The sequence below is a fragment of the Lunatimonas lonarensis genome (genome assembly GCF_000390185.1).
Lineage (GTDB): Bacteria > Bacteroidota > Bacteroidia > Cytophagales > Cyclobacteriaceae > Lunatimonas > Lunatimonas lonarensis.
This window is the reverse complement of the sequence record NZ_AQHR01000085.1, coordinates 173,014-374,159: the sequence shown is the minus strand read 5'-3', so window position 1 is coordinate 374,159 and position 201,146 is coordinate 173,014. Positions and strand designations below refer to the sequence as shown.

Annotated in this window: 164 protein-coding genes and 1 pseudogene (1 of these 165 running past the window's edge); 85 read left to right on the top strand and 80 right to left on the bottom strand. The window is 46.6% G+C overall.

Going from position 1 to position 201,146, the window contains the following annotated elements; all coding sequences use genetic code 11:
• The first annotated feature begins 68 nt into the window (after positions 1–68).
• The 3 genes from ADIS_RS14280 (at position 69) to ADIS_RS14275 (ending at position 2,155) form a co-directional block, all read left to right on the top strand.
• Positions 69–404 (top strand): hypothetical protein, encoded by a 336-nt coding sequence (locus tag ADIS_RS14280; protein WP_010855285.1) that lies wholly within the window; start codon positions 69–71, stop codon positions 402–404.
• A 188-nt stretch (positions 405–592) separates the two neighbouring features.
• Positions 593–760, top strand: coding sequence for a hypothetical protein (locus tag ADIS_RS23010; RefSeq protein WP_010855284.1), 168 nt, complete (start codon positions 593–595; stop codon positions 758–760).
• Between the two features lie 84 nt (positions 761–844).
• On the top strand, positions 845–2,155 hold the full coding sequence (locus ADIS_RS14275; RefSeq protein ID WP_010855283.1) for an agmatine deiminase family protein: 1,311 nt from the start codon (positions 845–847) through the stop codon (positions 2,153–2,155).
• Between the two features lie 436 nt (positions 2,156–2,591).
• Here the strand turns inward: ADIS_RS14275 and ADIS_RS14270 are convergent, their stop codons facing one another.
• The 3 genes from ADIS_RS14270 to ADIS_RS14260 form a co-directional block, all read right to left on the bottom strand.
• Positions 2,592–2,960 carry a hypothetical protein gene (locus tag ADIS_RS14270; protein WP_155907473.1) on the bottom strand — a complete coding sequence of 123 codons (369 nt, stop codon included), beginning with the start codon at positions 2,958–2,960 and terminating at the stop codon, positions 2,592–2,594.
• A gap of 263 nt (positions 2,961–3,223) precedes the next feature.
• A complete protein-coding gene (locus ADIS_RS14265) occupies positions 3,224–4,486 on the bottom strand; it encodes a hypothetical protein (RefSeq protein WP_035806040.1) in 1,263 nt (420 codons plus the stop codon).
• Positions 4,487–4,722: 236 nt separating this feature from the next.
• Entirely contained in the window at positions 4,723–5,124 is a 402-nt protein-coding gene (locus ADIS_RS14260; protein WP_051113325.1) for a hypothetical protein, read from the bottom strand.
• Positions 5,125–5,301: 177 nt separating this feature from the next.
• Here ADIS_RS14260 and ADIS_RS14255 point away from each other — a divergent pair, with 177 nt between their 5' ends.
• Positions 5,302–7,212, top strand: a complete 1,911-nt coding sequence (locus ADIS_RS14255; protein WP_010855276.1) for a sulfatase family protein — start codon at positions 5,302–5,304, stop codon at positions 7,210–7,212.
• A 150-nt stretch (positions 7,213–7,362) separates the two neighbouring features.
• On the opposite strand, the gene ADIS_RS14250 is transcribed toward ADIS_RS14255, so the two are convergent.
• From ADIS_RS14250 to ADIS_RS14235, 4 genes are all read right to left on the bottom strand, one after another.
• The gene (locus ADIS_RS14250; RefSeq protein WP_155907471.1) at positions 7,363–8,499 is read right to left on the bottom strand and encodes a DUF4221 family protein; all 1,137 of its coding nucleotides are present in this window, start codon (positions 8,497–8,499) and stop codon (positions 7,363–7,365) included.
• A 339-nt stretch (positions 8,500–8,838) separates the two neighbouring features.
• The gene (locus ADIS_RS14245) at positions 8,839–11,007 is read right to left on the bottom strand and encodes a penicillin acylase family protein (RefSeq protein WP_010855274.1); all 2,169 of its coding nucleotides are present in this window, start codon (positions 11,005–11,007) and stop codon (positions 8,839–8,841) included.
• Between the two features lie 71 nt (positions 11,008–11,078).
• Positions 11,079–12,956 carry a CocE/NonD family hydrolase gene (locus ADIS_RS14240; RefSeq protein ID WP_035806154.1) on the bottom strand — a complete coding sequence of 626 codons (1,878 nt, stop codon included), beginning with the start codon at positions 12,954–12,956 and terminating at the stop codon, positions 11,079–11,081.
• Positions 12,957–13,009: 53 nt separating this feature from the next.
• On the bottom strand, positions 13,010–13,741 hold the full coding sequence (locus ADIS_RS14235; RefSeq protein WP_010855272.1) for an RsmE family RNA methyltransferase: 732 nt from the start codon (positions 13,739–13,741) through the stop codon (positions 13,010–13,012).
• Positions 13,742–13,797: 56 nt separating this feature from the next.
• On the opposite strand from ADIS_RS14235, the gene ADIS_RS14230 reads away from it, so the two are divergent.
• Complete coding sequence (locus ADIS_RS14230) at positions 13,798–15,030, top strand: 6-bladed beta-propeller (RefSeq protein WP_010855271.1); 1,233 nt, start codon at positions 13,798–13,800, stop codon at positions 15,028–15,030.
• 75 nt (positions 15,031–15,105) lie between these two features.
• Here the strand turns inward: ADIS_RS14230 and ADIS_RS14225 are convergent, their stop codons facing one another.
• From ADIS_RS14225 to ADIS_RS14210, 4 genes are all read right to left on the bottom strand, one after another.
• On the bottom strand, positions 15,106–15,648 hold the full coding sequence (locus ADIS_RS14225) for a ferritin (RefSeq protein WP_035806152.1): 543 nt from the start codon (positions 15,646–15,648) through the stop codon (positions 15,106–15,108).
• A gap of 485 nt (positions 15,649–16,133) precedes the next feature.
• A complete protein-coding gene (locus ADIS_RS14220) occupies positions 16,134–17,369 on the bottom strand; it encodes an alkaline phosphatase family protein (RefSeq protein WP_010855268.1) in 1,236 nt (411 codons plus the stop codon).
• Positions 17,370–17,548: 179 nt separating this feature from the next.
• Positions 17,549–19,339, bottom strand: a complete 1,791-nt coding sequence (locus ADIS_RS14215) for a RagB/SusD family nutrient uptake outer membrane protein (RefSeq protein ID WP_010855267.1) — start codon at positions 19,337–19,339, stop codon at positions 17,549–17,551.
• A gap of 13 nt (positions 19,340–19,352) precedes the next feature.
• Positions 19,353–22,586: a SusC/RagA family TonB-linked outer membrane protein gene (locus ADIS_RS14210; protein WP_010855266.1), complete on the bottom strand. Its 3,234-nt coding sequence runs from the start codon at positions 22,584–22,586 to the stop codon at positions 19,353–19,355.
• A gap of 339 nt (positions 22,587–22,925) precedes the next feature.
• On the opposite strand from ADIS_RS14210, the gene ADIS_RS14205 reads away from it, so the two are divergent.
• Positions 22,926–23,525 (top strand): TetR family transcriptional regulator, encoded by a 600-nt coding sequence (locus tag ADIS_RS14205; RefSeq protein ID WP_010855264.1) that lies wholly within the window; start codon positions 22,926–22,928, stop codon positions 23,523–23,525.
• A 14-nt stretch (positions 23,526–23,539) separates the two neighbouring features.
• On the opposite strand, the gene ADIS_RS14200 is transcribed toward ADIS_RS14205, so the two are convergent.
• Together ADIS_RS14200 and ADIS_RS14195 are read right to left on the bottom strand one after the other, a co-directional pair.
• Positions 23,540–24,688, bottom strand: a complete 1,149-nt coding sequence (locus ADIS_RS14200) for a hypothetical protein (protein ID WP_155907469.1) — start codon at positions 24,686–24,688, stop codon at positions 23,540–23,542.
• Between the two features lie 73 nt (positions 24,689–24,761).
• On the bottom strand, positions 24,762–24,968 hold the full coding sequence (locus ADIS_RS14195) for a hypothetical protein (RefSeq protein WP_010855261.1): 207 nt from the start codon (positions 24,966–24,968) through the stop codon (positions 24,762–24,764).
• Between the two features lie 140 nt (positions 24,969–25,108).
• On the opposite strand from ADIS_RS14195, the gene ADIS_RS14190 reads away from it, so the two are divergent.
• Together ADIS_RS14190 and ADIS_RS14185 are read left to right on the top strand one after the other, a co-directional pair.
• Entirely contained in the window at positions 25,109–28,693 is a 3,585-nt protein-coding gene (locus ADIS_RS14190; protein ID WP_010855260.1) for a T9SS type A sorting domain-containing protein, read from the top strand.
• Positions 28,694–28,952: 259 nt separating this feature from the next.
• Positions 28,953–30,539 (top strand): M81 family metallopeptidase, encoded by a 1,587-nt coding sequence (locus ADIS_RS14185; protein ID WP_010855259.1) that lies wholly within the window; start codon positions 28,953–28,955, stop codon positions 30,537–30,539.
• Between the two features lie 160 nt (positions 30,540–30,699).
• On the opposite strand, the gene ADIS_RS14180 is transcribed toward ADIS_RS14185, so the two are convergent.
• The 10 genes from ADIS_RS14180 to ADIS_RS14135 form a co-directional block, all read right to left on the bottom strand.
• Complete coding sequence (locus ADIS_RS14180; protein ID WP_010855258.1) at positions 30,700–32,463, bottom strand: hypothetical protein; 1,764 nt, start codon at positions 32,461–32,463, stop codon at positions 30,700–30,702.
• On the bottom strand, positions 32,460–34,133 hold the full coding sequence (locus ADIS_RS14175; protein ID WP_155907467.1) for an apiosidase-like domain-containing protein: 1,674 nt from the start codon (positions 34,131–34,133) through the stop codon (positions 32,460–32,462). Before ADIS_RS14175 ends, ADIS_RS14180 begins: the two co-directional genes overlap by 4 nt.
• Entirely contained in the window at positions 34,133–34,966 is an 834-nt protein-coding gene (locus tag ADIS_RS14170; protein ID WP_010855256.1) for a phosphogluconate dehydrogenase C-terminal domain-containing protein, read from the bottom strand. Before ADIS_RS14170 ends, ADIS_RS14175 begins: the two co-directional genes overlap by 1 nt.
• A 51-nt stretch (positions 34,967–35,017) precedes the next feature.
• Entirely contained in the window at positions 35,018–36,394 is a 1,377-nt protein-coding gene (locus ADIS_RS14165) for a four-carbon acid sugar kinase family protein (protein ID WP_010855255.1), read from the bottom strand.
• Complete coding sequence (locus ADIS_RS14160) at positions 36,391–37,632, bottom strand: ribulose-bisphosphate carboxylase large subunit family protein (protein WP_010855254.1); 1,242 nt, start codon at positions 37,630–37,632, stop codon at positions 36,391–36,393. The genes ADIS_RS14165 and ADIS_RS14160 overlap by 4 nt, the downstream gene beginning before the upstream one ends.
• A complete protein-coding gene (locus tag ADIS_RS14155) occupies positions 37,629–38,657 on the bottom strand; it encodes a Gfo/Idh/MocA family protein (protein WP_010855253.1) in 1,029 nt (342 codons plus the stop codon). Before ADIS_RS14155 ends, ADIS_RS14160 begins: the two co-directional genes overlap by 4 nt.
• A gap of 10 nt (positions 38,658–38,667) precedes the next feature.
• Entirely contained in the window at positions 38,668–39,486 is an 819-nt protein-coding gene (locus tag ADIS_RS14150) for a sugar phosphate isomerase/epimerase family protein (protein WP_010855252.1), read from the bottom strand.
• 25 nt (positions 39,487–39,511) lie between these two features.
• Entirely contained in the window at positions 39,512–40,528 is a 1,017-nt protein-coding gene (locus ADIS_RS14145; RefSeq protein WP_010855251.1) for a GRP family sugar transporter, read from the bottom strand.
• 64 nt (positions 40,529–40,592) lie between these two features.
• Positions 40,593–40,997 (bottom strand): DUF779 domain-containing protein, encoded by a 405-nt coding sequence (locus tag ADIS_RS14140; RefSeq protein ID WP_010855250.1) that lies wholly within the window; start codon positions 40,995–40,997, stop codon positions 40,593–40,595.
• A 79-nt stretch (positions 40,998–41,076) separates the two neighbouring features.
• On the bottom strand, positions 41,077–42,603 hold the full coding sequence (locus tag ADIS_RS14135) for an aldehyde dehydrogenase family protein (RefSeq protein ID WP_010855249.1): 1,527 nt from the start codon (positions 42,601–42,603) through the stop codon (positions 41,077–41,079).
• Positions 42,604–42,814: 211 nt separating this feature from the next.
• Between ADIS_RS14135 and ADIS_RS14130 the strand changes: the two genes are divergently transcribed.
• The 5 genes from ADIS_RS14130 (at position 42,815) to ADIS_RS14110 (ending at position 49,354) form a co-directional block, all read left to right on the top strand.
• The gene (locus ADIS_RS14130; protein WP_010855248.1) at positions 42,815–43,732 is read left to right on the top strand and encodes an AraC family transcriptional regulator; all 918 of its coding nucleotides are present in this window, start codon (positions 42,815–42,817) and stop codon (positions 43,730–43,732) included.
• A gap of 471 nt (positions 43,733–44,203) precedes the next feature.
• Entirely contained in the window at positions 44,204–44,920 is a 717-nt protein-coding gene (locus ADIS_RS14125; protein ID WP_010855247.1) for an MgtC/SapB family protein, read from the top strand.
• Between the two features lie 13 nt (positions 44,921–44,933).
• Complete coding sequence (gene mgtE / locus ADIS_RS14120) at positions 44,934–46,298, top strand: magnesium transporter (protein WP_035806033.1); 1,365 nt, start codon at positions 44,934–44,936, stop codon at positions 46,296–46,298.
• 32 nt (positions 46,299–46,330) lie between these two features.
• The gene (gene omp85, locus ADIS_RS14115; protein ID WP_035806032.1) at positions 46,331–47,836 is read left to right on the top strand and encodes an Omp85 family outer membrane protein; all 1,506 of its coding nucleotides are present in this window, start codon (positions 46,331–46,333) and stop codon (positions 47,834–47,836) included.
• A 327-nt stretch (positions 47,837–48,163) separates the two neighbouring features.
• Positions 48,164–49,354: a DUF4221 family protein gene (locus ADIS_RS14110; protein WP_010855244.1), complete on the top strand. Its 1,191-nt coding sequence runs from the start codon at positions 48,164–48,166 to the stop codon at positions 49,352–49,354.
• A 291-nt stretch (positions 49,355–49,645) separates the two neighbouring features.
• Here ADIS_RS14110 and ADIS_RS14105 read toward each other — a convergent pair whose 3' ends face one another.
• Complete coding sequence (locus ADIS_RS14105) at positions 49,646–52,330, bottom strand: alpha-L-rhamnosidase-related protein (RefSeq protein ID WP_010855242.1); 2,685 nt, start codon at positions 52,328–52,330, stop codon at positions 49,646–49,648.
• 266 nt (positions 52,331–52,596) lie between these two features.
• Here ADIS_RS14105 and ADIS_RS14100 point away from each other — a divergent pair, with 266 nt between their 5' ends.
• From ADIS_RS14100 to ADIS_RS14055, 10 genes are all read left to right on the top strand, one after another.
• Positions 52,597–53,658 carry a serine hydrolase domain-containing protein gene (locus ADIS_RS14100; RefSeq protein WP_010855240.1) on the top strand — a complete coding sequence of 354 codons (1,062 nt, stop codon included), beginning with the start codon at positions 52,597–52,599 and terminating at the stop codon, positions 53,656–53,658.
• Positions 53,659–53,797: 139 nt separating this feature from the next.
• The gene (locus ADIS_RS14095; protein WP_010855239.1) at positions 53,798–54,568 is read left to right on the top strand and encodes a helix-turn-helix domain-containing protein; all 771 of its coding nucleotides are present in this window, start codon (positions 53,798–53,800) and stop codon (positions 54,566–54,568) included.
• Positions 54,569–54,715: 147 nt separating this feature from the next.
• Positions 54,716–56,056, top strand: a complete 1,341-nt coding sequence (locus ADIS_RS14090) for an alpha/beta hydrolase (RefSeq protein WP_010855238.1) — start codon at positions 54,716–54,718, stop codon at positions 56,054–56,056.
• Positions 56,057–56,179: 123 nt separating this feature from the next.
• Positions 56,180–57,085 carry a hypothetical protein gene (locus ADIS_RS14085; RefSeq protein ID WP_035806025.1) on the top strand — a complete coding sequence of 302 codons (906 nt, stop codon included), beginning with the start codon at positions 56,180–56,182 and terminating at the stop codon, positions 57,083–57,085.
• 23 nt (positions 57,086–57,108) lie between these two features.
• Entirely contained in the window at positions 57,109–57,891 is a 783-nt protein-coding gene (locus ADIS_RS14080; protein WP_010855236.1) for an alpha/beta fold hydrolase, read from the top strand.
• Positions 57,888–58,679, top strand: a complete 792-nt coding sequence (locus ADIS_RS14075; protein ID WP_035806023.1) for an alpha/beta fold hydrolase — start codon at positions 57,888–57,890, stop codon at positions 58,677–58,679. The genes ADIS_RS14080 and ADIS_RS14075 overlap by 4 nt, the downstream gene beginning before the upstream one ends.
• 131 nt (positions 58,680–58,810) lie before the next feature.
• A complete protein-coding gene (locus ADIS_RS14070) occupies positions 58,811–59,569 on the top strand; it encodes a CPBP family intramembrane glutamic endopeptidase (protein ID WP_010855234.1) in 759 nt (252 codons plus the stop codon).
• Positions 59,566–60,381 carry a type II CAAX endopeptidase family protein gene (locus ADIS_RS14065; RefSeq protein ID WP_010855233.1) on the top strand — a complete coding sequence of 272 codons (816 nt, stop codon included), beginning with the start codon at positions 59,566–59,568 and terminating at the stop codon, positions 60,379–60,381. Before ADIS_RS14070 ends, ADIS_RS14065 begins: the two co-directional genes overlap by 4 nt.
• 96 nt (positions 60,382–60,477) lie before the next feature.
• Positions 60,478–61,245, top strand: coding sequence for a hypothetical protein (locus tag ADIS_RS14060; protein ID WP_035806021.1), 768 nt, complete (start codon positions 60,478–60,480; stop codon positions 61,243–61,245).
• Positions 61,242–62,267, top strand: coding sequence for a S41 family peptidase (locus ADIS_RS14055; RefSeq protein ID WP_010855231.1), 1,026 nt, complete (start codon positions 61,242–61,244; stop codon positions 62,265–62,267). Before ADIS_RS14060 ends, ADIS_RS14055 begins: the two co-directional genes overlap by 4 nt.
• A gap of 9 nt (positions 62,268–62,276) precedes the next feature.
• Here the strand turns inward: ADIS_RS14055 and ADIS_RS14050 are convergent, their stop codons facing one another.
• Complete coding sequence (locus tag ADIS_RS14050; RefSeq protein WP_010855230.1) at positions 62,277–63,977, bottom strand: amidohydrolase; 1,701 nt, start codon at positions 63,975–63,977, stop codon at positions 62,277–62,279.
• Between the two features lie 276 nt (positions 63,978–64,253).
• Entirely contained in the window at positions 64,254–64,817 is a 564-nt protein-coding gene (locus ADIS_RS14045; protein WP_010855229.1) for an RNA polymerase sigma factor, read from the bottom strand.
• A gap of 149 nt (positions 64,818–64,966) precedes the next feature.
• Between ADIS_RS14045 and ADIS_RS14040 the strand changes: the two genes are divergently transcribed.
• On the top strand, positions 64,967–65,773 hold the full coding sequence (locus tag ADIS_RS14040) for an SDR family oxidoreductase (protein WP_010855228.1): 807 nt from the start codon (positions 64,967–64,969) through the stop codon (positions 65,771–65,773).
• A gap of 23 nt (positions 65,774–65,796) precedes the next feature.
• Here ADIS_RS14040 and ADIS_RS14035 read toward each other — a convergent pair whose 3' ends face one another.
• Positions 65,797–66,780: a 1-acyl-sn-glycerol-3-phosphate acyltransferase gene (locus ADIS_RS14035; RefSeq protein ID WP_010855227.1), complete on the bottom strand. Its 984-nt coding sequence runs from the start codon at positions 66,778–66,780 to the stop codon at positions 65,797–65,799.
• Complete coding sequence (locus ADIS_RS14030; RefSeq protein ID WP_010855226.1) at positions 66,777–67,679, bottom strand: bile acid:sodium symporter family protein; 903 nt, start codon at positions 67,677–67,679, stop codon at positions 66,777–66,779. The genes ADIS_RS14035 and ADIS_RS14030 overlap by 4 nt, the downstream gene beginning before the upstream one ends.
• A 224-nt stretch (positions 67,680–67,903) precedes the next feature.
• On the opposite strand from ADIS_RS14030, the gene gap reads away from it, so the two are divergent.
• A complete protein-coding gene (gene gap / locus ADIS_RS14025) occupies positions 67,904–68,908 on the top strand; it encodes a type I glyceraldehyde-3-phosphate dehydrogenase (protein WP_010855225.1) in 1,005 nt (334 codons plus the stop codon).
• Between the two features lie 50 nt (positions 68,909–68,958).
• Here the strand turns inward: gap and ADIS_RS14020 are convergent, their stop codons facing one another.
• The gene (locus ADIS_RS14020) at positions 68,959–69,411 is read right to left on the bottom strand and encodes a peroxiredoxin (RefSeq protein ID WP_010855224.1); all 453 of its coding nucleotides are present in this window, start codon (positions 69,409–69,411) and stop codon (positions 68,959–68,961) included.
• A gap of 142 nt (positions 69,412–69,553) precedes the next feature.
• Here ADIS_RS14020 and ADIS_RS14015 point away from each other — a divergent pair, with 142 nt between their 5' ends.
• The 3 genes from ADIS_RS14015 (at position 69,554) to pncA (ending at position 72,582) form a co-directional block, all read left to right on the top strand.
• The gene (locus tag ADIS_RS14015) at positions 69,554–70,363 is read left to right on the top strand and encodes a DMT family transporter (RefSeq protein WP_035806017.1); all 810 of its coding nucleotides are present in this window, start codon (positions 69,554–69,556) and stop codon (positions 70,361–70,363) included.
• 87 nt (positions 70,364–70,450) lie between these two features.
• A complete protein-coding gene (locus ADIS_RS14010; protein ID WP_010855221.1) occupies positions 70,451–71,932 on the top strand; it encodes a nicotinate phosphoribosyltransferase in 1,482 nt (493 codons plus the stop codon).
• A gap of 11 nt (positions 71,933–71,943) precedes the next feature.
• Positions 71,944–72,582 carry a bifunctional nicotinamidase/pyrazinamidase gene (pncA, locus tag ADIS_RS14005; protein ID WP_010855220.1) on the top strand — a complete coding sequence of 213 codons (639 nt, stop codon included), beginning with the start codon at positions 71,944–71,946 and terminating at the stop codon, positions 72,580–72,582.
• Here pncA and ADIS_RS14000 read toward each other — a convergent pair.
• A complete protein-coding gene (locus ADIS_RS14000; RefSeq protein ID WP_155907464.1) occupies positions 72,565–73,107 on the bottom strand; it encodes an META domain-containing protein in 543 nt (180 codons plus the stop codon). The two genes, pncA and ADIS_RS14000, sit on opposite strands and share 18 nt — an antisense overlap.
• Before the next feature lie 495 nt (positions 73,108–73,602).
• On the opposite strand from ADIS_RS14000, the gene ADIS_RS13995 reads away from it, so the two are divergent.
• The 4 genes from ADIS_RS13995 (at position 73,603) to ADIS_RS13980 (ending at position 78,015) form a co-directional block, all read left to right on the top strand.
• The gene (locus ADIS_RS13995) at positions 73,603–74,076 is read left to right on the top strand and encodes a GAF domain-containing protein (RefSeq protein ID WP_238325440.1); all 474 of its coding nucleotides are present in this window, start codon (positions 73,603–73,605) and stop codon (positions 74,074–74,076) included.
• A 242-nt stretch (positions 74,077–74,318) separates the two neighbouring features.
• Positions 74,319–75,641, top strand: coding sequence for a hypothetical protein (locus tag ADIS_RS13990; RefSeq protein ID WP_051113323.1), 1,323 nt, complete (start codon positions 74,319–74,321; stop codon positions 75,639–75,641).
• A gap of 3 nt (positions 75,642–75,644) precedes the next feature.
• Positions 75,645–77,066 (top strand): Dyp-type peroxidase, encoded by a 1,422-nt coding sequence (locus ADIS_RS13985; protein ID WP_035806015.1) that lies wholly within the window; start codon positions 75,645–75,647, stop codon positions 77,064–77,066.
• Positions 77,056–78,015, top strand: a complete 960-nt coding sequence (locus ADIS_RS13980) for a catalase family protein (RefSeq protein WP_010855215.1) — start codon at positions 77,056–77,058, stop codon at positions 78,013–78,015. Before ADIS_RS13985 ends, ADIS_RS13980 begins: the two co-directional genes overlap by 11 nt.
• Here the strand turns inward: ADIS_RS13980 and ADIS_RS13975 are convergent.
• Positions 77,999–79,918 (bottom strand): FAD-binding protein, encoded by a 1,920-nt coding sequence (locus ADIS_RS13975; protein ID WP_010855214.1) that lies wholly within the window; start codon positions 79,916–79,918, stop codon positions 77,999–78,001. The two genes, ADIS_RS13980 and ADIS_RS13975, sit on opposite strands and share 17 nt — an antisense overlap.
• Positions 79,919–80,129: 211 nt before the next feature.
• On the opposite strand from ADIS_RS13975, the gene ADIS_RS13970 reads away from it, so the two are divergent.
• The 3 genes from ADIS_RS13970 (at position 80,130) to ADIS_RS13960 (ending at position 83,127) form a co-directional block, all read left to right on the top strand.
• Positions 80,130–81,359 (top strand): Tm-1-like ATP-binding domain-containing protein, encoded by a 1,230-nt coding sequence (locus ADIS_RS13970; protein WP_010855213.1) that lies wholly within the window; start codon positions 80,130–80,132, stop codon positions 81,357–81,359.
• Positions 81,360–81,518: 159 nt separating this feature from the next.
• Positions 81,519–82,385 (top strand): phosphoenolpyruvate hydrolase family protein, encoded by an 867-nt coding sequence (locus tag ADIS_RS13965; RefSeq protein WP_010855212.1) that lies wholly within the window; start codon positions 81,519–81,521, stop codon positions 82,383–82,385.
• Entirely contained in the window at positions 82,375–83,127 is a 753-nt protein-coding gene (locus ADIS_RS13960) for an AAC(3) family N-acetyltransferase (protein WP_010855211.1), read from the top strand. The genes ADIS_RS13965 and ADIS_RS13960 overlap by 11 nt, the downstream gene beginning before the upstream one ends.
• 103 nt (positions 83,128–83,230) lie before the next feature.
• Here ADIS_RS13960 and ADIS_RS13955 read toward each other — a convergent pair whose 3' ends face one another.
• The 3 genes from ADIS_RS13955 to ADIS_RS13945 all read right to left on the bottom strand — a co-directional run bounded on the left by ADIS_RS13955 (position 83,231) and on the right by ADIS_RS13945 (position 86,874).
• Positions 83,231–84,016 carry an NIPSNAP family protein gene (locus tag ADIS_RS13955; protein ID WP_010855210.1) on the bottom strand — a complete coding sequence of 262 codons (786 nt, stop codon included), beginning with the start codon at positions 84,014–84,016 and terminating at the stop codon, positions 83,231–83,233.
• A gap of 359 nt (positions 84,017–84,375) precedes the next feature.
• A complete protein-coding gene (locus ADIS_RS13950; protein ID WP_010855209.1) occupies positions 84,376–85,800 on the bottom strand; it encodes a tagaturonate reductase in 1,425 nt (474 codons plus the stop codon).
• Positions 85,801–85,845: 45 nt separating this feature from the next.
• Positions 85,846–86,874, bottom strand: a complete 1,029-nt coding sequence (locus ADIS_RS13945; RefSeq protein ID WP_010855208.1) for a LacI family DNA-binding transcriptional regulator — start codon at positions 86,872–86,874, stop codon at positions 85,846–85,848.
• A gap of 218 nt (positions 86,875–87,092) precedes the next feature.
• Here ADIS_RS13945 and ADIS_RS13940 point away from each other — a divergent pair, with 218 nt between their 5' ends.
• The 6 genes from ADIS_RS13940 (at position 87,093) to ADIS_RS13915 (ending at position 95,890) form a co-directional block, all read left to right on the top strand.
• Positions 87,093–88,508 carry a putative oxidoreductase C-terminal domain-containing protein gene (locus tag ADIS_RS13940; protein ID WP_010855207.1) on the top strand — a complete coding sequence of 472 codons (1,416 nt, stop codon included), beginning with the start codon at positions 87,093–87,095 and terminating at the stop codon, positions 88,506–88,508.
• 52 nt (positions 88,509–88,560) lie between these two features.
• Positions 88,561–89,817 (top strand): dienelactone hydrolase family protein, encoded by a 1,257-nt coding sequence (locus ADIS_RS13935; protein ID WP_155907462.1) that lies wholly within the window; start codon positions 88,561–88,563, stop codon positions 89,815–89,817.
• A gap of 23 nt (positions 89,818–89,840) precedes the next feature.
• Entirely contained in the window at positions 89,841–91,046 is a 1,206-nt protein-coding gene (locus ADIS_RS13930; protein ID WP_010855205.1) for an alpha/beta hydrolase family protein, read from the top strand.
• A 60-nt stretch (positions 91,047–91,106) separates the two neighbouring features.
• A complete protein-coding gene (locus tag ADIS_RS13925) occupies positions 91,107–91,991 on the top strand; it encodes a sugar phosphate isomerase/epimerase family protein (RefSeq protein WP_010855204.1) in 885 nt (294 codons plus the stop codon).
• Between the two features lie 55 nt (positions 91,992–92,046).
• Positions 92,047–93,420: a Gfo/Idh/MocA family protein gene (locus ADIS_RS13920; protein ID WP_010855203.1), complete on the top strand. Its 1,374-nt coding sequence runs from the start codon at positions 92,047–92,049 to the stop codon at positions 93,418–93,420.
• A 277-nt stretch (positions 93,421–93,697) separates the two neighbouring features.
• Positions 93,698–95,890, top strand: a complete 2,193-nt coding sequence (locus tag ADIS_RS13915; RefSeq protein ID WP_238325439.1) for an alpha/beta hydrolase family protein — start codon at positions 93,698–93,700, stop codon at positions 95,888–95,890.
• A gap of 89 nt (positions 95,891–95,979) precedes the next feature.
• Here the strand turns inward: ADIS_RS13915 and ADIS_RS13910 are convergent, their stop codons facing one another.
• The 4 genes from ADIS_RS13910 to ADIS_RS13895 form a co-directional block, all read right to left on the bottom strand.
• Complete coding sequence (locus ADIS_RS13910) at positions 95,980–97,155, bottom strand: class I SAM-dependent rRNA methyltransferase (protein ID WP_010855201.1); 1,176 nt, start codon at positions 97,153–97,155, stop codon at positions 95,980–95,982.
• Positions 97,152–98,528, bottom strand: coding sequence for a sodium:solute symporter family protein (locus ADIS_RS13905; protein ID WP_010855200.1), 1,377 nt, complete (start codon positions 98,526–98,528; stop codon positions 97,152–97,154). The genes ADIS_RS13910 and ADIS_RS13905 overlap by 4 nt, the downstream gene beginning before the upstream one ends.
• A 12-nt stretch (positions 98,529–98,540) precedes the next feature.
• The gene (locus ADIS_RS13900) at positions 98,541–100,160 is read right to left on the bottom strand and encodes an ABC-F family ATP-binding cassette domain-containing protein (RefSeq protein ID WP_010855199.1); all 1,620 of its coding nucleotides are present in this window, start codon (positions 100,158–100,160) and stop codon (positions 98,541–98,543) included.
• 131 nt (positions 100,161–100,291) lie between these two features.
• Positions 100,292–101,506: a multidrug effflux MFS transporter gene (locus tag ADIS_RS13895; RefSeq protein WP_035806013.1), complete on the bottom strand. Its 1,215-nt coding sequence runs from the start codon at positions 101,504–101,506 to the stop codon at positions 100,292–100,294.
• Between the two features lie 541 nt (positions 101,507–102,047).
• Here ADIS_RS13895 and ADIS_RS13890 point away from each other — a divergent pair.
• The 5 genes from ADIS_RS13890 (at position 102,048) to ADIS_RS13870 (ending at position 108,118) form a co-directional block, all read left to right on the top strand.
• A complete protein-coding gene (locus tag ADIS_RS13890; protein ID WP_010855196.1) occupies positions 102,048–102,278 on the top strand; it encodes a FeoA family protein in 231 nt (76 codons plus the stop codon).
• A 4-nt stretch (positions 102,279–102,282) separates the two neighbouring features.
• A complete protein-coding gene (gene feoB, locus ADIS_RS13885) occupies positions 102,283–104,406 on the top strand; it encodes a ferrous iron transport protein B (protein ID WP_010855195.1) in 2,124 nt (707 codons plus the stop codon).
• A gap of 208 nt (positions 104,407–104,614) precedes the next feature.
• Complete coding sequence (locus ADIS_RS13880; RefSeq protein ID WP_010855193.1) at positions 104,615–105,346, top strand: response regulator transcription factor; 732 nt, start codon at positions 104,615–104,617, stop codon at positions 105,344–105,346.
• On the top strand, positions 105,343–106,710 hold the full coding sequence (locus tag ADIS_RS13875; protein WP_010855192.1) for a sensor histidine kinase: 1,368 nt from the start codon (positions 105,343–105,345) through the stop codon (positions 106,708–106,710). The genes ADIS_RS13880 and ADIS_RS13875 overlap by 4 nt, the downstream gene beginning before the upstream one ends.
• 94 nt (positions 106,711–106,804) lie before the next feature.
• Positions 106,805–108,118: a hypothetical protein gene (locus tag ADIS_RS13870; protein WP_010855191.1), complete on the top strand. Its 1,314-nt coding sequence runs from the start codon at positions 106,805–106,807 to the stop codon at positions 108,116–108,118.
• A 144-nt stretch (positions 108,119–108,262) separates the two neighbouring features.
• Here the strand turns inward: ADIS_RS13870 and ADIS_RS13865 are convergent, their stop codons facing one another.
• From ADIS_RS13865 to ADIS_RS13850, 4 genes are all read right to left on the bottom strand, one after another.
• Positions 108,263–109,123, bottom strand: coding sequence for a DUF5777 family beta-barrel protein (locus tag ADIS_RS13865; protein WP_035806011.1), 861 nt, complete (start codon positions 109,121–109,123; stop codon positions 108,263–108,265).
• 11 nt (positions 109,124–109,134) lie between these two features.
• A complete protein-coding gene (locus ADIS_RS13860; RefSeq protein ID WP_238325438.1) occupies positions 109,135–109,692 on the bottom strand; it encodes a YceI family protein in 558 nt (185 codons plus the stop codon).
• Positions 109,689–110,114 (bottom strand): Rieske (2Fe-2S) protein, encoded by a 426-nt coding sequence (locus tag ADIS_RS13855; protein ID WP_238325437.1) that lies wholly within the window; start codon positions 110,112–110,114, stop codon positions 109,689–109,691. The genes ADIS_RS13860 and ADIS_RS13855 overlap by 4 nt, the downstream gene beginning before the upstream one ends.
• A 905-nt stretch (positions 110,115–111,019) precedes the next feature.
• A complete protein-coding gene (locus ADIS_RS13850; protein ID WP_010855186.1) occupies positions 111,020–111,415 on the bottom strand; it encodes a hypothetical protein in 396 nt (131 codons plus the stop codon).
• A gap of 120 nt (positions 111,416–111,535) precedes the next feature.
• Between ADIS_RS13850 and ADIS_RS13845 the strand changes: the two genes are divergently transcribed.
• From ADIS_RS13845 to ADIS_RS13815, 7 genes are all read left to right on the top strand, one after another.
• Positions 111,536–112,099 (top strand): LemA family protein, encoded by a 564-nt coding sequence (locus tag ADIS_RS13845; protein ID WP_010855185.1) that lies wholly within the window; start codon positions 111,536–111,538, stop codon positions 112,097–112,099.
• 6 nt (positions 112,100–112,105) lie between these two features.
• On the top strand, positions 112,106–113,047 hold the full coding sequence (locus ADIS_RS13840; protein ID WP_010855184.1) for a M48 family metallopeptidase: 942 nt from the start codon (positions 112,106–112,108) through the stop codon (positions 113,045–113,047).
• 58 nt (positions 113,048–113,105) lie between these two features.
• Positions 113,106–113,990, top strand: coding sequence for a DUF255 domain-containing protein (locus ADIS_RS13835; protein ID WP_035806007.1), 885 nt, complete (start codon positions 113,106–113,108; stop codon positions 113,988–113,990).
• A 136-nt stretch (positions 113,991–114,126) separates the two neighbouring features.
• Positions 114,127–115,233 carry an SGNH/GDSL hydrolase family protein gene (locus ADIS_RS13830; protein ID WP_010855182.1) on the top strand — a complete coding sequence of 369 codons (1,107 nt, stop codon included), beginning with the start codon at positions 114,127–114,129 and terminating at the stop codon, positions 115,231–115,233.
• 53 nt (positions 115,234–115,286) lie between these two features.
• The gene (locus tag ADIS_RS13825; RefSeq protein ID WP_035806004.1) at positions 115,287–116,711 is read left to right on the top strand and encodes a DUF1593 domain-containing protein; all 1,425 of its coding nucleotides are present in this window, start codon (positions 115,287–115,289) and stop codon (positions 116,709–116,711) included.
• A gap of 594 nt (positions 116,712–117,305) precedes the next feature.
• Positions 117,306–118,337, top strand: coding sequence for a DNA cytosine methyltransferase (locus ADIS_RS13820; protein WP_010855179.1), 1,032 nt, complete (start codon positions 117,306–117,308; stop codon positions 118,335–118,337).
• Complete coding sequence (locus tag ADIS_RS13815) at positions 118,312–119,325, top strand: BsuBI/PstI family type II restriction endonuclease (protein WP_035806003.1); 1,014 nt, start codon at positions 118,312–118,314, stop codon at positions 119,323–119,325. The genes ADIS_RS13820 and ADIS_RS13815 overlap by 26 nt, the downstream gene beginning before the upstream one ends.
• A 155-nt stretch (positions 119,326–119,480) precedes the next feature.
• Here the strand turns inward: ADIS_RS13815 and ADIS_RS13810 are convergent, their stop codons facing one another.
• Positions 119,481–120,587, bottom strand: coding sequence for an amidohydrolase family protein (locus tag ADIS_RS13810; protein WP_051113322.1), 1,107 nt, complete (start codon positions 120,585–120,587; stop codon positions 119,481–119,483).
• 220 nt (positions 120,588–120,807) lie between these two features.
• Here ADIS_RS13810 and ADIS_RS13805 point away from each other — a divergent pair, with 220 nt between their 5' ends.
• Entirely contained in the window at positions 120,808–121,911 is a 1,104-nt protein-coding gene (locus ADIS_RS13805; protein WP_010855177.1) for an acyltransferase family protein, read from the top strand.
• 102 nt (positions 121,912–122,013) lie between these two features.
• Positions 122,014–123,423: a Gfo/Idh/MocA family protein gene (locus ADIS_RS13800; protein WP_035806002.1), complete on the top strand. Its 1,410-nt coding sequence runs from the start codon at positions 122,014–122,016 to the stop codon at positions 123,421–123,423.
• 67 nt (positions 123,424–123,490) lie between these two features.
• On the opposite strand, the gene ADIS_RS13795 is transcribed toward ADIS_RS13800, so the two are convergent.
• Positions 123,491–124,345, bottom strand: coding sequence for a 3-keto-disaccharide hydrolase (locus ADIS_RS13795; protein WP_010855175.1), 855 nt, complete (start codon positions 124,343–124,345; stop codon positions 123,491–123,493).
• A 297-nt stretch (positions 124,346–124,642) separates the two neighbouring features.
• Here ADIS_RS13795 and ADIS_RS13790 point away from each other — a divergent pair, with 297 nt between their 5' ends.
• The 3 genes from ADIS_RS13790 (at position 124,643) to ADIS_RS13780 (ending at position 126,014) form a co-directional block, all read left to right on the top strand.
• Positions 124,643–125,266, top strand: a complete 624-nt coding sequence (locus tag ADIS_RS13790) for a hypothetical protein (protein ID WP_035806001.1) — start codon at positions 124,643–124,645, stop codon at positions 125,264–125,266.
• A complete protein-coding gene (locus ADIS_RS13785) occupies positions 125,256–125,555 on the top strand; it encodes a hypothetical protein (protein ID WP_035806000.1) in 300 nt (99 codons plus the stop codon). The genes ADIS_RS13790 and ADIS_RS13785 overlap by 11 nt, the downstream gene beginning before the upstream one ends.
• Positions 125,556–125,618: 63 nt before the next feature.
• On the top strand, positions 125,619–126,014 hold the full coding sequence (locus tag ADIS_RS13780; protein ID WP_010855173.1) for a hypothetical protein: 396 nt from the start codon (positions 125,619–125,621) through the stop codon (positions 126,012–126,014).
• 21 nt (positions 126,015–126,035) lie between these two features.
• Here the strand turns inward: ADIS_RS13780 and ADIS_RS13775 are convergent, their stop codons facing one another.
• From ADIS_RS13775 to ADIS_RS13765, 3 genes are read right to left on the bottom strand one after another with little or no spacing between them, the layout of a single operon-like run.
• Positions 126,036–126,455: an adenylyltransferase/cytidyltransferase family protein gene (locus tag ADIS_RS13775; protein WP_051113321.1), complete on the bottom strand. Its 420-nt coding sequence runs from the start codon at positions 126,453–126,455 to the stop codon at positions 126,036–126,038.
• Entirely contained in the window at positions 126,452–127,408 is a 957-nt protein-coding gene (locus tag ADIS_RS13770; RefSeq protein WP_010855171.1) for a LicD family protein, read from the bottom strand. Before ADIS_RS13770 ends, ADIS_RS13775 begins: the two co-directional genes overlap by 4 nt.
• Positions 127,405–128,094, bottom strand: a complete 690-nt coding sequence (locus tag ADIS_RS13765; RefSeq protein ID WP_081634943.1) for an alanine racemase — start codon at positions 128,092–128,094, stop codon at positions 127,405–127,407. The genes ADIS_RS13770 and ADIS_RS13765 overlap by 4 nt, the downstream gene beginning before the upstream one ends.
• Positions 128,095–128,282: 188 nt before the next feature.
• On the opposite strand from ADIS_RS13765, the gene ADIS_RS13760 reads away from it, so the two are divergent.
• Complete coding sequence (locus ADIS_RS13760) at positions 128,283–129,230, top strand: hypothetical protein (protein WP_035805999.1); 948 nt, start codon at positions 128,283–128,285, stop codon at positions 129,228–129,230.
• Between the two features lie 7 nt (positions 129,231–129,237).
• Here the strand turns inward: ADIS_RS13760 and ADIS_RS13755 are convergent, their stop codons facing one another.
• The 4 genes from ADIS_RS13755 to ADIS_RS13740 all read right to left on the bottom strand — a co-directional run bounded on the left by ADIS_RS13755 (position 129,238) and on the right by ADIS_RS13740 (position 136,074).
• Positions 129,238–130,818, bottom strand: coding sequence for a beta-N-acetylhexosaminidase (locus ADIS_RS13755; RefSeq protein ID WP_155907460.1), 1,581 nt, complete (start codon positions 130,816–130,818; stop codon positions 129,238–129,240).
• A 28-nt stretch (positions 130,819–130,846) separates the two neighbouring features.
• Positions 130,847–131,965: a PQQ-dependent sugar dehydrogenase gene (locus tag ADIS_RS13750; protein ID WP_035805997.1), complete on the bottom strand. Its 1,119-nt coding sequence runs from the start codon at positions 131,963–131,965 to the stop codon at positions 130,847–130,849.
• A 76-nt stretch (positions 131,966–132,041) separates the two neighbouring features.
• Positions 132,042–134,492 (bottom strand): ligase-associated DNA damage response DEXH box helicase, encoded by a 2,451-nt coding sequence (locus ADIS_RS13745; protein WP_010855166.1) that lies wholly within the window; start codon positions 134,490–134,492, stop codon positions 132,042–132,044.
• Entirely contained in the window at positions 134,482–136,074 is a 1,593-nt protein-coding gene (locus ADIS_RS13740; RefSeq protein ID WP_010855165.1) for an ATP-dependent DNA ligase, read from the bottom strand. The genes ADIS_RS13745 and ADIS_RS13740 overlap by 11 nt, the downstream gene beginning before the upstream one ends.
• Before the next feature lie 132 nt (positions 136,075–136,206).
• Here ADIS_RS13740 and ADIS_RS13735 point away from each other — a divergent pair, with 132 nt between their 5' ends.
• Entirely contained in the window at positions 136,207–136,722 is a 516-nt protein-coding gene (locus ADIS_RS13735) for a hypothetical protein (RefSeq protein WP_035805995.1), read from the top strand.
• 418 nt (positions 136,723–137,140) lie between these two features.
• Here the strand turns inward: ADIS_RS13735 and ADIS_RS13725 are convergent, their stop codons facing one another.
• From ADIS_RS13725 to ADIS_RS13710, 4 genes are all read right to left on the bottom strand, one after another.
• A complete protein-coding gene (locus ADIS_RS13725) occupies positions 137,141–138,091 on the bottom strand; it encodes a DUF4625 domain-containing protein (protein ID WP_035805990.1) in 951 nt (316 codons plus the stop codon).
• 98 nt (positions 138,092–138,189) lie between these two features.
• The gene (locus tag ADIS_RS13720) at positions 138,190–140,553 is read right to left on the bottom strand and encodes a TonB-dependent receptor (protein WP_238325436.1); all 2,364 of its coding nucleotides are present in this window, start codon (positions 140,551–140,553) and stop codon (positions 138,190–138,192) included.
• A gap of 219 nt (positions 140,554–140,772) precedes the next feature.
• Positions 140,773–141,000 (bottom strand): DUF3820 family protein, encoded by a 228-nt coding sequence (locus ADIS_RS13715; protein ID WP_010855160.1) that lies wholly within the window; start codon positions 140,998–141,000, stop codon positions 140,773–140,775.
• A gap of 140 nt (positions 141,001–141,140) precedes the next feature.
• A complete protein-coding gene (locus ADIS_RS13710) occupies positions 141,141–141,572 on the bottom strand; it encodes a hypothetical protein (protein WP_035805988.1) in 432 nt (143 codons plus the stop codon).
• 196 nt (positions 141,573–141,768) lie between these two features.
• On the opposite strand from ADIS_RS13710, the gene ADIS_RS13705 reads away from it, so the two are divergent.
• On the top strand, positions 141,769–143,046 hold the full coding sequence (locus ADIS_RS13705; protein WP_010855158.1) for an MFS transporter: 1,278 nt from the start codon (positions 141,769–141,771) through the stop codon (positions 143,044–143,046).
• 319 nt (positions 143,047–143,365) lie between these two features.
• Here the strand turns inward: ADIS_RS13705 and ADIS_RS13695 are convergent, their stop codons facing one another.
• The 9 genes from ADIS_RS13695 to ADIS_RS13655 form a co-directional block, all read right to left on the bottom strand.
• Entirely contained in the window at positions 143,366–146,491 is a 3,126-nt protein-coding gene (locus tag ADIS_RS13695) for a DUF5107 domain-containing protein (protein ID WP_162141573.1), read from the bottom strand.
• Between the two features lie 143 nt (positions 146,492–146,634).
• Positions 146,635–147,966 (bottom strand): argininosuccinate lyase, encoded by a 1,332-nt coding sequence (argH, locus tag ADIS_RS13690; RefSeq protein WP_010855154.1) that lies wholly within the window; start codon positions 147,964–147,966, stop codon positions 146,635–146,637.
• A 202-nt stretch (positions 147,967–148,168) separates the two neighbouring features.
• On the bottom strand, positions 148,169–149,230 hold the full coding sequence (locus ADIS_RS13685; protein WP_010855153.1) for a M20 family metallo-hydrolase: 1,062 nt from the start codon (positions 149,228–149,230) through the stop codon (positions 148,169–148,171).
• A gap of 17 nt (positions 149,231–149,247) precedes the next feature.
• Positions 149,248–150,048 carry an acetylglutamate kinase gene (gene argB, locus ADIS_RS13680; RefSeq protein ID WP_010855152.1) on the bottom strand — a complete coding sequence of 267 codons (801 nt, stop codon included), beginning with the start codon at positions 150,046–150,048 and terminating at the stop codon, positions 149,248–149,250.
• Positions 150,049–150,063: 15 nt separating this feature from the next.
• On the bottom strand, positions 150,064–151,008 hold the full coding sequence (locus ADIS_RS13675) for an N-acetylornithine carbamoyltransferase (RefSeq protein ID WP_010855151.1): 945 nt from the start codon (positions 151,006–151,008) through the stop codon (positions 150,064–150,066).
• A gap of 17 nt (positions 151,009–151,025) precedes the next feature.
• Complete coding sequence (locus tag ADIS_RS13670) at positions 151,026–152,168, bottom strand: aspartate aminotransferase family protein (RefSeq protein ID WP_010855150.1); 1,143 nt, start codon at positions 152,166–152,168, stop codon at positions 151,026–151,028.
• A 251-nt stretch (positions 152,169–152,419) separates the two neighbouring features.
• Entirely contained in the window at positions 152,420–153,388 is a 969-nt protein-coding gene (gene argC, locus ADIS_RS13665) for an N-acetyl-gamma-glutamyl-phosphate reductase (RefSeq protein WP_010855149.1), read from the bottom strand.
• The gene (locus ADIS_RS13660) at positions 153,378–154,583 is read right to left on the bottom strand and encodes an argininosuccinate synthase (protein WP_010855148.1); all 1,206 of its coding nucleotides are present in this window, start codon (positions 154,581–154,583) and stop codon (positions 153,378–153,380) included. The genes argC and ADIS_RS13660 overlap by 11 nt, the downstream gene beginning before the upstream one ends.
• Positions 154,584–154,723: 140 nt before the next feature.
• Positions 154,724–155,419, bottom strand: a complete 696-nt coding sequence (locus ADIS_RS13655; RefSeq protein ID WP_010855147.1) for an N-acetyltransferase — start codon at positions 155,417–155,419, stop codon at positions 154,724–154,726.
• Between the two features lie 399 nt (positions 155,420–155,818).
• Here ADIS_RS13655 and ADIS_RS13650 point away from each other — a divergent pair, with 399 nt between their 5' ends.
• The 6 genes from ADIS_RS13650 to ADIS_RS22375 all read left to right on the top strand — a co-directional run bounded on the left by ADIS_RS13650 (position 155,819) and on the right by ADIS_RS22375 (position 159,879).
• Entirely contained in the window at positions 155,819–156,598 is a 780-nt protein-coding gene (locus ADIS_RS13650; RefSeq protein WP_010855146.1) for a phenylalanine 4-monooxygenase, read from the top strand.
• 110 nt (positions 156,599–156,708) lie between these two features.
• Positions 156,709–157,293 carry an imidazole glycerol phosphate synthase subunit HisH gene (hisH, locus tag ADIS_RS13645; protein ID WP_010855145.1) on the top strand — a complete coding sequence of 195 codons (585 nt, stop codon included), beginning with the start codon at positions 156,709–156,711 and terminating at the stop codon, positions 157,291–157,293.
• Positions 157,293–158,012, top strand: a complete 720-nt coding sequence (gene hisA, locus ADIS_RS13640) for a 1-(5-phosphoribosyl)-5-[(5-phosphoribosylamino)methylideneamino]imidazole-4-carboxamide isomerase (RefSeq protein ID WP_010855144.1) — start codon at positions 157,293–157,295, stop codon at positions 158,010–158,012. The genes hisH and hisA overlap by 1 nt, the downstream gene beginning before the upstream one ends.
• 25 nt (positions 158,013–158,037) lie before the next feature.
• Positions 158,038–158,793, top strand: coding sequence for an imidazole glycerol phosphate synthase subunit HisF (gene hisF / locus ADIS_RS13635; RefSeq protein ID WP_010855143.1), 756 nt, complete (start codon positions 158,038–158,040; stop codon positions 158,791–158,793).
• 71 nt (positions 158,794–158,864) lie between these two features.
• Positions 158,865–159,470, top strand: coding sequence for a bifunctional phosphoribosyl-AMP cyclohydrolase/phosphoribosyl-ATP diphosphatase HisIE (gene hisIE, locus ADIS_RS13630; protein ID WP_010855142.1), 606 nt, complete (start codon positions 158,865–158,867; stop codon positions 159,468–159,470).
• A 1-nt stretch (position 159,471) separates the two neighbouring features.
• Positions 159,472–159,879, top strand: a complete 408-nt coding sequence (locus tag ADIS_RS22375) for a gamma-glutamylcyclotransferase family protein (RefSeq protein ID WP_051113320.1) — start codon at positions 159,472–159,474, stop codon at positions 159,877–159,879.
• 28 nt (positions 159,880–159,907) lie between these two features.
• Here ADIS_RS22375 and ADIS_RS13620 read toward each other — a convergent pair whose 3' ends face one another.
• On the bottom strand, positions 159,908–161,230 hold the full coding sequence (locus ADIS_RS13620; protein WP_035806121.1) for a S41 family peptidase: 1,323 nt from the start codon (positions 161,228–161,230) through the stop codon (positions 159,908–159,910).
• Between the two features lie 188 nt (positions 161,231–161,418).
• Between ADIS_RS13620 and ADIS_RS13615 the strand changes: the two genes are divergently transcribed.
• The 4 genes from ADIS_RS13615 (at position 161,419) to ADIS_RS13600 (ending at position 166,422) form a co-directional block, all read left to right on the top strand.
• Entirely contained in the window at positions 161,419–162,075 is a 657-nt protein-coding gene (locus ADIS_RS13615) for a TetR/AcrR family transcriptional regulator (RefSeq protein WP_010855138.1), read from the top strand.
• A 2-nt stretch (positions 162,076–162,077) separates the two neighbouring features.
• Entirely contained in the window at positions 162,078–163,397 is a 1,320-nt protein-coding gene (locus tag ADIS_RS13610; RefSeq protein ID WP_035806119.1) for an ABC1 kinase family protein, read from the top strand.
• Between the two features lie 180 nt (positions 163,398–163,577).
• Positions 163,578–164,774, top strand: a complete 1,197-nt coding sequence (locus ADIS_RS13605) for a hypothetical protein (protein WP_051113319.1) — start codon at positions 163,578–163,580, stop codon at positions 164,772–164,774.
• Positions 164,775–164,781: 7 nt separating this feature from the next.
• On the top strand, positions 164,782–166,422 hold the full coding sequence (locus ADIS_RS13600) for a hypothetical protein (RefSeq protein ID WP_155907454.1): 1,641 nt from the start codon (positions 164,782–164,784) through the stop codon (positions 166,420–166,422).
• Between the two features lie 22 nt (positions 166,423–166,444).
• On the opposite strand, the gene ADIS_RS13595 is transcribed toward ADIS_RS13600, so the two are convergent.
• Positions 166,445–167,506: a serine hydrolase domain-containing protein gene (locus ADIS_RS13595; protein WP_010855134.1), complete on the bottom strand. Its 1,062-nt coding sequence runs from the start codon at positions 167,504–167,506 to the stop codon at positions 166,445–166,447.
• A 330-nt stretch (positions 167,507–167,836) separates the two neighbouring features.
• Between ADIS_RS13595 and ADIS_RS13590 the strand changes: the two genes are divergently transcribed.
• The 6 genes from ADIS_RS13590 to ADIS_RS13565 all read left to right on the top strand — a co-directional run bounded on the left by ADIS_RS13590 (position 167,837) and on the right by ADIS_RS13565 (position 175,679).
• Positions 167,837–169,480, top strand: a complete 1,644-nt coding sequence (locus ADIS_RS13590; protein ID WP_010855132.1) for a sodium/sugar symporter — start codon at positions 167,837–167,839, stop codon at positions 169,478–169,480.
• Between the two features lie 19 nt (positions 169,481–169,499).
• Positions 169,500–170,987 carry a xylulokinase gene (locus ADIS_RS13585; protein WP_010855131.1) on the top strand — a complete coding sequence of 496 codons (1,488 nt, stop codon included), beginning with the start codon at positions 169,500–169,502 and terminating at the stop codon, positions 170,985–170,987.
• A 43-nt stretch (positions 170,988–171,030) separates the two neighbouring features.
• The gene (gene xylA / locus ADIS_RS13580) at positions 171,031–172,344 is read left to right on the top strand and encodes a xylose isomerase (RefSeq protein ID WP_010855130.1); all 1,314 of its coding nucleotides are present in this window, start codon (positions 171,031–171,033) and stop codon (positions 172,342–172,344) included.
• A 399-nt stretch (positions 172,345–172,743) separates the two neighbouring features.
• A complete protein-coding gene (locus ADIS_RS13575; RefSeq protein ID WP_010855128.1) occupies positions 172,744–173,823 on the top strand; it encodes a glycosyltransferase family protein in 1,080 nt (359 codons plus the stop codon).
• On the top strand, positions 173,820–174,602 hold the full coding sequence (gene rfbF / locus ADIS_RS13570; protein ID WP_010855127.1) for a glucose-1-phosphate cytidylyltransferase: 783 nt from the start codon (positions 173,820–173,822) through the stop codon (positions 174,600–174,602). The genes ADIS_RS13575 and rfbF overlap by 4 nt, the downstream gene beginning before the upstream one ends.
• A gap of 3 nt (positions 174,603–174,605) precedes the next feature.
• Positions 174,606–175,679 carry an NAD-dependent epimerase/dehydratase family protein gene (locus ADIS_RS13565; protein WP_238325435.1) on the top strand — a complete coding sequence of 358 codons (1,074 nt, stop codon included), beginning with the start codon at positions 174,606–174,608 and terminating at the stop codon, positions 175,677–175,679.
• A gap of 62 nt (positions 175,680–175,741) precedes the next feature.
• Here the strand turns inward: ADIS_RS13565 and ADIS_RS13560 are convergent, their stop codons facing one another.
• Together ADIS_RS13560 and rfbC are read right to left on the bottom strand one after the other, a co-directional pair.
• Positions 175,742–177,034 carry an NAD(P)H-dependent oxidoreductase gene (locus tag ADIS_RS13560; protein WP_010855125.1) on the bottom strand — a complete coding sequence of 431 codons (1,293 nt, stop codon included), beginning with the start codon at positions 177,032–177,034 and terminating at the stop codon, positions 175,742–175,744.
• A 10-nt stretch (positions 177,035–177,044) separates the two neighbouring features.
• Positions 177,045–177,575: a dTDP-4-dehydrorhamnose 3,5-epimerase gene (gene rfbC, locus ADIS_RS13555; RefSeq protein WP_010855124.1), complete on the bottom strand. Its 531-nt coding sequence runs from the start codon at positions 177,573–177,575 to the stop codon at positions 177,045–177,047.
• 373 nt (positions 177,576–177,948) lie between these two features.
• Here rfbC and ADIS_RS13550 point away from each other — a divergent pair.
• Both ADIS_RS13550 and ADIS_RS13545 read left to right on the top strand, forming a co-directional pair.
• Positions 177,949–178,380 (top strand): annotated as a pseudogene (locus ADIS_RS13550) (Mov34/MPN/PAD-1 family protein); the annotation flags it as partial.
• A 6-nt stretch (positions 178,381–178,386) separates the two neighbouring features.
• Positions 178,387–178,665, top strand: coding sequence for a MoaD/ThiS family protein (locus ADIS_RS13545; protein ID WP_010855122.1), 279 nt, complete (start codon positions 178,387–178,389; stop codon positions 178,663–178,665).
• A gap of 190 nt (positions 178,666–178,855) precedes the next feature.
• Here the strand turns inward: ADIS_RS13545 and ADIS_RS13540 are convergent, their stop codons facing one another.
• The 3 genes from ADIS_RS13540 to ADIS_RS13530 are packed head-to-tail and all read right to left on the bottom strand — an operon-like array spanning position 178,856 to position 182,081.
• The gene (locus ADIS_RS13540) at positions 178,856–180,226 is read right to left on the bottom strand and encodes an amidohydrolase family protein (RefSeq protein WP_010855121.1); all 1,371 of its coding nucleotides are present in this window, start codon (positions 180,224–180,226) and stop codon (positions 178,856–178,858) included.
• 11 nt (positions 180,227–180,237) lie between these two features.
• Entirely contained in the window at positions 180,238–181,242 is a 1,005-nt protein-coding gene (locus ADIS_RS13535; RefSeq protein WP_035805978.1) for an NAD(P)H-quinone oxidoreductase, read from the bottom strand.
• Between the two features lie 38 nt (positions 181,243–181,280).
• The gene (locus tag ADIS_RS13530) at positions 181,281–182,081 is read right to left on the bottom strand and encodes a universal stress protein (RefSeq protein ID WP_010855119.1); all 801 of its coding nucleotides are present in this window, start codon (positions 182,079–182,081) and stop codon (positions 181,281–181,283) included.
• 115 nt (positions 182,082–182,196) lie between these two features.
• On the opposite strand from ADIS_RS13530, the gene ADIS_RS13525 reads away from it, so the two are divergent.
• A complete protein-coding gene (locus ADIS_RS13525) occupies positions 182,197–182,709 on the top strand; it encodes an acyl-CoA thioesterase (protein ID WP_010855118.1) in 513 nt (170 codons plus the stop codon).
• A gap of 78 nt (positions 182,710–182,787) precedes the next feature.
• Here the strand turns inward: ADIS_RS13525 and ADIS_RS13520 are convergent, their stop codons facing one another.
• From ADIS_RS13520 to ADIS_RS13510, 3 genes are all read right to left on the bottom strand, one after another.
• Positions 182,788–184,983 carry a DUF4954 family protein gene (locus ADIS_RS13520; protein ID WP_010855117.1) on the bottom strand — a complete coding sequence of 732 codons (2,196 nt, stop codon included), beginning with the start codon at positions 184,981–184,983 and terminating at the stop codon, positions 182,788–182,790.
• Between the two features lie 42 nt (positions 184,984–185,025).
• The gene (glmS, locus tag ADIS_RS13515; RefSeq protein WP_010855116.1) at positions 185,026–186,864 is read right to left on the bottom strand and encodes a glutamine--fructose-6-phosphate transaminase (isomerizing); all 1,839 of its coding nucleotides are present in this window, start codon (positions 186,862–186,864) and stop codon (positions 185,026–185,028) included.
• 351 nt (positions 186,865–187,215) lie between these two features.
• A complete protein-coding gene (locus ADIS_RS13510; RefSeq protein WP_010855114.1) occupies positions 187,216–188,526 on the bottom strand; it encodes a glycoside hydrolase family 2 TIM barrel-domain containing protein in 1,311 nt (436 codons plus the stop codon).
• A 160-nt stretch (positions 188,527–188,686) separates the two neighbouring features.
• Here ADIS_RS13510 and ADIS_RS13505 point away from each other — a divergent pair, with 160 nt between their 5' ends.
• The 3 genes from ADIS_RS13505 (at position 188,687) to ADIS_RS13495 (ending at position 194,547) form a co-directional block, all read left to right on the top strand.
• Positions 188,687–192,580, top strand: a complete 3,894-nt coding sequence (locus tag ADIS_RS13505) for a glycosyltransferase (RefSeq protein ID WP_155907452.1) — start codon at positions 188,687–188,689, stop codon at positions 192,578–192,580.
• 120 nt (positions 192,581–192,700) lie between these two features.
• Positions 192,701–193,390, top strand: a complete 690-nt coding sequence (locus ADIS_RS13500) for a phosphonatase-like hydrolase (protein ID WP_035805976.1) — start codon at positions 192,701–192,703, stop codon at positions 193,388–193,390.
• A 158-nt stretch (positions 193,391–193,548) separates the two neighbouring features.
• Positions 193,549–194,547, top strand: a complete 999-nt coding sequence (locus ADIS_RS13495) for a BamA/TamA family outer membrane protein (RefSeq protein WP_010855111.1) — start codon at positions 193,549–193,551, stop codon at positions 194,545–194,547.
• A 5-nt stretch (positions 194,548–194,552) separates the two neighbouring features.
• Here ADIS_RS13495 and ADIS_RS13490 read toward each other — a convergent pair whose 3' ends face one another.
• Positions 194,553–194,771: a hypothetical protein gene (locus tag ADIS_RS13490; protein ID WP_010855110.1), complete on the bottom strand. Its 219-nt coding sequence runs from the start codon at positions 194,769–194,771 to the stop codon at positions 194,553–194,555.
• A gap of 563 nt (positions 194,772–195,334) precedes the next feature.
• Between ADIS_RS13490 and ADIS_RS13485 the strand changes: the two genes are divergently transcribed.
• Positions 195,335–196,663, top strand: coding sequence for a Gfo/Idh/MocA family protein (locus ADIS_RS13485; RefSeq protein WP_010855109.1), 1,329 nt, complete (start codon positions 195,335–195,337; stop codon positions 196,661–196,663).
• A gap of 58 nt (positions 196,664–196,721) precedes the next feature.
• Here ADIS_RS13485 and miaE read toward each other — a convergent pair whose 3' ends face one another.
• Positions 196,722–197,309 (bottom strand): tRNA-(ms[2]io[6]A)-hydroxylase, encoded by a 588-nt coding sequence (gene miaE, locus ADIS_RS13480; RefSeq protein ID WP_035805972.1) that lies wholly within the window; start codon positions 197,307–197,309, stop codon positions 196,722–196,724.
• 134 nt (positions 197,310–197,443) lie between these two features.
• Between miaE and ADIS_RS13475 the strand changes: the two genes are divergently transcribed.
• The gene (locus ADIS_RS13475; RefSeq protein ID WP_155907450.1) at positions 197,444–198,688 is read left to right on the top strand and encodes a glycosyltransferase; all 1,245 of its coding nucleotides are present in this window, start codon (positions 197,444–197,446) and stop codon (positions 198,686–198,688) included.
• 99 nt (positions 198,689–198,787) lie between these two features.
• Here the strand turns inward: ADIS_RS13475 and ADIS_RS13470 are convergent, their stop codons facing one another.
• The 4 genes from ADIS_RS13470 to ADIS_RS13455 all read right to left on the bottom strand — a co-directional run.
• Entirely contained in the window at positions 198,788–199,339 is a 552-nt protein-coding gene (locus tag ADIS_RS13470; protein WP_010855106.1) for a hypothetical protein, read from the bottom strand.
• 141 nt (positions 199,340–199,480) lie between these two features.
• Entirely contained in the window at positions 199,481–200,008 is a 528-nt protein-coding gene (locus tag ADIS_RS13465) for a hypothetical protein (RefSeq protein WP_081634948.1), read from the bottom strand.
• A gap of 94 nt (positions 200,009–200,102) precedes the next feature.
• A complete protein-coding gene (locus ADIS_RS13460) occupies positions 200,103–200,921 on the bottom strand; it encodes a 3-keto-disaccharide hydrolase (RefSeq protein ID WP_010855103.1) in 819 nt (272 codons plus the stop codon).
• 125 nt (positions 200,922–201,046) lie between these two features.
• Positions 201,047–201,146 carry the final stretch of a PVC-type heme-binding CxxCH protein gene (locus ADIS_RS13455; RefSeq protein ID WP_010855101.1) on the bottom strand. The gene runs 3,320 nt beyond the window's last position, so the window shows 100 of its 3,420 coding nt (coding positions 3,321–3,420); its start codon lies off the right edge, out of view — the gene reads right to left on this strand; it ends in the stop codon at positions 201,047–201,049.

Below are 201,146 nucleotides of genomic sequence, written 5' to 3'. Positions count from 1 at the left end.
TTTGCCTTATTGGCCAAAATTTTTAACTCCGTAAAGTAGTAATAGATAAGAAATTCTCAACGGAAGTGTTGAATTATTTAATAAAAAAAGGGGAATTAACAAAATACGAGGTTGATGAACGAATGTTAAATATTTTTCAAAGCGTTTATGTAATTGATATCTTTAATCCGGATAAGCTTAATCAAAACGGAATCTATAGATTTGGTCGAATTTCAAGCCATGGAAGTGTTTATCTCCTCATTAAATTTGATGATCAAATAGAAATAATTAATGATTTCAATTATGATGCAATTCAAAATAAGGTTGAAAACTTTCTTCAACTAGAAGCAAATGAATTTGATGACCATATTATTAATAAATATCAAGAAGCACTAAATAAATGGTTTGAAAACAAAACCTATTGAAGGAAACAACGAGATATACCATCACCTTAGGTCCAGCTTGCGTTTGGCGGCAGACAGGCGGGCGGTTCCGAGTAAATTGAAAGGTTAGTATCTTTAAGATGTTAGGAGTAGGTAGGATGAGAACGGATCCGAAGGCCCGCCGTCTCCAAGCCTGTCTGCCTTAGGCAAGCTCAAATCCCGTGTGTAAATTGAATCAGTTCCTTTGGGCTGAATGCTTTGAAATGGATGGAGGACTGTTGGGCAACCAGTGGATAGCCCCTCCGATGGCGGCTTGTGGGCCGGCCCTGACCCAGTCAGGAGTTCTCTGGGAAGGTGATGGTGAATTGGGAATCACCACCGCCGCTTTAAAAATATAGATACAGTGAGTAAATTCCCTCGCCTGACCCGATTGCTGGCAAGTGTATCAACAGCCATGATCGAATTACAAAACACATTTGATTATGAAGTCAAGACATTTACTTTTATCTATAGCCATTTTTACTATTTTTTCCTGTAAGGAAAGAAAAGACCCCTCAGCTTTCTATTACCCCGCCGAATGGGAGCCGCACCAAGCCATTTATATTGGATGGGGCGAAGCTGAATGGAAAAAGGAATACTGGCCTTTTATCATAGATATCGTCAGGGCTTTGGATGGGACAACACCCGTCATTTTTTTAAGCGACACAAGTGAAAACGTGCAGGTACTTAAAGATTATCTGGAAATAAACAATTTTTCTCCTGATAATTACGAGTTTACATCTCTGCCCTATTACAATCCTCTGGCACCAAGGGATGTAGGACCTGTTTACTTGATTAATGGCTTAGGCGAAAAAATGGTAATTGATTTTATATGGTCAGCTCAAGAGGCGTACAAGGATTTTTTAATAACCAAGGGCGTAGAAGAAAGCAAGGCCATAGCGTATGCCTCTATCTTAGAAAGCAATCAAAAAGTGGATAGCCTTTTGGCCGTCAAGGACGGTTACGATGTTATCTCATCCTGGTTGTCGATTGATGGAGGTGCTATTGAGGTGAATGGCCAAGGCACTATTCTGCTTAATGAATATTGGATGCTCAAGTATAATAAAGGTGCCAGTAAAGACAGTATTGAACAGGAATTGAGAAGAACACTCAATCTAAGCAACTTTATATGGGTAGGTATGGGCCTGATGGAAGATCCCCCAGATATAGCTACTATTATTCCGGGATATTTTGGAACAGGTACTGATGGACATACCGATGAGTATATCAGATTTGCCAATGCCAATACCATTCTTTTGGCATGGATTGACGAAGAGGAAAAGGACAAACATCCCATTCATGCAGGCAACTATAAACGACTGAATGAAACCTACCAAATCCTTAAAAAATCTAAAGATCAAAACGGAAAACCCTTTGACATTGTGAAGGTTCCATTGCCTGATTTGATATTTAAGCCTGTTCAGGTTGTAGAAGGGCGGGCTTTGGGCGATAGTACCGTTGGTATTTCTCAGTTTCTTGAATCGGAGGGAATTGTCGTCGGCGATACCCTCCAACAAGTAGCCGCCGCATCCTATCTCAATTTCCTTATCACCAACGATAAAGTATTGTTGCCGACCTATCTACACGTAGGTGGATCAAAAGAGAAGGAAGAAGAGGTGAAGGGAATTTTCACCAAACTTTATCCAAAGAAAGAACTGGTGTGGCTTGATGCCATGAGGTATAACTGGGGAGGAGGAGGAATTCACTGTTTTACCAAACAAGTGCCTTTATCTGTGAACACAAAAAAACACTGATAGAACTTGAATAGCACCAGCCATAAACATACAAGCTAAACCGAAGTGCAGCGTAGCGGAATTTTCGGGCTTGCTCCGTGGTGCCTGGCCGCGGCGGAACAGAAGCCTAGCGGTTTTTTTGTGGGAAGGTATCTATGGGGATTCAGAAGTTTGGGTGATTTCTGTCGGATGAAATCGAGCATGACGCAAGCGACACACACTGGGATGACTATCCGCCATGCGACCTGCCTGTTTGACCACACGATACTTGAAAGAGCCGATTTTCGGACTTCCTACAATTTTTCGATTGACCCGGAAAAAAACTGAATTAGGAAAGCCAAATTTTCTATTCTGGGCATTTTAGGACTTTTAGCCAAATATGATATTGACATAGAAAAATGACCCCAAGAATTGAACTAGCAAGCGGAATATCCACTTAGTTTATAAAAACTTGCCATCAAGGCATTTCCACCAAGATAAGCATGCAAGGCTCCCTTAACATAATATTTTGACCAAAAATCATATCGTCACATTCCACCTGATAGGTGTAGGCTCCATAGGCCCTGTTCATGAAACTTAGAGACGGTTGTACGGAACATTCAGGTGTTCCGGTAAATACGCGATTGCCAAAAAGACGCCCTGTAACCTCACCTCTTGGTCCTCTAAATGTAATATTCGCTTCCTGGCAAGGTAGTGGCCTATTGATGTAAAAGGTGACGTTGCCATTTCCTTCCAAGGGCCCTTGATCATCGTCGGCCCCACCACAAGAGACCAAATAAAGGCTGACAAATAACAAAAGAGATAGAATTCGAACCGGATGTTGCATGGCTTTTTTAGCTGTACATCGTGCATTTTAAAAAACATCATCAAGTTTTTTTATCTGGTTCTTCCTTATTTTATTTTTTGATAGTAGGACAACTGGCTTATTCAGCTCAATCGCTATTAGAATAACACCAAAAAAATACCAACCAGGGAAATGGATGGGGGAATACCCACTAATCCCTAACCGACATCCGAGCAAAGGAAAAACGGTCCTCTCAATGTATCAGGAGAACACCAAGCATGCCATTTGACGCCCTTCAGAAGCGGTCAGGTGCCAACCAAATGCCTGATGTCCAAGTAGTACATTTGCCGGGTACCCTCGTGGGTACTATCGAAGAATACCCGCTGACCTGCCTGATCGCACCTGGGGTGCAGGTCGCACCGCCACTCCCCAAAGAAGGGCTCCGGTGAATGGAATTTCCCCAGAATAACCTGCCGTTTTGTGGGGATGTGGTAGAGGTACAGGGTTATGTCCCGGTCCTTGTTGGGGTAGGTGTCGTTTAGTACCCATTCATCGTTCGTATTGGGAACATAGGTGTTATGCCCGTTGCTCGTCATGGTTTCCTCCCCCACGGGATGCATATTGTCTGATTGGTCTTCCAACAGCCAAAATCCGGCGTCCCGCCCAATGGGTTTGGTCCACGCAAAAATATGCTTGGGGTCTTTCCATACAAAATGGGAACTGTAGCCCGAGGGATCGGCAACAAACAGGTTTTTTCCATCCGAATCAAGGGTTATCATCCGGGTTACAAAGCCGGTCCGTGCCATTACCTGTGGTTCGAGGAGTTCCGGTCGCCACCGGTGGAGAAACAGCAAGCGTTTGCTGTCAGGGCTGACCAATAGGTGGTTGAACCAATGCCAGTTGTTGGAGACGTCTTCACCCAAATGGGGTAGCTGCGCCATCTCGGCAATGCTGATCAGCAGTTCGTGGTGTCCTGATTGCAGGTCAATTTTCGTAAGTCCGATTTCTCGGGGGGCCTTGGTGGACTGATAGGGGTCTGGTAGCCCTACATAGCCATAGCCCGGGCGCAGGTTTTGGATTCTGTTGAAGGCGGTACCGATCGCAAACTTTCCGTTGGGTGCCAGTGCATAGACGGGCATGGGTAGTACCCTTTGCCCGCCTGTCACGATATTGGCGATACGGCTTACATGGTTTTCGCCCTCTCGGTCATTCCAAATAACCTCGGTAGCGGAGCCCGGTATCCATTGCAGCATGCAGGATTGCTGCCAACCCCACGCTTTCGAGTTCCCCAGCTTCCGCCATGTATTTTTGTCTTCCAGGTCAATGATTCCTATTTCCAGTTCATCGGATGGACTGGGTGACCTGCCTTCAAAACCAACCCTGCAGCCTAAGGCGTACCGCCCGGTGGGGTCTACCTGAAATTTGTCGTAATAGCCAAACCAACAGGCAGCCGCCATATCGGTGATACGTGTGGGTGCTGGCAAGCCCTGACCCTGCACCCAAGTTGGGGTGAAGGCCAAACCCATGCCCATTCCGATGCTGTTGCGGATAAAACGTCTTCTATGCATGTCAATAGGGAAAGCTTATTTATCCCTAAAAATAACAGATTTATTGAGAAAATTGCCTAATGGTGTACCGTTGGGTACAACTATCCATTGATCGGGTTGCCATTGTTCCTACAAAACCCGATCTCGCCTACCTGGTTTCAAGTAATAAAAGTACCTGCGCGGTTATTGGAAACCTTATCGCATCCTAGGGTGGATTTTCGCTTTGTCAAGTAATAAGAACCTAAGGATACATAGATTTACTGTGAATACGTAAAATCCCTGCGGATAACCTCGACTCGAATAGTGTTTTGGGCCGATGGCGAAATCCTCCATTCCTGGGTTTCGATGCCACCCCAAAAAGGAGATTCCCAGGTTAGGATATCGCCGTCCAGCCGCCAAGTTCCCTCATAATCCTGGGTCACGATCGGTGGAGTGGCGCACCATCCGCTAAATGTGCGATTGACCATTTTTCCGCCGGGCAAAAGCCGGTACCCAAAGGTGTTGGCCGGAACACTCGAGACCTGCTGTAAGGTAAACCCCTGATCAACACGCTCCGCCTGTACCCGGGATTCAACGGGTAAGGGCCCGGAAAGGTCTTCTTGCTGTGTACAGGAGAAAAATGCACCCAATAGTAATGTCCACATCAAGTTCGGTTTCATAAGAGGAGGATTTTGGTTTTTTCCATGTCAAACTGAAAAGACACTTTGTTGAGAAGATAGGGGATTTAATTCCATTTTTTCGGTAGATGACTCGGTATTTTCCACTAAAACCGGTAGTTTGGAGTTTCAGATGTGCTTCCTGTCCATCAAACGTTCCATAAAACCCAACTTCCACCGATGTATTCAACTCCAACCAGTCTATGTATAGCCCTTTTGCTGGTTTTTTCCGTTGCCCTTGACCGATCTGTGGAGACCCGTTTCGATCGAACCAATCAGCCGACCTATATCCCAACCCGGGCTGCAATTCCGTCTGCTCCCAATATCGTTTTTTTGATCTCAGAAGACAACTCCAAGCATTTTATGGATCTGTTTGATCCGTCCGGCGTGGAAGTACCGGCGATTCGGGGCATGGCCAAGCAAGGGGTTACCTATAGCCATGCATTTTCCAATGCGCCTGTTTGTTCGGTAGCCCGAAGCACCTTGATCACCGGGACGCTGGCGACGAGAACCGGCATGCACCTGCATCGGAAAATAAAGTTGGCTCCCATGCCGGAGGGCTTGGAGATGTTTCCGGCCTATTTACGAAAGGCGGGCTATTATACCACCAATAACGCCAAAAAGGATTACAATGCGGAGGAAGGACCCGACGTATGGGATGATTCCTCCAATCAAGCTAGCTGGCGGGGTAGACCCGTGGTTGATCAACCCTTCTTTCATCAAGAAACATTTATGGAATCGCACGAAAGCCGGCTGCATTTTGGCAGAGACCTGATGGGGTCTTACCAGCCCGTGGATTTGCCCGAATCTATAAAACTGGCACCTTTTTACCCCGATACGCCGATTTTTAGGTTTACAACTGCCTACCATAGGGATAAAATACGGGAGATAGACCGTTGGGTGGGAGAGGTTCTTGGCAAGCTCGAAGCCGACGGCCAATTGGAGAATACCTTTGTATTCTATTTTGGCGATCACGGAGGCGTGCTCCCTGGCAGCAAAGGCTACCTATACGAAACGGGTCTTCATGTCCCTCTGGTGGTGAGAATTCCGAAGAATTTCGAGCATTTGGTGGATACGGAACTGGGCGGGATACAAGAGGGATTTGTAAGTTTTATCGATTTTGCGCCAACCGCGCTCGCATTGGCAGGTATTGCGGTGCCATCGCAAATGGATGGGAGGGCTTTTTTGGGGAAGGGAATAAAAAGCTTAGAAGTGGCAGCAAGGGATGAAGCCATTGGGTATGCGGACCGATTTGACGAGAAATACGACCTGGTGCGGTCACTTCGTAAGGGACGATACAAATATATCAGAAGCTATCAGCCCTTTTATCCCGATGCACTGCACAATAACTACCGGTACAAGATGCTGGCGTTTTCGGAATGGAGAGATCTGCATGGAGGTGATCGGTTGGACTCACTTCAGAACAGGTTCTTTTTGCCAAAGCCGGTAGAAATGCTGTTCGACCTAGAGGAGGATCCGTTTGAAATCCGAAACCTGGCCGGTGTGACAGAATTTCAACCCCTGCTGCGCCAACTGCGCAAGCGGTTAAGCGACCTTTTGCTGGAAAAACATGATTTGGGATTTCTGCCCGAAAACCTACTGGTGGCCGAGGCCTTGAAAGATCCGGTATCCTATGGCAACGAGTACCAGCGTCAATTGGTGAAACTATTGGAAATCAATGATCTGGGAACACAGCCATTCGCAGATGCGAAGGGTCCGTTGCTGCGGTTTTTGGAAGCAGGTACCAGTTTGGAGAAATATTGGGCCATCACGGTGGCGTCGGGATTTGGCGTACAGGCTGCCCCCTTAGCTCCCACTATCCGCAAGCTAAGGGTGGATGAAAATGCTATGGTGGCCCTGAGAGCCATTGAGTTCATGGGCATAGCAGCGGGGGTAGATCCCAACGATGGGTTGATCGAGTTGATTAATGGTACCAGGGATCCGGTAGAGGTACTGATTGCACTAAACTCACTGGTGTATTTTCGGGACCATACTTCCTTTGGCAAAACGCTCGATGCCTCGCAGGTAAGGCCGGTTGCCACCAATGAGGAGGTAAGCAGGCGATTGGCCTACCTAAAAGGCACCTGGTGAAGGAGGAATTGGTTTTCAAACGGATCGTTATAGTCAGAATGCGCTAGGATTACTATTCAGCTTAATGGCAAAGGGGTACGAAGGTTTTAGCGGGATCATTGGGAGACAACACTAAACTAGCGGCTAATCCCGGTAATCCCAATCTTTCGATCAATCTACCGTGATACGAATGAATCCCAGTTCATCATCCATGTTTTCAAATAGCCAAATCCGGTTGTCGGTAAAAAAATGGTTTCGAGGGTTTTTGGAAAGCCGCGGGAGCTGGGTTTCCTTGAGTATATCTAGATTGGCGTCCAACACGGTCAAAAAAACGTCGGCACCGATTTCCTCGTATTCCCCATCCTCGTTTGGCTCTACTGCAAATAGGCTTTTGTAGGACAGCCGGATGTAACGTTTTGAAACGGGGTCCCACATGGGATCCAAAAAAACGATCGACTCAAAAAACTTTTTCCTATGCTCTTCTACTTGTAGCAATTGAACGGTTTTTGGCAGTTTGTATTCATTTTGGTTGCCTGTCAGCTGGCTATCCCATGATTTGACGTACAAAGAATCAACCAGCACATCATACACATAGACTTCATTGAAGGTTAGCAAAGAAATGATAAGTTTGTCGTTTTGGATGGTTGTTGCCATGGGCGTAGCACCAAAACCTCCGGCGGGTCTGCCTTCGTGTTCAATTTTCATGTGGTAGCTTTTCAACCTTTCGGTTTCCGGAAGGGGTATTCGTTCCACGCTCTTTTGTTTGAGATCAAATTTTAATAACGTATAGGTATAATCCTGCCAGGTTATCATAAGACCAAAGAGGATTGTTGGGTCGTTTGGGTGCTCCAATAGGCGGATTGGGAAAGACTCGTAGCCTTTAAATTCATCCGCAATACTGGAAAGCCCCAAGTCCCTCAGTTTTGTTCCCTTTTGACTGAAAACGGCGTGAAGTCCGTAGGACCAGATAAGGATATGTTCGTCTTGGGTAATCGAAAAGCCGCCAATGTATCCACCCATCCCGTTTGGCCCCTCCTTTTCAAACAGAAGGGTCTCCTCCAGTTCCAAACGTTCCAGGTTGATCTTGTTGAACCTGTGTTCTCCGTCCGGATAGTGAAAAAGGAACCTGCCATCCTTCGATAGCTCCGGGCTGGACAGTCCGTACTTCAGGTTGATGATGTCTCCTTTTGGGTCGATAAGCACGGTGTCTTGGAACAAAAGAAACCCCTCGATATCTTGGCGGCCTGCTTCGTCCTTGGAGCAACTCCAAAAAATCCATAAAGCGATCAACATTGAATAGTGTTTCATCTGTCTATAATTGTTTTTTAATGGTCAGATGGAATCTCGCATGGCAGATAGTCATCCCAGTGTGTGATGGCTACGTCATGCTCGATTTCATCTGTCTAGATAGGTTAGTTGGAAATTGGCTTTAACAGAAAACGAAAGCTACCAAATCTCAGGATATAAAATTCCAGCTAGGATGGTTTTTTTCACATTTTTTAGCTTTATTTAACAAAAATAGCCGAATACTATACCGAGAGCGCATTGCCTAGGGTAGGGAATACAAACCTTATCAGCCCACTTTATAGCAGGTGATTGGGTAGAAGAGACGGCAATTCCTTGACCAGTATAAATCCCGTTGATCGATTACTTCCCTGATCCGGGTCTGTAGTTTTTTGTAGCGTGTTTGAGAATGTCTTCGAGGTAGTAATTTACGTCCTTAAACTCTCCCGCTGCATACATACCCGCTTGGTCATAAAAATGGGGGGAAGCGGGATTCCCACTCTGTCCTCCTGCCAGCAGGCTTTTTGCCCGAACCTTTTCGCCAAATTCCACCGCAGCAACGAAACTGTTGCCTACAGTGCCGTAGATCTTTTTCGTTGGGATGGGGCTACGGCCTACGTAGGACGCCAATGATCCCCAGGTGGCAGGAGCGAAGGGTACCGGAATGCTTGGGGCGTCGTCGTCGAAGGGATGGACGATGTCACCGGTAATTCGTTGAAACCGGTTGATTTCTCCCCAGGGGGTCTCCCACGTTCCGAAATTGGCCGTAAGGAGTTTTATCGCCTCTTCCAACGCAGCCAACTTCACCTCATCCGACGTAAAGTGCGCAAGAAAATCAAACAGGTACACTTCTGCCGGGCGATCCATTTGGCGTGTTTTGGCCAAAAGCGAAGTCCCCCAATAATGGGCAACCGAGGTTCCTACGGACTTCAATCCGAATCGACGGTCCCAATCCATCAGTGTGCGTACAGGTTCTGCTAGGGACTGCTTTCTGGAGTCAGAAGGGGGAAGTCGGTTGAATGCCTGTACAAGTGCTGGAATCAGCGGATCAAACGCGATCAAATAAGAATCGTGTCCCAACGCGATCAGGTTTTGCAGGGTAAACCCGCGCTGTTTTTCGAGCAGGCGAACGGCATTCAGGCCGCGGGCGTTTTCGGCGTCTGGTGCCATATAAGTGGGGTAGTTGCCACGGATTGGGCTTTCGGAGCCGGCTGCGGTGAAGGGGGTTGAGTTGCAGTTTTGTAACCACCCAGTGGCTGGATTGGCGATATATACCAAGTCTTCGATGGGGTGGAGTCCTTTCCAGTCAGTTTCGGGATTGCTTCCATCCACTACACCGGACCAATCAAAGGAGGGGTTTCGGATGGGTATAAAATTCCCGTGGTAGTAGGCAATGGTACCATCCCGGTCTGCATAAACCGTATTATTGGAGGAATTCGTGCGAAGCTGCATAATTTCCCGGAATTCGGTGTGATTCGTTGTTTTTGTCCGCAAATAGGATTGGGTCAGTGCTTTTTCACGGGCTACCATCAGCTGTATGGCAATCCATTTTTCGCCTTCCGCCCGGATCACCGGACCGTGGTGACTATAGAATGCGGTTACGGTTTCTTCGCCCCGCATGCCGTCTTCGTTGTAGGCAAGCCGGATCGTTTTTTCCCGCAGAGGTAGCCATGAATCACCGTGAAGGTATTCATGCCGGCCTTCGTGTTGACGAACCGTCAGTGCAAAGTGATCGATCACATCCGCCCGGGAGGAGGTGTGCATCCAACCGTTGTGGGCATTGAATCCCTGGTAAATGAAAAATTGTCCCCAGGTTACCGCACCGTAGGCATTGAGTCCCTCTTCACTTTGCATATGGACTTCGGGACGAAAATAAAAAGAGGTATGTGGATTGATGTACAGGAGGGCGTTGCCATTTACGGTGAGGTCAGGGCTAATGGCGAAACCGTTTGACCCACTTGGATTTTCCATTAATTCAGGCGCTGGGGGGGTATAGGCCTGAAATTCGTTTCCATAAAAGGCCCGCAAACCCGCCGGGGAAATACTCTCAATATCCCCGCCTATACTGCCTTCACTGAATGCCAGGGCCATCCAGGGCTCAAAACGGGTAAGCAGCTTGGGTTTTATCATTGGGTTTTCGGATAGAAAGCAGTTGATGCCATCTGCCCAGGCGACCATGAGGGTTTTTAGCCAGGCCTCGCTTTCGTCAAATTCACGCTTTAGGGTATCGGGATCGATATAAAACTTCATGCGCAGATCGGCAAAGATCTGGTCCTTGCCCATCACCTCGGCTGTCCGGCCCATTGCCGTGATATAATTCATCTCTACGCGGTTAAAATCGTCCTCGCACTGGGCATAGATCATCCCAAATACGGCATCCGCATCTGTCTTTCCCATTACATGCGGGATGCCCCATTGATCGCGGATGATTTCGGTTTGCCTGGCGTGTTGCTTCCAGCGTTGCTTTTCATTTTGCGCCAGGAGGAAGAAGGGAAGGGATAGCAGATAAAGTAACAGTACCTGTTTTTTCATGGTTGAAGTGGTTTTGGTGTAAGTAAAAGCGAAAAGCCAAACCCCGAATCGATAGGGTCTGGCTTTTCCGGTTATCGTATAATGGGTAATGTTATACTGCTGGGATAGCGACGCGAGTGGTGGATTTTGTTGTTGGCGATTACCCCCTCCGTTTCGTCGTAGTTATTGCCGCCGGTATTCAGGTTGCGATCAAATCGGGGGAAGTTTGAGCTGGAGACCTCGATCCGTATCTGGTGTCCTTTGTCAAAATAGTTGCTGGTAGACATGGGGGTCAGTTTTACCTCATACACCTGCCCCTCTTCCATAAAGACTTCCTTTCCATACCCTTCCCGATAGCGGACCCGCTGAATGGTTTCGTCCAAGTTGTATGCACGGCCGTCCGGATATACGTCGATCAGCTTGATCGTGACATCGGTATCCTTCACATCCGATGAAAGGTAAAGCGTGGATTCAATAAAGCCACTTATCTCCACTCCTTCGGCTAGGGGCTCGGAGGTATACACCAACATATCCTCCCGCAGCTCCATTTCCTGCTGATCGAAGGAACCTCCTTGTATGGCGGTACCCGTGCAGCAAACATTACCTCCGTACGAAGTGACAGGGTTCATGGGGTCGTAGGTAAAGCTATCAGGGCTATCTCTGTTGGGGCGTTTGGGAGTAAGTATGCCGTCTCCATTTCGGGTATTCGCACGGCCCTTGCTGTCCAGGTAATAGGTGGTCATTTCCGCATTGGCGGGTGGCCAAGTCTCGGATTCCTGCCATTTATTAGAGCCCATGGTGAAATATTTTACCCGAGGAAGGGTTTCGGTGATCCCATTCTTTTCTTCTTTTAGCCAATAGTCAAACCATCCGTAGACCAGCGCATCGTAGTCCAACCGGGCGTCGCCCATGCTTCGCTCGCCGACTAGTGTGTTTTCCGTGGCCCGTGTGAATGCGCAATGCAGGGTAGGAGCAATCACCAAGTACTGGTTGTCCCGAATCTGGGGGTCGGATGCTTTTTCACGTACGTGGTTAAACAGTGCCAAATTGGGACTGCTGGCTACATCGTACCAGGAAACAAACCAGAAGCTGGGCACCCCAAAGTCCATATCGTCGTGGTAAAGTCCGCCCTCGTACCATTTGGGATCGTTGGGCTTTCGGGTCACCATTTCCTCAAAAATTCCTTCGGGCCCTTGTGCGTTTTTGATAATATCCTTTACAGGAAGGTGGGCAAGTCCCTCTGACCAGTCTACCCGGGGGTATCTAGGAGCCATATCGTAAAAACGCTGCAAACGCAGCAGGTCTTTTTGTTCGATACCATCGGGCAGTTTGGGAGCCATGGGGTCGTGTTGGGTGCTATACAGCCAAGCAATGAATAGCATCTGCGTGGCACCTCCCCGGTACCAGTTGCCCTGCTCGTAGTAGTCTCCTATACGCCCCACTCCAGCGCCATAACCTTGAGGAATCATCGCGGCGTGGGCAGGATGGTCCATCGCGGCCACCGCCATCTGCCATTCGGCAGTGGAGGAACAACCTAGAGTACCTATTTTGCCGTTGCTCCAAGCCTGTTCTGCCATCCAGGAAAAGGCGTCGTAGCCGTCGGTAAGCGGCGTACCAAGAATATCCCATTCTCCCTCTGAAAAGAACCTGCCCCGTTCGTTTTGAACTACATAGGCGTAACCGCGTTTGACTGCCTGATAAGCGGTTTCCAGCGTTCGTGTGACCAACTCACCATCCCGGTAGGTGTTGAAGTTATACGGAGTCCTGGAAAAAATAATAGGTACTGGCTGGTCGGTTTTGGGTCGGTAAATGTCGGTGGCCAGACGTACGCCATCGCGCATCGGCATCATCACCTTTTGATCTATAACGGCAATCTCCGCTAGTTGATGTAGGATATCGGTTTCCTGTGCTTGGGAATATACCGAAAGGCATATCAGGAGGGCTATAAGGTGTATTTGGACTAATTTCATGAAATTGGAACTATAAAACGACATAGGTAATAAATGTGGCTGCGTAGAAGTGGTTAGCTTTGGGCATTTTGTTGGGCCAACAAAGTATTTACCAACTGCAGGCTGTGAACCACGGCAAGGCCGGCGGTTTCGGTCCTAAGGCGATTTTTACCCAGGGAGCAGGGTGTAAATCCTTGGGCAACAGCTTCCTGAATTTCTCTAGGCGCAAAATCGCCTTCGGGGCCTACCAACACCAAATAGGACTGCTCCGGTTTGGCCTGCTGTACGAGATGCAGTGGAATATTCTCATCCACAAAACAGATGAACCGTTGGAAATTAATCCAGTTTTTATCATGGATAAACTCCTCGAAGCTTCGGACCTCGTGGACTTCGGGAAGCCAAGTCTGAAAACTCTGCTTGCAGGCATTGACAGTTTTTTTGTAGATGCGTTCGTAGTTGATTTGGTCCTTTTCCGAATTTTCGGATCGGATGAATGTCACTTCCTGCACACCGATTTCGGTGATTTTTTCCATCATCCACTCCATACGGTCAGGGCTTTTTGTAGGTGCAATGGCCAGGTGGATGTAATGTTTATCCTGAGGGACGAACTCTTCTTCTACAATTTGCAACACGGCTTTTTTGGGGTGGTTGTCTTGGATCTTGCAGGTAAATAACGAACCCTTGCCATTGGTGAAATACACCAAATCTCCAATATGCTTTCGCAGCACCCGGGCCAGGTGTTTGGATTCGTCGGGGTCTAGGACGAGGTTGTCTCCCTTGATTTCTTTTTGAAAAAAAAGCTGCATGTAGTTTGTTAGTTGAAACGAAGATACATACTTTGATAACTTAATCCAAAATACGCATGATCGCATTGAAAGGGTATGTAAGGTTGGTAGTTGGGATTCTGTCCGCTTTCCTAGTGATCGCATGCCGGCAAAATCCGAATACATCGACGGAAGTGTTGGCACTGGATCCCGATCATGCCATGGAGAATACGCCTCTCTCGGAGTTTGCTACTGAAATCCGATATGTGGCGTTGGAAAACGAACCGGAAAGTATGTTGGTGAATGTGCGGGAGGTTATAATCCGGCAAAATTACATCTACGCAGTGGATCGGGTTCTCAAAGCCGTTTTTGTCTTTGATCATCAAGGAAAGTATATCGGTAAATTGGCACAATTGGGAGAGGGTCCAGGGGAGTATCAAAACATGCAGCATGTACTGGTGGATGAGGATGAGTCGTTTATTGACGTGTTTGAGTTTCGGGGCAGCCGATCGAGGATCCTTCGGTTTTCCAATTTGAGCTTTGAGTTACTGGAAGAAATCCCGGTTTTTCTCCCTCAAGCCAATTCCTTGAGGAGGGACCATAGCGGAAGGTGGTATTATTTTTCTGCACAGCAGATGGATAACGAAGTCAACGATGAGTTTACCAATGCAGATCTAGTCGTGGTGGATATGCAGAGTATGAAGCCCGCGTTGTTTTTTGAAAAGCGAATCCAAACCGAGGGTTCTTATTACACTGCCAATTCGGAAAGCTTTTCTACAAACGACAAAGGAGAGCTGTTTTTCTCAAGGATGTTTGATAACCGTTTTTACCACTTGTCTGAGGGGGGTGTTTCTTCGTTTCTCATGGTGGATTTCGGCGAAAAGGGAGTGGATCCTTCGTGGGGATTAAAAAGTACCCGCGAGCAAATGGATTTTTTGTATAGCAATGAGGAGGGTAGGGGATTGGCCTCTTTTCCAGTTTTGAATTTTAGCAATGAAAAATTACTGGCGATAACTTATAATTATAAGGACAGGGGAGGGCACATCCATGTTCACCAATTTCTCAAATTCAACAGCAACGCTACGGTAGTTCATACACGGAATTTAATAAATGACCTTACGTCATTTCCGGAAACGCTTTACCTATGTTCCTACTCCAACGGCATCAGCCATCCGGTGTATTTCAATGGAGATCTCGTAGAGGTGGTTTCTCCGGCTTATGCCATGAAAGAAAAGCAAGTAGATGTTCCGGGGTTGGGAACAGTAGGCAGGGAGGATAATCCGGTAGTAGTGTTTATAAAACCGAAAATGCCCCTTAAATCCGGTGAGTAGACAGCAGCAGAAGACAAAAAAACCGGACAGCTTGAATGGCCGACCGGTTCTTTATAAAGTATAGCTAGTTGGAAATTATTCCTCGATGGAAGCATGCAACTTGCCCAACTCTTGGTCAATGGTCCATAGACCGATACCTTCTTCTCCGATGATATCGAAGAGTTCCAGCGCACGTCTGGCAACGGTTTCTTCTTCCCGCTGTTCGGTCACATACCACTGCATAAAGCTGAATGTTGCGAAATCTTTTACCATAAAGCAGTGGTCTACGATGGTGTTGATGGATTTGGTTACTTCAATTTCATGCTCTAATATCAATTCGAAAATCTCACGCAACGAGTTGAAATTATGTCTGATCCCGGTTATTTCCGGTTGGATGGCATGTCCACCCGCATCGTTGATGTACTTAAAGAGTTTGAGCATATGTTGGCGTTCCTCGTCTGCGTGATCATAGAGAAACTTTGCAGAGTTGCTGAACCCCATCATCTCGCACCAAGACGCCATTGAAAGGTAATAGGCAGAGGATCTTCCTTCCATTTCAATCTGCTTATTCAGTTTTTTTTCGGTATCTACCAATAACGAACGCTTTAGCGTTACGATTTCTTTTTCTGCTGTTTTCATAAACATTACTATTCGGGTTAGGAGTATGGATTATCTATTCACATACAATTGTAACCAAATTTTTGGTTATAAGTTCCGTGTAGTATCTTATTTTTCAGTATTTAGAATTGGTATCATTAAAATAAATGCTATAATATTCTGTTTGTTTGGATTAAGTTTAAATAAGTAGGGGCTTGCCTTGCGTGGAGCGGTGCCAGGTTCGTTCTTTATTGGAAAACAATCGGGTGGAGGTTTATTCAAATTCGAAAGAAGGAAGGTATTCGGAAATCCGGGTATATCTACCGGGAGAGGAAGTGAATCTGATTGATTTCAAACTGGCTGTGAATGATGTGTTTATCTTAGATTGATGGTGTTCAGTGATTTAGGCTGCCTTTGTCTCTTTTCATAGGAATTGTGATCTGCCTGCACCTTGTTTTTGACTGCGACAGGTACCTGAGTCCATAGACCGGGCAGGATGTTTCAGCCCAGTCTATGGTTTGATTACCTCAGGGAATGTTTTTCACCCACACGTTGCAATATCCTTTTGGCAATTCTAACACGACTTTTAGGTTTTGGTAGATTGTACCCAGATCCAAGGCGACCTTTTCTGCACTCAGCTCAACTTCTCCAACAAGGCGATAGGTATCCGAATTGCCAAATCTGAATTGGTTTCCGGTTGTAATCCACACCTTGGCTTTCTGCCCGCTATCGTAGTCATGCCATTTCAGGTGCAAGCGTTCACCTTCCAGCGTGCCTTCGAGTCGATCGGCATAAGGTTTTTTGAGCAGGGAGATCCCGTCGATTTCCATGGCTTGATTTTTGGGAATAGGTATGCCCATAAAGTCTGCCATAGTTGGTAGCAGATCGACTACTCCGGGAATGGACCCTGCCCTCTCATTGAGCGATTGACTGGAGACTATCCACGTAGCCCTCTCTGCATCGGACTGCCCTCCATGGCCAAATCCGCCTTCGCCCCGTCCATGATCCGTAGTGATCAGTAGAAGCCACTCTTCACCATACAGCTTTTCCCTTTCCTTGATCGCAGACCAAATCAGCCCTACCTGCTTGTCAGCTTCCCTGATAGCGTGGTTCATTTGCTCACTGACGCCATAGCGGTGGCCCATATCGTCCGTATACTGGAGATATACCCAGGATAGATCTGGCCCCTTCTCCAACACGTCCTTGGCGGCATAGGCCGCTACGAGCTTGTCGATTTCGTGGATGTACTTGCTTTCATTGTCGTGCGGAAATCCCAATGTGTCTATCTCCATGCCATCGAAGTGATAATCCAACTGAAGATGGCCAGTTTCGGGTAGGTTTTCGCCAACCAATTTGGTTCTGTTATCAAGCCACGTAGAATAAACAGCCGTTGTTTTATGAGGGAAAGCTGTCTTTAAAAACCTAAAAACAGTCCAATAGTTATAGTTGGGCTGGCGTATACTGTTGTCCCTCACGTTGTGTTTGTTGTACCAAACGCCGGTAAGCAGGCTGTTGTATCCTACTGCCGAGATGGTGGGGGTTTCGGAGTATCCTCCACGCATGCCGCCGACATGGGCATGTATATAGTCACCCTTTTGGCTGATTTCATCGATTGAAGGGGTGGGGTTTTTCTCCAATAACTCCCGCTGAATGCCATCCAAAATTATAAACAGCGTTTTTCGTATCTGGCCGTGAGATGGATTTTGAACACTTAGACACAAAAATAGCCCTATCAGGGCAAGGGTAGATCGGTAATTTATCATCGTAATAAGAAGCTTTAGCCGCTGCGCGTATAGATGAAGGGATCGTACCTAAAGGTTGGTTTGAGTTGATACCAAGCTTTTTTTGTGAACCCCTCTTGTGGCTGTTCAACGAATCGATTTTTTGTTAAAAACAGAAAGCGCCTCCTCTGGTTTTGTCCAGAGGAGGCGCATAAAGGTACTTATTCCCATCCGAAAATCTGCTCAAGATTCGGATTCAATGTTACCTGCTGAAACGGAATAGGTCGGAAGTAGAACTTTGGATCGATAAACCGTCGCGGAGTTACCTCGGTCACGAGCGTTCCTCCGTTGGTGCCGTTTCGGAGATAGACGGTAACGTTTTCGCCAAATTCACCGGCACGGTAGTAAACCAGCATGGTTCCCAACGCGTTACGTTCCTTACTTGGATCGGGAGGAATGACAGCATCCCTTCCGATGAGAATGATGTCCTCGTGTCCATCTCCGGTCAGGTCGTATTTGCCCAAGCCGGGGAAGTACATCCCTTCAGGGATACTTTCAAGGAGTTTTCCGGATTTCCACCGCATCAGATCATCAAAGCGGTACCCCTCGAGAGCCAGCTCTACCCGTCGTTCTCTTCGGATCTCCAAAATTACGCCGGAATTGGGTCCCGTCACGGAAGGGTATTTGGCGGAAAGTACCGGGTCAGGATTTGAGTTGGCGCTGGCCAAGTTTAAATGTGGCATCGCGACACGGTTCCTTAACAAGTTAATGGAAGCATCTAGATCGCCTTGGGTGATTTCGCCAAGCTCCGCCTTTGCTTCCGCGAAGGTGAGCAAAACCTCGGCGTACCGGTACACCGGAAAGTCGAGGCTTCCGATTGCCACGTTGTCGACCGTGTTATTGTAGCCTTTTTGCTGGAAATAGCCGGTGAAGTTCCGGTTCATCAAGGGTACAAAAGCCGTAGGATCTGGCTGCCTGATCCATCCTGGATAGACGAGTGTCTGCGAAAGGCGTGGATCTCTGTTGGCAAATTCCTGAACATACTGCATCGTCTGGTAATTCGGCAGGTCGGTAAACCGTGAACCATCTGCCATTAGGTAGGTCTGCACCAAGTCCCTGGAAGGCGATTGCTCATAGGTTCCGAACACCGTAAAGTTGATGTTGCTGTTTCGGTCCCGGTTGATGTCGAAAGGGTTGACAAGAATGACCTCCGGATTGCCGACCAGGTTTAGGCTTCTGAAAAGCGCTGCATAGTCGGCATGGGGATTTCCGGTCGAATGAAGCGAAAACTTGCCCGATTGGATGATTTCTCCGGCCACATCTCTCGCTTTGGTCAAAAAGGCGTTGGCCGTTTGCTGAAGGTTTAGTTCCGTATGGTATTTTCGGAAAGTGCCCTCATACAAGGCGGTTCTGGCGTAGAACGTTTTCACGGCCCATTTTCCGGGGGTTCCGGATGGTACTTGTTCCCTGACGTGGGTTGCAGCAAATTCCAGGTCTTCCATCACCCGTTCCATCACGTACTGCCTTGGATCCCTAGCCTTAAACAGCTCTTCGTCCTGCGGATTGAGCAACGATCCATACCAGGGCACGTCGGAGAATCGTTTTACCATGCCCATGTAAAATACAGCCCGGTAATAGCGAGCAAGTCCCTCGTAGTGGTTTTTTGCTTCCGGCGAGGCATTGGCACCGCCCATGTATTCGAGGAAATAGTTGATGTTCCGAAGCCTGCCCCAGTTCCACCCTCCGGTTATGTTTTGGGAGTTTGGTGTGCCGGTCATGATCGTTTTCACCTCTACTGCGGCAGTAGTGGCGAGGTTGTCGCTGCTTTGGTCCGCTTGGTACTCACCCATGCCGGGCAGGGAGAGCAGACCATTTACGTATAGGCGAAGGTCATCTTCGGACTTGAAAAATTCCTCAGGTGAAATCGCTGTGCGCGGATACCTATCCATGAAGGTGTCGTCGCATGCCTGGGCAACAAGTGCCATAAGGCAAATAAGGATATACTTTTTCATCGTGAATGACAGGTTAAAGATCTATGTTCAAACCGGCAGAATATCTACGCTGGAATGGGTAGGCGCGGGCAAACCCAGCATTTACTGCCTCGGGATCGATAAAGTTTTTGATGGCGGAGAATTCGAACAAATTCTCGCCGGTTATGAATACGCGAACTCTGGAAGCCCTTATTTTTCGGGTTACTTCCATCGGTAAGGTATACCCGACGGCCAGGTTTTTGATTCGAAGGTATGCGGCACTAAGCAGGTACTGGGTCTGTGGAATGTCCAAGCCAGCACCGTAGTTGGCATCGGCAAGCCATGCCTGAAGAACCGGGTAGGTGGAGTTCAGATTTGCATCGGCAAGGCCCGCATCGAGGTACGCCTGAGAATGCCGTGCCCGCATGGCTTCCGAATCGGCTTCCGCACGGAAGAAATCAAGGTTCCATGGGTAGATATTGGCGTAGGGCTGTTGATAGGGCCCCCAAAACAGGTAGTGTCTTGGATAGAAATCTTGACGTCCGATACCCTGAATGAACAGGGACATGTCAAAGCCCTTCCAGGACATATCCATATTACCTCCAAACTGATACCTTGGTTGGCTATTGCCAATAATGCTCAAATCTCTCGGATCCAGTTCACTTTGGCCTCGTTCAATACGTCCATCGCCATTCAGGTCTCTGTACCTAGGCCAACCCGGCACAATATCCAATGCTCCCCAAGGAATAATGGCGGATTGGTTTAGTTGACTTATTTCGTCTTCATTTCGGAAAAACCCGTCGTTTGTCAACCCCCAAATCTCACCCACTTCCTGTCCAACCCGGAAGTTGGAGAAAAGTCGTTGTTCATTTTCAAATCGGGTGATCCAAGACCTCGAGTCAGATACGAACACCTTAGAGCCAAATTGGATAGGCTGGTTGCCGGTTGCGATTTGGGTCCGGTAGGACAGCGTCATTTCCCATCCCTTGGTCTGAAGGTCTGCGGCATTTTGCTGTGGCGGAGACGTACCAAGCACTCCGGGGAGCTCTACCGGATTGGTCAGCATATCTTTGGTGTTTCGGACAAAGTAATCGAATGACGCAAAGAATTTATCCTGCCAAAGACCTAAGTCGACACCGAAATTGGAGGTAATTACCCGCTCCCAGGTATAAAAATTGGGATCGACCGCCAGCGGTGGAGCAGACGTGATGACCATTTGCCTTTCACCATTGATTAGATGACTGGATAGGCCGGTTGGCAGTGCCTGTATGTAGCCAAAGTTTGCCACATTCTGATTGCCCAAGCTTCCATAGGAGGTCCTGAATTTCAAGGTGGGAGACAGGCCTGAATTCTGTCCGGGGAAAAAGGATTCGTCACTGACTATCCACGAACCGGAGATCGAAGGGAAAAAGCCCCAGCGGTTGGTCTTCGGAAAGCGCGAAGAACCGTCGTACCGTCCGTTGAATTCCAGGATGTATTTATTGTTGAGGGTGTAATTTGCCCGTCCAAACAAACTTTGGGTAGCGAATGAACTGTATCCCGGTGTAATAAACTGGTCTCCCGTAGTCAATCCCAAATAGGGCAGGGAGGAGGAGATAAGCACTCTACGCTCGGCCTGTACCGAGCTATAGGTATAACTTTCTTGGTTGTACCCCCCCAATAGGCTCAATGAATGCACACCGAAGTTTTTATTGTAGTTGGCGTACAAATCGTATATGGTGTTTTGCAAAATCCCGTTTCGCTCCGCTACCAGACCATCCCCTCCTTCGGTACGGATATCATTGGGGCCAAATCCAATCTGGAAGCTTCTCCTGTCCCATGCGTAGTTCCATTGCTCCCTTTTGAAACTGGCGTTGCCCGTCACGCTCAGGTCACCGTCCAGCATCGTGGCAGTGGCACGTACGATATTATGGAAGCCAAACATGTCCTCTTGGTTTCTACCTCCGTCGTTTAATCGGGCTGCCAGTCTTCCAGCTCCTGTATTCGCCCAAGTTCCATCCGGGTTTTCCGCTACCTGGATGGGTGTAAGAAAATAGATGTCTGTAATGTTTGTAATTGGGTCGGCCCGCTCTGTTTGGTAGATATTTAAATTATTGTCGAGCTTCAGCCATTTTTTGGGTGTAACATTTACCCGTGCGCGAAGTGAGTACCTGTCCCAATTATCCGGTACCAACTTATTTAATCCGTTTTCGCGTGTATAGTCTCCCGATATATAGTAGTTTATGGGGAGGTCGTTTGCGTTTGCACTGCCGCTGATGGCGAGGCTTTGGTTGGTTGAAAACGCCGACTGATTGAAGAAGTAGTCGTACCAGTCGTAATTGCCCATGTAGGCCCATCGGTTGGGATCGTTTGGATCAATCCTTACGTCCTCAATAGAAGGGTTTTCGGACCGCTCTTTTGCCCATTGGTAATGTGCATCGTTGAAATTTATATAGTTCCATGGGGTGTTGCTGGTCGCTTGGTCCATCACCCGTGAATAGATATAGGGATCGGTTACCGGGCGCGGTAGTACACTGGGCCTTCCCCAGGTGAAGTTGCTGTTGTAGCTGATGGTTTGTTTTGCGCCACCTGTTTTGGTGGTTATGAGTATCACACCAAAAGCTGCCCTTGCGCCGTAGATTGCCGCAGAAGCGGCGTCTCGAAGCACAGAATAGGACTCGATATCGGCCGGGTTTAATCTAAGTAGGTCTTCGTAGGCACCGGCCACACCATCAATGACAATAAGCGGACCACCACCATTTATCGACGTAAATCCCCGTATATTGATGTCCGGGACTGATCCCGGTCTACCTCCTGCATAGGTGATGTTGAGTCCTGGACTTACCCCCTGCAAACCCTGCATTACGTTAGCCACGGGTCGGTTAATAAGCTGTTCTCCACCTATCTGGTCCACTGCGCCCGTTAGGTTGATTTTCTTTTGGGTGCCGTATCCTACCACTATAACCTGCTCGAGGAGTGTTTCATCTGCAGACAAGATGACGTCCAGCACACTCCTTCCGGCTACTTTTATGGTTTGGGTTTCAAACCCAATATACGAAAAAACCAGTTCTGCATCGCCTGAACTGGTTTGGATGGTATAACGACCATCGATGTCGGTAATTGCGACACTGGAGGAACTGCGTTCATACACAGACACCCCCGGTAAAGGCAGATTTTCAGACTGATCCTTTACGATGCCGCTTACGGCATGCTGCGCATAGAGGTCTGTGCCTCCTGAGACAACCAGCACAGCCGCTGTAATCAGCGTTGCCAGCCAGTTTCTCGTTGAATTGGGTAAAGTTGTTTTCATTTGATTTATAGATAATTGGTTTTTAAGTCACACCTGATTTCCTGATGATGCCCGGAAAAGCCTTTCCAATGCCCCGCCCATCCCATGGGTTATAGCCCCTCGATTTTGTAGATTTAGGATATCGTACTTAGCAGCTTTCATTTCATTCAACAGATAAAAATTGAAATAGAAGTAATTGCAACGCAAGGTAGCTCACAGGCTTTACTCCAAGATTACCCCTGTGTTAAGAAATATTTATTGAATGTTCATTCAATATTAAATAAAAGTTAATTTCAAAAAAAATTAATTTATATTTTTTTAAATTTGTTTTTCAAGTGATTAGGAACGAACCAATTGGAAATGAAGAAATCGATTCGAGAAGAGCGGAAGACGGAGATTGTAGAGGGTTTTTATAAATTGGCACAGGAGGTTGGCTTGGAAAATGCCTCGATCGCCAAGATTGCCAAACGGTTGGACATACCGCCAAGTTTGATCATGCATTATTTTCCTAGCAAGGACCTGTTGATCCAAGAACTGATAACTTTTATCTTAGAACATTATCAATTAATATACGAGCCTACCTTGGAGCAACTACGATCTTCCAAAAGTCTCGATCTGGAAAAGCTGGTAGAACGCCTGTTTTCAAGAGAGTGGAACCTATTGTTCGATGATGGTGTGTTTTACAGCTGTTATGCCCTGATTTTTAGGGAGCCGGCAATCAAAAAAGCGTATCGCGAGCTTCATCTTGCACTGAGGGAGACGTTAGAGGGAATTCTGAAACAAGATCCGGTGTTGGCGAAAAGCGATACCCAGCGACTGGCTGAGCAACTATTTGTGGTAGTGGAGGGGGCTTACTATTACCTGGCTATGATCGAAGATGAACAGGAGTTTGCTGCCAAACAGGCGTTTTTTAAACAGCAGGTGTTGGCTTTGTTGCAGTTGGAGATACATAATGAATAGGACAACGGGTTCAATTACCTGTTGCCCTTCGTTGACCCGGTGGATTCAATGGCCAGTTTGTATATGGTCACTTGATTGGTCGTTTGCGAGCCACCGAAGGCTACATTTTTTAGACCATAGCTTATGCCTTCCGGTCCTTCAATGTATAGTATTTCTGAAATTTCCCTGGGTAGGTCTATTTCATCTGACCAGCCTTTGTCATAAAAATAAAACTTTAACACGTTTCGTTGAATGGACTTCAGGGCTCTTGGATCTGCATATCGTTGGTTATCCACTTCTTCCTTCGTCAGCCCTTCCCCGTAGGTGACCGCAAATCCTCCGGTAATTGGGTGAATACCGTCAATAACCCCAGGGTACACACCGTCCATATTGCCCAGAGGGATGGGTTGGGGAGTTACTTGAATAAATTTGCGGGCCTCCAATGGTATAGATAAGGAAGGTACGTCATTGCCCCTCAACACGTACCGGTGAATAATCGGGTCGTTATCCAGTACATAAAGTACCTCATCATGCCCACCAACAGCAATCAGTACATAGGGTGTATCGTGATACGTATCTTCCTGGAATTTGCTCTCGGGAGCCAGCTTAAATACAGGCTGAACCTCTCCAGATTCCAAATCAATTTTCTCCAGTAGGAAATTGTTCTTGAAGTAGCCCTTCTCAAATGGGTTGGTACCGTTCCTGCCCGGAAAGTAGACCAATACGTCGTTGCCCTGGGAGTCCAGGCTTTTCACGTTGCTCCGCAAGGTGGGTAGGGTAGATTGAAAGGGCATTTGCAAATGGCGTTGAAGGGTGAGACTACTGTCCATGATGCCGATTTCACCGTTTAACGACTGCAACAGCAAAGATCCGTCAGGCCGGTACCTCATGCCAACAATGTAGCCCATCGCTTCAGGGCCATCTTCGGGCACCGGTGCCGTCCCCAGTAGGTTGCCCTTGTTGTCAAACTGCGTCAACGAAACGTCCTTGAAATGGTAAAACACCCCGGTTCTGCCATTAAAAGCAACCCCATGGATTTCCTTGGTATAGTTAACCGTAAAAGAGTCTATTTTGACCAGTTTCCAAGAAGAACTGCTTTCGGTTTCTACTCCTGTGCGTTTACAGCAGACAGCTATACAGAGAAATAGGAGGGTGGCAAATGGGGCAAGTAATCGTTTGAGCATGCGCAAAAATACGACCAGGCATGTCAGCAATCAAAGCAGAAACGCAATGAAATTTAAGAGGAAGCTGAACCAGCTACTGATCTTCATACCATTTTTCTTCAAATGTGTAGGCACTGTCTACATCTGCCCTCAGTACCCGGTAAACCATCCAAAGTACAAGTACAGGACTGGCCGAAAACATAAACAAGATTACACCCATGCTTAGGTCAACAACCAAAACTGTCAGGTAAATAATCAGAAAACCGGTAACCAGGTAAACAGGCGTTAGAAATGAGTTCATCGTTTTTTATTTGTTAACTACAAATACCTGGATTTGTTTCTTTTATGCTCGGATTGTTTGCTACATTTACGCTAGTTCTGAATTGAACTTTTTCAATATGTAAAATGGGCTGATCGGCCGTGTGTGAAATGAATGAGATAATGGGTTTTTCAAGGCAGGTTTCACTTACATTCGTTGGTTTTTGTGTGTTTTTTCAGGTGTTTTCCTTTCAGGAGCAAGAACTGTTTCCGCTTCATGGAACGGTCACCGCGAGTTCGGTTCACCAATCTGCCTTGCCCGACAGGGCAATTGACGGAAACTTGAATACCAATTGGACCTCAGACAATCCCCTTCCGGACAGGTATCTGTCACAAACCCATCATAATGTGCTGTTAGGGATTCCATTGTTTTCAGCCTCCGGCATCCCACTTGCTGCGGCCACCGATGGCAGCCTGCAAACTGCCACGCCGTCCATTCCTGTCAGGGATGGCGTTGCCAGCGTAAGTCATTGGTTTCCTGAAGCCGTTCCCGTTGAAATTCTAGGGTTGCGGTTGGGAGGATTGCAACAAGCGGTGACGGTGCGATTATTTCAGGCGGATGGTGATATTCATGAACTTCACTACCCCTTAGCTGCCAACTTCCAGCATCTCCGGTTTTCTCCGGACATCCCACCCATAACCGGGTTTGAACTTAGTAGTCCAGCAGGTTTTTATATTTTTGAACTAGGGATGACCCGGCAGCCTTTCGTAGAGTTTTTGACGCTGAAATTGGACAGTGCAAATTGGGTAAAAGAGATACACACCAAGCATTGGGCGGGGGCAGGAAATGCGGAGAAAACGTCACTTTATGTCGGATTGCACCCAGACAGCCTCGACTGGGTGGCCGACTTGAATCCCGAATCACTGGAATTGACCCGTACCGTGCTGATGGATTCATACCGGGCCAAATACATACGCATCGCCCACACCGTTCGGGCCCAAAATTTTCGTAAAGTATCGGTGTTTGAAGTTGCCGCCTTTGGCGAGTTACGTGCTGATCCTGTGCCCGGGCCTCAAGTAGTATGGGATCCGGATGCGGGTATTTATGCGCCCCTATCCGAGGGAAGCCAGGTGACAGCAAGTTCATCGGTGTCCAACCCCGTCCATCAGCCCCAAGCCGCTTTGGATAATAATTTTGCCACTTCGTGGATTTCCGACAATCCGCTCCCTGACCGCTACCTTTCCAATCCTGACCAGAATATCCTCTTGGGAAGACAGGGCGAGGCATCGGGCGGGGTTCAGGTTGTTAACGCGACTGACGGAGTTTTGGGGAATTTTACGCCTTTGATCCAAGTTGGAACGGACGGAACAGCTACGTATCGATTGGTACTGGAGCCTGCCTTTGTCAGAAGGTTGAACTTGAGGGTGGGATCCGGATTGACGGTTCCGGTCACTATCCGGCTATCCAATGCCGCCGGAAATGTTACCGAGTTGATTCACCCGGCTGGCACCAATGCAAATCTGCGGCATGTTGTGGACATGGATGCGGTTACCGAGATTTTCCTCAGTGCAGAGGCTCCCTTTTCCATCCAGGAAATCGGAGCTTACTCAAAACCTCTTTCGGAGCACATTACATTGGATCTGGGAGAAATCAAATCGGTATCTTGGATTCGTACCAGGCATTGGAATGGCAGCAACAATTCATTGGGTGCCCGGCTATTCGCAGGCAAGACGCTCGAAGATCTGCAGCTGATAGAAGTATTGGATCCAAGTAGGCTCGATCCGCAGCTAATATCGATGGGAGAGCCCTTCGAAGCCCGTTACGTTCGTTTGGTACATGATCTGGTGGATGAGAATTTCAAAAAGGCCACCGTTCAGGAAATTACCGTATACGATCAGCATGGGACCTACGGGCCGGCCCCTTCCCCCAAACCGCAGCAGCGAAGTTTTTCAGAGTTATTTGGCCTTAACACTGTTTGGGCATGGGGTACAAACAAGATTCCTAGCTTGCAGGGACCAAATGAAGGTGCACAGAAGTTTAGTCGCGTTGCCTCACAGGCCAGAAATTACCATAACATCCATTGGGACACCACAGACCCGGACTTTACCCCTACCTATGATCCGGATAACCTGAATGTGCATATGCAGTGGACACAGTGGCACAGAGAATACCAAGACTGGAAAAATAAAGGATTTACGGTGGACGCAACCTTTACCTTTGACAGGTTTCCGGAAACCGCGTGGGGAAATCCTTTTGAATCGGCATACGCCCTTGGCCAGGCCTTTGGATCTGTCTACGGTCCGGCAAAGCTGAACCTGGTGCGGACGGTTGAGGTGGGCAATGAGCCCTGGGACTATTCAGACTCCACCTATGTCAAGATTCTGGAGGGGATGGCCAAGGGCCTAAAAGAAGCAGATCCCGATTTGATCGTTCTTCCCGCAGCCCTTCAGGCCTCCGGAACGGAATCAGGGAACTCAGGTGTGGGAAAGAATTACATGGGGTTAAAACTTAGTGAGACAGCGGCCCAATACCTTGATGGGGTGAACGTACACCTTTATTCCTATACCCGAAATGCGTCGGGTACCAGGATAGCTGTGCATCCGGAACACCCGGAGTCGACCATGCAGGCACTTTTTGCGGCTATGCGGTTTAGGGACAAAAATATGCCGGATAAGGAAGTTCATGTAACCGAATGGGGCTGGGATGCGTCGAGTGCCAATGAGACAGCCGTAAACTCAGAAGCCGTTTCTGCCATGGATCAGGCGGTTTACGCACTTCGGGGCTTGTTTTGGCTTAGCCGTATGGGGGTAGACCGTGCCCACTGGTATTTTTATGCCAATGTGGATATTCCTGCGGGAGGAACACCTCTAAATTACGATCGTTCCGGACTTACAGAATCCAAGTTATCACAGTTTAGAGAGAAACGCTCCTTTGTGGCAGTGGCAGCCATGCAGGAGCGTATGGGCGATTTGTACTTTGACGAAGTACTAAGGGAGGATGAGCAGGGATATGTATATGCCCTTCGGAATGACATGGGAGAACAAACCCACTTACTCGCCTGGCGGCCGGTGACTGGCTCCGATTCTAGTGCTGTCTTTTTGACCCTACCCATGGACCGGCCAGTTCGGGAAGCTTGGTACCTGTCTGGTCTATCCTATGATGGAGAGGAAGTAAGCATTCAAAATGGTGAGGGCGGGCTACAACTTCCACTCTCTTCCAAACCCCTGCTAGTTCGGTTGGGTTCTCCCAATGAGTTTTCAAATCCGCAAGGAGTTAATCTCCGTGTGGAATCGCAGGTCAATGTAAAACAGTTGGTTGTGGAAACCTCTGATGTGCTGGGGCTGGACGTCTATCCTTCGCTGATACAGGCAAATGGAGAGCAGGTTATTTCGGTCAATTGGGTACGTACAGGACCTCGATCTTGGAGTACCCAAGTATCCGATTTGCCTCCCGGCAGGCATAGGTTTAGAGCTACTTTTGACGTAGAAGCAGCTTCCAATGAGGTGGAGCTTGCTGTTTATCCGTCGTTGCAGCTGTTTCCGAATCCCGCCTCGGACCGGCTAAAGATTACCTTTTCCCATGCCCTGGAGACGGGAGGCCAAGTCGAAATCTATGGTTATGAAGGTCGGATTAGGCGCAGCATCCCGGTTCTTCCGGGAAGCCTTGGCGTGGAGCTCGATCTTACGGGATTAACGCCAGGGCTCTATGTGGTCAAATGCGCGATGGTGGCCGGCTTCCCTGCTCAGCAAAAGTTGGTTATTCGCTAGCCACTCCCAGTAGTAATTTATGGTTCCTCGAATCGCTCAAGCTAATGAAAATGGAGGTAGATCCTGTACAGAACAAATGCACCATGCCATTCTATGATAAAGGCGCAATGGAATATGTGTGGACAGGAAATTGTTAAATTTGTCTATTGGTGCTGACTTAAATAAAAAATCGATAGTTTAACTTGTAATTAGCTAAAAATTTCTTTTTTCAATTGGGTTTCTTATTTTTGGACACTACAACCATCCTAACGAATTCTCTATGAACCATTCCTTTTTCAAAAGATCCAATTTGATTTTCGCAGGCCTTGCCGCTTGCCTGTTGTTGGTTGCCTGTTCCGGAAATGACCAAACCGAAGAACGTAAACTGCCCCGTGTGGCCATTGCAGGCCTGGCGATTGAGTCGAGCACATTTTCACCGGCTGTAACGCAAGAGGATGCTTTTCATGCACGGATCGGGGAGGAAATTTTCTCCTATTACCCTTTCATGGCACCTGATTCGGCGAACCGAAAGCGTGCGGTGTGGTTCCCCACATTCCGGGGACATGCCATTCCAGGTGGAATTGTGGCCCGGGATGCGTATGAATCCATGATGGCAAAGACGCTGGACATGCTTCGGGAAAACCTGCCGTATGACGGCCTGTTTTTCGATATTCATGGGGCAATGAGCGTGCAGGGGTTGGATGACCCCGAGGGAGACATGATCACCCGCATACGGGAGGTAGTTGGAAAGGAGACCATTATCTCCACTTCCATGGATCTCCATGGGAATGTCACCAAGGAGCTGGCAGGCCACTCGGATATCATTACCTGTTACCGCATGGCTCCCCATGAAGATGCGTTGGAATCGAAAAAGCGGGCAATGGATAACTTACTGGATCGCTTGGAAAGCGGTAAGGGAAAGCCTGCCTACAAGGCTTGGATCCCTGTGCCCATTTTATTGCCGGGTGAAAAAACAAGTACCCGGGTAGATCCGGGAAAGAGCCTTTATGCCAAGGTGTACCCGGCAGCCGATAGGGAGGGAGTGGTAGATGCAGCCATCTGGATAGGATACGCTTGGGCAGATGAGCCCAGAAATCAGGGCGTGGTGATGGTGACGGGAGACGATAAGGCAGCGGTAACTACTACGGCCGAGGAGTTGGCGCAGGCATTTTGGGCTGTTCGGCATGATTTTGATTTTATTGCACCTACCACTACACTGAAAGAAGCCTTGGACAAAGCCGTCAAGAGTGACAAAAAACCCTTTATGATAAGTGATATGGGCGATAATCCTACCGCTGGCGGCGCCGGGGATGTTACCTGGACAATGCATGAGATATTGAAGCGTCCGGAGTTCAAGCGGGAAAATGGGCCTAGCCTGATATATGCATCTCTGCCGGGGCCGGAGTTCGTCGAAGCTGCGATCAAGGCCGGAGTGGGCAACAGGGTATCTGCCAAGGCCGGTGCGGCAGTTGACGATCGTTTTGCGCCTCCGATTTTGCTGGAAGGTTTGGTAACAGCGATCGAACATGGGGATCGAAATGCCGAAACGGAGGTGGTGGTCAAAGTAGGCAGTGCATACGTGATCGTTACGAAAAAGCGTAAGCCTTATCATTTGGAATCCGATTTTACCCGTCTTGGCCTCAAACCAAGGGAAGCGGATATAGTAGTCGTGAAAATTGGCTACCTCGTTCCGGAACTCTACGACATGCGAGGTGACTGGATTATGGCATTGACACCTGGAGGTGTAGACCAAGATTTGGAGAGGCTGGATTACAAACGTATCAATCGCCCAATGTTTCCGTTTGACAGGGACATGCCCGATCCCGATCTTCGGGCGGTGTTGATCCCGCTATCCCACGATATGTAGTGTAAAACCGGATGATGCTTTGGTGCCCGGCGTTGATTGGGATGGTAAAATCGAAAAGGATATTCCCCTTCGCTGTTGTCTGTGGGAGTTGCGGAAAAGCAGAGCTTAGCAGTTGTTTTTTATGATATTCTGGACAACCTTTTGAGGCCGATTTTCGGCTTCAAAGGGTTGTTTTGTAATGTACAAGGCTTCTGCGAGGCATACGCATGGAGCTAATGTCAGCTTTATGCCATTCGAATTTTTGCTCCGTCAAATAGGCAACTGGAGTGAAACCTCCCGGAACCTTTATAGATACCTCTGTTTTAGTCCAGTTGACAACGAAAAGGGAGATTTCATGGTCATTCTCAAACGCAATGGCATCTACCAATAACGGCTTCTCGCTGGAACAGGGGAGAGCTTTTCGGTAGTCTTTCAGCTGGGACCGCAACGCAAAGGCCGGTGATTTTTCCAAACCCTCGCCCACTTGCCGAGCCCAACCATTTTCCCCCATCAGTTCAAAAAAGCAAACTTTGCCTGCACCTGCCAGATGCAGGTACTTTAGGCTGATCAACCACCAAAAAGCCCCAAAAGGGGTGTATTGCCGCTGATCTGTCCAGCCCGTAGGTTCTCTCAGCGGCTTGCCGGGTTCTGTGGCATTGGGGTTCCATCGCATGTGAAAACTGACCGGACTGATTCCCACAAGTTTGCCGGGGTACAAGGATTGAGCGGACTTTACCGTGTACCCCTGGGCGGGTAAAGTTTCAATGAGAGATTGGTCATCAAAGGCGTGAACCTGAGGGTTGATGGAAAAACTAACTCCGTCCAACCTACCTGCATCGATCCTTTCCCGGTTAAGTTCGGCAAAGAAGGCATCGGTGCCACCGATCAGTTGGGTCTCTGGAAAAGCCTGCCTCAGTTCGGGCACTTTGTTTAACCAGCCCTCTGGAGTCACCTTTGAGGTATTACCGAAAAGCAATAGCCGCTTGATCTTTCCGGATTCCTTTGTCCAATTTTTCAGCTTTTCTACATCTGGGTCATCCGAAAACACCGCCAATTCCAATGGTATTTCCAGGTTTTTGGTACTGGATAGAGGAGATTCATCAGTATCCTCATCCAATTCAATATTTACCCGGAGATAATCAAGGCCAAGATCATTGACCAATTCACGGATGATCTCCTGTTTCATAGGTCCGGTGAGCATAGCACCCAACGCCGGAAGAGTTAGTGCCGAATCCTGATCTATAGATACAACTACGGGACTATCAACTTCCTCTTGGGGGGAAAGGCCCTCCGGTGCTTTTACCTTTAGCGTTATTTTTTGATTTACTTCGTCCCCTTTACGAAGCTGAACAGGGAAGGGAATGCCCAGGGGAGTGCAATAGGTCTTGTAACTTGCGTCTGTCCAATTTCGTTGGTCTTCCGTTTCAAATATTTCCCCTTCAAAATACAAGCCGGCGCCAATGTTCTCTGCGAGACTCCAATGCATTTCTTTGATGTCCATAAAGGGCTGATGGGGGTTGATTTGCACCGGGAAGTGGCTTTGGGTACGGCTTTGGTCGGTATGGACGATGGAGATCGGATTGCCCACACAGGGGCTTGCCGGGTGTAATACAGTGAACCCGATGCGATTTCTTGTAAAATCACTCAAAGCCCTTCCTTTATAGGAAAAACTTAGGCTGTTGTCCGGATGGCCCCGGATTTCGCAATCCAAGGCAAAGGAAATATTCCCATGATTAAAGGAGGCCTTGTAGTGGATATTAAAGGTTTCCTTTCCCTCTTTTATATTTTCCTCCTCGATTTTCATGGGTAAAGTGCCCCAGTTATGATCCCTCAGCGCGTGGTTGATCATGCGGATGACTTCCTGGTTCCCATATTGGATATAACGCAAAAAGCCCTCTTCATACCAGAGAGATAGTTTTCCGGCATTGAGTTTTTTTCCGGTCATGGCGTGGCGGATTTTTCTCCAATAATAACCACCCAAGGTTCACCTTGGGGCAGGTCATACGATTTGGTTTCCTCTTCACTTGAATTTCCCTGATCTTTTCTCTCTCCGGTTTTGGGATCCAAAAATACCACAGGAAGGTCTTTCCTGACCCCGCCCAACTGAAGCTTGCCCCCCTCGGGAAGGTAGGCCACATATAGTGAATCTCCTTTTTGAAGCACCTTTTGTCTATCATTTCCCTGGTTGGAAAGCTCAATGTCGGTGATGTCATATCCTTCCAGGCTTTTGCCAAAAAGGCCCGGGAATTTACTTCCTTCAAAGGCAGTAGCCTCTTCCCAGGAAGCGTTGGTGGTGGACCAGGCGTCAAAACCCGGTTCCTCTGTCCTTAGCTTCCAGTTCCAAAGTCCTGCAGCCCCATACACTACGCCCATGGTACCTCCAGAAGTCCATTGGGACCAGGCTTCATGGCCCTGCCACCATCCGGTGGCTTTGTCGGGGTTTCCAATTCTTTCATAAGTGGGCTCCCCGTTTGCCGCGGCTTTGGTCGGGGTGTTGTGGTACATCTTTTCTACCTTATGCAGAATGTGTTCGCCGCCATGGCCTGTTTGGCACCATTGAAAATCCAACCATTCTTCCGCTTGGTAAGATTTGTTTCCATGTTTTGGGAACCTATCCGGGTCACCGGTATATCCTGAGGGAGGAGCCTCATCAAAGGGGTTATAGTGAATACCCCTTGGCTGCCCATAGGCATCCCATTCCAAGAGCATTTCTCCGGTCTCTTTGATGCCCGGTTCTTTCCCGTGACCGTCTGCGGATACCAGGTACATAACAGGCATGGCTCCATACCTGGCCAGCAAATACTTGGTGTATCTTACATATTCCTCTGGAACAGCCTTATTGCCAAGCACATTTTTGCCCTTCCAGCCAAATCCTTGAAATACCGGCTGCAAAACCGGGACAATTTCATGGTCGTGCAGAATTCCCAATAGCTTATCCAACAGCTGAAAATACCCGGGGTTCAACTCATTGAGGTGTCCATCCTTTAGATCGTGAAAGCCCCTGCCAAACCCATAATCTTCGGTGCGGCTGTCCGGCCCCTCGGCTTCTTGGTCTGGCTGAACGGTCATCAGGAGGGTGGCATTAAACCCTTTTTTCTGGCGGTCTTTGGCATAGATGCCCACCGATTCCACCGTTCCCCTGAAGGGAAGTGCCCACGGGGTGTCTCCCACAAGCAGAAAAGGGCTGCCGTCTCTATGAATTATATTTCTTTTTCCCTCCGATACCGTGAGAAAGCCCTTCTGAATAAGCCTGTTATTGCCACGGTAAGGAGAAGAAAACAACGTTCCGTTTTTACCTACAAGGCCCGGATCCTGTACATTGGCAAAGGTTTCCCAGGAATAGGTACGATTTGCTTCCGGGGGAGCGAAGCGGATTTTCCAGACTTTGTCCCCGTCCCAAAAGGCCGGACGTTTGTGTGTAATCCCTGTTTCATCGGTGAAAAGGGCATACATGTCTACTCCCGTGTAGGGGTTTTCATAGGCATTGGCAGCCTCAAAGCTGATCTCATAGCTTTCCCATTGCCCTATGGTTTCTATGGTAGGGTCTGCTTTACAATTCATCATTAACACACCCAAGCTAAAAAACCAGGTGCACTTTCCAATTGATAACTTCATTAGGTGATGGCTTTAATTTGTTCTTTTACCGATTCAGGTTCAAATATTTCTTTCCAGTTGTCTTTAAAGATTTTCTTTTTGCCGATTTCAATGGCTTTGATAGCGGCATCGGAAAATTTACCTCCTGGCAATTGGTCAAAGAGCAGGGCAAGCTCTATATTGATATGTCCCATTAGAAACTCAAACACGGCTTCCTGGGGCACTCCTTTGGCAATGGCTGCATCCGCACCTTCTTTTAAGGCAGTGATCATGGCCCCGCAGAAGGTTTCCGACAATGCAGGTTCCAAGATCCCCATCTGCTCAATGGTTACTTCTATGGATTTGTTTACCGGGCCATAGATCACTTTGGCGATTTTTTCACCTACCTCATAATGCTCCCTAGGACCCTGTATCAAGGCGCATACGATGCTTTGCTTGGCAGCAATGCCTCCAAAGTAATCATAATGGGCTTTTTCGTTTGGTTCCCAATTGAAAACCGATGGGTGGCATGGGTGGGAGGCAAAGTAGCTGATATCCTCCCTATGTGCTAGATGTCCTGCCAAAGGGGCGGCGGGGTCTAGGAACATACCAATAGCCCCCGTCTTCATTTTTGGTACATAGTTGGCCGTCACTTTGCCAATCGCCACATCAGGCACCGCATAAATTACCACATCCGCATCGGGGACACAGTCTTCGGCTTTGCCGGGTGTCACCCCAATGGTTTTCATTCTTTCCAAACCCGCCTCGCTCACCTCTAGGTAGGATGTTTCGTAATCGGGGTGGTCTTTTAGGTTGTTGCTGAGCCGTATCCCCATTTTGCCTCCGGCACCTATCAATGTTACTTTAGTCTTCATAAGGGTATTTTTTATTTTTCGCAGTCCTTGACTGCATCTCACATTTATTTTCTATGATACAATTCCTCCTTGTTGGGCATATTCAAAATAGCGGTGATTGCCGTTCTGTCCTCCTTTGATGGCAATTTCCATCCCATCCACCCACTTGTTTTTGCCGTGGGCAATGCATAGGGGTGCACCCGGGGCCAACTCTCCAGCAAATTCAAAGGCAACTATGTCCAAGGCTTTAAGGATATACCCAGAGGTGTCCCCTCCGGCAGTGACCAGCCGTTTCAGGGGGAATTCCTCTACAATGGTTTTGGTTATCACTGCCTGGGCTTTGGCAATGGTTTGGGGTTCTTTTTTTGACCATTCGGAATTCAATGTGGCTTTCACGTGGGGATCCTCGGGTCCCAAGGCTGAGAAAACCACCGTATGATTCCCGTTTTGCAAGGAGCTGAGTGTTTCATTTACCACCCGCTCAATCTCCCCTTTTTGATCCTGCTCCTGGTACAGTTTCTTTACGTTTATCCTAACTAATTGAAATCCAATCTTTTCGGCGTGCAGGATCTGATCAGCCGTATTTTGCGCACAACTGCCAGCTACCACCAGGATAGGAGTGACGGCTTTGGGTGGTGATTTCACCTTGTTATCGGTGCCATATACCCTTCCCAGCGCATACTCCATCGCAGAGGAACCAAGTAGCAGTTGATTCCGTTGCCGGCAGTGCCTATGCAGCCATTGGCCTATGGGGTTGAGCTGATTGTTTTCCACGGTATCAAAGAGCAGTAGGGGAGCAGCCTCCCCTTTTTCTGGGATTCTGAGTAGCTCTTCGGGCTTTCTTAGGGGCAGGTTTTCCAATTCCTGAAGCTCTACGAGCTCCATGTCCCTATCCATTTGCTTTTTCAGGTGCAGCCTGATATCGCTCTCAGTCATGGGAGTGATAGGGTGCCGGGCCATCACCGGGTGTCGGTCCAGCCGGTAGGTGGTTTTTCCTATCCGTGCATACAGGTTCCCAAAGGCTACAAAGCGGTTTAAGGTGGGAAAACCCACTACCAAGGGGATAAAGTCTGAAGGAAAATGTTTTTCGGCCACCTTCATGGCAGTGCCTATATTACCCACCTTTGGGGAACTGTCCAGGGTGCTACAGATTTTATAATGGAAATACCGAAAAGGAATTTTGGCCATTTTCTCAAAAATCGGGTCAATCTCCTTTTCCATTTCGGCAGGGGCCAGGCTTCGGGCTATCCCAGCCACCCCAAAGGCGATTTGTCCAAAAGCTCCCAAATCCTGGTTCTTAAAGGCAAAATTTTCTACCTGCTCTTTGCTTGGGGCTTCCAAAAACAAAATGGTGGGGATACCCAGTAGACTCAGTACCTCCAACACATCGGAGGAACCTGTAAAGTCATCCCCGTAATAACCTAAGAGTATGTCTTTTTCCTTTCTCATCCAAAAAACTCAAATGCTTCATCCACAACCTTGTATCTTTCTCTGGCTGCCTGCTCATCGAGACCCTCCATTGCGGCTTGCCAGGCATAGCGCAAACTTTCCACACCGGCCGCTATCCCACCAGGGTGGCCCATGATTCCTCCCCCGGCCAAATACATGAGGGTGGTGGATTGTATACCTTTATAGGTGTCAAAGGCCTGACCAGCCCACTGTCCAGAGGAAAGTACCGGCATGGCCCTGTCTTGATCACTCCAGATGGGCGTAAGACAATCCTTGATGGATGCAAAAACCGAATCATCGGTTTCACAGAACTTGTTTCGGATACCATTGCAATGCAGATGGTCCACCCCGGCAAGTCGCCACATCTTGGCCATGGCAGGGTATTCAATACCCAAAAGTGGATGTCGTTGGAAGATGCCCCAACCGTTTCGATGGCCATGTATGGGCAACTGCGTATGACCTGCCATTTCTTGTATACCACTAAGCCCCACCCATATCAGGTTGATCATGATGCAGGTTCCCCCTTTTTCCAGGAGATAATCATGTCTTTTCTTCATTTCATCCATGGTACCGCTTAGGTTGAAGGCATACATGGGCTTCTTGCCGTGCTTATCTGCATAGTTGTTGATCACTTTCATACAGGCATCCACCCTTTCCGTAAAGCGGTTATAGGTGGGGTCTCCCATAAGTTCATCATCCTTGATAAAATCCAGCCCTGCATCGATAAGGGTGCTAACCTGCTTGGCGGTCAATGCTGCATCTAGTCCCACGCTGGGCTTGATGATAGTGCCTATGATAGGCCTATCGCTTATTCCGATTTTCTTATAGGTGCCTCCTATGCCAAATCCCGGGCCAGGATACACGCTTTCGAAGCTGTCGGGCAAACGTATGTCCAAAAGCTTGAGTCCTGAAAAAGGAGCCAATTCAAAAAGGTTTCCCGCCACGGTCGCCATGAGGTTGGGAAGATTGGGGCCTATGTTTTCCACCGGCCAACTAAGCTTCACTCTGGCCCTCCTTATGGGTGTTCCCTTCTTGGCATGGGGTAGGGCAGGTTGGTCTACGGTTTCCAGTTCCTCCAGCTCTTCAATTTTGGCGGCATATTTTTCCATCAACTCCCCGGTTTCCCCGGGGATTTTCACAAAGGTGCCGGTGGACTGTTCGCCAGCCATGGTTTGGACGGCCTTTTCCAGTGATTGGGAGGTTTCTATGAGGTAGCTTGCGCTAAATCGTTCGCTCATTGGGTAAACAAAACTTTATTGTTGTCAGAAGATTCGTAACTCAGGAAGACCAATTCCATGGTTTTTAGGTTGTCTTGACCACTGGTTTCGGCAGGGACACGGTCCATCAGGGCATCCAGTATGCTTTGGTTACAGGTGACCACCGATGAGTGGATAAGCGCATAGTCAGGATCTGCCCATGCATATTGCGGGGGATCGGCTTTGAATTTTTGGCTTCCTTGCCCTTTTTGAGTTAGGGTAATGTGGTGATTATAATCCAGTCGTATGGAGCCCTTATCTCCCTCGATGAGGATAAGGGTTTGAGGAAAGGTCTCCTGCTCCAGTTGGGAGGCATAGGAAACCTCCACAAAGCAGTTTACCCCATTTTTCATGGTCAAAAGGGTGTTGGCCACATCTTCCCCCTTAATGTTGGGGTTGATTTTCTGGGTCTGGCAGTAGAGTTTCTCCACGTCGCCAAACAAAAAGCGGCTCATATCCAGGATATGAACGCCAAGGTCCATGATGATGAAACGGTCCAGTTCTGCCAATGCGGGCTGGTTGTCAAATACCGGAAAGCCCGAGCAAAAAGTCATCTTGGCCCTGAAAGCGGTGCCAATCTTTCCCTCTTCCATCAGTTTTTTACATTCCCTAATAGGGGTCTGGAAGCGAAAATTTTCATGTATAAAGTACTTTACACCGGCCTCTTCGCAAGCTTTCACCATGGATTGGCAGGTGGCGTAGTCTTGGGCCATGGGTTTTTGGCAGATCACATGTACACCGGCTTTGGCTGCTGCTTTTACCAGAGGAGCATGGGAAGGAATACTGGAAATGATATCCACAAAATCCAGTTTTTCCTGCTCAAATAGGCTTTCCGCCTCAGTATATACTTTTGGTATACCGTGTTTTTGCGCCATGTTTTTGGCTTTTTCCTTGTCGGGGTCGCAGATGGCCAGTAGTTCTACTCCGCCCACCTGTTTCCATGCGCTGATTTGATAATTAGCCCAAAAACCGGCACCAAACACGGCAAATTTCAATGTGTTTTCCATGTTACACGATTTAATTTTCGAAAAGACCCAAGGATTGAAGATAGGCGATGCTTTGCCTGGCCCATGCCTGCTCTTTTTTTACAGTTTCTTCTATGTCCCGTTCGGGAGGGGTCCAGAGTTCCAGGATACAGGATCCGCATCTTCTGAAATGCTTTAATTTTTTGATGATTCCCGGGATATCCAGAAGCCCTTCACCGGCCGGGGTGCCAAAAACCTCAAACCCCATTTGATGATCCTTCCGCTTAATCCCAAAATCCTTGATGTGGAAATTAATAGTGAGAGGAATCAATTGGCCCAATACCTCCTGAATTCCTTCTCCCGCACCCAGGGAATTTACGGAGTCCAGGCAAATGCCCACCTGCAAGGGGTTGGTTTGATGGATAAACTGCGCAAGTTCCCTACTCAGAAATCGGTCGTGATTTTCTATGGCTAGGAGAATTCCTGCATTGCTTAAGGAGTTTAACCCGTCTTTGATGATATTTTGGATGGTTTCTTGGTCAGGTTCATAATCCTCCCCATCAATAACAAAGCGGAGAAAGGGGGAGCCAAGGATTTTTGCAATACGAATGTATTGAGTTAGCCGTTCGGGGGTAAGCCCTCTGCCACCTACTTCCAGTCCAATCCCCATATCGTTGGCTTTTTGGCCGAACTCCCTTAACGCTTCGTCTGTCCAGCGTTCCAATGGGATATTATCCGCCAGTTGAACCAGTTTTACTCCCAGTTCCATTGCCTTTTGCAAAAGCCCATGGGCATCCAGGGGAGAGGAGGGCTTTTGTTCGCCTACTCCGATAGACCAGGTATAGGTATATGAGCTTATGCCTAATTGCATGGTATGGGGCTTTGTTGCCGGTAGATTAAACCAATTTGGAAACCACGATGATCACCAGACCTATCAGGTACAAAACGAACATCCCCGCCAATAAGCGATTGGTCTTTTGATCAGAACCTGCAAATTCCTTCCAGATAAATACTCCCCAGATAGCCGCTACCACTGGGGCCGCGTTGCTTAGGGCATAGGAAATGGCTGGGCTTCCCGCTCCCACGGCCATAAAACTGAGTACCATTCCTCCCATCCAAATCAATCCCCCTGTCCATCCGGCAGCATGCTCCTTGAGGGTGGCGGCCTTGTAACCTTTCATGGAAACAGGGGTACCATGGACGGGGTATTTCATAAATAGGGGGTTGGCGATTAGCGTGCAAATAAGGGTACCTATGGAAAAGAAGAATACGGCTGTAAAAGGGGTGAGGCTGCCCGTACCCCCTGCCACAAAGGCATTGTCCATGGACTGCACCACGAATCCATAGAAAAAAGCTATAAGTATCCCAGCGATCACGGAAACCACTATCCCCTTTGTGGAGGCCTTGCTGTATTCGCCCTCCAGTTTTTTATAGGACCTGCCGGAGAAGAATATGGCCACAATGATACACAAAACCCCCACCAGCAAAAGAAGTGGGGATCCTTCTGTGCTGCCTTTGTCCGTGTATTCCAAGAAGAAATTATACCCAATCCCGAGCACCCAGGCCAGGCCTCCACCGATGGGGAAGGCCACGGCCAGCCCGGTGAGGGCTATGCCTGCTACCAATAGTAGGTTTCCCAGGTTCCATACGATTCCCCCGAGAATTGCCATCAAAATGCTCCTGCCCTCTGCCTGGGAGAGGTCTTCCCAGAAGGTACGTCCCTCGGTGCCCATGGAACCCAAGGTGATCGCTGCGACAAAAGCAGTGATCAAAATACCGATGATCAAGTCCCAGTAATAGAGCTCAAAGCGGAAATTACTGGCCATTTTCTGGGTATTGGCCCAGGATCCCCAGCAAATCATGCAAGTGATAAAGGCAAGAATGGCGAGGGTATAATTCTCGATTAGGATCATAAAAGGTAGGTTTGGGTTTATTCGAGTAAAAAGTTAGGCAAAAAATGTAAATTAAAAAAGCGGTTTATCTGTTCAGGTAGTCGTCGCCGGTTTCGATAGGTGATAACCGGGTAAGTTCCTCTTCGGTAAACAGGCGGGAACGGATCAGAAAGCGAATACCCATGGGGATTTCGAGTGAAAAACTACTTCCTCTTCCTGAGGTTACATCCAATGTCAGTTGGGTATGTTTCCAGTAGGAAAACTGATCCGCGCTCATAAAAAAGTCACAGCCGTGTACTTCTCCCATCCAAATATCCGATCCCCCTACTTTGAAATCACCTTTCTCGAAACACATTGGCGAAGATCCGTCGCAGCATCCGCCACTTTGGTGAAACATGAGCTCGGTGCCGTATTGCTTTCGAAGGCTGTCTATGACCTCCTTGGCAGATTCGGTAATCAGTATTCGGGCAACGTTATCTTGTTTTGGCACAGGGTTCGTTGTTTTATCTGGGGTTGGTTTCAGGGATGGGAAAGATAGGGGGCGGAGCACCGCGCCGCCCCCTAGTCAGTTAAAAGAAACCCAGTTTATTCTTGTTATACGAAATCAGCATGTTTTTGGTCTGCCGATAATGGTTAAGCATCATAAGGTGGTTTTCACGTCCAAACCCTGATTTCTTGTACCCACCAAAGGGAGCATGGGCAGGGTAGGCATGATAGCAGTTCACCCACACACGGCCCGCTTTAATGGCCCTTGGCACCTGATACAGTTCATGGGCGTCGCGGGACCATAGTCCGGCACCTAGTCCATAAAGCGTATCATTGGCGATTGCAATTGCCTCTTCAGTAGTCTTGAAAGTGGTTACTGAGGTTACTGGGCCAAATATTTCCTCTTGGAAGATCCGCATTTTGTTGTGGCCTTTGAAGATGGTGGGTTGGATATAGTAGCCGTTTTCCAACCCTGAGTTTAGGGAGGCGCGATCGCCACCGCAGAGAACCTCGGCTCCTTCCTGTTTTCCGATGTCCAGATAGGAAAGGATCTTTTCAAATTGATCGTTGGAGGCCTGCGCTCCCATCATGGTGTCTTCCGCAAGGGGGTGTCCCATTTTGATCGCCTTGGTCCGTTCGATTACCTTCTCCATAAAAACGTCGTAGATGTCCTCATGTACCAAGATTCTGGAGGGGCAGGTACATACCTCTCCCTGGTTAAGGGCGAACAGCACCGCGCCTTCCACGGCTTTGTCGAAGAATTCATCATCGGCGTCGGCCACTGATTTCATAAAAATATTAGGGGATTTGCCTCCCAACTCCATAGTGACGGGGACCAGGTTTTCAGAGGCGTACTGCATGATCAGCCTACCGGTGGTCGTTTCGCCCGTAAAGGCCACCTTGGCGACCCTCGGAGAGGTGGCAAGGGGTTTGCCTGCTTCCGGGCCGAATCCAGTGACCACATTCAATACACCTGGAGGAACCACATCCGCAATGAGTTCCATCAACACCATAATACTGGTAGGCGTTTGTTCGGCGGGTTTTACCACCGTACAGCAACCTGCCGCCAAGGCCGGTGCAATTTTCCAGGTGGCCATTAGCAGGGGAAAGTTCCAAGGGATAATTTGCCCTACTACGCCTAGTGGTTCCTGTAGTGCGATGGAAACGGTATGTTCATCGTGTTCGGAGATGGAGCTTTCGTCGGCCCGAATCACTCCGGCAAAGTAGCGGAAGTGATCAACGCATAGCGGTAGGTCTGCAGCGCGGGTTTCCCGAAGGGCCTTACCGTTGTCAATGGTCTCAACTCTCGCCAACAATTCAAGGTTTTCCTCAATAATATCCGCGACCTTGAGCAACACCCTGCTTCGCTCTGCCGCAGAGGTCTTGGACCAGGTCTGAAAAGCCTCGTGGGCAGCATCAAGTGCCATGTCAATGTCAATCTTATTGCCTCTAGCAGCCTTCGAAAAGGGCTTGCCATCTATGGGGGAAATGTTGTCAAAATACTCGCCCGAGGCGGGTGCCACCCATTTTCCGCCAATGAAATGGTCGTATTTTTCTTTGATTTCCGGTCTTTCTACAGGCTTGGCCTGCGTTAATGTGTTTGTTGTCATAATTCGGTTATTTTTAGATTACTCCAAATTTCCTCCAAATTTCCAACTCGTAATCAACCTATCGTATCTTCTTATCCACCTTGGTTGATCAAAACCAAGAAATAGGCACTTTTTTGCTTTGTCCCGGTTCCGAGGCAGATATTTTCGATCGTAAAGTAGTGACATGTAGTGGAAATCCCTTAACTTTAACCGAAACCCAACGTGATCTATTATGCCAGTCCAGTTTATTTCCGGAGTACCTTGGCGGTCTGACCGGGATCTACGAACCCTCGTTGAAAACCGAACCACCTACACCCTGGAGGAATGCGAACTGAACATTTTTGAAACCCACCAACAGGCAGAAGCAATTAACCTTCAATTTGGAGATTTGGTGCTGACTACGATGCTTAAAGGCAAGAAAGTGATGCATCTGTTCGACAAGCCTGGCTTTGACTACCTGCCCGGAGAGTCGGTGATTGTGCCTCCCAATGAGGTAATGAAGATTGATTTTCCCGAGGCCCAGCAAGATAACCCCACCCAGTGCATCGCACTCTCCATTTCACCGGAGATGATCAAAAACACATTTACCCTGCTCAACGAACGCCTCCCGAAAAAGGAGCTGACACAGGAGTGGGGGCTGGATTTTTCCTATTTTCACCTGATCAATACAAAAGATCTGTCCGAAATCATCAATAGGTTTATTCGTATCGGGGTAAAGGAACGATCAAAGGAAAAGGATTTGATAGCCTCTTTTGCCCTCAAGGAGTTGCTGATCCGCCTTACCCAGACCCAGGCCCGGGAGATGCTCGAACTAACCTATCAGTCAATGGCATCCTCTAATCCAGTGGCACATGTGGTGGCGTTCATCAAGGAAAACATCAGGGAACAGGTGAATCTGGATATGCTCGCTGAGAAGGCCTGTATGAGCAAAGCCCATTTTTCCCGTACTTTCAAGGCCGAACTGGGCTTGGCTCCCATGGAGTTTGTGCTGAAGGAACGCCTGAAATTGGCCAGACAGTTTTTACAGTTCGGCGAATACCAAGTACAGGAAGTATGTTATTTGGCCGGTTTTAACAGTCCGACCTATTTTATTCGTGCCTTCAAGCAGGAGTATGGCACCACTCCTAAAAATTTTATCCAACCGGGATAGAGCTTTTTCGATCGGTTGTATGGCAAGCCCATCCTGCAAAATTCGGTTGGGTCGAAGTGTGCGGTATACAGTCGGGAGATCCTAAGTATACCACCTGCGTGGCGCAGGCTGAGATTCCCTGCCCGGCGGGTCTGAAGATCTTTTTCCTGAAATAAGGATAAGAGTACAAAAAACAAAGGAAATAGGGCAGCAACCAGACGTAGGTATTTCCAAGGACGATATTCCTCCGTTCAGAAAGCACCAGATCACGCCGTTTTTATTGAATTGGATGGATGATAGCGTAATTCTAATGATTTTCTAATTTATTTCTAATGGATTCCTAAAGGCATCCTAACATCAGTGTCTCTAATTTTGTGGCGTAGGTAATCGAAATAGTGGAAATCAGTTTTAAGCGGCTAAAGCGGACATATCGGATCTGATTTATTCTATCAGGTTAGATGATTCTTTGCGCCACACAGTGGGGGGGTCTACATGACAATATTTGAATTCGTAATCCGACTGGGACTGGCTTTCTTGCTTGGATCGGCGATTGGTTTTGAAAGGCAGTACCGGCAAAAAAGTGCTGGGTTGAGAACAAACACCCTTGTTTCTTTAGGTGCCTCTGCGTTTGTGCTGCTTTCGGTCTCGCTTACCGGAGATACGGGCGACCCCTCCAGGGTAGCGGGTCAGATTGTAACGGGTATTGGCTTTCTCGGTGCCGGAGTTATCATGAAGGACGGGCTGAACGTTCAGGGGCTGAATACAGCTGCCACAATTTGGTGCTCTGCGGCGGTAGGATGCCTATCTGGGGTGGGCCTATACGCTGAGGCAACAGTTACAGCCGTGGCGGTGATGCTGGCCCACCTTTTATTGAGGCCGATTGGTAGGAAGGTGAACGCAATTCCGGATATGCCGGAGGATGAGAGGACGGGCACGTTTTTTTATGGATTTAGGATCAAGTGCTTGGAAAAGGTAGAGAACCATTTGCGGGTAACCATGCTGGATACTATCAAGTCTGATGGAAACCTTCGGTTGCAATCCCTGAAAAGCTTTGACAACGGAAACCCGCAGCATGCCTTTGTTGAGGCCAAGATCCTATCTTATGGAAACCGGGATCGAATCATGGAAACCTTGGCGGGAAAACTCCTCCTAGAATATGGGGTGATGGAGGTGACTTGGGAAATTGAGGGCCAGCAAAGTGAACCTTAAAAAGGAGACTCTTATGAAAGAACGATGGATAGTTATGTCCCAAAAGCAAAAAATCAAGGAGCTTTTACCGGCATTTAAAAAAATGCCTTCGGTGGAAGTTGCGGAAGTTTTGGAGTCGTTGGAAGAGAGCAGTATCCTCGAGGTTTTTGATCGGTTTGAGCCGGAGGAACAGGCAAAGGTATTTTCGCATTTTGAGATCACCCGACAGTTAAGCTTTTTCCAACAGATCAGCAAAAAAAGGTTTGCTCCCATTTTCGAAAACATGGCTTCTGATGACCGCTGTGACCTTTATCAGCACATGTCTCAGGAAGAACAGGCTGCAATTCTGCCCTATCTGAGCAAAGCTGCCCGAGAGGATGTCATCAAACTGAGTTCCTATCCGCCAGAGACAGCCGGTGGAATTATGAGCACGGACTTTGCTACCATCCAAGCAAGTATGAGTGTGGACTCCGCCATGGCGAAGGTGAGGAGGGACTCTCCGTCCAAGAAAATGATATACTATGTGTATGTCGTAGATCATCGGATGAAGATGGTCGGGTTTGTTTCGCTGAAAGACCTCATCATGGCTTCGCCCAACCAGCTGATTTCCGAGATTCTACATGACAAGTTCGTATTTACGACGGTAGATGAAGACCGGGAGTTGGTGGCCAAAAAGATAGAGGATTATGATTTGTTGGCTATTCCAGTTCTCAATCAAGCAGGACAGCTAGCTGGGATTGTGACGCAGGATGATGCCATTGAAGTAATACGCGCGGAGCATACAGAGGATATGGAGAAGTTTATGGGAATCATGTCGGAGAGCTCGGAAAACGACTATATCCATACCTCAAGTTGGCTGCATTTCAAAAAGCGGGTGGTATGGATCGTATCCCTCGCAGCGGTGGGAATTTTGTCGGGTATGATCATCCATAAGTTTGAATCCACACTGGAGGCGTTGATCATATTGGCACTGTACATGCCCATGGTGGCAGATACGGGTGGAAACTCCGGTTCCCAGGCCGCTACGGTGATTGTTAGAGCCCTTGCGCTGGGTCAAATAGGCCCCAGACAGTGGCTGGGGATCGTGTTTAAAGAGTTTAAAATTTCGTCTATGCTGGCGGTATGTCTCGGAGTGCTTGCATTTCTGAAAGTGTTGTTTTTGAGTTGGGAAACCAGTATTCCGGCAGAGTTTACACTTACCCAGCTTGCTTTTGTCATCTCCCTCGCCCTTTCGCTTCAGGTAGTATCAGCCACGTGTATAGGGGCTAGCCTTCCCTTGGCAGTCAAACGCTTTGGTGGGGATCCTGCGGTGGCCGCATCTCCGGCAATCACCACTGTGGTTGACATAACTGGGTTGTTGATTTATTTCACCGTGACCATTCTTTTACTGGGATTATAACCTAAACCATCTATTAAATAACGATTATTATCATGAAAACTGTACTATCGTTCGCATTACTGCTTCTACTTGTTCCTGTCATGGCACAGCAAACCTCGGTACGATCCAAATCGCTGGAGGCCCACAAAAACAGTGATCGGCTGGCGATTCTGGATACCATTAGCTTACCCTTTGAGCTGTCGGAGGAAAAGCGGCTATCCAAAGAGGACATCCTAAACAAGAAAGAAGGTTTCTTTGTGACCGGACTTCCAAGGTTTGAGTTTGACCCAATTCGGGGATTCGGTGTAGGGGGGAATGTTTTTTTCTTCCAAAACAAGACTAAAGAGGATCCCTTTTTCTACTATACACCGTATCGCTATAGTATCAATACCGAGTTCTTTGTTTTCGAAAATGGTCGGGTAAAGGCGGCTGTAAATTTGGACGTTCCTTATATTTTTAATTCCAAATGGCGGTTGCGGGCCGACGCGGTGGTTTGGGAAGATCCCAACGCGCAATACTGGGGAATAGGTAGACAGTCTTTGGATCGCCTAAGCTTTCAGGACAAATCTACCGGTGCTGAGACCGGCGATCGGCAATTTAACCGCGTCAATGACTACGAGGAAAACCTGAAGCTGGCGGTTCCTGGAAATGGAGGCCGTTTGACGACCGATACCCACTACAATCAATTCATCCAACGGGAGTTGCTGTTCAACGCACTGGGTGAGCGGGTGGAAATGGGCGGAAAACTCCGTTTGATGTTTGGCTATGAGGCACTTTTTACCGCTTTTGAGGATTATACCGGACGAATCGCAGAGGAGGCGTTTTTACCGAATGGAACAGCCGTGGAGGCCGAGCAACGCCAAACCTTGGTAAACAAGCAGTTGAACGATGGAACTTGGGACCGGTTTAATCTGTCCGGGTTTTCTGACCAGTTTAAATTTACCTCTATGTTGGCTGCCGCATTGATTTACGACACGAGAGACCTCGAACCGGATCCATCAAAAGGGGTCTTTCTCCAGTATTCGCACGAGTATTCCGCTCCTTGGCTTGGCTCCGATTTCAACTTCAACAAATTTATGGTCCAAGGACAATTTATCCACACCTTTCACCGGTGGAAGGATGACCGAAATAGACTGACCTTTGCCGGGTTGGCAGCCTTTGGACATATTTTTGGACCCAATATCAACTTTATAGAGATGTGGGACCTTTCTTCCCAGGCCGAGGCGGGGGGCATTCTCGTGTTGGGCGGAGGACGTTCCCTTAGAGGCTACCGGGAGGCCAGGTTTTTGGCGCCAACAGTTGGCTTGGTAAATCTGGAGATGAGGGCTAGGTTGTTCGACTTCAACGCACTCAACCAGCACTTTGCCCTAGGAGTGACTCCATTTTATGACTTTGGGACAGTCTGGGAAGGAATAAGCGATGTCCAATTGAATAATTTTCGCGGGGCCCCGGGCATAGGCGGCAGAATCGCATGGAACCAATCCACGATCTTGCGATTGGATTATGCCCAAAGCAGGGAGGGTGGACAGTTCTTCTTCGGATTTAACCATATTTTCTGATGCCCTGCGTCGCTCCTTGGCGCAAGGAGTGGCCAGCATTTGTTTCGTAATAGGTTCTTTAGGGAGCCAATGTAAATGGCTAAGAAGGTGTTACGAATGCAAATGAGGTTAGAAAAAAAGGAGGGTGTAGGGGATTCTATATCCAGGCAGGTAGGAGGGAAGCGGTTCGAAGGTTGGTCTGCTCTGTTTATTCTTAATTTTTTAGGATGTTAATTTCCCATACACTACCTTTATTTGATAAGCCTAATTAGCAGGTAGGCATACAGTCTTTTGCCTACCTGCTTATCAGGAAACCAGTGTTTTACCCCTAAAGCTACCGTGTCAGCCATGTTCCATTTTCCTCTCTTCCATCAATCGATTGACCTACGGGTTACTTTTTCCTTGTTTATCACATCAGCCCTTTTTTTCGTTGGTTGTGGGTCAGATGTACTGGATAGGACTACTCCGGAAAAAGTGCTCCAAAATGCTGAAAACAAGCTCCGTATTCCAATAGATGATCAAACGGGCACCTTTAGTTATGGACTGGGGTACCTGGATGGAGAGTGCCCCTTTCTATTCAATATTCAGACCCCCCGAAATGAAATTCAGGTTTACGATATGGATCGAAAAGAGCTCGCAAAAACCTTGAAATTCGATGTAGAAGGAAATCAGGGAGTGGGTACGGTTTTCGGGTTTCACGTGCAATCTGCCGACAGCATCTTCCTTTTTACCACGCATCCGGGATCTATTTATTTGACAGATATGGATCAATCCTATCTCTCAAAGATTTCCTTTACCTCGCCAGAGGGATATTCTGATCCGCAAATCAGCACGTCCTTTTTTACTTCCTACCCAATTATCCGTGGGAACAAAATGTTGGCAAAAGTGTTGGTTCCGGGAAGTACAAAAGATACGGAAGAAAAAGCCCTTTCCAATCAATTTCTTAGTGTAGAACTGGATATGAACTCGGGAGATACTGAGTTTACCTCCCATAAATATCCGGAAGGGTATCTGTCAGATGGCTTACGGATACCCTATTATAGTATGGCAGCGTCGCCGGACAAGGTGGTTTATTCTTTTCTTGCGGACCATAATCTTTATGCAGCGTCCTCAGCGGGGGATCCGCTCGAAGCTTATCCGGCAAAAAGCCAATTCTTCCCGCAAACCTTTCCCACGCTTTCGAGGACTGCCGAACGGAACGAATACTTGCGGTACATGTTTACCGAACCTAGATACGGAACCTTACTTTATGATCCCTACCGAGAAGTTTTTTACCGATTTTGTTTTCCAAAGATAGAAATCGAAAATGAAGAGGAACTGGAACAGCTTCGAGGGTTTGCCAAGGATTTTTCGATAATGATCTTGGATAGGGATCTTAACGTTTTGGGTGAAACCCGGTTTAACGGGTACAACTATGTGACGGAAAATGTGTTTGTGGCCAAAGAAGGCCTCTACATGTCCGTCAATCACCCTGATAATTACGACAACGAGGAAGATTACCTGAGCTTTGTCCTGTATGAATTGGCGGATGGGAAATAATTTAGTTTACTAGTTTAATTTTCCATTCAAGTTTCCTTTATTCTTCCGGTTACAAAAGTTTTTTTCATGTGTCTATAATTGTTTTTCAAAGGTCACAACTTAGTCCCGGTTTATCGGGATGGAATCTCGCATGGCAGCACCGGATAGCTATCGGGGCATCCCTGTGTGACGGGTACGTCATGCTCGATTTCAGGAAGCTTTTTTGTTAGTGGGATTTTTTTGATTATGATGCATAGCTCCGGCATACGAAAGATTTACTCCGTTAAGCCCGCTATACCATTTCCGCTCTTGTCAAACATGCCGTAATGGGATGCTCCAAACCTTATCGCCGGAAAGTCGGATACTCGTTAGGTCTTTTTGGGGAGAGGTTTCATCTCTCTCGGTGCCCTTGGGTATGCTTTCCTGCGAAGGCAACAACAATTGCACGGTAGCCCCCTTGGGTATGGACAGCTTTATTACCCGCCTTCCCTTTTGCCCTTTGCTCTCAAAGCTCAAGGGGCCAAAGGGGGTATGGTATACAAGGGTGAGTTTTTCCAAGGATGCGGGTTGGGGGCGAATGCGGATAAGACTTCCTTCTGGATGAACCACTGATATACCGGCAAAACACATGTAAGCGGCAAAGAAAGGTGCGATGCCGGCATGGCTCAATTGGTTTTGGGTGTCTTTGGAAGCGGTCCAGTTTTCCTGTATGGTATTGTTTTCCCTTACAGAAAGCATGGTGAGCCATCTTTTTTCAAAATCAGCCAGAATAAACTCGGTGTTTCCCAAGGCGGATACGGCCCAGTATGTCCATATGGCGTTCGCTGGATAGCATCTCCCCAATCGTTTTGGCGGTTGGGTCAGCTCATGTAACACGGCCGTTTTGGCTCTTTCGGGTGCAAAGCCACCCAATATCCAATGGGCAAGGGATCGCTCGCAGGTTCTCATTTCCCCATCCTCCTTAAGCCAGGGCAAGTTCACGATCAGAAGGTTTTCGCTTGGCATAAAAAAGGTTTCCTCCACTTTTTTGGCCAATTGATCCGCCAGTTCGAGCATTTCTTTTTGCAGGTTTTTGTCTCCGAAGTGCCCTGCCAGCTTACTTAGCGCACATTTTAACATGGAGGCAACGTACAGGTTATATGCGCACTTTTTGTCCCTCACCACCTTGTAGGAGTCGGTATCCATCCAGACAGCGTTTACGCCCAGGTTTTCTACCGGAAGCAAGCCGTCTCTTACGATTGCATTTTTGATAAAGGCATAAAACCGCAGCAGCCGGGGGAAGGCTTCCTCCAGATCGGATTTATTTCCGGTATAGAGGTAATGGTGCCAACAATCAAAACAAAAACCCACACTGTGATCCAATAAGACTCCCCAGGGGGTAAGATCCAATTGCCGCTGGGCCAAGCGGTTTAGCCGGTCGTAAGCCGGCCAGCTGTCCATAAAGAACCCGTCCAAGGTCATTCCCTGGCTGTAGGTATCCACAAATCGGGCCGGCAACCTGGTTTCTCCAAATCCCACATGCAACGCATGCAACATATGCCCAATATCCCCGCTGTATTGTTGCCGTTCCCTACCTACGCAATCCACGATTGTCTCATGGCTGTTGTTCCAAACGGTATTGATACAGGCCTTCAATAGTTTGTTGAACCCCTCGTCAGAGGTTCCTACCTGTGGCTGCGCCGGAAAGTCATACAGCCGCCGGAGTAAGCCAACCTCACTGACTTTGATGGCGCCTTTTGCTTTATGAATATGTAGTTGAATCCATTTGACGCTTTCGTAATCGAAGGTAATCAGGCGATTCTCACCCTCTTTGCATATAAACCGTGTCCACGAGTTGAAATGGTTATTGATAAGGGCAGGTCCACCCTGACGATGCAACGCATGGGCCTGCTGCACCATTAGCTCCACTGTTGTACCTTCGCTACAATCTATCGTGAAATAGGGCCAACCAATCGCCTGTTCTTCCCATTCAAAGGCGAGTACCAACCCTTCGTTTGATGCCTTCGGCGAATCAAAAACCCAGGTTTTTCCATTCTCGGAAAACCCGCCTATCACCTCGCCAGGCTCAAAAGCGTGGTCTGTTTTGAAATCAAAGTATTCTTCCACCGATGTTTTCCATCGGATGGTGTGGGCCTCTTTTAATCTCAGGTCGGTGAGATGCCTTTCAAGAATCGGCGGAACGGACCGTTTTCTCAATTGGGTTTGAAGGTTTCCGCCGCTATCGTAAAGATAATCTGGGATAGAAGAGCTCAGCGCTGTCATGTGGGCGGCTTTGGAAAAGACCTTGGCCTTCATCCAGGAGGCGTCTTCTACGAAGCCTTGCTCCTTCCAGCCGACGGGATAAAGCCTGTTGTCGAACTCTTCCTGTAAGGCACGTAGGTACCAACGTTTGTACTTTCCAGCGGGCCAACTTTTCGCTTGCTGCACCGACCACTGTCCATCACTGACCACCGACGTTTTTTCTCCGTCCTCGAATTCCAGCTCCAGTTTAAAGATAAAGCCCGCCTTGCCCGCAGGCCAAGTCCCATCACCGAATCCAAAATATACCAAGGTGGAGGCAATGATATTTTCGCCCAGTTTCAGTTCAGTGGAAAAATCTATCGGATCGGCTTCTGAAAACCGCGGATCCGACGGCCCCGGTCCAAACTGAATCCTTCTGCCGTTTAGAAAAAGCAGATACCTGCTTTCTCCCTGTATCCATCCGATGGCCGATTTAACGGGTTTTTCCACCCGAAGAACCCTTCTGAAGTGAAAAAAGGAATTGGGAAGAATGCGCTCTGCTGGGTACCAGATCCACAAAGCTGGAGAAAGGTCAAGCTCTTTCCGTTTTGGCCATGGAAAAACGGAAATTGGGGTCTGCGAACACTTACTTGCATTCACCTGCCCAATCGGTTCGGCGTTGGCAAACGAAAACGGCATCAAGGATACAGCCCCGGTAGCGGATAGATAGCGGATAAACGCGCGCCTGCTTTGGGTATTTTGGTATTGATCGCTCATTAGGAGCTTAATTTACAAGTTAATTGGAGAAATATTCTATCTTGGGAAATAGTTTAAGGTGTTGGAATTCTAGGTTTGACTCCTGCTGGTCGGGTTTTTTTGGACTGATTTAGGTGTCTTTTTTTAAATTATTGAACACAAGAGGTTTATGATTTCACGAATCTACCGATTTGGTGTTTATAATCTCCGTACCATTGGTGTCTTCTGGCAGGAATATCCCGATGAACCGCGACAAATTATGACGGCTGAAAAATAAATAGGTATACATGAATAAGAAGTTTGACCCAATCCAGTTCCAAACCTCCCTGGAAAAAATGGTAGACAATAAGTCCATTTTTAGTGTGGCCATGAAAGTGGAAAATGGAGATGCTTCCTTATCCTGGTCGGGTGCTGCCGGTAGCATGCAAGTTGAAGACAAGTATTTTATTGCTTCTGTGACCAAAATGTATATCACAGTGCTTGTAATGAAGCTGATAGATGAGGGAAAGCTAAGCCTAGAGGATAAAATTAGTAACTATTTGCCGAGTGATTTCTGCTCTGCACTTCATGTTTTCAAAGGTGTGGATTACTCGGATCAATTGACCATCAAGCATTTGATTACCAACACCTCTGGCATACCGGATTATTTTTTTCACAAACAGGAAAATGGGCGGACGGTAGCGGATGATTTGCTGGAAGGGAAGGATGAAGCCTGGCCACTGGAAAGGACCATTGGACTTATCAAAGGATTGAAACCCAAATTCAAGCCGGGGTCGAATGCAGCTTACTCCGATTCGAATTACCAGCTTTTGGGAAAAATCATTGAGGAGGTTTCAGGGCTATCCATTCCAGCCATCATGAAGACGTATATCTTCGATCCCTTGGGGCTGAAAAACACCTATGTGTACCAAGACACATCGGATGACCTTCCCGCTCCTTTTCATTATGGTTCCAAAAAATTGTGGCTGCCCAATTACATGGCCTCTATTGGGCCAGAGGGGGGAATTGTATCTACCGTAGATGAGGTGATGGTTTTTCTGAAAGCTTTTTTCGAAGGGATATTTTTCCCCAAAGAAAAAATTGAATCCCTAAAGCAATGGAGAATGATTTTTCCCCCTCCCGGACTTTTCCAATTTGGGATTGGACTCGAAAAATTGTGGATTCCAAGAATTATGTTCCCTTTCAAATATCCCGGTGAGATCCTTGGATTCTGGGGACAGACAGGCACTTTTGCTTTTTACAGCCCTAAAACGGATTTGTATTTCTGTGGGGCTACCAATCAGACCAATGGGAAAGGCCATAGAAGGGCAACGGGATTGCTGATTAAAACCATCAAAAGTATGCTTTGAAATGAGGGAGGAGCAGCAAATACCGACCTATAAAGAGTTTAACGACTACTATGCCGCAGCTAACACTCCTCTGAGGTCAAAACATCAAGAATTTAATGTCCTGAGGTTTTATGATCTTGGCGAAACGCTGGTACCTAGCATGGGACCATTCAGTATAACCTACTTCCAGGTAGCCATTGGCAGTGACCTGAAAGCAGCGGTGGGGGTTTTTGATATCCGTGAAGAAATTGACGAATATACCATGGTCATTTACCTACCCGGACAGATTTTGTCCTGGGAGAAAACGGGTAATTGGGACGGCTATGTGGCCAATTTCAAGGAATCTTTCCTAAACTTGGAAAGTATGCCACAGCAAATGAACAGCTTTGGATTTCTCCATAGTGTACAACCTTTGGTAGTCCCGCTTAGCAAAAAGGAATATAAGCTGCTCAGTCAGTTTTTCGAAGTGATGTTGCAGGAACAAGAGGAATTGGAAGAAGAAAACATCCTTGTGATCCGAAACCTGTTACAGGTCATGATTGTATATATCAATCGCATTGTTACAAAGGTAAAAAGTGATGGAAGATTTGTAGCGCTTCAGTACCAAAGGATAGCCACTAAGTTTAAAGGATTAGTCTTGGAACACTTCCTACAGGATCGATCAGTAGCTTTCTATGCCACACTTTTGGAAATCAGTCCAGCCTACTTGTCAGACGCTGTTAAAAAGGTTTTTCAGACCACACCCAAAAACATCATCAATGAAATCACCTATTTACATGCCAAAACCCTGTTGTCTTCCACAGACATGGGCATTAAAGAGCTTGCTTGGAAATTGAGTTTTGATGATTACAGCCATTTTGTCAAATTCTTCAAAAAAATGAGCGGGCTAACCCCTGCAGCTTTTCGGAAAACCTTGAAAAAAGAAGGGTAGCGATCTTCCTGTATTTTTTTACCTCAACATAAGGTTAACCCTACCTGATTTTTTACCAAAATCCAACCCAATTTTTCCCATTAAATGTAGCTGTATTTATTGAAATTTACAGTAAATCAATGAGTTGAGCACTTAAACCCCACTACGATGAAAGCGCAAACGATAAACAACCCGACAGTAAAAAGTACCACTCCAGCGGTGCCCAAACACAATAAACCTTTGGTCGGGAGGATGAAGTTCTACTACAAAAATCCGATTGTAGATGCCTACTTTTCTTACCTACTTGCTTTTGGTGCAAGAGGAGGGGCGGATGTAGGTGAAGCATTTGCTGCCGTCAGTAATGTCAATCAATACGACACGGAAGCTTGGGTACGGGAACTGACCAAAGTGGCAGACCTCGCAGAAAAGGATGCAGAAAGAAGCTTCTCCCGTGGACATTTTATCACTGCCAGAGAAACTTTCCTAAGGGTGTATTACCTCAACAGGGCCGCCCTGTTTAACCTTAGTCCTGTCAAAGAAACCAAGCGTTATAGTGAGATTCTGGACCATGCAGTCGCAAATTTCAGAAAGGCTGCTGCCTTATTCAACCCTCCTATAGAACCCATTGAAATTGATTTCGAAGGAAAGAAGTTGAAGGGTTATTTTATGAAACCTGACAACAGCAATGTCAAAAGGCCTACCATTTACAATGTAGGAGGAGGAGAGTCCTTTAGTGAGGACATGTGTTTCCTTTTTGGGATTGGAGATCAGGAGCGTGGTTACAATGTCATCACGGTAGACCTTCCCGGGATGGGCAATACAGCCATTCAAGGAATGAAAATGGAGCCTACCATGGAAAAGCCCGTCAGTAAAGTGATTGATTACTTAGAAAGCCGGCCTGATGTGGATATGGATAAATTGGCAGTCTTTGGCCCAAGTTTGGGAGGTTATACGGTAGCCAGGGCAGCAGCCCATGATAAGCGTATCAAAGCAATGATTGCAAACAGCATCATTTTGAACCAATATGAGTATTTGGTGCAGGCAAAGGAGCTGAAGGTTTTGGCCAAATATGAAAACTTCCCCCTATTTAAATTGATTACCAGGCTATTTGGTTCCTGGTTGGCCGGTCTGTTTAATTTCATGGACATTTACAAATGGAGATGGCAGGTAAATACGATTCAGGAATGGTTGGATGCCTGTAAGAAATTTACCGTAGACCCTTCGGATATTGATTGCCCCAGTCTTTTATTGGTAGGTGAAGATGAGTTGGCTTACTCGGCTACCCATGGATTTATAGCAGATGCCATGCAAAAGATCAAAAACCCTAAAGTGGATTTGGTGATCGGTAAAGGTGATCAAGGCGCCTCAGGCAAAAACATGCTACCCAATGTTACGCTGATACGCCATACAGTTTTTGATTGGTTGGATGAAGTTTTCCAGAAAAATGAAGAAAAAGAAGTTGAGAAACCAAGCAAGGTGAAATTGAAGAATAATGTTGAATTTAGTTAAATTAAAATCACATTGTTTAAAATCCCATTGTGGTTTGGGTTAACCACCATGAACAATGACCGAAATTTCGATGAGAGAATTCGGACTGTATAAGTCAGTTTTTTTTACACCAATTCGAAAAAAATGGAAACCAAAATAATTTTGAAATGGAGCTTAAGGTTCCTTTTGCTTTTGATGCTCTATTTCCCCATTTGGATTTTGGGAACAATGGCGACGGGAGACCTAATACCTGATCAGCCATCCGAACCTGGGTTGATGGATGAAGGCATTGCCCTGCTCTTGTTGGGGATCATAAATACAGGCTTGATTATTGGATTGATCATGACTTCCCGTTGGAATGGTTTGCGATTGGCTTTGGTTCTTGGACTGGCCTATTATGGTTCATTCACTTTTCTTACTCAAATAGAGTCCTGGTATTTTTTAAGCGAAACATCCGTGCCTCCTCCACTGCTTCCCCGTTTGTTCCTGATGGGTTTAGCTATTCCATTGATTTATATACCACTTGCCATATTGATTTGTGGCAAATGGAAAAAAAGGGAAGACTTCAATGACCAATCAAATGGTCCAAGCTTACCAATCAAGCAGTTGCTTTTGAAATTGGGCATTATCGCTGTGATTTATTTGATCGTTTATTGGCTGGCAGGATATTTCATTGCCTGGCAGAACCCTGAGCTAAGGGAGTTTTATGGCAGCCCCGGGGAAATCAAACCTTTCTTTTCACATACCCTGGATACATTTTTAAACACGCCAAGTTTGTTGTTGCTGCAACTGTTTAGGGGGGTGATTTTTGCACTTGTTGCTTTGTTGGTTTTGAGAGGCTCCAATGTAAGTCTATGGCAAACGGCCTTTCTCGTGGGGTTACTGTTTGGCATACCACATTTGGTGCATATCCTTCCCAATCCTCTGATGTCTTTGGCAAGTGTCAGGTTCAGCCACATGGTTGAAACTGCCTCTTCCTCATTTATTTTCGGATGGATAGTGGTTTGGATATTCCGGGGCTATCACTTTGAAGGAAAAGATAAATTTTGACTTTTAATTCTATCGATATTATCATGAATAATATTCAACTTAAGTACAGCATTAGAGGAAAAGAGAACCAAGACACCATTCTTTTTGTACATGGGGCGGGGGGAAGCATTATCCAATTTCAGCAGCAACAGGAATATTTTTCGACCCAATACAAGGTAGTGTTGATATCCCTTAGGGGACATGGGGATTCTCCAAAGCCGATACCCAATACCACTGAGCAATATGCCTTAACCTTTTTTGCTGAGGATATAATCCAATTGATCAAAGACCTGGATTTGGAGCGCATCCATTTTGTCGGTAATTCTGCCGGAGGAGTCCTGGGCTATGAAGTTGTCAGTCAAGTTCCGGAAAAATTCCTAAGCTTAACCACTTTTGGTACTACCGGACAAATGAAATTCCCCAAATTTTTGGCTCCTTTATTCAGAGGTTTCGATGCCTTGATGCTCCGTTACTTTAAAAATTGGTACCTGAATCTGATGGCTGACCAAACCGCCATGAATGCATCCGCAAAAGAAGTATGCTTACAAATGTTTGTAAAGGCAGTGGCTGCCATTCCCCATTTCAGATATAATTTGGTAAATTATGACTATACAGAATTTATTGCCCAATGCCCTGTCCCCTACACCCTGATCAGGTGTGAATTTGACAAAGGGATCAACGGCATGTTAAAATCAACACTTAAGGCAATAGAAGTAAATCCATCGGCAAAAGTGATTGACTTAAAAGGGGTGGGCCATGTGGGCAACCTCGACGATCCAGTGGCTTTCAATAATTGCTTAAAGGAGAACTTGAACAAGTTAACATGAAGAAAGGAAGCATTTCAAGCGCTTACGGAGATATCCATTATAAACTGTCAGATATAGACTCTGGTCCTGCTTTGGTATTTATCCATGGAGTAGGAATGGATCATTTGACTTTCCAAGAACAGCTGGCATCCTTAGAGGAGCATTACAAGGTTTTGGTGTGGGATTTACCGGGCCATGGTGCTTCCACTTTGGAAAATTACCACAAGCGCTTCACTGAATTGTCTGCAGAATGTTTGAATGAGCTGATGGAGTCCTTACAAATTTCCGAGGCAGTTTTGGTAGGTCAGTCCCTGGGCAGTATGGTTGCCCAGCATTTCCAACTCAACTATCCCGAAAAAGTGATGGCTGTGGTACATGCCCCAGGAATTGAGCTGAAATCCCATGTGGGGAATTGGGCTAAACCGCTTGTTCCCGTTTTTATCTTTTTGATGGGCTTGATACCGGAGATAATGTTCTGCAACTCTTTTGGGAAACATAGGGCAGTAAAAAAGGAAGTTCAGGACTATTTAGCCAGAAGTATCGGGAAAATCGGTAAGAAGTTAGCATTAAAAATCACGGCTGACATGTGCTACGATTTGATCGATTCTTCACCCCAACCCACCAAAGTTCCCCTTTTGATGATTTACGGAGAAAAAGACTTGGGCTTTATCAAAAGCGCTTCCAAAGCTTGGTATAAAAAGGAACCCTCCAGCCAATGTATTGAAATCCCCAATGCCAACCATATTGCCAATCAGGATAATCCTGTGGACTTTAACCGTGCATTGAAAGCTTTTTTGGAAGGTTTATAAGTTTAAAACAGACCTGTCAGGTTTTAAAAACCTGACAGGTTTCCCGTACTATCCACAAATAATATCTATCAGTATCCAATATCAATCAATATCAATTAATTTCTATCAATATCTTCAATTCCCCAGCATCCATGAAATCAAAAAAGTTTTATCTCGGGCTAAGTTTATTCTTCCTTGGCCTATTGGGCATGTTGTCCATGTTGACGGTGGATTTTCCATTGCCTGAGGAAATGCAATCTATTTTGGAGGAACAGTTTACTCCATCCCAAATCCAATGGCTGATCTTGATCAATCCTACGATCATTATGTTGATAGCGGTGATTGTGGGAACCCTCCTCTACGAAAAGGTTAACCTGAGTGTTCCCATCCTCGAAAAGATGGTCGGCCTAAAAGAAGATTCCCCACAAACCCGCGAAATACTAATCTATGGGATTCTCGGAGGATTACTTACAGGAATTGTATTGGGATTACTTGGGCTAATTGGTAGAGGATTGGTACCTTCCGAATTTGAACAACTCACCGCAAACATTCAACTTACTTTAGCCGCCAGGTTCCTATATGGTGGCATCACGGAAGAAATCCTAATGCGTTTTGGATTGATGACTTTGCTGGTCTGGATAGCGGCAAAGATTTTTAAGGGGACTAAACCTATGGCTTATTGGATAGGAATCACCTTGGCAGCGCTCCTCTTCGCCCTAGGCCATTTCCCTATAGTTTTTCAGTCAGTAGATCATCCTAGCAGTATCATGCTTGCTTATGTCCTTATCGGCAATTCGCTAGGGGGTCTTGTATTCGGGTGGCTGTACTGGAAAAAAGGGCTGGAAAGTGCTTTTTTGGCACATATTTTCGCGCATGTGGGCATGGTTATTCTTGAAAAAATATTCCTATGAGTCCAGAAGTATCAAACAAAAAATCCACTCCTATCCGGTTCTTTGTAATCACCTTTTTATGGTCATGGCTACTTTGGTTACCCTTTGTTATGGGTGGATTGGGTATATGGGACTGGGACGAAAACCTTAGAAGTATATTGAGTATGCCTACAATCATTTTGGGGGCATTTGGTCCTAGCATCGCAGCGGTTTATTCTATCAGGACCCTCCAAGGGAAGTCAGCAGTTAAACCCTTTCTTCGGTCATTTCTCTCTTTCAAATTTGGTTGGAAAGTATGGCTGATCATTTTTGGGGCTATGGGACTGGCCAATTTCCTGGCTTGGTACCTTCCTGGATTTTTCGGCTATGAGCGCTTGCCCATGCTATTGCCCACCATTTTTGTTTTCCCGATTTACTGGCTGGTCATGGTCTTTTTTGGTGGAGGCCAAGAGGAGATAGGTTGGCGTGGCTACATCATGCCTTACTTGGAATCCAGGTATGGTATTTTGCTGGGAAATACCATCCTGGGAATTATTTGGGCTCTGTGGCATGCCCCCTTGTGGTTTATACCGGATTCCTTTCAGGTCTTTATGCCTTTTTCTGCCTTTCTGATCGGATGTATCGGATTGTCCTTTTTCTTTTCCTGGGTAGTAAAAGCCTCAAATAACAAGCCCTTATCTGCCTTGATAGCCCATGGCACCTCCAATGCCATGTTACCCGTTTTTCCCAGTTTGATCCTGGCTTCAGGAGTTTTCCAGCTCCATTTTTGGATCTTGGAGATTTTATATCTACTTATCGGTGCAGTTGCTTTGGCATCACTAAAAGCACAGTGAAAAGATGATCAGTTGTGTCAAACTCAGCTTGCTTGGTTTTTGCCCACTAGGTCTCCAAAATCCGTATACCAACTATTGACGTGTAAATTTAGAGAAATGAAAGCATGGCTATTGATGATTATACCGCTCTTCGTACAAGTATCGGTAGTTGCCCAGGACAATCAACGTACTATTTTTTGGAATGCGGGCACGCACAATGCGTGGGAGAGGGATTTCGCCTATTCACCCTTGTTGTATCAGGGGGCTTCATTTGGTTTTACTTTGGGCTATGCCAGTGTAGGGGAAAAGAAAACCGATGAGGTTTACCTTCATTTCAGCCGAATTCCCATGCAAAATGCCTTTGATGCAAGCATGGTTGGTACCCATGCCCAAGTGATGACCTACACCTTCTACAAGGCGGCCTGGTTGCCGGAAAAATTTACCCTGGGTTGGTCCAATAACAATGCCCTGAGCTTACGTAATTTCCAGGATGCCCAGAATTTCAATCCCAGGTTTGATTTTCATACTTCTTTTGGTCCGGCGGTACGTTATGAAACTTTTTTTGGAAAAACGGAGCAATGGAGGTTTTCCTCCCAGGCCCATTGGCAGGTGATAGGTTTCCTGTTTTCAGCCTCTTATGTAACCAGTCCGCCGGATCCATTTTTGCACGAACAGTCTACATTCAATGCGTTTTGGCAATCCATACGCTTGTTTCAACCCTTTCAGCAGCAGGATTTGGGCATTCTGAACCAGCTGTTCTACCAACTTTCCAATGGCAATGAAATCGGTGTGGGTTACCGTTTCAATTATACCCATTTGGAAAGCGCTCAGCGTTCCCAACGCTCCATTGGTCATTATTTCTTCCAATTAAATTTTCAGCTATGAGACAGCAGGTAGTTTTGAGCAGATTAGTAGGGTTCTTTTTGGCGTTATTAGCCATGTCCTGCGAGGAAATCATTGCCCCTAGGGCTCCGGAGGCCAGTCCAAGGGCCGCATTCGAACATTTATGGAGTGATGTCAATAACCGATACAGCTTCTTTGATGAGAAGCAGATTGATTGGGAAGCGGTGAGACAGCAGTACAGTCCATTGATCCATGAAAACATGGCCCCGGATGCGCTTTTTGATGTATTGGGGGATATGCTTGGGGAACTGCAAGACGGCCATGTCAATTTATTGAGCACGTTTAACCGTTCCCGCAATTGGAGCTGGTTTGAAGGCTTTCCATTGTTTTACGACCAACAGCTGATCGATGATGTTTATCTTGGGACGACTTTTAGGATCATAGGTCCCTTGCATGCACAGACCGTAAACAACGTATTGTATGTCAATTACAGGTCCTTTGAACGCACCTTAACTCCTCAGCACATGGATGAGATTGTTCGCCTGATGCAATTTCATGAGGGATTGATCCTAGATGTGCGAAGCAATGGGGGTGGTAATTTGCAAAATGCACTTACTATTGCATCCCGTTTTATTGAGGAGGAAGTGATCTATGCCCGTCAGCGTTTTAAAACGGGGCCGGGCAGGACGGATTTTACGCCTTGGGCGGACATGCGGATTTCACCCCATGCGGGAGAAAAGTACTTGGGAAAGGTAGCTGTCCTTACCAACCGACGTTCATTCAGCACCACTACTTTTTTTGCGCAGATGATGCGGGCTTTGCCACAGGCTCGTTTGTTTGGCGATCAGACCGGCGGAGGGGGAGGCATTCCGGTCTATGCGGAACTTCCTAACGGCTGGACGTATCGTTTTGCCGGAAGCCAAACAATAAACTTAGATGGCATGCAATTGGAACATGGGGTATCGGCAGATGTCTTGCTCACCGATCCAATGGACGCCTCCCCTGGTAAGGATCACATTATTGAGGCTTCCATCATTTGGTTAAAGCAAGGCTCGACGGATTAAATCTTCTTTTCAATCGGCCTGGTAGACTGTTTTGCCACCTACTATGGTCAAGACTACTTTTGTGTTGAGAATGTCGTTTTCAGGGATTTCCATTATATTTTGATCAAATACAGTGAAGTCCGCCGCTTTGCCCACAGAAATGGATCCTTTAAATGCCTCCTCAAACTCGGCGAATGCCGCATCAAGGGTATACGAGCGAAGTGCCTGTTCGCGGGTCATTTTTTGATCCGCTTCGTACCCTCCCTCAGGTTGCATTTTCAGAGTTTTCCGGGTTACCGACGCGAAAAAAGAAGGAATCGGGTCTAAAGGCTCAACCGGGGCGTCTGTTCCGTTGGAAATTATCGCCCCGGACCCTAACAGCTTTTGCCATACGTAAGCCCCGTCCTTGATCCTCTTGGCACCCAATCGACCAATGGCCCAAGGCCTGTCCGAACTTAAGTGAATGGCCTGTATGGCGGCAATGACACCAAGTGATCCGAACCGGCTGATGTCATCCGGGTGAAGGTGCTGGGCATGTTCAATACGAAACCGGTGATCATTTAATTCCGGAAATTTGGCAAAGGCCGCTTCGTAGCGATCCAATACCTCCCGGTTGGTCCGGTCACCGATAGCGTGTGAACAGATTTGAAATCCACTTTTCAACCCCTTTTCGGCAATTTCGGATACGAGATCCATGGGCATGGTTTCGTGTCCACGGTGCCCGGGTTTGTCGGAATAGTCTTCCAGCAACCAAGCCCCCCAAGGGCCGAGTGCACCGTCCATGTTGAGTTTAACCGCCCTTACGGTAAGCCAGTGGTCTGGATCAATTTTCGGTCCCTGCTCCAACCACTGATTGACCCATTCCCGCTTTCTACTGCTCAGCATGACATACATGCGAGCGGTCAGTCGGTCTTCTGATTTAAATTTTTGCAACAGGTCAATAACTTCCTGCCCACTTCCGGCATCATGAAAAGAGGTAATGCCTTTTTCAGCCAGTTCTTGCAATGCCAGTTCAAGGGCTTTTTCAGCACGCTCGGGCGAATCTTTGGGCACCAATCTGCTTACCAAGCCAGAAGCCCGCTCTACCAGCACACCGGTAGGGTTTCCCAACCCATCACGGATGATTTCGCCGCCCTCCACTTCCTGTTGGGCATTTTCACCCCCAAAAGCAGATATACCGGCGAGATCCATCGCTTTTTGATTGACAAAGGATGCATGTCCTGAGGCATGGGCAAGGTAAACAGGGTTATTGGGCGTTACGGCACTGAGTGCATCGTGCGTCTGAAAGCCCTTTACGGCGTTGCTCGGGAGTTCTATCCATTTGTCCTGATGCCATCCTCTTCCAGTGATCCATTCTCCGGGCTCTGCCGATCGGGCCGCTTCGGCAACCTTTTCCACCAGTTCCTCATAAGTAGTGACATACATGAGGTCAATCTCCAGTTTGTTATAGCCAATGTCCATCAGATGTGCATGGGATTCGATCAGACCTGGCGTCATCGTTTTTCCAGCCAGGTCGACAATCTCTGTAGCATCTCCTTGATAGGCCAGAACTTCGAGGTTGGTACCCAAAGCCAGAATCTTTCCGTCTCGTACAGCCACTGCTTCTACAAGCGGATACTGATCTTCGACGGTGTAAATCTTTCCATTAATAAAGACCGTGTCCGCCTGTTGGGTTTTGGAGGTACAGGAAATGGCTATGATTAGAATAGAGGCAAAAAAGAATTGTGGCATTTTTACTATCGTTGTTTTTAACCAGTCAAGACCTGTCCTTCACGAGAGGTAGGCTTGGCAAAGCATGTATAAGGGTATCTTCCCAACGGAAGTTTTTTTACGTATGAGTAACCTAAGGCGCTTCGGGATTATCAGACGCCAAATCTACCAAAATTATGCGTGTGTTTGGCACTGGCTGTTGCTGGGAAGATGTAAAAAACTTACGTTGGCTTTATTTCATGGTAGTCCAGGCTTTGGGGTGCCATGAAATGCAAGCTCGAATTGACACGTTTTTTGCTAGCTAAGGTTCAAAATGGGTTTTACTGCGGATGTCCTATCCGCAACCATACGTTGCAGATGGCTTCTTGCGCGGCTTAGTTGGGATTTGGACGTGCTTTCGCTAATATTCAGTTTTTCAGCTATTTCTTGGTGGGAAAAGCCTTCGATGGCATAAAGATTGAATATCTTCTTGTATCCCCGCGGCAGGGCTTCTATCAATTTCATTAGGTCTTCCACGGCCAGTTCATCAGAGGGTTGGCTTTGGGTTGAGGAAGGAAGAATGCCGTCCAATCCTATATCGCGATTTAGGTTCTTGGGCTTTTCCATGTACATGAGGCATTCGTTTACCATGATTCGTCGTATCCAACCACCGAAGTTGCCGGTACCTTTGAATTGGTGTATGCGATCAAATACTTTCGTGAATCCAATAATCAGGATGTCCTCAGCGGCAGCGGTTTCCTTGATATACCGGAAGCAGACTCCAAACATTTTTGGGGCATAACGCTCGTACAAGGCTCGTTGTGCCGAAGGATTCCCATTGAGGCATCCCAGAAATAACTCGATGTCGCTTTGCTTATTCATACAGTCGTTGTTTTTCAGCCTATTGTATCGCAAAGTTGGGGCGCTCCCATCGGATCTGAAATCGCATGTTTGGGTGGTATTTGCGTAGATTTGTGCAACCGGTGGGATGTTTTGTGCATCATCAGGAAAACGTCAAATAGAAAACATATATGCAAGGAAGAATGGAAGGAAAAAAGGCCCTAATCACGGGAGCCGCCAGGGGAATAGGGGAAGCCATTGCCCGGCTTTTTCATCGAGAGGGAGCTATCGTTATTATATCGGATATCCTCGAGAATCAGGGAAGACTGGTTGCGGACGATCTGGGGGAGGGAGCTTACTTTTGTTCGTTGAATGTAAAGAATGAGGGAGAGTGGAAGATTTTGTCAGAAAAAATCACCCTGGACTTTGGTGGGTTGGATGTTTTGGTCAATAATGCTGGAATAACCGGGTTTATGGAAACCACAGGACTCCATAATGTGGAAGATGTGGATTTCGCTTCTTGGCAGGAAGTAATCGACGTAAACCTAAACGGAACGATGTTGGGATGTAAGTATGGTATTCGTTGGATCAAGCGAAAGGGAGGAGGCAGTATCATAAACATTTCATCGAGGAGTGGGATTGTGGGTATCCCTGGGGTAGCTGCTTACGCGGCCAGTAAGGCAGCGATCCGAAATCACACCAAGCCGGTTGCTTTGTACCGTGCAGAAAATAGGTACCAAATTCGGTGCAACTCCATTCATCCCGCAGCTGTCCTGACGCCGATGTGGGATTCGGTGCTGGGAGAGGGCAAGGAGCGAGATACCGCTATTCTGTCAATAGAGAAGGGTATTCCGCTTGGAAAATTTGGTAGGCCCCAGGACGTAGCTTATGCAGCGCTCTTTTTGGCTTTGGACGAATCACCCTACATCACAGGTACGGAGTTACATGTAGACGGTGGAATCTTGGCGGGGGCAGAGGCAAGGCCGGAAAGGCATTAGTCTTTGCATTTCAAACAAGGTCTTCAGTTTTGATAGGGCGAATAACGGAAAAGGAACAAAGCGAAAAGCATTAAAGAACTGATGATCAAGCCTATAAATGGCTGAACGGCTATCCATGTGCCAAGACAAACCGACGCCAGATACAGCGGAACACCTACCAGGCCAATTAAAAATTTAAACGTACCATAAAAAACGGGATCCTTTATGAGGGGCTTTAGTAGAAGCCAAATCAAGACCAGTGGAAAAAATATAACATGCACGATAGTTCTGGTCTGAATAATTGGTTCTTTGATAGTGGATTTATACATTGGTGTATTAGCTGGCTTGGTGTTAATTGGGTAGACCGATTGGTTTATTGGCAGGCTATCGTCCACGACTGAGGTTTCGGATATCAGATCATTTAAGGCATCTTTGACCCGACTTTTTAATAGGGGTGCGTCAAATCCGCTCTCTTTAACGGCAAGGGCTCTTCCGATATGTAACCAGACTTTTGTGCCACCAAATTGGTGGGCCGCATAGTTTAAACCTACAGGTAGTACTTGTAGTGGCAGATCAGGTTGTTGTTCTAGCGTTCGAAAGGCAATTCGAGTGAATCCCTTGCTTATTGGACGAAGTTTTCGTTCCAAACTGTGGTTACCCTCGGGGAAAATCAGAAGGGCAGCTCCATTAGAAAGCAGATGAGTGCATTGCTCGAACGTCTCTTCGTTTTTCGGGATGTGCTCGATCCCGTCCCGCATTCGATATACGGGCAGGAGCTGTAGGTATCTTAGCATTCGGGCCACCACAGGGATTTTAAAAACATCGAATCTGGTTAAAAAGTAAGGGGTAAGACCAAGTTGGGTGGCCACCAGCAGAGCGTCTAGGAGTGCATTTTGATGGTTGGCAACCACTATCAATGGCTTGTCCCTTGGGATGTTGTTTTTCCCGCGTACAACGATACCTCCGAAATAGAGATACAAAGCTACTCGGATGATGATCCGCAAGGTTTCGTTTACTAGGGTCTTCACGTTATTTTTTTTGGTTTCCATAGGGCGGCGACACTTAGGCCGGAAAGGATATGCCAAATCCCCCACCATCCCGCTATGATGGCCATTCCCCCCAGTCCATCGAAATAGCCAAATATCAAAATCAGTGCAAGGCCTGAATTTTGAATGCCAGTTTCGATGGTTAGGGTCTTGGTGTCTTCTAGGCTCAGCCGAAACAGTTTTGCCAAAGAAAAGCCCGCCAGCAATGCCGCTCCGTTGTGGGCCAACACCCAGCCAAATATCAACAGGATAAATTGCAGAAACAGGTTGTAGTTGCTATAAAAAGCGACAAGCACAATGGCACCAAAAATACCTATACTGATAGGCTTTAATAGCCTACTGGCACGCATGGAAAAACCCGGAAAGCGGTGTCCTACATACATGCCAAGAACTAACGGAATACCCAAAATCAATGCGATGGTCTGGAACACATCCCAATAACTAAGGCTGATTTCCTTCAGCAGGGTATCTGTAGGCTCATACAGGCTTGCCCAGAAACCAAAATTAAAGGGAGTCAGTACAATGGAAAAAGCGGTTGCAAATGCCGTGAGACTAACCGAAAGGGCTGTGTTTCCTTTGGCTAAGTTGGTCAAAAAATTGGAGATGTTACCTCCGGGGCAGACGGCAACCAAAAACATGCCCATTGCGACACTTGGGATGGGCTGAATGAACCATACCAGGACGAAGGTCAGGAAGGGGAGCATAATAAACTGGGCGATGACGCCCAGAAGGAAAGGTTTTGGTGCCTTTGCCAAATAGAAAAAGTCCTCCCTACGGATGTCCAATGCCACACCGAACATGATAATGGCAAGGGAGACATTCATCAGGAAGAGAGAGTCTCCTTTAAAATTCAACACGCTTTGATCCAGTTCGTCCAGCATCCATTTCAGTTTGGTTCCAAAAATATGGAATAAAAGCATGCGGTAAAATTTCCGTACTATTATTAAAATTGATAAATTTGACCGTTGAAAATTTCGAAACAGCAAAATTTCGCTTTCTTTTTAGCAATTATGGTTGGAATTTTGCCGGTAGGCTGTAAAACGGCTATTACGTTTAGTTTCCTAACGCAACTAGTATAATTAAAAAGTAAAGAACAACTAACATTATGGGAAAAATCAAAGTAGGTATTAACGGGTTTGGTAGAATCGGACGACTCGTGTTTAGGGCAGCTCAGGAAAGAGACGATGTTCAAATTGTGGGCATCAATGACCTGATAGATGTGGACTACATGGCCTACATGCTAAAATATGACTCTACACATGGTCAATTCAAGGGAAGTGTGGAAGTAAAGGATGGTCAGCTTATCGTAAACGGAAATACGATCCGGGTAACCTCCGAAAAGAACCCTGCCAACCTGAACTGGGGTGCCATCGGTGCCGAGTATGTGGTTGAGTCTACGGGTTTGTTTTTGACCAAGGAATCTGCCCAGGGTCACATCGACGCCGGTGCCAAAAAGGTCATCATGTCAGCTCCTTCCAAAGACGATACGCCCATGTTTGTGATGGGGGTAAATGAGGATAAATATACTTCTGACATGACCTTCGTATCCAATGCCTCCTGTACAACGAACTGTCTTGCGCCCATTGCGAAGGTATTGAACGATAACTGGGGCATCGAAGAAGGATTGATGACCACCGTACATGCGACCACCGCAACGCAAAAGACCGTAGATGGTCCGTCCGCTAAGGACTGGAGAGGTGGTAGAGGCGCTGGCCAAAACATCATTCCTTCTTCTACAGGAGCGGCCAAGGCGGTTGGCAAGGTAATCCCTGAGTTGAATGGTAAGCTTACGGGGATGTCGTTCAGGGTACCTACCCCGAACGTTTCCGTAGTTGACCTTACCGTTAGACTTGCCAAGCCAGCTACCTACAAGGAAATTTGTGAAAAAATGAAAGAAGCCGCCGATGGCGATCTTAAGGGTGTATTGGGTTACACAGAAGATGCCGTGGTTTCCAATGATTTTATCGGTGATCCAAGAACGTCTATTTTCGATGCGGAGGCAGGCATTCAACTTAGCCCTACCTTCGTAAAGGTTGTATCTTGGTACGATAACGAATGGGGGTATTCGAATAAGGTTGTAGACCTGCTTGAGTACATTGCCAGCAAGTAATTGGGACAGTTGATCCATACAATAAGACCGGGAGAAACGCCCGGTCTTTTTTATTTCGCTGCGATCTGGGCGATCATTTGCCGAATATGGGATTTGCTGTCAAACATATCCTGGTGAACCGCCCGAATCACATGGTTTTCGTCGAGCAGGTAGGTGACTCGTTTGGGTATGTTTACCAAAGGGATCAAAGCATCGTAGGCTCGACAAACCGTGCCACGGGAGTCACCAAGTAGTTCAAATGGCAGATTATACTCTTTTTTGAACTTTTGGTGGGTGGCGATAGAGTCTTTGCTGATCCCGACAATAGGCACATCCAAGTCACGGAATGAGGCAAACTCGTCCCTAAATTCGCAGGCCTGGGCAGTGCAGCCACTTGTAAAATCTTTTGGGTAAAAATAGATAATGCCAGGTTTTTCCTTCCAATCTTCGGATAGTTTAAAGAGTTTTCCTGAAGTAGAGGGAAGCACAAAATCCGGTGCTTTGCTACCAATCTTTATTGACATGTTTTTTATTTTTGTTAACAATCTAGTGTGCCAAAGGTTTTTTCCAAGCCGTCCTATTTTCCAATTTAAACCCCAGAAGACGAATGCGATTTTTATTCAACCCTAAAAAGGAGAGCTTTTGAGTCCGAAGAGCGTGCAGCACATGCTGTTGGCGGGTTTGTTTTTTGCCTTCATGAACGTGACGGTGAAGTTTCTCCCCCATATTCCGGCGATTGAGATCATATTCTTTCGCTCAGTGTTTAGTTTTGTATTTACTTACATCATGCTCAAACGCGCGCGAATTCCGCTATTTGGCAATAATAAAACGATTCTGGTAATACGAGGTGCTGTGGGATCTGTTGGGTTGATTACTTTTTTTTATACCCTTCAAAAGATCCCATTGGCCAGTGCAGTCACCATCCAGTACATGGCACCTATATTCACCTCAGTACTGGGTATTTTTATTGTAAAGGAGCGTGTCAAACCCATTCAGTTTCTATATTTTGCCATAGCCTTTGCAGGTGTACTTATCATTGAGGGGTTCGATCCCCGCATTGAACCTATTTACCTTGCTATTGGGGTTACCTCGGCATTATTTTCCGGTTTAGCGTACAACGTGATCCGGAAGATCAAAAATACCGAGCATCCCTTGGTGATCGTTTTTTATTTTCCGCTTATCACCACGCCGGTGGCAGGGCTGATTTCCATTTTCGGTTGGGTGCAGCCTCAGGGATGGGATTGGTTTCTTTTGTTGAGCATTGGCGTGTTTACCCAATTCGCACAGTACTTTATGACCATGGCTTATCAAAACGCAAACCTTTCTAAGGTGGCTAGCCTCACGTATGTGGGTATCATCTATGCATTGGTTTTTGGCTACGTGTTCTTCGACGAGACCTACAATTTAATCACCTATACAGGAATGCTGTTGGTTTTGAGCGGTGTCATCCTTAATGTCCGTTTCTCTGGAAAGTAGCGCGCTACAATTGGCTGTTTTAGCTTGGCCTTTTGTGGTCAAAAGGATTAGATTTGTACTTTTATTCGAATTTTGCCAGAGTTTGCTATGAAAATTACCCGTGACTTGTATCAGGGCTCACTAACCCTTCTCACCGATTACTATCAGTTTACCATGGCCTATGCGTACTGGAAATCGGGAAAGGCGGAGCAAGAAGCGGTTTTTTCCTTGTATTTTAGAAAGAATCCCTTCCAAAGTGGCTTTACCGTAGCGGCCGGCTTGGACTACGTGATAGATTATTGCCGAAACTTTTCATTTCAAGAACCGGATCTACGGTACCTCCTTGAAATGAGAAACCCAGATGGGAGCCCTTCCTTTGAGACTGCCTTTATCGACTACCTCCGGGAAATGGAGTTTCGGTGCGATATTGACGCCGTGGAAGAAGGCGAGGTTGTATTTCCAAATATGCCATTGGTCCGCGTCAAAGGCCCGCTTATCCAGTGTCAGCTGCTTGAGACGCCCCTATTGAACCTTATCAACTTTCAAACACTAATAGCCACGAAGGCGGCTCGAATCGTGTTGGCGGCCAAAGGGGATCCTGTACTCGAATTTGGACTCCGTAGAGCCCAGGGCATTGATGGGGCACTTGCAGCAAGTCGTGCTGCGTACATTGGCGGTTGCTCCTCTACTTCCAATGTGATGGCGGGTAAACTGTTTGGAATACCCGTTGCCGGTACCCATGCACACAGTTGGATCATGTCTTTTGAAACAGAGTTGGAAGCGTTTGAGGCCTATGCGGAGTCGTTTCCGGACAATACCGTACTTTTGGTAGACACCTATGATACGCTTAACGGGGTGAGAAATGCCATTCAGGTTGCCGAAAAACTCAAAGCAAACGGAAAGTCGCTAAAGGGCATACGAATAGATTCAGGGGACTTGGCTTATTTCAGCAACAAGGCAAGGGAAATGTTGGAAAAGGCAGGCTTGAATGCGGTAAAGATAGTGGCCAGCAACGACCTAGACGAACATATCATTACCTCGCTGAAGCTTCAGGAAGCATCTATCGATGTATGGGGAGTAGGCACTAAGCTCGTGACCGCCTACGACCAACCGGCCTTGGGAGCCGTGTACAAGATGTCCGCCATGAAGGATTCCAAGGGCGATTGGCAGCCGAAGATCAAGGTTTCCCAACAGTCTATTAAAATAAATGTGCCGGGATTTCATAATGTGAAAAGGTTTACCTTGAACGGTAAGGCCATTGGCGATATGATCTATCTGGAAGACACGGCATCCAAGGAAACGGTAACCATTATCGATCCCATAGATCCGACGAGGCGTAAGCGAATACAGACCGATCAGGTTGAAGCCAAGGTCTTATTAGTGCCGATTTTCAGAAAGGGACAAAAAGTGTACCATCGCCCCGATCTCCACGCAGTTCGTCAGAATACCTTTGACCGGCTGGCCCAGTTTGACAAGACCCATAAACGGCTGACCAATCCCCATATTTACCCGGTTGGACTGGAAGAGACCCTGTATGAGGTACGTACCAACCTGGTGCTGAAGACTAAGCCTACCGAAATCGCCGACTAACCAAAAGCAGTATGACAACATCAGTTAAGAAAAGCGCTCTGATCATCGTGGATGTCCAAAATGATTTTTTGCCCGGCGGAGCCTTGGCAGTGCGCGAAGGAGACCGGGTGATTCCCGTCATCAATGCACTGCAGGCGAAGTTTGAACTGATTGTGGCCACCCAGGATTGGCACCCTGCAGATCATGGGAGTTTTGCGGCAAATCATCCCGGAAAAGTACCGGGTCAGTTTGTTGTTTTGGCGGGCATCGATCAAGTACTTTGGCCTGTTCATTGTGTGCAGGGATCAAAGGGCGCCGATTTTCATCCTGATTTGGTGCAAACCCATTGGAAAAAGGTATTTAGAAAGGGATCCAATCCCCAAGTTGATTCTTATAGTGGGTTTTACGACAACAATCGAATGGGCGACACCGGGATGGCGGATTTTTTAAAAGAGCAAGGAGTAGAGGAGGTTTTTGTGGTCGGAATCGCCACTGATTACTGTGTGAAATTCACGGTTTTGGATGCCCTGTCAGAGGGTTTTGCCACTTGGTTGGTGGAAGACGCCGTTAGAGGTGTCAATTTGGAAAAGGACGACAGTATAAAGGCACTACAGGAGATGGAACAAGCAGGCGCAAAGACAATTCCGTCTGGTTTAGTTTTGCAGGATTAGATTCGGTCGTTTGAACGTGAGCATTCTTGGTACTCCAAACGGATGATCGTCTTGGGATCCGTTAACTTTTTCCAGCCGCATAATTTCCATACTCCCACACGAAAAGGTAAGGTGACCCTCGTCGTTGATGGCAAAGGTATGGGCCGATTTTAGCAGCGTGAGGAAGATATCTTCTCCGTCGCCATCGCACCACGCCTTGGTCATTCCCAAAAAACCCATCACATCGATTTCGTTGCCCTGTAGATGGGTAAAGATGCTGAAATTGTTACATCCGGTGTATCCCAAAATCTGCTGATTGGTCATGTCAAAAAAGAGGCGGGGTTTTTTGCCTGGAAAGAGTTCTTCAAAGGGCTGGAACTTGTCATAAATGGCATGCACCTCCCATAATCCATCGAGATCTGCCAGTGTTGTAATTTTCACATCCGCAGATAAATCCTCCTTTTCGATTTCATTTTCGGACTGTCCGAATGCTACCGAAGAAAACAGCCAAGGTAACGCTGACAGAAGTATGACAAGCTTTTTCATGGTTATTGGGTTTCTTGTGAGTGAAATATAATAATTAAATACTTTAAAGAAAATATCCAGCAAAAAATTTGCCAAAATCACCCTTTGGTAATTTTATGCCTAATTTCATAGTAATTCCGATTCTTTCAGTAATTTCCCCCTTGTTGGCATTTATTAGGTTTGTCTGACGCCTACGGAGATTTACCCTAACTCAGAAGACGCTTTTTCTTGCCAACGGGATTTTTTACCTTTGGACAAATGAAGGTGCCCTATTACTTCGCATGTAGGTAAATTTTGACGAAGCAGTTTCCTTTTTGAGATACGGAATTAGACCAAAGCAGATGAAATCGAGCCTGCATACCGGACAGGCAGGCATGACACAGCCGTCACACACTGGGATGCCTCGGTAGCTACCCGGGGCAGCCATGCGACCTGCCTGCAGGCCGAAAGACAGGGATTCCATATGGCTCTTGAAAATACAGTTATAATCATATGAAAACCAAATAAATAACCTTAATGATGACGATAGAAGCAAAGATAGATCAACTTATCGAATTGATTTCGGATAGCAGCGAAGCCTTATGGGGTGTTTGGCTGGGGGAAACCTTAGCGTGTTTCGGTTGTTCTACCGGAACGATACATACCTTGGAGAACGGAACAACCATTCTCCGGTTACAGGCCCATGTAGGTGTCCCTGATTTTTTGTTGCCAAAAATGTCGGAGGTACCAATAGGTAAGGGAATGGCTGGAATTGCAGCGGAACGCAAACAAGCGGTTCAAGTGTGTAACCTACAGACGGACGATTCGGGTGTGGTTCGACCTGGGGCCAAGGACACCAAAGTTGAAGGCGCGATTACCGTTCCACTTCTGTTCAACGGAGAATTATACGGAACGCTTGGCATAGCAAAAAAAGAGCCCTATGAGTTTACCGACGAAGAGGTATCGGCTTTGATGCGCTTGGCTACCAGTATGGCGCAGAAGGTGGCTTGATTTATACCTTGTCTTGATGCCTAGGTATTTGGAGTTGGCCCGGTGGTTTTGCCGGGCTTTTTTGTGAGTTTTTTTGTATTCCCACGGCGAAGTAGTTTAGCTCTTTTCATTCTACCAGCTTTTTCTGCTGGATTCAAAGGGGTTTTTTCTAATTTGGTTATCAAAATGAATTCCTGTCGATAAAAGTTTTTGTAATATTTTATTTTATTTTTTATCTTACGACAACCAAGTAGTTATTATTTATGTCCAGAATCCATAGAGGCCTAACAATTACAGTCACCTTGCCGGAGGAGCGGTTGGAAGAAGCGGCTGTTCTATTGGAACAGTTGAATCAACAGTTAAAGGAATCGCAGTCCGCGTACCGGGAGAAGCTGGAAACCGTGCTTTTTTTAAGTTGGCTGGTTTTGCCTGTCCAATGGTATGCCGGGAATGAAAGATTGCCGGCCAGGATACTCCTGATGACAAGTTATGTGGGTGATCGTCGTCATCATTTGCGGGAGCTAGCCGAATATTTTGGTGACCACTTGAAGCAGGTATTTGAGATGAGTGATGAATTTCCCAAGCGCGGAAAAAAAATTAATATGGTGGCTTTTTTGCGTAGAAGGGCGGTTCCAAACACGTTTTATTCTGGGTTCAAGTTTATCGATACCCATGAAATTGCGCAGGAAGCCCATTTAAAGGAAGCTGTTTTTAAGCATTTGTCCCAGAAGGTACTGGATGGGGAATTGACTGATGACAGTCCCCAATCGATTAAGGATCAAATTGAGTCCTATATAACCGGACACCCGTCTTACCAATGGGTCCGCAAAGGAAGTAGGGGCTTGGGATGGGACAAATTTCGGATGCTTTTTCCTTTGGGAATTTTTGCACTCCTTATGGGTGGCTCATTGATTTCGCTTGTTTTGTGCTTTTTTATCGACAGCTTTCTCTTAAGCCTGTTAGCTTGGGTTTTCCCATCATTTGTTGTGTTAATGGGTTTGTTGCTGGTATTGCTAAGGTTTAATGAACTCAGCCCACATATACCCGGCAGCGAGGCAAGCGATGATCGGATACGGGAGATAGTTAGGCGGGAAACCAACCCCGTTATCAATGAAATGACGGTCATAGCTCCCCTGAAAAAGGGATGGATCAGGCGGGTATTTTTGGCGGTATCGCTCAGGTTGGTTTTTCTGATTCGGTATTTCTCCTACATTCCCACCGTTCACACAGCGAGGTGGCTTCAGCTCGATCGAGGGAGGCGGTTGGTGTTTATTGCTACCTTCGATAATATTTCGGAGGCCTATGCGCATGATTTTGTGGACAGCGAGCGACGGACGATGAATATGGCGGTTATTTTCAGCCATGCCTTCGGTTTTCCGGCCACCAGGTGGTTGGTTCACAAGCAGTACAACCACCGCAGTGAGTACATGAAAGGGGTGAGAGCCCATCAGCAGATTACCCAATGCTGGTATGCGCACAACCATGAACTCAGCGTAGAAAATCTCAAAAACAATCGTGCATTCCGGTTGGGGTTGTTTCGCAAAATGAAGGAATCGGAAATTCGAAACTGGCTACTCCGAGTATAGTATATGGAACTAGAACTATCAGACATTCAAGGATTGGCGATCCGGGGTCATGGCCACCTTCTGAGCGCCCGGTATTTGTTGCTTCAATTTACCGATTCAGCAAATGGCAAAGCGTATCTCGCCGAGTTGGAGCCGCTAATTACCACGGCAACGGAGAGGAAGCCCGATGTGGCTAGGCAGCTAGCGTTTACCTACTCTGGGCTACAATTTTTACAGCTACCAGAAAGGACGCTCGGCAGCTTCAGCAGGGAGTTTAGAGAGGGTATGACCGAGGCACACCGGCAGTTTATACTGGGGGATTTTGGGGAACATTCCCCGGATAATTGGGACTGGGGCAACAATCCCTCCGAAATCCACCTGCTTTTGATGCTTTTTGCGGAAGGGGAGGAGGATTTGCAGCAACTCGTAGACCAGGAATTGACCAGAGCATCCGCCTACGGCGTCAAACATCAGGTGTCTTTACCCACCGCCATGCTGCACGATCAAAAAGAGCATTTCGGTTTTCGGGACGATATATCGAGGCCGATTATCAGTGAGCTCGTAAAGGATAAGGAGCTTGGAACGACCCCTACCTTTCCTGCGGGGGAGTTTATTATGGGCTATAAAAACCTTTACGACGAATACGCCCCGTCTCCATTGGTAGAAGAAACGCAGCAAGGAGCTGAGGTTTTGTCAGGCCATCCAGACTTGCCTGGATTGGTAGATCTAGGTAGAAATGGCACCTATTTGGTGTTCAGGCAGTTGAAGCAGGAAGTGTTTTTGTTTTGGGAGTACCTGAAATCCCAGAGCTCCTCGATGGAGGACTCCATAGCGTTGGCTTCCAAAATGGTGGGTAGGTGGCCAGATGGGTCTCCCTTGGTGCTTTGTCCCTTCAAAAATGATCCATCCCTTGCCCAAGCAAATAATTTCGGCTACTGGGACGAAGACCGGGACGGTATGAAGTGTCCCATTGGTGCCCATATACGTAGAACCAATCCCCGGGATCACTTGGTGACCGAAACTTCCAAAAAAGATTCTACCGAGATGGTAGCCAAGCACCTGATGCTGCGAAAGGGACGTCCCTATGGCAATCCGGTATCAAAGGGTATGGTGTTAAATGAAATCCTTGCCGCGGAAGACGATGGAGAAGACAGAGGTCTGCATTTTATTTGCATGGTTACGGATATTCGTAGGCAGTTTGAGTTTGTACAAAACAACTGGGTAAATTTCCACAAATTTGGTGGATCAGAGGAAGACGCCGACCCCTTGATAGGCAATCATTATCAGGAGGGTTCGGTCGTTACAGACCGGTTCAGCATTCCCAGGTATCCCGTCCGTAGGCGGCTCGAAAATCTTCCCAATTTCGTACAGGTTCGCGGCGGTGGCTATTTCTTCTTCCCCGGCAAAAAGGCCTTACAATTTATCTCAAAGTACCATGAAGACTGAACTTACCGATAGACAGCAGAAGGATCTGGAAGAAATGATCCGAACGATGAAAGCGTTTTTGGAAAAGGAATACGAGGGTGCCACCCGAAAACGTAACTTTCATCCCAAAATGCACGGTTGCCTGAAAGGGAAACTAATCGTTTTTTCGGGTCTGAGTGAACCGGTTCGGCAGGGACTGTTTAAGGAGCCCGGAGAGTATGAAATCTGGGCCCGCCTATCGAATGCTCCACCAAAAGTCGGAAAGGATACTGGCAGCTCTGGGCGGGGTCTGGCGATCAAGGTCTTGGACGTGTCAGGTCCGTTGTTGTCGCCATTGGATCCTATAGGGGTACCTACGCAAAACTTTTTAATGACCACTAGCCCCATATTATCCGCTTCCTCGATTCGCCTGTATCGCAAAGCCATGTCGGCCGTTCTGGGCGGCCTTTGGCCCAGGATTTGGTTTGCGTTGAATCCCTTTCATTGGAGGAGTCTCTTTTTGACCCTAAAACATGCCGCCAAACACGATAACCTACTGGCGGTGGATTATTTTTCAGGTGCGGCTTTTCGCCTGGGGCCTGATCAATTTGGCAAGTTTGTCCTTAAATCCAACTATCCTCAGCTTGGGTACAGCTTGGATCAACCCAAAGGGTCCGACTTTTTACGGAAACAACTGGTCGCCGATTTAAGCAAATCCGATTACTCCTTCACGTTGCATGTGCAGCTCTACGAAAACGACCGACGTCAGCCGCTTGATGACACGTCTCGGGTATGGAAAGCTCCACTTATACCTGTGGCCACCGTCGTTTTTCCAAAACAGGAATTTGATTTTCCCGAAAGGAACGAATTTGGCGAGAAGCTGGAGTTTTCTCCTTGGATGGGATTGTTGGACCATGAACCAATTGGAGAAATCAATTTGGCCAGAAGGATGGTATACGAAGAACTGGCCAATTTCAGGCAGACTCAGTGATTTCTGGCGATTCGGCGAGTATATCTTCCATAAAGGGGTTTAGGAAGGTTTTGCCCCCGAATTTAGCCTGCATTTTTTTCCAGATGGGGAATTTAGGGAAGGCCTTTGCCACCATATCGGGAGCCCAGGGCTGTACAGAAAGTCCCCAATGGGGGATAGCCCCAAAAGCAATCAGTTCGGTTTCCAACCTTTTTAACAGGGTGAGGCTTCCGGTGACACCACGCACGCTTACCAACTCAATCATACATATATCGCCGGTGTTCATCATGGACATGTATGCCGGGCAGTGTTTTACAAAACGAAGGGAGAAGGGTGCAGCAAGGTAGTGTTTGTAGGTGGCGGCCTCACCACACACAGAGAGAATAAGGTCGACTGCTTCCAATACCCGGTTGAGCTCTATTCCGTACTCCGTTGCAAAGCCGTAAAACTTCAGCTCTCCTAGGCCCTGATCCAACACTTTTCTGGCGATGTCTTCAAAACCCTCGCCTCGCTCGGCATGATCCTCTATCCGGTTTAATGAGTTGTCTATCATTCGGGGGATAGCATCGGGGTTTTGATTAAAGACCCAAGGGGAAAGTTTTCCCGAGATGTTGATGCCTGAGATAAAACTGGACAGGTAGTTTCTCTCCATGCGCGAATTACTTTTTTTTGTGCCAGCTGCTGCGTAGTTTCGAGTCGTTACCAAACATTTTCTGGCCGGCGCGCTATCTGAGTCAGGGTCGATATAGGGATTGATCAATATCTCAAAATGACGGTTTGCGTTAAGGTAGGAATATAAATCCGGTGCTGTTTTTATTTCTGATTTTACTGCTTCCCAGTTTCGCACGATTCTTTCTTCGTAAAGCCGGTAGATAGGCTGAACCTCCAAAATCAAGGAAACAATAATGCCCATCGAGCCGACCCCCACAAGTACGGCGTGGAAGGCTTCATCGTCCTGAACCAGTTCAACGGAGACATCTGAACCTTGGATTTTTCCCTCAAATAAGGAAGGGTCGGTGATGCCGTCGCTGGGTTCGATCCGGTAAACCTTACCTCCTGTGCCAACCAGCGTAATAGAACGAACCATGGAGGGAACCGGGCCAAGACCAATGCCCGAACCATGCGTGGAGGTAGCCAATGCCCCCGAGATCGACTGGATACTGGATCCGCCTTGGTTCATAAGGTACAATCCATACTTTTCCAATACTTCTATTAGGTGTCTTATTTTGGTGCCTCCGCTGGTTTCGAAGAGATAGTGGGTTTCTTTGGCAGGGGTATTTCCAAAGTGGACGTCCACCTCAAATCCATCCCGGTAGTTGGATTTGATAAATTCCTTGGCCGGGCGCTGGGTGACATTCATGTATTGGGTGCAGACCAGGTAATCGTCGCTTTGCGCCACTGGAGTGAGTGCGTGTCCCGAACCCAACGCGCGGATTTTGCGGCCCTTTTCTTCCGCTTTTTTGACCTCGCCTACAATTTCAAGTATCATATCATAGTCGTACTCCAAGTGACTTTTACAGGCTGGGTCGAAGTCGGGAAACTTCCCTGTGCCTGGGATTAAAAATTTACGCGGTTCGGAACAATGGTTCTCATACCAGTTGGCCCATTTTTGACGATAGACGGATTCCTTAAGGTAGATTTTTTCGTGGGATAGCTCCACGTCCAGTGTTAGGTGTACCTGTTCGTGCAAAGGGGTGTTTTTGTTAAGCTTTTTTTCGATAAATCGGCGAACGAAGCGGGGACGGGTAAGTCCGTTTATTCGGTTTACCCACCAAGTTCTGTTTTTCCGGGTACAATGGTTGGTAAGTGCTTCGTCCAGCCGGTCTACGCGCAACGGAAGGTTTTCACTGTCAAAAATCAGCGTGTATAATAATTTGGTAAATTCCCACCCAACGCTCAGGGAGGCTATCTTTTTTTTGCCCATTGTTTTTCCCTATCAAATTGAAAGAATCATTTAGGTATTATCTAAAATACCTGTTAATATACTGTTTTTGTTCTAATAAACCTACATTGTTCTTGCATTATCTTTCCCATTGAACGTTTTTGTGATTGGGGACTTTTTGGAAATTTGGGCGATTAGTGACAAATTCCATCCGCAATGGAATGAAACCCGTCACAACGTATAAAAGGCAACGATGAAGTCAACGAATACTGGTTTTTTGGTGGTGCTAGGATGTTTTGATACCAAATGGGAAGTTTATGGCCAGCTATATAGATCCCTGGTAGAATCGGGAGCCTCTCCGAAAATGGTAAACCTTGGTCTGGCAGAAAGCGGAGGTGATTTTCCGGTGGATGTTGAATCCAGCGAAATAGCGGCACTTTCCGGCTATACTATTGGAGAGTTGAGAAATCGGGGTGATCGGGGCTTTGCCTTGGATCAGATGGCAATGGGTGCTCAGAAATGGCTCAGCGAGCACCATGCAAGCGGTTTGGTGAAGGGAGTGATTGGCATGGGAGGTGGTGGAGGAACCTTTTTGTTTCTAAAGGCCATCCAAGTGTTGCCGTTGGGATTGCCGAAGATGTGTATTTCTACCTTGGCTACAAAGGATGTATCCCTGTCGGTTGGGGTAAAGGATGTGGTTTTGGTACCCTCGGTGGTGGATGTGGCGGGTTTGAATCGGATAATCAGGCCCATTATCCACCAAGCTGCTGCTGCGCTGTTGGCAATGTCCCGTGTTTCGATCCCAGAATCTGCGCCTTCCAAGCCCTTGGTTGCAATCAGTATGTTTGGAAATACCACGGAATGTGTAAACAGGTGTACCGCGTTGTTGGAAGAAAATGGATTTGAAGTAATGGCGTTTCATGCCAACGGTGTCGGCGGTAGAAATATGGAGGCACTGATAAAGGAAGGAGTTTTTAATGCCGTGATGGATTTAACCACAACGGAGCTGGCAGATGAGTTTTGCGGTGGTATTTTAAGTGCCGGGCCAGACCGTATGAAGGCGGCCGTTTTGCAGCAGCTACCGTTGGTGGTAGCACCGGGATGCCTGGACATGGTTAACTTTGGAAGACCCGAGACGGTTCCCGCTGAACTCCGTGACAGAACGTTTTACCAATGGGCTCCCGATGTGACCCTAATGCGGACCAATAAAGAGGATAATCACCGCTTGGGTGAACACATTGCCAGCTTAGTGAACCCGCTAAAAAGCAGGGTGGCGATTGTCTGGCCGGAGGGTGGATTTTCCCAAGTAGGTTCCAAAGGCGGTTTATTTTTTGACCCGGAGGCTGATTCAGCCTGTCTTGACGGACTGCTCGCTGGGTTGGATCCTTCGATTTCGGTAAAGAGGGTACCTGATTCCATCAATTCACCAAGCTTTGCCGAAGCTGCTGTCGCTCAGCTCTTGCGGTTGGTCAACGGCAAATAAATTTTACACCTCGATAAAACGGCACTGGTGTCCCACCGTTTTTTTGGAGCAAAAGCAAAGGGCGGAAACAAAGATTCAAGTTCAACCGGGCAGGTGAATTCTTGAAACAACGATTGATTTAGGTTAACTTGCTGCGAAGTTAAAAAAACGAAGAAAAATATGCCAAATCCATGGACGGGGAAAGGAAACCCCTACACGCGGGAGGAAGTTCGCGAAAGACTCAGAAACACCCTAGCACAGAAAAAAGCGATCATCGCAGCCGGAGCCGGAACGGGCATAAGTGCTAAATTTATCGAGAAAGGCGGAGCGGATTTGATCATCATTTATAATTCGGGCCGATTTCGAATGTCTGGTCACGGATCTACTGCCGGGTTGATGGCCTATGGCGATGCCAATACGGTTGCTATGGAAATCGGCGAGTTTGAAGTTTTGCCTGTAGTGGAGGAGATTCCGGTTATTTGTGGAGTTCACGGATCTGATCCCCGCAGACGGATATGGCACCATCTGCTTAAAGTGAAGGATATGGGTTTTTCCGGAATCAACAATTTTCCAACCCACTCCATAGTAGACGGACATTTTAGGCAGGTACTAGAGGAAACCGGAATGGGATTCGAAAAGGAGGTGGAGATGGTACGCCTCGCTGATAAAATGGAGTTGTTTTCCATTGTCTACGTGGCTAAACCAGAGGAGGCCAGGCAGATGGCGGAGGCTGGCGCGGACGCGATTATCTCCCATGTAGGCACAACGGTAGGTGGATCGATAGGTGTGACAGGTGCCAGCTGTAGCATGGACGAGGCCGTCGAACGCACCCAAGAAATCATAGATGCCTGTAAGGAGATCAACCCAAATCTTTTCTTTTTATGCCATGGCGGCCCGATAAATACACCGGAAGATGTAAAAGAAGTGCTCGCCAGGACAAGTTCCCATGGGTTTGTGGGGGCTTCTTCGCTTGAGCGGATGGGTGTAGAGCAGTCTCTGACTGACCTTACAAGGTCCTTTAAATCCATCGGATGGGATGGTGTTTGATAACATGGTTGCTGATTTTCGGAAATTAGGCATTCGAAAAGGGTCAAGCCTACTGGTTCATGCCTCCCTTCGCTCGTTGGCGACGCCTACCCTTTCTCCGGAAGTGGTAATACAGTCATTGAAAGAAGCAGTTGGAACTGAGGGTAATTTGCTGATGCCGGCTTTGTCCTATAAGACAGTGACGGCGTCGGAGCCCTTTTTTGACCACCTGACCACTCCCTCCTGTGTGGGTGCCCTTCCTGAATACTTCCGGACTTCTGCCGGATCCAAGCGAAGTGCGCATCCCACGCACAGCGTATCTGCGTTTGGGAGGGATGCGGACTGGTTTGTGAAAGATCACCTCAAAGACCACACGCCTGTAGGACCCCATTCCCCATTCGCGAGACTGAGGGAGGCTGATGGCTTTCTGTTGTTTTTGGGATGCGGCCTTCGGCCAAATACCAGTATGCACGGAGTAGAAGAGTGGCTGGTTCCTCCCTATTTGTTCGGAGAGGAAAGAACCTATACCTTGAAGTTGTCAGATGGTACCTTACTTTCCAAAAAGTACATCCCGCACAATTTTTCCGGGTTTGAGCAGCGTTATGAGCGCATTGAACCGTTGTTGACAGAGGCGTCTAAGTCACTTGGGAAGGTGCTGGGGGCAACGGCCTACTTGCTTCGGGCCAAGACGGTCTGGGAAAAAGGGTTTGAGGTACTAGAGAAGAATCCGCTTTATTTTGTCGAAAAAATCACCATCCACTGATTTTCAATTGAGGCTGGTGTGATAGAATAAAACGCAAGCGGGAGGAACAAGTGGAAGCCTGGGTTTGTCCGCATTCCGGCAAACCCAGGCTTAAACCGGTAGCCTACAGGTCAGAGTAATCGGTAGGATACAATAGACGGGTATCGTTTTTGGATACTGTGTTTCGGTACTCTTCCAGATCTTTCATCGCCTCCCAGTCGGGATCTACGCGAAATGCATCCCATCCGGCATTGCGTTTTTCCATGTTTTCAAAGGTGGTCATGTACATCAAGTTGGGCATGTTGGCACCCGCCAATGTTTCCGCGTAAAACACGGCGTTGAACTTAAGTTTGTCAAAAATGTCAATTTCCCCAGAGTTGAACATTTTGACTTTTTGCTGATATAGCCGTTCAGTTGCGGCCTCGTAGCTTCTTAATTCGTAGATGCGATCTTTTTTCGGGCCGCTTACTCCGGAGGCTTTGAAGCGGGGCGCTCCGGTGAAGGCCTGCATCAATGCCACCTCCATGCGCTTGTACGGTGCCTGATCATGTGCAGCCTGAATGTACTCCCTTCCGGCAGCTTGGTAGGTCTGATCCTTTGCCAGTTTGCCCGGCAGGGAGAAGTAGCTCTTTGAATTGGCATAGGGAATAAACACGTAGATCTTTTTTCCGGCATCTGCTTGGGAAGCGATGGGCTTGAATACCCCTACCTGCTTTATTCCATGCCGGTGTGCAGCGGGTAGGAATGCGTTTTTAAGATAATTGTCGATCACCCTTTCCTGGGCCTCGCTTTCGATGTGGTAGATCCTGAGTTCATAGAGATCCCTCTTGCCGTCTTGGGCGAAGGTCGAAGAAGTTACGGTAACCGCAACGAAAAGGCATACGCATGTAACTAGGTAAGTAATGTTCATGGGGTATATGTTTTTTGATTAAACGAGGTTTATTTGTTTTTGTAAAAGTAGTGGATTATGTGCGAATAGTTGTTTGGTTTACACAAGCGGATAAAAACTAGGTGTTGGGTTAAGTTGAACGGTACCTTTTCGCGAAAGAATAGGTAAATGGCCTGTCAGTAGACAAATTCCAGCTTCAAACAAATCGGGAAGGAGGCTGCAAAATGTGGTTCGGATGTTAGCCGCCTAGACCTAAATTCAGACCCACAGCTACGGTAAAAGCTGGATATGCTCCTATTCATGAACGACGTAACGGACCTCATTCGGTAGGCTCGATTTCATCAGACGTTTAAATCCTTTTATTAATAGTGCTTATCCAATTAAACCAGCCAAACCTTTTCTTCGTCCAGCAGCGCCCGTACCTCCCGAATGACCGCATTGGATAGCCCGGGGTACTGATTGAGGTCTAATCCCCAAAACGGAACCATTGCCAGCACTCTAGGAACCAGTTCGTACGGTTCCCCGCTTTTCCAGATATCCGAAAAGTAGGCCATTACCTCTTCGGTGTCGTTTATGGGGAGTGGTTCTCCCTTGTAGCGGCCTCGGTAAAAAACCAACAACGCAGCAAGTGAAGTGATTAGGCAAGGAGGCAGTTTTCCTTCTTTTCGAATATACCCGATTAATGAAGGCAATACCCGGACTCTAAATTTGGATACCGAATTCAAGGCAATGGCACTCAGCTGATGACGGATAAAGGGGTTTTTGAACCGATCCAACACATCCTGTGCAAATTGTTCCAGCCCCGAGGGATCCATGTCCATGGAAGGGATGATTTCCGAATGCAGGGCATCCTGGAGAAATGTACCGATAAACGGGTCGTCTACCGCTTCCTTGACGATGCGAAGGCCTTTGAGATAGGCGAGCGGTACGATGGTCGTATGAGCCCCATTTAGAATCCGCACTTTGCGGGTTCGATAGGGGGCTAGATCGGGTACTACCAGCACATTGAGGCCTAATTGGCCGGTAGGAAACAGCTCCTTTAGGTACTCCGGTCCTTCGATGGCCCAAAAATGGAAGGGTTCCGCCACGACCATAAGCTCATCACAGTACCCCAACCGTTGCTGGATTTCTGCGGCTTCGTCGCTTGGATATCCCGGCACGATCCGGTCTACCAGCGTATTATAGTAATGTACCTGCCTGGAATGCCAGGCGACAAATCCATCGGGTAGTTTCCATCGATCGGCATAGGCGTTTACACACTCTTTTAATTTTTGTCCGTTGGCTTCGATCAGTTCGCAGGGTAAGATGTGCAACGCTTTGTTAAGAAGTTCTCCCCCCTTGCAGTAGCGTCGGTAAAGCAATGCGGTCAGCTTTCCCGGAAAGCTTGCGGGTGGTTGGGATGGATCTATATCAGATTCGTCCACGTAAATTCCCGCTTCGGTGGTGTTGGACAGGATCCATTCCAGATCAGGGTTTTCTCCTAGCGCCAAAAAGCCTTCATAATCCAAGTAAGGATTAACGGCACCTCTCACGCAGGTTATCAGGCGGGTTTCGTCAATGATTTTCCCCTGTTGGTATCCCCGGGTGATAACATGAAAAAGCCCTTCCTGTTTTTCTACTTCCGTGGCAGGTCTTTTGCCATGCACCTGCACCATTTGAATGTCGGCATTGAAGCCTGTTTTTTCATTGAGCATGTCTATGATCCAGTCGGTGAATCCTCGTAGAAAATTGCCTGTACCAAACTGGATCACCTTGATGGGCCTAATAGTCTGAATATTTGCCGTTGTTCTGTTTAGTTGGTTCATAATGATTTTTTGGGCTATGTTTTATATAGATAGTAGTCTTTTAAACTACGAAAATTTCCGGGTAGATGCTCTGAATATCACTTCAGAGCTTAGTACAATCTGCTGGACGGGCAATGCCTTGCCTTGGTTTTCCAGCAAATCGAAAAACATCTTTGCCACCGCCTGCCCCATAGGTATGCTGACCTGATCTACGGTAGAGAGTGGGGGGTCGGTGAACTCGGTAAATGGCTCGTTTCCAAAGCCTGCCAGCCCTACGTCCTCGGGAACACGGATTCCGTGTTTTTTCAATTCCTGCAATGCACCCACAATAGAATAATCCGATGCGGAGAAGATCGCGTCAAAAGGAACCTTCCTATCCAGTAGTTTTCGGGCGCTATCCCGGCCATCTTCCAATTGTAGATTGCTGTGAAGAATCAGCCTGGGGTCTACCGACAGCCCATAGGTCTCCAAGGCTTCCTTGTAGCCCCGGTAGCGCTCCTTAAATATGTTGACGGGCACCGGACTATTGAAGTGGGCGATGTGACGGTAGCCCTCTTTGATCAGGTGTTCGGTCATCTTAAACGAGGCCTGGTAATCGTCAATGACGACCTGCCCTACCGGAAGGTTTTCTGCCACGCGGTCAAAGAAAATCAAGGGAATACCCGCATCGATGGCTTTTTTGAAGTGCTGGTGACGGGAGGTTGTCTTTCCGAGGGATACCAAAATCCCATCCACCTGCGCATCGATCAGGGCATCGACGGTTTGTTTTTCCTTTTCATAGTCATCATAGGATTGAGTGATGATCACGCGATAGTCCCTTTCATTGGCAAATTCCTCAATTCCGCGGACTACCGATGAAAAGAAGTTTCGGTTTACAGTGGGTACCACAATGCCGATCAGCTTGCTTCTTCCGTTCCGAAGTGCTACGGCGAAGGAATTGGGCTTATAATCGATCTCCTTGGCTGCTTCGTTTACCAGCTTTTTGGTCTTGGCACTGATGCGGGGGTGGTTGTTGAGTGCGCGTGACACAGTGGAGGCCGTTATCCCCAGTTTGGTGGCTATATCGTGTATGGTAGCTTTCTCCTTTTTTCCCATCTGCTGCTGGCATCAGCCGGCTAATTTCTGGAATATTAGGCATTATCCGAATTAAATGCAATCGATTGCGCACAATTCTATTTTATTCTTCTCATTCTTTCTTTATATTTAATCCGCCGAAAGGTGGGTCAGCACTGTAGATAGACTCATTATCCGTTTGTTTTCAGGGTGTTATAGCCAAAATTTGAACGCTAACCAAGCATAAAACAGCAATTTGTATGAATGTAAAACCGAGGCTTTTAACAGGTGTATGTCTTTCCACCCTGTTTTTAACCCTTTCCTGCTCCACTGAACAAAAAATGGAAACCAGCATCCCAACGACATTCGAAGGAAAAGAAAACGAGATCAAACTGGTGACCTTGGATCCTGGGCATTTCCACGCCCATTTGGTTAAAAAGGCTAGCTATCCCCAAGTGGATCCCCAAGTGCACGTGTATGCACCGGCTGGTCCCGATCTTCAAGCCTACCTAGCTGCTATCGAATCCTATAATACCCGGGCAGAGGATCCTACCGACTGGAAAATGGAGGTCTACACCGGTGCAGACTTTTTGGAGAAAATGGTCTCCGAAAAAAAGGGCAACGTAATGGTAACGGCGGGCAATAACCGCAATAAGACCAAAAATCTATTGGCAGCGGTGAAAGGCGGGTTTCACGTGCTGGCAGATAAGCCCATGGCAATTGATCCCGAAGGATTTAACGTATTAAAGGAGGCATTTGAAGAGGCAGCGAAAAACGATGTGCTCCTTTTTGATATCATGACCGAACGCTTTGAGATCAGCACCATCCTTCAAAAGGAGTTCAGTCTGGTGGAGGAGGTTTTTGGAACGCTTCAAAGTGGCTCCTTAGAGGAGCCTGCTGTAACAAAGGAGAGTGTCCACCATTTCTACAAAACCGTTTCGGGCAAACCTTTGCAGCGTCCGGGATGGTTTTATGACGTTACGCAGCAGGGTGAAGGTATTGTGGACGTGACTACCCACTTGGTGGATTTGGTGCAATGGGAATGCTTTCCTGGTAAGATCATCGACTATACCAAAGACATCGAGATGATCAACGCTACCCGTTGGGCTACCGATCTGACCTTGGAGGAGTTTACCCGGTCTACCGGTCTCACGGAGTTTCCGGAGTATCTGAACCCCTACATCGAAAACGGTATATTGAAAGTGTATGGCAACGGGGAGATCAACTACAAAATTAATGGCGTACACGCCAAGGTATCAGTAATCTGGAATTACGTGGCACCGGAGGGATCGGCGGACACCCATTATTCGATCATGCGTGGAAGCAAGGCCAACTTGGTTATTCGCCAGGACAAGAAGGAAAATTATAGACCAGAGCTTTACATAGAGCCTATCTCCAGCACCGGACTCAAGGAGTTTCAGGATACACTGTTTGCTGCGGTCCAGAAATTGAGTGCAAAATTCCCAGGTTTGGGTGTCGTGAAGGTGACGGATGCCAACGCATGGCGGGTTGAGATTCCGGCCGAGTTCCGTACCAGCCACGAGGATCATTTCAGGGAGGTTACCGAGAAGTACCTGGAATACTTGGTCGATGGAAAGTTGCCCGATTGGGAAGTCCCCAATATGATTGCCAAGTATTTTGTGACCACTTCCGCGTTGGAAATGGCCAAAAAGTAACACACCCTTGGAAGTACCCCATACGGAGTCATCACCCACTACCGTCTAACTTATGAACCCTACTCGTAGAGACTTTATGAAAAAGACCAGCCTGGCCGGAATGGCACTTGCCGCCGGCCCGGTTTGGGCGATGGAAGGTCAACCCCGGCCACCGATAACCCCGCCATTTGTGATGGAAAACCTAATAGGAAGCTATGGCCCATGGGCCAATTCTCTGCATCTGGATTCCTTGCCCAGACTTTCGTTCCGCAACGGTCAGTTTACCGATTTGACGGAATGGAAGAAACTTGCCTTAGAACGGGTAGAAGACCGTATGGGTATTCCGGAGCTTGGATGGACGCCCTCAATGACCGTTCATAAATCATACACCTACGATGGACTTCAGATTGAAGAAGTAAGCTGGCAATTGCCCTATGGCAATCCGACCAAGGCAGTCATCTTGAAACCGGTAGGTGCTACAGGCAAGTTACCGGCGATTTTGGGGCTTCATTGCCATGGGGGTAATAAATATTTTGGATTGCGAAAAATAACCCGAACCAGCGACCATCCGCATGAGCTGATGGTTGCGCACCAAGATCATTACTACGAGGGTACTGCGTGGGCCAATGAAATTGCGAAGCGGGGGTATGTGGTGATGGTTGCCGATGCCTTTACTTTCGCGAGCAGGAGGGTTATGTTGGCAGATGTACCCGAACGTCAGCGAAACGGATTGAGCGATCAGAACCCGGAAGATCCTGAAAATATCAAAGCCTACAACGCATGGGCTTCCAACCACGAACATGTCATGGCAAAGTCGCTTTTTTGCGCCGGCACCACGTGGCCTGGAGTCTTTTTTGCGGAGGATCGGGCGGCGCTGGACGTGCTGTGTACCCGGACCGATGTCGATGTAAATCGTATCGGCTGCGCCGGACTCTCCGGTGGCGGATTACGTACGGTGATGATGGGTGGCTTGGATCCCCGCATTTCCTGTGCGGTATGCGTTGGCTTTATGAGCACATGGACGGATTTTCTCCTTCACAAGTCGTTTACCCATACATGGATGGCCTACATCCCAATCCTGCCCCAGGAGTTGGATTTCCCGGAAATTCTAGGGCTTCGAGCACCCAATCCAACCTTGGTGTTAAATGATATTGACGACGCACTGTATACTATGCCGGAAATGGAGCGTGCGGATCGCATTTTGGCTGAAGTATATGCAAAAGCTGGTGCCTCCGATCGGTACAAGTGCTCCTTCTATCCTGGGCCGCATAAATTTGACAAGCCCATGCAAGAGGAAGCATTTGACTGGTTTGACAAGTGGCTTAAATAAATGACCAAATTGACCATAAACCCATGATTTCCACTTTATATCCCCAAAAAGTTGCTGCGGTTTTCGTGTTCCTTCTTGTTTTTTTCACGGCAGTGCATCCCCTTTTCTCTCAGAGAAAACCCGTGGATAAATCCATGCTATGCGTCGGGAACCATTGGACGGAAGAAGAGGGAGCAGCGTTTTTGGCGTCCATACGTCAATCCTATACCCAAAAACCCCAATGGGAAAAACGTGCCAAAGCTATACGCCAACAAGTTTTGGATGGCACCGGTCTGAATAAGCCACCCAAAAAAGGCCCATTGAATGCGGTGTTTGGAGAGATCAGGCATTTTGACGGCTACACAGTCCAAAACGCGGCTTTTGAGAGTCTGCCTGGAGTTTTTGTTACCGGTAGCTTGTACAGACCAGCAGGAGCCACCGGCCAACTGCCGGCTATTTTGAGTCCACATGGGCATTGGTCTCAGCCCGGAGACGTGGGTAGATACCGTCCAGATGCGCAAAAACGATTTGCCAGTATGGCCAGGATGGGAGCAATGGTATGGGCGTACGATGCGGTTGGCTATGCCGAAATGGAAGAGATGGGTTGGATTCATCACCATCCGGACGCATTGAAACAGCAGCTTTGGAACAGTATTCGGGGTGTTGATTTTATATTGGAAATGGGAGCGGATCCGGGGCGTATTGGAGTGACCGGTGCGTCTGGAGGAGGTACGCAGTCTTTTTTGCTGGCTGCGGTGGATGACCGGGTATCCGTTTCGGTGCCAGTGGTAATGGTCTCGGCTCATTTTTTTGGTGGATGCATATGCGAAAGTGGTATGCAGATACACAAGACCAAGCATTTCCAGACCAACAACGTTGAAATAGCCGGAGTAGCTGCTCCCCGACCCATGCTATTGGTGTCGGTGGGAGGTGACTGGACCAAGAATAACCCCGAGATTGAGTACCCTCATTTAAAACACATCTACACGCTCATGGGTGTGCCGGATCTCATCGAAAATGTACATATACCCGAAGACCAGCACGGATACGATGATAAAAAACGGCAGGCAGTCTATCCGTTTTTGGCAAAACACCTGGGCTTGGATCTCAGCAAAGGTTTAAACCCTGACGGGACGCTCAATGAAGGATCCGTCACCGTGGAGGAGCAACGCACCTTGTACGTATTCGGGGATAAAAATCCCTTTCCCTCCAATGGTATAAAACACAATGATCAAGTAGTATGGAGGTAGCCTGCTGCGATTGACCCGGTAAATTATTTCAGCCAAAAAAGAAAACCAAAAGAACCAACCATGAAGAATCGCTTAGACCGCAGGGAATTCATCAAAAAGAGTATAGCCGGCAGTATGGCTGTAGGCTTGCTCAGTGGATTACCCATACAATCCCTTTTTGCAAGGAATCAAAAATTGAAGCTTGGGCTGGTAACCTATCAGTGGGGGAAGGATATGACCTTGCCCGAATTGATCGCTGCGTGCGAGCGAACCGGGTATGGAGCGGTGGAGCTGCGGACCGAACATGCCCATGCGGTGGAAATAAACCTGTCCAAAAAGGAGCGTAGGGAAGTAAAAAAGCGTTTTAAGGACAGTCCGGTAACCTGTCTAGGCTATGGGAGCAACTACGAGTACCACAGTCCAGACCCCTCGGTTTTAAGGCAAAATATTGAAGGAACCAAGGAGTATATCAAGTTGTGTAAAGACATCGGTGCCACCGGTATCAAGGTAAAACCAAATAACATGCCGGACGGTGTCCTAAGGGAAAAGACCATCGCCCAGATTGCCTCCTCCCTCAACGAGGTCGGTAAGTTTGCGCAGGATCATGGCCAATTGGTGCGGGTGGAGGTGCATGGTCGGATCACCCAGGAGCTTCCTGTGATGAAGGAGATCTTCGATCAAGTGACGGAGAAGAACGTGGTGGTGTGCTGGAACAGCAACGATACCGATCTAAAGGCACCCGGTTTAGAGGCGAATTTCAACATGGTAAAACCGTGGATAGGGGATACTACGCATTGCCGGGCCTTTAGCGAGACGGATTACCCGTTTTTTGAACTATTCCAGTTACTTACCGGTGCCAATTACCAAGGCTGGATCCTGTTGGAAGCGCATAGCAATCCCTTGGATAAGATTGCAGCCATGCAGCGGGAGAAGCAGCTGTTTGATGAAATGGTAGCGAGGTTGTAATTCGAGCAACACAACGATTACGAAAAGAAAAGAACAAAATAACCAAACAATTAGCATGACAGAACGAAGAGAGTTTATCAAAAAAACCTTGATGGGAAGTGCAGGCATTGCCGTGGCCGGCATGACCATGAGCGCAAAGTCCTACGGAAATATATTGGGTGCCAATGATCGGTTAAACCTTTCGATTATCGGTATCCGAGGTCAGGGAACCAACCACATCAACCAATTCTGTAAATTGAAGGACAGCAGAAATGTGGTGATCAAAAACCTATGTGACGTAGATGAAAATACATGGGCAGAAAAGGTAAAACTGGTGCAGGACCAGACCGGTGATAAACCCGGGACGGCCTACGATATGCGTAAGGTATTTGAGGATAAGGAAATTGATGCGGTGTCGTTTGCCACGCCCAACCATTGGCATGCATTGGGAGCCATTTGGGCAGCCCAGGCGGGTAAGCATGTTTATGTGGAAAAGCCAGCAAGCCACAATTTGTTTGAGGGCAGAAAGATGATCGAAGCGGCCCGAAAATACAATGTGATCATGCAGACCGGTTTTCAAAACCGCTCCATTGAGAATGTTATCCAGGCGATGAAATTTCTTCATGAGGGAGGCATAGGGGACGTATATATGGCCAGAGGCCTGTGCTATAAGCCCCGTCACTCTTTTGGTATTGCAAAAGACAGCACTCCTCCGGCCGGGTTGCACTACGATCTTTGGTTAGGTCCTGCACCGTATAGGGCTTATAATGAAAAAAGAGGCCATTATAATTGGCATTGGCACTGGGATACCGGAAATGGTGACACCGGAAACCAAGGACCACACCAGTTTGATGTAGCAAGATGGGGCCTTAATAAGAACGAGCATCCGGTTTCTGTTTACTCTACTGGTGGTATTTACGGGATTTCCCCCGCTGAATGTTCCCAGGAAACCCCTAATACCCAGACCTCTGTATTCAAATACGCCGATGGAAAGATGTTGGAATTTGAGACCCGGGGCCGTTATACCAACGGAGAATCCAGCCTGAATATTCATATAGGAAACATTTTCTATGGTACGGATGGCTACCTGGAATTAAATGGCAGTACCTGGAAGGCCTTTCGTAAGGACGAGAAGGAACCCTTTGCCCAATCTACCAGGGAACAGCGCGCGTCTGGCGGGGGATCCAATTTGATGGCAGCACCCGGAGGTTCGGAGCATTATGCCAACTTTCTGGATGCGATCCGTAAAAATGATCGATATGCGCTCAATTGCGATATCCGGGAAGGGCATTATTCCTCCGCATTGCCTATCATGGCGAATATTTCCTATCGCTTGGGACGCGGCCTCAATTTTATGGGCGAATACGAGCGGTTTGCCAATGACTCGGAGGCAGATACCATGTTGACAAGGCCGAGCAGACCTCCCTTTGTGGTTCCTGACCAGGTATAATAAAAACCTGTTCCATTATGGAAAGCTTACCTCCTTTGTGTTTGTTTCGACGCACAGTGGGTAAGCTTTTTTGCTTACTTAAAGGTATATTGAAGGATTCTCTACACGGCGGGGCAATCCAAATGAATAGAGAAATGGGCTTTAGCCAAATACTCGAATCATCAGCCCAATCGACAAAAGAGAATGTCAAATAAGCAAACGGACTATGATAATCAAACCCAAGATTTTCAATGTATTACGGGGACGGATGACAGAGTTCCAGCAAAAAACTGCGTACATGAAAAGACGACATTTTAGTGATACTGCGGCCGTTGGTTTTTCTAATCAACTTATGGACTTGGCTGATCCTTTTGTGCCACAAAACCCACCACTATTTAAAGCCGCAAGATTAGTATTACTTTTTTTGCTATTCCCCGGTTTCCTGATGGCCCAGGAAGACCTGAAAGTCATACAGAATCACTGGGTTAATTTTAAAGATGGGCCGAATGCCCTCTATAAGCATTTGTCCGGGCAGGCTTTTGGCTATTTGGAGCAGCGGGAACAGGCGTTATCGCAGATTCAGACCGCAGCGCAGTGGAGGGAACGGCAGGCATGGACAAAGGAGAAGCTAATGGAACTGGTAGGTCCATTCCCCGAAAAAACACCACTCAATCCACAAGTTACCCGAAGAGTGGAAAAGGAAAGGTTTGGGATGGAACACGTGGTATTTGAGTCCCAGCCAGGCTTCTATGTTACCGGAACACTTTTCCTTCCCAAGTCCATACGGGGCAGGGCACCGGCGGTTATTTTTTGCAGTGGACATGCATTGGAAGCGTACCGAAGTGTAACATACCAGCATATGATTTTGAATTTAGTGGCCAAGGGGTTCATCGTTTTTGCTTTTGACCCCGTAGGTCAGGGGGAGCGGTTGGAGTATTTTGACCCGATTACCAACGAACCAACCATCGGAGGTCCGACGAAGCAGCATTCCTACCCGGGCGCCCAGGCATTCATCGCAGGTACATCTCAAGCTACCTACATGATTTGGGATGGCATACGTGCGGTGGATTACCTTCTTACCAGAAAGGAGGTTGATCCAGATAGGATTGGAATCACAGGCCGATCGGGAGGGGGAACGCAGTCTGCGTACATTGCCGCATTTGATGAGCGGATCTATGCATCCGCGCCTGAAAACTACATCACAACTTTTAAGCGCCTTTGGCTTACCCATGGCCCCCAAGATGCCGAGCAGAATTTTTATCGTGGGATACAGCAGGGATTGGACCAGCCAGACCTGTTGATGGTAAGAGCACCAAAGCCAAATCTGATGGTCACTACCACCCGCGATATCTTCAACATTGAAGGTGCACGAGAGGCCGCGACACAGATCCGCAGCGTGTATGAAAGTTTCGGTGTACCGGATCATTTTGAAATAGTGGAAGATGACGCCGGACATGCCTCCACCCGTCAGAACCGGGAGGCGATGTATGCTTTTTTTCAACGCCATCTACGGTTGCCCGGCGATTCATCAGATGAAGCGGTGGATACGCTGTCTAAGGCAGATCTTCAGGTAACCGAAACGGGACAGGTGCTGACTTCTTTCCCGGGCAAAAGGGTTTTTGATCTGAACCAGCGGGAATTGGCCTCTCTGCCGGATTTGCCGGACAACCTAGTGGCCACCGCAAAGGAGCTTTCCGGCTACCAGGCACCTGAGGGACTTGCCGAATCGATGATGGTAGGCCGATTTAAAAGGGATGGATACTCCATAGAACAACATCTAATGAAGGGCGAAGGCGACTATTGGATACCCTATTTGTTGATGAAACCGGACATACCTACCGAAAGGGCTGTGTTGTACTTGGATCCATCCGGAAAAGCTACTGACTCCCAAATCAATGGCGATATGGAAGCGTTGGTTCGTGGAGGTGCGATGGTGTTGGCTCCCGACCTCCTGACGATCGGAGAAATGGGTCCTGGTGGATTTACGGGTGACTCCAATTTCGAAGGGCATTCCTTTAACCTTTGGTTTGGAAGTATCTTAATCGGGAGAAGTATCACAGGAATCCATGCGGGAGACGCCAATCGCCTCGTGCAGGTATTGAAGCAGCGTGAACAAGTTGCCGATATCAGCGGCTTGGCCAAGGGTGCGATGAGCGCGGTGTTGCTACATGCAGCTGCTTTTAATCCTTCTATTTCAAAGATTGCCCTGGTAGATCCACTGATTTCCTTTCAGGAGCTGGTAAAAGACCCTCAATATGATCCTGCCATGATTGCCTATACCGTGCCTTATGCTGGAAAGTCCTACGATTTGCCCCAGCTCCTGAATTACCTTCAGGATAGAAGCCCACTGATATTGGTAGCCGGGGGGGCAGATTCCGGAACGCTGCTTCGGGAATCGCTGCCAAGTGATAGGGGAGGAGCCATTCGGAGGGTTTCGGTTAAATCGGCGCTGGATAGGCAAGAGCTGCTTTCGAAATGGATTACGCCGTAGACCTTTGGTCTTGCTGGGAAAACGCTGCTAAAAACTTCACGGAACAGTACCGAGGCATCATACGTAGAAAAGGTGAACGAGTCGGCGAATTAGACGACGTAGAGCACAAGACCCTTCAAATAGGCGGTTTCCGGATGGAAGATATTGATGGGATGGTCACCGGGCTGGGTGAGTTGGTGAAGGATCTTGACCTCTCGTCCTGCCTCCATGGCGGCTGCGGTGACCGTGTGGGCAAAAAGGGTCATGTCCACAACCTGGGAGCAGGAAAAGGTAAATAATAGACCGCCGGGACATATGTTTTTAATGGCCAGGGCATTGATGCGTTTATAGGCTTGAACAGCCTGATGGCGACTGCGGATGTGTTTGGCAAATGCGGGAGGGTCTAGGACGATTAATTCAAAATCCCGGTGGAAATCCTTCAAGTAATGGAGCACATCCGCCGCCACGCTCCGGTGATTGGCCTTAGATAGCCCATTTAGGGCAACGTTCTTGTCTGTGAGGGCGATGGCAGATGCGGAAATATCTACCGAATGTACTTCTTTTGCACCAGCCTTCAAGGCATAGACTGAAAACCCACCGGAATAACAAAAGGTGTTCAGCACTTTTTTTCCGGCTGCGTAGTGGGCCAATAGGTGTCGGTTTTCCCGCTGATCGATGAAAAATCCGGTTTTCTGTCCCTTTTCCCAGTCGATTTCAAAAAGGTGCCCATTTTCCGATACCACTTGAGTTTCGGGTGTTCCAAATACAACCCCATCGCTTTCTGCGGCCTTTCCCGGCAGGGTAGAATCGCTCTTATCGTAAACAGCCTGCAGTTTTTCGCCATAGATGTTCTGAAGTGCAGACACGATATCCGGCAGTTGCTTGTGTATGCCTTCGTGATGGGCCTGTATTACGGCAGTACCGTTGTAGTAGTCAATAATCAACCCAGGCATTAGATCCCCTTCTCCGTGGAAAAGCCGGTAGACGTTTGTTTGGGAATCTTCGGTCAAACCGAGCCTTTGACGTAAGCTGTAGGCTTTTTTTAGGGAATGAAGCCAAAACGAGGCATCCAACGGTACTTTTTCAAAGGCAGCTATCCGAACAGCTATAGATCCCTGTCCGTAAAAGCCGGTAGCTACGGAATTCCCTTTGTCATTCCTCACGTCAACCAGGTCGCCCGATGTAAGACCGGGTGTTTTTGTGGCAATTGCGCCGGAAAAAACCCAATGGTGTTTGCGTTTGATGGAAATGTCCTTTCCTGGTTTCAGTTGGATAAATGCATTCATGGATTCTTTTTTGGTTTATGGTAGGATCCGAGTATCATTCCCACGCCACTGCATATGGTTGCGAGGAGAAAGGATGGGATAGCAAAGGTAAATTGATCCAAGATAAAATAGGAAGTCATGCCAAAGAAAACGGCAAGAATAGCCCCGGCAGGCGATGCTTTTTTCCAATAAAGGCCTGCTGAGAGTGGTATGAACAGCGAAACGAGAAGGAGGATGGAAGCACCTGCCACAAGCTCGTAGATATTTGATTTCCAGCTGGCCATCAGTACCGAGATCATGGCTACGGCAACCACATTGAGACGCAATACCCTTAGGACTTTTTTGTCGGTATAGTTTGGGATAAAGGGCTTCAAGAGATTTTCCGACAGGATCGCGGATGGGGCCAACAGTGCCGAGCTCGTGGTACTCATAATGGCCGAAAGAAGGGCACCAAAGAATATCACCTGCACCCCCAGGCCCGTATGTTGAAGCACCATCTGCGGTAGGAGCATTTGTGGGTTTTCCAAATAGAGGTCAGGGTATAGTGTTTTGGCTCCCAAGGCAATAAATAAAGGGAGCAATCCGATGGTTACATAGAAGAACGCGGCCAGAAAAAGGGAAGTCTGGGCTACCTTCTCGGATTTGGATGCCATGACACGTTGGTAGATGTCTTGGCTGGGGATGCTTCCCAGCCCCAAGATGGCCCAGGCTCCAACATAAGTGCCCCAAGCCGACAGTTCGGATGGAGGGAAAAACTGAAAGCTACCCTCCGGCGCATTGGCTAGGATACTACCTATGCCTCCAGCATCTCCAAGAATGATCACCGAGACCCACACCAACCCCACCACGATCACCGAGGTTTGGACGAAATCTGTAATGGAAATTGCCCACATGCCTCCAAGAAAAGTGTAGCCAACCACGATGGAGGCACTGATAAGTATACCTGTCAACATACCGACCCCGGTAACCGCACCCAGGATCAAACTGAACGCCACAAGCTGGGCTGCGGTATAACCAAAAAATGCAGGAACCATGCAAAAGGAGGCAATGTAGCCGACTTTTGTCCCAAAAAGGCGTGCAAACACATCTCCCAGCGTACGTACACGCATTCGATAGATGGGTTTGACAAAGAACAATCCGAACAATACCAGGCACAGTGCACCCCCAAAGGGATCTTCTATTACGCCCAAAAGCCCATGGGCCAGGTATTCGGAGGATGCGCCGAAGATCGTTTCCGATCCAAACCAAGTGGCAAATAAAGCGGATGTGCTAAGGAACATTGGCAACTTCTGCCCTGCCAGCATGAAATCTTTTGCGTTTTTTACCCGTTTGGATGCCCAGGCACCGATTCCCACGGTGAGTAGGAGATAAACGAAAATGGCAGTGGCTAGCAATGAACCTGACGTTTACTTCTTCCCGTACATCGAGTTTCGCAGCGCAAGGATTTCCGGGTTTTCCAGGTATTCTTCATAGGGAAGTCTGCGGTCGATGGTTCCGGAAGGGGTAAATTCGATGATGCGATTGGCCACCGACTGGACAAAGGCATGGTCAAATGAAGAGAGCAATACGGTTCCATTGAAATCGATGATCGCGTTGTTTAGTGCATGGATCGACTCCAGGTCCAAGTGGTTGGTAGGTTCATCCAGCACCAGGAAATTCGGATTCTGAAGCATCATTTTGGATACCATGCACCTGACCTTTTCGCCTCCGGAGAGGACAGACGCTTTTTTAAAGGATTCTTCGCCCGTAAACAGCATTCTGCCGAGGAAAGTACGCACATAAGCCTCTTCTTGGTTGTCGGAATATTGACTAAGCCAATCGATCAACTTAAGGTCAGAATTGAAGAAGGAGGAGTTGTCGTTGGGCAGATAGGCTTTGTTTATCGTGACGCCCCATTTGAAAGAGCCCTTTTGAATAGGAAGTTCTCCCATGACCGTCTGAAAGAACTTGGTAACCGCCTGCTTGGTACGGGAAATAAAAGCTATCTTATCACCTTTGTCCACCATTAGGTTTACATCTTTGAAATACACCGTTCCATCTGCTTCAAGCCCCAGTTCCTCGGTCAGAAGCAATTGGTCACCAGCTTCACGTTCGGGCTTAAATATGATGCCCGGATATTTTCTGCTGGAAGGCTTGATTTCTTCCACGTTAAGTTTTTCGAGCATTTTTTTCCGGGCGGTAGCCTGCTTGGATTTTGCCACATTGGCTGAAAATCGCTCGATAAAGGCCTGAAGTTCCTTACGTTTGTCTTCTGCTTTTTTGTTTTGATCGCTTTTCTGTTTCGCCGCTAATTGGGAGGATTCATACCAAAAGGTATAGTTACCAGTGTAAATGTTGATTTTACCAAAGTCAATGTCCACGATGTGGGTAGAAACGGTGTCCAAAAAGTGTCGGTCGTGCGAAACTACTATTACAAGGTTTTTGAAGTTGACCAAAAAATCCTCCAACCAACCGATTGTTTCGGCATCAAGGTCGTTGGTAGGTTCATCCAAGATCAGGATATCGGGGTTTCCAAAGAGTGCCTGCGCCAAAAGGACCCGTACTTTTTGATCACCCGACAATTCTTTCATGAGTTTTGGGTGCAGTTCCTCTGTCACCCCAAGGCCGGATAATAGTGCGGCGGCATCGCTTTCTGCGTTCCATCCATCCATTTCGGCAAATTCCGCCTCCAATTCTGCCGCACGGTTTCCATCTTCTTCACTGAAATCAGGCTTCAGATAGATCGCATCCTTTTCGGTCATGATCTCAAATAGCTTCTTATGTCCCATGATAACGGTCTTGAGCACGTCGTCCTCTTCAAAGGCAAAGTGGTTTTGGGATAAGACAGCCATACGCTGCCCTGGAGTAATGTTTACCTGCCCGGAAGTACTATCGATTTCACCCGTCAATATTTTTAAAAAAGTCGACTTACCTGCACCGTTTGCACCGATTACGCCATAGCAGTTTCCCGGTGTAAATTTTAAATTTACTTCTTCAAAAAGCGTACGTTTCCCAAATTTGAGAGTCAGATTATCTACTGAAATCATGCGGATTGTGTGGGTTTTTTCTAAAATGGATCAAAGTGCAAAGGTAGAAAATCCATCTGAATAACGTAGTCTATCCGTTTAAAAACAAGTCCCTATTGTGCTTGGTTCAAGTTTGGTCTTCACCGGTTGTATCAGGCCAGTTGCCTTCTAATTCTTTTTCCAATGGAATCGGCGTAGTAAATGACCATGACAACGAGCCCGAAGAAGATACAGATAAACATCATAAACACCATTGGAATGGCCGTTCCGTTATGGAAAAAGCTAACCAGGCCGGTTACGACACCCCCCATTGCCATCCGCATAAATCCCATCATGGCAGACGCACTGCCGGCGTTTTGGGAAAAAGGACTCAGGGAGAGTGCAGCCGCATTTGGAATACTCAGCCCGTGCCCAGTCAAGAAAATGAACAGAAAGAAGATGAAAACCTCCACGCTGAACCAATTCAGGTAAGTGCCCACAAAAATAATTGCCCCCAACACAAGTTGATAGGATAGAGCCGTGGCGACAATTTGCTCGTTTCGAAAATGGCGCAATAGCAGGTGGTTGAGTTGAGTGGAACCGATCATGGCCGTGGCCAATAGAGCAAAAACCCACCCATATTGGGTTTCTGATAGTCCATACAGGTTGATGAAGACGTCGGAAGAGCCGCCTATGTAGGCGAAAGGTGCGGCACCCGCAATGCCTCCGACAAGAATGAAGGTGAGAAACTGTTTGTTTTTAAGGACGAACAGGTATTTCTGCACTACTTGGGTGGGGCGAAGGGAAATCTGCCGGTCCGGAGAGGCACCATCGGGAAGGTAGATCAGGGAAAACACCAGAATCAAGGCTGTCAATAACGCGAGCACCCAGAATAGGTAATGCCAATCCATTTTTGTGGCAAGGTAGCCTCCGATGGTGGGTGCAATCATAGGCGATACGGCTATCACCAAGGTGAGCAGGGCAAAAGCTTGGGCAATTTTGTTTACTGGGAAGAGATCCCTGACCAAGGCTTGTGCTGCCACCATGCCTGCACAGCCACCTATTGCCTGTAAAAACCGCATCCAAATCAGGGATTCTACGGATGTTACCAGCCCGCAACCCACCGAGGCGATGATATACAATATCAACCCGGCGTACAAAGGTTTTTTACGTCCAAACCTATCAAGCAAGGGGCCATAGAAAAGTTGCCCGATAGCAATGCCGATAAGATAACTGGTAAGGGAAAGCTGCACCTCTGAAATGCCAGTATCTAGCGACCTTGCAATTGCTGGAAACGCCGGAAGGTACATGTCAACAGAAAAAGGACTGATCGTACTAAGGGCTCCTAGGATGAGGACTAAGGTGAAAGAAATTTCTTTGGATTTCATTAATTCAATACGATCAAAACAACTTAGAAGCGAAACCGATTTTAATGAGTATTAGTTCTTATTTTTTTTCTATCAAAAAAACATACATGAAAAGGTTATTTAAAACTAAAAAAATGCATTTAGATGCATTGAGAACCCATGAATTTACCTTAACTTTCAGGAGGAAATGTGGTTTCTGCTGTTTGGTTTCTCATGGATGGTTCATAGTTGGTTTAAGCATTGGCGTCCTGTTAAGAGAGAATTTATGAAGGGTTTTATATTGCCTATCTGATTTCAGAAACCGGCAATGTGCAAGCCTTACGATTATTGGTTAAAAAGTAATTTCAAAAGGGTTGCTGTCACCCGTTTTTTCGGCTCCCTGTTTTTTAACTACCAAGACTGGTTAACCAACTAAATTGAATCCGGTTCGTCCAATGACGGATCGGATTTTTTTCTTTCTGAAAGCGCGATAGCTGGAATTTTTCTATAGGTGTTTGGGTTCACATTAAGAAAGGTGTAATTTTGACTTGATCTTAATAAATAAAGCAAAATCGCGTCCCCCATGCCAAATACCTCCCTATTAACAAGTGGTACCCGATATAAAGTCAGGGAGATTGTCGAATCCCCGCTTACCATCAATTTTTTGGAAATCGGCCTGCAGCCAGGCAAGTCCCTTGAGCTGGTGCAGCGAGCCCCTTTTGGAGGGCCAATTGCTTTTTTGGTCGATGACAACCTGATTGCACTCCGTATTGAAGAGGTGGATCTCCTGATTTTGGAGGAAGACAAGCCCTAAGTGCATGGAGAAAATTACGACATCAGAAAGTGTTAAAACAATTGCCATCATAGGTAATCCGAATGTTGGCAAGTCCAGTATTTTTAACCAGTTAACTGGCCTGAACCAAAAGATTGGCAACTATCCCGGCGTAACGGTAGACAAAACCATAGGATCCCTGAAGCACGGCGATCAGACCTACCACTTGATTGATTTGCCCGGTACGTATAGTCTCTATCCCAAGTCGGAAGACGAGGAGGTTGCCCATCGTGTTTTGAATGGATTGGGAGAAAGGCGTCCCGACGCGGTCCTTGTGATTTTAGATGCAGTAAACCTGGAGCGAAGCCTGTTGCTGGGAACCCAGGTGATGGATTTGGGAATTCCCATGGCTTTTCTTCTTAACATGAAAGATCTCGCCGAGGAAAAGGGTTTGGAAATCAAGGTCTTTGAACTGTATAAGCGATTGGGAGTACCCTTGATTTTGACAGATGCGCGCAAAAAGGAGGGGATGGGAGCGATTCGGGAACTGATTTTCTTGGATAAGTTTTCATCTCCGGATCCCGTGCTCGATGTTGGGCAGTTTTTACCAAAGGACTTACTTGCGGCCGTGGTGGAGCGGTATGGGTTGGCAACACCCTATCAGGCATTTCAACTGCTATTGTTTTCATTGAAAGGCAATGTACTCGCTGAGCCGGATCGACTGTGGCTCCAGCGGCAAGCAGAGCTATATGCGGTGGATCTTGAAAAGTTACAAGTCGCTGAGACAGTGGAGCGTTACCGTATCATACGATCCATTTTGGATGAGAGTATCGTCCAAGAGGCTAAAAAACCTAAGGGCATCACTTTGGCGTTGGATCGGATAATGCTTCATCCCGTATTCGGGTATGCCGTTTTTTTGGCAACGATGCTACTGGTTTTTCAGGCGGTTTTTGCTTGGGCTGAAGTGCCGATGGACTGGATTGATGGTGGTTTCGCTGCTTTTTCCGCATGGATCAATGCCCTGATGCCTCGTGGCGTGTTTACAGACCTATTAGTAGAAGGGGTGATTCCAGGCATAGGTGGTATCGTGATTTTTATTCCACAGATTGCGTTGCTTTTTGGTTTTTTGGCGTTTTTGGAGGATACCGGTTACCTGTCAAGGGTAGTCTTTTTGATGGATCGGATCATGAAGCCTTTTGGCCTGCACGGAAAGAGTGTGGTACCGCTTATATCAGGTATGGCCTGTGCAATCCCGGGAATCATGGCGGCTAGGAATATAAGCAGTAACAAAGAGCGGCTGATTACCATACTGGTGACGCCCTGGATGAGCTGCTCTGCCAGATTGCCTGTTTACATTATATTGATTGGTTTGACGGTGCCATCGGAATCGTTTTTGGGCGTAAATGCCCAAGCCTTGGCACTTCTTGTCATGTATTTATTGGGGATATCGGCAACCCTGATGGGTGCGTTTGCGCTCAAATTCGTATTGAAAAAGGGTGAAAAGAGTTACCTTATCTGTGATCTGCCCATCTATAGGATGCCTAGGTGGAAGGCCGTTGGGGTAACTATGTTCAGCAAATCCAAGGTATTCGTATTGGAAGCCGGAAAGGTGATTTTTTCCATATCCATTGTGCTCTGGGTGCTGGCATCTTACGGGCCCAGTTCCCGCATGGAACCTCTAGAAGAGGAACGGGAAGCGGCATTGGCCTTGGTTCAAGACGAGGAAAGAGAAGCAGTTGAGGATGCCTTTGCTGCGAGGAAATTAGAGAATTCCTACATAGGGATCATGGGCAAAGCAATCGAGCCGGCTATTCGCCCCTTGGGTTATGACTGGAAAATCGGTATTGCGTTGATCACTTCATTTGCGGCAAGGGAGGTATTTGTGGCGACGATCGCAACGATCTATAGCATTGGTGCGGATGCGGAGGACGAGCTTACCATCCGTGAGAAATTGGCACAAGAAACCCGTCCCGGCACAGGTGAAAAAGTCTTTAACCAGGCAACCGGATTTTCACTTATGGTCTTTTATGCTTTTGCGATGCAGTGCATGAGTACATTGGCTGTGGTGTATAGAGAGACCAAATCGTGGAAATGGCCCATATTCCAAGCATTGGTTATGACCTCGGTCGCGTATTTTGCCGCACTTGTAACATATCAAATCTTCAGTTGATGGATTGGCAGGAAATAGTGGTGTTCTTTCTTTTTCTACTGGTGGCTTCACGGTGGATCTATCGGCAGTTTTTTCGTAAACCTATCAAAAAGAAGCCAGGATGTGGTTGTGATGCCTGTCTAAAATGACCCTCGCCATCTTCAACCATTTGGACGGCTGTGCTGGGTGATTTTTGTATATTGCGGGCAGACCAAACAGTGGAATTCGAATGAAGCCTATTTTGCTTATAGAAGACGACCCTGTACTCAATGCCAATATTCGTGATGCTTTCCTCCAAGAGGGCTATACCGTAGAGACAGTTTTTGACGGACAATTGGCGGAAAGGATGTTGCAAAGGAGGGATTATGCATTAGTTGTAATGGATGTAAATCTTCCGGGCAAAAATGGCTTCGATTTATGCCAGGCCTATCGTTCCCATAATCAGAAGGTACCTGTTCTTATTTTGACAGCTTTTGATGAGCTGGAAGATAAGGTGAAAGGGTATGGTTCCGGTGCCGATGACTACATGACCAAGCCTTTCTATATGAGAGAGCTGATGTTGAAAAGCCAGGTACTTTTAAAGCGGGCTACGATCTCTATGGAAGATTTCGGTTTGGAAAAGCGGTTGGTTTTTGATGATATCGTTTTGGATAAGCAATCAAAAAAGGTAACGAGGGATGGTACTGAAATAAATTTCACGCCACGAGAGTACCAGATTCTTTACCGTCTGCTCGCAGCGAAGGGTGATTTGGTATCCAAGAAGGACCTTATCACCGAAATATGGGGTACAGTAATGGAGACCAATACCAATACAATTGAAGTTTATATCAATTTTCTTCGAAATAAACTTGACAAGCCCTTTGGGAAGGAAACCATCCGAACGAGGGTTGGGTATGGTTACTACTTGGACGCTGACAAAAGATGTGGAAATAAGAAGGGAGCCGAACAGGTAAGCTCGTGAGTCTCCGAAAAAAAATACTGGTTTATTTCTCATTAACGGTGATCTTACTCACCGGGCTGACGTTGTTTTTTATCTACACACTATTTGCCGAGTACAGGGAGGAGGAGTTTCAGCAGCGACAGTTGGAGAAAATCACCACTACTCTCCATTTTTTGAGTGAAATACGCCGAATGGATAGCGATATTTTGGCGTCGCTTGAAGAGGTATCCATCCAAAAAATATACGACGAAAAGCTGTTGATTTTCAATGAAGAGCGTGAGTTGATCTACGAAAGCCTGGATGATACGTCTATCGAGCAGCCTGAGCAGATCCTGGCGAATCTTTCGAGCGATAGCCCATGGATTGAAACAAAAGATGGGTTGTACGATCTCGTGGGCGTATATTTTGAGTTTGACGAAAATAAGTATTTTGGTATAAGTAAAGCGTACGATGCATTTGGCTATTCCAAGCTGGTTTTTTTGAGGAAAGTGCTTTGGGGGGCATTTTTCGGCATTGGCCTAGTGGTGATCGTCGTGTCGGTTTATCTTTCGGAACGGATTTCCAACCCTATCACCCAGTTAGCCGAGCGAATGAAGCTGGTTCGGATTCAGGACAAAGAACGGGCTATTTCAGTGGGCGAAAGCAGTTACGAGATCGACATCCTCGTAAATAGATACAATGAGCTGATGGATAGGTTGCATGAGGCATTTGCATTTCAAAAACACGCCATCCATCACATTTCCCATGAGTTGAAAACACCTATTGCCGTATTGGTTACCAACTTTGAAAAAATCGAGGGGGAGTCCAACTTGGCAGAGATAAAGAAGTTGGTTTCGAGCCAGAAAGAAGGCACGAAAAGTTTAGGAGAAATGGTGAATGTGTTGCTTGAAATCTCAAAGGCTGAGTCAGGAAGCAGCATGGCCGATGAACCCATTCGAATGGATGAACTGATTTTTGACCTTGCCGATGAGTTTAGGAACCTCTACCCCGACTTCCATTTCTCCATTCGATATGGAGAAGTGATGGATGATGAGAAACTCCTCACCATCCTTGGTAATTCACGCTTGATGCGGGCTGCAATTTCAAACCTGATGACAAATTGTATTGCTTTTAGCGAAAACCGCCAAGCGGAGGTAGTGCTGACGGGAAACGCAGATCGATTGAACATCCATTTCACCAACAAAGGAAAAACACTGGACGAAAAAGACCAAAAGTTTCTGTTTCAGCATTTTTTTCGTGGATCCAACAGCTATGGCACCAAGGGCTTCGGGTTGGGATTGGTACTGGTGCAAAAAATTGCAGCGTTACATCGGGGAGAGATCATCTATGTGGCCAAAGAGCCAGAAAGCAACAGGTTCACGTTGGTATTCCCCGTTAATCTGTAGTTTGGAAGATCTGCCCTCTATTTTAAGGGCAATTTTAGGTTCTTTAAGGAGATCTTAAGCTTAGAGCTTTCACTTTTGTGAAAAAATCACCGGTATGACCCCTAAGTTTTGTTTGTTGGTTTGTTTCTCCTTTTTCCGACTCTGTATTGACACTTTTGCACAAGACGATCCTACCGATTCGAAAAGGAGGAAGTTGGTGGACACGCTTACCTACGAAACCCAAAGTGGTTTGCCCATAGCGGCATCGAAGATCTATTTTACGGATGCGAAGTTCACTTTTTCAGGCTTTGGTGAGACGAACTACGTGAACTACAGCGGATCGAAAAATAGAGGATCAAGTGACTTGGAACTGTACTACACCAATCTGCAGCGATTTGTCGCCTACGCTGCGTGGAAGCCAGTCAATTGGTTGGTGGTGTATGGAGAGTTTTTTGCGGAATTTCTCAATGATGGCAGCATGGAAAACGACTTCGAATACCTTCCGGAGTTTTTTCTTGACTTTTTGCTCGACGAAAGATTTAACATACGGGTAGGCACCCATCAGCCGGGTATCGGGTTTATCAATAATAACGATGAGCCCATAATGTTTTACAGTGTAAACAGGCCAGAGGCAGAGAGGCTTATTATTCCTTCCCAGTGGATTGATCTAGGTGTAACCTTTTATGGAACGCTAAAGGAGAATTTGAAGTGGAGCATGGGTGTTTTTCAGGGCTTGGATTTGGAAAACCTAAACGGGGCGACCTGGATCAGACGGGGCCGCGATAATGCGCTGCGGTTTAATTTTGGCTCATTTGTATTTAATCCAAAATTGGTGTACCACGGGATGGAAGACACGGAGTTTTCTGTCAGTGGCCTCTTTACTACGATGGGCAAAGATAAGCGGGTTGCTATGGGAGAGGGGCTGGTCGGCGTAGATGCCCAAACACGCCTATTCAGCACCTATGTTCGACATAAGCGAGGAAACTGGAATTTCATGTTTTTGGGAACCTACGGACAAATGAAGAATACGGACAGAATTTACCGCTTTTTGGACAATACGCAAGTAATGGGACAGCAGGTTTATGGTGGATATGTTGAAACCAGTTACAATATTCTGCCGCTTCTGGCTACCTCAAAAAAAGAGGGTGACACAAAGAAAACCAATGGGCTGTTCCGAAAGCATGAGTTCCAGCTACCTGTTTTTGTGAGGCTGGAGCTCCTGAATACCCATGCAGACATTCATCCATTGTTACAGGATGTCCCGATGAATCAAACCGATCTTACCTCCCTAACGCTGGGTGCCAATTTTAATCCACGTAGAAATATGGTTATCAAATCCAATTATCAGTTTCGGTGGAACGCACATGCTTTGCCTGATGGAAGCAGTGAGGGAAATCGGATTGAGATGGGAATTGGGTTCATCTTTTAGGTTTTAAACGTTCCTAAATTGTTCGCGTTCATCGGGTTGTACGTACTCCAGTTGGACGCCCAAAATCGCCTAGGTTGCCATCGTTGTACCCTGTTTAGCTTGCTTCGCACCGGTCCCGTTTGGAGGCCTTGGTTTATTCCGTATTTACCGACTGTACCCAAATACCCGGTTCACATTGAATCCGAGGCGAAACTGATCGCCAGGCCTGCCGTTACCTCCTGCCAACAAGTAGGTTTCCGTTAAAAATGGCGAGGTGACAAAATATAGTTGGAATACATGCCCTCCTGCTTCCAGATCAATACCCACACCCACATTATTGCGCAATTGATTGTTTAGATTTCCGATCCATTGACCCGTCAGCGAAGTTTTTCCGGTCAGTTTGTATTTTCCGCTGATGCCCAAGGCTGTGTATAAATTCTGATCTCCTTCAATAAAAAAAATAGGATTGGGGTCGACAAAGTATGCAGCCATGGGGCTGATCTGTACACTGATCCGGTTGGAGAATTTCCGTGCGATCATCCATTGCAGGGCGTAGGAAGTTCGTTCGGAAAACGTTGGTTCTCCCCCGATCAAAAAGCTGTAATCAGACGAATTGACCGATGTACCACCCATAACGGAGAGTGAAAGGGGCATCCGGTTATCCATTGTTTGCTTTAAAAGATGGTACCGGCCATAAACCGTGTACATCTTATCCCGGCTTTGTCTCGCCATACCGATTGAAGCTTTCTCCGACAGACCGTATTCCAGGCTGAATTGGATGTTTGCGCCATTGTCCAATCCAAATAAATCCCGCGCCCCATTATCGATTGTTCCGAATGTATGCATGATCGCAAAGTGGAGATTGCCCCGGTCTACCGGCTCCACAGTGAACAAGTTTATTTGTCGCGGGGCATGAAATATCAGATCCACTTCTTGTGAGGGACTCTCCAGTTCACGGCTCAGCTGGCCAATGGCTACTTCCCTGGATAACAATAACATCACGAATACGACGGCGTACCTATACATAGTAAATGGGTTTAGGGCATTGCGAAATCGGCGTTGATCCGCACGAGCTGTTCCTCTGCAAGCTCGTAAAATACGACTTTAGGAACAGCTATGTCGAAATCACCCAGTAAAATACTGAAGTTTGCTTGAAGATTTAGCTGCTTGTTTTTTTTGGTCAAAATACCCGGCACTTTTAAATCCTTCTCCACCCCGTGGATCTTAAACTTTCCAATGGCCATTACCTCGATTTGTTTTCCTTCTTCGAGGGTGGGAAGGGTTTCGAGTTTTCCGGTAAACTCGGCAAAAGGAAACTTGTCAGTCTCCAGGTAATTTTCCCGCATATGCCGATCTCGGAGTCCTATTCCTGTTTTTAGGGTGTTCAGATCCAGGTAGAAATCCAGAAGATTTTTATCAAAATCCATCAATCCCTTCAGGGACGACGACTTTCCAGTAAACGAATTGAGCGGGGCTTCGGAAATGAATTCAATTTGTCCCTTTTCTGATTTGTAGGCTTGGCAATACGCCTCAGAACAAATCAGCATCAGCAAGGCGACTAATTGAAGGCCGATCCGGCGTCTCTCCCTACTCATGATGACAAATTTACGGTTACGATGTTACCATTACGTGTTACCGTGTACGTCCTTAGCGGACTTGCAGCCGGCCCATTTACCAATGATCCATCGGTGTTGAATCTTGAATTATGACAGGTACACGTAAACCGGTTGTTTGAAAATGTCCAATTTCTATCACATCCACTGTGCGTACAGACCGATGTCAATGCATTTATGTTGTTAGAGCCTGTATTTACCAACAATACCCTAGCTTGTGGGATTAACGTCCATCCGCCAGCTTCCGCCAATGCCGTGGCTACCGCCAAATCAACGGTTACCACGTTGTTGGCAACGGTTATCCCATTGGTTCCACTAGTAGGTGGGGTCGTAGTAGGGTTGCGACCCGTGGGATCTGTATCCTCCGCACAACCCGTAAAAAAGCCAATTCCAAATGTGCTCATTATACCTATTGCACCCGTTTTTCGTAGAAAATCTCTTCTGTAAGAATCGATTCTACCAGATTGAACGTCTTTCATAATTGTATTTTGTTATTTGTTAATTAACTAGTCTATTATTCATTATCCCAAAGCAATAGAATTTTTATTATGATCTGTCCCATTCTTTTCATGGGTCAATAATTGTTTTTCAGCGGTCACAACTTGTCCCGGTTTATCGGGATGGAATCTCGCATATATTCCCCGATAGCTATCGGGGCATGCCAGTATTTGACGTGATCCTCATGCCTGCCTGACCGGTATGCAGGCTCGATTTCATTTATCCATACCAGTTTTTCCGTGGTCACAACTCGCTGTGGGTTTTCGTAATACAAGGCAGGAAGATTCTCTTCGGACGGGAAATCCCTACATTTAAGATCAACTTCGTACGTCAGATTTCCAACAGCCTGTATGACGGCAATTTTACGCTTGTCCGCCTTTGGCTGCTCAACTTTATGCGCCCCAGACTTTTCATTGTCTATATACGTACAATAAGCTTACATTGGATCACCCGACTACCTTCCTAATCGCCAACACTCTTTCTACAAGAGATAGAGAACTATCTTCCTCTGATTAAATCCGCTTGTTTGCAACTATATTCGCAAGAAGAACAGCGAAAAAATTATTTTGTTTCGAAAAAAATTGGCTTTATGGCTATAAAGGATATGCTCTGCTTCCTTGGTTGAAACTTGGAAAGCAGGCCCCAAACCGATTTTTTCGTATCGGAGAAAATTTTGGTTTTTTCACGAAGACATAAAAAAAAACAGTCTGGTTCTTTTTAAAGGCGGGTCAATAGGTTTTCCCGAACCAAGGATACTCTGTAAATACCCGGCTGCGTTGACAGGGCAAACTGGTTGTTTTCTGATTTTAATCTAGCGAAACGGAAGTGTCCTTCGCTCTGAATCGCCTAGTTCCAACACCTCGGTTACGACATACTTACTGGCTCCACGCCAAGGGAGCGGATTGAGATACTCCTTATAGCGAAGTTCGACAAACTGTCCACTGGATCGTTCCAAGAGTAGGGCCACCGAATCATGAACGACGCTAAAACGAAACTCATTGCTTTGCAGAGCTCCGGGGTTGGGACTCTGAAATCCGTCCTGAACGAGGCGGCCTTCCCAGGTCTTGAATAGAAACCCCTTTTTCTCGAAATAATTGAGGTTACCGGCCTTTACTCCGTCGGCAAAAACAAAATAATATCGCCACCATATTCCGATGGACAAAATCAACACAAGCCCAAGTACTACAGGTCCGATAAACTTTTTCATGGATAGCTTCGTATAGTTTTTCCAAATATAAAAACAAAGCATTGAATTTAAATGCACCACAGATTGGTGTATGTGTCCATTATTGTCTAATTTTAGATTTAGTTTAAAAAAACGAACCCTATGAGCACTACATGGATTGTAATCATCGTCGTCGTTGTGTTGGCACTTTTTGTCATTTCGCTATACAACAGGTTGGTAGCCCTTAAGAACAACCGGGAAAATGCATTTGCGGATATTGACGTGCAGTTGAAGCAACGCCACGACCTGATCCCACAGTTGGTAAGTACGGTAAAAGGCTACATGGAGCACGAGGCCGGCGTCCTTACTCGAGTGACAGAAGCCCGATCCCGGGCGATGAATGCCAGCAGTATAGAAGGCAAAATCGCTGCGGAACAGGAGCTCGGAACGGCACTTCAGGGATTGCGCATCCAAGTGGAAGCCTATCCCGATCTGAAGGCCAATACCAATTTTATGCAGCTTCAGTCCGAAATTTCAGATGTGGAAAACAAGCTGGCGGCGGTAAGGAGGTTTTTTAATTCGGCTACAAAGGAATACAATGTGGCTGTTCAGAGTTTTCCGGCGAATTTGATTGCGGGGATGTTTGGGTTTCATACCGAGCCTATGTTCGACCTAGGTGGATCGGAGAGGGATCGCATGGATAAAGCACCTGAGATCAAATTTTAAGGGTTTATGTCAACATACATCGGTATTCATACCCAGATTCGGCGCAACAATACCCGTTCATTTCTCCTCCTTCTTGGTTTTCCAATACTAATTCTAGGGGCAGTTTATACGTTTTTGTATTTGACGGCACCTCCACCGGATTCAGGGTATATATACGACATTGACGAATTATTTATCCAAACCATCCCCGGCGTGCTGATTGCCGTGGCTGTTTGGTTTTTGGTGGCCTTTTTGTTTCATAGCAAGATGATCAACAGCGCGGCAGGATCCCGGCCCCTGGAGAGGAAGGAAAATATGCGGGTGTACAACCTTGTGGAAAACCTATGTATGAGCAAGGGAATGCGGATGCCCAAAATCCATATTATCGAAGATCCTGCCCTTAATGCCTTTGCCAGTGGCATCAACGAAAAAACCTACACGGTAACGCTTACACGCGGAATAATCGAGAAATTAAACGACGAGGAACTGGAGGGTGTGATCGCCCATGAGTTGATGCATATCCGAAACAAGGACGTTAGGCTTCTCATTATCTGCGTGATTTTTGTCGGGATTTTTTCGTTTGTTGCCCAATTACTGTTTCGAAGCATGCTATATGGCGGACACAGACGAAGGGACAGTAAGGACAACAAGGCAGTTTTGATCGCGATGGTCATCGCTTTTGTTGCGTTTCTATTAAGTATGCTGTTTCGCTTTGCGATTTCCCGTAAGCGCGAGTATATGGCAGATAGCGGAGCCGCTGAAATGACGAAAAACCCCCGGGCATTGGCATCGGCATTGCGGAAAATTTCGGGTAATTACCGGGTGAGTACCGTTAAAAGTGATGATGTGGCGGAAATGTTTATCGAGAATAGGCCGGACAATTCCTCCGGAATGATGAGTATGATAACAGGGCTGTTTGCCACCCATCCTCCGATCGAAAAGCGCATTCGAATTTTGGAGCAATTTTAGGATTGAATGGGGAAACCGGGCTACTAGCGGGCTTCTGTTTTGCCAAAATGAATAGAGAATGGGCAGATTTTTTTCTGTAACTGCTATCCTGATTCTTATGTGTCTTGGCGCAAAGGGTCAAGGGGTATATTTTGAACCGCTAACACTAAAGGACGCTCTTAAAAAGGCATCTTCAGAGGACAAGCATTTGTTTGTTATGTTCGGAACTACCCACTGCGGGTATTCTATGATGACTTATCAACGACTGGGGACAAACCGTGAGATCGGTGAATTTATGAACGCTCGGTTCATTAATGTGGCATATGGTCATGAGAATGGGCTAAAAGCTCAATCGATTGGTGAGCTTATGCATTTAGGTATTGACAGCACCTTTGTGGTACTGGAAAATAACGAAGAAACAGTCTTGTCGAATTATTTTGTGTCCTCTAACTTTTTCTTTTTAAACCCGCAGGGGGAAATTACCTGTTTTTTTAATGGTAGTAGGAATATTGAGAAAAGACTATTGCGGACTGCGAAAAAGGGACTACGGCAAAAAACACAGGTTCCCTTATTTTTTAGAACCTATTTTAATAGTAGGATGTACCCCAGAACTAAACGCTCTTTAGAAATGCTGTCGGCCACGATGTTGGCCTATCACCAATTGGAGCTGCCTGATAATCTTGATTTTTCTGACCCCAAATCTGTAGGCTGGGAGGATTTTCACCTTTTGGCTGAAAATGAAAACAACGCCTTGCAATACATGGAAAAATCGTTGCAGCTGGGCGACTATTATTTTAATCAATTTTTAGCAGCTGTAATTTACGACAAGGTTGGCGACTCCGAAAGGGCTCGATTGCACGCCAAGAACGCCTTGGAAAACTATCCAAACAATTGGCAGACCAAACAAACTGCCTTGATAGAAGCGTTGCTGATGCGGAATTTTTTTGAAATCCAATCGGATTGAGCCCGTCCTTTGATAAGCTAGTCAACCGTCTTCTGAGCTTGTAGGGTACTTTTTAGACGTAGTGTTAGGTATAGAGTCGATGGTTTGATATTTCCCTGTAAATAACCGAACTTGTTAATCTTATCATGTTTTTCTTATGAAGACAAGCTATACTAGTGCCGTCCTTGCCCTTTTGGTGGTTATTGCATTTTTAACCAGTCCTGCACTGTCCCAGCAGAACCTTAGTTGGATAGATCCTCTTGATTTTTCCCACAGTATCCATGCCCAAGGGTTTGACGGGATTGGCGATAACCGCCTACCTCCGGAAGCCGAAGGAAAAATAAGGGATGCCGTGTGGAATCTTTCCCGCCATTCGGCCGGGCTGGAGATACATTTCACTACCGATGCTTCTGAAATACACGCCCGGATGATCCCAACGTCCAGCCGCCTGGAAATGCCCCACATGTCGGCGACCGGAGTGAGTGGATTGGATCTGTACGTTTTGGCCGAAGATGGCAACTGGCAATGGGTAAGAGGAAATTACTCGTTTAGGGACACCGTTTCCTATACCTTTAAGGTCAATCCTGCTCCATCGGCTGGTCGGAGATATCGCCTTTATCTGCCACTTTACAATGGAGTGGATCAATTGAAGTTGGGAGTCCCCGCTTCCTCCAATCTGAGTGTACTTCCCAGAGGCGTAGGTAGCTTACCCATTGTGGTTTATGGAACCTCCATCGCGCAGGGCGCATGCGCATCCCGACCGGGTATGGCTTGGCCGGCTATCATGGGCAGACTGTTGGGCCGCGAGGTCATTAATCTTGGATTTTCCGGAAACGGCCGGCTAGAGCCGGAAGTACTGGAGTTTATCCATCAGATTCCGGCATCTGTCTATATCCTTGATTGCCTCCCCAATTTGGTTCCTGCCAATTGGACTGAGGAGGATGTAAAAGCCCGGCTAAAGACTGCCGTGCTAAGTCTAAAAGAGGTGCACCCCGACACGCCTGTCGTGCTGGTGGAACACGCAGGGTATTCCGATGCGTTCACGGACCGAGAGCGGGAGTTGGCCGTAAGGCAGGTAAACCGTTGGTCGCAGGATATTTATACCCAATTGCTGGGTGCAGGGGTAGAGGAAATCTATTACCTTTCAAAAGAAGATATTGGTCTCTCCATGGACGCGACCGTTGACGGCACCCACCCCACCGATTGGGGCATGCAGCAATATGCCGATGCATATGCACAGCTTTTGGAAGATATAATCGACTAGGTCAGGTTAAGGCGGCCTGACTCGATAAAAACACTGTACCAAACGATCTACCTATGACGACGATTCACCGATTTGCTTTCTTGATTAACCTAATGTTTTTGGTTGGTGGGACTGTGGCCCAGACTCGGCTAGCATATGAAAAGCCCGCAAAACAACGGGTGTTTGTACTGACGGACATCACCAACGAGCCCGATGACCAGCAGTCTCTGGTGCGGTTGTTGGTGTATGCCAACGAAATGGACATAGAGGGCATCGTAGCCACCACGAGTACCCACCTTCGCAACCTAACCCGTCAGGATAAGATCGAACAGTTGATTCGGGACTACGGGAAGGTCAAAAAAAACCTGGATATCCATTCTTCGGGCTATCCAAGTGAAGCCGAACTACTCGGTGTGGTGCGTTCCCATCTGCCGCTGTACAGCATGGATGGGGTAGGAGAGGGTAAAGACTCCCCCGGATCCAACTTGCTGATAGCCGCAGTGGATAGATCAGATCCCCGACCGCTTTGGGTATCGGTCTGGGGTGGGGCCAACTGCCTGGCTCAGGCCCTTTGGAAAGTGCGTCAAACCCGCTCAGAGGAGGAAGTGAAGCGTTTTGTGGAGAAAATCCGTGTCTACGCGATTTCCGACCAGGATTTTGCAGGCCCCTGGATCCGACAGGAATTCCCCGACATTTTTTACATCGTAGATGCCAGTGCGGGGGACAATTGGCGTGAGTACTACAAGGCTACCTGGACCGGGATATCCGGAGACCGATGGTATAAAAATGGGCCCGGGTATTATTTTGAGTTGGTAGACAATCCTTGGTTGCGGGAACATGTGATGGAAGGGCATGGACCGCTGGGGGAAAATTACCTTCCCTCGGACTACATCATGGAGGGAGATACCCCTTCCTTTATCGGGTTGATCCAAAATGGACTGGCTTGGTACAAAAGCCCTACCTACGGGGGATGGGGAGGAAGATACGAGCGGTATAGGTCCTTTGGTGAGGCAGGTAGTATTTGGACTTCCTCGGTGCATACCCAAGACGAGGTGCGCCTGCCCGACGGCCGCATCGAGGCATCGAATCAGGCCACCATATGGCGCTTCCGAAAAGCCTACCAGCACGACTTTGCCGCCCGTATGGATTGGAACATAGCCGATGATTTTACGGGAGCCAACCATAATCCCGTGGTGGTGCTCAATGGAAACGAGGGCAAAGCTTTGGCAACGGCCAAGGTACCTGTTGCGGCGGAGGTGGTGCTAAGTGCCAAAGGAAGCTACGATCCGGACGGGGACGCGCTGAGGTATCACTGGTGGGTTTACCGCGAGGCGGGTGGTACGGGCGGAGATCTTCAGTTTCCTGCCCCCCATGCCGACGAAATACGGTTTTCCATGCCCGATCTAAAAGGCAGGGAGCTGCATATTATCTTGGAAGTAGAAGATACCGGTTTGCCATCCTTGACGTCTTATCGAAGGATTGTGCTGTCCAATCCGTGAGTAATTAGGAGTGGTTGAAGAAATATTGTTAATCGCTTTGGTAAAAAATGATCCACTGAAATTTTTTTTCAGTGGAGTGGTTTTATCTTTAATGTTAGGGTCAAGTTCGGCTAAAAGAACCAAGAGCACATTTAGTCGATCAGGTGCTGCACTTGGTACAACGGTTCCGAAGCAGCCGAATTTGCAACAGGGACTACAGGTTAGGCTTGGGAATTTATCTTTGCGCAGGTGCAGGCAGAACGTCTCTTTTCCGGCAGGTGTTGTATGAAATCCAGGTTGTTCTTTAACTTTAAGGAAAATGGAAAAAGATAGAATGGTTTTATTTGTACTGCTCGCGTGTGCGGGAGGTTCGTTCGGAATTGTTCTGAATTCGTTAGTTGGTGGAGAGGCTACCGGTGAATGGACGCTCACGTCAACTAGCTCGATGTTACTAGGTGTCAGCTTATCGTTAATTGCGTTTTCTCATTTGAGAAATAGGAAGGCAAAGCAGCGATGGCGTAAGTTAGGTGAACCGCTAGGTCGGGAGCGCCGATAATCAAGTTGTATGCAAGTCAGAGAAACCGCAACCACAGCAAAAAATCGTACCTTTAGACCATGGAATATTGGGAAGAAATAAATAAAAAACTGAAACCTTGGATTGACACTGATTTAAACAAAACAGTGGTTGACCTTTTTGCGGGTTGCGGTGGACTTTCCCTTGGTTTTGAGGCAAATGGATTTAAAACGGTTGGCTATGAAATGGACGAACAGGCAACCAATACTTACAATAAAAACTTAATTGGTGAGTGCTTCAACGAAAAGTTGACAATTGAGACAACATACCCTAAAGCTGACATTGTAATAGGCGGCCCACCTTGCCAACCATTTAGTGTTGGCGGAAAACAACTTGGCTTAAAAGATTCAAGAGACGGATTTCCGATTTTTTTGTCAGCAATAAGACAGCTTGACCCAGAAGTGTTGCTTTTTGAAAATGTTCGGGGAATGCTTTACAAAAACAAATGGTATCTAAAAGAAGTGATTGAAGAACTTGAGAGTTTAGGATATTATATAAACTATGCACTTTTAAATGCTGTTAACTTTGAGGTTCCGCAAAATAGGGAACGTGTTATTGTTATTGGCTCAAAGCAAAAAATAAATCTTCCGAGAAAGGTAAGCCGAAAAGTAACAGCAGGTCAAGCCTTGGGCGAGCTTGCCTTTCAATTTGATGAAGATTCTAAGTTTTTTACGGAATCAATGGACAGGTATGTTGCGAATTACGAAAAAGCATCAAAATGTATCAATCCAAGAGATTTATATTTAGATAGACCAGCAAGAACGTTGACTTGCAGGAATTTAGCAGGTGCAACTGGAGATATGCACCGAGTAAGGTTAAAAGACGGCCGCAGACGAAGAATCACAGTTCGAGAAGCTGCAAGACTTCAAAGTTTTCCTGATTGGTTCGAGTTTTCAGGCACAGAAACTCATCAATACAATCAAATTGGCAATGCCGTTGCCCCAAATTTTGCATATCATTTGGCTTTAAACATCAAAAATCATTTGATTGGTGAAGCCGAAAATAACTATATCATCACAGAACACGAACAACTAAAATTATTTGAGAATGAAGCAGTATATCAGTCCCGATAAATCAAAAACCTTTCGTGAAAAAACACCACAGGTGCAGGAACTGATAAATACCACGCTTTATATCCTTGATACTTTTGGGATCCCTTTAGATGCCACTCCAAGAAGATTGGAAAGAATGGCAATTGCATTTTTAGCAAGTGGCGACATTAAAAAGATTGCAGACTTCAAAAAAACAAAAGATTTGAATAGTGGATACGCTCTCAAAACAAGAGATATTATAATTTACCTGAACAAGCATTTTGGAGAAAATATTAGTTCAGGTTCTTATGATGATATTCGGAGAAAAGACTTAAAACTACTAACAGTTGCAGAAGTAGTCTTGCAATCAAGCCCAAATTCAGCAACCAATGACTCAACTCGTGGCTACTCAATCAATCCAACTTACGCTGAACTTCTAAGGAGTTTTGGCTCAAAGGGTTGGGAGAAAATGGTCTCGGAAAAGTTAAAGAATATAGAGCCTTTAAGCAAAAAACTGAAAAGGGAAAGGGAAATCGCAAAAGTTAATGTTACACTTCCCTCAGGTGGAGTATTGACTTTTTCGGCAGGAGAACACAACGACCTACAAAAAGCAATTATAGAAGATTTTTTGCCAAGATATGGACACGGTGCCGAAGTTCTTTACGTAGGAGATACTTCTGACAAATATCTTTACCTAGAAAATGAAAAACTTGAAGAACTGAATTTCTTTGAGATTTCACATGAAGAGTTGCCAGATGTAATTGCCTATTCAAAGAAACGGAATTGGCTCTACTTGATAGAAGCAGTTCACTCTTCGGGTCCGATTAGCGAGCTTCGATTAATTCAACTTCAAAAACTTACCAAGGACTGTAAAGCTGACATTGTTTTTGTAACAGCCTTTTTGAACAGGCAAAAGTTTAGGCAATTTATGACCGAGATAGCTTGGGAGACAGAAGTATGGATAGCAGATAATCCTGACCATTTAGTACATTTCAATGGAGATAAATTTCTTGGCCCCTACAAAGAATAATCATGAAATACTAGGCATAGCTTCAGATATCGTATACAAAAAGGCTTTTTGTGCTTCTTAGGAAACCTAATATGCCAAAATTAAAATTTAGCTATTCGAAGGAAGTTCAGTCATAAAAATCCCTGTCTGCGTTTGACCGGGAACGATAGCTTGGCTCAAAGCCCCAGCATTTTTTTGGCATTATCGTGGTACACTTTCTTCAATACCTCTTCACTCAGTCCATAGCCGTTCATAGGCCAGTGGTATCCCGAGATTCCCCTGTCGTAAAAATGCTCGTCTTCCGTTTCCATGATCCGAAAGGTCGTCAGGTACATGGCCTCGTTTCTGCCCATGTCGGTTCCGTAGAGTATTCGGTCGGCATAGCGGCTGTAAAACTTGTTTACGGTACGGGGGATGGTGGCTGTTTCCGCATACCTTGCGCTGTTGTCCAAGTAGAGGTTGGGGTATTTGTCCAGCATGTTTCCGACGATGCTCAGGTCGTAGGAACAGTTACCGTAATGGCAGGCGATAAAGGTGGTCTTTGGGTTTTGTGCTACTGCATCCTCCAGGGTTTCCAGCATGCCGGCATGGTCTACGATGCCTTCTTTGTCATCCAGTCTCCAGCGGAAGGCATTCATCAGGCCGTCATTGGTTTCATCCATGGGTTGGTACATCCAGATAGGTTCGGCTACATGGATATTGATGGGGATATTGAGCTCCGCACATTTTTCCAGCAGGGGCTTCATGCGGGCATCGTTTACGTGCATCCCATAGGCCTTGGTAGGCCGGGAGTAAAATAATCCGGATCCCTTATCGCCCAGTTCGCCTACACCCACCGCTCCGGCGGCTACGCAGCGTTCCAGCTCCTTCACGGCTGCCGGTCCAAATCCCGGCTCGTCGTAGCCCGTATAGTCAAATCCACAGAAAAGTAAAAACCGCCCCTCATGCCGGGAATACACCTGCATCAGGGAATCGAATTTCGGACCGGTTTCATAGGTTAGCAGTACCGTTTTGTCTATGCCCACCCGGTCCATGGTTACCACCCAAGCGTCCAACTCTTCCACCGTGCGGGCATAGGTATGGGAATGCATGTCGATGACCGGGAATTTTGCCTTGCTGACCGGCGTGTGCTGATTTTTGTAAAGGGATACGGGCTTATGGTCTTTGAGAAGCAGTTGATTCACATCGGCTTCTGTTGTGATTTTGGTTTCGGTAGGATCACCGGGAGCTGTGCCGGTGCAGGCTATTGCAAACGATGCGAGTAAAAGCAAAAGGTATCTCATAGGTATTTTTTTATGAATATACCAGTTTGGCCGCAATATCTTATGGATTTCCCAAGTTTTACCTATTATTTTCTGCTGAACGGTGTATTTTGAGCCATTCCAAGCAAAGTTGTTTGGGCGTTTGTCGGGAACTAGTATATTTGAGGGTTGACCTTTCTTCGGATTAGTCAATTTGCTTGATCTAAACCTATTTTGAAGCGACTAACGATTTACCCTCCACATGTCTACACCAAACCTCACAGGCCAGCAACGGTTGGTTTCATTGGATGCTTACAGGGGCATCACTATGTTCTTGCTGATTGCAGAGAGTGCGCTCTTGTACCGTCATTTGATCGGCATGTTTCCGGAAGATTCCTTCGGACACAGCCTGATGATTCAGTTTACCCACCATCCCTGGAATGGACTGAGGTTTTGGGATTTGATACAGCCTTTCTTTATGTTTATCGTGGGCGTGGCCATGCCTTTTTCCCTCAATAAGCGCCTAAGTGCAGGAGGAGACAATTCACAGGTCACCCGGCACATCCTTAAGCGCTGTTTTCTGCTGTTTCTGTTTGGCACCGGTCTTCATTGCGTATACAGCCAAAAGTTGGTGTTTGAGCTGTGGAACGTGCTTACCCAACTTTCCTTTACCATCCTTTTGACCTACTTCTTGTTGCAAAAGCCTTGGAAGGTTCAGCTTGGCGTATCCGTGGGGCTGCTAATCCTCACCGAGGTGATGTATCGACTATACAACCCGGAAGCCCCCTTTGTCAAGGGTGAAAATTTTGGCAGCTACACCGATATGTTGTTGATGGGTAAGATCAACGGCGGCGGTTGGGTAGCCATCAACTGCATACCTACTGCCGTGCACACGCTCTGGGGGGCTATGTGTGGCAACTTCCTCCTGAGCCAACGTGACGATAACCAGAAAATCAAAGTCTTTGCGCTTGCTGGACTGGCAAGTCTGGTATTGGGCTATGCCCTGGACTGGACCTCCTTGACGCCGATCATCAAGCGGATCAGTACCACTTCTTTCGTGCTGGCCTCCGGAGGATGGGCCTTGCTTGCCTTGGCGTTGTTTTACTGGCTGGTGGATATGAAAAAGGTGCAATCTTGGACCCGCGGGTTTATTATAGTCGGAATGAACCCGATCTTTATCTATCTATTCGCCAACGTACTTGGATCGTGGCTCTTCGGTTTTGTGGGAATCTTCAATATGGGCGTCTTGGAAGCGATCGGTGTTCCCGAATCGTTCCAGAAGTTGATCAACTCGCTATTGACTTTGGGAGCCATGTGGTACCTGTGCTATTTTCTGTACAAAAAGAAAATATTCTTCAAGATATAAGCACTGTTCATGTAAAAAGAGGACGGGGAATTGGCGATTTACCTTACCTTCCGAGCAATTGATCTACGGAAACCCAATAACATTAATTTTATAGCAGTAAGTATGAGTAACAAAAGAAGAGATTTTCTGAAGATATCCGGATTGGCGGGAATGGGACTGGTTGGAGCAGGAATCAGTGGCTTCAGTCAGGAGCAATTGGACCAGGTTAAGATCCAAAGTCTGAGAAAACACAATCAGCGATTCAACATGTCCGGCTTTGCAGCACCAAAGATAAATACCGTCCGGGTGGGAGTGATTGGGCTGGGCATGCGCGGACCTGGAGCTGTGAATCGGCTAAGCAAAATAGAAGGAGTGGAAATCAAAGCCCTTTGTGATCTACGTCCAGAAATGGTGGATAAGGTGGTAAAGAGTCTAGAGGGCACCCCTCACAAACCTGTTACCTACAGCGGCAGTTCCTATGCCTGGAAGAAGATGGTAGATAGGGATGACCTGGATCTGATCTACATCGCTACGCCCTGGCAGTGGCATACCCCTATGGCGGTGTATGCGATGGAATCCGGTAAGCATGCAGCCACCGAAGTGCCCGCTGCCGTTACGCTGGAAGAATGCTGGCAATTGGTAGAGACGTCTGAGCGTACCAAGAAGCATTGCATGATGCTCGAAAACTGCTGCTATGATTTCTTTGAACTGATGACCCTGAGCATGGCGCGGGATGGCTATTTTGGTGAAATCATTCATGGCGAGGGTGCTTATATCCACGACCTGATCGACCTCAATTTCAAAAAGGGGTCGGGTTATCAGGAAATGTGGCGTTTGATTGAAAATTTTAGAGATGGAAACCTATACCCAACCCATGGGCTGGGCCCCATCTGCCAAATCATGGATATCAACCGGGGTGATCAGATGGACTACCTAACCTCGTTGTCCAGCAAGGACTTTATGATGCAGGCCCACGCCCAAAAGCTTGCAGCCGAAGACTCCTATTACAATTCATTTGCCAACGAAAGATATCGCGGTAACATGAACACCACCATGGTAAAGACCAAAAAGGGCCGATCTATTATGATTCAGCATGATGTGACTTCTCCACGTCCGTATTCCCGCATTCATTTGGTAAGCGGCACCAAGGCCATGGCGCAAAAATGGCCACAGGAGGGAGTATCCGATGGGCATGGCTGGTTGAAGGAAGAAGATATGAAGGCGTTACAGGAAAAATATACGCCGGAGATTGTCCGAAAAGTAGGGGAGATGGCCAAGCAGATTGGAGGCCATGGAGGCATGGATTTTATGATGGACTGGCGCATGATCGATTGCCTGCGAAACGGACTTCCGTTGGATCAGGATGTGTACGATGCTGCGCTTTGGTCTGCCATAACGCCGCTAAGTGAGTGGTCAGTGGCCAATCGCTCCAACTCGATCGACGTGCCCGATTTTACCGCAGGTTCCTGGCAATCCAACAAGCCGGTGGACATCACCTTGGCAGGTGGCGGCACCACCGGAGTACGGGTGTAGTTTGTAATACGCTAAATGAAATGGTTTTACCCGAGAAGTGAACGAATCCGCTTCTCGGGTAATTTTTTTAGTAGCCTTCTGCTTTTCGCAGCGCACGTAGAGCTTCTTCCAATCGCCCCTCCGCTTGGTAGCCGGAAAGGTCGAAGATCTCCACCCGACGAAAGTCGATGGGATGGCTCTCGCTTTGCAGGGAGATATAGCCTTCGGAGATGAGTTGGCCGTCTTTTTTCACGTCTGGATTGTGGTTGCTGACGTTGCCGCCACCCATCTGGGGCTTATGGTAGGTCAATACCGTGTCCCCTTCCAGGATATGGTGGATGATGCTGTCGCCCAGAACCAGAAAATCAGCCACTACCCATTGTTCTCCATGGTAGGTTTTGGAACTGGAGTTCAGGCAGTGGGGGGTAAAGAGTTCGTCGTCGATCACCACGTTGGTGCCGGGTGTACAGAGGTTGGAGGTAGTCCGGTTGTTGGTGCCGTCTCCACCGAGGAGCTGGCCTTCGATGGAGATGGGGAAGTCCTGGTCTTTGGTCATGGTTTCGGGTTTCTGACCGTGCAGCATGACGCCCGAGTTGCGCAGGGCCCAGCCCTCGCCTTCGGGGGCTTGTTCGCCGACAAAGCGGTACTCTACGCGGTACAGGTAATAGGAAAACGGTTCGTCATAGAATATATGGCCGTACTGCCGATCAAAGGCTTCGTACCCGTCATAGCGTACTTTCATGAGGCCGTCTTCCACACGAAATGTATTGGCAAAATTTTCATCCAGTTCGTGTTTGGCGATTTTGATGCGCCAGTTTTCCAGGTCTTTGCCATTAAAGAGCGTGCGCCATCCGTCGGCCACATTGATTTCTGCTTGTTGGGATTGTGGCCCCGCGCAGGAAATCCAGGCAAGTGTGAAAAATACGATGTAAAGTCTAGTCATTATAGAGCTATTTGGTTTTAGGGTGGGAAATTACGGAAAATTGGTCGATTTTAAACGGTATGTGTTGGGTGATGTGGGTCTGGGGTTATTTGTCTATTAGGTTCTTTGTAACTAGAGTGGTTAGAAATGTTTTTAGTTAGTTAGAGATGATTAAACAAAAAAATGAATAAAAAATTAAAAAAAATGACTAAGACTGAAATGAAATTTCAGTGAGCTTCCCCGAAATTTACGTATTGATGATTTTTTGGGATTTAGATGTGTCCCAAAATTTAAACCATTAACTAAAATAATTATGTTATGAAAAAAAAATTGTTTTTCAGCTTAGCAACACTTACGCTATTTGTTGCTTTTACCGGTTGTATTAGTTCTGATGAAAGCTCTATGGATGTCGAAGAAGAACAAAAATTGGATTTATCCGAGTATATTATCGATAGTCTCACAATAATGGAGGTTTTCCATAAGCTGACGGATTTGAATAATGAATATGCGAGGCAAGTGATCGATCCATATCAGTATTCTCAATCAATTAAGCTTGTCATTGAGCCTTTGGTTCATAATGGAAGAGAACTACATAGCCAGCTTATGAAATCAGTTACTCGCACTCAGATGTATGAATCTCTTTCTTTAGAAGAAAGAGTTCAAATAGCTCGTTTGGAGGAATCACAGTTTGCAGAACTTTCTTTTATTTTTGGTATGGAAAGTATATCTTCAAATGATGTTTCTATTGATCCCCGAGTAGTCGCTTGTTTAGGTGTCGCTACGGGTGCTGCGGGCTTCTATGACATAATATTGAATACTAAACAGCTTGGATCTGTGGCTTCGGCCACCAAGGCTTTACGGCTTATAGGTAGAAGAGCACTTGGTTGGATTGGGGTTGGTATTATGGTTGTTGATTTTACTAAATGTTATTATGGAAACTAAAAACACCTCCTTTTTCCACCCAAGCGAACTGCAAAGCAATACCAGCGTGCTGACTATGTCCGCGTACGTATTTTCCGGACTGATACGGATTTTCGAGTGGCCCTTTGTTCTGTGGTATGGTGTGCTGGCGTTGTTGGCAGTAAACATCCTGTTGATTGGTAAGCTGATATACGATTTGGGCTCCAAGGCTCAGGCCTATCCGACAAGGGCCAAGGTTTGGGCAGGGGTTCGGCTATTGATTAACCTGGCATTGGTGTTTGTGGCGGTCTACTATATGAGGTTGGGCTAGTAAATAGTGCGGGTTATCCAGTGCCCTGGTTGTAGTAAGGTGGGAGTTTTTTTATAAACGATTATGAGGCTAAATTATGCATCATTTCTTATCCCGCTCTGGGTAGTGGGCATTTTGATCTACGTGTATGTAAGCCCGGGGGAATACAAGCTAGTTCCTATCCTGGCCGTATTGTTCATGGGTGCCGGATTTTGGTATGCCCTGGTTAGGTTTGTGCGATCAAACACCGCTGAGCCTCTACCTCAAAAACCACTGGATATAACAGGTTTTGAAAGTAAGGTGAAAATAGCCAAGCCGCTTAGGGTAGTGGGGATGTCGTTTTTGATTCTCCAACTGCTGGTTTGGCTTGAGGTGTTCCGGTTTAGGTATGATGATTACCTCAGTCTCCTTGTCATTGTCTTTCTATTGGCCTATGTTCTCGCGTTGGTTGTTTTTGGAAGGCGTGAAGTGAATCTATAGGAGAGCGTCCCTTCGCCCATATCATTCCGTGGAAAGCAAAGTTTTTACCCGCTGAATCAGCTGGGTGGTGGAAATCTCCGAGCTGTAGGGTATAATACGGATACGTTCGGAGGAGATGTTTCGGTATTCGTAGGCTTTGGTGTTTCGTTCACGCTCGTCCGAATACCCGTAGGCGAAAAGATCAAACCCCTGATCATCCAAAAATGCATCACTTACCTCTCTTGGCCCATCTGAGCGTACCTCATCCACAAATCGGCAAGCGCCCAATACGGCCATCCTTTCCTGCTGGGTCATAATGGGCTTCCGTTTAACTTTCGCTACCCGTTCATCTGACACCACGTGTACTACCAGCCGGTCACCTAGCTCGCGCGCCCGTTTCAGGAAATTTACATGACCTGGGTGAAATAAGTCACCAACTATTTTTGCGTATACGGTAATCATGGCAATAGGGGGCTGATACGTTCCCGCAATTGGAACCAAAAAGGATCTTTGGGATAGCGTTGTTGGAATAAATCAAGGTAATGTTCGATTTTGAGCGCATTGCCTTCCAGCAGCATACTGCAAAAGGACCGCTTCGCAAAAAACCGGATCATCGGTAGGCTGTAGTCCGTCAAGCTAGCATGGAAGATGTGGCTGTAAATGGGCTGTGGATGCTGCCAATTTCCGTAGTTCTCGGTAAGAAATTCTTCCGGAGGATCCGGAACATACACAGTGGTCTCCAGAAACGGAACCGCTTTTAACCTGAACGGCTTTCGGTAGCGTTTTATAAATTGCCCCATGACAGCTCCATAGGTGATGCGGTGTCCGTTTTCCATCCCAAATAGCACCACTTCTACCAAGGGGGAGTTGCCGAATTGGCATTTGAGTTTATAGGGAGGACCATCGCTACTGTCTTCCACGATTCGAAAACCGGCCCGTCTTAGGACACGCTTCAATTTCGCTAGATCCACTGTTTCCTTAAAAAATCCGATATCGATGTCCTTATCCCATTGGATGAAATCCTTTTCCCTTACGTAGCCCAAAAGGGTCCCAAATGCCAAAAAGGGCTGGGCTTTAAGCGGGGCAACGGCTTCGTAGAATCGGCGAAGTACTGATGCAAACGATACGGATCTCTGCGTTGGCGACACCGTTGTGCGCTCACCAATAGGCAATTGATAAAACGGGTGGGTTCTTTTAGCCAGATACTTACAGACCCACTGTTCAACCAATCGCTCGGCATCTTTCTGTTTACCCGAAAAAAATAGTACTTCAAGCATAAACATGCTTACAAATTGACTCCACTTTTTGGCGGTTATCAGCACCATGGGCTCCAAAAGAACTCCTGGGATGATCGGTAAGACAGCCCGGTAGGTCTTTCGTATGTACTGGTAGATTTGGTTTTTAGCTAGGATCATGCACAGGTTCCTTCAAATACCAGTGTTCCGATCCGAATATGGGTAGATCCCAACGCAATCGCTTCCTTATAGTCTCTAGAGAACCCCATCTGACAGCCCGGCAGGTGCAATTGATCTGCCAGTTTCCTCAACGAGCCAAAGAAGGGTTTTGGATTCAGCACTTTGGGCGGAATGCCCATCAGTCCGTCTATGGGCAGTCCTTTTTCGGTTGCATAGTCGAGCAAATGTCTGGCATTTGCAGGTAGGACACCATTTTTTTGTGGTTCCTGCCCAATATTGACTTCCAGGAAAAAGGTTCTTTCCGTTTCTTCGGGGTAGGAAGTGAGATGCTTTTTTATATGGTCTATTTCCCGTTCCGAGGCAACCGATTCTACGTGGTCGAAGTGCTGGATAACCTGTTTGATCTTATTGGTTTGTAGCTTTCCGAAATATTGCCTGCGTACGTTCGGAAAGAGGGCTTGAAGCTGCTTCAATTTTGGTAGGCCCTCTTGTACATACTTTTCGCCAAAAGTGGTGTGGCCAAGTTCAGCCAGTGCACATAAATCTTCGACAGGTCTGCCATTGCAGGCAAGGCAGACGACGCCTCCCCGGTCGGTAAAGTCACGGATTTCGGGCTGCTCCATGAAACGCAGGTAATTATCCCTCAAACGCCTCGCAGGCTGAGGCGCACGTAGTGGGTACGGCATTTTACTTTATTAAGCTGTTATAGAATATAAAAGGAGCCCAACTATCAGCTTAATCAAACAGATCGTAAGGCTACACTTGGAAAATTAAGCATTTTTTCAGTTATTCAAAAGGTAGAAAAGGGAAAATGATGCCTGCTGGATGACTGTCATAAGGTTAACCAATCAGTAGGTAAAACGTACATAACAAAGTGGAAAAGCGATTGAAAGTGCTCTTGGTATTTGGTGTTTACGTGTTTCTAAACCACGTAAACCCGGTTTTTGCCCAAGAGGAACAGATAAAAATAGCAAAACTTTCACAGGCCAATCACGAAGGCCTAGCTGAAATACAAACGGAATTTAGAAAGCGAAATCCGGGATATGACCTACATTATGTGGATAGGTTCATGTCACTGGAGTCAAAGGACCGCACGCAGGTGGTGTTTTTGCAGGAGGGAGGAGGTACTGCCACGATCTTCGACGCACAAGGCGGGGAACGCTCCAGTAAGGTATCTGTCGGTGATATCATCATGCTTCAAAACGGTGAAACCATGAAAGCAGATAGCCTGTTGAGCATGTTGGTTTTTACCATTCCGGAAAAGCCGGCAGATTATATTCCTGCCTTTATACGGCCTGACTGGGATCCCAACATTACGGACGAACCAGGTGGATGTGCCACGGAAACCAACGCCTACCGTAGAATCCTGCTCACATGGAAAAAGGAAGTAGGAGAGTATGTTTACCATGCGATCAATGCGCATCGTGTGCGAATTATGGATTCATTTAGCCATTACCACCCGGTGGACATAGGTTTCGATGAGTTTTACTTGGTGCAAATGGTGCTACCAGGAGCCAAATTGATTACTTCGGAAAAGGTACATTTACTTTCCCGGCCCGATAAAATAACCCTAGAGCAGACCAAAGATCTGTTCAAATCGTATTCCTTGGATGTAGGTGATCTGGTTTATTTGCCGAGAGGGGTCATGCACCGGGGGTTTGGTGGGGTATTGGCCCAGGTGATTACGGTCCCAGGCTTCATTCCCGGATCCGAGTTTGGAGTGGATCATCTAATACGCCAGATCAACGAGCGTTTCAACCTACGCAATGAAGACGCCTTGCCGTTCAATAGGCAGGCGTCTGCTTTTCAGGTGATCAAATAGGGAAATGTCATGGCCTATACACCGGCTCAGGATGGTATTCAGGCTGCCTTGGATGGTAAAAATAGATGCCATCCCGCTCATAACGAGGTAAATGACCGTCTAACCTAAGCATGAAATCCGCATACTTTTTCGCCCCTGCCGGTGTCCATGCGGCCTCTGCCAGTGCAGCGATCCGCGGAAACAGCAGGAAGTCGATCCGCTGACTGTTGTGTACGGTTTCCGTCCATAAGTTTGCCTGCAGTCCGAGAATAAGATCCTTGTCGAAATCCGAGGAAATGGGTAGATCATCCAACGAAAACTCGTAGGCAGCTTGCAGCGGTGCAGTGACACCTGCCCATTTTCGGCCAAATTGATGGAAATCCTCCTGCACGAAATCAAAGTAGTAGGGGATTCGGGGACAGACCACCGTGGCATACCCGTTTTTGAGTGCCAGTTCAAGTTGCTCGGGTCTGTCGTGTCGCCACCAGAAAATGATACTTTCATATTTGGAAAGGGTAGCGTCAGCCATTTCGTCCCAAGCCAACACCTTGCTTCCCATGTGAATGACGGAATCTGCCATTCGTTGGATAAAGTAATCTTCCACAGCTTTTAAGTCCTTTAGCCCTTCTTGTTGCATTAAGCGTTTAACATCTGGGTCGCTTGCCCATTTTTCATTTCCAAAGCTGACTTCATCACCACCCAAGTGGATCATTGCGGACGGAAAAAGCGTATTTACCTCCTGTAGTACCTCTGTCAGGTAGGCATAGGTGGCTTCTTTTCCAGGATGAAAGGTGAATTCCGGGTAGGCTGCTGATCCGCCTCCGCTAAACTCCGGATAAGCTCTATTGGCGGCCGTAGCGTGCCCTGGCATGTCAATTTCCGGAATCACGGTGATTTTTCGTTCTGCGGCGTAGCGAACGATCTCTTTTATCTCTTCCTGAGTGTAAAATGCGCTGGGCTTATTTGGGTCGTGGTGATCTCCAATACCTCCAACCAGCGCCAATTTGGGGTACTTTTTTATCTCAATTCTCCATCCTGGACTATCTGTTAGGTGCCAATGAAGGCGGTTTAGCTTGTAATAGGACATGTAGTCCAAAATCTGCTTAACTTTTTCAACACCAAAAAAATACCGGGATTCGTCCAGCATCAATCCCCGCCAACCGTAGCCGGCACGGTCTTCGATCTGCCAGGAAGGGATGACTGCCACCTGCTTATCGCTCATGTAACTTTCGGCTAACTGAATAAGGGAAACCAGGCCATGGTGTACCTGATCGGGATCAGCCCCAATAACCTGGATCAGGCCAGGAGTGATCGACAGTCGGTACGCATCCGTCAACTCAGGATCCAGCCCCAATTCGATACGTGAATCGGTTCCAGACCGGGTAATCACGGGTATGCCCGTTTTTCTGAACAGTTCCTGACGGAAGTAGGCAGCCTCTGATGCCAGTTCGTTCGGAAAACGAATGGCAACCTCTCGGTCGAGTAGGAAGTTGCCAACGTTTAGTGAGAAATCTGCGGGAAGGGGAATAAGAGGAGGCTCTTGTTGGGCCTCAACGAGGGATGTGCTGAGGATAGTCACCAACAAGAGCAGCAGCATGATTCGCTTCATGGGTAGATGCTAAGTGAAAGAAACGGGACTATTTGGTAGGAACCACTTTCACGATTCCCTTGCCTTCGATACCTGCATAAATATACCCATCGGGTCCGATTACCACGTCCCTTACCCGGCCCAAACCATCGATGACTCGTTCTCTCTTCACCACTTTATTTCCGCTTAGGGTTAGTTTTTCGAGGTAGGCAAAGCTGAGCGAACCTACCAAGAGATCTCCTTTCCATTCGGGGTAGTGGTTGCTTGTTACCACAGCAAATCCACTTGGTGCGATGGAGGGTACCCAATAATATAGCGGCTGCTCCATACCCGGTTCATGGGTTTTTTCCGTCAATATGGTACCATTGTAGTTGATACCGTAGGAAATTACAGGCCAGCCGTAGTTTGCTCCCTTCTTGATCACGTTGATTTCATCGCCACCACGTGGACCATGCTCGTGTACCCATACATCACCGGTTTCAGGATGTACGATCATCCCCTGTGGATTTCGGTGACCATAGGAATAGACGGCCGTTTTTGCACCGGAGGTGCCTACGAAGGGATTGTCAGCTGGTACCCGCCCGTCCTCATGTAGGCGGTAAATTTTGCCGCCATCGCGTTTGATGTCCTGGGGATTATTGGGGTGGTCTCCTCGGTCCCCAATGGAAAAAAAGATGTGACCTTTTCCGTCAAAAACGATTCGGGAACCATAATGGTGGCCTGCATTACTGTTTGGACTCCCTTTGTAAAGCACCTGTAGGTCTGTCAACTGATCGCCACTTAACTTAGCCCTGCTGATCGCCGTATGGGCACCGTCGCCAGATCCCTCTTCCGATGAGTAGGAGAAATAGATCCACCCGTTCTGTGCAAAATCAGGATGTGCAACGACATCCAACAAGCCGCCCTGTCCGGCGGCTTTTACAGCAGGTACTCCCTTGAGTTCGGTTCTTTTACCGTCTTTCACATGAATCATTTCGCCGCTGCGCTCGGTGACGAGCATGCTTCCATCTGGCAAGAAGGTAAGCCCCCAGGGCACTTTAAGGTTGTCTACGACGGTTTCCACGGTGAATTTGTCCCAAGTTAGATTGGTTACTTCCGGACCATTGGGTGGAGTTTGGGCCAAGCAGGCTTGGCTAACTATACACACTAAAAGAAGAAGTCTCTTCATTTTTTTGTTCTTTGGTTATTCGAGCGGTCAATGTAAGGATTTTTCCATGGCAATCCCAATGGTTTAGGTACAATGGTCATTCTTCCAACCGTGCCTGCATCTTTCGGACGCGTTCCTCAATGGATTCCGAGCTAAGGCTTGACCTCAGCCGATCTACCATAATGGGAAATGCAAAAGGTGTCCATTTCACGGGTCTTTTAAGTATGAATCGTTGACCGTTGATCTTCCGAATCGCGTGTAGGATTTTGTCCTTTTCCATCTGCATGTCCATTACTTCTCTGTGGGCTTGTTCCAGGAGTAAGTTGTCAGGTTCGTATTCCTCAAAAACGCTGTAGATTAGTCCGGAATTGGCTTTTAAGTGCTTAAAGGCAACCGGTTTTCCCGGATATCCCTGAAAAATCAATCCCGAAATCGTGGCAATGTCTCTAAATTTCAATTTGGCCATTTCACTTTCATTGATCGAGTCGGTAAGGTCAGATTCTAGGTTTTCCTCGCTGAACAGGTTTTCTTCCAGAACCTCCTCGATGGGTATGGTACTGTCCGAAAGCAGTTCAAACCCATAATCATTCATAGCCATACTAAAGGTTAGCGGATAACTCACCGAAATCCGATACGCTATCAACGCGACCAACACCTCATGTACCATTCGTCCTTCAAATGGGAAAAAGAACACATGGTGCCCTTCATCGGTATGGTATTGTTCGATCAGTAGTGTATTTGCATCAGGAATTAAAGACAGGCGCTGTTGTAGCTCAAGTAGTGGCTTTAAGTAGGCTATTTCATCTGAATAGTAGTTGCCGTGGGCAGCGTTCTCCAGTATTTCCCGCATTTTGGATGCCAACTTGGACGTTAGGGAGATCCTACCTCCCATGTAGGAAGGGACATGGTTGCTTTTCTTTTTTGACAACTGCACGATCGCACTCAGATCCCGTATACGCAGGAATTCCAAGTTTCGTCCTGCAAAGAAAAAGCGATCTCCTGGCTTTAGTTTGGAGATGAAATATTCCTCCACCATTCCCAAATAAGTGCCGTTTTTGAAGCGTATTTTATACATGGGATCGCTAACGATGGTACCCATCGAAAGCCGGTGCCGCATAGCGGTTTTTTTATTCCGCACCAAGTAGCGTCCTGCTTCATTGATTTCCACCTTGGCAAATTCTTCGTATTCGCCGAGGGATTCTCCTCCACGTGTTATAAAGGTGAGTATCCATTCAAAAGCATCCCGACTCAAACCCCGGAAGGTATAGGTACTGCGCACCAAATCAAACAGTTGCTCGGGAAGGAACCCATCGCCCAGGGAGAGGGTGACCAAAAACTGGATCAACACGTCGATGGTTAGCTGTGGGGCGTGGATAAACTCCATTTCCCCGCTTTCTATCGCTGCCCGTAGGGCCGAAGCTTCTATCAGCTCAAGGGAATTGGTGGGTAAAAAATAAATGAAACTGGGTACGCCAGGCTGGTGCCCTGATCTGCCAGCCCGCTGCACAAATCTTGCAACACCTTTGGGACTTCCCACCTGAACCACAGCGTCAACCGGCCTAAAGTCCACGCCAAGATCCAGTGATGAGGTGCATACTACCAGTTTGAGTTTTCCCTGATGTAGGGATTCTTCTACCCAGCTTCGTACTGATTGGTCTAAGGATCCATGATGGATTGCCATCCAGCCCGCCCAATCGGGTCTAAGGTTGATCAGTTGTTGGTACCAAAGTTCGGACTGGGCGCGGGTGTTGGTAAACAATAAGATAGAACGATGGGCTTCAATGATCGGCATTAACTTATGGATCAAACGAACCCCCAAATGCCCCGACCAAGGGTATTTTTCAAGCTCATCGGGATAGATTGTTCTCAGTTCCAGTTTTTTCTCTACGCGCGCTTTGACCACATAGGCAGGGAGCTTATCCCCAAGTAGGATCTGGCAGGATTCTTCCAGGTTGCCGATAGTAGCCGATATGCCCCAGAGCCGAAGCGATGGACTGCAAAACTGCCGGATGTAAGCCAGTGCCAATTGAACCTGAACCCCCCGTTTGTTTCCAACTAGTTCGTGCCATTCGTCTACAACTACCGCCTGTAGGTCTTCAAACCATTTTCCGTGATCTTTTTGGGATAGTAGGATATGGAGCGTCTCAGGTGTAGTGACCAAACACTGGGGAGGGTTGGTTTTTTGGTTGGTACGTGTTTTTGTGGTCGTGTCCCCATTTCGGACTTCGACCCGCCAAGCAACTCCTAGTTCATCGGCGCATAGCTGCATGGCACGCTGAAGGTCTTGGGCCAATGCCCTCAGAGGCGTCACCCAAATCACCTGTATACCAGTCTTTCGGGGGGTCGACCACTCGTAGGGGTTTTGTTGCATATACTCCAGGAGAGCAGGAATCCATAGTGCGTAGGTTTTTCCACTGCCTGTAGGCGCATTCAGTAAGCCGCATTTGCCCGCCAAAAAGTCGTTCCATACCTGTACCTGAAACGGAAATGGCGTCCACCCTTTTTTGTGGAACCAATCTGTCGCCGGTTGAAGGGAATTATTTTCCATAGGTTTCCAAGAGTTGGCGTAGATCGTCCAGGGTATTGGCGTCCTTTGGTTGCTTATCGATACGCCACCGGAGAATTCGTGGAAACCGAAGTGCTATACCTGATTTATGTCTCATGCTTTCCTGTATCCCCTCAAAGGCAATCTCAAAAACCAACTCGGGCGTAACAGTTCTAACAGGGCCAAAGCGCTCTTTGGTGTGTTGTTTCACAAAACGGTCTACTTTGACCATTTCGGAATCAGTGAGGCCGGAGTATGCTTTTGCAAAAGGAACCAGTAGCTCCCCATCCCATACTGCCAGCGTGTAGTCGGAATACAAATCAGCTCTTCTCCCATGTCCTTTTTGCGCGTAAAGGAGCACACCGTCGATGGTTAAAGGATCAATTTTCCATTTCCACCAGTGTCCACGCTTCCTGCCTGTCTCATAGGTTGAATCCCTGTGTTTAAGCATAAAACCTTCGGCCTTTTTATCACGGGAACTTTCCCGTAGAACTGACAATTCCTCCCAGGAGCTGGCTTGGACAAGTTTTGAAATAAATAAACCAGGGTGCCCGGTTTTTTCCACCAGCGTTTCCAAGAACTCTCTGCGATTTCTTAGCGGCACGAGCCGTTGATCCCTTCCCTGCGATTCCAGCATATCGTATGCCATAAAAATCACGGGAGTTTCTCCGAGGATTTTTTTTGTTACGTTCTTTCGCCCGATACGGGTTTGCAGCTTTCCAAATGGCATTACCCCCGAGTCGTCAAAGGCTAAGATTTCACCATCCAGTACCGTTCCATCTGGGAGGGAGTAACCTACTTCCAAAAGCTCGGGAAATTTTTCCGTAAGGATCTCCTCTCCACGGGACCATATAAAAACCTGTCCTTTTCGGTGAATTAGTTGCCCGCGTATGCCATCCCATTTCCACTCGCATTGCCAATGTCCAATTTCGCCTAGGCCGGCTATAGTCGATTCAATAGGATGCGCAAGGCAAAATGGGTACGGGCGGGAAAGATCGTCCTTTAGGTTGTTTGCCAAGATCAGCTCTTCGAAGGTGATTCGATCGGGCTCCCAGTTTCCCATGATCCGGTGCGCAACCTCGGATTTTTCCATATTAAATGCAGCGGCAAGTGCCTGCGTTACCAAGTTTTGGCTTACCCCTACACGAAAACCACCCGTTATAAGCTTATTGAAAACGAATTGCTCCTCCCGGCCCAGCTGCCTCCACGCGTTCTTTACAGCATTTTTCTTGGATTCCTCCGATTCGAAGGCCAAACCTTTTAGCCAAGAAATCCACTGGTTTAGAGAAAGTTCGGAATGGCTGTCTGATGCTGGTAGCAACAAACTGATGGTTTCTGCCAAATCTCCGACGGTATGGTAACACTCGTCAAAAAGCCAGGTAGGTATCTTCCCTTCTTCTTGGCACCATTGCCGGAGTTGGGAGGTAGTCACCGTACGTTTGGGGCGTCGTTGACAAAAAAGTGCCAGCGCCCAAAGTTTATCGGAATCAGAACTGCTCAAAAAATAGTTTTTTAAATATTCCAGCTTATCTTTGGTTTTGTTGGTTTGATCCAACATTGAAAAAAGTGAAGCAAATTCCTTCATGGTTTTCTTTGTGCAATTCAGGTGCTAATTTGATGATTTTCGTCAGATTTGGGATTTTATACTGCCGATAAATGTTACTGGGATAACAACTGGGATATAAATTCGTTTACCAGATTATAAAATTATAACGATATGAGAGCTAGTTTGTCGATTGTGTTCGTTGTTTTATTCCTTGTGTCCTGTCAGGTGGAGGAGGAAAAATATACTGCCAGAAGTGTAACCTACAGCCTTTTCCAATCCAGCGATTTTCCCTATGAAGGCACTGCTTCGGTGCGGGAACTACAAAGTGGTGAATTGGAGGTAGAGTTAAACTTAAAAGGGGCAACAAGTAGAGAGCAATACTTTTTCCCTACCCACCTACATTTTGGAAGCTACGAGGAGGCAGATGCGGTAATTGCCACGGTGCTGAACCCGATCGATATCCGCACACTGCGGAGTACAACGGTGCTGGGGACCCTCTCCGATGGATCTACCCTTCAGTTTGAGGATTTTACGGGGTTCGACGGTCATATAAAGATTCACCTTGCAGAGGATGGCCCGGATTATGCAATTATTTTGGCGAGTGGAAATGTAGGGAAAAACCCCAATTCACCTGAATTGTTTGACAGGAATAAAGTAGCTGTTTGTACATTGAACTTCCCCAACTAGTTTTAGCCATCGAATACGATTAACGTCATCTAAAAAAAAGAAATTAATTAGAGAAAAAATGTACCTAAAAGGCCAACTTTTTTTGTTTAATAGAAGTTGATACAGTGTTAAACTTCATTAGAATGGGTTGTTTTCTAAAATATGGATTATTGGTCGCGTTTCTTTTGCTGGTGCATCAACAGGAGGTAGAAGATTCATCTAAAAGGATGCCAGTTGATTTTTATAAAAGTTTAGAGTCGTTGGTAGATTCCTTGCCTATTGCGGTTTATGAGGAGAAGGTGGATCGGAACGCTAAGCCAACTTTTATACCGAGATTTCCACATACCAAGTTTTTTCCGGCGTTGGTAAAATAAAATAAAAAAGGTGATCTCATTGATTGGGAAATCAGAGACCACCTCACGTTTTTTTTATTTTTCAATTAATCCACATGTACTTCATACACATAACGGGATACGTTGCCGGCCACATCTTCTACCCAAATGACCAGATCCAAATGATCTTCTCCCGCGGGGACAATTATTTCATTTTGTCCGCTAAGTAGCTCAGCAAGGTTTATTTCAGTGTTGCTTGGCAATTCAGGCCCATTTAAACCCTGTCTCCAAGTAGAAGATCCCCACATACGTTCGTAAAATTCACCCGATAACCTACGCGCATGGGCATGATGCTCGTGATCATGCTCATCTTCTTCTTCCATTAACCTGATCCAAACGAATTTGAGATCCGTGCTTAGGGTGTGGGAAGTTTTCCTAATAAAGCCCTCCACTTCCAAGGCTTCTCCAGCCTCGCCCTCTATTTCTCCGTCGTGCAGGTTTGTCACGGATACCTCTGGTGCATAAGGAGTTCTAATATAAAACGTTGCGAGGTAGTTCGACCCATCTCCATAGCTTGTTTGATTACCATGTATATCAATGGCTTGGATTGTAAAATGGTAAGGTCCTGCCAACACGTTACCGCTAACCCTACTATTGTTTCCACCCCAATAAATATCTGTTCCCGTTCCATCGACATTTAGTCGCGTAGCACCTTGTGGAAACCGGAACGATGGATTGCTCGCGTCCGGGGAATAGATGTCGTTTACGTTCAATAGCTCGAAATCAGTCTGTATTCTTCCATGTGTATGCCCGTCAAAACCATTGTGAATATCGACTCGAACCTGGGCAATACCGGATGGATCCTCAACCGAAAAACGCACATGCATGTGGTCGGTAGTGGCAGCACGAATTTCCCCGTGCCCGGGCCTGATCGCATCCCGTCCATCGGCTGCCCCGATTACCGGTGCTTCCATATCCCTTAACTGATCGTCATCGGTCTCACAGGAAAAAAAACCGATTGCCAATCCTAACATCAAATAGCGCATTACGTGGTTCATGGTAGTAAATATTTAAGTTACACAATGTTGCATTTGCAAGATAGTTGCAATAATAAACCCTAACGATCGTATCTGCAAACCTTTTTTTACCAATTTGTTTACCTTAGCCGAAACGGGATCTTGATGCTAAGCGAAATATTTCTTCCCTGTTCGGGTAAGTTTAAAAGTCTATACCGGCTCAGGTGATTGAAATAGAAGGAATTGGTAAGGTTCTGCCCACTTACCTGAACCAACACAGACTGCTGACCAATCCGGGATTCCCAACCAAATCCAGCTTCCACCAGGTCATATCCTGCTGTTGACCTTTCGTTTCGGTCGGTTCTGTTTTGATCGGCGGCATGTCTGTACTCTACAAAGGTGTAAAAATCCCTGAATGCTTGGCTTGTAAGGGGCAGGGTATAATGAAAACCGGTCAAAACACTCAGAGGTGGCGTAAGGGGTAATGGCAATCGGGTGTCCAAGTTGAAATTGTACACGTATTCGCCCGCCACAGAGAGCGAAAAACCGCTAAAGAGCACCCATTCGGTTTTTACCTCGCCGCCGGTAAAAACGGCGTTGTTTTGGCGGTAATTCCAGACTGTGCTCGCACCTGGAATGGTGGAGAACCGCCCAGAAGGGGACAGGTATATGTAGCCATCATAGTAGCCCCAAAATGGACTGATACCGAATAAAAACCGTTTGGTAGAGTAGGTGTAATTCAGGTCTGCCTGATAGCTTCTTTCAGGATTGAGTGCCGGATTTCCAACTTCGTGGCGGAAGTTGCCATGATGGACTCCATTTGTAGCAAGTTCAATGGGAGTGGGCATACGAAAGCTGCTGCCTAGGTTCAGCTTAAGGTTGTGGTCATCACCAAGAACCCAAGAAAGACCACTGGATCCACTCACGTTGAAGAATGTGCGGTTTATTTCCGGGTTTCTTTGCTCATACTCTCCTGTGGGGCGCAGGCGTTCATAAATTGGCTGACGGTGTTCCCTAATTCGATGGACAGCCGCATCTACCCGTACGCCTGCGTTGACGATCAGGTTCTTTTTCCAGCGGTATTCGTGGAAGTAATAGGTGCCCGCTTGTGTACTTTGGAAGTTTGGCAGCAAAAATTCAAATCCGGCATGTCGGTTTTGCATGTGTTGGGATTGAAAACCAACAATGGTTTGGTGCTTGCCATTGATTCGGGTATTGTACCGTACGTTTCCTGTAATTACATCCAAAAACAGGCCCAAGGCAAGGTTTCCCTCCGGAGTGGGTCCAATACCATGGGCATGCGGAAGAGATTCTTCCCTTCTCCGGTTTGCCTGATAGGCTAGATCTATTTCAAGCCAATTATTTTTATGCTGAACGGTCGTGTTGCTTATTACTTTGAGATGCGTATTGTCCTGTCTCGGAAAGTCCACAATTCCGTGTCCATTATCATGTCTTAGGCTGTAGGAATTCGGTATGCCTACCGCGCCTGTAAAAATGCCTGCATCCTGGCTAAAACGACTAATGGTGATCGTTGATTTTCCCCAGTCTTTACGTACGCCTCCTGAAAAAGAAAAATGGCGTTCGCTTCCAGCGGTGTTTTTTAGCCTGTTTTCAAAAATGGGCAAAACAAATCCGGCATAGGTAAACTGACTGGCCGGTACCCGGTAGTTCTCATAATCCTGTGCCGTGAATCTGGCCTTGAATATAAAGTCGTTATGGTTCCCCTCCAGCATGCCGCTATGGCCGAACATATGGTTGTTTGAACGGTAGGTACTGATCAGGTGGCCATTGAGGGTACCGGGGTCAGGCGTGGCGCCCGGGGCAATATTGATGACGCCAGCCATGCCGTCCGATCCGTATACCAACGACGCCGGCCCTTTAATGATTTCCACCCGGTCTACATCGAAGGGATCAATCTCCAGCCCGTGGTCTGCTCCCCATTGTTGGCCCTCCTGTTTGATTCCCCGATCGTTGATCATGATACGGTTAAAACTCATGCCACGGATCACGGGTTTGCTGATGCCTACACCGGTATTGATCGTACTTATCCCTGGGAGCTTCTCCAAGGCGTTTGCAAAAGTGCCTGTGTTGTTTCGTTCGATGAAGTTTCGGTCGATTACATCGATGGTTTGGGATTGCTCAATCGGACCGTTTTTGAAGGGGTTTGCTTCGACCGTAAGTGCCTGTAGGGTGAACGCTGACTCCGGCATCGTGACCTCGAGTGAGATATCTTCCTCCAGTATGCGGACGGTGAGCGTTTGGGCTTTATAACCCATATGGGTGAAATGAAGATGGTAGGTACCGGATCTTAGCCCACTAATCGAAAAATTCCCCTCGAGATCGGCCAAGGCACTTTTTCCCAGCTCATGGATATGAATGTGGGCCATCAGTGGTTCCCCTCCTTCTCCCGTGATGGTTCCCCTGACGGTCTGGGCAACTAGCATGGCGGAAATGAGGGGTAAAAGAAGGATGGTAGCAAGAAGGGTTGCTAGAAATCGACTCAATGGAATGCTTACTTTGTGCAATATAGTTTCAAATGCAAAATTATTGCGTTTGAGTTGGATTCGCAATTCCGACTGCCGATTTCTTGCCTGTTATCCACTATATTTTCTAACTCCTACCATTTGTGACATCTTTGGTCTTTCCGATAGGGATAACTTTCCCATGTTTGACCAGCGGAGGTTTTAAAATAGGTTGGTTTCCCGTTCAGTTCGCGCTTGGTTTTACGTGGTTTTGTACCGTCGTTTTAATTCAGCTATCAGGTGTTCGAGACCGTTAAGCCGGATTTCGTACATGGTTTCCAACCATAAGCCCAGTTTTCCCGGAGGGAAGCCTTGGCTTCTAAACCAGACCAAGTAGTGTTCGGGCAAGTCACATATCAGCCGGTCTTTATATTTCCCAAAAGGCATCTTTTTTGTCACTAAGTCGATAAGAAGATGGCTGTCTTGCATGGGTGGTTTGTTGAGAAGAGATTTGAATTGGACAGGAGGGTAGAGGTAGGCTACCAATAGCGGGTGTTTTTCATATCCATAAACCAAAAAGACCGAGGACGGATTCCCTCGGTCTTTTTCAATCGGAAAAGGATATGGCTTTAGTTTAGCCAGGCAGTCCAAGGAATACGGCTTAGTATCAAAACCAGTCCAACTCCATAAAACATGTAGATGCTTCTAAACCTGTTTCTACTGTCGGTCAGTTTTTTTGCCCGGCTGTATCCGACCGTAATGACACCCACTGCAATGATATTGATCAGCGGATGCTCCAATGCGTATAGGCGGCTCATGGAATCGGCCATGGCGGCACCACTTAGGTTGGCAAGGCCCAAGGGGCTCACAAAATACAGAATGATCCCCACGAGTAACTGAATGTGGATGGGAATCAAGCCAAACAGGGCGAATTTTCGGTCTTTTTCGGTAAACTCCCTGCCGCTAAAGGCTCCGACCATTCCGTAAAAGAAACTGATGGTAAGGCCGAGTAGCGCGAGATACGCGAGGAAAGAATGAAGATGCTGAAATCCGGTTGTCATAGTGTAGAAATAGATGTTTCAGCTAAGTAACTAAAAAAAAATCGAAAAGTATTTGGGAATGCCATCAATTAATGGGTTTAGGACAAATAAATTGGTAAAGGTCAATGGGGAAATAGTTACTTTTGTTTTTGGGAGCTTTTGGGGCATTCTTTTTTCCATCGCGTCCCGGCGGTGGACGGCTATAATTAGCGGATAGATGGGATACATAGACTTTGTAAGGTCAAATGGTAGGCTTTTGTCTTTTGGGATGTTGATGACCTATCTATCGGGTTATGGTCAGACCTACCTGTTGGCCATTTACATTCCTTTTTTGATGGAGGAGTTTGGTCTGGCCAATGCGGAGATAAGCGCTTACTATATGTTGGCAACTATAGCTAGTGCCTTGTTGCTTCCCCATGTTGGAAAGCTCATAGATCAGGTAAAAATAACCACCTATACCATGTGCTCAACGGTGGTCTTTGTGGTTTCCATGATCGGTCTGAGTATGGTTCGTCAGGTTTTCTTGTTGCCGTTTGTATTCTTTGGTCTACGTATTGCCGGGCAGGGGTTGTTCAGTCATATTTCGATGACAAGCATGTCCAAATACTTCCATAAGGGCAGGGGTAAGGCGATTAGTCTGGCATCTCTGGGACATCCCCTTGGCCAGGCGTTGTTGCCGATTACGGTGGTTTGGATGCTTGGTTTTACCGATTGGCGGGGCTCGCTATTGGTCAGTGCGGCACTGGTGTTAATCACGATTCCGTTACTGGTTTATTTTTTGTTGGACGAGCGAAACTTGGTCATTGCTGACCCAGATGATAGCACCACCCACGTCACGAGGAAGGAGGTTTCTACCTGGCAAATCATGGGATCCAAGGCGTTCTGGCTGTTGGCTCCAAATCTCTTCGCGTTGGCGTTTATCATTACTGGGTTGTTTTTTTATCAATTTTCCATAGCCGACTTTAAAGGATGGACGATACAGTGGATGGCGTTGGGGCTCACTTGTTACGCCATTTCAGGTTCTGTGGCTATTTTATTCGCAGGGCCGTTGATAGACAGGTATACGGCCAAACAATTTTTTCCTTTCTATCTGTTTCCGTTTTTGGTTGCCGTCTTTTTTATCTGGCTGATGGACAATCCCTGGGTGATTTTTCCCTACATGATTCTTATGGGGGTTTCTGCCGGGATGGGAAATGCCATTATTTCCGCATTGCAGGTAGAGCTGTTCGGAGCAGCCCAAATCGGAAAAGTGAGGAGTGTTTTTACCTCTGTGATGGTTTTTAGCTCTGCGGTCGGTCCGGCTGTATATGGCGTTATTATCGACCTAGGTTATCGCTTTGATGTGATATTTGTGATTTCCATCGTACTTATGCTCCTAGTGACGGTGCAATCCTTCCGAATCATTCCAGCCTTCACGTACGCAAAAATGAAATACAGGTTTAAAAACCGTCACAGACGTTTTGACTTTTTCAATGTTTTTAATCTCAAACACTGATTCACGTCATTTCAAACTGATTTTACCGAAAAGAAATTGGGCTTCTTACAGCACATGATTATATTTGCCTCATAAGTAACCTGTTATGGAAGTATTGGTTTCTCTGCTAGTTTTTACCGTTTCTTATGGGCTGGTTTTTTTATCCTTGTTCCCGTTAAAATCCTTTAAGCGGGTTAATCCACTCCCCAAAAATGTAAAACGTTCCGTGTACCAGGAATACGACTTGACTTGGCCTTATTTTATCTCCTTTTTGGCCGGCTACTTATTGGCATTTATAATGGTGTACTTGATTTGGGATTGGATATGATAGGTTGGTTAATCAATTCCTTCCTGCGGCGTCCAATATCTTCTTCATCAACTGATACTCTCTGTTTTCCGTAACTTCTTGGTCGGTTATTCTGCCGGTTAGTACGCCCAAGTTGATCACCGCTTGGCGGTTGGTTCCTTGTTGGATGTTATTCCACAGTTTATCTGCCTCGTCTTTTCTGTTTAGGTCTTCCAAAGCACGAATAACCAAGGCGGATTGTGGTCTTAGTAACCTTCTGGATTGACTCTCAGGTTGTCCAACCACCATTTCAAGGCGGTTACGATAAGCTTTTTGCCGTCCTGCGGCTTTCGCAATTAGGGCAAAAAGGTAGTTTTGAATGGTTTCATCCGTTTCGAAGGGCTTGCCTACTCCAAGATTCTCAGGCCACTCCAGTGATTTAGTGACTTTGGCATTTGCCTCTCGAAACCTTTTTTCCCGTAAGTCTTCCAAAGCGGCATTTAGGTATACTTGCTCAAAAACATTACGTCCTTCTCCGGCTCCTTCGTAAGGAAGCACGTGAATCGTTGATAATCCTTTCATCGCTTTTTCATAGGCTCCCAGTGCTGCCCATGACCTGATCAAGTCCAGTTCCAGCATATAGTTCCCGGGGAACTTGGCAACCGCAGCTTCCAGGATCTCTTGTTGTTTGCCGTGGTCTCCCATGTGTTCATAAGTTTGGGCGAGCCGATGGTGGTTTCGCCATTGACCTGGATCCATTTCTAGCGCCTTCTGTAGGTCATCCAACGGTGAATAATTCGCGTAGTCCTTCAACAATGCGGCTCGGTTTAGGTAAAAGCTGTATTCATCCGGTGCATTTCCAAGTTCTACAAGTAACTGCTTACTTTTTGACTCCCTTCCCAAGTTCATTCCATTAAGGGCCAGATAGTAAGAAGATTTCCAATGGGGTTTTTCTTTAACAGCCCATTCCAACATGCGAAAGGTTTCTTTCCGAAAAGGAAATACCCAGTCGATGGGTTTGGCGAGGAAGGCGTCCAGTTGAGAACCGCCGCTTTCACCCTCCAAATAGGAATGCCACAGGTGTACAAGCGCATGGGTAGGGGAGCTTTTCAGTGCCGCAATTGCGTCTTCGTTTCGCCCGTATTTTAAGTAGATGGAGGCGATTTCCAGGTAGGTTTGGAAGGGAAATTCGTTTTTGATTCCATCGTCAAAAGCACTCAGGCTGGTACCTGGAAGTTTCAACAGGTACTGCTCGAAGCGTGCAAAGTGGCTGAGGGGATCAATCTCAAGTAGTTGGTTCAGCCAATTCGAAGCGTGTTCCGCTCGATCTGTCAGGCGGGCAGCCACTGCCAAGACTTGATACGCCATGACTTGGTAGCGATTGTAATCCAATGCTTTTCTTGCATAGGTCTCAGCTTTGGCTAGATCATCCTGGTGTAGATAAATTTCTGACATAGCCGTATAGGCACCGGAGCGAAACTCCATCGAGCGGGCAGCCCATCCATAGGCTTCCAGGGCATCGGTGGGCTGATCTTTCTCTCGGTATATGCTGGCTGCCACAAAGTTGGCTTGGGGATCATAAAAATCTGTAGAAAGTGCCTTTACGATGTGGGCTAGCGCTACGTCGTAGTCTGCAAATCGAAACGCCAGTTCTGACAGATCGATCCGAGCCCGCTGATGCCCTGGATCTATTTCCAGGCAGTTTTCGTACAGTTTCTTGGCTCCGTTATAATTGCGGCTGTTGTATTCCTGCCTTGCTTGGTAGTAAAAGTCATCCGCTTCGGACAGTTTTGGGGCAGGCTCGGCATCGAAGGGTCGGCTTAGTCTGTTGGGATCTTTCTCCTGCCAAGCATACAGGGTTTTGTTCTTCAGCTTGATTTCCAGGTGCTTCATTCCCTCCCGCACTGCTAAGGTGTGGTTAATGACATCCATGGGTTTCGCGTTTAAGGGTAGGGATCCCCGCTTTTGTCCATCGATCCAAAACTCCAACTCTCCAGTGATAGTACGGAAGGGATTGAAGCGAATCCCTACTTGTCCGTTTTTGTTTTCGACGAAAAAAACGCCATCGGTAGAAACTTCACTGATACCCCCGGTCTGTTTTACCGGAAACCAATAATCTGTCCATTTATCAAGGGTATAGGGAGTAAAGCCAGCTTTCGTCAGTGGAGTAGGTACTTGACGGGTGGGAGAAAATTGGTTTAGCATACGGCCGGCCTGAAATTCCATGTATTGGCCATCGTTATCGGTCAGTAGATCTTCCCAGATACCTCCAGAACGGGAAAGGGCCCAAAGCCACAGCTTCTTGCCAGGCATTTCCTCATAATTGGAAAAATGGCCGAATCCGACTCCTTTATCATGAAAATAGCCACCAAAGTGGTTTTGGAACGACCCTGCCATATGGTGGGACTTACTGGATCCAAAATTGTTTTCCCTGTACATGGCCACATTTCGACCATCCTGTATGGGCCAATCTATGAGACTGCCACTGTGCTGTAGGGCAATGTGACCCGGATAAAAGAACTCCTGATCATCGCCTACATGTGCAGCAGCCGTCATCCAGTTGTAATAAGGTTGCCTAAGGGGTTCCGGGTTATACCACAGTCCCTCTGTTTCGAAGTAGGCTTTGTCTTTTGGGAGGTTGATTTTTACCCTCCATTGGGTGCGTGAGGGTAGGTCCATAGTTCCCACCACACACGTCACGCTGCCGTCCGGGTTTTCGAAATACACGTAATCAACTGGAGAAGCGGTACTCGGGGCATGGCCGATAATGCCGAAATTGAATTCGATGCCCCCTGAGGCCCAAGGTCCGCGCATGGCGATGTTCCGGAATTTCACCACACCGTTTTCGTAGATAAAATCGTATCCTGTGGATTTCTCCCGCGCACCCCACACCCGGCCACCGATCTCGGGTAGTATGCTCACGCTGAGGTAGTCGTTTTCAAGGCGTACCTCTTTCCACTCCTGATCTACCGGTTGGACGCTGTATCCTTCAAATCGGAAGTATGGGTAGATGTCCGGCTTATAGGCAAAGGCGGCTATGGGCGTGGGATCTCCAAATGGATAGGTAGTAAATGTTCTTTTGCTCTCTGAAACCGTTGCCTGCTGGCCAAAAACGGCCTGAGAAACTACTCCTATCGTAACCGAAAGGAGGAAATACCTGAACATGGATGATGCCTTCAAGGGGATATGGGTTTGGGTGATTGATGTACTTCTGCAGGTAAATATAACCAATTTCGTCATCAAACCCGATCAATCAAACGGTGCAATTGAACGTTGAATATACAATTTGAACGTCCTTCCTCCCCCTCAGTACATCCTGCGTGTCATTTTAGCAGGTTGGTCTGTGAACTATCTATCTCTCCAAAGCTAAAGGACTCCAATGCTCGGCTCATTTTTTCTTTGATCTGGTCGAGGCAAAGGTTTCCTATACTTCCTTCGTGGGTATGCAATACTTCCGTAGCGGGATTAAACTCCCCTGCCTCAATGTCCAAGCCTATTTTTTTATAGGCATCCCGGAACGGCATTCCCGCTAAAACAAGCTTATTGACTTCTTCCACACTAAATAGGTAGGAATAGAAGGGATCTTTGAGTATATCTTTTTTCACCCGGATATTATCAAGCATAAAAACAGTCATTTCTATGCACTCGCTGATTTTTTCCAAATCGGGGAACACCGTTTCTTTGAGAAGTTGAAGATCCCGATGATAGCCCGTGGTCATATTGGTCAGTTGCATCAGGATTACTTGAGGGCTGGACTGTAGCTGATTTGTTTTTGCACGCAGCAACTCAAAGACATCGGGGTTCTTCTTGTGGGGCATGATACTGGAACCGGTAGTCAGTTCATCAGGAAACACTACAAACCCAAAGTGCGGGTTCATAAACTGGATGATATCGTCCGAAAGCCGATTAAGTGTTCCTGCCAGTGCTGCCACCCCAAAGGCGATGAATTTTTCCGATTTTCCTCGGCTATTTTGCGCGTTGATCACATTGTAGTGCAGGTCTTCAAAACCCAGTAGCTGGGTAGTGAGGGATCTATTTAGGGGGAAGGAAGACCCGTAGCCCGCAGCGGAACCCAGTGGGTTTTGGTTTGCGAGCGAATAGGCAGCCTTTAGCAGCATTGTATCCTCTACCAGCGACTCAGCCAATCCGCTAAACCAAAGCCCAAATGAGGAAGGCATCGCGAGCTGGGTGTGGGTATACCCCGGCATGAGATCGTGTTGGTGTTTTTCTGCCAAATCGATCAGCTGATTGAACAGTTTTTTGGTAAGCAGCACAATTTCACGGATACGATGGCGGTAATACAGTTTGAGATCAACGAGTACCTGGTCGTTTCTGGATCGACCGCTGTGCAGTTTTTTGCCAACGTCTCCGTAGCGCTGTGTAAGCAAAAATTCCACCTGACTGTGGACGTCTTCAACGCCTTCCTCTATCCGAAAGGTACCAGCCTCGATTTCCATCCAGATTTCTTTAAGTCCTTTTTGGAGTATCTCCAGTTCGCTTCGGGTAAGTAGCCCGATGCTTTCCAGCATTTGCGCATGGGCGAGAGAACCCAATACGTCGAATGGAGCCAACAGTATATCAAATTCAGGATCTCGTCCAATGGTAAATTGTTCAACTTCCTGTTTGCTCGAGGTGTTTTTCTGCCAAAGTTTCATGTGTCTATAATTGTTTTTCAGCGGTCAGAACTTGTCCCGGTTTATCGGGATGGAATGCCCATTTATAATCATTCTCCTGTGTGAGAACTTTTCTCATGGGCATTTCATGGGTCTATAATGGTTTCAAATTGCTCAACACTGGCTCCTTTCCAGAGGTTGGGCCAGCTGGCCTTTACCGATTTCCATGTGCACGGTTCATTGCTCAGGAGCGACTCATATAGGTAGCTAGAAGATTTGTATACAGGTCTATCCCCTGATTGATTTCTTCAAGGTAAATAAACTCATCCGGCGTGTGGGACCGGGCAGAGTCGCCAGGGCCAATTTTCACTGATGGATAGGGAATCAGTGCTTGGTCAGAAAGGGTGGGGCTTCCATATTTGGAAATGCCCAATTGATCGGCAACCTGTAATATACGATGATCGGAGGCAATGTGGGAGGGGTTCAATCGCATGGATCGAGGGGTTAGCTCTGCCACCAACGCATCATCCAACTCATCGACAATTTCTTGCAGGGTATACGCATCGGTCACCCGGACGTCCAGTGTATAGGTACAGGTGTCCGGCACTACGTTGTGCTGTGACCCAGCCTGTATGATGGTTGCACTCACTTTGGTATTGCCCAGGTAAGGCGATACGCGGCTAAATCGGTAGTCCCTGATTTTCAACAAATCATCAAGTGCCAGATACAGCGCATTGATACCTTCTTCACGGGCTGCATGCCCCGCCTTTCCTTTTACCGTTGCGTCAATTACGACCAAACCCTTTTCGGCTACCGCCATTTGCAAAAGGGTCGGTTCGCCTACGATTGCAAGTTCCAGGGGTGGCAACTGGGGTAGGAGGGACTCCATACCATTCTTACCACTAATTTCCTCCTCAGCGGAGGCCGCAAACAGGAGGTTAAAGGGAAGCTGCATGGGATAAAAATGGACGAAGGCCGCCAATAAGCTGACAAGGCAGCCACCTGCGTCGTTACTTCCAAGACCGTACAGTTTTCCATCCGAAATATCGGCAACGAATGGATCCTTTGTGTATCCCTGATTGGGTTTTACCGTATCGTGGTGTGAATTTAAAAGGATTGAGGGAAGTGAGGGGTTAAAGTGCCGGTTTTTTGCCCAAACATTGTTGGCGGAACGAATCCATCCTATCTTTTTTTTGTCAAGATAATCAATGATCAAGTCGGCCGTTTTATCTTCCTCCCTACTGAGAGAGGGGGTTTCAATCAGCTTCTTGAGTAGCTCGATCGCTTCAGCTTTCAGGTTGTCCAAGGTGGATCGGGTTTGGATTAAAATAAACCATATTTTAGGCTTTGGATAGTGGTTCCGGCGTTTTTTCCTTTGACCGCCAAGTGGAGGTTTTCGGGTAAACCCATCCATACATGGTTGACACCTTTGTGCAGTGCCTCAAAGGCATTTTCCAATTTTGGAATCATGCCGCTGTGGATGACCTTATCCCGCTTGAGTTCCTCGTAAATATCCTCGTTGATAAGAGGAATTAGACTTTCGTCGTTTTTTTCGTCCATAAGTACGCCCGCCCTGTCAAAGCAAAAAAAGAGGTTAACTGTGTGGCTTTTGGCTAATTCGGTTGCGATGGTGGACGCGATGGTATCCGCATTTGTGTTGAGGAGTTGCCCCTGTTTATTATGGGTGATTGCGCAGATTACCGGTGCTATGGATTGACTGATTAAACTCGCCAAAAGATCGGTATTTACGGCGACCACATCTCCGACAAACCCATAGTCAATGGCGCCAACGGGACGTTTTACAGATTGAACCACGTTTCCATCTGCTCCCGTCATACCGATGGCGTTTTGTCCAAAGGCCTGTAACTGGGCCACCAGCTGTTTATTGATCAGCCCGGCGTACACCATGGTGACTACTTCCAGTGTTTTCGCGTCAGTGATTCGCCTGCCATCTACCATCTGCGGTGTGATACCCAGCGATTTGCCGATTCGTGAGGCAAGTACTCCCCCACCGTGGATAAGTATTTTATAACCCGGCAACGCTGCAAAAGCCCTTAGAAATTCGGAGGCTTTCTCGGGATGATCGATGACATTGCCACCTATTTTGATAACGCTGATTTCCATTTCGGTGAATAGTGGCTATGAAATGATTCGGTGCAATACTGCCTGTGCGGCGTAAATCCGGTTATGGGCCTGTTGTTGAACGAGACTTCGGGGGCTATCCAGTATCTCGTCAGATAGCTCTAGGTTTCGTCTTACCGGAAGGCAATGCATGACTTTGGCTTCCGGGCTTTTTTCCAACTTTTTCTCTGTGAGTATCCAGGGCTGGTCAACGTGGATGATTTTGCCGTACTCATGAAAGGCACTCCAGTTTTTCACATAAACAAAGTCAGCATCACGTAACGCCTCATCTTGATCATGTGTGATGGTTGCGCCTGCTGTAAAGCGTTCATCTAGATCGTAGCCCTCGGGGTGCGCTATGGTAAGGTCGTATCCGCAGCCAAGGGACCATTCTGCAAAAGAGTTGGCGACGGCATGGGGGATAGCTTTGATATGGGGAGCCCAAGTCAGCACGACTTTTGGGCGGGGTTTGTTTCTAAGGTTTTCCTGAATCGTTACCATATCGGCAAGACTCTGTAAGGGGTGTCTTATAGCACTTTCCAAACTCACTACAGGAATATTGGCATATTTGATGAACTGCTTCAGAATAAAGTCATCTGAGTCCTCCGTCTTGTTGGTAAGGGAGGGGAAGGCACGTATGGCCAGCATATCAAAATAACTTCCCAACACAGCAGCAGCGTCTTTGATATGTTCTACGGTGTGTTTGTTCATCAATGCGCCATCCTGCATTTCCAATGCCCAGCTTTCCTTATCCATATTTAGGACGATGCTTTCGATACCCAAATTGGAGGCGGCGATCTGTGTACTTACACGGGTGCGTAGGCTTGGGTTCAAAAAGATCAGACCTAGGCGTTTTCCCCGTCCCAGGTCTGCGTATTTTCGTGGATTACTCTTGAAAGCCAGCGCCTGCTCGATGAGCGCTGCGGCCATATTTTTATCATCAAATTGAGTGAAATGCTTCATCTTTAAGGGTTTCTTCGTCAGGCTTCGGTTAGGGTAAGTACAGATTGTAAACTTTCGAGGAATAAATGTAACGATTGTTGATCAATTGATAAAGGAGGAAGCAGCCTAATTGTGTTTTTTCCCGCCGAACTGCCCGTGAAAATCCTGTGTTTATGGACAAGCTCACTTCTTACTGGTCCTGCGTCTCTGTCCAGATCAATGCCGATCATCAGTCCCTTGCCGCGTATTTCCGTGATACCTTCTACGGATTTAAGTGCTTCCATAAGCCAATTGCCAAGTTGATCTGCATTGGCCATCAGTTGTTCGCTTTCAATAACTTCCAGCACAGCCAAACCTGCGGCACAGGCCAAGTGGTTCCCCCCGAAAGTGGTTCCCAACAGTCCATAGGAAGATTTGATATCAGGATGGATCAACACGCCCCCGATGGGGAATCCGTTGCCCATTCCTTTGGCCACTGTAATAACATCCGGTCGAAGTCCATCTACCCATTGGTGGGCAAAAAACCTACCGGTTCGTCCAAACCCGGATTGTACTTCGTCCAAAATCAGCTTTGCGTGGTGTTGCTTGGCCAGCCGGGCCAACGCGGTTACGAAAGAACCATCCGGAACCCGGATGCCATTTACACCTTGAATGCCCTCTATGATGATACCCGCTACCGTGTTGGATTTTAGGGCTTTTTCCACAGCCTCCAAGTCACCGAAAGTTACAAAATGGACTTTATGATGGCTGTTGAAAGGTGCCACGATTTTTGGGTTATCGGTGATGGCCACTACACCGGACGTTCGCCCGTGGAAGGCTCCTTTGAACGCAATGAAGGTGTCCTTTTCGGTTTCAAAAGACGCCAATTTTAGGGCGTTTTCATTGGCCTCGGCTCCGGAGTTACAAAGAAATAGCTCGTAGTCCGGATATCCTGAAATTCTTCCAAGTTCCCTTGCATAATCCTTTTGAATCGGTATTTTAACCGAATTGGAATAAAAAGCAATCATGTCCAATTGCTCCGTGATTCGTTTCACGTAGTGGGGATGGGTATGCCCAATGGAAATGACGGCATGTCCACCATAAAGGTCAAGGTATTTGTTTCCCGCTTCGTCCCACAGAGTAGCCCCCGATGCTTTGACAGGAGTTACGTCTATAAGCGGATATACATCAAATAGTTTCATGTGTCTATAATTGTTTTTCAAAGGTCACAACTTGGCCCGGTTCATCGGGATGGAGGCTATACCTGCCAGAAGTCGTGTCCAAGTATTTGATAGTCATCTCATTTTATGGCTACTACATTATGTCTGTTCGCGCATGGCAGCCTTAATGTCCTGCTATTTAAATCTTCATCATAGCAATCTATCATGCCCAATTCGCCTAACTTGATTCGTGCAGAATCCTTTATCGCTTGGGCTTGAGTATCGTCCTCCGATTAGAAGGCAATACTTTTCAGGGCCAAGCCAGTGTGTTCCTCCAAACCAAACGCCAGGTTAAGGTTTTGTACCGCTTGTCCAGAGGCACCTTTTAGCAAGTTATCTATGGCTGCATAGACAATCAACTGTCCGGCCTCGACCTTCAAATGAATAATACACTTATTCGTGTTTACAGCCTGCTTCATGTCTATATCCCTCCTCGACACATGGGTGAACGGAGCCTCTGCGTAGAAGTCTTCGTACAACTTGTACACATCGGCCAAATCACCTGTAAAGGGGAAGTAGGCAGTTATCCAGATTCCTCTGCTGAAATTGCCCCGATAGGGTACAAACAAAAGCTCGTTGGAAAATTCCTCCTCCAGCTGCCCAAAAGTTTGCCTTATTTCTTTAAGGTGTTGATGGGTAAACAACTTGTATACCGACACATTACCGGTTCGATTACTAAAATGTGTGGTCTCACTCAGTTGTTTTCCTGCTCCCGTGCTGCCGGTTATTCCCGTGATATGGATGGGATTATTGGCAGGCAGCCCAGAGGCAATGGCGGGGGCAAGGGCAAGTTGAATGCCGGTTGCAAAACACCCCGGGTTGGCTATTTTTTTTGAATGTCCGATTTTCGATTTATTCACCTCGGGCAAACCGTAAACAAAACCGTTGCTTTCATTTCGGAAATCCGTGCTCAGATCTATCAATACCGTGTCGTCAGAGAAACGGTGGGATTCCAGAAATGGCTTTGTCTTACCGTGTGGAAGGCAAAGGAATACGGCATCCAGGTCTTCCGTATACACCTGATCGGTGAACACCAACTCAGACTCTCCGATAAGATCAGGATGCGCTTCGTCGATTTTTTTTCCGTTTTGGCTGTTGCTGTGAATGTATTTGATTTCAACTTGAGGGTGGTGCAACAGGAGCCGGAGGAGTTCCCCACCCGTATAGCCTGCCGCACCTATTACCGCGGTTTTAATTTTCATGGTCGGTTTCGTTTTGGTTGACTTTGTGGAATATGGCCGTTTGGTTGCCCAAAATACGGGTAAATCCTTTTACGTCATCGGCTGTGTAGCCCTTGTTCATTTCTCCGTAACTGCCAAATTTGGATGACATCAGGTCATGAGGGGATTCCACCCCGACCAATTGAAAGCGATAGGGGTGTAAGGAGACATGCACTTTTCCGGAAACACAGGTTTGGGTATCTGCCAAAAAAGCCTCCAGGTTCCGCATGACGGGATCCAGGTAATGTCCTTCGTGCAGGTGGTTGCCATAAAACTCGGCCAGTTGGTTTTTCCAGAACATTTGCCATTTGGTGAGGGTGTGCTTCTCTAGCAATTGGTGGGATTTGATAATAATCAGTGGAGCGGCCGCTTCAAAGCCTACACGTCCCTTAATGCCAATGATTGTATCCCCAACGTGAATATCTCTACCTATACCGTAGGGAGCTGCCAGTTCTTGCACCCTCAAAATCGCATCCACCGGGTTGGCATATCGGATTCCCTGAACACTTCTAAGTTCACCCTGTTCAAATTCCAAGGTGATATCTTTTGATTCCGACGCGGTCACTTGGGTCGGAAAGGCAGATTCCGGCAAACCTTGGTGGGAAGTCAACGTTTCCTTGCCGCCTACCGAGGTACCCCAGATGCCTTTATTGATGGAATAGGCTGCTTTTTCGAAATTCATGCTCACCCCGTGCTTTTTCAGGTACTCAATTTCTTCTTCCCTACTGAGCTTGAGATCTCTGATTGGCGTGATTATTTCAGCCTCTGGAAGAATGGTTTGGAAAATCATATCGAAGCGTACCTGATCGTTTCCGGCACCGGTACTTCCATGGGCCACCGCTGTAGCACCGATGGATTTAGCATATTCTGCAAGCGATTTTGCCTGTAGGATTCGTTCCGCACTCACGGAGAGCGGGTAGGTTTGGTTCTTTAGTACGTTGCCAAATACCAGGTACTTGATTACCTCATCGTAATAGGTCTTCGTGACGTCCAACACATTAAATGAAGATACTCCCAATACCTTGGCTCTCTCCTCGATGGTAGCCAGTTCCTCCTTGCTGAATCCTCCTGTGTTTACCAGTACAGCGTGGACTTCGTACCCTTTGTCTTTGGTAAGGTGCAGTGCACAAAACGTGGTGTCCAATCCTCCACTGTATGCCAATACGACTTTCTTCATTTGTTTTTGGTTTGGTTTTCAACGTTCCCTTTAAATCTTTCGCCTGAACCAATCGTCACATGATCGGATGTTCAGGATTGATTTACAAGGGTTGTTTCTATTTTTCTTAATTGGTGTTAACGACTAATGAAATGGGTGCGTTATGCGTTAATCTTATCCGGTTTTACTTCCGTTTCAACGACCCGTTTCCGATTGAATTTCAGGAAAACGTGCTTTTTGATTTTCATAAGCCGTATAAACAGCTTGACATTTTTCTGAAACTCATCTCTTAGCTTTTTAATCTCTGATTTTTTTTCCGGTTTGGGTTCATACAGCATGGCCGTACAAAGGCAGTTTTGCCTGTTTTTGCTCATCAGAATTTCATAATTGACGCAGCTTTGGCAACCTTTCCAGAACTCCTCATCGGTTGTCAGCTCGGAGTAGGATACAGGGATGTACCCGAGCTCAGAATTTATTTTCATAACCGCAGCACCGGTAGTCAGGCCAAATATTTTGGATTCAGGAAATTTTGTCCTGCTGAGTTTAAAGACCTCCCTTTTAATTTCCCTTGCCAAGCCACACTTCCTGAATTCCGGAGATACTATCAAGCCGGAGTTGGCGACAAACTTTCCGTGGCTCCAAGCTTCAATGTAGCAGAATCCAGCCCAAGTACCATCTTTTGCAAGCGCTATGACCGCTTTTCCCTCCGACATTTTCACTTTGATATACTCAGGTGATCTTCGGGCGATCCCGGTTCCTCTTGCCTGCGCAGAACGCGCCATTTCTTCGGTGATCGTCTCCGCGTAAACATGGTGCTCAGGGCCAGCAGGCTTAATAATGAATTTTTGAGTTGTCATTGGTCTATTCATGCTTGGGAACACTCTTCTACCACCCTATGAACGACATTGTTCAAAGAGCATTCCTGAAATTAATGGTTGATAAGTTAAGTGAATCGATGAAAGACATCCGCGTAGGACGTCATGAATTTATCCAGGGACTATGCCCTAAAGACAGACCTAAAAGTTTTCAACGGACAAAACAAAACAAGGGAGTTCGACAAAGTTTCTGCCGTATAAGCAACGTTCGGTATGAATAACAAGCCCTTCATTTTTTTACCACACAAAGATTCAAACTAATCGGGAATAAAACAAATTTCGGCTCCACATTATTACTTAAAACCACAGAGAGTTGGTTTTCGTATGACAAAAGCAGAGATACCTATCCAGAATGTATACGTCTCGGATAAACAACAGCCCATGAACCTAACAGACCTAGCCAAAGATCCCAGAATGCCCCAAAAGAGGCAAAATTACGATGCCTACACGGAGGAGGAACAAGCGTTATGGAAATTGCTTTTTCACAGGCTCCATCCGCTTATATCCGAACATGCGAGCAGGCATTTTCTGGCAGGGCTTGAAGTACTGGGTTTTTCTTCTGACAAAATTGTATGTTTTGAAGAGGTGAGTAAACGACTGTCTGAAAGAACTGGATGGGGAGTAAGGGCGGTACCAAGCCTTATCCCTGAGAATTTGTTTTTTGGCTTGTTGAAAAATCGAAGATTTCCGGCTTCTCCAAGGATGCGAACACATAGCGAGTTGGATTATCCGCTGGAGCCGGATGTATTTCATGACACGTTTGGCCATTTACCCTTACTGACCAATCCCAGTTACGTGTTTTTTTTACAACAACTGGCCAGTTTAGCTGTAAACTACCTAGACAATCCCTTGGCCATGGGGATGCTATCAAGGGTCTATTGGTATACTGCCGAGTTTGGACTCCTTTGGGAAGGTGGACAGCTAAAAGCCTATGGTGCCAGAATACTTAGTTCCATAGGGGAAACGAAATTTGCCCTTTCCGACGAACCCAAACGCGTTCCTTTTGACGTGTCCACATTGCTTCTGACGCCCTACTGGAAAAATCGTTTTCAGGATCGATATTTCGTAATCGAAGGTTTCGAGCAGCTAAGCGAAGCGGTACCTTCGATCCAAGACGAGCTGGAGGGGATTCTTGCTAAGTCGGTTAGTGAGGATCTATGATCTTGGGGTAATTAAAGTGCTTTTTTATCGTTCAACCGCCGAAATCCACTAAATTAGCGCGCCGGAATACAGGCCGGTTACTTGTTTGGCCCACGTGGCCTAGTTACTTTATGAATATAGCCATCATCAAATACAATGCGGGGAATGTGCAATCTGTGCTTTATGCCATGGAGCGCCTCGGTGCCGAGGCGGTTCTTACCGACGATTGGGAAACCATCCAAAAGGCAGACAAGGTGATCTTCCCGGGCCAAGGAGAGGCCAGCACGGCAATGTCCTACTTGAAGTCCCGTAATCTCGATAGGTTGATTCGTGAGTTGAAGCAGCCATTTTTTGGGATTTGCTTGGGACTGCAACTGCTGTGCGATTACTCAGAGGAAAACGACACCCCCTGTTTGGGTATATTTCCCATACGCGTAAAGCGTTTTCCCAGTTTTGAGAAAGTACCCCATATCGGCTGGAATAGCTTGGAGAACCGAACCAGTGCTCTTCTTCAGGGATTGGATGAAAAGCCCTTTGCCTATTACGTGCATAGTTATTATGCAGAGCTGCATCCCGAGTATACCATTGCTACGAGTCACTACATGCTTGATTTTAGCGCCCTCTTGCATCGGGACAATTATTACGCCATGCAAGCCCACCCGGAAAAGAGTAGTGTGACCGGTGAGCGTATCCTTACCAACTTTCTAAATCTATAATGGAAATAATCCCAGCCATAGATACCATAGACGGCAAATGTGTGCGTCTGACCCAGGGTGATTACGCCCGTAAAAAATCGTATGCCGATGATCCACTGGAAATGGCCAAGCGTTTCGAAGATGCGGGCATCAGGCGACTTCATTTGGTCGATCTGGATGGTGCCAAAGCTAAAAAAATTGTAAACGCAGAGGTCCTTAGGAGGATTGCAGCCGAAACAAATCTCCTGGTTGATTTTGGTGGAGGAATACAATCTGAGGAGGATATTTCCTTGGCGTTTGAACTCGGGGCCCGTCAGGTGACAGGTGGTAGTGTAGCGGTAAAGAACCCTGCTCTTTTCGACAAATGGCTGCAAACCTATTCGGGTGAGAAAATCATATTGGGAGCAGATGCCAAAAATCGCCAAATTGCCATCTCGGGTTGGGAGGAAACGACCGACATGGAGGTCATTGCCTTTATCAAGGCCTATCAGGCCAAAGGTATAGAATACGTTATCTGTACGGATGTGGCTAAGGATGGTTTGCTTCAGGGACCATCTTTGGATTTGTACAAGGACATCTTGTTTGAAATTCCGGGTATTAAATTGATTGCTTCGGGCGGTGTTTCGGAGGTAAAAGACCTCGAAGCATTGGCCGATTTAGGGGTCTATGGAACAATCGTAGGCAAAGCATACTACGAGGGTCGGATTACGCTGGATCAACTTGCCGCATTTGTAGATTGATGGTTTAAACCCGAAAAGCGAATACATGCTGACGAAAAGAATAATACCCTGCTTGGATATCAAGGATGGGAGAACTGTCAAAGGGGTTAATTTTGTTGACCTTAGGGATGCTGGCGATCCCGTGGAGTTGGGTAAACTATATGCCGATGAAGGTGCGGACGAATTGGTTTTTTTGGACATAACAGCTACGGTCGAAAAACGAAAAACCTTGGTAGAACTTGTTACCCGAGTAGCGAAGAACATAAATATTCCATTTACGGTAGGCGGAGGGATCTCGACCGTTGATGACGTTAAGGCGCTTCTAAACGCTGGTGCCGATAAAATCAGTGTGAACTCTTCTGCGGTCAAAAATCCCAATGTAGTGGACGAAATGGCACGGGAGTTTGGAAGTCAGTGTATAGTTGTCGCCATTGACACCAAAAACGTAGACGGTGTTGATTTGGTCCACACCCATGGAGGGCGACGCCCAACGTCGATTGTCACTCAGCAATGGGCAGACGAAGTCTGTAATCGTGGAGCAGGGGAGATATTGCTTACGTCCATGGATCACGACGGAGTAAAAACCGGGTTCGCTAACCGCATCACCGCGGAAATATCGTCCAAACTGCCCATACCTGTCATAGCCTCTGGGGGGGCAGGGGATATGGGACATTTCGAAGAGGTGTTTACAATGGGGAGAGCCGATGCGGCACTAGCAGCCAGTATCTTTCATTTTAAGGAGATATCCATTCCTGATTTAAAGCGATATTTACATGAGCGTGGAATTGTAGTCCGGATCTAAGAAAGTAGTTCGCTGCCCGCTAGACGGGATGGTCGCTTTTAAGAGAGTCTGGCTATAAAAAAACAAGCATTATGGATGATTGGAACATAGATTTTGAAAAGACGGATGGACTGGTACCCGCCATTGTACAGGATGCCACGACCAAGCAGGTACTTATGCTTGGGTATATGAATCAGGAGGCATTGCAAAGGACCAAGGAAACAGGAAAGGTTACCTTTTTTAGTCGTACTAAAGAGAGGCTATGGACAAAGGGCGAGACTTCCGGTAATTTTTTGAATGTACGCGAAATACTGCTTGACTGTGACAGGGATACGTTATTGGTGTATGCAGATCCGGTTGGCCCTGTGTGCCATACAGGGGCAGATACCTGCTTTTCAGAGGTTAATCGATCGAAAACCTATTTCATTGATCACCTTAGAGCAATCATAAAAGACCGTAAAAATAGGCCTTCGGACAGTTCTTACACCGCATCCTTATTTGCGAAAGGCATCAACAAAGTTGCCCAAAAAGTAGGTGAGGAGGCAGTGGAGATCGTCATTGAATCCAAAGATGACAACAAGGAGTTGTTCTTGGGAGAAGCAGCTGATTTGTTGTTTCATTACTTGGTTCTTTTGGAAGCAAAGGGATACGAGCTGGATGAAGTGATGCAGGTACTATTGGATCGACATCAAAAATAGCATGGAATACCTTTTTGTATATGGAACCCTTCGCCGTGATTTTGGTCACCCGATGGGTGAGATGCTGAACTCAGAGGCCAATTTTTTTTGTATGGGCAAGGTTGAGGGATGGCTTTACGACCTTGGCGAATACCCTGGTTTGCAGATACAGCACCAATGCCAAGAATGGGTCGTAGGCGATATCTACCGGAAAGAATTCATGGAGCATCTTTTGGCCGTTTTAGACGAGTATGAAGGGGTTTCGGATAGTTATAGTCCTGAGTTTCCTTACAAACGAAAAAAAACAAACGTATTTCTGGAGAAGGGAACCCTGAGTGATGTGTGGGTATACGTATACCAAGGAAATACCCATGGTTTGAAGCCTATACCAAAAGGTGATTACTTGGACTACCTGAAAAGAAACCGCTGAGCCAGGTGCCTAGTTTCGAAGGAATCGATCAGTAAGCGGGAAACTCCTTCAACAGCCCATTGAAGTTGTCGATCATTGCCCATCCATGGTCTTTGTAGCTCTGCCTCGCCTGAGGCCCTACGCTACCAAACTGAAGATAATCCAAGGCAGCCCTGAGTCTGGGATCCTGTTGGTTCCCCCAGTTTTTTGAAACGTCGTCCCCCGCAAGAAATTGGGGTGAAAAACCGCCAAAATACTCTGCTTTGCCATTCGCGTTTGCTATGGCAAACGTAATTGGGACCAGTTCGACGTCATTGGCTGACAGGGTATTGTTAAACCGCGAAAGTGGGAAAGAGCCAACCGGTTTTCCAAACGTATTTTCACCAATAATGACCGTTTCCATGTAGGGTTCAAGGCAATTGATGATCAACTCACTTGCGGATGCGGAACCTCTTGAGGTGAGAAACAGAATTCGATTCAATTCCAGGTTTCCCGTTTTCTTAAAATTTTGGGACTCGTTTAAGTTGGATTTGGAATCATTGAGTGCGTTGGTATACATCAATTTCCCATCGTGGATTCCGGGGATCAGCGCATTCATTATCTGTTCGGCTACGTCCACCGATCCGCCGCCATTGTAACGGAGGTCGATAACCAATTCAGAAATCTGGGCCTCCTCAAAAAAAGCCAAGGCGTCTTCCACCTCCACGCTCTTGGTCGGCGTCACTCCGCGCGTAGCCCTAAAGCTATTATACACCCAATATCCTACTTGTTTTTCATCTATTTTGATGATCTCTTTGTGCAGTACAGAATTGGTTTGGTATTCTGTTTTGCCAATTCTTCTGGTTATTTCAGACCCGTCTGGCAACTTCAGTACAAATGTATTTTGAATGTCGGAAGTGTTTGGACCCAATTGAAGGTTGTAGCCATTTCCAGATCGATAGGAGGATGTTGGCCTCCCGTTGACGCCAACAATTTCCCAACCTCGTTGCCATCCATCCTTTCCGGCGGGCGATTCATTATAAACGAAGGATACAAACAGGCGATCGTCCAAACCAATGGCTATCCCAAAGCCGTGCCCCGCCTGCTGCCCCGTAAACGCTCTATTAAACTCCTGCGGGGTGGTAATATAGGACCATTCATCCAGTTGGGTGTACATCATGCTTCGCAGCAAACTTTGATAGGATGTATGCTGATCTATGTTTATTCCTGTGGGTATAAGATGGTTCCAAAAATACCATTCATTCATACTTGAGTAAATGGCTTCTTTGACCCGCTTGAATCGAACCTCCGGCAATTCCTCATCTTGCGTACATGAGGCGGAAGCCATCAACGTAATAAAAAGTAGTTTAGGTAATAGTCCCCGAATCCGCATACCTGCCAGGAGTTTAATTTTACTAATAAACGCAAAAAAGATGGAAAATGGTTTACCTTTTTCAAAATCAAACGACGATTTGGTGTTTTGGTATTCCAGATGCATCCGAGAAAATAATTAACAACAAATCAAAAACCTCCTCAAAGGTTATTTTGTTACCTAGGTGTGATTGAAAACAACAAACAGGGATGACAGAAGCAAAGAAAAACAGCGGTGATAAAAAGCAACTGATATTAGAGGAGTATATTAGCTATATTCTTGAGAACGGTAAAGAACCCAGCTCAGTGTTTAAGTTCGCAAAAGGGCTTAAAATGAAAGAAGGGGAATTTTATCAGTTTTTCACCTCTTTTGAAGCGATAAAAGAATCGGTATGGGAGATTCTGTTTGATAAAACGATTAAAGAACTCCAAAGCCAGGAAGTATATCCGGGGTATTCTTCCAGGGAAAAATTGCTTGGTTTCTTTTACACTTGGCTGGAGGAGTTGAAGGGAAAGCGGAGCTACCTACTTAGCGTTTACAGTGGGAGGATGAAAGAAAGAAATCCTTTTATGACCGAAATGAAATCCTTTAAAGAGAAGTTTAAATCTTTTGCAAGGGACATTGTGTTGGAGGGGAAAGAGACGGATGAAATTGCAGACCGGCCATTTATCACCGACCGATATGACGAGGCACTGTGGTTACAGGTTATGTTTGTTTTCCAGTTTTGGATGCGCGATACGTCGCCGGCGTTTGAAAAGACAGACGCAGCTGTAGAAAAGTCAGTCAATCTAGCTTTTGACCTTATGGGGAAAAGTGCGGTTGACAGTTTTGTCGACTTTGCCAAATTCTTATACCAATCTAAATGAGCATGGCCAATACATTAAAGGAACAGAGTAGTATTCCCGTATCGAAGGTTCAGAGGGCTGCTAAATTTTTGAAAACAGGGGCCAAGGTAGGGGGAAACTACGTGAAGCACTATGCTCAAAAAGTGGTAAATCCTTCTCTGAGTAAGGATCAACTCCATAAGGAAAATGCCGAGGATATATATGATTCGCTCAGTGAACTAAAAGGATCTGCACTGAAAGTTGCCCAGATGATGGCTATGGATAAAAATATGCTGCCGACTGCCTATCAGGATAAATTTACCATGGCGCAGTACAGTGCTCCTCCATTGTCCTATCCACTGGTAGTGAAGACCTTCAAACAGTTTTTTGACCAATCGCCGGATCAACTGTTCGACAGTTTTACCCAGACAGCCGTGAATGCGGCATCCATCGGACAAGTACATCAGGCCACAAAGGGCGAGCGGGTATTTGCCGTAAAGATCCAGTATCCAGGTGTAGCGTCCAGTGTTCGGTCGGACTTAAAACTTGTCAGACCCTTTGCCCTGAGGCTTCTTAATATGAACGAACGTGAGCTCGACCATTACATGGAAGAAGTGGAAGAAAAGCTCCTAGAAGAGACGGATTATGAACTTGAGATGCAGAGGGGTGCCGAGATTGCTTCCGCCTGTAGCCATATTCCGAATTTGGCATTTCCCACCTATTACCAAGAAATGAGTAGTCCGAGGGTTATTACTATGGATTGGATGAATGGGTTGCACATTAGGGAATGGCTTCAGACCGACCCGACACAGGAGCAAAAAAATCTGGTCGGCCAGGCTATGTGGGACTTTTACCATCACCAGGTTCACGAAATGCAGCAGGTGCACGCGGATCCCCATCCGGGCAACTTCATTATTCAGCCCGATGGTCGGCTTGCGATAATTGACTTCGGATGTGTAAAAGTAATCCCGGAGGATTTCTATACAGGGTATTTCTCGCTTATAAAAAAGGATCTTTTGATCAATCAAGAGGAACTGGATCAGGTTTTTGTTGATTTGGAATTTATTTCCAACAAAGACAGTATCGAGGAACAGGCTTACTTTAAAGGTGTTTTTAGGGAGATGATCCACCTTCTGGGGAGACCGTTTCATGTGGATAGTTTCAACTTTGCGGACGACGGTTATTTTCAGGAGATATTCCAGTTGGGCGATCGTATTTCCAATGACAATATGTTTAGAAAGTCCAAACAGGCCAGGGGGTCGAAACACGGGCTTTATGTTAACCGTACGTATTTTGGGCTTTATAATCTACTGAATCAGTTGAGAGCGGAGGTCGTTACTACCAAGCCCGCTTGGTTGGCCTAATCGGTAGTGGTATGGGAACAATTTGTGGGTAATTAAACTAAGCGAGGGGCCTATGAGGCCCCTTCGTTTTTTGATAATCCGGTAGTCTTTTTATAATTGGCGTTCGTATTTCTTTTGATGTTGGTACGCCAGCCTTATCTTTAGTCTTTGTAATCAATCGTACTATAACTGAATACTAGTATGTCTCAAACCGCTGTGATGCCCCCTATTGTGGAGCCAGTTAGCCATTCGGCGCGGTCAGTTTCAATCCCAGCCTATGTCTACGCTTCGGTTTTTGCCAGCTTGTGTATTGCTGTCGGCTTATTGTGGGACATTTCCTGGCATATGAGCGTTGGGAGGGATGGCCTTTTTTCGCCCCCCCATCTATCCATGTATTTGGGAGCAGTGATTGCTGGCGTTTTCTCCGGAATTAAGGTTTTAAAAACAAGCTTTTTTTCTTCTGAGGAGGAGAAACAAGCCAGTATTCCTTTTTGGGGCATATTCCATGGATCGTTGGGAGCCCTTTTTTGTATTTGGGGCGCGTTTGCCATGCTGACATCAGCACCTTTTGATGATTGGTGGCACAATACGTACGGATTGGATGTCAAGATTCTATCTCCCCCTCATTTGGTGTTGGGATTGGGTATGATGATGATTCAGTTTGGGGCTATGGTGAGTGTACTGGCAGTGCAAAACAACTTGAAGGGTACGGTGTCCACCAAAACCAGGAACCACCTTAGGTGGCTGTTTGCATTGTCCGCTGGCTTTGTGTTGGTAATGGTTTACACGATTATTTCCGAGTTTTTCTTTGTCAACCGTTTGCATGGCGTGACGGCATACAAGGTAGCAGCCGTTGTTTTTCCTTTGTTGATTGTTCCGGTATCCTATGCCTCCCCGTTTCGGTGGGGAGGGACAGTGATGGCACTGTGCTACATGGGGTTGATGGCAGCCATGGTATGGATCTTGCCGCTATTTCCTGCAGAGCCTAAATTAAGCCCTGTTTTTAACCATATTACACGGTTTCAGCCTTATCACTTTCCTCTATTATTGGTTTTCCCGGCTTTGGCGATCGATCTGGTGATGCAGAGAAGTCGTGAAATAAATAAGTGGGTACTCGCAGCCTTGCTATCTCTGGTTTTTTTGGCCGCATTTGTTCCGTTACAGTGGTATTTTGCTGAATTCCTGAACACCGAGGCTGCAAGAGGTTGGTTTTTTGGGCGCTTTTCTTGGCCTTACAGCAGCTCTCCCGACTGGAGCTATCGCTATGACTTTCATCCAAATTACACTTCTTCCGGATTGGGTTTGATAAAGGGTTTGGCACTGGCAGGGGTTTTGGGTCTCCTGAGTGCGCGGATTGCGTTGGCCTGGGGTAATTGGATGGGACAGATAAAGCGGTAAACTAATTATGCGGAAATTCAATAAGTTAACCCATTTAGTGGGTGTATTCATTTATCTTGTCTGTAGTAGTCATGTAGGGAGTCCAGGAGTTGTGTTTGAGGGACTGCTTGGCTCCCACCGCATGCTGGCACATATTGAGCCCCCCGATGTGATTCCGGGAATTGCCTTGGTCACGGTGGTTTTGCCGGATAATCCAACGGGGGTTTCGTTAGAAGCCAAGCCGGTGTATTGGTCGGTCGGACTGGATGGCACCCCAACTTCTGATCCGCTCCTACCCGTGAAAGGGGAGCCTGGTAAATATCAATTGGAGCTTTGGTTTATGGGTTCAGGTGCCTCTAGCGTGCACGTAAGTATGAAAGAGGAAGACCAGCAGTATGATGCTACGATTCCGATCTTGGCTATGCCAACGGCACAAAAGGATATGCCTTTGGGATTGGGGATCGTACTCAGCCTATTGGGCCTGTTTCTGGTTGTTTTGATGGTTACCATCGTGATGGCATCAGTGGGAGAGAGCCTTATTTCTGTGGGCGAGAAACGCTCTACGCCTACCCGTCGAAAATGGCTGGGCTTAGCGGTGGGTACACTGTCGATGGTGTTGATTTTGTGGGGGGGCAAAAACTGGTGGGACAGTGAAGCCGCAGGTTATCAGCGAAATATTTACAAACCTATACAGGGGATGGCCGATTTCCTTGTCATTGAAGAGGTACCTTTTCTCGATTTGAAAATTGATCCAAAGGAATTGGGCCAGGGGGGGAGTTCTCGAAAGATGGGTTACCTGATCCCAGATCATGGCAAGTTGATGCATCTATTTCTCGTTAAAAAGGGGGGATTAGAGGTTTTTGCCCACCTTCACCCTCAGCGGTTGGATTCGCTTCACTTTAGGACGGTACTTCCGGAGCTTCCTGCGGGCGACTATCATGTTTTTGCGGACATCACCCGATTTACAGGTTTTGCTGAAACCATCGTAGCAGATCTTTCTGTACCTGAATCTCGGGGGTTTCGATTAGCTTCCTACACTGGATCATTGGGAGCTGATGACTCTTTTCTGATAACAAATCCCATTAAGTCGGAGGTCGCCACACTTGACAGTGATTTTTTACTTTGTGGCATGCCTGGGGTAAGGGTAGAATTGGGTGATGGCTACGAGGCCATTTGGGAATCTAATGTAGATCGGTATGAAGCCCGGCGCTTGCACGAGTTGACCTTTGCGCTCTTCGACCCGCATGGGGAGGCTGCTGTATTGCAGCCCTACTTAGGTATGATGGGCCATGCGGTGGTGATGAAACATGATGGCTCGGTATACATCCACTTGCATCCAACCGGTAATTATTCCATGGGAGCTCAAGAGGCCATGGTCAATCGGTTTAAAACCCGAAAGCAGGGATATACAGGTATTCCCTCTGGCATAACTTTCATGGATAGTATCGATTCGGTAATAGATTGGCTTGACGCGATGCCAGAGACTGAGCGGGACAGTTTGTTGATGGGGGAAATGGTTCATCCGGTAATCACAGACGGTGAACATGAAACTCACCAGATCGTTAGGTTTCCCTATGCGTTTCCGGAACCTGGATCCTATCGGGTATGGGTTCAGGTCAAGATAGACGGAAGGGTCAGACAGGCAGCCTTTGATGTAGAGGTGGTCTAATTTCAGACCAATCGGCGTTTGGTCACGGGATTAATTTAGCTAGCATTCTGACGATTATTTTTGGGAGATCCCGCCGAAGCACTTGATTCGTCGACCCTGTGAAGAAAAGTTTTTTTTCGGTATCGTAGATCGCAAAGGCTCCCGTTCCAGATACTTTGCCGATCATCGGTGCGCCATCGGTTATTAAGTTGAGGAATTTCTTTTGCGAGTATTTTTCAATCCCCAATCCACGCTCTAACATAGGCGATTCGGGTACCCATTCCCTCGATAGCGGGATTAATTCGGGAGGAAATAGGTGACCGTGAAAAAAGGCACGCAATAGCGACATGGTATCTTGGGCACTGCTCACCATACTGCCTGGGAAACCGAAAGAGGTCAACAATTGATAGCTTTTGATTTCCTTCTCCTCAAAAAATAATGTACTGGGAGTTCGGTCGTGAGGATCGGAGTAGAGGTAGGTCTGGGAAAACCCCAAAGGTCGATTTTGAAACTCCTCTACGAGTGCCCCGATCCTTTTTCCGGAAGATTTCTCTAAGACAAGTACTTGAAGAAAGGTATTCGTAAATGAGTGGACAGCGTTTTTTGGATTGACAGGTGATTGGATAGGCTTCAGTTTACCGGATTGGTTAAGGTAGGTGTCCGTTTTAAGAACGTGGTCATCATCTTTGGAAATAAGCTCATAGAATGAGTTTTTTTTACCAACCGTTGTGAAAAGGTCGGGAAGTCCGGATGTATGGTTGAAAAGCTGCTTTATCGTAATTTTTTCGAATAGGTCTTTCTTTGGCCAAGGGTTCAGTGAAATGCTGAGGTTTTCAGGCAAAAGATTGTAAATGGGACTGTCTAGATCTAGCTTTCCCCTTGCTTGAAGTTTCAGCACTAGGGCCGCCAAATGTAATTCCGTCAGTTCACCGATAAAAAAGGGTTGGTTAATTTCCATATATTCCGATGCGGCAGCCCACGAAAAATCGTTTCCTAGGTCCCCATGAATTTGGATTGCAGCGGCTTTTAGTTTGTGTTCCCGTACTAGCTGCTGCCAGGCATTGCTTAAAGCTTTGCTAGTATCGATTTCTGATGCCCCTCCCATGATAATAAGCTTTTCAATGTTAAATATACTTATTGCTTCGGATTTACCCTTCCCAATGTTCGAATGAATTAGCTATATGACCGGGGAATTCCGTGAAATCCAGGCAAAGGGGGGGATTGTCTATAAAACCTTTGGGGTTTTTGTTTTTGTTGCTCGAAGTAAGATGCCTGATGGCAGAGGTCGGAGTCTTCCTATTTATCAATGCCCTCCATTACTTTTTGAATTTCCTGTTTTCCTAAACACTTAATTCGCTATATTGCAGGCCGTATTTTCACGCTGCAACCGATTGCTTTGCCGAGATTATAAACCCATAAACATTTTAAACCATTCATGAATTTCACCTCATTAGACCTCACCATCTTTGTTGGATACTGTCTTCTGATCATTTTGATGGGCTATTTTGTGTCCCGTGAAAAGAAAGGACATGTCAAAAATTCCAATGATTATTTTCTTGCTTCGAAGGCGCTGCCATGGTGGGCCGTCGGCGCATCGTTGATTGCATCGAATATTTCTGCTGAGCAGTTTATTGGTATGTCCGGCTCGGGGTATGCGTTAGGCCTGGCTATTTCGACCTACGAATGGATGGCTGCCGCGACCTTGATTATTGTCGCTATTTTCTTTCTTCCCATATACCTCAAGGAGGGTATCAGCACGATGCCTCAGTTTTTGCTAAAACGATACGATAGTAGAGTCCGCACCACCATGGCCATATTTTGGTTGCTGGTTTATGTGTTTGTGAACCTTACGTCGGTTCTTTATCTGGGAGCCCTAAGTTTAAACACCATTTTAGGGGTGCCGCTTGGGTATGGCATTGCCGGCTTGGCGGTTTTTGCCATGCTTTATTCCATTTACGGTGGTCTGAAAGCGGTAGCTTGGACCGATGTGATCCAAGTGTTTTTCCTGGTGGCAGGCGGCCTTGCTACTACTTACTTGGCCTTGAATATCGTTGGAGATGGCGATGTATGGGGTGGATTTATGGCACTTATCAAGCAGGCACCCTCTCATTTTAAGATGATCATTTTCGAGGGAGAAATGATGATCCCCGACGGGGCAGGAGGAGAGAGGGATGCTTACTTGGACTTACCAGGACTGAGCGTTTTGATTGGAGGGATGTGGGTTGTCAACCTCAATTACTGGGGTTTTAACCAATACATAACCCAACGTGCACTAGCCGCAAAATCGCTCAACGAAGCCCAAAAAGGGATGGTGTTTGCTGGGTTTTTAAAGCTGTTAATGCCGTTGATTGTGGTGATTCCAGGTATAGCAGCTTATGTGATTGTTAGGGAGGGTTTTGATACATCCTTTATCCAGTCCATGACAGACCCGGAGGTTGGCATTATAAAATCCGACCGTGCCTATCCAACGTTGCTTCAGCTGCTGCCCACAGGGTTAAAGGGTTTGGCATTTGCAGCACTGACAGCAGCCATTGTATCTTCCCTTGCATCTATGGCCAACAGTACTTCTACCATATTTACACTTGATATCTACAAGAGTTTCTTCGACACCAAAGCCAGTGAGAAAAAACAGGTGCGTGTCGGTAGGATTACCGCAGTAGCGGCTTTTTTCCTAGCAGCGTTGGTAGCGCCGGCGTTAAGGCAATTGGACCAGGCTTTTCAATATATCCAAGAGTACACCGGCTTCGTATCACCGGGGGTTTTTGCCATATTTATATTTGGCTTCTTCTGGAAGAAAACTACCTCAAATGCGGCATTGACTGCGGCGGCACTTACCATTCCCCTGTCCACGCTGTTTAAGTTTATGGTACCGGGACTTCCCTTCATAGACCGGATGGGTGTTGTGTTTTTGATAATTTCTGTGGTAATAATTGGAGTAAGCCTGTACGAAGGTAAAGGCAAGGATCATCCAAACGGAATTGAAATCACACCTGATTTGTTTACGACGAGTACCAAATTTAAAATTGGAGCGATTTTGATTGCGGGTATACTTGCCGCACTCTATACTGTTTTTTGGTAGTCAAACGAATTTACTACTTATGAGAGATTTATTGATTGGATACGATATTGGCAGTTCGTCGGTTAAAACCACCCTATTGGATGCTAAAACGGGTAAGGTCGTTGTTTCTGCCACGCTGCCTGGAGAAGAGATGGTCATTGCCTCTCCAGAGCCCGGCTGGGCGGAGCAAGATCCGATGATGTGGTGGAGATATATTCAGGAAACCACTCAACTAATTAAGAAAAAAGCTGACCTCAAACCGGGAGAAGTATTGGGTATTGGTATATCCTACCAGATGCATGGCCTGGTAATGGTTGATAAGGATAGAACGTTGATTCGACCCTCTATCATTTGGTGCGATAGCCGAGCGGTAGCGATAGGTAACAAGGCGTTTCAAGACCTCGGAGAATCCTATTGCTTACAGCGACTATTGAATTCCCCCGGGAATTTTACAGCCTCTAAACTTCGCTGGGTCAAGGAAAATGAGCCCCACCATTTTGATCGCATTGATAAGATCATGTTGCCCGGAGATTTCATAGCCATGAAGCTCACCGGAGAAATATTGACGTCCGAGACTGGGTTGTCGGAGGGAATATTCTGGGATTTCCAGCAAAATGCGGTATCGGATCCGCTGATGGATTACTATGGGCTGCCAAAATCGGTTCTTCCGGCTTCCGTTTCTTCTTTTAGCCACCAGGGCAAGCTCAGTCAGGCCGCATCTGAACTATTGGGTCTAGAGGCCAATATCCCCGTGACTTACCGAGCAGGCGACCAGCCCAATAACGCATTTTCCTTAAACGTTCTCGAAGAGGGGGAGCTGGCGACGACGGCAGGCACCTCGGGCACCGTATATGGCGTAAGTACGCGGCCGGTATATGATCCTGCCAGCCGGGTGAATACCTTTGTTCATGTCAATCACCGGAAAGAAAGTCCCCACTATGGTGTACTACTCTGCGTAAATGGGACGGGCATTTTAAATAGCTGGATAAAACGGTTGATTGGTGGAAATAGTATTAGCTATGAGGAAATGAACCAGTTGGCCGGGGAAGTACCCATAGGATCCGAGGGGCTGAGCTTTATCCCCTTTGGCAACGGCGCTGAACGAATAATGGAAAACAGACAAGTGGATGCCCATTTGCAAGGCCTTAACCTGTTAAAGCACGACAAAAGACACGTGATGCGTGCGGGTCAGGAGGGTATCGTTAGTGCGCTGACCTTCGGCTTTAACATTATGAAGGGCATGGGACTGAATCTCAAGACGGTAAAAGCGGGAAGGGCCAACATGTTCCTAAGTCCGATTGTTAGAGAGGCCTTTGTCAATATGAATGATGTGGTGCTTGAGCTTTACGATACGGACGGAGCCCAGGGTGCTGCCAGAGGCGCAGGCATAGGACTTGGCTATTACGCCAACAGCCAGGAAGCGTTCGTTGGATTGGAAAAGGTCTCCGAGCTACAACCCAAAGAAGATCTTAAGGCATCCTATGGCGAAGTGTACCAAAAATGGGAACAGCGTCTTCAAAAGTTGTAAACTTATTTAAACCTAAACGAATATAAAATTAACTATTTGAACCATGTCAAAAACCTATTTTCCAAACATTGAAAAGATAAAATTTGAAGGAAAGGATTCCTCGAATCTATTGTCTTTTAAATATTACGATGAAAACCGGGTCATTGCTGGAAAGACCATGAAGGAACACTTTCGCTTTGCCATAGCTTATTGGCATTCCTTCTGCGGCACGGGCAACGACCCTTTTGGGCCGGGAACCATCCTCCGCGAATGGGATAGGTCTACGGATCCAATCCAGCGGGCCAAGGATAAAATGGATGCTGCATTTGAATTCATTGGAAAGATAGGAGCTCCTTTTTATTGTTTCCACGATGTGGATTTGATTGACGAGGGAGATACCATCGCCGAATACGAACGTAGAATGCAGATCATCACCGATTATGCATTGGAGAAGCAGAAAGAAACCGGAATTAAGCTACTTTGGGGTACTGCGAATGTATTCAGTAACCCCAGGTACATGAACGGAGCGGCTACCAACCCTGATTTTGAGGTAGTGACCCGCGCGGCCACGCAAGTGAAAAACTCCATCGATGCGACGATCAAATTGGGTGGGGAAAATTACGTGTTCTGGGGAGGCAGAGAGGGATATATGTCGCTGTTGAATACCGATATGAAGCGGGAAACGGAGCACTTGGCCCAGTTTTTGACGATGGCGCGGGATTATGCCAGGAAGCAGGGATTTAAAGGTACCTTTCTCATAGAGCCCAAGCCGATGGAGCCCACAAAGCATCAATATGACTACGATGCGGCAACGGTAATAGGGTTTCTCCGCCATTTTGGGTTGGACAAGGATTTCAAACTAAACTTGGAAGTGAACCATGCCACGCTGGCGGGGCATACTTTTCAGCATGAACTTCAGGTAGCCCAGGATGCTGGTCTTCTGGGCAGCATTGATGCAAACAGGGGTGATTATCAGAACGGTTGGGATACCGACCAGTTTGCCATTAACCTTCAAGAACTGACTGAATCCATGTTGGTGTTACTTCAGGGAGAAGGATTTACAACGGGTGGAGTGAATTTTGACGCCAAAATACGTCGTAATTCCACTGATCTGGAAGATCTTTTCCATGCACACGTCGGAAGCATGGATGCCTTCGCCCGTAGTTTGTTGATCGCCAACGATATCATGGAGAAGTCGCCGTACCTCGCCATGCGAAAGGAACGATATGCTTCTTTTGATTCGGGAAATGGCAAGGCTTTTGAAGATGGCAAGCTTTCTCTTGAGGATCTCCGTAGTTTAGCCTTGGAAATTGGCGAGCCAAAACAAATCAGTGGTAAGCAGGAGGTGTATGAGAATATTTTAAATCAATATATTTGATTCCTTTCAAAACAAAAAATCCCCGAAGTCAAGTAGATCGGGGATTTTTTTGTTTTTTGATCAACTATTTTTTACAGTGCAAAACCATAAAGGGGCCGGGAAGTGCTTTGCTTAGCCAAAGCTAAGATCCGTTTATTTCGCCTCTAAAGAGGTACGTTTGACTTTAGGCTTAAAAATTCTGCCTCTTATTGCTCGTTTAAAAATTTAAATTTGTTCTTGTAATTATTTACGAAAATTCCCGTCAATTTTTTCTTGGGCCCCCATTTACTTGTTTGATTTATTTGATAACTTTATACACAATATTGTGTATAATGTAACACGGTTAAAAAATTCTTCCGCCTGTTGGTCTGTTTTTGCTTGTTGTTTTTTATGAAGGTAGTTTTAGTCAACAATTATTCGATGGAGAAAGCTTATGATCTTTGGAAGAAGGGCATAAGTGGCAGTCAGCATGTTTGGGGTAAAATAGAAATAGAGCAGAAAGGAGGGGTAGAGGTGATCGTCTTTCCACACGAAAGACATCGGTGGATAAATAAAGTAGGTAAGCTTTTTGGTATTTCTCATCTCGACCAACAAATACGACTTCTATTGGAGCGGGACAATTTTGATATTATCTATGCTCCGTATTCAAAAGCCAATTTAAAGTTTCTACTATTTCTCAAGGTATTTGGCTTGTTTAGAAAACCAATGGTTGTGACCTTGCATCAGCCTTTCCTGACAAGAAATTCCAACCCGCTAAAAAGATACATTTCCAGATTGATTCTTAAACAATATGAGGCTTCTGTTTTTTTGAGTCAGCCTTTAATGGAAAGAACCATAAAGCGCCTTAATCTTGACTTACAGGAATGGAGGGATAGGTTTTCAGTGAGCCAATGGGGTCCAGATATTGTTTACTTGGAGAAATATTGTAAAAATAGACTACCATTTGAGGAGTGCGAGTACTTCATGTCGGCAGGCCACACCGACCGGGATTTCGAAACGCTCATTGACGCTTTTCGGGGTTTGCCTTACCAATTGAAAATCTTTTGTACACCTACATCAATTCCTTCTACCACAGATATTCCACCCAATGTGGAAGTTGATTGGTCCGTAACCTTGTCAAAGGATTTAATTCCTTTTTACCAAAAATCAATTGCTATATTGATCCCACTTAAGTTTCCAGATCATAAAGAAGGATGTCAGGGGATGACAAGTGTTCAGGACGTGTTGACATTTGGAAAACCGACCATAGTTACCAAAAATCAGTGCTTGAATGTACAAGTTGAAGAGGAGGGTATGGGTTATAGCGTAGGAATGTATGATGTTGAACAGTGGCGGGAAAAGCTTGAAATACTTGCATCAGAAAAGGAAAAATGGAATTCCTGTAGTGAAAACTCAGAAAGGGTTTTTGCCACAAAAATAAATTCAAAGGTTTTTGGTGACCATATGTGGGAGGTTTTTAGAAAAGTTTACAAAGGTAATGTGATAAGGAAAAAGCAATGAAGGCAGTTATATTGGCGGGTGGTTTTGGAACCCGTATCAGTGAGGAAAGTGCAGTTAGGCCAAAGCCAATGGTGCACATTGGTTCCCAGCCTATTCTATGGCACATTATGAAAATTTACTCCAGCCATGGGATAAACGAGTTTATTATTTGTTGTGGTTATAAGGGGCAAGTAATCAAGGAGTATTTCCTTAATTATGCTCATTTGAATGCCGATTTTACAATAGACTTGGTAAAAAACAGCATTTCGATTCATAAACCACAGCAAGAGCCTTGGAAAGTCACCTTGGTAGACACGGGTTTGGACACGATGACTGGTGGTCGCCTTAGGCGAGTTCGGGAATATATTGGAGACGAAACGTTCTGTATGACCTATGGCGATGGTGTATCAGATGTCGATATCACGGCCAGTATAGAATTTCACAAAAGCCAAAACTGTCCGGCTACGTTGACTGCTGTGCAGCAACCCGGTAGATTCGGAGCTTTTTTGTTGGGGGGAGAGGGAAACAGGGTTGGTAATTTTCGTGAAAAGCCCCAAGGTGACGGAAATGAATCTGCTATGATCAATGGAGGGTTTTTCGTTTTGGAACCTTCTGTTTTTGAATTGATTGAAGGAGATGATACGATATGGGAACGAGGCCCCATGGAGCACCTAGCGACAAATAACCAGTTGGCGGCCTTTGTACATCAAGGTTTTTGGCAAGCCATGGACTCGTTACGGGACAAGAATTATTTAGAAGAACTATGGAGTTCGGGAAATGCGCCATGGAGAACATGGTAATTTATGAATCGATTTAAATCAAAGAAGATGAAGGTATTGATCACAGGAAATATGGGCTATATCGGTCCTGTATTGGTGAGGCATTTGAAAATGACCCACCCTAATATTGAAATTGTAGGCTATGATATTGGCTATTTTGCCAATTGCTTGACAGGCGTGGATTACCTTCCCGAGGTGCTGGTAGATAAGCAGGTTTTTGGAGACGTTAGACACTTTCCTCCGGATTTGTTAGAGGGTGTGGATACCGTGATTAATCTAGCGGCTATCTCAAATGATCCTATGGGCAAAAACTACGAGGAGATCACCTATGACGTGAATCATAAAGCCTGTGTAGAAATTGCAAAAATGGCCAAACGTGCGGGGGTTCGTTCGTTCGTTTTCGCTTCCAGCTGTAGCATGTATGGTGCGGCGGAAGACTTTCCGAAAACCGAAGATAGTTCATTAAATCCATTGACCGCCTATGCAAAGTCAAAGGTGTTTTCGGAAAGAGACCTAGAACCCCTGGCTGATTCCTCCTTTGTCATAACCTGTTTACGTTTTGCCACTGCCTGTGGATTTAGCCAACGACTTAGACTTGACCTGGTGTTGAATGATTTCGTTGCGGGCGCAGTGGCAAGTAGAAAACTCGAAGTATTGAGCGACGGCTCCCCGTGGCGCGCCCTTGTACACGTAAAAGATATGTCCAAAGCCATGGAATGGGCGAGTTTCAGAACCCACGAAAATGGCGGTAACTTTCTTGCCGTGAATGTTGGGTCGAACTCATGGAATTACCAGATAAAGACCATAGCGGAAGCGGTTTCCGAAATCATCCCTGATGTTTCACTAAGTATCAATAAAGATGCCCCCGCTGATAAGAGATCCTATAAAGTGAACTTTGACTTGTTTTCCAAATTAGCACCAAACCATCAACCTGAGTTCGACTTAGTCAAAACAGTGAAGGAGTTGGAATCGGGACTAACCGAAATGAATTTTTCTGATACGGATTTTAGAAATTCAAACCTTATCCGTCTAAAAGTATTGAACAGGCTTCAAGAAGCATCGCTAATTGACAGCCAATTGGTTTGGAAACTGACTTAGGTCGGCCTCCAAACCAAATGATTATCAGTGGTTGTTTAATTAATGGGCCTTTCTTTGGGCCCTTATTTGTGGAAAAATACAGTCTGTTCTTTTCTCAATCGGTCTACCACACGATCTTTTGGGAGAATGACATCGTCGTAAGTCAGAACTTGATCTTTTGGGATGTCATGTTTAAGAATACATCCTTCAGCCAATCCAAGCGGTAACAAGTTTTCCTTCAGAGAGGTGTCTGAATTTTCACATAGGCCATAGGTCATATAGTGACCGATTCCGTCCAACGTAGTGCCGGCCGATAAGTCTGTTTTTGCAGTGGCAACTACATCCACGAGGTGCGCTTCTGGTGCAATAGCTGCGTCATGGAAAAGAACGGCCCTTGCCACGGTAATGGGAACTTCGAAATGGCATAGGTGATAGGGGTTGTAAAAGCAGTACAAAGGCCCTTCCCCAACTTTATAGAGATTAAGATAGTGTTTTTGGATTGGGTTTTCCATGGTACCCAACACAAATACACCTGGACCGGGACTGGCTCCTACGATATAATCTACTATGCCTGGTCCCTCTAACATGTCGGACAATGGATATTCATCGAGACAATCCCTGACATGTTTGCCCATTTCAACCGTGGGGCCATGCATGCCTCTTTTCGCCACCCGCATTCCGGTTGCGTTCGCTGTGATAGCCTGTTCAAAGGATATTTTGCTTCCGTCTGCAAATGAGGTAACCATCGCGGGGTTTTGTTTCCATTTTTTTGCAAAGCCCTCCTGCGTAGTGGGGTTTCGGTAGGGATCGTGAAGCCCTTTGATGTTGCCGCAAAGAACCGGCTTTAGACCGATTTGTTTAACAAACCTATACAAGTTAAGAGTAACGCCAGGTTGGTCGCCATCCGCATTTGTGAAAACCACTCCCTTTTGATCAGCATACACTTTCAGAATAGGGCCCACCGTTCCGTCGGTTTCGGCATTCATCATGATGATGTGCTTGCGGTTTTCGATGGCACTCAACGCAATCTGGCACCCTAACTCTACGGCACCGGTAACCTCAATAATGGCATCCAATCCTTCTGCCTCGCATAACAGAAAAGGGTTATTAGTCACCGCTTTTTTTCCGGAATGAATACACTGATTAAGTGATTCCAAGGTGTCAACCTGCTCTATATTTTCGCGCTGTGCGGACTGAAATACGTTTATCGCCTTGGATAGGGTTCTATTTGATATTACAGCCAATTCCATTCCGGGAGTAAAAAGTTCGATTTGCACGGCAATACCCTGCGCCATAAACCCTGCGCCTATCATTCCGACCTTTATTGGCCTGCCTTCAATATCCCTTTGTTTTAACGCGCTATCTACAATGATCATAAAAGAGAATTTATAGTTGATAAAAAGAGTGTGATTGGTCTTTTTCGGAAATCACCGAAATTGGGATTGGCAATTGTATTCCAAATTGCGGGTCATCCCATTTGATACCTCGTTCCGAAGCGGGGGTGTAAAATTGGGAAACCAGGTAGTTGACAGACGTGTTGTCTTCCAATGTGATAAATCCATGGGCAAAATCCTTAGGCACAAATAACATGCGTCCGTTAGCGGCAGAAAGCTCTACCCCAATCCATTTTTTATAGGTTGGAGAATCAGGTCTTAGGTCAATGATTACATCAAAGATTGCTCCCTGTGTGCATTGGACTAATTTAGTTTCCTGATAGGGTGCGATTTGATAGTGCATCCCGCGAAAAGTCCCGGTTTTTTTTGTAAATGACATATTTGCTTGGGCTACCTCCGAAATCAAACCATGTGCTTCAAGCTCCTTTCTACAAAAGGTTCTCGTGAAAAATCCCCGCTCGTCAAATAATCTTCTAGGCTCAATAATAAATGCGCCCTTTAACGTTGTTTCTTCAAAATTCATTTGTTTTTTTTTTAAACCTTTAAAATAGTAAGAAGGTGGTTTTGCGATAAAAGTGGTGGGCGTTGATTTTTCCTCCCCTCATCCTTCCATTATCCCGCATTAGCCAAGTAAATATCACAAATCCTTTTCAATCCGCAAAGTAAAAGACCCTCCAGCGAATGAAAAATATTTTGATATTTTCAACATCACCAGCCTGAAGCGTCGCTAATTTAATTTGGAGTTTTTTAGGGGGAAATAGCCTTTTTTTTTCGGCTTTTTATTGGGTATTTAGGGTCTCGTTTAGCTTAGGTTTCAATATCTCCAAATTAAGATATACATTTACTTGATGTTAAGATGGGAGTTTTATACCGGCTAGACGCAATATAGTTTATTCTCGCTACTTATGTTAAAAGTCTCAATGGCGCTTATGTCTAAACTGTCAATGCAACTTGAATATGTTTCGGATGAATCCTGTGGTTTTTTGTTGGGAACCACCTATTCTGACGGGGGAGGAGAGGTGCTTGAATTCATAGAAGTGGCAAATAGCGAGCAGTCAAACAAGAAGAATAGGTACCTAATTCATCCAACGGATTTTATTAAGGTTGAAAGAATGGCTTGTGAGGCGAATTTAGAAATAATAGGGGTTTATCACACCCACATCAACCAAGAGGCTCTTCTTTCTTCTACCGACAAGAAGTTTGCTTTTCCCCAATTTTTTTACTTAATTTTATCGATGGTTAATTTTAAATTCTCCCATGCGAGGTGCTGGCGAATGGATAATGAAGGGATTTTTAAAGAAATCCCCATTAATGTAGTAGATAAATAGAGTTTTATGGCAAGCGTTATTATTCCAACTCCTTTAAGAAAATTTACCGATAATACCGTACAGGTAGAAATCGAAGGTGAAACCGTAGCAGAAATTCTGGAGGGTTTGGTTTCCCTGTACCCTGGGCTCAAAACCTACCTTAGAACGGCTGATGGAAATTTGCCGTCATTTATCAATATTTTCGTTGATCAAGATGATATAAGAAGCCTTAAAATGGAGCAATCAGTTGTGAAAAATACTTCTGTTGTCAGCATTGTTCCTGCGATTGCTGGTGGCGGATTTTAGCTGAAAGGATTTGTTTTTGAACACCTGTACGGATTTCGGTACGATCCTTTTTGTTGTTTTAGGTCGTTAAAACCTGCCGATTGGGGCTTTCATGAAGAAGAAAGCTGTTTTGAAAGACCTTCCTAGGCTTTTAAACCAGTTTATCCCAGATGGGTGATTACTGAGGTAGTCAGTAAATCGGCTGATTAGTCTACCTCTTGTATTTTGATGCGATCCTGTTTAATTTTTCAGAAATGGTATTTTGATCCAACCAAATGCCTCTAGCCATCACGCCTTTTGGGTTTCGGAGGTGTTGAAGGTTATCCAGCGGGTTTTTTTCCGTTAAGATCAAGTCGGCATCCATACCTTCTTTGATTTCACCAAAATTGCCGCCAAAAAACGCGGCGGGATTTAGGGTGCCAATTTGCATTGCTTCCAGTGGCGTAAGGCCTGCATCCAGCATACCCTGCAATTCATGGTGAATAGAAAAACCCGGCACATTGAAGACCTGTGGCGCATCGGATCCCAACAGCAAGCCTTGTCCGTTTTCATGTAACGCTTTGATAAGCTTGTAGCGAATGCCGTTAAATCGCTCCCATTTTTCGGCTGTATAGGATTCGGTTTCGGTCATGTCTTTCTTGCTTTTTATCCACGCTGATATCGTTTCAGGACTCATGTACTTCATTTCGGGTTCAGCAGCGAGTTCTTCGGCGGGAGTTGGAGAAAACCATCGATCAAACAGGGCTTGGGTAGGCACAATCCATACCTTATTTTCCTTGCTGAGCGCGATTAGTTCATCAATGGCCTCCAACTCAACTAAATCAGTGAAATTATAGCCAAAGAAGCCGTTTTCAAGGGGATTGACATTAGCTTCTTCCGGTACCAATCCTTCCAAAAAGCCATCCACATGATCGATCGTTTGGTATTTATTGATAAGGGCATGCCTTATCCGTACCAAATTTGACACGTGGCCTGCATAGGGTATTCCTTTTTCATTCGCAGTCCGAACAATTTCGTCAAAAACGTGTAGACGTATGCCGGGATGGAGCTTCAGGAAATCATATCCATCCGCCGCATAGGCACTTACCTTGCTTGCAGCCTCCTCTGGCGTCCTTACCGTCGTGCCATTCAATGATGGGCTTGAGGTATAGATCCGTGGACTGACAATTTCTCGCTTACGGGCTTTATCTCGGAGTTCCAGGTGAACTGGATTTCCCAGCATACCTCGAATAGTAGTCACTCCGTTTGAAAGGTACAAGAAGAGCGTTTCTTCGATCAGCGGATCATCCCACTCCATAGAGGGTATATGGGCGTGCATCTCGGCCAATCCGGGAACAAGGTAATAGTCCTTTGAGTAAATAACTTTTGCATTTGTCCAGTCGTATGCCTTGTTTCCATCCAAGATCTTGCTGATTTTGTCTTCCTCCACTACCACATGGCTTACCGAAATACTGCCGTTCCTGACATCTATGACCTGTGCATTTTCAAATACATAGGCATCGGAATCCAATTCGATTTTTTCTATTGAGGTGCCACAGGCCAAAACCAGTGGAAGAAGAAATAGGTAGGTGATATTTTTCATAGTTGTTGGGGTTAAGAGGGTTTGGGTTCACCGTAGCGTTCGTTGATTAGTAGTATTTTGCCGATATGATCGGAGCTTTCCATTAGTTCATGGGCTTTGGCGGCATCCTCAAGAGCAAAGGTCCTGTAGATTACCGGCTTTATTTTTTCGGGAAAAAGTGGCCAAATTTTCGACATCAGTGCCTTGGCGATTGTGCCCTTGTAAGCGATAGACTGAGGACGCAGTGTAGATCCGGTAATAGTCAATCGTTTTTTCATCACCTGAATGAGATCAACCGACCCCATCCTGCCCCGCATGGCATTGATGATGACCAATCGACCCATGGGGGCGAGCAAGTTGATATTTCTATTGGTATAATCTCCACCAACCATATCCAATACCAAATCCACTCCCTGGCCCGAAGTATGTTGGTTGATGGTTTTTTCGAAATCAGCTTCCTTGTAATTTATGGCTAACTCAGCCCCTAAATCCTGGCAAGCGGCGCACTTCTCCGAGGATCCTGCGGTTGCGAATACGATACCGCCCATTGCCTTTATTATTTGTATCGCGGATACACCGATTCCACTGCTGCCACCGTGTACCAATACCCGTTCGCCAGGATGGAAACGTCCAATATCAAAAACATTATTCCAAACCGTAAAGAAGGTTTCGGGAAGGGAAGCGGCTTGCGTGACACTGATTCCTTCGGGTATTACCAAGCATTGTTCTTCCGGGCAGACGACAAATTCAGCGTACCCTGCCCCTGCCACCAGGGCACAAACCTCATCGCCAATTTCCCATAATTTTACATCCTCGCCTATCGCAACAATTCTTCCGGAAACTTCTAAACCAGGGATATCTGCTGCGACACCTGCTGGGGCAGGATAATTCCCCTTACGTTGGGCCACGTCCGGCCTATTGACACCGGCTGCCGCGGTTTCAATCAATACTTCGTGTGGTCCCGGAAGCGGAGTTGGTCTTTCTGAACAAACCAAAACCCCTGGATCGCCATATTCACTGATACAAATGGCTCTCATTTTTGTTGTATTGGGCTGATTAAATGGCATGATTTATCTCACTTAACAACCAGCAGCGGCACATGCGTGTGATAGGCGAACTTCACACTTTGGCTTTTGTTAAATAAAAACTCGAAAAACGTTTTGTTTTTTGACAGCATGACCATCATCGTATCTTTTTGATCTTTCAGGTACTTTTCTGCGCCCGCGTCAAACTCTGGTGAGGAGACCTTAACAAACTCAAATTCATCGTCGGGAAAGGTTTCTCGTAAATGTACCTGAAGTCCCTTGAAAGACAACTCTTTGTTAAAATCGTCTTTGTTGGAAATATGTAAAACCTTATAGGGAAGATCCCAATTTTCAGTAAGGTCGGTGACTTTTTTCAACAATTTTTCATCCTCTTCCGAAAGCTCTACGGCAACGGTTACGGATTTGACGGATTCAAAGGTTGCACCGGTTGGCACCGCAATTACGGGGACTTGGCTTTCCTTTATGACCGTGGCCGTGTTGGATCCTATAAGTGCCTTTCGAATGCCGCTTGCTCCCTGCGTTCCCATGATGACAAGGTCAAAATCCCCTGATAAAACGGTGGCATTTATGGCCGTGGCTACTGTCCCCTGGACGATCTTGTAGTCGATATAAACCGGATCCGTATTTGAATTAATCACCTCCCTAAGTGCAAGATTGGCGTCTTCCTCTATGGCCGCTATTATTTCTTCTGCCTGCGCAGCAAAGTCATAGACAGCATAATAGGCAAACAACATCGTGATCGAGGCGTCATGTAGCATGGCGTATTTCTTGGCAAAATCAAGGGCATTCTTGGCGTTTTCTGACAAGTCTGTGGGAAATAGGATTTTCATAAAGTGTTTGGGTTAAACGGGTAACGCACCAAGTTAAACATTATCATAGAAAGTAACCATGATTAAAATCATATATATTTGTGCCGTCAAATGATTTTCACGAAAAGATATACCCATGTTTGAGTTTGATCCAGATAGGCACTATCCCAAGGAAACCGAAAGTCGGGTGGTAATCCGTTTTCAGGATTGTGATCCCTTGAGACATCTAAACAACGCCAAATACTTTGATTATTTTTTCAATGCGAGGGAGGATCAGGTCCCCAAATTATATGGTGTGGAAATGATTGACTTTATTCGAAAATACCAGGCGGCGTGGGTAATATATAACCACAATATTTCATACATCCGTCCTGCCAAGGTCGGGGAGTGGGTGCGGATTATGAGCCGCGTAATTTGGCACGATCATCAGACGGTGTTGGTGGAGTATTACATGACGGACGATAGCAAAGAGGAACTCAAAACTTTGCTTTGGACCACCATGAGATATGTTAAAGTTGATGAAGGGAAATCCACAACCCACGAGGGGGCTGTGGCAGATTTTTTGAAAGCAGTTACAGATTCCGTTAACCTTGCCAATATCGGCGTGAAGGAGCGCATCAGGGAAATAAAGCTTCAGCTCTCCAGGTAAGTAATTTGTTGTTTTGGATGTTTGATTTGTGCTTTTTCAATAGCGGAAACCGGAACCGGATTCATGTAATACTAGGTCTTATCGGAGCTTGACTTTATTTATAAAGGCTTCGCAATCCTGCCTTTCCTGCAAGAGGAAACTGTTGGTTTCCAGAGACCCCAAAATAAGATCCCGTTCTTCAGCACTGTCATAGACCATGTTACGGAAGGGGTTGGCGTAGTCTTTCTTTCTGGACAAATACACTTGGTCAGATAACCATTGCCTCGTATTTACTGCCTCATTTAACAGTTCGTCCCAAAAAGCTTGGCAGAGGTCGCTGGCTTTTACATTGCGCATTTCCAAAAGGCACTGTAAGCTATGCGTGCATTTCCAGTGATTATAGTTTTGGTTGGCATTTTCGTAAAGCGCATGCGCTTCTGTCCAAGTTTGGATTTGGTCTGACTTTAATTTGGAAATCAATTCATTTAATGCTTCGGCAGGGATCAGCTGTCCTCCGACATTCTTCCAGTTCCATTGACGTGCAGGCGATGGCAACAGTCCTTTTACGCTTTCCCAGTCGCCGAATTTCTCGATTTCCCCATACTGCACAACACATTGAACCGCATAAAATTCGATCATTCGACGGAATACCTGCCAAGCGGCAGATACCTTGATGATTTCTACGGGCCTTTTGCTGTTTTCCCAACCTTCTACCGTAATGAGCAAACTATCGACTCGGGGGTCTTTGCTTTCCAATAATTTGCGACCAAGTTCACCTGCATGCTGGAAGGGATATCCCGATGGATCCAAGTCGGCATGGATAAAGGATTTTCCGACAGCCAATTCCAACAGAGGGAGTGCATCTACCATTTCCTGTACGCTGTCAGGAGCGAGGTAATCAAATTCGAGGGGTTGGATTTTTTCTATTCGTTTATCCCGTTCCTTATATTTCCATGCATTTCGTGCCAACGCGTAGAGGTTGTAAAGAAACCAATAGGCAGGCATGACCTGAATCCGGTTCAAGTGTACTTGATGGCTAATGAGGGAAAAGGGTAGGGGAATATCCAGTTCGGCAGGATAATCACCTTTGGCGACTATGTTGAAGGTAGCGAAGCGTGAGTTATGTTTCACGCTGACGCAGAGGCCCGGCCAAAATCCCCTTCCAGCTATCAGTTCTCCATCAGCACCCCTCGAGTTGTGGTTAGAACCTACGGTGGCACCTGCTGCCATATTGGATTGTCCGTTGAGCAGGGATGCGCAGAGAAAGGAATTGTTGTGATGCTGCTCGTGGCTGGGAAATATCAGTGAATTCAATACTTCACAGCAGGAAATCGTGGAGTTATTGCCTAGATAGGAGTTAATCAGTCTCGCCCCATATTTCAGTTGGCTATGGGACGCCATGGCAAACCTGACTGCCTTTACCCCATAAAAAATCCGGCAACCCTCGCTGATGATTCCATTTACCAGTTCACATCCTTCGCCGACTTGTGAGGATGCCTCTGGGCTAGAATGAATCGTAAGATTTTTAAGTTTGTTGGCACCTTTAATATAGGCGTCTGAGCCTATCCATACGTCTTTGATTATCAGGCAGTTTTTTATGATGCTTCGGTCGCCTACTTTGCCATAATAGCCTCTTCGGGTATCAAAGCTGTTTTGTGTGATAGCTACCAGTTTCTCCTGCAGGTCGGTATCTGTTCGGAACTTCGACCAAATCCAAGCATCCCCCGGAAGCATTCCACTAAAAGGAATTACCTTCCTCCCTCCATTTTCGTTGCAGAGTTCCATCCAGATTCGGATTCCGGGGTCTTCACCATCTTTGACGATTCCATTGCCAAACTTGGCGTGGTTGGTAGTGGACATTTCGTTTACATTAACCAATATGACCTCGTTGCCCAGAATATAATGGGAAAGGTAATGTACGTTGTCAATCACTATGTTGTCACCGAGGTCGCAACTGATAATTGTGCTGTTATAAATACCTACCGGCATGCGGAGATTGTGGTATTCCAGATAGCATGCTTCAAGCTTTCCGATTCGAACAAGCCCAAAAAATTTGCAGTTTTTGACCAACTCGGGATTAAATTCGTCGGATACCAGCAGTTTGTTCCAGTCATCGGATTGGTTTCGGTTTCGGACCAGAATTTCGATTTCCATGGCGTTCAGTTGCCTGTAGGCAATGCCGCTTCTGTTCTGAACGTTTCTTAGGTAATATTCATCTGCCCCATTCGGAAGGAATTGTTGCGGTATAAAGTCATATCCTAGGCTGTGAATGGGGGATCTTTTGATTTGATTCATACGATAGTATTGATAAAAATGGGTGTCTCCAATAACAAAAGGTTACTCTACGGTCACGGATTTGGCAAGATTGCGAGGCTTGTCCACATCCAAGCCCTTTGAATGGCCAATGTAATAAGCCAGAAGCTGCAACGGTATAGCACTGAGCAAAGGAGCGATCAACTCGTCTGCTGCTGGCACAGGTAGAGTCGCATCTGCCAAGGACGAGAAGGCATCATCACCCTCCGAGATAACTGCGATTACCTTCCCTTTTCTTGCTTTGATTTCTTGGGCGTTGCTCAGGATTTTTTCATGGTAGGCATCTTTGGTGGCCACAAAGACCACCGGAAGGTTTTCGTCTACCAATGCTATTGGGCCATGCTTCATTTCGGCAGCGGGATAGCCTTCGGCATGTATGTACGAAATTTCCTTTAGTTTGAGTGCTCCTTCCAAGGCAATGGGAAAGTTGTATCCGCGTCCGAGGTAAAGAAAGTCCCGGGCATCCCTAAAGGTTTCGGCGATGGATCGAATCTGGTCCTTGGATTCCAAAATGGCTTCAACCTTCGCGGGCACTGCTCCAAGCTCACTCACTAGGTGTAAATACCTTTTCTGGTCAATGGTGCCTTTTGCGAACCCGACCTTAATGGCTATCATCATCAATACGGCCAATTGGGCGGTAAATGCCTTGGTGGAGGCTACACCGATTTCCGGACCTGCGTGGGTATATGCTCCTGCGTGGGATAAACGGGATATGCTGGATCCGACCACGTTTACGATGCCAAATATAAAGGCACCTTGCCTTTTGGCCATCTCTATGGCTACCAGTGTATCTGCAGTTTCTCCACTTTGCGATACTGCCATTATAACGTCTCCTTCACGGATGATGGGATTCCGGTACCTGAATTCCGATGCGTATTCGACTTCTACCGGAATCCGGCAGAGCTCCTCGAATACATACTCCGCGACCAACCCTGCATGCCAAGAAGTGCCACAGGCCAAAATTACGATGCGATCAGCTTTGGTCAGCCTGTCTAAGTGGGGATCTACTCCCCCCATTCGAATGCTCCCCTCTTTTGTGTCCAATCGTCCACGGAGGCAGTCAAATATGGTGGTTGGCTGCTCAACGATTTCTTTGAGCATAAAGTGCTCGAACCCTCCTTTTTCGATCGCAGCCAGTTCCATGTCCAGTCTGGTGATAAAGGGAGTGACTTTATCGTTGCCGAGGTTTTTTAGAATTAGCTCATCAGGCTTAACAATGGCCATTTCATAGTCATTGATATATACCACTTCTTTGGTATATTCGATGATTGGAGAGGCATCCGAAGCAAGAAAATGTTCTCCTCTGCCAATACCAATTACCAAGGGGCTGCCCTTTCTGGCTGCAATGAGGGTATTTGGATCATCTTCATTTAGGATAATGATCACATAAGCACCTATTACCCTTCGCAAGGCTATGCGAACAGCCTCCTCTAGCGAATCGCTTTGGTTGGCAAAAATATCTTCGATAAAACGTAACAGCACTTCCGTATCCGTTTCACTTTCGAAGCTGTATCCTTTTTTTGTCAACTCCTGTTTCAGGGAAGCGTAGTTTTCGATGATTCCATTGTGAACCATGGCGAGTTTTCCATTACTTGATCGGTGCGGGTGGGCGTTGCGGTCGGAGGGTTCGCCGTGTGTGGCCCAACGGGTATGTCCAATCCCTGAATTTGCCCGTAGGGGCTGGCCCATCAGGCTTTCTTCTAGGTCATTCACTTTACCTTTTTTCTTATAAACGTGAAGACCCTCTTTCTGCCCCAACGCAATACCCGAACTATCGTATCCACGGTATTCCAGTCGTTTTAGTCCTTTTAAAATTACGGGGTACGCATCCCGCGCTCCCGTATATGCTACAATTCCACACATAGCTATATTCGAAATAAAATTTTATATTTGATAAAAATGAAAAAGAAGTCGAAAAGTTACTTATAAATTTCCGGAAATCACAAAATATTAAGTGGGCAGGGTGGGGTTGGAACCTGACAAAGTAGCTCTTGAAAAGATAAAAATTGTCAGAATAGGTTGGTCTCGTTGAAAATTTTCAAAAAGTAATGCGTTAATGGACCATAAAATATAGTTGATCCGAGTGGTTTTTTAATTCCTTTTCTTCATATCAGGTATGATGTGCTGTTTTTTTATTTTTAAAAAAATGAAAAAAGAACAGGTATTCCACTCGGTTACAGGCAATCCCGTAAAGATCTCTACTTTTCAGAAAATTCATCGGTTTATAACGTAGAAAGGGAGATTAACATAGCCGAAGTTTTCGTGATCATCAAATGCATAAACATACAACCGGTAAGCTCCATCGTTTTTTGGGGCCTTGAAAACGACCGAGGAGCTATCGTTGTTCACGAATTGGTCTACCATGTTATAGTGGTAGATGTTTTTTCCATGAAATTGAATCTCTTCCGGCCAGATCTCCCATTTGTATGTAATCGGATCGTTTTCGGGGTCGGTGACGGTGGCCGAAACAGTATACAATGAGTCAGAAACCAAATACGTGTTCCAAGGAGGCGTTTTTTCGTTGAGTAGAATAGGGGATACCCTGGGAGGAAGATTTTGCGGCGCCCGCCCCGTCCATTTTGTCTGGAGAAACGCAAAGGTTTCCGATTTTGCACCCTCGGGGGAGAAATGACTAAACCACGTTGGCGTAATCTCGGTTTTATTGCCCCAGAAAAACGAATAGGAGCCCAAAAACGCAAGCGTGTCTTGGTTCATCAAATCCCAATACCATTCTAAGTATTTAACCTTATCACCGACCTCCATTTCGAGCGGAGCTCCCCATTCAGTCTCCTGAACCTCCCAATGCCCGGGAGGCCCCCACTCCGTAAACACATAGGCTCTGCCCCAGCCATCCGAGCGATAATTTTTGTTTCGTTCATAAAATTCCGGGATAAGATCAAATCCGTTGTAGCCCATTATATCAATGCTTGGAAGAAGGTATCTGCTTCGACCGACTATCCTTGAATTAACAGCTGTCAATGTGGGGTGGTCTGGATCGATTTCTTTGATCATTTTTGCAATTCTGTTGATAATGAAGTATATCAGGTATTTGTTGCCACCTTGGAGTTCTACTTCATTACCTACTCCCCACATGAGCAAGGCAGGATGGCTTTTGTATTTTTCGATAACGGGCTTTAGCTCTTCAATCTTCTTGTTTACTTCAGTCCAATTCCAATAATTGAAGTCGACGCCCCAGTGAGGCCTCCCGATTTCAATGCCTAAGGTTACGGTAAGTCCGTGTTTTTGTGCTTCATCTAAGATACTATCGGCGTCATAAAGGCTCCATGTCCGAACGGAATTCCCCCCAATAGAGGCCAACTGTTCAAAGTGTTCCATGCCACCGCCTCCTTTGATATGGTAGGGTGAGCCGTTGCGGTAAAGAATTGCTTTTTTACCCTCGTATTTTACCTCTACCTTTGGAGAAATTCCACTTGATTCATTTTTTTTACAGGAAAAGTTAACGAGTATTGTGAAGAAAAACAAAATCTTGGCAAGACTGATAAAAGTTATGTTTGTTCTTTGCATGTGAAAATATGGTAAACATTTTTGCTAAAGTACGATATAATTTCTATTGTTGTTTTTTTAATGAATGCTTAAAAGTAAAAGAAATTTTCTAATACGGGAAGTTGGTTTTTAAATTAATTTAAATGTGTTTTGTGAAAACAGTTAACGTTTTTAAGGTGGTATGATTAAAAGTTCAGCGATAAGAATGTTGTTGAACACGGCCTCGGTGGCGTCAATAGGTGTTTTTATCGGGGTATTTGTGTTTGAGGTGGGTGTCGGGAATCGTTTTCTTTATGGGCTGTTGACCATATCGTTGTTTTTTAAAATTCTTGAAGTTGTTTTTGAATGGTACCATTTTTGGGTCTTAAAGGAACCGACCAATAGGGATTTGCCGCCTCCAAAACCAAAAAGAGCCTACACAGTAGACATGCTGACGACGGCCTGCCCCGGGGAGCCTTTTGAGATGATTGCCAATACGCTACGTGCGATGGTTGCGGTTACCTATCCTCATACTTCCTACCTTTGCGACGAGGGTGATGATCCGGAACTAAAAGCGTTATGTGCGGAATTGGGGGTGGTGCATGTGACTAGGTCTACGCACGAAAATGCCAAGGCTGGAAATATCAACAATGCCCTTCGGCAAGCAACCGGCGAAATCTGCGTTATCCTTGACCCGGATCACGCTCCCTACCCCCAATTTCTGGATTATGTCCTGCATTATTTTGACAATCCGAAAATTGGCTATGTGCAGGTCGTTCAGGCCTATAAGAACCAATCGGAGTCTTTGGTAGCCCACGCTGCAGCGGAACAGACCTATATGTATTATGGGCCTTACATGGAAGCAATGAGTAAGTTTGGTACAGCTCAGGCGATAGGAGCCAATTGTACGTTTAGGAGAGCGGCTCTTGATTCCATCGGTGGTCACGCCCCCGGATTGACGGAAGATATGCATACATCCATGCTCCTTCACGCTAAAGGTTGGGAGTCGGTGTATGAACCCAAAATTCTTTCCTTGGGTTTGGTACCCAGTAGCTTGAATGCATTTTATCAACAGCAGCTTAAATGGAGCAGGGGTACTTTTGACCTGTGGCTTAATAAGCTTCCTAAATTGTTTTCAAAATACACATGGAAACAGAAATTCCACTACTTTTTACTTCCGGTGTACTTTTTGTTTGGTTTAATTGGGATTATCGATGTGGTTATTCCAATTTATTCACTCTATACGGGCGAATATCCATGGAAGCTGGATCCCAGCATTTTCTTTGCTGCTTTTCTGCCTTTCCTAGGAATGAGTTTGATTCAACGGTTCTATGCGCAACGATGGCTTCATAAACGGGATGAAAAAGGGTTACATATTCTCGGAGGAATATTGAGGGTAGGTACCTGGTGGGTATATAGTCTTGGCTTTATCTACACGTTGATAAACAAGAAAGTGCCTTATATTCCTACCCCTAAGGAACATTCCTCAAAAGGTGATTTTAAGCTGGGGCTCCCGAATCTCATCATATCAGTCGCTTCTTTTGCAGCAGTCTTCTACGGACTTAGCAACGACTGGCAGCCCTATAGCTGGCTGATGGCGAGTTTTGCATTTATGAATGGGTTTATATTCTTTTGCGCATTTTTTTTAGGCCAGTTTGTATGGGTAAATAATCTACGTGCCGCGTGGTTTTGGTTTAAGAACAGACCTGTGATAGAAAGTGCCCACCTTACTTATAATAAAGTTAATAAAATTGCCCTTCCGACCGTTATGGTCTTGCCCATAGTTCTTTCCATAATTTTTGTTTTTGTCACCTTTGATATCAAGTTACCAAGTGATTACAATAGAGTTCTCAGCAATAGTGAGCGTAATTTTGGTGGGAATTATACCGGTATCTATCATGCTTCCTACGACCAAACCCATGATTTTTCTTTAATCAAGCAGGCGGAAAAAGAGGTAGGTACGGACTGGGCCATTATTTCGACCTATTTGTATTGGTCGGACTTGGAACTACCTCTAGAAAAATGGAAGGAGATTTTGAATCATGGCAGTATCCCCATGATTACCTGGGAGCCATTCGTTTCTGGATTAGAGTGGGTAGATGAATGGGAAGACCTTTCCCAAAACCAGAAAGTGTTTAAATACATTGTCGAAGGGTTTTTTGACGAGTACATTTTAGAAGTGGCCAAATCCATAAGAGATTTGAATGCGCCTGTTTTTCTTCGATTTGCCCATGAAATGGATAACCCTATGTATCCTTGGTCCATGACGGGTGGTAACACACCGGAAGAGTTTAAGGCTGCTTGGAAACACATACACTATTTGTTTGGTAGTGTAGGTGCCCAGAACGTCAGCTGGGTTTTTAATCCCTGGGATCCCGAAAATTTATCTGTCTATTATCCCTTTGGGGGGGGAGGATCTGTGACAGAGTTTGTTGATTGGGTCGGATTAACAGCACTAAACTATGGGCCTGCATCCGTCAATGGAAATCCAATCTCTTTCGAGACTATATATAGACCTTTCAAAGATCAGTTGGATGCACATAACATAGATGTTCCCGTAATGCTTTCTGAGTTTGGTTCAGTTTCCTATAGTACAGATGCATCTATTTGGGTTGGCGAGTCGGTAAGTGCAATCAAGTCTTTTCCTGAGATCAAGGCGCTTGTTTGGTTTTTTAGTGACATCGATAAGAATTGGATTACAGATTGGAGACCATTAGGGGGGGCTGATTTCATAGATTGGACCTTTGATCTTTCGAAGGTCAGTAGGCCCGTAGCCCAATGGGCCGGATCCAAGATGCCCGTAACAGTTCCGGTCTCTGATAACTTAGGAACTGTGCGTCCAAGTAGCTTACAGGGAATGAAAGGGGATTTTACCCTGACCGTTAATGGAAGTCCTTTTTATATGAAAGGGATTTGTTACAATACAGGCCATGATTGGGAGGAAGGATTTGTACCCCTATCCAGAAAACAGGTGGCCGGTGATTTTGAAAAAATGAAGAAAGCTGGGGCAAATACCATCAGAAGGTATGAGCCTGGGATTTATGACAGAAACATACTGAGGGAGGCGAATCTTCAGGGCCTTAAGGTAATGTATGGCTTTTGGTTTGACCCTAAAGTAGATTACCTATCGGACAGAAAAGAATTGGCAGCCTACGAGAGAAAAGTTCTTCAATCTGTCAAAAAGCATAAGGACAATGAAGCCATAGTTGCTTGGAATATTGGTAATGAAACCTGGGGTTTATTGAAAAAGCGGTACGGGCAGCCTTATCTTACCATGGTTAGGAAATCGTATATCTCGTTTTTGGAGGAATTAGCTCAGAAAATTCGAGAAATAGATCCGACTCGTCCAATTTTGTCTTCAGAGGAGCATGATAATATCCGGTTGATAGGGACAATACATGACTACAGGGCACATGCACCGTCTTTGGATGCCATTGGAATAAATTCATATTACGAAGAGAATATCAGCCTTCTTGATGATATTTTTACCGAATTTGATCCAGACAGGCCTTATGTCGTTACCGAATTCGGACCCAAAGGTTACTGGAATCCGGAACTGGGAGACTATTGGAGTGATAGTGTGTTGATAGAGCTTTCTTCTGTTTCCAAGGGAGAGTATTATCACCGACAATGGACCCAATACATCGAAGCGAACAAAGGAAAAAACCTGGGTGGCTTTGCTTTTAGTTGGCAGGATCGGTTTGAGGGGACGGCCACTTGGTTTGGTATCACGGATTTTAAGGGAAACCCCAAGCCTGCCTATTACTACTTGGCCAGCGCTTGGTTGGGAACAGATTTGGGAATTACCTCTTTCCCGGACATTACTATTGTTGGTCAATGGCAGGATGTGAGACCCAATGAGCGCATCTGGCTTTCCGCCGCGACAATCAATGAATACAGCGATTCACTTACCTATAAATGGGAAGTTTACGAGGAAGGATCCTGGAAGCGTTCAAATCCAGTTGTTAATAGTATCGAGAACAATCGCTTCGTAGAAATCAAGGTTCCAAAGAAGCCTTCTCGCGTATATGTGCATGCGTATGATTCCCACGGAAATGTCATTACAGCATCCAGGCCGTTACAGTTTACCTACTAGCGATGAGGTTTCCCAAGTAAAAACCTGGGTTTAAATAGTGGACAGTACAGTTATTTCGATTACTTTTGAACATCGCACTCGGCAGGTAGGGTATGCGGACGTCGAAGGAGCAAAATGGATATGACTACATGTAAATTGGCCGTATTTGACATGGCAGGTACCACGGTAGATGAGGACAACGTGGTGTACAAAACCGTCAAGCAGGTTATCAACGACGAGGGTTTCCAAGTTTCTCTCGATCAGGTACTGGAATTTGGTGCCGGAAAGGAAAAGCACCAAGCTATAATGGATGTTCTGGAGGCTTGCACTAAAGCAGAGTCAATCCGTGAAGTTGCAGATAACGCGTTTGAAAACTTCAAGCCTGCGCTTGATCGTGCGTATTCTGAATTGGACGTAAAGACCTTTCCAGGAGTAAAGGAAGCGATCGATCAGTTGCGGGCAGCCGGGGTTTTTGTGGTGTTGAACACAGGCTACAATAGAAGAACCGCTACAGCGTTGGTTGAAAAGCTTGGATGGAAAATTGGAGCTGACATCGACGGGTTAGTTACAGCCGACGATGTGACAAACGGAAGACCTGCACCGGACATGATCCTCCGGGCTATGGAATTGGTTGGTGTAAGTGACCCATCTCTGGTTATTAAAGCAGGTGATTCGGGCATTGATATAGAGGAGGGAAAAAATGCGGGGTGTGGACTTACGATTGGAGTACTCTCAGGAGCCCAAAACCGCGAGCAGCTAGAAGTCGCCGGACCGGATCTCATTCTGGACAGCTTGGCTGACCTTCCGGCCAACCTGGGGCTTGTAAGGTGATTTTTCCCGAGAGGATGAAGCCGTTTTTCGCTGTGTCATTTTTCGTAGTAATGATCACTTGTTTCCACCCGTATGTGGTTAAAGGACAAGGATTCGTTAAACGCTACATCAATGGAATTCTCAATGACACGAGTGATATTACGAAGCCACAGTTTTTGATGTATCCTACGCTTGCCTATGCCCCCGAGACTAGTTGGGAGATAGGTTTTAGTACGCTATATGTGTATTACGCCGACAGGGACACTACCAATCGATTGAGTGAAATCAACGGATTCACTTTCTTCACGTTGGAAAACCAATACGGAGTCTGGTTGGATCATGCAATCTACACACCTGCTGATAGGTGGTTTTTTTTGGGAAGACTCCGTTATCAAAGTTTTCCATTGTTGTATTTTGGCATCGGTCCCGATACGCCCCAAGAATACGTTGCCCGAGTAGATGCTCACCAGCTTTGGCTCAAAGAAAGAGTACTTAGGCAGGTGAAGAATAATCTGTTCTTTGGCTTGGAAGTGGACTATCAACGCCTTGGTCAGGTTGAGTTTGTTCCTGCTAAACCGGGACAGTCCGTCTCATTGCCGTTAGGGGCTTCGGGATCCGCCAACTTGGGCCTGGGGTTGGGGTTGGTGTACGATGACCGACACAATGTGCTGAACGTACGAAAGGGGGCCTTTTCCGAGCTTGCCATTTTTAATTATAATCCCTTTTCCAGTTCCGCATTCAACTTTAGTAGCTTGATATTTGATACTAGGTTTTTTCGACCTCTTTCAGATCGCACTGTGTTGGCCTTCCAGATGTTTGGGCAATCTATGTGGGGAGAGGTACCGTTCAATCAGCTTTCGCTGATGGGGGGGGAGAGTTTGATGAGGGGGTACTATACAGGCCGTTATAGGGATAATAATCAGCTGGCTACCCAGGCGGAAATACGTTTTTTACCAATAAATCTGGGATTTACAAATAGATTGGGGGCGGCTGTGTTTGCCGGCACCTCACAGGTTTTCCCTGCTTGGGAAAGACTAGCCATGGATAAGTGGGTGGTCTCTGGCGGAGGCGGGCTTAGGTTTTTGCTATTTCCCAAAAAAGATATTTATACCCGCTTGGACTGGGCGCTAACAAGGGAAGGATCTGGCTTTTATTTCTTTATTGGAGAAGCGTTTTAAGTGAATCAATCAGCCAACGCTAATGAAAGCCTGTTTTTTTTTTCTTCCTCTACATGTGTTGAGTCGGGTAGTTTTCCCACTTTCCAGTTTGCCGGCTTCTTGAATTTTTCGGCCAGAACAGTAGCATCAAAGGTCTCCGGGTCTTCCTCAGCTCCCACAAACGATCTGTAAATCACCAAAAGCCCAAATGAAACACCTGTCGCGATTAAGATTCCTATTTCCATTTCACACCTCCTTTTTTGACTCTAACAGCACCACCGAACACTCCTCAAACAATTTTTACGTAAGTAACTTGGGAGATGTTTTATTTACTATCTGTATTCAAATATATACAATATTTTCGTTGCGAAAAATAGGCAAAGAGGCTTTTAAATATTGATAATTGTTGATAATCTATAAAAAGTATTTTGAGTAGATAAAAATGCGTTTCCTCCGAAAAAAAGTTTTAAATTTTTTTTAAAGAAATCAGCTTCGTTTCATTTATTTTTAAGTGTCTGAAAATCAGGTGTAATTATGAATTAAGTTTCCGATAAATCATCAAAGATGTATTTTGTAATACCTAAAATGTAATGGAATAGTAAACACTGACCCGCGTTTGATTATTTCTTGATAGTTAATTTGCTCGGAGTTTTGCAGGTTATTCAAACATAGCTTCAACTAAGAGATCGCTTAGTTGCTCTCCTTCTCTACTAAACAGCTCATTAAATCAAAGTGATGGGAGGTGAAGGTATTTTCCCAAATCCTGAGTATTTTGTGCGTTCATCAAAACAATAAACCAAATCGAACAATGAGTCAAAATAAAAAGAAGCAGCTTTCCCGGAGAGGTTTCATGGGCAAGGGACTTTTGGGCGTTGCCGGAGCGGGTGTGTTGCCTAGTCTTTCGATGGCGAGGGAGGAGGAACTTAGATCACCAGCGCAGCAAACGCTGAGGCTTGGTCTTATCGGCTTAGGCCGGCAGAATAACGGTATGATGGGCAGTTTTATTTCCATCCCCGATGTAGAGGTGATAGCAGGCTGTGATGTATACGGGATCAAGCGTGAGCGATTCAAGCAGCGGGCAGAGGCGTATTACAAAGAACAAGGTAAAAAAATACGTATCGACGTATATGAAAATTACCATGACCTATTGGCCCGGAAAGATATAGATGCAGTAGTCATTGCTACTCCCGATCATTGGCATGCGCTGATAGCGATAGATGCTTGCAAGGCCGGAAAGGATATCTATCTCGAAAAACCGCTGACTTTTACCATTCGGGAGGGGCAGGAACTGGTAAAGGCAGTTCGTCAAAACAATATCGTATTGGCCACCGGTTCTATGCAGCGATCCTATGCAAATTTCCAGCACGCTGTACGGATGGTACAAAAGGGACGGATAGGTAAAATCTCTAAGGTCTATGCATGCTCTGGTGGGCCGCCAAAGCCCTTTGATCTGCCAGCGGAAGCCGTTCCTGCTGATTTAAACTGGGAAATGTGGTTGGGTCCATTGAAGGCCGACATCCCCTACAATCATGAATTGAATCCGCCAATCAGCTTAAACCCGCCTGAGAACGAAAAATTATGGGGAGCATGGAGATGGTACAAAGAGACAGGTGGTGGGCTGACCACGGACTGGGGAGCCCATATGTTTGATATTGCGCAGTGGGGAATTGGTATGGATAGAAACGGACCGATTGAAATCGTTCCGGCTGGCTATCGGGATACCAAGTTTTTGACATTTAACTATTCCAATGGTGTTGTCGTTACAGAGCAACCTTTTGACGAAAAGGAGTCCCGCGGATGCAAGTTCTTTGGCTCAGATGGATGGATAGAAGTCACCAGAAGCAGTTACAATGCTTCCGATCCGTCCCTCTACCCCGTGTTGGAAAATGAAAAAGACATCACGGGAGGCGGTGGCAGAGTACACCATATTGATTTCATCGACTCCGTACGAAGAAGGAAGGACCCGATTGCACCCGTGGAGGTTGGACATAGCACCTGCGTCACCTGCACCCTTGGCAACATCGCCTATGAGTTGATGCGGCCTATAAAATGGGATCCAAAGAACGAAAAGTTTGTGAATGATCCCGAAGCCGAAAAACACATGCATCGCGAGTACAGGGCGGGGTATCGTCTGTAATGGCAATTGTATTTTATAAAAGGGAAGGTGAAAAGCCTTCCCTTTTTTTGGGTACGCTTTAATGCAACGCCGCCCGAATGGGAAGATTCTCAATAATAGCCCCCTCAAATTCCATCATTTCATGCAGGCGGGTGTAAACGGCCTTTTCATCAAAGTAGGCTAGGGCAAGCTCTACGAAAATGTTCCCATGTTTTGCCTCCGATGTCCACAGCGCTTTGTAAAACCTTTTCAGCTCGTTATCCTGTTGCGCTTCCGACACTAACTTGAATCGTTCGCAGCCCCGGCATTCGACCACGGATCCAAGAAGTAACCGTGACATAAACCTCGACTCCGGAGTACCTCCGTGGGTAAGTGGCATCAGTTGTTTGATGTAGGGATCTTCTTTCATTTCGGTCTGCAGGTTCACTCCGCGGCGTTGCATCAACGCAAACACCTGTTGAAAATGCTCCAGCTCTTCGATGGCCGTTTCTATCATAGGGGGAATGATCCGTTGGCGATCGGGGTATTTTGCGATTAAAGATGTGGCCATGGCAGAAGCCTTTCGTTCACAGTCTGCATGATCTTGCAAAAAGGAATCGAAATCTGCCATCACAGCGTCCAACCAGGCTTGGGAGGATGGGACTTTCAAATCAATAGAGTACTTCATTCAAATTTGGTGATAGTGAGATTATTTGGGTTCGCCTTTGCCAAGCTGTTAAATTCTTCCTTATTTGGTCAGTGGAGCTCAAATTTAGATATTCGTGGTATATAAAGGTTGAAAAAGCCAAAGCGATTTTGGAGTTGGAGAAAATAATTCAGACATATACAAACAGGTTTGAAGTAAGGCCGGCTTATTTCCTCGATCCACCTCCTGCTGATCTTTCCCTTGTGATCACCATTCCTTGCTATAAAGAGCCTAATCTTTTGGCAACCTTGGAATCTCTCGGTAGATGTATTTTACCTTCCGGAGCGGTAGAGGTCATTGTGGCGGTTAATGCGCCTGATAGTGCCCCTGAAGAAGTTCTAGAGGCAAATCGCACTAGTATAGAGCAAGTGGGCGATTGGTGTAGCAGAAATCCGTCTTCCAAACTAGATGTGAAGATTATCCAAGAGGAAGGGCTTCCTGATCGCTATGCCGGTGCGGGACTGGCGCGAAAGATTGCCATGGATGAAGGGCTCCGTCGATGGGCTTCTCTCGGAAGAGATGGCCCCATCCTTTGCCTGGATGCAGATTGTTTGGTTTCGACTAGCTACTTAGTGGCAGCAGAAAGGGTTTTTTCCAACAAGGAGATTAAGTTGGCACATTTTCAGTTTCGACATGATTGGCGGTTGGAGATCGATGAGTCACTCCAACTTGGGATCGTAGCTTATGAGTTACATTTAAGGTGCTTCATCCAGGGTTTGAAATGGGCGGGCTATCCGTTTGCCGTCCATACAATCGGTTCCTGTATGGCAGTGAGGGCGTCTTTATATGCCAGATCCGGCGGGATGAACAAACGAAAAGCGGGAGAGGATTTCTATTTCATGCACAAATTGCTGCCCTTGGGTGGTTTCAGGGAGATTCCTGCCACTGTATTTCCTTCTTGTAGGGTTTCTGATCGCGTGCCTTTTGGCACGGGGCGTGCCCAAAGGGAGTGGAAAACAGGGGATAGGGAGCTGAAAACCTACAGTCTACAGATTTTCGATAGGATGGCACTCCTTTTTAAAGAGATAGAAGACATCTATGAGAGGGATGTTCACATGGATAGTTTGCCAGATCCGATCCGAGAAGTGCTTTCATTTGTGTCATTCGGTGATCGGGTAGGACAGTTTAGGGTGGAGTCCCGAACCAAGGAGGTGTTTTTCCGCAAGTTTTGGGGTTGGATGGATGGCTTTTTGGTGTTGAAGCTAGTACATTACCTGAGGGATCATGGTAGCCCAAATCAGTCCCTACTTGAAGTTGGTGAAGGGCTCATTGCCCGAAGTGAAAGTGAAACGATCGGGTTTGATCGGGAGATAATCCGACTGTTAATTGATTTAAAAGAGCTGCTCGAACTGGAAGGGTAGGGCAAACTGCCCTTCCCTCCGAATCGAACGTATTGCATGGGTCGGTGCCTTCGTAGAGGCGGCTTGTGGAGTGCCAACGTCAACATCTACAAACCAGCTTTAGAAAACATACCCAATTCCGGCACCTGCAAATAGTGGCCAAAACCCGTTTTGGTTATACAGTGGCGTAAGGTTGATTTTCCATGACATTCCTCCGCCTATCGGTATTCTTCTATACCCGAAGTTCAGGGTACCCATTGCATTTGGCGAGCCGTTGATGGGAAGGACAATCTCCGTACGGTCATGTTGTAAAGAAGAGGTACAGCCCGATTCGTCACAGGTCCAGAGGTATCGGTTTGATCTAAATGCCAGGAAGGTAATTCCGGCGCCCATTTCAAAATAATGGGGTCCGTTACCAAAGAGGCGATTGACCTCCAGCGGAACCGAAAAGAATCCTCGGTCATTAATCCAGTAGCCTCCAGCGCCAACTTTAATTCCCCATGAATCGAGCCGGGTTGGGTCAAATCTTACATCATAGTTGAAAGTGTAAATCAATCCGCTACCGCCTATTTCAAAATAAACCGCGCGGTGTGGAGAATCAACAGATTGGTGTTGGGCATGAAGCCAAAAAGGCAAACAGATAAGGCATGCAATCAGTAGGTAACGGTTCATTTTTGGTAATTTTTTGATTATGGATAATTTTTCAACTTCGGAAAGGGCGTATGTTGTTTCTTCAAAGACTTTTACCCACCCTTCTTACATAGTATATCATTTGTAGCGATAGGACATTCCTGTCTGCTTGGGTGCTTTCATTCAAAATGCGTAACCAAAGCTAATCCCAGCAAATAGAGGCCAGAAACCGTTGTGGTTAAAAATGGGGGTAAGATTTGCTCTGAACGTGAATCCTCCATTTTCGGGAACTTTTCGATAGCCCATGTTCAGCGTGCCCATAAAGGCAGGGGTATTTCCAGAATCTAAAATAAAGTTGAAATTTCTCCATTCGTAATTGCCTCCTCCCCATCTGTCCCGGTAATGGATAAATGTGGCACCGCCGCCAACTTCAAAAAAATGGGTTTTCTTGCCAAAAAGCCGATTCATTTGAATTGGCAGCGTAAGTAGGCTTTCTGAACCGGAATTATACGTTGTTGCCCATCCACCGGCACCCACGCGCATGCCCCAGGATTGGATATCTTCTTTTGAAAACCGAAAATCGTAATTGATCGAATAGGCCAATCCCGCTCCTGCTAGCTCCAAATAGACGGATTGATTGGACATGGTTTGACCGTAGGAAAAACAGGTGGTAAGAAGCAAAAAGATACCCAAAAACAGATAGGCTCGCATAAAAGGGGACATATTTATAATCAACAAAATAAACGAAATTTTTCAGGCATCGTTGCCAAGACCTCTGGGATTTTCTGTCAGGAAATAAAAATAATCAAAGTTCTCTTAACCTAATATCTCTAAATTCCACTCCCTGTCCCTCTGCCTGAAGTCCAATATAGCCCTCGGTTAGCGGCGTGCCATCTTTTTTTATTGCCGGGTCAAAGCGGTTTGCCACACCACCGCCAATTTGGGGTTTGGTATATTCCAAAACCGTTTCGCCGTTTACTTGATGTATTACGAGCGAATCCCCATAAACAATCAGGTCGGCACGTACCCATTCATGCCATGGAAAAGTGGGAGAGCTTGAGTTGATACAATGCCGCGGATCCATTTCCCCTCGATAGAAAACCTCTGTTCCAGGTGAACACATATTTCCGGTGGGTCTAGACACCCCAGGGGTCTCTTCGGCGAGCATTTGGTATTCTACTGAAATAGGCCAGTCCTGTTCCTTTAAGATTGTTTCAGGAGCCTGGGAATGAAACATGACGCCACTGTTGCGAAAGGTATAGCTAGGAGCATCTTCCATCCATTGGTCGGTGAAGCGGTATTCAAAGGTGAGGTGAAAACTGGAAAAGGGTTTTTGGTAAAAAAGATGTCCGTATCTTTCTTCAAACTGCTCATAACCGTCATAATTCACCTGTATCACACCGTCGACAACCCGAAAGGTGTTGGCATAGTTTTCACCCACTTCGTGATGATGGAACTTAGGGATCCATCCCTGCAAATCCTCTCCGTTAAACAACACAAGCCATTCGTCATTTTTTTCCATAGACTTCGAATCCACCGAGGCGGATTGGCTGCACGAGACAGCAAATACCATGACACAAAAAAGCGCGAAGCCGGGGAAGTAGGTGTTTTTAGAAATTTTCATTTCATTCGATTTAATAACCTCAAAAGTAATAAGCCGGGGTGGATTAATCAGAACGAAGGGGGAAATTTGCGTACCAAGCCATAAAAAAATCCCCCAATTTTAAAAACTGGGGGATTTTTTTTGATTTAACGGCCCATAGTGAGCCTTGTCTGTGCAGCATTATGAGCTGGATCGGAGAGTCGAATGGCCACCCCTCCCTCCGTGTGGATACTCCGATCTATGGCA

Bases quoted from the DNA above. Each gene is read 5' to 3' on its own strand.
- ADIS_RS14275 (WP_010855283.1), top strand. From the start codon at position 845: ATGAAGTCAAGACATTTACTTTTATCTATAGCCATTTTTACTATTTTT.
- ADIS_RS14270 (WP_155907473.1), bottom strand. From the start codon at position 2,960: ATGCAACATCCGGTTCGAATTCTATCTCTTTTGTTATTTGTCAGCCTT.
- ADIS_RS14265 (WP_035806040.1), bottom strand. From the start codon at position 4,486: ATGCATAGAAGACGTTTTATCCGCAACAGCATCGGAATGGGCATGGGT.
- ADIS_RS14260 (WP_051113325.1), bottom strand. From the start codon at position 5,124: ATGAAACCGAACTTGATGTGGACATTACTATTGGGTGCATTTTTCTCC.
- ADIS_RS14255 (WP_010855276.1), top strand. From the start codon at position 5,302: ATGTATTCAACTCCAACCAGTCTATGTATAGCCCTTTTGCTGGTTTTT.
- ADIS_RS14250 (WP_155907471.1), bottom strand. From the start codon at position 8,499: ATGAAACACTATTCAATGTTGATCGCTTTATGGATTTTTTGGAGTTGC.
- ADIS_RS14245 (WP_010855274.1), bottom strand. From the start codon at position 11,007: ATGAAAAAACAGGTACTGTTACTTTATCTGCTATCCCTTCCCTTCTTC.
- ADIS_RS14240 (WP_035806154.1), bottom strand. From the start codon at position 12,956: ATGAAATTAGTCCAAATACACCTTATAGCCCTCCTGATATGCCTTTCG.
- ADIS_RS14235 (WP_010855272.1), bottom strand. From the start codon at position 13,741: ATGCAGCTTTTTTTTCAAAAAGAAATCAAGGGAGACAACCTCGTCCTA.
- ADIS_RS14230 (WP_010855271.1), top strand. From the start codon at position 13,798: ATGATCGCATTGAAAGGGTATGTAAGGTTGGTAGTTGGGATTCTGTCC.
- ADIS_RS14225 (WP_035806152.1), bottom strand. From the start codon at position 15,648: ATGAAAACAGCAGAAAAAGAAATCGTAACGCTAAAGCGTTCGTTATTG.
- ADIS_RS14220 (WP_010855268.1), bottom strand. From the start codon at position 17,369: ATGATAAATTACCGATCTACCCTTGCCCTGATAGGGCTATTTTTGTGT.
- ADIS_RS14215 (WP_010855267.1), bottom strand. From the start codon at position 19,339: ATGAAAAAGTATATCCTTATTTGCCTTATGGCACTTGTTGCCCAGGCA.
- ADIS_RS14210 (WP_010855266.1), bottom strand. From the start codon at position 22,586: ATGAAAACAACTTTACCCAATTCAACGAGAAACTGGCTGGCAACGCTG.
- ADIS_RS14205 (WP_010855264.1), top strand. From the start codon at position 22,926: ATGAAGAAATCGATTCGAGAAGAGCGGAAGACGGAGATTGTAGAGGGT.
- ADIS_RS14200 (WP_155907469.1), bottom strand. From the start codon at position 24,688: ATGCTCAAACGATTACTTGCCCCATTTGCCACCCTCCTATTTCTCTGT.
- ADIS_RS14195 (WP_010855261.1), bottom strand. From the start codon at position 24,968: ATGAACTCATTTCTAACGCCTGTTTACCTGGTTACCGGTTTTCTGATT.
- ADIS_RS14190 (WP_010855260.1), top strand. From the start codon at position 25,109: ATGGGTTTTTCAAGGCAGGTTTCACTTACATTCGTTGGTTTTTGTGTG.
- ADIS_RS14185 (WP_010855259.1), top strand. From the start codon at position 28,953: ATGAACCATTCCTTTTTCAAAAGATCCAATTTGATTTTCGCAGGCCTT.
- ADIS_RS14180 (WP_010855258.1), bottom strand. From the start codon at position 32,463: ATGACCGGAAAAAAACTCAATGCCGGAAAACTATCTCTCTGGTATGAA.
- ADIS_RS14175 (WP_155907467.1), bottom strand. From the start codon at position 34,133: ATGAAGTTATCAATTGGAAAGTGCACCTGGTTTTTTAGCTTGGGTGTG.
- ADIS_RS14170 (WP_010855256.1), bottom strand. From the start codon at position 34,966: ATGAAGACTAAAGTAACATTGATAGGTGCCGGAGGCAAAATGGGGATA.
- ADIS_RS14165 (WP_010855255.1), bottom strand. From the start codon at position 36,394: ATGAGAAAGGAAAAAGACATACTCTTAGGTTATTACGGGGATGACTTT.
- ADIS_RS14160 (WP_010855254.1), bottom strand. From the start codon at position 37,632: ATGAGCGAACGATTTAGCGCAAGCTACCTCATAGAAACCTCCCAATCA.
- ADIS_RS14155 (WP_010855253.1), bottom strand. From the start codon at position 38,657: ATGGAAAACACATTGAAATTTGCCGTGTTTGGTGCCGGTTTTTGGGCT.
- ADIS_RS14150 (WP_010855252.1), bottom strand. From the start codon at position 39,486: ATGCAATTAGGCATAAGCTCATATACCTATACCTGGTCTATCGGAGTA.
- ADIS_RS14145 (WP_010855251.1), bottom strand. From the start codon at position 40,528: ATGATCCTAATCGAGAATTATACCCTCGCCATTCTTGCCTTTATCACT.
- ADIS_RS14135 (WP_010855249.1), bottom strand. From the start codon at position 42,603: ATGACAACAAACACATTAACGCAGGCCAAGCCTGTAGAAAGACCGGAA.
- ADIS_RS14130 (WP_010855248.1), top strand. From the start codon at position 42,815: ATGCCAGTCCAGTTTATTTCCGGAGTACCTTGGCGGTCTGACCGGGAT.
- ADIS_RS14125 (WP_010855247.1), top strand. From the start codon at position 44,204: ATGACAATATTTGAATTCGTAATCCGACTGGGACTGGCTTTCTTGCTT.
- mgtE (WP_035806033.1), top strand. From the start codon at position 44,934: ATGAAAGAACGATGGATAGTTATGTCCCAAAAGCAAAAAATCAAGGAG.
- omp85 (WP_035806032.1), top strand. From the start codon at position 46,331: ATGAAAACTGTACTATCGTTCGCATTACTGCTTCTACTTGTTCCTGTC.
- ADIS_RS14110 (WP_010855244.1), top strand. From the start codon at position 48,164: ATGTTCCATTTTCCTCTCTTCCATCAATCGATTGACCTACGGGTTACT.
- ADIS_RS14105 (WP_010855242.1), bottom strand. From the start codon at position 52,330: ATGAGCGATCAATACCAAAATACCCAAAGCAGGCGCGCGTTTATCCGC.
- ADIS_RS14100 (WP_010855240.1), top strand. From the start codon at position 52,597: ATGAATAAGAAGTTTGACCCAATCCAGTTCCAAACCTCCCTGGAAAAA.
- ADIS_RS14095 (WP_010855239.1), top strand. From the start codon at position 53,798: ATGGGACCATTCAGTATAACCTACTTCCAGGTAGCCATTGGCAGTGAC.
- ADIS_RS14090 (WP_010855238.1), top strand. From the start codon at position 54,716: ATGAAAGCGCAAACGATAAACAACCCGACAGTAAAAAGTACCACTCCA.
- ADIS_RS14085 (WP_035806025.1), top strand. From the start codon at position 56,180: ATGGAAACCAAAATAATTTTGAAATGGAGCTTAAGGTTCCTTTTGCTT.
- ADIS_RS14080 (WP_010855236.1), top strand. From the start codon at position 57,109: ATGAATAATATTCAACTTAAGTACAGCATTAGAGGAAAAGAGAACCAA.
- ADIS_RS14075 (WP_035806023.1), top strand. From the start codon at position 57,888: ATGAAGAAAGGAAGCATTTCAAGCGCTTACGGAGATATCCATTATAAA.
- ADIS_RS14070 (WP_010855234.1), top strand. From the start codon at position 58,811: ATGAAATCAAAAAAGTTTTATCTCGGGCTAAGTTTATTCTTCCTTGGC.
- ADIS_RS14065 (WP_010855233.1), top strand. From the start codon at position 59,566: ATGAGTCCAGAAGTATCAAACAAAAAATCCACTCCTATCCGGTTCTTT.
- ADIS_RS14060 (WP_035806021.1), top strand. From the start codon at position 60,478: ATGAAAGCATGGCTATTGATGATTATACCGCTCTTCGTACAAGTATCG.
- ADIS_RS14055 (WP_010855231.1), top strand. From the start codon at position 61,242: ATGAGACAGCAGGTAGTTTTGAGCAGATTAGTAGGGTTCTTTTTGGCG.
- ADIS_RS14050 (WP_010855230.1), bottom strand. From the start codon at position 63,977: ATGCCACAATTCTTTTTTGCCTCTATTCTAATCATAGCCATTTCCTGT.
- ADIS_RS14045 (WP_010855229.1), bottom strand. From the start codon at position 64,817: ATGAATAAGCAAAGCGACATCGAGTTATTTCTGGGATGCCTCAATGGG.
- ADIS_RS14040 (WP_010855228.1), top strand. From the start codon at position 64,967: ATGCAAGGAAGAATGGAAGGAAAAAAGGCCCTAATCACGGGAGCCGCC.
- ADIS_RS14030 (WP_010855226.1), bottom strand. From the start codon at position 67,679: ATGCTGGACGAACTGGATCAAAGCGTGTTGAATTTTAAAGGAGACTCT.
- gap (WP_010855225.1), top strand. From the start codon at position 67,904: ATGGGAAAAATCAAAGTAGGTATTAACGGGTTTGGTAGAATCGGACGA.
- ADIS_RS14020 (WP_010855224.1), bottom strand. From the start codon at position 69,411: ATGTCAATAAAGATTGGTAGCAAAGCACCGGATTTTGTGCTTCCCTCT.
- ADIS_RS14015 (WP_035806017.1), top strand. From the start codon at position 69,554: ATGCTGTTGGCGGGTTTGTTTTTTGCCTTCATGAACGTGACGGTGAAG.
- ADIS_RS14010 (WP_010855221.1), top strand. From the start codon at position 70,451: ATGAAAATTACCCGTGACTTGTATCAGGGCTCACTAACCCTTCTCACC.
- pncA (WP_010855220.1), top strand. From the start codon at position 71,944: ATGACAACATCAGTTAAGAAAAGCGCTCTGATCATCGTGGATGTCCAA.
- ADIS_RS14000 (WP_155907464.1), bottom strand. From the start codon at position 73,107: ATGAAAAAGCTTGTCATACTTCTGTCAGCGTTACCTTGGCTGTTTTCT.
- ADIS_RS13995 (WP_238325440.1), top strand. From the start codon at position 73,603: ATGATGACGATAGAAGCAAAGATAGATCAACTTATCGAATTGATTTCG.
- ADIS_RS13990 (WP_051113323.1), top strand. From the start codon at position 74,319: ATGTCCAGAATCCATAGAGGCCTAACAATTACAGTCACCTTGCCGGAG.
- ADIS_RS13985 (WP_035806015.1), top strand. From the start codon at position 75,645: ATGGAACTAGAACTATCAGACATTCAAGGATTGGCGATCCGGGGTCAT.
- ADIS_RS13980 (WP_010855215.1), top strand. From the start codon at position 77,056: ATGAAGACTGAACTTACCGATAGACAGCAGAAGGATCTGGAAGAAATG.
- ADIS_RS13975 (WP_010855214.1), bottom strand. From the start codon at position 79,918: ATGGGCAAAAAAAAGATAGCCTCCCTGAGCGTTGGGTGGGAATTTACC.
- ADIS_RS13970 (WP_010855213.1), top strand. From the start codon at position 80,130: ATGAAGTCAACGAATACTGGTTTTTTGGTGGTGCTAGGATGTTTTGAT.
- ADIS_RS13965 (WP_010855212.1), top strand. From the start codon at position 81,519: ATGCCAAATCCATGGACGGGGAAAGGAAACCCCTACACGCGGGAGGAA.
- ADIS_RS13960 (WP_010855211.1), top strand. From the start codon at position 82,375: ATGGTGTTTGATAACATGGTTGCTGATTTTCGGAAATTAGGCATTCGA.
- ADIS_RS13955 (WP_010855210.1), bottom strand. From the start codon at position 84,016: ATGAACATTACTTACCTAGTTACATGCGTATGCCTTTTCGTTGCGGTT.
- ADIS_RS13950 (WP_010855209.1), bottom strand. From the start codon at position 85,800: ATGAACCAACTAAACAGAACAACGGCAAATATTCAGACTATTAGGCCC.
- ADIS_RS13945 (WP_010855208.1), bottom strand. From the start codon at position 86,874: ATGGGAAAAAAGGAGAAAGCTACCATACACGATATAGCCACCAAACTG.
- ADIS_RS13940 (WP_010855207.1), top strand. From the start codon at position 87,093: ATGAATGTAAAACCGAGGCTTTTAACAGGTGTATGTCTTTCCACCCTG.
- ADIS_RS13935 (WP_155907462.1), top strand. From the start codon at position 88,561: ATGAACCCTACTCGTAGAGACTTTATGAAAAAGACCAGCCTGGCCGGA.
- ADIS_RS13930 (WP_010855205.1), top strand. From the start codon at position 89,841: ATGATTTCCACTTTATATCCCCAAAAAGTTGCTGCGGTTTTCGTGTTC.
- ADIS_RS13925 (WP_010855204.1), top strand. From the start codon at position 91,107: ATGAAGAATCGCTTAGACCGCAGGGAATTCATCAAAAAGAGTATAGCC.
- ADIS_RS13920 (WP_010855203.1), top strand. From the start codon at position 92,047: ATGACAGAACGAAGAGAGTTTATCAAAAAAACCTTGATGGGAAGTGCA.
- ADIS_RS13915 (WP_238325439.1), top strand. From the start codon at position 93,698: ATGAAAAGACGACATTTTAGTGATACTGCGGCCGTTGGTTTTTCTAAT.
- ADIS_RS13910 (WP_010855201.1), bottom strand. From the start codon at position 97,155: ATGAATGCATTTATCCAACTGAAACCAGGAAAGGACATTTCCATCAAA.
- ADIS_RS13900 (WP_010855199.1), bottom strand. From the start codon at position 100,160: ATGATTTCAGTAGATAATCTGACTCTCAAATTTGGGAAACGTACGCTT.
- ADIS_RS13895 (WP_035806013.1), bottom strand. From the start codon at position 101,506: ATGAAATCCAAAGAAATTTCTTTCACCTTAGTCCTCATCCTAGGAGCC.
- ADIS_RS13890 (WP_010855196.1), top strand. From the start codon at position 102,048: ATGCCAAATACCTCCCTATTAACAAGTGGTACCCGATATAAAGTCAGG.
- feoB (WP_010855195.1), top strand. From the start codon at position 102,283: ATGGAGAAAATTACGACATCAGAAAGTGTTAAAACAATTGCCATCATA.
- ADIS_RS13880 (WP_010855193.1), top strand. From the start codon at position 104,615: ATGAAGCCTATTTTGCTTATAGAAGACGACCCTGTACTCAATGCCAAT.
- ADIS_RS13870 (WP_010855191.1), top strand. From the start codon at position 106,805: ATGACCCCTAAGTTTTGTTTGTTGGTTTGTTTCTCCTTTTTCCGACTC.
- ADIS_RS13865 (WP_035806011.1), bottom strand. From the start codon at position 109,123: ATGTATAGGTACGCCGTCGTATTCGTGATGTTATTGTTATCCAGGGAA.
- ADIS_RS13860 (WP_238325438.1), bottom strand. From the start codon at position 109,692: ATGAGTAGGGAGAGACGCCGGATCGGCCTTCAATTAGTCGCCTTGCTG.
- ADIS_RS13855 (WP_238325437.1), bottom strand. From the start codon at position 110,114: ATGAGCACATTTGGAATTGGCTTTTTTACGGGTTGTGCGGAGGATACA.
- ADIS_RS13850 (WP_010855186.1), bottom strand. From the start codon at position 111,415: ATGAAAAAGTTTATCGGACCTGTAGTACTTGGGCTTGTGTTGATTTTG.
- ADIS_RS13845 (WP_010855185.1), top strand. From the start codon at position 111,536: ATGAGCACTACATGGATTGTAATCATCGTCGTCGTTGTGTTGGCACTT.
- ADIS_RS13840 (WP_010855184.1), top strand. From the start codon at position 112,106: ATGTCAACATACATCGGTATTCATACCCAGATTCGGCGCAACAATACC.
- ADIS_RS13835 (WP_035806007.1), top strand. From the start codon at position 113,106: ATGGGCAGATTTTTTTCTGTAACTGCTATCCTGATTCTTATGTGTCTT.
- ADIS_RS13830 (WP_010855182.1), top strand. From the start codon at position 114,127: ATGAAGACAAGCTATACTAGTGCCGTCCTTGCCCTTTTGGTGGTTATT.
- ADIS_RS13825 (WP_035806004.1), top strand. From the start codon at position 115,287: ATGACGACGATTCACCGATTTGCTTTCTTGATTAACCTAATGTTTTTG.
- ADIS_RS13820 (WP_010855179.1), top strand. From the start codon at position 117,306: ATGGAATATTGGGAAGAAATAAATAAAAAACTGAAACCTTGGATTGAC.
- ADIS_RS13815 (WP_035806003.1), top strand. From the start codon at position 118,312: ATGAAGCAGTATATCAGTCCCGATAAATCAAAAACCTTTCGTGAAAAA.
- ADIS_RS13810 (WP_051113322.1), bottom strand. From the start codon at position 120,587: ATGAGATACCTTTTGCTTTTACTCGCATCGTTTGCAATAGCCTGCACC.
- ADIS_RS13805 (WP_010855177.1), top strand. From the start codon at position 120,808: ATGTCTACACCAAACCTCACAGGCCAGCAACGGTTGGTTTCATTGGAT.
- ADIS_RS13800 (WP_035806002.1), top strand. From the start codon at position 122,014: ATGAGTAACAAAAGAAGAGATTTTCTGAAGATATCCGGATTGGCGGGA.
- ADIS_RS13795 (WP_010855175.1), bottom strand. From the start codon at position 124,345: ATGACTAGACTTTACATCGTATTTTTCACACTTGCCTGGATTTCCTGC.
- ADIS_RS13790 (WP_035806001.1), top strand. From the start codon at position 124,643: ATGAAAAAAAAATTGTTTTTCAGCTTAGCAACACTTACGCTATTTGTT.
- ADIS_RS13785 (WP_035806000.1), top strand. From the start codon at position 125,256: ATGGAAACTAAAAACACCTCCTTTTTCCACCCAAGCGAACTGCAAAGC.
- ADIS_RS13780 (WP_010855173.1), top strand. From the start codon at position 125,619: ATGAGGCTAAATTATGCATCATTTCTTATCCCGCTCTGGGTAGTGGGC.
- ADIS_RS13775 (WP_051113321.1), bottom strand. From the start codon at position 126,455: ATGATTACCGTATACGCAAAAATAGTTGGTGACTTATTTCACCCAGGT.
- ADIS_RS13770 (WP_010855171.1), bottom strand. From the start codon at position 127,408: ATGATCCTAGCTAAAAACCAAATCTACCAGTACATACGAAAGACCTAC.
- ADIS_RS13765 (WP_081634943.1), bottom strand. From the start codon at position 128,094: ATGCCGTACCCACTACGTGCGCCTCAGCCTGCGAGGCGTTTGAGGGAT.
- ADIS_RS13755 (WP_155907460.1), bottom strand. From the start codon at position 130,818: ATGAAGCGAATCATGCTGCTGCTCTTGTTGGTGACTATCCTCAGCACA.
- ADIS_RS13750 (WP_035805997.1), bottom strand. From the start codon at position 131,965: ATGAAGAGACTTCTTCTTTTAGTGTGTATAGTTAGCCAAGCCTGCTTG.
- ADIS_RS13745 (WP_010855166.1), bottom strand. From the start codon at position 134,492: ATGGAAAATAATTCCCTTCAACCGGCGACAGATTGGTTCCACAAAAAA.
- ADIS_RS13740 (WP_010855165.1), bottom strand. From the start codon at position 136,074: ATGAAGGAATTTGCTTCACTTTTTTCAATGTTGGATCAAACCAACAAA.
- ADIS_RS13735 (WP_035805995.1), top strand. From the start codon at position 136,207: ATGAGAGCTAGTTTGTCGATTGTGTTCGTTGTTTTATTCCTTGTGTCC.
- ADIS_RS13725 (WP_035805990.1), bottom strand. From the start codon at position 138,091: ATGAACCACGTAATGCGCTATTTGATGTTAGGATTGGCAATCGGTTTT.
- ADIS_RS13715 (WP_010855160.1), bottom strand. From the start codon at position 141,000: ATGCAAGACAGCCATCTTCTTATCGACTTAGTGACAAAAAAGATGCCT.
- ADIS_RS13710 (WP_035805988.1), bottom strand. From the start codon at position 141,572: ATGACAACCGGATTTCAGCATCTTCATTCTTTCCTCGCGTATCTCGCG.
- ADIS_RS13705 (WP_010855158.1), top strand. From the start codon at position 141,769: ATGGGATACATAGACTTTGTAAGGTCAAATGGTAGGCTTTTGTCTTTT.
- argH (WP_010855154.1), bottom strand. From the start codon at position 147,966: ATGAAACTTTGGCAGAAAAACACCTCGAGCAAACAGGAAGTTGAACAA.
- argB (WP_010855152.1), bottom strand. From the start codon at position 150,048: ATGGAAATCAGCGTTATCAAAATAGGTGGCAATGTCATCGATCATCCC.
- ADIS_RS13675 (WP_010855151.1), bottom strand. From the start codon at position 151,008: ATGAAGCATTTCACTCAATTTGATGATAAAAATATGGCCGCAGCGCTC.
- ADIS_RS13670 (WP_010855150.1), bottom strand. From the start codon at position 152,168: ATGAAACTATTTGATGTATATCCGCTTATAGACGTAACTCCTGTCAAA.
- argC (WP_010855149.1), bottom strand. From the start codon at position 153,388: ATGAAAATTAAAACCGCGGTAATAGGTGCGGCAGGCTATACGGGTGGG.
- ADIS_RS13660 (WP_010855148.1), bottom strand. From the start codon at position 154,583: ATGAAGAAAGTCGTATTGGCATACAGTGGAGGATTGGACACCACGTTT.
- ADIS_RS13655 (WP_010855147.1), bottom strand. From the start codon at position 155,419: ATGACAACTCAAAAATTCATTATTAAGCCTGCTGGCCCTGAGCACCAT.
- ADIS_RS13650 (WP_010855146.1), top strand. From the start codon at position 155,819: ATGAACCTAACAGACCTAGCCAAAGATCCCAGAATGCCCCAAAAGAGG.
- hisH (WP_010855145.1), top strand. From the start codon at position 156,709: ATGAATATAGCCATCATCAAATACAATGCGGGGAATGTGCAATCTGTG.
- hisA (WP_010855144.1), top strand. From the start codon at position 157,293: ATGGAAATAATCCCAGCCATAGATACCATAGACGGCAAATGTGTGCGT.
- hisF (WP_010855143.1), top strand. From the start codon at position 158,038: ATGCTGACGAAAAGAATAATACCCTGCTTGGATATCAAGGATGGGAGA.
- hisIE (WP_010855142.1), top strand. From the start codon at position 158,865: ATGGATGATTGGAACATAGATTTTGAAAAGACGGATGGACTGGTACCC.
- ADIS_RS22375 (WP_051113320.1), top strand. From the start codon at position 159,472: ATGGAATACCTTTTTGTATATGGAACCCTTCGCCGTGATTTTGGTCAC.
- ADIS_RS13620 (WP_035806121.1), bottom strand. From the start codon at position 161,230: ATGCGGATTCGGGGACTATTACCTAAACTACTTTTTATTACGTTGATG.
- ADIS_RS13615 (WP_010855138.1), top strand. From the start codon at position 161,419: ATGACAGAAGCAAAGAAAAACAGCGGTGATAAAAAGCAACTGATATTA.
- ADIS_RS13610 (WP_035806119.1), top strand. From the start codon at position 162,078: ATGGCCAATACATTAAAGGAACAGAGTAGTATTCCCGTATCGAAGGTT.
- ADIS_RS13605 (WP_051113319.1), top strand. From the start codon at position 163,578: ATGTCTCAAACCGCTGTGATGCCCCCTATTGTGGAGCCAGTTAGCCAT.
- ADIS_RS13600 (WP_155907454.1), top strand. From the start codon at position 164,782: ATGCGGAAATTCAATAAGTTAACCCATTTAGTGGGTGTATTCATTTAT.
- ADIS_RS13595 (WP_010855134.1), bottom strand. From the start codon at position 167,506: ATGGGAGGGGCATCAGAAATCGATACTAGCAAAGCTTTAAGCAATGCC.
- ADIS_RS13590 (WP_010855132.1), top strand. From the start codon at position 167,837: ATGAATTTCACCTCATTAGACCTCACCATCTTTGTTGGATACTGTCTT.
- ADIS_RS13585 (WP_010855131.1), top strand. From the start codon at position 169,500: ATGAGAGATTTATTGATTGGATACGATATTGGCAGTTCGTCGGTTAAA.
- xylA (WP_010855130.1), top strand. From the start codon at position 171,031: ATGTCAAAAACCTATTTTCCAAACATTGAAAAGATAAAATTTGAAGGA.
- ADIS_RS13575 (WP_010855128.1), top strand. From the start codon at position 172,744: ATGGAGAAAGCTTATGATCTTTGGAAGAAGGGCATAAGTGGCAGTCAG.
- rfbF (WP_010855127.1), top strand. From the start codon at position 173,820: ATGAAGGCAGTTATATTGGCGGGTGGTTTTGGAACCCGTATCAGTGAG.
- ADIS_RS13565 (WP_238325435.1), top strand. From the start codon at position 174,606: ATGAATCGATTTAAATCAAAGAAGATGAAGGTATTGATCACAGGAAAT.
- ADIS_RS13560 (WP_010855125.1), bottom strand. From the start codon at position 177,034: ATGATCATTGTAGATAGCGCGTTAAAACAAAGGGATATTGAAGGCAGG.
- rfbC (WP_010855124.1), bottom strand. From the start codon at position 177,575: ATGAATTTTGAAGAAACAACGTTAAAGGGCGCATTTATTATTGAGCCT.
- ADIS_RS13545 (WP_010855122.1), top strand. From the start codon at position 178,387: ATGGCAAGCGTTATTATTCCAACTCCTTTAAGAAAATTTACCGATAAT.
- ADIS_RS13540 (WP_010855121.1), bottom strand. From the start codon at position 180,226: ATGAAAAATATCACCTACCTATTTCTTCTTCCACTGGTTTTGGCCTGT.
- ADIS_RS13535 (WP_035805978.1), bottom strand. From the start codon at position 181,242: ATGAGAGCCATTTGTATCAGTGAATATGGCGATCCAGGGGTTTTGGTT.
- ADIS_RS13530 (WP_010855119.1), bottom strand. From the start codon at position 182,081: ATGAAAATCCTATTTCCCACAGACTTGTCAGAAAACGCCAAGAATGCC.
- ADIS_RS13525 (WP_010855118.1), top strand. From the start codon at position 182,197: ATGTTTGAGTTTGATCCAGATAGGCACTATCCCAAGGAAACCGAAAGT.
- ADIS_RS13520 (WP_010855117.1), bottom strand. From the start codon at position 184,983: ATGAATCAAATCAAAAGATCCCCCATTCACAGCCTAGGATATGACTTT.
- glmS (WP_010855116.1), bottom strand. From the start codon at position 186,864: ATGTGTGGAATTGTAGCATATACGGGAGCGCGGGATGCGTACCCCGTA.
- ADIS_RS13510 (WP_010855114.1), bottom strand. From the start codon at position 188,526: ATGCAAAGAACAAACATAACTTTTATCAGTCTTGCCAAGATTTTGTTT.
- ADIS_RS13505 (WP_155907452.1), top strand. From the start codon at position 188,687: ATGATTAAAAGTTCAGCGATAAGAATGTTGTTGAACACGGCCTCGGTG.
- ADIS_RS13500 (WP_035805976.1), top strand. From the start codon at position 192,701: ATGACTACATGTAAATTGGCCGTATTTGACATGGCAGGTACCACGGTA.
- ADIS_RS13495 (WP_010855111.1), top strand. From the start codon at position 193,549: ATGTATCCTACGCTTGCCTATGCCCCCGAGACTAGTTGGGAGATAGGT.
- ADIS_RS13490 (WP_010855110.1), bottom strand. From the start codon at position 194,771: ATGGAAATAGGAATCTTAATCGCGACAGGTGTTTCATTTGGGCTTTTG.
- ADIS_RS13485 (WP_010855109.1), top strand. From the start codon at position 195,335: ATGAGTCAAAATAAAAAGAAGCAGCTTTCCCGGAGAGGTTTCATGGGC.
- miaE (WP_035805972.1), bottom strand. From the start codon at position 197,309: ATGAAGTACTCTATTGATTTGAAAGTCCCATCCTCCCAAGCCTGGTTG.
- ADIS_RS13470 (WP_010855106.1), bottom strand. From the start codon at position 199,339: ATGAACCGTTACCTACTGATTGCATGCCTTATCTGTTTGCCTTTTTGG.
- ADIS_RS13465 (WP_081634948.1), bottom strand. From the start codon at position 200,008: ATGCGAGCCTATCTGTTTTTGGGTATCTTTTTGCTTCTTACCACCTGT.
- ADIS_RS13460 (WP_010855103.1), bottom strand. From the start codon at position 200,921: ATGAAAATTTCTAAAAACACCTACTTCCCCGGCTTCGCGCTTTTTTGT.